Raw genomic sequence first — 230,686 nt, forward strand, 5'->3', positions numbered from 1 at the left:
GCACGGGTGGTTCAAAATGGTCAGAAGTTTTTATCCAACTCCTATTTTCCACTCTATGATTACCAGGGCATGCAAAAAGCTGATTCAACACCGGCAGGGTTCATTCTTATATGGAGTGATGTTTCAGATATGATTTTGGCGTTTCGCAGCGCCTTCGCCATGAATATTCTATACGGCATACTAGGCTTTATTATCATTGAACTTTGCCTTATCTGGGCATTAAAAAAAGAGCGTCAGCTTGTTAAAGCCGAACACAGTGCCACAATCGATAGTCTAACAGGGCTCTTTAATCGACGTTACTACGATATGATTTTCCAACGGGAACTAAACCGAATTGAACGAACCAAAGAGCCTCTTTCTCTTATTATCTGTGACATAGATAAATTCAAAAATTTTAATGATTTTTATGGGCACGCAGCAGGTGATGACTGTTTGAGACTGGTAGCCCAAACATTAGAACGGCAGGCAAAACGCCGCTGTGATGTTGTTGCGCGATATGGTGGCGAGGAGTTTGCCATTATTTTGCCTTCAACGGATTTAGAAACCGCTGCCACTATTGCTGAAAGCATGAGGGAAGCAGTGTTTAGCCTCAATATGACCATGGACCAGCCTCTCAAAAAACACCCACTAACGGTTTCTCTAGGTGTCGCCTGTAGCCACAATTTAGAACCTGGTGAGAGTTTATTTGAATTAGCAGATCGGCACTTATATAGTGCTAAAAGTGCTGGGCGCAATCGCACTCAGAGTTATTGATTCATCCTGAAAAAGGCACCCTAAGATGAGTAAAACCTATACTGGTTCGTGCTTATGCGGCACGGCTAATTTCGAACTCAAAGGCGAGTTTAAGAAATTTTTCTTGTGTCATTGCAGCCGTTGTCAAAAAACATCAGGAAGTGCCCATTGCGCCAACCTGTTTGCTCCTGAGGCACAACTTGACTGGTTGAGTGGCGAGGAGAACCTACAATTGTATCAGCATCCAGAAACACACTTCAGTTTAACCTTCTGCCGTACCTGCGGCTCAAACCTACCAACAGATATCCCTACTCGCGGTTTAGTAAAAGTGCCTGCTGGGTGTTTAAATACACCCGTGGAAATTAGCCCGCAAGCTCATATTTTCACTGACAGTCGCGGTAACTGGGACCAAGGCTTCGTAGATGTACCTAGCTTTGAGAAGATGCCGAGTTAGATAAACGTATTTCTTGTAACCTCTGAGAGAGTCCTTCAAACTAAGGCTCTTTCAGGTTATTAAGTGTTAATTAGGTTGTTCCCATGAAATGTCCAAACTGCCAGACAAAACTGCCATTTTCTTCGCTTAAAAAAAGCTTACGTAGAATACAGCCATGCCATGCATGTGATGAAGGGTTCCTAGTAACACTTAGCATGAAACGTATGCTACTGCTGATCATTCCGGTAGCGTTTAGCCTAGTGATGATCCGACCCATTAGCCTACATTGGGGCCTTCCGCCTTCTATATTCACCGCGCTAATTATTGTGCTATACGGACTTTCTTGTTTAACACTGGTAAAACGATCACCTCGTTAGTCCTTCCTTCTGTAAAAGAGCATAATAAAATGAGTTTTTCAGCACTTGGCCTGCACCCCACACTATTGGCAACATTAGAAAGTTTGCAATACCAACAGCCGACCGATATTCAACGTGAGGCCATTCCAGAAGTGTTGGCAAATCAAGATGTTATGGCCGGCGCACAAACGGGCACGGGTAAGACAGCTAGTTTTGTTTTACCCCTCATACACCGTTTACTATCTGCATCACTGGAAAACCAGATCCATGGCTTAATTCTTACTCCCACTCGGGAGTTGGCCCAACAGGTCCACCAAAGTGTCTTGAGGTATGCCCAAGATACAGAAATAAAATCTGTTGTTGCCTACGGTGGAGCCAGCATTAATCCGCAGTTAAGTGCTCTCCAGGCAGGTTGCCATATTCTCGTCGCAACCCCAGGGCGATTATTAGAGTTGCTAATGAAAGGCTTAATTGATGTTAGCCAGCTCCGCACTCTGGTGCTAGACGAAGCAGATCGCATGCTGGATATGGGTTTTATCATTGATATACAACGTATTCTTAAAAAACTACCCGATGGCAGGCAGACCCTCTTTTTTTCTGCCACCTTTAATGACGAAGTATTCACTTTAAGTAAGAGCTTACTGAAGCAACCCAAGCTAATTGAAGTTAGTCAGAGAAATACCCGGGTCGATAAAATAGAGCAGCGGATTTATAGCCTAGATAAAGACAAGAAGAGTGCCTTTATCTCCTACCTCATTGGTTCAAAGAACTGGCAACAGGTACTCATTTTTACGCGTACAAAACAAGGTGCGGACGAACTTGCCAAAGAGATGCTCAAGGACGGTATCAAGACGCAAGCTATTCACGGCGACAAATCTCAAGGAGCTCGAGACAAAGCTTTGCAAGCCTTTAAAGATAGTGAGGTGCGCGCCTTAGTGGCAACGGATGTTGCGGCCCGAGGCCTTGATATTGAAGCCTTAGGCTATGTTATTAATCATGAGCTTCCCTATAACGCGGAGGATTATATCCATCGTATTGGCCGTACTGGTCGTGCTGGAGAAGAAGGACTCGCTATTTCGCTTGTGTGTGAAAAAGAGCATTACTTGTTAACAGATATTGAGAAACTATTAGGTGAATCATTGATTTGCCAGTGGTACCCAGGCTTCGAGCCTCGGCAAGATCAGCAAACAAGTAACCCTAGTCGAGCCCCTTCTAAAAAAACTTTGCGGGCCAAAGCACTAGGGCAAAGCCGAGGGAACAAACAAAGAAATAGGCGTCGATAGTTGACACTTATATACCCTGAGTAAAAACACTCTTGTCTGTATTTCTAATGTTCAAAAAGCGCTCAACTGGTGAAAATCCTGTATAATGTTGCACAATTTCCACCTCTTCAGTACACGATAATAAGAATTTACTAATGTACAAACAGATAAATACTGATTTGCAAAATACCACCACTCTTAATCCGGCGTTGTTTCGTCGTTTATTGCTGCTTGCCATTTTTTGTTTTTCTGTAACTTGGGTCATTGATTCAAACAGTACTATGATTGCTACGTTTGATGCAGGTGCCTACCCTTTATGCATTACTGCTTTTACAGTTACTTACCTTCTCAGCCTCATAAATAAAATCAGCCAAGAGCGCTTATTTTTATTTACTTATTTTATCGTCGCCAGTTATCTTTTGAGCTCTAGTATTTGGCATCACAGTGGCTCAGAGGGCCTCTACTCCAACGCTTCACAATGGTTAGGACTAAATTATGTTATCGCGTATTTATTCTTAGAGGTTCGAAGAGCGGTCACCATTACTATTATTGTTTTTATACTTACCGTTGTTGGTCATTATATGGCGCTAATTCAGCATCACAATATTGCTGATTCAGTAAGTGTCGTTATGAACATTGCCATTGCTCAGTTCGCTTACATTATTCTTCTATGGACCGTGGTTAAATTACGAACCAAAGCTCTTCAAGTCGTAGAGAAAGTGAATACCCTTGAAGATCTGGCCTATATTGACCTGGTCACTCGCATACTCAACAGACGCGGCATCGAAAATATTTTTCAAAAGCTACAGCTTAATGAGATGCATGATAAGAGTAACTACGCAATTTTGTTGATCGATATCGACCACTTTAAACAGGTAAACGACCAGCATGGTCACCTAGTGGGTGATGCAGTACTTACAAGTGTTGCAGCCAAACTCCGTCGCGTCATTCATGCCAACGATATTATCGGTCGCTGGGGTGGTGAGGAGTTTTTGGTATTAACTATGGATCAAACGACAGAGCAAACACTCGATTTAGCTGAAAAAATTCGCGCTGGCATAGAAGGCTTTGACCTCCCGCCTTGCTCTGGAGTAACCGTCAGTATTGGTATTGCATTCTCTTCGCAAGCCAGTTCAATGACTGAGGTGTTCACCGTGGCAGACAAAAATTTGTATGTTGCAAAGAATTCAGGGCGTAATACAGTCCTACATTCTTTCCCAACCTTAAAAAAAAGCTGCGCATCCCATAAGCCCAGTGCGCTATAATTGTTTCAACTTCGCCACCTAACTCTAATTTGGAGAAATCTATGAGTAAAGAAAGACCGGTTAATCTGGATATTGCAACCATCAACCTGCCAATAACCGCCTTCGTGTCTATCTTACATCGCGTGTCGTCTGTCATTTTATGGGTAGGACTCGCTATCTTTTTGCCTGTGTTATTGGTTTCCTTATCTTCTGCAGAGGGTCACCAGACTATGAAAGACTTTTTCACTGGTCATTTCTTGGGTCAGTTTATTGTCTGGGGATTACTAACAGCATTGGGCTATTATATTTGCGCCACCAGTAAGCACATCATTCAAGACTTTGGGCATTTCGAAGAGCTTGAATCAGGCAAGCAAATCTCACTTGCAGTGTTGGTGGTAGCCGGTCTACTTAGTATTCTTTCAGGAGTTTGGTTATGGGCGTAACATCAGCAAGCAGTAATCGTAGCGGTACAAGAGAATGGCTTTTCCAGCGCATTGCCAATGCCGCAATTTGCTTATGGGCGGTTGTTTTTATTAGCCAAGTGATCTGTGTTGGCGCCTCATATGAGGAATGGCAGCAACTGTTTTCTCCTCTGTGGTTCAAACTCTATTCTAGCGTGACCCTATTGGTAATCTGTTTAAACTCCGTTCTAGCGGGCTGGCAGATAGGAACAGACTATATTAAATCACCAGCTATGAATGGCACATATCTGCTGGTTGTGAAAGCAGGTAGCTTAATTTATGCATTGCTAGGGCTTTATATCCTCTGGGGGCTTTAAGTCTCTGGCAGATAGGAGCAAAGACAAGTTTGCTGCTATCTGCCACCTCTCAGGCTTCACACTATCGAAGCCCTATTTCCTAAGATTCATCCAACCAACATATATCCTGAACCACTTTTCATAAGTATTTTATTGGGAACTGTTGGAGACATTTTTACTCTGTCGCCAAACTCATCTATCATCTGTCTCGTGTATAAGGAGAAGCATGAAAATCCCAAAAAGAATACAACCTCTTATTGAAGATGGTTTGGTCGACGAAGTACTACGACAATTAATGAGTGGTAAAGAAGCAACGGTCTATATTGTCCGCTGTGGCTCAGATATTCGTTGTGCTAAGGTTTACAAGGATGCAGGCAAGCGCAGCTTTAAACAAGCAGTTCAATATCGTGAAGGTCGGAAAGTACGCAACAGCCGTCGCGCCCGCGCAATGGAGAAAGGCTCTAAATTTGGCCGAGAAGAACAAGAGTCCCTATGGCATAGCGCTGAAGTAGACGCCTTATACAAATTGGCTGACGCTGGCGTCAGGGTTCCCAAGCCTTACGGCTGTTTCGATGGCGTACTGCTCATGGAGCTCATCCGAGACGACGATGGTGAAGTGGCTCCACGCTTAAATGATGTATCCATGTCGGCGGATCAAGCAAGAGAAGACTTTACAGACATTATTCGTGACATTGTACGCATGCTGTGTGCTGGCTTAGTACATGGTGACTTATCTGAATTTAATGTCTTAGTCGATGCCTATGGTCCTGTTATTATCGACCTTCCCCAAGCGGTCGATGCGGTGTCTAACAACCATGCCGAATGGATGTTAGAGCGAGACGTCAACAATATGCGTGATTACTACGGACAGTTCGCCCCAGAGTTACTCTCCACTCAGTTCGCAAAAGAAATCTGGGCCATCTACGAGTCAGGTAAACTGACCCCAGACACAGAGCTCACCGGATTGTTTGACGAACCAGAAGACGACGCCGACGTGGACTCAGTTCTGTTGGAGATCAAAGAAGCCTTCGCCGAAGAACAGGAGCGCTTAGAGCGTATCAGTGCAGCTAACGAAGAATAAAAAAATCGCCTGAAAAATAGACAGAAGCGCTGGTTAATGTATAATCTCGCTCCGCATTCGATCATGGATCGTTTGTTTATCATGAAAGTTGAAGTTTTTGTCTAAATACCATTTTGAGCAAACACTTCCCTTTGGGTTCCCTCACCCCAAACTAACGAAAAAGGCCACAATATGAGTCAATTCAATCAAGCTCAACTGAGCAAGGCACTGCTTTATCTTGCTGGGTTTCACCTACTAATCATTGCTTCTAGTAATTACCTAGTGCAAATCCCATTTACCATTTTTGGTTTCCACACCACTTGGGGCGCGTTTAGTTTTCCGTTCATCTTTCTAGCAACCGATTTAACGGTAAGAATTTTTGGTGCGCAACTGGCAAGAAGAATCATCTTCTTTGTTATGCTGCCTTCATTAATTTTGTCTTATGCTATCTCGGTACTATTTTATCAGGGCGAGTACCAAGGCTTAAACTCTCTCAATACCGTTAATTGGTTTGTGGCACGCATTGCGATTGCCAGCTTAATAGCATACTTACTAGGCCAAGCCTTGGATATTCAAGTATTTAATCGCTTACGCGCTCTGAAAGCTTGGTGGATAGCTCCTGCTTCCTCGACACTAATCGGTAACGGTCTTGATACGCTAGCTTTCTTTGGCATTGCTTTTTACCAAAGTCCTGATGCTTTTATGGCTCAGCATTGGCAAGAGATTGCACTGGCGGATTATGGCTTTAAGTTGCTGATCAGTTTAGGTCTATTCATCCCCATGTATGGCATGTTACTCAGCTACTTAGCGAAGAAACTCACTAATATCAATGACGATATGTCATTTAAATCTGCACGAGCGTAAAACGGGGTTCATCATAAAATACGGCTGACATAGCAATGTATCAGCCGTTTTTTATGCCTGCAATATCTACCAGACATCCCCTGCGACAGCTTTATGTGCCAAGTATAGTCGCAACTCAAACTCTAGCTGGTGATAGTCCTGATCCATGTGACAACACAAACGATAGAAAGCTTTGTTGTGCTCTTTTTCTTTTAAGTGAGCCAGTTCATGCACTAAGATCATTCTCAGCATGGCTTCTGGGGTGCTTTTAAAAAGGCGAGCAATACGTATTTCATGCTTTGCCTTTAGTTTACTACCTTGCACTCTAGAAACATAAGTATGCATACCTAAAGCATTATTGATGACGTGTATTTTATCATCGTAAACAACTTTACTGATGGGTGAAGAGCTCCGCATAAACTGATTTTTAAGGGACATAGCGTAGTCGTATAGCTGCCGCTCTGAACTTAGAGCATGGGCTTGAGGGTATTTTTTCAGTAGCCAGTCTGCCGACTTGCCCGATGCGATTAATGTGTGAACTTGTTGCTGGATTTGCGGGCTATAGGCCCCCAAATAGCGCTTAATATTGGTAGTAAGTGTTCGATCCAAAGAAGAAGGTGCATTCATGGTTATTATTTTTCACACTTGAAGGGCTAAAAAGCCTCTAAAACAACACAGTTTCGTCCTGCTTCTTTGGCTTTGTATAAAGCTTTATCAGATTTAATCAGTAAGGCGTCGACAGAATACTCATCATCAGGTTTAGCATATGCGACACCCAATGAAACGGTAAATGTAATAGACATTTGATCATCACTAACCATGTTCAAAGAGGCTAACCTGCTGCGTAAACGCTCGGCTATTTCCAACACTTGGGGCTGAGGTGTATTCGACAATATAACAGCAAACTCTTCCCCGCCCATACGGCCGATAATGTCATCGCTGCGCAACTCCTCTTCACATGCAGAAGATAATGCTTGCAGCACCATGTCGCCCACTTTATGGCCGTATTGATCATTTACCTCTTTAAAAAAATCAACATCCATCATGATCATTGCCAGAGAGTGACGGTTAACTATGGCCGCCTCAATCGCCGACTCAGCTTGCTCTAAAAAATAGCCACGATTAGCCAGACCTGTTAAATGGTCATAGAAAGCTCGTTGCTGTAAAGCTTGATGGCTACGGCGATTTTCAATCGCAATACTGGCAACATTGCTTGCAAAATGAATCAGTTCAATATCTTTTTCAGAAGGCGTTGCTGGCTTAGTATGATAGATTGCAAAAGTACCAATGACCTCACCACTCAATGCTCGTACAGGCTGCGACCAACAGGCCGCCACCCCCGCTTCACGAGTAAGTGGTAGGTACGCTTGCCAATTTTCATGCGTGTTAATGTCTTCAACAACCACTCGTTTATTTAAAAAAGCGGCCGCACCGCAAGAGCCGACCTTTGCACCAATTTCAATACCATGAATAGCGTTGTTGTAAAATTCAGGCATATCTGGCGCCGCCCCAATGACAAGACGAGTACCGGTTTCATCAAGTAAGAGAACGCTGCAAAAAGACTCAGGAATTTCGTCCTGAACTTTCTTTACTATGGCATGCAACATCTCTGGCAAGCTTGAGCCTTTAACCACCATATCCAGCATTTCACTGCGTAGTTTTAAACGCTGAGACGTTACCCAATAATCCGTAATATCCACAAAGTGGATAAGGCGCTTATCTCCGATGAGTTTATAACGAAGGCGTACATAGCGGGAGCGCTTATCTTTACAGCACACTTGCAGTTCTAATTGCGTGGCGGGTAGTCCCTGATCTTGGCGTTTGTCTTCCTGTTCACGCCAAGGTAAAAAAACGTTATGAAGAAAGTGCTCATCAGGGTAAAAATTAGTTAGCCATACATTAGAATCTCTAACATCTTCCAATGTATAGCCAAACATATCGACAAAGGCTGGATTGACATACTCAACTCGCTGCGTACGGCGATTACTCCATGCAATCGCTACTGTCGTGACATTTAGAAAGTCATCTAATTGCAGTTCATTGTTTATCTTAGCATCCATATAAGTTTCCCTTTATTGAACAACTAAGCCTTTCAGGTCAGTTTAAATTTTATAACACTAATAAAATAAAACCATACCAGAATCTACAACAAAGGCCATAAGATAAAGTATATGAAATAGCTTAGGGTAGCGTTAAATAATTTTCTGCCGCCTCCCTGCCCATATATTTAGCCAGTGTTTTAACCGGAACATCTTTTAAATTCACCACAATTAAACCATCTAACGTATCGTTAAAATCCGGGTCCACATTAAAGCAGACTAGCTTACCGTTCATCTTCAAATACTGACGCAATAAGATAGGTAAACCTTTACCTGATTCCATTTTTGTCAGTACTTTAGACAGCAAAGATACACTGGCAAGAGCAGACAGCAAATTCGGCTGCCAAAAGGGCTTTTCACTGTGTTTTAGCGGTGTCGAAGCAGCGACTAAGGCGGCTTTTTGCTGATCATAAAAATGGATTGATAGCGCTTCTGCCATCAAAGCTCTTGCACTATGGCTGTATTCGTTACTAATGCTCACAGGCCCAAACAAATGGGTATAAGTCGGGTTACGTGATACAAAGCTAGCAATACCCTTCCACAGCATCAGTAAAGAATTTAAGTTTTTCTGATACTTGGCCGAGACAACAGAGCGCCCTAACTCAATGGCATGATCTAAGCTCTCGATAAAGGCTTCATCATACTTAAACAAACTGCGTGAATAGAGACTATCTATGCCTCGTGCTTTGATCAACTCATCCACCAGACCTAAACGATAAGCTCCCACAATTTCTTGCTCTTCAGCATGCCAGACGAATAATTGATGATAATACTCATCGTACTTATCAAGGTCACAAGACAGGCCTGTACCTTCACCGACAGCACGGAAGTTTTCTTCACGAATACGGCCAATTTCCTGCATTAAATCGGGAATAGAGCGACTAGGGGCACAATACACCATAAAGCTGCCTTGCTGGAGCAAGAGTGCAGAAGCAGGCAAGGCATCAATTTCATGTTGTAAACGAGAAGGCGCCAGTGCAGCAATAATCTCTTGCTGTTGCGAAGGGTCTGCTTGACTCGTTAAGCTTTCAACTTTAGGCCCCATCAAGTAAGTATTAATACGTAAATAATTGACTAGGTCTTCATCATTCGTGAATTCTGCCACTTCACTATAAGGAATTGCTTCCCCCATAGAGAGCGCAATCGTTGACTCTTTTTTATTAATGAGTTCTTTACCTAGCATGGCAGTACGCAACATTGGGTGTATGCGTCCCGCCTGATAAAACAAGGCGCTGTTTTTACCATCAATAAAAATAGGCACGGTCGTCGCTTTAGCACGCTTAATAAACTTAGCCGCAGAATTACTCCACTTGGCATCTGCCAGTTGTGAGCTGCCTTTTGGATAAGTGGATACTTCCCCCGCTGGGAACAACACCAATAAACCTCCATCCGTTAAATGCTGGTTCGCATCACGAATGGCTAAAGCATTGGTCTTTTTCGCTTGCTGGCCTCCAAAGACATCAACCCCAATGAACAGATCCGATATTTCAGTAATGCGCTTCAACATTTGATTCGCCAAGACTTTCACATCTTGTCGATAGGTCGATAGCAACGCCGCTAACACAACTCCTTCAATCGCTCCCAGTGGATGATTGGCAACCACAACAACAGGGCCATGTTTTGGAATATTGTCTAGACTGCCACTGACCACACTGTAGTCCACATTAAGGGCTTTCAGGGTGTAACGCATAAATTCAAAGCTGGATAAATTCTCTGGACGTTGCTGGTAGAAAGAGTCTAGCTTAGACAATCCTGTCAGCCACTCCACAAAAGATTCAGCCACGCCAAACGGAGTATAGCGAGGCAAACGAAAAGGGCTTGTACTCACCGTTTTATACCTTTTTAACTAGTAATTTATAGAGTGTACCTGTACTGCTCTTTAAATCGCGATAAGCCAGAAACACAGCACAACACCAAATAATACAAGCCATGGTAAACAGTAAACCGCCATCATTACCAACCACAACGCCTTGAGCATTAAATTCCGGCATCACCACACCTAACGGCGTGAATAGGTGAAAAAAGATTGCACCACTCATCACCCCTATGGCCATCACGGCACCCAAGCCATGCAAGCGAGAGAAAAGTAACACAGCGGCAACAAGTTCAGCACTGCCCACTAAGTAGGCACCATACTGGCCAAATAATGTAATGCCTGACCACTCTCCTAAGGTGCCAAAAATAAACTCAGTTTCATATGAGCCTGTGAATTTAAAAAATAGTGACTGTATGAAAATGAACGCTATGAACACGCTCGGGATATACTTTATGAGTTTTTGTTTCATTATTTTTTGCCTATCATTTGTGGCCAGTTTTGATCCGCTTGAGATATATGTAACGCTGGTGTTTCATCCCAAAGGGCTTTGATTTTTGCATCATAGTTTAGATATAGCTTGCCATCGACAATTGCCCATTGCTTTGGGTCAGATGGAGCAAAATCACTTTTAGCAGACACGGCCCATGCACAATAACCGCCAAACTGTGGGGCGTATTTTTCAGGCTCGGCTTCGAACATGGCTAAATGCTTTTCGCTGGCAAACTGCCACACAGCACCCTGATAACGTGTTGTGAACTTTGAGCTGCCTTTCACAGGACGCCCTTCCGTAAAGTAAGCCACTGTGTCATAGCCGCTTACGGCTTTGTTGCTAAAAAATCCGGTGGAGATTGGGTCCTTTGCCATCGCAAAAGAACTCAATAGCAAGAGAAAAATACCGAATAACTGTTTCATAAATCACCTCTATTAAATATGGGCTGATATTAACTGACCAAGGCAGCGGGTTTTAAAATTTGATACGTGTTCTTCACAAGTGAAGGCTCATTCAGGCAGCCGCAAGGAGAGCCAGCAACATAATGCATTCGCTGCTGCCCTTTCGTAACGGATATCTGGGTAAAACTAACGGTATGAGCATCTTGGCGATGCATACAAACCGACAAATGAGGCTCTGTGCTGTGGTGGTGACGATGAAAATCAATATGATCCTGTGTCGAGCCTCCACATAAGGCATACGACTGTTCTCGATAAGCCACGACACGTGAAAGGTCTACCCCAGATGAGAAGCGTGGTGCTTGAGTCAGCTTTATTTGTAACGCCTCGCCATCCCATTCATAACTCCACACATCCGGATTGCTTTGCGTTAAATCTGGTGCAAAGGCTAATAAAATAAATGGTGCAAACTGGTTTAAACCTATCTTGTTAAAACGCTCTTTCAAAGTCCCCAAGTTATCCGCACAAGACAGCTGTTTTAACAATAGGCCTCGGCTGATTAAGCACCCTGTTGGCAGCTTGCCTTGATAGTTATTCAAGAGACAAAGAGACAAACCAAATTCATTGGTACTAATCCAGCTGCCTTGTCCCGTAGGATCAATGGGCATCAGTACATCCACCTGATCCACCAACAGTTGCTGAGGCGGTAACGCTAAATCACGCGTTTTTTGCTCATCACGGTTGAAAAACACCCGATAACCTTGCTCGTTGAGTTGCCAAGAAACGGAACACATAACTATTGCCCCTTCAGATACGTCAAGGTGGCAGGAGCAATACCAAAGTTTTCATCCACTCCTTCACACTCTTGATCGAGCAGGCTGATCGTCACCTTCGCCATGGCGAAATGATGGCTGGCGTGCAACGCCGCAAAGGTAAACTCACGCTCTAGGCTTGAGGTCATTTCACAGCTTTGGGTTTCGCTCAAAGTCACTTCCGAGATTACTTTCACAGGCGCTTTAAGCTCAACACTCGATTTAGCCGACAAACACGCCATGATCTCTAGCATCTCGTCCATAGCAAGAGTACGTGAAGTTTCAACCGCATGACCACGACGACGTAGGTTGTAATCGATGGTGTTAGCGCCCTTAATGATGGCTTGGAAGACATCCAGTAAATGCCGGAAGTGCTCACCAATGGAACTGGTCACATGAGGCGCGGCCGCATAGCCGTATTGCTCATCATTTACAGAGGCTAAAAATTTATAACCTTGCTCAAGAGTATCAAGACAACCTTGCTGAACAGGCAATACCGCCTGATGACCACATGCTCTAGAGGTGTCGTTTAGTGCTACTAACATAGAAAATCCATTGTTTACATACGGCTTATCCAAGCCTAAAAAGACAATTAATCGGTACTTGGGTATTGCTCTGTTAACCCTTTTTCATGTCGCCAAGCAGTCAATAATGACTTTAACGTCGGCACTTTATGACCAAGCTTTCTTTGCTTTGCTCCAATTTGAAATAAGATTCGATATTGCATCAGCAAAGTAGAAAAAATTTCTTTCAACGGTGTGTTTCTATCCCAGATATGGGCCGCTTCACTACTGGCACCATTGATCTCTAAAATGGTGAAGTTTTCCCCTTCCATAAAGGACTCAATATCTTTGAATTTAATGTCTAACCGACCGTAGTAAAAGCCTTGTACATCACCCAGAACTTCATCAAGCTTTTCTGTCAGTGCTTTCGAGATATATTGATTACCATCTCGAAAAATAGAGCCTCGACTATGGCTACCAGCAAACGCGAGTTGAAACTCCTCTCCTTCAGCAGGAACCCAATCTAGTTTGTCTGTGTGTCTTGGGAGGTATAAATGGCTCAACTGTCCGGCACGCGGTGATGCTTCGATTAATTGCTTAAGAGTATGAATACCATCGCCAAGAACACTTGGGGCATATTTCAGCGTAATAGAAATAATTTTGCCCTTGCTCTCATCAGGCTGGCGAACATAAAACACACCAGCTTCGGCTTGATAAGGCGCTTTTTGTTGTAATAAATAACGAGCCTTGGAAGGAAATGATTGAATGTAGTCTTCAAGCTGGCTTTCGTTCTGCAACAGTTTGACCCCAACACCACGGCAACCTAGATCAGGCTTAGCTACGATAGGAAAAACTAGCTGGGCTTTCTTCATAGCCCCTATCGCCGTGTCTTTTTGCGCCTCTAATCTCTCATCTTGCTTGGTTAACGTAATAAAAGGAGAGATCCAAGGCTGAGCCACAGAGCCGGCTAAACTTAAAATATCGTGTTTGGATTCACCAACCATACCGCTTAAATGAATGCCGGGGTTCGCCACCAAAGGTAAGGCTAAATTCCCATAACGTATTCCCTGAGCAAGGCTTTGCAACACAACGGGCGTGTAAAAAAACCAAGCAGGTAGAAACTCATAAGGTGAAATTGTACGCTTACCATCTTCTTCCAGAAGCGGCATACCAGCGTTAATTTTATTCGCGGCAATGAACTTATTGCCTAACATTGTGCTCATGACAAGCCTCGTGACATAGAATGATTAACAAGTCGATTGACCAAAAACAACACCCCCAATGCGATGGGTATGATTAGCCATTGATATTGACTCGTCTGTGACCAAACGCTGGCCCCCAGATAATAAATAATGGCAAACACTGCGCCTGTCCATAAGCTGGTAGCACATAAAACGGCGGACAAAAATAAACCGACAGGGATCGAGAAAAAGCCGCTTAACGTAAAGCCTATGGTTCTTAACCCTGGAACAAAGCGAATAATAAATAAGTTCCAAAAGGCTCTGTGATGTAACTTTTGGCTGACTACTTTGAAATGCCGATTGGTGAGTGCCCGATAGCGCAACCATCGGACGTTCTGGCCATATCGACCAAGGGCATAGAGGCCTAAATCCCCGCTGGCAATACCAATAAAGATCGCCAGTAACGCAAGACTTGGTAACATTAAGTCTTGTGTAGCTAGCGCCGCTGCGGTCACTATGGCTAAATCTTCTAACAAATAGGACAGTAGAATAATGCCAAGCATCAGCCAAGCTGGCGATAACTGGCCTGATAATAACCAGGCCTGTAAATCAGCGCCCACGGCCTAGCCCTGCCTCAACATTACGTGCTTAGCGCTTAACATTTAAGCCCCAGTCGTAACTCAAAAAGTCGATATCGATTTTACCCTTTACTAACGCTTGTTCCGCTTCAGCGGTTAGCGTCATAACATCACGATAGTCATATATAAAGGCGGCCAGAGATTCGTACCCTTTCCAGCCTTTCTCAAAGTCCTCGCGGTACCATTTGAAAATCGAAGATAGCTCTAAGGTATCGCCATCCAGTCGATTACGTGATGAATCAGCAAGAAACAGGCGTGTTTGGCTCTCTAACAATGCTTCTAGGTTATCCCCTTGGAAGGCTTGATTCGCAAGGGCAGGACAACCAATGCTGGCACAGTTAACCGCAAAGTGAATACGTGGTTCGTTGTAACGATCTGAACCTCGAATCAATTTATGCTCAATATCATCCAAAGAGCGTTTGGCCCCTAACAAAGGGATAAACTCTTTACTCCAAGGAGAACTAAAGAAACTGCCTATATCCTTAATCGATTTCAAGTTAGGCCATTTCGTTAAAATTAATTCGACAGTCCAACCATTGTAAGCATTAATCAAAAACGCTAGCTGATCTTGATTTGGCCAAGCATCAAACTCACTTTGAGACACCTGTTCTAGGGCTTTTAAGTAAGTATTTAAGCTGGCTTTATCATCAGCAAAGCCTTGATAGTCAACCTGACTGGCTTTGCCACCTTCAATCAAAACAACATGTTGCTGTAACAGTGTGTCCCAAGCAGAATGATCAAATTGACTGGCTGCTTGAGCCGTATTTTGCAAACCAAACAACGTACAGAGAATTAGCAACCAGTTCTTCATAAACTTAACCTCGGCGCCAAGTGTGGTATTTTTCTAGCCAGTTCAGCACTCCCTGAGGAGCATGAGCTCGCTTCCATTCACCCGCCGCATATTTATTAGACTCTGCCCAAGTTGGGTAGGTATGGATGGTGCCAAGGATCTTGTTAAGCCCAAGGCCGTGCTTCATCGCCAATACAAACTCAGGTAATAGGTCACCTGCATGCTCACCCACGATAGTCACACCCAAAATTTTGTCTTTACCGGGAACCGTAAGTACTTTCACAAAGCCGTGATCCGCACTGTCTGCAATGGCACGATCCAGATCATCTAGGCCATAGCGTACAACTTCGTAGGCGATGCCTTGCTCTTTTGCATCCTGCTCACTTAAACCTACTCGCGCGACTTCTGGGTCAACAAAGGTTGCCCAAGGAATTACTCGGTAATCTGCTCTGAACTTCTTAAAAGTACCAAACAGAGCATTCACGGCAGCGTACCAAGCCTGATGTGCCGCAACATGAGTAAACTGATAAGGACCTGCCACATCCCCTGCTGCATAAATATTCGGGAACAAGGTTTCCAAATAGTCATTGGTTACAATAGTACGCTTGGTTTCAATGCCTAGATTTTCTAAACCATAGCCTTCTAGGCGTGCTTCACGACCGACAGCACATAGCAGAGCATCAAACTCAATAACACTTTCTTGACCGTCTTTTTCAACGATCAAACGCTTCACATCACCTTCTTTTTCACAACGGATTGCATTGTGAGAGGTGAGAATATTTATGCCATCGGCACGCATGCTTTCTTGTACAAGTTCAGACACTTCTTCGTCTTCACGAATCATAATGCGCGATGAACGTTCCACCTGTGTGACAGTAGAGCCTAAGCGAGCAAAACTTTGTGCTAATTCACTACCGATTGGACCACCACCAAGAACGACAAGACGTTTTGGTGGCTCATCAAATTTGGCAAACTCTTCCCATAACGTGTCACTGGTGTAATAGCCCACATCATCAAGACCTGGAATCGGTGGTACGAATGGGCGAGCCCCTGTTGCCAAGACAATGCTTCTGGCTGTTAGGCGCTGAGTGCCGCCGTCATTTAGCTTAATTTCAACCGTCCATGGATCAACAATCGTTGCATAACCTTGCACCACATCGACACCTAATTCTGTGTAACGCTCAACACTGTCATGAGGCTCTACTTTCGCAATAACATCATGAACTCGTTGCATGACTTTCTTGAAAGAAAAGTTTGGTTGACTAGCCTCTAGACCATACTTTTCTGCATGGCGCATTTGCTGGGCAACTTTGGCGCTTTTAATGATAGCTTTACTCGGAATACAACCATAATTCAGACAGTCACCTCCCATTTTATGGGCTTCAACCAAGGTAACTTTGGCTTTCACTGCTGCAGCAATGTAAGCACTGACCAAACCACCAGCACCGCCACCGATTACAATTAGGTTACGATCAAATTTTTTCGGTTTTGTGAAATTGGCATAAACGCGACGGGCTTTAATCACACCAAGTAATTTTTTAGCGATCAATGGGAACACTCCTAATAGAACAAAAGACAGTAATAAGGCTGGTGACAAAATACCGGACAAGCTTTCCAGTTGTCCTAACTGAGTCCCTGCATTTACGTACACAACCGTGCCCACCAACATACCTAACTGACTGACCCAGTAGAAGGTAAAGGCTTTCAATGCAGTTAATCCCATTAGTAAGTTAATCAAAAAGAAAGGGAAAACCGGCACTAAGCGTAGAGTAAATAGGTAAAAGGCGCCTTCTTTCTCAACACCTTCATTAAAGGCTTTCAATCGGTCACCGAAGCGCTTTTGCACGGTATCCTGCAAGAGATAACGCGACGCAAGAAACGCCAGAGTCGCACCTATACTGCTGGCAAAAGAGACAATTACTGTGCCCCAGAACAGGCCGAATAAAGCTCCAGCCGCTAAAGTCATAATGACCGCTCCAGGCAATGACAAAGCAGTGACCGCCACATATAGCAGGAGAAATACACCCGCAACGAGCACAGGGCTAGCGCTGCGCCACTCTTCAAACTGCACTAGACCAGATTTCAAACCTTCTAGGGTTAACAGCTGGTGTAAATCAAAGTAGAAGAAACCTGCCACAATGGCCGCAATCAACACCAACAATCCAATTTTTTTCATTCAAGACTCCAAGGCAACTCGTATTTGTCTATTTTGAAATAGACCTTAAAAACTTTAGGGATTAAAGATTAGACGTCAAAAGTGAAAGAATGTTACAGATTAATTGATATTTTTTTAAAAGAGATTCGAGAAGGATAAAAAATTATTTAAATTCAACAACTTAAATAAAAAAGACTCCTGGTTTGGAGCCTTTGAATGGTAAATATTATGATAAAGTACAAAATTATAGAAGGAGTGAACGTGAGCGCCTAACCTTTTAAGGAACGCACCAGCACCGAGGTATCTAGACGTCCCATACCTTGTTGCTGAAGTGAGGCATAGCGCTGATCAACAGACTCAGTTAAAGGCAATGACAAATCTTGACTCTTTGCCTCATCTAAACAAATCCCGAGATCTTTACGCATCCAGTCAATGGCGAAACCAAAATCGAACTCATCTTTCGCCATGGTCTCTAATCGATTCACCATTTGCCATGACCCTGCCGCACCATGCTGTAGAGTATCGACCACTTGCCCAATATTGAGGCCTGACTTTTCAGCCAACAACAGTGCTTCACTTAACCCCTGTAAAACACCCGCAATGCATATTTGGTTAACCATTTTGCAACGCTGGCCTTGCCCGTTATCGCCCATTCTTTGCACTTGCTGAGAATAAGCCTGCATAACCCCTTGAGTCTTAGCAAAGGCTTGCTCAGAGCCACCACACATAACTGTAAGTTTGCCATTCTCAGCACCCGCTTGCCCACCAGATACAGGTGCATCAATAAAGGCTACCCCAGCTTTTTGACAAGCGTCCGCAAGCTCTAGAGCCAAATCCGCAGAGGTGGTGGTATGGTCAACCAGAATATCCCCAGCCTGCATACCAGCAAGAACGCCCTCTTCTCCGTACACTACATGGCGTACATCGTCGTCATTACCAACGCACATAAAAACAAAATTAGCACCTGATGCTGCAATTTTTGGCGTTAAGCCATATGAACCAACATAATCTTGAGTCCATTGCTCCGCTTTTGAGGCCGTACGGTTGTACACACATACCTGATGCCCTTGAGCAGATAGGTGTCCAGCCATTGGGTAGCCCATTACACCCAAACCAATAAAGGCGGCTTTTATCTGTGTCATGCTTTTCTCCTTGCTGTGCTCTTGCTGTTTGAAGGTAGCGTTTAGGCTTGAGAGACTAAAGCGCTGTGTCTTAGTTCTTTCAGCCGTAAACCAATATTGCCCAATATTAGCATTAAGCCACCGACAATTTGGTAGCTAGTCAGCCCCATATCGAGAAATAGCCAGTTAATCGCCCCTGCAAACACAGGGAAAGACAGTTCGGCCAAAGTCGCCATTTGCGCGGGCACAGTCCGTAGCCCACGATAGTAGAACCACATCCCAATCAAACCACTCAATAAGGCCATCACAATGGCTAAGCCCAAGTCTTGAGTGAGCATAGGGCGAAGGCTCTCCATATCTATTAACGCTAATGGCAGCAACACCATGAGGCCAGCAAGAAAACGCCCAGACATAATGGCATTGGCCGCAACACCTTGATGAGACAAATATTTACCGCAGACAGTTGCCGCCCCCCAAGCGATTACCGCGACCAATGTATAACCATAACCTTTCAAGATACTCACGCTGTCGCTGGAGTAATGCCATTGAGCCGCTTTCAGCTTAACTAGATCGGGCCACATCATTACAAAGCTCCCGCCAAGAATAACGACTGCCCATTGCAGGAAATTGACCTGGATACGCTCTTTTAAAAACACATAAGCCAATAAAATCGCAATGATCGGCTGCAGCTTCTGCAACAAAATCACCACCGTTGGGTTTAAATAAGCGAATGCTTGCGTGAAAGCGAGAGTACCGACGGCTGATCCTATGCCGCCGATAAAAAACAAACAGCCATAAGACGCTTTAGACAAATAACGAAAAGTATCTCGATAACGCCATAATAGTGGCGCGGTCACTAAAACAAGGGTCAAGTGCTCTATTAGCACTATCTGTAAAGTTGAGTAGCCTGCACTCAGTAAAGGGTAGCGTATGAGTGTATCAAGGGCCCATGTAAAACATGCCACCATGATAAAGAATGTACCTGCCATCTTAGATCTCTCCCATTCCAGTAAGATGCACAGGGGTGATGAGGAATATACCAAGCGCCCTACCTTCAATTGAAGGCAGATAAAAGAGCACGAACGCTCTAAGTAGGTAGATACTACTCATGGAGAGTATCTACCTACTTGCTTAGTCGACTTCTATCATCCGGACTGTAACCGTCGGCTCTGGAGTCACACCAGATCTGCTGACCTTAGTTCTCCTTATGATAGAAAAACTAAGCGCTCGCGGGCTGTTTAAAGCAAGGTAAAACCTTGAACAATAAAATCACCGCCGGTGGGGAATTTCACCCCGCCCCGAAGTTCGATTTATGTAAAATATTTGAAGGTTAACTTTAATGGTATGCAAACTAATGAGCAATGCAGATTTAGCTTTAATCCGCATTTCTTTCGCTATTGTTGAGCAAGCCGAATGATGGTTTCTAATGCATTTTTTAATAAGGCAATGTCTTCTGTTGAAGATGGTAGAGCTTTTTGAGCACACCCATTAATCATTACGGCATAATCAGTGAACAGTCTTTCTTGACCGTAATGCTTAGTTAAGCGAAGAGTAATACTCCTCTTATATTCGTCAATTTGTTGTTGTAAGTCCTCTACTTTTTTTACATCATTTTGGCTGTAAGCGAGTAGCCCAGGCGTAATAATCTCTTGTTGAATAAAGTCTTCATAAGATACTAACCCTTCACGCACCACCTGCAGTTCTGTTGTTGAATACAACGCTTCCAGTTTATCCGTTGTATCCACTACAAAATCAATGGCTGCCTGACACTCCTGCATTTCATTCAGTGACGGAGTGGATAAAACATCAAAACTTAACATTAATCCCGAGGTAAGAGCTAAAATAAAGCGTTTGCTGTCCATAGTTTCACCTATCAAGTGAGTTATTAAACGTAGATGCATGTCAAAAAATCGTCGTCAATTTGATTAAACTACATAATAAAACGACAAAGAAAAGAAAATAATTGTATTATTAATAACTAAGCATAAAGGATGAAGACAAATATGCCTTTGTCTTTCGCGTAAGCTTTCTATGCATATTGCAGGATATGGATATTCTTATATGAAGTCAGTCAGTCATCACTCGTCAAGATACGGATTCGTTTTAGAGCTATCAGATGCCTACCGACACAGGCAATTTAGACGAGTTGCCCAGCAATTGTTTATGTCTGGGGTAATGACTTACCTAGTCGCTCCCATCGGTATGTATATTGCCTGGGATACTGCCAATACTTTATGTTTGTTCGCTTGGGCGGCAAGTTTAATGTTAAGTGGTGCTTGGTTTTTATTTATTTGGCACAGCTACAGCCGGCCGCCGGTACTGCGCATGGTGAGTAAACGACTCACTATACTCTCACTTTGTTGCATTACTTTAGTCTCCTCCTTATATGCCGTTTTATTTATCCATCTTTTCTATAACTTTTCTGATGCACATCGAATCATTTTAATGGCGGTTGTGTCAGGCTTTATCTCTACTGGTGCTTGGCAGCTGTCCAGTTTACCCCTTGCAGGCATTCTCTGGTCGCTCCCTTTGTGCATTCTTTTTGCACTAGGTATTGCGCTCATGCCTAGCCATGAATTTTACATCATGGCCCCTCTTCTGTTGTTTTACAGTGTGTACTTAAGTATTGCTGTTATTACTTCTGCGAGAAAACAAATTGAAGCGCTTGATGCAGAAACGGAAGTCATTAGGCAAAGTGAGACAGTTGGCTTACTGCTCAACGACTTTGAAGAAAAAGCCAGCGACTGGCTATGGGAGACTAATGCCGCAGGAACTCTCAGCCATGTATCGGTGCGTTTAACTGAAGCGGTTGGCACCAGCTCACAACAGTTATTAAGCCGCTCCTATTTGAGTATCATTTCTTCTCTTGTTGATCACAGCGAAGCGGACTATACACGCCATTTGACAGCACTCGCCGACGCACTAAACAGTCACCAGCCCTTTAACGATCTCATCCTGCCGATTAAAACAAATCAAGCCCCTCTATGGTGGTCTTTCTCAGCAAAGCCCTTAAAGGATGCGCATGCAAACTTTTGTGGCTGGCGTGGCGTTACCTCAGATATTACAGACAGCTATGAATACGAAAAAGAAATGCAGCGGCTCGCTAATGTGGACTCTTTGACCGAACTATCCAATCGTCATCATTTAACGGCTCAACTGAATCGCTTTTTTTCCTTACCCATTACTCCGTGCGCCTTACTATTAATTGATTTGGACAACTTCAAGGCCGTCAATGACACTCTCGGTCACGCAGCAGGTGATGACTTATTATGTGCGGTGGCTCGTAGAATGAATAGCCTCTTACCAGAACAAGCCGTTTTAGCTCGTTTAGGGGGAGATGAATTCGCTCTGGTCGTGCGCCAAGATCTTGAACCTAGCCAGCTGTCTGAGCTTGGCCATAAATTACTAAATCGCATTAGTAAGCCATGGAGCCATGGTGGTCATAAACTCGACGTTCATGCCAGTATAGGTATTGCCATTGCTCATCAGGATGCACAATGTGTTGAAAATTTATTAAAGGCTGCCGACCTAGCGCTTTATGCAGCAAAAGCCTCCGGGCGGGACTCCCTATGTTTCTTCACACAACAAATGGAGGAGCAAGCTCAGCTTAAAAGATCGACCCTTAATGATATGAGAAGAGGCCTAAACAAAGGTGAGTTTGTGTTGTTTTATCAACCTCAAATCAACCTGATCGACGGTGAGCTTACTGGCTTCGAAGCCTTAGTTCGTTGGCACCATCCACAACGAGGCTTGCTCTCACCTATTGAATTTATACCTCTTGCTGAAGAAAGTGGCCTCATCGTGCCACTGGGGCGTTGGATTCTGCAACAAGCCTGTACAGAGGCTTGCTCTTGGCCCAGCGATTTAAGAGTGGCGGTTAACGTATCGGCCATACAAATTGAGCGGTCTGACATCGTATTCGAAGTAAACAACATTCTTCAGAGCACTCAAATTGCGCCGAATCGATTAGAGGTTGAACTTACCGAATCCACCTTAATGGGGGACAGTGCTTCGACCTTAATATTACTGAATGAGTTACGCGATATAGGTGTGCGTATTGCACTCGACGATTTCGGGACAGGCTTTTCATCTCTTGCGTATTTAAATACTTTCCCATTAGATAAGCTAAAGATCGACCGCTCATTCGTCACCCTATTAGCCAAAGAGAGCGAAGACACTTCTTCCGCTATTGTCGATACTATTGCAAGACTTGCCCGTACCCTAGATTTAGAGACGACCGCAGAAGGGGTGGAAACCGCTGAGCAATTCGAAGTACTTTCTCGACTCGGCATAGACTATGGTCAGGGCTATCTTTACGCAAAACCTATGCGCGCAGATGAAGTATTGGAGTTTATAAAAACACTTGATTTAGGTTAGAAAAACTTACTCACAAGGAGCAACAACGCGTTGCGTTGAAGCGGGAGCGGTGCGTAATTTATTCACAGGGCGAATTGGCCTCGGAGCAAAATCACCACCACAGTTCGGACATACCCCCTTCAACACATCCGTTACACAGTCCACACAAAACGTACATTCGTAAGAGCAAATCATGGCTTGTGTGGAAGCAGGTGGTAGATCTTTGTCACAACATTCACAATTGGGTTTTAGAATTAGCACTACTCTCTCCTGTCCATACTTTGCCACGCCACCAGCAATCAACTAGATTGCTTACTTGTACAATTATCATACGCCATCTATTTTTAAAATATCATGAATGATAATAAATGGATGGATATCTCATGCGTCGTTTCGTTTTTTTACCCGCTTTCTTAGTGCTCACTGGCTGTGCTCAATCACAACTCAATGTGGTCGACAATCTCACCGTGTCGGCTCGTAATGATGGGGTAATGATGAACCCAGGACGATGGTTCATAACTGGCCACCCTCTGCAAACCACCTATGTATCCCTTAACGGGCAACTGGGTCTAAACATAGGACAAGTGTGCGTGGCCAGCCGTTTTCGCTCTCCCTTTACGATAAACTGTATAAAAGAGAACGCTGATCTAAAACCAACTAAACGGCAGGGACAAATTTATCAAGAATACTATGAAGTTAAAGGCCAAAATAAAGACTTACAAACCTTCATTAACGCCCAAAACGCTTTACAAGCGCAAGTCTTAACCTATTCATCAGCGGCGATAGAATTGCTGCAATGCCAACAAAAAATTTATCAAGCAGAGCTTAGCCAACTGCCAGAAAACCATGAAGGCGACTCAGCAACTAATCACACTAGCGCCTTAGAAACGAGTAAAGAACTTAGCAAAAGCCACTGTAAAACTGAGCAAGAAGAACAAGACCGACAAAACACGGAATTAAACGCCAAGCAGTTAGCAGTGAATAAAGCGCTCACTCAAGCCAATAGGCTGGTGTATAACTGGTCGGATGAGCGCACTTTTAAAGGTGGTATTTTTCAATCCAGCAACAATAATGGTCAAAGTACTTTCTCTCAACAAGCTGCAGGCTATACTTTGGTGAATAGCTTAATTTTGTCCCGTTATCAACTGTCTTGTGAGGAACTTAATCGCCTAAAAGCCATGACGAATGCCAGCCATCTTAAAGTTGTCACCATGACATTAGCCGCGAAAGAACTTTATTATCACGCCAGTAAAGACTCCGCCTTTTCCTTACAAAGCCAACTTGCTCTTCAGCCTAGCAAGCTACAGTCGTTAGCTAAGTTGCTCGATGAGGAGCAGCTCTTACTAGGCATAGAAGCGGCCTTATCCAGCAGCACTTCTCTGGCCTCGCAAGGCTACTTTGCAACACCAGAAGTCAAATTATCTAGCTACAGCAGCCAAGGCTCAGATACTGAAGACTCCAATTCAGCAGGCTTAGAGCATGGCTTGACCTATTATGCTGTGCTGTCAGACTTAGAGAGTCTATCCTGTTATAAATAACCGCTAAAAGACTCCTAACTCAAGGTTTACCAATGACATCTCTGCACCCTGTTAAACGTTGCCAGTGGGCAACTAGCGCCCCAGATTTCCCGCACTATCATGACAATGAGTGGGGGTTTCCTGTTGCCGATGATCAAAAGCTTTTTGAAAAACTTTGCTTGGAAACTTTTCAGTCAGGTTTGAGCTGGCGCACGATACTCAACAAAAGAGACAACTTCCGTCTAGCTTTTGCTCAATTTGATTTCAATCAAATCGCTAAGTTTGATGAATCGGATGTTCAACGTCTACTACAGGATAAAGGTATTGTGCGTAACCAACGAAAAATCTTAGCCGTTATTAATAACGCCAAAAGAGCACAAGAAATGGTGATAGAAGAAGGTTCCCTCGCCGCCTTCTTATGGCGCTTCGAGCCCAACACCTGTAGCGCTTACCAACCTATCAGTCAAACCACCTGCCCAGAGTCCATAGCACTTGCCAAAGAGTTAAAAAAGCGTGGCTGGCAATTTGTTGGACCAACAACCCTCTACGCTTTCATGCAATCCATGGGACTGATCAATGATCATGAGGAAGATTGCTTTCTAAGAGAAAAAATCTCTCTCGCCCGAAAGTCCTTTAAACGACCAATCTAAATGACAAAAAAGCACCAAAAAAGAGCAAAAAATAATCATTGCATCGAAACATTTTCGCCACTAACGTTTAAATATACTGATCACATAACGCACGATAGGGCTTTAAAACAGGCTTTAAATGATGGACAGTAATAACAACAAGAATGGTTAGAGTGCACATGACAAGATGTCTATTAAAGAAATTGCAACACAATTAAAGCTGTCAGTTTCCACGGTTTCCCGGGCGCTAAATGATTATCCGGATATTAGCCCGAGCACTAAAAAGCGTGTGCTAAATGAAGCCTCACGACAAGGCTACCAACTTAAAGGTGTAGACACAGCACACTGGGTACAAACCAAGAAGGTGATCACTGCGATCATTCCTAGTCAGGAAGCTCAGTATCTCGACCCCATTCTTTCGAAGGTTCTTGCTGGTACAAGGGAGGCATTGCAAGCAGCGAACTATTTGCTGCAAGTGGCCTCAATTGATACCGGATCAAAGGAGTTAAGCGAATTTGAACGCTTAGTTAAAAGCGGTGATCATGACGGTTTTCTCCTCCTTCGCACTCGGGTTAACGACCCCAAAGTCCATCGTCTATTAAAGCTAAATGTGCCATTTGTCTGTTATGGCAGAACAGAAAATGCCAGTAAATTTGCTTGGCTTGATCTCGATAATCACCAAGTAGGGCAACTTAGTTTAAACCGCCTTTATGAACAGGGGCATCGTCATATTGGCGTTGTCTCCGTTAACGAGCGGTATTTCTTTGCTCAGCAGCGCCTATTAGGCATTCAAGCCGCAGCGCAAGAAAGAAGCCTTAGCATTCCTACGAATCATTATCTGAAGGTCGGGTTTGATGAAGAAGAAGCCTATGTAGCCTGTGCTGAATTCTTATTGCGGCAGCCACACATCAGTGCGTTGATCTGCCTCACGAATACCAGTGCACGTAGCGCAGCCCTAGCCGCGATGCGGATAAACAATAACGACCACAATGTAGAGATTGTCGGTTGTGATACACCACTTGATGAGCTAAATGCCAGCATGGGAATTACAGGTATTCAGCAAGCGCCACCGCAACAGATAGGTAAGCAACTTGCCGACATGATGCTGGCGCGAATCAAAGGTAAACCCGTAAACGATCTGCAAGTGGTTTTATCCCCAGGCGTCGTGACGTCTGGGTTTTCATAGCCACTTATCACTGTTAGATACAAACCAATAAAAACAATACGAGGAAATCACAATGAAGAGATCCACTGCCCAATTAATCTCCAGCACAGTGTTACTCAATGGTTTACTTTTAAGCCCGTTAGCTCAAGCGACCACGATTGAATTTTGGACCACTCAAACTCAAACAGATCGGCTACAAAATATTGAGCTGCTTACCAGCACTTTTGAAGCACTCAATGACGGTATCACAATTAAAGTTATAGCCGTTGACGAAAATGAGATGGCCACCCAAATGGCTGCTGCCGTTGCTGCTGATACAACACCGCAACTTATCGAGGTGAACTCAGAAATCATCATGGCATTTGGCGAAGAAGGGATTGTTGACAGCAATATACATCAAGCCGTTATAAATGATCTTGGACAAGAGGCGTTCCATAAGGGCGCATTGACCACATTAAAATCTCCAGAAGGAAAGTATTACGGTCTGCCTTACCATGGTTGGATTCAAGGTATTTGGTATCGTAAAGATTGGTTCGAAGAAAAGGGCCTTGCCGCGCCAAATACTTGGGACAACATACTTACTGCGGCTAAGGCATTGACGAATAAGGACAATAATCAGTACGGTATCTTAGTGGGTACCAAACAAGACAGCTTTACGGAACAGGTATTTACTCAATTAGCGCTCTCAAATAACGCCAGTGAGTTCGATGATCAGGGCAATCTCATCTTCAATAGCCCTGAAACGCTAGAAACCATAGAGTTCTACCAACAACTCGCTCAATATAACCCTCCTGGACCTCAGAATTGGCGCGCCCGTGATTATTACCTACAGGGTAAAATGGCCATGTTTTTCTACTCCACTTATATCATGGACGACCTTGCTCTAGCGGAAGTTGCCATGAGTTCTCTTTCTGCTGAAAACTTTGCAGAGCTGAGCGGCGGCACTTTCGACCCAGACCTAGTTAAGAACACCGCTTTCGCTCCTATCATCACGCATAAAAGTGCCGCGTCCTACGGAACATTATCTGGCCTGGTAGCCTTGAAAACTGAAGACAGTGCTGAAGCACAGGCAACCAAAGACTTTATTGAATTTATGTATGACCCAGCTAGCTACATAACCTTTTTGCATATGGCACCAGGCGGTATGAACCCTATGTTAAAAGGTATCGCTGAAGATGAGGCCTACCTAAATGATCCCAATGGCGTATTCAAGCTTTATGGCGCAGATAAAATGAAGCAGATTGTGTCTGGGTTCGACGACATTCGCTCCTTTTCTGTTGTCGACGGTAAAACCTTTCCAGCTTCTGGAGAGATTTTTGCTAAATCCGTCATTCCTCGCATGATCTACGATGTCACTATTGAAGGCAAAGATCCTCAAATGGCACTCGACAGCGCTGAAGCTGAGATGAAAGCCATCATTACCCAATAGCAACATTGCACCCTAATAAGTGCTCTCTGACCACATGAGAGCGCTTGTTGTGCTTTGTCATCTTCGCGACGAGACAGCATGAGGCACATTGGTACCTCAAGCTACGAAGGAACGTGAGTCACGTTCAGCACAAAAGGATGGAAATATGTCATCAATACTCGTAAAAAATGAAGCCAAACTCGGACTAAAACTGGTGGCGCCAGCCGTCGGAATTATCGCTCTATTAGTCATTTATCCGATTTTATTTAACATCTATTTGAGCTTTTTTGATGTGCAATTAAACGGCGAAAAGACCTTTGTTGGTTTAGAAAACTATTCCGATTTACTTGGCAACCCGAGATATTATCACTCAATTGGCGTCTCCATCGTCTATCTAATAGGAACCGTGGCCGGAACAACACTACTCGGACTTGGGGCCGCAATATTAATGAACCAAGAGTTTCGTTTTCGCAACCTAGCTCGGGGCCTCATTCTTCTTCCCTACTTTGCCCCAGTGATCAGTGTGGTATTCGGTTGGCAGTTCATTTTTGATCCCGTCAACGGTATCTACAACCATGTGGTTGTCGATGTTCTGCAGCTGACAAACACCCGTGAGAATCTAATTGGTGATCCAGATTCGGCCTTATTTGTCGTGATTGTTTTCGATATTTGGAAACACTTCCCGATTGCCTATTTACTTTTCCTGGCCAAACTACAAAGTGTGCCAAAAGACTTGTATGAAGCCGCCGCGATTGATGGGCAAAACGCTTGGGGACGCTTCTGGCATGTCACCTTGCCAGAATTACGCTTTGTTATTGCGACGGTGGTTCTCTTACGAGTGATCTGGAATTTAAACCGCTTTGAAGATGTTTACTTATTGGCTCCGAATGTCGAAACCTTGCCCATTTTCACCTACTACCAAGCCTTTGCGGGACTGGTGGACCAAGGCGCCGCCGCGGCGATCTCAGTGATTCAACTGTTGGTGCTAGTGGGACTCATCTGGCTATACGTTCGCAAGGTACTCAAATGGTAATTTTTACGACAACACACTCTTACAGCATGGTGACCTTATGATGAATAAACGCACAAACATGCAATCGATCTTACTTTATACGCTGGTCATCGCTTTAGTGATTTTCTGCGTATTCCCTTTTTTACAGATTCTCTCGACATCCCTCAAGCACCCGATTGACTGGGGAAACGCTTCGCTGATTCCGCGGGTCTTGCATCTCGATGCCTACAAAGAATTATTAGGCTTGATGCCCAGCAAAGAAGTGGAAGTGCCTGCCAGCATACAGCGTTTGCTGGACAACCCAGCACTTTCTGCCGAGAAAAAGCAGCTCTTATTGACTAAGTTTACCGATGGTGGTGATGTGTTTTCATTTGGCCGCTACATGCTAAACACCTTTTCCATTTCTTTGGTTACGGGTATTTGCTCTACCTTCTTAGCTTCTCTGGCTGCGTATGCCATTGCCCGCTTACGTTTCCCAGCTCAATCATTAATGGCTAATGGAGTGCTTTTTGTTTATATGGTGGGGGGCGTTTTATTAATGGTACCCCTCTATCAAATGAGCGTAAACGTTGGTCTTGCTTCTTCTGCAGGCGGGACAATTTTAAGCTTGTTTTTGATCTATCTTATTCAAACCTTACCCGTTGCTATGTATATGTTGGGTAATTATTTCCGCACCATTCCTTTTTCCTTAGAGGAAGCGGCAATGATGGACGGCTGCTCTCGCGTAGAAGCCTTTTATCGCATTATTTTACCGCTCTCAAAACCCATGCTGTTTACAGTCTTTATTTACTGTTTTGTCATTGCTTGGAACGAGTACCTCTTTGCCTCAGTGTTCTTAAAGCAGTATCAAGACTTCCAAACCTTGCCACTGGCATTGCAAACCTTATTCACCTCAAAGAATGCCATTTGGGATCGCATTATGGCCGCCTCAATGCTCACGCTATTGCCCGTCATCATCTGCTTCATGTTGGCGAATCGTCACCTATCAGGTGGCTTAACCGACGGCGGCGTTAAAGGCTAATCCAATTAGGACAGGGAGAAATTTATGAGTTCAGTAATTTTACGCAACGTTTGTAAATCCTATGGCAACTTGCCGATCGTCAAAAACCTCAACCTCGAAGTAAAAGATGGTGAGTTCGTGGTTTTAGTCGGCCCCAGTGGCTGTGGCAAAAGTACTACCTTACGCATGGTGGCGGGATTAGAAGATATCACCCAAGGTAAGGTGCATATTGGTGATACAGAAGTGAATGATCTGCCCCCTCACAAGCGCAATATTGCGATGGTGTTTCAAAACTATGCCTTATATCCACATATGTCGGTGCGGGAAAATATCGTCTTCGGGTTAAAAAAATCTGGGGCAGATACGGCTACGATTCAAAGTAAATTGGCCGATGTCTCAGAAATGCTCAAGTTGGATGAATACCTAGACAGAAAGCCCGCCGACCTTTCCGGAGGCCAGCGTCAAAGGGTCGCCATGGGGCGCGCTCTTGCACGGGATGCCGATGTCTATTTATTCGATGAACCCTTATCAAATCTGGACGCGAAATTACGTCACCACATGCGTACCGAGATTGCTCGAATTCAACATCAATACAATATTACGGCCATTTACGTCACCCACGATCAAATAGAAGCGATGACCCTAGGAGACCGGGTGGTAGTAATGCGTGACGGTATCGTTGAGCAAGTGGGATCACCTATGGATATTTACCTTCAGCCGACCAACACTTTTGTCGCTACTTTTATTGGCTCTCCCGCGATGAACCTTATTGAGGCTCAAGTAGAGGGTGATGAGTTGGTGTTCGACCAATACCGAATTCCAGCTCAGCGCATTGCCAATGTCGATATGCATACCCTCGCCCAGCACAATCAGGTTTTATTGGGCATCAGGCCTGACTTTTTTGAAGACAGCGCTCTCACCTCCCCTAGCGGTAACGTTTTTGTCTTCGATGACATTCAAGTCGATTTGGTAGAAAACCTTGGCTTCGATAAAGAAATAATGTTCAAGCTTGGTGGAGAAGATGCGAAAGCTCGCTTAGACCTTCGTTCCCACGTTAAGCGCCAGCAAAGCCTTTCTTTGTCGGTGGATTTAAGTCGCGTGCTGCTATTCGACACTAGCCCTCAAGGGATGTTGATTAACGCAGGAACAGAGGAATAACCGGAACATAAGCCATGGTGTAAATAAAAGTTTTACACCATGGTCGTTTTCAAAAGGCGTTCAATCACTTAATAACGCGGCGGCACTGCCACACACCGTCATAACAAAAAGAAACCACTTAAGATGCTGTGGGTTAGCCTTGATGGCCAACTTCACAGCGAGGTGTGAACCCAGCATAGTGCCGCAAGCCAGAATTAAACCTGGAATCCAAAGGATTTGATCATTCCAAATAAAAACCCCTAGAGCCAGAGCGGTAAAGCCCAGAGTACACACCATTTTTAAAGCATTAGTTCGCACTAGGTCATATCTCAATGTGCCAGCCAAGGCAGCGATTAAAATAAAGCCAACGCCCGCTTGTACAAAGCCACCGTAGACCCCCGCTACAAACAACGCCAGCCATGCGCTCGGTTTCTCTTTAACTTTAAACGGTACTGTGCCTTCTGGAGGGGCTATTATCGCAGGACGCACTATCATGATAACCGTCATGCCTATCATGGCACTTAACAATAAGGGTTTGAGCCATTGCTCCGGTGCATAACTGGCCGCAAAAGCCCCTACTACACCTCCTAAAAGTGACGGTATCATGACAGGTAAAATGTTATGCCCATCAAGTTTTTTTGCCTTACGAAATCCGAGCGTAGCAGTGATATTCTGCAAGAAAACCCCCACACGATTCGTCGCATTCGCAATATCCGCAGGCATTCCCATGACCATTAAAGCGGGCAGTGTTAAATTAGATCCGCCACCTGCTAGAGTGTTAATAATTCCCGCCACAAACCCCGTACTAATTAACAAAGTTACGGTAAAAAAACTGTATTCCATTAACATAATTTTCCTTAGAGACTATGCTTAAAAAGGCTGCTGCGGAATCATAAAGACTTAGATAAAAAGACACAAAAAAAATGATATTTTGTAAAAAAGGTATTATCGCGATACATATAGAATCAGAGCCTTAAAACACCTAAAATGCCTTAAGTTTAGTGTTTTTATCTCAAATATAACGTATTCCATGAGGGACACTTATGTCGGTTAAATCTAAAATTATTGCTTTAGTTGCTGCTGGGGTGATATTGCCCGTGTTAATTGTCTCCGTAGTGATTATTGGTAATATTCGAAGCAATGCCTTATTAGACTTTGAAAGACAAAGCCAAACAGAAATAGGGCACGTAGACACTATCTTTTCGATGTTCTTAAACAACTTGGCTGAGAATACGGAATTTTTTGCTCGTACCGCAGCGTTAAAGCAGCTCACCCCAGGCAGCATTAAAAGCTATGTTAATGCGCCTTCCAAAGAAATGACCCCTCAAAATAACTCTCAGCTAGAGCGACAAGCTTTCGCGCTAATGAACGACTTTGGCCAAACTCACCCCGATTTAACCTATATTTGGCTCGGCACCAATGATGCGGGTTATTTACAGTGGCCAACCGGTAAAAATGCCGAAAATTATGACCCCACAAAACGAGGTTGGTACACACAATCTATTGATAGCTTAGAAGCCAAGCGCATTCCAGCTTATGCCGATTCTTTATCTGGCGCACCTTTAGTGGACTATGTCATGCGCTTTGAAGGACAAAGCGACCTTTACGGCTCAGTGGGTGTTGATGTCACCTTAAAAAAGCTTACCGAAATATTGTCTGATGTGAAGTTTGGTGGTGAAGGGTATGTGGTCATGGTGGAAGATACTGGCACAGTGCTGGCCGATCCTTCCGATCCAGAAAATAATTTTAAGGATATTAAAGAAGCCTCTCGTACCTATGCAGAGCTCAACGACGAAAGCTCAGTACAAGAAATCAATATTGATGGCGAGACTTGGTTTGCCAAAGTTTATATTTCCCCAGACCTTGGTTGGAAATTTATCGGCTTAGTTCCTAGTGACGTGGTTTTCGCCCATGCAAATAGCTTAATTGTGACCACCGTAATGATTGCCATTGTAATGATTGCGATCTTCATGGCAATTGGCTCGATTCTGTCTAGTGTGGTTATTCGTCCTGTAAAAGTGATGGCCGATAGCCTAACAGATATTAGCCAAGGGGAAGGGGATCTCACACAGCGTCTTGACGTTATAACCCAAGATGAATCGGGGCAAATGGCGCAAGCCTTCAATCATTTTGTTTCTTCGATCGACCAAATCATTGGCCATACTAAAACCTCCTGTGAGCGTATTAGTAATGTCGCCCACAAGTCAGAAACGTTATCGACAAGCTTAAGCCAAACAGTGAACCAGCAAGTTGACTCAGTCGATCAAGTGTCCACCGCTTTCAACGAAATGGTCGCCACTGCCAATGAAGTCGCTTCTAACTGTAGCGCTGCGGCACAGGCGGCAGAAAACAGTGAAGCTCAAGTACAAGAGGGTAATCAACTTATTCAGCAAACCATGTCGTCATTGCAGAACCTTGAGACAGAGATAAACAGCTCCAACGACACAATGCTGGTATTGGCCAAAGAGTCTGACAACATTGTGAGTATTCTTGACACCATTAAGGCCATTGCCGAGCAGACCAACTTACTGGCGCTGAACGCAGCAATTGAGGCAGCACGTGCGGGCGAACAAGGCCGAGGCTTTGCGGTAGTTGCCGACGAAGTCCGAACTCTAGCAGGCCGCACGGCCCAGTCTACCGATGAAATCGACAAGATGCTTACCCAGTTGCAGCTGCAAACGAATTCCGCATCCAGCAAGATGCAGAACAGTGTAAGTGTCGCAAAAGACTCGGTAGCGCTGGCCTCCCAAACCTATCAAGTTTTTGAGCAAATTCTCAGTTCAGTGCTCGATATCAAGGGCATGATGATTCAAATTAGTGCCGCAGCAGAAGAGCAGCATTTGGTGGCAGAAGAAATCAACAACAACGTATTGGTCATTCATGACGGTACGGTTAAATCTGATGATTTGTCTAAGCAGGTGACGGCCACAGCCACCGCGCTAAATGAACTATCCAGCGAGCTACAAGCTATGGTGCAACGTTTTAAATCCAGCTAAGCACCTAGCCGACAACACATTTAATAGCCCATCAGGCACTTAAACATTTATCTCGTTTAAGTGCCTTTTTTATGGTTTTAAAAATACTTGTTCAGTTTTCGGTTGTTGTTTCTCCAAGCCCTGTATTAACCTTTTAAAACGCTGCTTAAACCATGCTACCGTTAATTAACAGAGATGCTCTTTATGGTGATTACTGATCCGCAACAAGCCGATGATTTTTATCAGGCCTTGCTCGAAAGAAAACCCAGTTATGTGGGGAGTTTCTTTGTTGGGGTAAAAACCACCTCTATTTTCTGTATTGCTACCTGCCGAGCCCGCAAACCGAAACGCGAAAATGTCACTTTTTACACCACCCTCAAAGAAGCCATGTTAGCAGGCTTTCGGCCTTGTAAAGTGTGCCGGCCCACTGAAAATAGTCAGCAAACACCAAGGGAAGTACAAGCCGCCATTGACCTTGTTCGAGACAGCGAAAAAGCTAAGATTACCGATCAGCAGTTACGGGAAGGGGGTATTCGGCCTATTTATGTGCGACGCTGGTTTAACCAGCATTACGGTATGACTTTTCAGACTTTCCAACGTATGTACCGTATTAACCTGGCGTACCAAGAGTTGAAATCGGGTAAAAGTGCTACTGTCACGGCGCTGGACACAGGTTATGAGTCTTTAAGTGGCTTTGGCTATACCTTTAAGAAAGTATTGGGGCACTCCCCAAAATTTAATTCGGAGAACGCAATGATATTAATTGATCGTCTAACGACACCTTTGGGCCCTATGTTTGTGTGCGCCTCTGAAAGCGGCGTTTGCTTACTAGAATTTGTCGACCGACGAATGCTCGAAACCGAGGTTGAAGATTTACAGAAACGTTTTAAAGCGCCTATTGTGAATGGTGAAAACCAACATATAAAGCAACTCAAACAGGAACTAGAAGAGTATTTTTCAGGGCAAAGAAGTGTTTTTGATGTGCCTTTGGATACGCCCGGCACAGATTTCCAACAGCAAGTATGGCAAGCTTTGCAGAAAATTCCTTATGGCCACACGGCAAGCTACCAGCAACAAGCAACCAGCCTTAACAACCCTAAAGCAGTACGGGCCGTTGCCCGAGCCAACGGTATGAACCGTATCGCTATTGTGATCCCTTGTCATCGAGTGATAGGTAAAGACGGCAGTTTAACCGGTTATGCCGGAGGCTTAGAAAGAAAGCGTTGGTTACTCGACCATGAGAAGCAACATGCTTAATTAATGCCGAAATACTCTACTAGATAAACCACCTACAAGTGCCGCCATATTTTAGCAAATAGCTTATGAGGTTTACGTTGATAGGGTGGCAACAGCCACGCTAGTAGGTCTGGTCCTTGCTTGTAAACCACGGATTTAGCATGGGAAAAAGTAATAAAACCTTCTTTCGCATGATAAGAACCCATGCCAGAATGGCCTGTACCGCCAAAGGGCAGGTCGACCTGAGCCACTTGCACCAAAGTATGATTAAACACCAAACTGCCACTGTGAATGCGTTCTTCACTCTGCATCATTTCCAAGTTATCACTTGTGAAAACATACATGGCTAAAGGTCTGGGCCGCTGCTGAATATAATCCAAAGCCTCGCCAAAAGTGTCATAGGAAAGAATTGGGAGCAACGGACCAAAGATTTCATCCTGCATAACTTGCAGCGCATCATTTGCTTCATGCAACACATGCAACGCGAGTTTCCCCTCTAGCTCTGCAGGGCCAGTCATTAGCTTTTCACAAAGTACTTCTGCTTGCTCGGCTTCCTTAAGATAGCTTTGTAGGCGCTCTAACTGACGCGCATTGATCATGCTCGTGTAATCTGGGCTTGCGATCCCTTGAGGATAAAGCTGGCTAAGCTTGGTTTTGAGTAAGTCTATTAAGGCGGATTTATGAGACTGATGACAAAGAATATAATCAGGCGCCACACAGGTTTGCCCAGCGTTCATCATTTTGCCGAAAAGAAGGCGATCTGCCACTCTCTCCAGGTTCGCACTTTGTGCTACCACCAAAGGCGACTTGCCTCCTAGCTCTAAGGTAACAGGAGTAAGGTTCTGGGCGGCATTGGCCATGACTTTTTTGCCAACTTGGCTGGAGCCTGTAAACAATATGTGATCCAGCGGCAGTTGCGTAAACGCGTTTGCAACGTTTGCTTCCCCTTCGATAAAGCAAACCCAATCTTGCCCGAGTGCTTCTAGTAGAAGTTTACTTAACACTTGGTTGGTTGCAGGACAAAATTCGGAAGCTTTTATCATGACACGATTGCCTGCGGCGATTGCACCAATTAAAGGCCCTAGAGATAAAAGCACCGGATAGTTCCATGGGGAAATAACGCCCACTATCCCTTTCGGTTGATAAATGACCTTGCCTCGACTGGGCTGAATACTGAAATGTAGATGACGCTTCGAAGGTTTCATCCAGTTTTTCAGTGATTGTTTGGCATGCTTCAGTTCATGTAGAACAGGCAAAAGCTCAATCAAGCGCGACTCTTCTGGTGCTCTATGACCGTAATCCGTTTGTAGTGCCTCTAGTAGCTCTACTTCATACTGCAACAGAGAATGCTGTAACGCCAATAATAATTGCTGACGCTGTTCTAAAGAGGGATAGGGGTGATGGTTTTTTACAGTATTTAGACGTTTAAAAACTTCTTTCAACTGCTCTTCAGTATACTCTTCAAACATAACATAGACCGATAATTATAATTATTTATCATATAATGTAGCATAAAAACTCAGACTAGCCTTACCCCTTGATAGTTCGCTAAACTGAGGGAAACCTAAAGGAGTAATAGATGGCTACAATTCTTTGTTATGGTGATTCTCTGACGTGGGGATCAGTACCAAACGGTGGACGTTATCCTGCCCATTTACGCTGGCCTACCCTGCTAAACGAAGCCCTAGGCTCTGAACATCAAGTAATCAATTTTGGCTTACCTGGACGTACCACTATCTGGAATGAGCCGTTTCTTGAAGGGCGTAATGGCTTAACCTACATTCAAGCTGCCCTAGAAACGTTTGGCCCAGTAGACGTACTGATTATTATGCTGGGCACCAACGACCTAAAACGTCATTTCAATATTGGAGCTTTTGAAGCCGCCAAAGGTGTGGAAAAACTGATCAAAAAAGCCCGTATGCCTAATCAGCAGGTTTTTCCTTACCCAGAGATCGTCATAGTTGCCCCACCGAATATTTTATCCCCAACAGGTGAAATGGCCGAAAGTTTTGCAGGTGCTGTTGAAAAATCGCAATATTTCCATCAACACTATCAAAAAATAGCCTCTCAGAATGATTGTCTGTTCTTAAATTCTGCGGGTGTACTACAGCCAAGTAGCATTGATGGAGTACATTTGGATACGAAAGGGAACCAGCAATTAGCCACGGCTCTTGTTGAGCTAATAAAGCCCAACCTATAGGCTCAAGCCATTGTTTTAAATATATTTTTAAGAATTTTTTAAAGTAGAGCAAACCGTGTTCACAAAGCAGGAGTCTGAGTAAAGCACTCGACTCTTGCTTTTTTTGCACTGGATAACGCCTTTCTAACTCTTAACAATGCTCATAGGTCAGAAAATTCGTACACAAAACTCAGCATTTAGCTTAAAAAATGCGCGATTTTATCTTCAATACCCTGTTAGCGTAAAAAAGTCTTGCGTCTAAAATTCGTTCACAAAGTTATCCACAGGAGGCTTGCAACCTTATCTGGCGCTTTTTTTGCCCGAAAATAGAGCTAAATAGCCTTTTTACGGACGAAGTTGCTTCTGTAAACCCATTAAAAAGTTTCTTAGAATCTGGTCTTTACATTCACAGTAGTGGCGGTTGCCTGGCTTACGAAAAAAAGAGCTTAATTCATGCTTACTCAGGTTGAATTCGGCCTGTTGCATAATCGTCAAAATATCATCTGCCTGTAGGTTTAAGGCGATGCGCAACTTCATGAAGATTGCATTATTGGTTAACCGCTTTTCAGGCTCAGGCTGCTGACCTTCACGCTTGCCACGCTTAACATTGATCAAACCATTTAAGAATGTGGCCATTTCGATATCTAGCATCTCTACATAGCCGGCACTGTCTTCTTTTTTAAGCCAAGCATTCACCTGCTCTTGAGTTGCCGAAGCCTCAGCGCTGGAAAAAATGTCAACGATCTCCAGTTCCTTCAGATCAAGGGTATAACGAAGGCGGCGTAAAATGTCATTGTTATTCAAAATGCTTTCCTAAGGTTTGAGTGTCATGACTCGTAGGGGAGAGCTCATGACAAAGAGCGCGCAACTTTAACAGAATTACGACCAGATCCCCATGAATCATTACTAATAATTAAAGATTTACCGTTTAGGAAGCTTTCAAATAGCGACTTTTATTGTCAATACGCATTTATTTTTCTATTTTAGGCGTGTTTTTTATGTTTTTTTGCATTGATTGAGTGCGAAACGTACTTTATGTTTAATTTTGGTGCAAAAACCTTTAGTCTACCGCACAAATTGTTACACGAAATTTAGGATGCACTTTATGGACTCAATTATTAACTTTCTCAATAACATTTTCTGGGGCTATATCCTGATTTATGGACTACTCGCTGTCGGGATTTACTTCACCGTTAGATTGGGTTTTCTACAAATTAGACACTTCCCCGAATTTTTCCGTTCTGTGCTAAAAGCGCCTAGCAAAGATCGCGGCGGTATCTCCCCCTTCCAAGCATTATGTACCAGCCTAGCTTCTCGTATCGGTACTGGTAACCTAGCAGGTGTCGCGGTTGCTATTACCTTAGGTGGCCCAGGTGCTATTTTTTGGATGTGGATGGTCGCGCTTGTCGGCATGGCAACCGCCTATGCAGAAAGCACTTTGGCACAGCTGTTTAAAACGCGTGACGAAAACGGTCAATTGCGTGGTGGTCCAGCCTTTTATATGTCTAAAGGTTTAAACGCCCCATGGGCAGGTGCTATTTTCGCGGTCTCTCTGATCATCGCCTTTGGTCTAGTGTTTAATGCAGTACAAGCTAACTCCATCGCCGGTGCGATGGAAGGTGCTTTTGACCTTCCGCCTATCGGCGTTGGTGTCGTGGTAGCCATTCTGGCAGGTGTAGTGATCTTTGGGGGCATTCGTACTATAGCGCGCGTAGCCGAGTTCGTTGTGCCGATTATGGCAGGCTTGTACCTTTTGGTAGCCCTTTACGTGATTGCCACCAACATCTCTGAAGTACCACACATTTTGGGACTGATCGTAAAAAGCGCTTTCGGTTTCGAAGAAGCAGTTGGCGGGATTGCGGGGGCAATGCTTAACGGTATTAAACGTGGTCTGTTCTCCAACGAAGCGGGTATGGGTTCTGCACCAAATATTGCGGCGGCGGCAACACCGAATCCTCATCACCCTTCATCACAGGGCTTAGTACAAGGTTTGGGAGTCTTTATTGATACCATCTTAGTTTGTACGGCGACGGCTATTTTAATCCTTATGTCTGGCGTTTTAGAAGGTGGTTCAACGCTGACGGGCGTACCGCTAACTCAAGCCGCCATGGGTGTGCATATCGGTTCGATTGGTACTTACTTCATCGCCATCGCGATCTTCTTCTTTGCCTTTACTTCTATTATTGGTAACTACTCCTACGCAGAAAACGCCGTGGTATTCCTAAAAGGCGGCAAAACTGGCATTTTTGTCTTACGTGTTGCGGGACTACTAATGGTGGTATGGGGTGCTTACGAAAGCGTTGCAACGGTTTTCAACCTTGCAGATGCTGCCATGGGCTTGATGGCAACCGTCAACCTAGTAGCAATAATGTTGCTCTCTGGTTTGGTGATTAAGCTAACGAAAGACTACTTCCAACAACGTAAAACAACTGACTCGCCTATCTTTGATCCAAAAGATTACCCAGAAGTGGCAGATAAAATTGATTTAAACATTTGGGATGAAAATAAGAAGTAAGCGTTAACTAAGCAACTCTTATCAATATCAAGGCCCCTTTGCTCTAAGAGTAAAGGGGCCTTTTTGCTTAACGCTTTTTAGGCTGACGCCCGTGATAAATAGCGAAACCTTGATCACGTAGCAAACGGGTATGGGAACCCAATGCGGCATCGAGTAACGGTGGGTAGCGCAGGAAATCATTCGCCACGACAAACAACTCACCATTTAAGGTTAGGTGCTGCTTTACCGTCATAAAGAAGCTTTCTGCGATACTGTAATCGGTATTAATACCTGTATGGAAAGGCGGGTTAGTAATCACATAGTTAAAGCGGCCTTTGATACCAGACAGTCCATTAGAAGCCACCAAGCTAAGCTGCTGGCTGGCGTCATTGGCAGCAAAGGTGAGTTCCGTTGCTTTTAGCGCCAATGCACTGTCATCCAAGGCCGTCACCTTGGCCCCTGTATGCTTATAAAGCCATAGGGCAATCACCCCATCACCACAGCCGAAGTCTAAAAGACGTGCATTGGCAACGTCACTCATGAAGCGGTGTTGTTCTAGCTGCTTGAGCAAAAGCGCCGTGCCACGATCTAATTTGCCGTGTCCAAAGACCCCTGGCAGGCTACACAAGGTTAGCTTTTGCCCAGCTATTTCAATTTCCCATGTGGTTAGCCAGTCTTCGAACACAAAGGCTTTCGCAGTTTGTTGCTTATAGCCTGTGTACAGCAAGCAATGCTTGGCACCATCTACTTTACCCACGTCTTCTAAGCCTTGAGAGAGACGCTTCATGGAGGATTTAACACCACTTTTGTTATCACCCACTAGCCAGACTTGGCCGCCAACTTTCAATAGCGGCAGAACCGACGCAATAAGGTAGTCTAACAAGTCTTTCGCTTTCGGTTGGTAAATCACAATATGATCAAAATCACTGGCAAGTGCCGCATCCCACTGGGCTGAAAACACCAGTTTTTCTTCGTTGAAACCAACTCTTAGCAATTGATCACAAAGGGTTTTAGACTGACTCCAGACATAAACATCTTGTAAACCAGATAAGGTTTGAGGGTAGCTATCCTCAGGATTAGCAAACAATATTTTGCCCGCTAACGCGTCTTCATTACGCGCCAACAACTGACTCGTTGAGTTAAGATTCATAGGTTATAGATAACTCTTTAATTGATAAAGTAGATACAGGTGCTAATAACGTATTCAAGCGCTCTGTACAAAGTTCGGGCTGTACTCTTGGATAACGAGGTCTCTGCCTATCGTTTAATAAGGGTCCATTCCAACCAAGGGTTAATGACAGAAAGTCTTGAGCAAAATCTTCCCCATGCTCTAAACAACCCGATAAGATGACATCCACATAGCTCAAGGCGATAGGACAGGTCTGATTAGGCGTAATCACTTCTTCTGTGTGATAAACCCAGTAGGTGCCTTCAGGTAGTTTATCACCATGATAAGGGCTAAGGTGCGAAGCTTTGATCTGGCTTCTTTGGTAGCCGCGCTCTCGCTCATCGAATAAAGCGAGCTGATCTTCTGGAACTTCTACTAGTACACCATTACAAGCTTGACCTTCGGCCCGTAGCACCGCCACAGAGCTCATACCAAACTCTAATGACATGATCGACCAATGGCGCTGAAAACCTGACAGTTTCACAGGCCAAACAGACCCAGTTTCACCTGTTTTAGCGCGACTTTCTCCATTGATAAGGCTGCCATAGCCAAGGATAAAGTGCCGTTCTCTGTCTTGCATATCCAGCTCCTAAGCTACAGATGAAAAAGAGGTGCATGATAACGTGCGAAAAATGCCAGTACCAGCTTTGTGAAGTTTATCCCCCTCGGCACACAAATGAAGAAGCCGCACGAAGATCCCCTTGCTGATAATGTGCATAACTCGGATAAGGACATAAAGGTCGTGAAAGACCAATCATACTAGGGGTGATTTCTGGGTTGGAGCGGCGAGTGTAGGCTGTAATCGTTCCGGCAGGTTGCTGTTGTTCGACCCATTGCACCAAGGGACCTAAGCTATTAAAGCTATCTACGGATGAACCGCCCTGACCATGAGGCATACCAGGAATTCGATAAAACTGTACAAAGTCCGACGCTCGCCCTTGATGATAAAAATCTAGGAAATCATACCAGCGAACGGTTTCCTTGACCGAAAAAACTGGATCACTATTACCATGGAAAAGAATCATCTTCCCCCCCGCTTTTTTGAACTCATCTAAGCGCGGCCGCTGCACATCGGGCGGATTCAATAGAGCTAATGAAGACGCCGTAAAAGGTTTTTGTTGTTGGGTGAGTCTGCCCACATCTTTATCAAAATCAAAATTTAATAAGAAGGTGGTTAGAGAGTAGGCGGTGCCTTTCACATCATAAGGTGGTGTCATATAAATGTTGGCTAAAGCCGAGGCGGTTAAAACATGATGAACGGCTTGGTAATCCCAAAAAGCGACATCACTTCTCAATCGCCATTGGCGCCAGTTTTTAGAACGAACACCCGTATCAAACAACCAACTAGAATACAGGGCAATGCCGTTACTGTTATGAGGGCCTCTATGCATATTAATCAACGCCGCAAGTGTTTCTGTCGCTATGCAATCTCTGTCAAACTTGCCGTGACATACCAGTTCAGTCGGCTTGAACACGCTCTGACATGCGTCAATCGCAAACACCATATTATCACGAATGCCATCCAATCCGTCGCATTGGGAAATGATACCTTGAGCTAATAATGCTAGATCCTTTGAGTTCGCCTGTTGGTGAATGTCCTTACTTAAACGATGTAGGATTTGTACATCCCAAGGCGCTTGTAGCGCAGCTCTGGGCTGATTCAACCCCGGCGCACCCACCAGTAAACCATCAAACATGGTTGGGTACCGCGTGGCGGCCACCATGGCTAACCTGCCGCCGTTACCTTCCCCTATACCGTAGGCATAACGAATAGACGTTTGATAATAGCGCTCGACTATTTGCTTGGCTAAGGGGGCTAATTTTTCAACGCTTAAATAGGCATAATCAAGGCGGGCTTGAGGGTCATGACCAAACAACGAGCTGCCTACCAAACCTTCATTTAAGTTGGCACTGGCATCATGGCCACCGTTACTTGATAGCACTGCAAAGCCTTGATTGATGGCATATTGGCTGACCTTCAAGCCTGTAATACCACCCAATGCAGGTTTCACATAGCCGTCATTGCCTTCGTTGAATTGATACGCAAAACGGCCTTGCCAATTGTCGGGCATGCGGATTTCAAAATGAGTTGCGTAAGATTTACCATCTATGCCTTGTCGTGGCTCTAAAACCCCTCTCACAGCACAAAAAGCACCCTTAACCTCTTTGTTGACGGTGCGCACAGCATTCGTGATTTTGATACCTTGAGGGCTTTCATCTAGCATGTCTTGGCAATTCAAGGGGGCAGCAAAGCTCCCTGAAGCCCCGGCTAAAGAGACAAAAGCAGTCATGAGATAGGGAGCAAAAAGCTTGTTCACCAACAGCATCCTTACGGGTTTTTACAATAATCTAAGGTTATCCAATAAACACCTAAGTGAGGTACTCAAAATAACCAATATTGGCCGAAATAGAAAGTTAGGGGAAATGACAAAGCGAAATAAAAAAGAATGCCCACCTCAAAGTCCTAGAGGAGATTCTCATCACTGTGGGGATTTGCGATAATGCCGTTTCGTTTTTTACCCAGCCTAAGAGCTTCATTATGTTTTTGAACAACAAATCACTTTTCTTCAAGCTGCTCGGCTGTGCCTTATTGCCCATCATTACTTTATTGGTGGTGCTAAGCTTACAGAAAAAGCCTGTTTTTGAGCCTGTTTCTGGCCCCGCTTACCCTTGGAAAAGCGAACAATGGACGCTTATCAACTATTTCGCCGAATGGTGTAAGCCCTGTTTAGAAGAGTTACCCGAGCTCAACCATCTTGCTAATGCAGGCGAATTACGGGTTTTTGGTATCAGTTACGATAGCCTTTCTGATGAAGAAATTAAGGGACTAATTTCCCGCTACAAGATTAAATTTCCCGTATTGAAAACTACCTCCCTAGAAAATCTACCGGTGAAAATTCCAGCGGTATTGCCAACGACTTACCTGCTTTCCCCAAGCGGAGAAATAGTCGACGTGTTGCATGGAAAAGTGACGTTAGAGGGCATTGATGCTCTACTCACTAAACACGGCGCAAAAAAAAGCTGAGGGTTACTCAGCTTTTCTTGGGTCAATAATATCAAATTTGAAAGTCTGTGATGTCCCGTCATCGTATTTCAGGGTGATATCGGCTTTCTCACCGTGTTTCACGCGCTTTTTCAGACCAATTAACATTACATGATAGCCATTTGGCGCAAAACGCACTGACTCACCAGCGTCCACATCCACATACTTTTCATGACGCATGATCATGCGATCACCATCCATTTTATGGCTATGTAATTCAGCAAACTCTGCGACGTCTGTCGCCGCGCCAACAATGCGGACATCCTCTTTTGACGTATTCTCAACCAACATATACGCAGCGGTGTTATCACTACCTGGTACATTTGCTCGAACATTTGTCCGGCTAATCTCTAATTGTGCAGCAAACGCCAAAGGGCAAGCTACCATCAAAATGCTCGAGATAATCTTTTTCATGTTAATACCCCTTAAATACCACTGTGTCGACGAGTGACTAAACACTCAGAACCCGACTTAATGCTGGTTAGCGTAGCATTTTTAGTTAAACGTTCTTTATGGCGTAAGAAGAAACTATCGTCGCTTAATTTGCCGACGTATTCCCACTTTTTAAAGACTTGCTCTCGCACAGCAATGCAAGTCTCAGGCAAAGCAAAAACTTCTTGATAAGACACTTCACACTCGCCATTGACCATAGGTGACGCATTGAAAACGACCTGTGCATCCTGATCGTTATAAGAAATCACTCCAATCACTGTGAACGGATATTTATCCGCATGATGCTTAGGTTGATCGACATGTAGTCGATGAGAGTTTTTACCGATTAACTCATCTGCTATCGACAACAATGGTAATTTACATTGCTGAATGTCATGTTCCTCAACAATAATGGACATCGATGTCTCGGCTTGCGCCTGTAGAGATAAGAAAATACTTGGAGCAATGATCACAGTAGACAGTATGTGACGAACAATATTATTCATAACACGTCCTTTCATTTACGCAGTACAAGGAAGGCTTATTTAAGAAGCCGTCGTTTCCATGTTTTGCAATTGCTGAATGCGAGCGGCAAGCTCATTTGGCGTAGTGCTGTGACTCATGGTAGTGAACAATTTACCGTTTTTATCAATCATGTAGAAACGAGAAGAATGGTCCACAGTGTAACCAAGCGCAGAACCTTCAAGGTCCGTTAGCTCGAAAAACACACCATAATCTGAGGTAACTTTATCGATTTCTTCACGAGTGCCTGTCAAAGCAAGCAAGTCATTATCGTAGTAATCACCAAAGTCATATAGATCTTCAAGGGAATCCCTTTCTGGGTCCACACTGATAAACAAGAACTGTACATCATCCCTTTCTTTATCAGAAAGCTGCTTGTAAGCCGCCTGCACCACACCAATAGATGCAGGGCAAGCTTCAGTACAGCTTAGAAAGCCAAAGTAAACAACGCCGACTTTGCCTTTAATATCTTCTAAAGAGAATGATCCTTGCTTAGTTTGCAAGGTGAAGGGGCCACCCAATTCACTGATTGGCTTATATTTCTCGCCAAGAGGACGGGTAGTGGTGGTTACGTAGAAAGCGATAATAAAGATAGACATTAAAATCGCAACAATGACGGAACCTTTTACAACTTTAGATTCATTCATTTTTATACCGCTATTGATACCGGTTGCACAGATGAAACAACTTCCACCTGTCCATTATCAACATAATCAACCGAAATTAAGACACTGAACACAGTGATCATAACAATGGAGAAAACAAATAGTTTGCGCCCCCATACTTTTTCGTCTTGCGCCTTGGAACCCACTTTAACGAGGTAAATCCAATAGATGCTCATCAGACTAATCACTAAAGCATAAAGGTTGCCTACAAAGCCTCGCTCAACGAGCAATAAAGCGGCCACAGCAAACGCTGCGATGTAGACAAACATATGATAACGGGCAGTCTGCACACCATATTTCACAGGCAATACAGGGATATCCGCCGCTTTATAATCGTCAAAACGACAAATGGCAATCGCATAAGAGTGAGGTATCTGCCAAAAACAGAATGTCAGCAACAAAATGGCGGCACCAACATCAAAGCCATTACTGACAGCAACGTAGCCCATCACTGGAGGACAAGCACCCGATAAACTACCGACAAGCGTACCGTAAACAGAATTACGCTTATATTTCAGCGTATAGAAGCCAACGTATACCAAGATACCAATGACACCGAATAATACCGTGTACACCGTGGTGTAGAGATACAACAAAATGAAACCGATGGCACCTAGTACAACAGACAAGGTTAATGCGGAGCTAACACTAATGCGACCTTGAGCCAAAGCACGATTTTTTGTGCGGCTCATTTTCAAATCAATATCGCGATCAACGTAATTATTAATAATGCATCCGCAAGCAACAATACATGTTGTTCCGATCAGCACTATTAGCAATACAAACCAATCAATATTGCCTTTAGCAGCAAGGAAAAAGCCGCTTGCAGCGGCTATAAGATTTCCGAAGATAATGCCTGGCTTGGTCAGCGAAACATAGTCTTTAAACATAATTTTCTCGACTAGGTTAGTGACCCATCAGCATATTATGATTCAAGTGTTCGAATATCCACATAGAACCAACAATGACGAAAAGTAAAATAAATAGCGCATAAACAGCCGAGACAGTTAACCACGTTTGCTTAGAGGATCCGTTCATATGGAGGAAGAAAACCATTTGTACAAGAACCTGAGCAATCGCCGCCGCAACAATTGTTACAACGACAAAGGTGTCACTGCCAGTACCCGTCATCACCAAGTAGAAAGGGATAACCGTTAGTACGATAGATAGAATAAGACCCGTAACGTATTCTTTAACGCTACCGTGGGCTTGTCCGCCAGGACCAGTTTTTGTTGATGACATTACATAGCTCCTCTTAAATAAACAAAGCTAAATACACAAATCCAAATAATGTCTAGGAAATGCCAGAACAAACTTAAGCAAGCTAAACGAATCTTGTTTTCGTTACTAAAGCCATCTCGGTTAAAGTGAATGAACAAGAAGAACATCCAGATTAGACCTGCGGTTACGTGCAAACCGTGCGTCGCTACCAAGCTGTAGAAAGAAGTCCAGTAACCACTAGTCTGAGGTGTCGCACCTTCATGGCTGAAATGTACGAATTCGTAGATTTCCATACCAAGGAAGCCAAGGCCTAAGATGGCAGTAATGATTAGCCAAAACTTAGTTTTCGCCATATTTTCAACATTAGCGCCCAACATTGCCATACCGAAAGTGAAACTACTCAACAACAGTAGGGCGGTCTCAACGGCAACAAAGCTCAAGTCGAACAATTCACCAGGCATAATACCGTTTGCAAAGCTTTGTCCCATTACGGCGTACGTTGCAAACAAAGTACTAAATAATAGACAGTCACTGATTATGTATAGCCAGAAGCCAAATACATAGCGATCAGCTGCTTCCGCCTCATGGTGGTGGTGATCATCATGGTCATGAATATCATGATCGTTAGTTAATGCAGTCATAAATATCTTCCAAAATTTAAGGTCAAGTTATAGCGCCAGCTGTATGGCGCTATAACTACGGTTCATTGATTACTTAGCAACAACCGTGCTGTCATTTTGATCTGTTGGCTTCCACTTTTTGTAGTATTTAGCATTCTTCTCAAAGTAGTAGCTACGACCCGCATTACTCTTCAAGAATTCGCCTTCAATACCTTCAACTTCTGGCACTTCAACGTAGTAATCTTTATCACGTTCGAAGTTAAGTTTTACCCAACAAGCGAAAATCGCCACTACTGATGCAATAACCATCCACCAAATGTGCCATACAAAACCGAATCCCATAGGCAATGTTAACAAACCTAGTACTGGACCTGCCCAAGTATTCTTCGGCATGTGAATGCGGCTGTACTTTTCAGGACGTTTGTATGCGATCCCTTCTTGTTTCATATCTAACAATGGATCACGGTCTTTGATGTAAGGAACATCACCGAAGTTGTAGAACTGTGGTGGTGACGTTGTGTACCACTCAAGAGTGTGTCCATCCCATGGGTCACCGGTAACGTCCTTGTATTGAGGATCATTACGCTTGTATAGACTCCAAGCAATATTGAAAACTTGAGTACCGATACCACCGGCAATCATAGCGACACCGATCAGAGCGATGTACATACTCATTTGCCACTCAGGGTTGTCAATGTACTGCAAACGACGAGTCATACCGTCGAAACCTGTGTAGTACAGTGGTACCCATGCAAAGAAGTAACCGAAGAACCAAAGAGCAACAGACCACTTACCTAACGTTTCGTTCAGTTTCACACCGGTTGCTTTAGGGAACCAATAAGTGAAACCAGCGAAGTAACCGTATACCGCACCGCCAATAATTACGTTATGGAAGTGAGCAGGAACGAACATACTGTTATGCAGAACAAAGTCGTTTGCAGGGATAGAAAGCATTACCCCTGTCATACCCCCCACCGTGAAGGTGATTAGCATGGCAATTACCCACCACATAGAAGCGGTAAGTTCTACACGACCTTTATACATAGTAAAGATCCAGTTGTAGAGTTTAACGCCCGTCGGTATACCAATGATCATTGTCATGATACCGAAGAAAGCGTTAACACTTGCGCCTGAACCCATTGTAAAGAAGTGATGCAACCATACTAGGAAAGACAGAAGCATGATGGCAATAGTCGCCCAAATAAGGGAAACATAACCAAATAAACGTTTTCTTGAGAAGGTCGCCGTCACTTCGGAAATCATACCGAAAGCTGGCAATACCAAGAAGTATACTTCAGGGTGACCCCAAGCCCAGATCAAGTTCACCCACATCATTTGGTTGCCACCATTATGATTGGTAAAGAAGTTGAAATCTAAGTAACGGTCTAGAGTTAACTGAGCAATAGCAACCGTTAGGATTGGGAAGATCACAAGTGCGATAACATTGGCACAGAAAGTTGTCCATGTGAACACAGGCATTTTCATCATAGTCATGCCAGGTGCGCGCATTTTCAAAATAGTCGCAACAAAGTTAACCGCGGTTAGTGTTGTACCGATACCAGAGATCTGTAATGCCCAGATCCAATAATCGACCCCGACCCCGGGACTGTATTCAATGCCCGATAGAGGTGTGTAAGCCAACCAACCAACAGCCGCAAACTCACCGACAAACAAAGAGATGTTTACCAGCAGGGCGCCTACTAGGAACAAGTAGAAACTCAACGAGTTCAAGAATGGGTAAGCAACGTCACGAGCACCAATCTGCAACGGCATGATGACGTTCATGATACCGATCATCAGTGGTGTTGCAACGAAGAAGATCATGATGACACCGTGTGCGGTGAAGATCTGGTCGTAATGCTCAGGAGGAAGATAACCTTGACCGAAAGTATCTGAGGTCGATAATGCCTGATGCGTCCGCATCATAATGGCATCAGAGAAGCCTCGTACTAACATCACCAAGGCAACGATACAGTACATAATACCGATTTTCTTATGGTCTACAGAGGTAAACCATTCTTCCCATAGATAGCCCCACAATTTTTTGTAGGTAACGAATGCCACCAACATTAAACCGCCAAGAATAGCAGCAAACATAACCGGGGCAACAACAGGGTCATGGAAGGGGATGACACCCCAGTGCAACTTACCAGTCAGCACATGAGGATCTTTAATTAGATCAGTTTGAACCATTTTGGGCTCCAATGAAAGACTCAATAATATTCTTAAACTGCAGAGGATTTATAGATGAGAAATACTCCACTTTATGATCACGTGTCTTTTCAATTAAGCGATCATATTCAGCATCAGTTAGTACTTTGCCAGACGCTTTAACGCCTTCAACCCACTTATCGAAGTCTTCGTCAGACGTCACTTTAGCCTTAAAGCGCATACCAGCAAAACCAAAGCCGCTGTAGTTTGCTGATATACCGCGGTACTCACCGATCTCGTTACCCATTAGGTTCATACGGTTTTCCATGCCTGCCATTGCGTAGATCTGGCCGCCTAGTTTCGGTATGAAGAATGAGTTCATTGTGGATTGAGAGGTGACCAAGAATTCAACAGGTCTATCAACAGGGAAGGCGACTTCGTTAACGGTCGCAATTTTTTCTTCAGGGAACAAGAAAAGCCATTTCCAATCCATCGCAACCACTTGAATAGTCAGTGGTTTCTTGTCGGACACAAGCTCTTTTCTAGGGTCAAGAGAGTAAGAGGTAAAGTAGGTAATAGTGGCTAGAACCACGATGATAACTACTGGTACACCCCAAGCAAAAAATTCTATTTTGCTAGAATGTTCCCACTCTGGATCATAAGACTCATCGGACTTACTTGCATGGTATTTATAGGGAATCCAAATAGACATTAAAATAGTTGGTATAACTACAATAAGCATTAATCCCATAGTAAGTAGAATAGTGTCACCAATTTGTTTACCTGTGACACCACTAGAATCGAACAAGGCTAAATCACAACCGCTGAGCAGCAGTGCAAGTGAAAGTAGCATGGTTGATTGGAACAGTTTTTTCTTCATCTGTAACCTCAGAATGTCCTAGAGCAAGTATTGCAAGTGGACTAGGCGCTTAATGTAAACTCATAGAATTCATAAACATAAAACCAAAGTTATGAAAACTAAGTTAAATGCTTAATAAAGTTAGATCATGAGCATCTTATAGATACCACCCAATACCCACATACTGAATGTGTCATTAGGTTAAGCCAGACAATTATATTTTTGCACTAGGGCTTTTACAATAGTCAAGGCGCATAAATCCCCCCCAGTGGCTTGTTTACACAATTCACTCGTTGAATAGTACGCTTGGCTTAGTAATTTAGATCATTATTTTTCGGGTGAATGGTACACTACGTGCCCCTAAAAAACTATCGAAAGGCCGACCGATTGCTCGCCAATTGTGCTTAGAACCACTACTTTTTTGATATAAGTCATTTAATTAGATACGTTTACAATTGTCCAAAAAACACTTCTACCCAAGGTATTTAAGGCCAAGTTGTAGACAGTAAAGATTCGCCAAAATAGGGATGAAGTAGTCTTCTTTTTACCACAATCAAACCCTTATACATTCTCTTTTAACCAATCATGCATCTGCTGAATACACTGCTCCATCGCCGCTTCATGAGTACCACTGAAGCCCAATATAAAACCTTGGCGTATAGCGCTTTGCTCACTATAGTGCGTTGATAAACACGACAGTTTTAAGCCAGCTTTTCGCAACACCTTCGCCATGGATTGGTCTAAAGGTTCACGTGTTTTCGTACAGTAAGCGTCCTTAAATTCCACCAAGACATGCATACCTGAACGAGGCTTTCGCCATTCAAACCACTTACTTAGATGGGATTTTAGCAAAGCCAACAACTTTTCCCGTTTAAAACGATAATGTCGACGCATGCGATTTATGTGACGATCAAAGTTCCCTTGCAACATGAAGTCGGCCACCGCAGGTTGAATCGGCAAGGACGCCGATGAGCCCAAAGTATGCTGACTTTTCTGTAACCGGTCTATTTGCGACATAGGGGCAACGATGAAGCCCAGCCTCAATCCTCGGAATAGCACTTTAGAAAAGCTTCCCACAAAAAACACCCGCTCTTTTGCAGTGTCATCCAATTGTGCCATTTGCATAAAAGGCACTTCATTGCGTCCCTGATAGACAAACTCATTGTCATAATCATCTTCTACCAACCACCAACTCGCTTCAGGTTGTTTTAGTTTTTGTAACCAAGCTAAGCGACGCTGCGAACTCATGCTAGTGCCCAAGGGGTATTGATTGTTAGGGGTCATTACCCCGACATTAAAAGCATCTTGCTTGCTTGGTAAAGTCGGTCCATGGTCATCAATCTCTAAAGTACGAGGAGAATCAAATTGTTCAAACACCTTACGGATAGGCGGATACGTCGGTGATTCCAACCACCAAGAAACCTGACTTCTACGAGATTGAGACAAACCACTGAACAGATGCTGCAGCAAAATCAAAGAGTCACGATTGCCTGCCGTGATCACTACCTGCTCAGGGGCGCATTCTAAACCCCGAACACGATACAAATAATCCACTAAGGCTTCTTTCAGTGGAGGGTAACCTGTTGCGTAGCCTCCTTGTAAGACTGCAATATCAGGCTTCAACCAGCTACGACGCATACTGGCTGCCCATTCCTTATTCGGAAACACCGAAACGTCCACTCCAGCATCGAAAGACAACATGGCTTGACTAGGATACGCTTTGATTGGCGAAGTTCTTGGGTTATTAGAAGACGCCTTGCGAGGACTCGACACAAGCAAAGAAGATACAAATACTCCCCGTTTGGGCTCGCTGATTAATAACCCTTCACTGATCAACTGATCATAAACCCGAGTGGTGGTACTGCGGGAAACGCCTAGAGATTCTGCTAACAAACGACTTGAAGGCAATTTATCTCCCTGTGACAACCGCCCCGTCTCAACACCTTGCTGTATTTGGCTAATCAACTGCTGATAGTAGGGTGGGCCTTGCTCATCAAGAAAAAAAGTTAAACTGCTAGTCGCATACTTCATATCTGGCCTGCTATTTAATATAAAATCTGGCTATTTTTTAGGAATCCAGAAGTAGTTAATCTCTTTTATATCCCTAGCTGATGATAAAGACAACAAGGAGATCACCTTCATGAGCGACTCACTGGAAACACCGCTTAGCAAAGTTAAAAGAGGCCCTAATCGGGCGCAATACGACAAAGCCACAGCTTTCGAAATTATGGACGCCTCGCTCATGTGCCACATCGGCCAAACGAAAAATGGTCAGGTCTTCGTCACCCCAACCTGCCACTGGCGTGATGGCGACTACTTTTACTGGCACGCACACTCTAAAGCTCGCAATGTAAAAGGCCCCATTGATGAGCCTGAAAAAGTCTGTATCAACATCAGCCTACTAGATGGCTTAGTGATGGCACGCTCTGCTATGCACCACTCGGTTAACTATCGCTCCGTGACACTGTTTGGCGTGCCTGAGTTGATAGAAGATAAAACAGAAAAAGTGCGTCAGTTTAAGATTTTCTTAGAGAAAGTCAGTCCCGGTCGTTGGGAGTCTCTAAGACCGATCAGCGACAGCGAAATTAAAGCCACAGGTTTGGTGCGTATTAAGATTGAGGAAGCCTCGATTAAATTACGTGCCGAGCCACCGGTTGACGACCCTGCCGACAACGACTGGCCAGTATGGGCTGGGGTGATACCCTTGAACAGATCCTGGGGAGCAGGCGAAACAGATCCAATTCAAAACCAAACCTACCCTAAGGCCAGTAGTCCAGAAGCGTTTTAGCTTAATTGAATGCAAAAAAGGGGAAACAGGTAGGCACTGGAGTGCCTACCTTAAAAAATATTGGTCGCTTAAGATTTGTTTACTAAATAGTGGGCAAGCTTTTGCACTGAGGGACCAAATAAAAAAGCAATGAACGCAGCGGCAGGCCATGCCAAACACCAAGCCGCCATCCAAGCTGTCAGAAAATTATCCGCCAAACCAATGTTGATAAACGTAATCCATCCAGACATCAAAAAAGATAAAACACAGGACATTAACACCGCAAAATACAAACGAAACTTCATTTAAACTTCCTCAGCCAGCTCAAGCACAGCATAATAGCAAACTCATTGCCTGACGACTCATTGTAGGCGTCACTTGCGCAATATAACCTTGATCCTACACCACACTTCAAAATGAAAGGACAAATATGGAACATTTACTTTGGTGGCAATATGCCGCAATCGGTCTAATTTTTATTTGGAGCGGTTTTGTCCGCAGTGGTTTAGGTTTCGGTGGCGCGGTATTAGCATTACCATTTTTACTTTTGGTAGAAAACAACCCTCTGATTTTCTTACCAATTATCTCAATTCACCTACTGGTATTCTCCAGCTGGATCGCTTGGCGCGGCGCCAAAGACGCAAAAGCTAAAGCGGCGCAACCCGCGTTAACAAAAGACCAAGACACGCCAACACCCACCAGCAACATCGACTGGCAATATCTCAAAAAAGCGCTGCGCATCATGATCATCCCTAAACTGATCGGCGTATTCGGCTTATTAACCTTGCCTCAAGATATTGTCACAGGGGTAATCTTTATTATCGTCTCGGTATTTGCCGTGTCGTATATCATCAACAAACCTTTTTATAGCAATAACAAGATTCTCGACACCGTTTTTCTCATGCTAGGTGGCTATGTAAGTGGTACCTCTTTAATTGGCGCCCCTTTAATTGTTTCCGTCTTTGCCACCAAGGTTTCTCGTTATCAGCTTAGAGACACCCTATTCGTACTCTGGTTTATCCTAGTACTTATTAAAATGTCGTCTTTTTTAATTGCCGGCGTCGACCTACAACTCATCCACCAGCTTTGGTTATTACCTTGTGCCTTGATTGGTCATGTCTTTGGACAGAAATTCTACAATCGCATCCAACAGACGGAAAGCTCAGTCTTCTTCCGCTACATAGGCATTGCCTTACTGATCGTCTGTGCTTTTGGCTTGTACTCCACCATCATGCATTGAACCATCATTATGTTAGGTTGAAGGGTATAACAAGATCCATATTTCGCTACGGCGCTAAAGCGAGAACATCCGCTCAACATGGATCTTGTTATCTCAGCGACAACTTAAACTTTCCCGAAGGCCTTTGTTACTCGAGCCATAAAAGACACCTAGCACAAGAATAAACTCATCCGGCGGAGCAAAGACTCACTTCGAATGGACGTTCTCGCTTTAGCGCCGAAATGAGAAGAGAGTCTTTGAGACGCATCTACTGCAAGACTACACTCAGTGCTAAAATGAGAAGTGAGTCGTTGTAGAGCGCTTTATCAAATACTCAAACAACTTAGTGAGTGAGCTGATCCACCAGATAAACAATGGACTGATACTCAATACCACTATGCTGGCTTAAGCCAATCTCACAGGTTCGGCTGTTCGAATACCCAGCCTCGCAACCATCGACTGCTTTCGCCAAAGACTTCAAAGCACTGGCATTCAACTCAGGAGTCGAAAACCCCTTATCGCCAGCAAACCCACAACAAGTAATGTCCGCAGGTAATACCACCTCGTCTGCCAACTGCTCAGCAAGGGAAACAAAATCGTTCGCTAAACCCATACGGGTCGTACTACAAGTCACATGAACCGCGATTTTCGAACGTTTTTGGCTAATTTTTAGCTTAGGCATCAAGAATTCACCCACAAACGACACCTGTTCGTATAGTTCTAAACAAGGGTCTAAAGTTTCTTTCATGCGTAACAAGCACGGGCTAGTATCACAGACTATTGGATAACGGCCATTCTCACTAGCTTCTAACAAGCGCGCATTAAGCTCATTGGCTTTTTGCCCTGCCACAGCAAACTGCCCCTTACTTTGAAATGCTAAACCACAACAACTGCTTTCGACATCGCTAGGCATGACAACTTTATAACCCGACTTTTCGAGTAGGCTTAGCATCACTTCCATAACCGAACGTTTGTCCGAAGCATCAGGAGAACTGCCCATGACCCGTGTGGCACAACTTGGTAAATACACCACAGTTGGCTGATGCACACCAAGGTCTTTCAGCTTAGACGCTTTAGAGCGTATAGACTTCATGGAAGGAGAGGAAGATGGCATTTCTGGATGCCAGACCGGAACAGCACCACCAGATGCTTTATTTGCCACCTTGGTAATTAGCTGCATGCCATGATTGCCGATGACGCCTTTCACACCTTGACCCGTCGCCAGGCCAATTCGCGCTCCAGAGGTCACACTATCAAAATGATCGCCTAACCAATGCCCAACTCGGCTATCAGGGTGTCGATCATGGCGTAACTCACGCGTTAAATCGCCAGTGTTAATGCCAACAGGACATTGCATGGAGCACAAACCACAACCTGCACAAGTATCAATACCTTGATGATCATAGTCGGCTTTCAATTCTTCTAAGCGTTCAGGTTGATCTCCTGAGGCTTGTAAACGTTGGATTTCTCGCCATAACACAATGCGTTGACGCGGAGTCAGGGTAAGAGACTTTGATGGACAAGAGGATTCACAAAAGCCACACTCAATACAAGTGTCTACCTTATCATTCGCTTTAGGAAGCGGCTTAAGATTCTCCACATGCAAATTGGCATTGTGAGTCAGAATCACATCAGGGTTCAACAGGCCTTCAGGGTCGAAAGCGCGTTTGATTTCCCACATCAGTTCGTAGGCTTCTTGGCCCCATTCTAGCGCTACATAAGGGGCCATATTACGGCCAGTGCCATGCTCGGCCTTCAATGAGCCTTGATACTTCACTGCAACCAGTTGCGCCACTTCATCCATGAGTTTTTCGTATCGAGATACCTCTGCCGGGTCATCAAACCCCTGAGTGAATACAAAATGTAGATTACCTTCTAGGGCATGGCCAAATAAGATGGCTTCATCGTAGCCATGCTTTTGGAAAACCCCTTGCAGTTCCAATACCCCTTCCGCCAGTTGCTCAACAGGGAAGGCCACATCTTCAATAATGACCGTGGTACCAACTGGTCGAACGGCACCTACCGCAGGAAATAGCCCTTTGCGTATCTTCCAATAGGAGTCGTAAACCACTTTATCTTGGGTGAATTCGATCTCGGTTAGGGCCGCAAGTCCATCCAACGCCTTGGAAACCTGCTGTAAATTCTCTTCCAGTTCCGCGCTATCACTGGCACGCACATCCACCAGCAAGCCTGCTGCTTGCGCCCCTAAGCTCGATAAAACGTCTGGCATACCCGGCTTACCTTCCACCGCACGTAAGCCTGCTCTGTCAATTAACTCAACAGCGGAAACAGGGGCACTCTTTAATGCCGTGACCGCACGACAGGTGGCTTCCATATCTTCGAAGAAGATCATAGCCGCCGCTTTAATCGGGTGGTCGATGACTGTTTGGTAGGTAACTTCACTAAGAAAACCTAACGTTCCTTCTGAGCCTATCATCAGGTGTAACAGCACATCAAAGGGGTCTTTATAGTCTACTAGGCTATTTAAACTGTACCCTGTGGTGTTTTTAAGACGATATTTGTGTCTTATTTTTTGTGATAGCTCTGGATTATCTTGGGTCTTTTCTGCCAATACTTTCAGTACTTCCAACAAGCCCTTATGACTTTTCGCAAAGGCTGCTCGACTGGCTTCGTCGGCGGTATCCAGCACGGTACCGTCTACCATAATGATGCGCGCACTTTGCACCGTGTTGTAGCTGTTCTGTGCAGTACCACAACACATTCCGCTGGCATTATTCGCCGCAATACCACCAATCATGCAAGCGTTAATAGAAGCGGGATCTGGGCCTATCTTTCTTTGATAACCCGCCAACAATTGGTTCGCTCTAGCGCCAATGATGCCAGGCTGCAAGGAGATGATTCGACCCTGTTGCTTGATACGATGCGCTTTCCAGTTATCGGACAACTGGATCAAAATAGAGTCGGTGACTGCTTGACCAGATAGGCTAGTGCCTGCGGCGCGAAAGGTCACCGGCACCCCATGCTGTCGAGCTTCATGAAGGACTAAACGAACTTCTTCTTCATTATCAACACGTACCACAAGTTGGGGAATCAAGCGGTAAAAACTGGCATCTGTACCATAGGCAAGCGTTCTTAGTGGGTCTCTTATTAACCGATTTTCATCAATTTTAACGCTAAGAGCTCGATGGATGTCATCATATTGAGCACCAAGGGCAGTAGAAGAAGTCATATAAAGTCCTGCTGTAAGCCGTTTATCAAGGGCTCTGATAAGGCTTATCTTGTTATTTTTGCTGGAATAAAACTTTTTGCTAGACAAGTTTAAAGCATCGGCACTATATTGGTCATACCAATTTACCTAGCAAATACATACGCACAATAAGAAGCTATCATTTTTTTGTCAACTAATACTTTAGTGGTTATTTCGACGATTTTAGCGACTTTTCAATTGGTTTTACCAATTATACACTTATCAACAGGCAGGTTTAGCCACGCTATTTATACCAAGGGTTCGTGACATGGCACATTCTTATCAGCGCATTAAACAGCCAAAAATCTCTGACATCATAGTACAAGAACTGGAAAATATGATTTTAGAAGGTAGCTTCACAGCAGGGCAGAAATTACCACCTGAACGCGAGTTAGCGGCTCGCTTTGAAGTATCTCGCCCCTCCCTAAGAGAAGCCATTCAGAAGCTCGTTGCTCGCGGTGTATTGATCAGTCGTCATGGTGGTGGAACCTATGTGTGTGAGCAGCTTGGTCAGTCGTTTATGGACCCGCTACAAGACTTACTTTGTGCCCATGACGAGTTTCTTTACGATCAACTCGAGTTCCGCGATGCTCTAGAAAGTCTTGCCGCCTACTATGCCGCCTTGCGCAGCACGGACGCAGATAAAACGAAATTAACAGAGTGTTTTGAGCAGCTATTGGCCGCGAACAAAGCTCAAGACTTTAAGTTAGAAGCAAAACTGGACGCTGAGTTTCACATGGTGGTTGCCGCCGCGGCACATAATGTGGTTCTGCAACATACCTTAAGGGGGCTGCATGCCGTGTTGGCTCAGAGCATCACAGTTAACCTGAAAAACTTATTTGAGAAGAAAGCCGCACGGCACAAAGTGATGGAGCAACATGAAAGGCTTTATTATGCCATTATGAATGGGCAAGCCGATGAAGCGAGAGATGCCAGCCATGATCACCTGGTGTTCGTGGAAGAGAACCTACTAAAAATGCGCCAAGAAGAAACTCGAATTGAGCGCTCCTTACGCCGCCATGCCTCCCATGAATAGAGGGTTGCGCTCTATTCAAACCATACCTTAGTTCGCATATTTCTTTGATAACACCAGTAAAGCGTAATGCCTCGAGCAAGAAACAACACCGCCTGACTCAACCATAAGCCATGATTCCCCAAACCTTGACTCAAAAACCAAACAGGGAAAAACACCCCTAGAACACAGATGACCATAGTATTTTGCATAGTTCTAACGCTGGTAGTGCCAATAAACACCCCATCGAGCATATAGGACCAAATACCCAGTAAGGGAAAAGCAATTAACCAAGGTAAATAATTTTGGGCTTCTTCCCGAACGCTCTCGACATTGGTTAAGAGGTGAATAATTTGCTCGCCAAACAACCAGAAGACTAACATTAGTACGAATGCTGCCAGTAACGCCCAAAAAGTAGACAAGCGGATGATCTTTTGGAAATACCGCTGATCTTTACGACCATAAGCCTCGCCGCATAAGGCTTCCACTGAAAACGCAAAGCCATCAAGACCATTTGAAATAATCATCAAAAAGGTTAGCAGTACCGCATTTGCGGCGAGAATCGCATCGCCTTGTCGCGCCCCTTGAGCGGTAAAGAATAACATCACCAGCAGCAGCAAAATGGTTCGCACAAAAAGGTAGCGATTAACTTGTACCAAAGCCACATATTCACGCCATTTGAATAATGCAGACACGGGTAAATGGCCGGCAAAGCCGCGTAGTTTACCCCAAGCTAAAACGCCTGCCACGATAACACCAAGATAATTTGCCAATACCGTTGCCCATGCAACGCCATCACTGGCCATACCAAGCCCATAGACAGCGACATAATCCAGCACCATATTCGCTAGATTTATAACCAGCAGCATCCACAAAGGGCCTTTCGAATATTGCACACCAAAGAACCAGCCCATTAGGGCATAGCCCGCTAATACCGCTGGAGCACTGAAAATACGCGCTTCACAATAAAGCCGAGCCCAAGGTTCAACCTCGGCACTGGGAGCCATGAGCATTATGGCTAACTCGATGATGGGCGCTCGAAATAGAATCAGCAGCAAACCAATTAACACACCAAGCAAGACAGACTGGAGCAATAATTCACGAACTCTTCGCTCATTTCCTTGCCCTAAAGCTTGCGCTGTCAGGCCAGTTGAGCCCATGCGCAAAAAGCCAAACGCCCAGAATAAAAAACTGAAAATGCTCGCACCAATGGCGACCGCCGCTAAATGGAGTGCCGTCCCTAGATGTCCCACTACAGCCGTGTCTACCAAGCCTAAAAGTGGTGTGGTGACATTGGATAACATAGGCGGCCACGCCATTTTCCAGATTTTATTGTGTTCGTTCTTATCTCGTTGGAAAGAACGCTTTAAAGCTTGATAAAAAGTCTGCAAAAATAAAACCCTAATACACGGTTCATAGAATCATTTGTGGATAAACAGTTCGCAAGAACCAATCGAAATAGAATGTGGATAGTATCTACAGTTATACACAAAAAATGGTTAATTTAGGAAGAAACTTAATAACTTCTGATGCAAAATTGTCTTTTTCTTACTTCATGCCGTTTCGGATAGATATCCACAAAAGTCGGTATTTACTTTACGGTTCCTTAATTCCAATAAAAGCTTGGATAACTAGCGCTTTTTTCCACAATGTGACGCACATCCACAGGGAACTTTGCTAGAATCCATTTTATTTAAAGCGTGGAGAACTCCCATGAATAAGAAGTTAAAACCTTTTATTGAAGGCTTAGCCGTAGGGTGTGTGTTTATCAGTATAACCATGCTCTTTCAAATTCCTCTTTATATGAGTTTCATTATCGGAGCTTTAGCTGCGTTGGGCGGCTACCGTAACTCAATTAAAATGGATCATGAAAAGGACGCCAAAAGAAATGGTCCTAAAGAGCAAGACAGTCAGTAAATGATGAGTATTAAGCCGCCTCAGTTCGGAGAAGGTGATGGTACGCTACAAGCGGTAGGCGGCCTTGAAGGTTTACGCACGCTAGTCGAAACCTTCTACAGACGAATGGAAAACACGCCAGACTACCGCCCATTGTTTGAGATGCACCCCAGCAATATTGCCCAGAGTATCGATAAACTCGTGGCCTTTTTGTCCGGCTGGATGGGAGGAGAGCGTTTGTATGCCAAACAATATGGTCAAATTCATCTACCTCAAGCCCATGCTCACCTTAGTGTCACGGAAAAAGAAAAAGCAATGTGGCTCAACTGCATGAGAGATGCCCTAAATGAACTCGGCTACCCTGCGGATTTAAAAGACTACTTGTTAACTCAGCTACACTTTCCCGCTGAGCGTATTCGCCAAGTCAGCGCTGTCCGACACGGACTTTCCTAATCTAATCTAACCTCACTTCATTTCTTAAGGATATTTCCATGGGCGTAAAAAGTGCTTATTTACTCACTTTGTTAGCGGCAATTTGGGGGGCGTCTTTTCTCTTTATGCGAATTGGCGCGCCATCATTAGGCGGTATTTGGCTTATTGAAGGTCGTGTGGGTTTTGCTGCTTTGTTCCTTTTCTTTGTCGCGTTGGTTTTAAAAAAGAAAATTAATTTTAAAGAACACGGCAAACATTATGCTGTCGTAGGCATTTTAAGTGCGGCCATTCCTTTTCTTTGTTACGGCTACGCGGCGCAATATTTAACAGCGTCACTTATGTCAGTGATAAATGCTTTAACGCCTATTTTCGGCACGGCTATAAGCGCACTGTATTTTCGAACGAGGCTGGAATCAGGGAAAGTGCTTGGTTTATGTCTCGGGTTATTAGGCGTCGCGGTTATTGTTGGGCTCGACCCTGAGCTATTCGAAGGCAACAATCTATTCGCTGTGCTGGTCGTACTCTGTGCGCCAATTTGCTATGGAATAGTGGGCACTTACACACAAACAGCGAAAAAGGTGGATTCAATTGCAAACGCCTACGGTTCGATGTTTATGGCAACCTTATTTATTACGCCACTTTTATTCTTTATTCCGCCCAACGCTGTCGCTGATATTGATTGGGTTGTTATCACTTCTGTCTTAGCGCTAGGTGTTATATGTACAGGGGTCGCTTTTCTGATTTTCTTTAAATTATTAAACGATATCGGCATGCCATCCACCTTAACAGTGACCTTTTTAATCCCTATTTTTGGGGTGTTATGGGGCGTGATTTTCTTGGATGAAATAGTAGGATGGCACACCTTAATTGGCGCTATTTTAGTAATAGCGGGGACGATTAAAACCACAGGCTTCACGCTAAAAACTGTTATAAAACCGACGCTTTAATTAAAGTAGGTTTTATAACGGTTACTCCGCAACCACTTCTTTAATAACTCTAATACCAAGCCGCTTAGCCAGTCGGGCTAAGTTGGCTCTGTCCATAGACAGATGTTCTGCCGCTTTAGTCCAATTACCGTTCGTTTTATCCAAAGCAGATCGAATCAGCTTACGCTGATAAGCGTCTGTTTCTAAACGAAAATCGATGGATTTTTCCGTTTCACAAGCTTCTTTCACCACATTGCTCGTTTTATTTTGTACCCTTTCCTTTGTATCTTGATTTATTTGTAACCCAGTGAGATGACTTGGCGAAATAACCGTAATGCCAATTGGTGTGTCAGCCTTGGCAAACAAGGCAGCACGAGAGATGACGTGCTCTAATTCACGCACATTTCCCGGCCAACGATACGCTTCTAACAATTCAATTGCAGAACGAGATAAGGTTAGCTGCTGTAACCCCAACTTGCGGCGGAATCGCTCGGCGAAGAACCCTGCCAATAGAGGCACATCTCCCTGTCGATGGCGTAACGCGGGGACTTGGATAGGAAACACACTGAGGCGATGAAATAAGTCAGCACGGAAACGATGCTCTTTGACTTCGGTTTCCAAAAGACGATTGGTCGCGGCAATGATTCTGACATCGATTTTGCGAGCCTGATCTTTACCAACCACTTGAATTTCTTGGTTTTGAATGGCTCTTAGTAAGGTACCTTGTACTTCTAAAGGCAATTCACCGATCTCATCTAGGAATAAGGTTCCACCATCGGCGAGCGCAAATTTTCCCTGCCGGTCACGGTCCGCACCAGTGAAAGCGCCTTTTATATGACCAAATAACTCGCTTTCAATTAAATGATGAGGGATGGCAGCACAGTTCACGTACACCATAGGAGAGGCGGAGCGTAATGATGTTTGATGTAGCCTACGTGCTACGAGTTCCTTCCCGACCCCCGTTTCCCCTTCAATCAGAATGGCGAAATCAGAAGGTGCCACCAGCTTAATCGCTTGATCTAACGCTTTCATAACGTCACTTTGGCCTATCATTTCGCCGCCATCTTTCACTTGGGCTTGTTCATTCATAGCTTGAAGAACGTGTTGCGCGCGCTGTGTTTTGTTTTCTAATTGTTCCATCAGAATGGCGGTATTTAGGGTCATCGCAGACATGGCGCCAATGATTTCTAATGCTCTTGAATCGATATCATCGAATACACCTGGAATAATGCTGTCTAGCGTCACCGCACCTATCAGTTTGCCTTCCAAATGCAATGGAACACCCATACATGAGTGGACTTTTAAATCATCATCATGACCAGCGATCATGCCGTCATACGGGTCGGGGAATTCTGAGTCAGCGGGAAATCGCACTGGATAATGACTGCTACAAATTTCCTGAAGTCGAGGATGTTCTTCAATGACAAAGCGTCTTCCCATCAGGTCATCGGTCAAACCACGCTGGGCAATCGGTGTTAGCACATCATTATTGTTTACCAACAGAGCAACGGCATCACAATTTATGGTGGCGCGCACGGCATACACTAATTGTTCAAAACGATTCGGTTGCGTCACGGCACTGGCAAGGTCAAGTGCAAAGCTGAGTAGGGCGTTATTCGAGATCTGATTCATAGTGGTTAACTCATCGAGCATATTATATCTATGTCATATTGACTCAAATATAACATATAGACTTATTTTTAGTGAGTCTTATTGACTCAATTAATCACAAAACAAACTTAACCTTATGTTTTTATTAGTTATTTTAAATTGGCATAAAGCTCGCAATAGGAAGAGTAAAGCACGAACAACAAACGGTTTATTTATCTCACTTATTAAGGAAGCGCTATGTTATCTCAGCAACATATAGACACGGTAAAAGCCACTATTCCATTATTAGCCTCTGTAGGGCCTACCATTACAGAATATTTCTACAAGCGCATGTTTACTCATAACCCTGAGTTACAAGATGTATTCAACATGACGCATCAAAAAACAGGACGTCAGCCAGCAGCTTTGTTTAATGCGATCGCAGCCTACGCAACGCACATTGATAACTTGGAAGTATTAACGAGCGCCGTGATGCGTATCGCTCATAAACACACCAGCTTTAACATCCAGCCAGACCAATACGATATTGTTGGTCACCACTTAATTGAAACGCTACGTGAGTTGGCACCTGATGCCTTTACCAAAGATGTAGAAGAAGCTTGGGTAGCCGCTTACGGACAGTTGGCGGATATCTTCATCAAGATCGAAAAAGACCTTTATGAAGAGCGCGCGGCACAAGCAGGCGGCTGGAAAGATTTCCGTCGCTTTAAAGTGGTGTCTAAAACACCAGAATCTGAGTTTGTGACGAGCTTCATTTTCGCTCCTGTAGATGGTGGCGCGGTCATTGATTATCTACCGGGACAATATTTAGGTGTAAAGCTGCACCCTAAAGGCAACCAATACGAAGAAATTCGCCAATACTCTTTGTCTACAGCACCAAACGGTGAAACCTACCGCATTAGTGTGAAACGTGAAGGCAGCGGTGACCATGCGGGTGTCATGTCTAATTACCTTCATGATCATCTCAATGCCGGCGACGAAGTGGAGCTCATGCCACCAGCGGGTGACTTTCACTTCAAAGACAAGCAAACACCTGTTGTCCTCATTTCTGGCGGTGTGGGTTTAACGCCCATGCAAGCCATGTTGGATACATTTAAAAAGCAAGGTTACACACAGCCAATCAGCTATTTACATGCCTGTGCGACACCAAGCCAGCATTCCTTTAAAGCGCATGTGGACGATTTAAAAGCGTCTTTACCATTGAATGTACACACTTGGTATGAAAAGGCAGATGCAATAGATAATGGGGTTTACGAAGGTAAGATGGATCTCGAAACCATCAAAGGTGAACTGCCTATTACGGAAGGCGAGTTTTACTTATGTGGGCCTTTGGGCTTCATGATGTTTGTCAAACAGCAACTTCTCACTCTTGGGGTACAAGCAGATCGTATCCATTATGAATTGTTTGGCCCACACCAAGACGTTTAATTGTCTTGTTGAGCAGGCGATTGCTTAAAAGGTAAAAGCGCGCGGGTATCTTGATGGTATCCGCGTACCGCTTCCGCTTCTTCTTCACAGAAACGTCCAATGGCATCGCGAAAACCTTCGTGCTCAATATAATGGATGCTGTGACTAAAGACAGGTTCAAAGCCACGGGCAATTTTGTGTTCCCCTTGAGTGCCAGGATCAAAATGTTGTAACCCTTTTTCCAAACAAAATTCAATGCCTTGGTAATAGCAGGCTTCAAAGTGCAAGCAATCCACTTCTTCCATGCAACCCCAATAGCGTCCAAACAGTGAATGGTCATCAAAGAAACACCAAGAAGCAGCAATCGGTTCACCGCCTTTATAAGCTTGCACTAGTAGGATTTGCTCTCCCATCGTTTCTGCCAACAGCCCAAAGAATTCTCGCGTCAAATAACCACATTGACCCCGTTTCGCGTAGGTAGACTGGTAACACATATAGAAGAAATCAATCTCTTCTTCAGACAAGTCACAGCCCAACTTTCGATCAAGCGCTATGCCTTGAGTAATGATTTTTTCTCGCTCTTTACGCGCTGATTTTCGTTTACGACTAGAAAAGTGAGAAAAGTATTCTTCCATGTCACGATAGTCACGGTTGAACCAATGAAACTGACAGGAAATTCGATGCTGAAGGCTTTTGTTTGCGGCAAGCAAATTGGCATGGTCTTCCTTCGCAAACAACAAATGCCAGCTCGAAAAGCCACGCTCTTGATTCGCCTGCGTCATGAGTTCCGTTAAAGCCGCATACAAGTGAGCAAAAGAAGCGTCGTCGCCATTTGGGTCAAGGTGAGAAAAAACGCGCGGGCCAGTGGCAGGAGAGAAAGGCACAGCCCAAATCCGTTTCGGATAGTATTGTAAACTGTGCTGTTGATAGGCATCCGCCCATGACCAATCGAACACGAATTCACCTTGAGAGTGCGTCTTTAAATACGTCGGTGCAATCGCCAAAGGCTCGTCGTCATCGTCTATTACCAGCAAGTATTCTGGATACCAGCCAGTTCCGTCTCCAATGCTGTGACTTTGCTCTAGCGCCTTATGGAAGGCAAATTGCGCAAAAGGATAACGAGTGCTGCCAATAGCCGCCTGCCACTTGGCTTCGCCTATTTGATCCACTGAATTAAACCATTGCGCTTTCATTGATTGACGGTCCACCTTTTGATTCTTCAACGTTTGAGGAAAATTGTTTGAATTAACACTCTAACTCTGCACGCATCTTGTTTAACAAGCTGGTCATATCAGGTCGTACTTGTCGCCAAATGTAAAAAGACTCTGCCGCTTGACCAACTAACATGCCCAAACCGTCTGCGCCAGTTGCGCCATGATCAATGGCCCATTGCAAAAAGACAGTCGTGCCTTTTCCATAGGTCATGTCATAACACCAAGTATGCTCGTTCGCTAATTCGTCTTTTAATGGCGGCAAACTGCTTGAACGGCTCGCAGAAGTACCGTTAATAATCAAATCAAACGCGCCCTCTAGCGCTCCAAAAGAAGAGGAAAAACAACCGAACTTTTCCGCCAACGCTTGTGCTTTTTCCACCGTGCGATTCGTAATAGTCACAGAGGAAGGCTGCTCAGCCAGTACATTGTCCAAAATCCCTTGCACCGCGCCGCCTGCACCAATAATGAGTATGCGCTTGTCTTTTAGACTTTGCTGGTGAGTTTCAATTATGTCTCGCACCATGCCCACACCGTCTGTAGTGTCGCCAAAAAGATCGCCATTTTTGCCCATCAGCAAGGTATTTACCGCACCCGCTTTTTGCGCTCGTGAGCTCAATACATCACACATAGCAAAAGCACGCTCTTTAAAAGGAGCCGTCACATTGAGACCATGGCCACCTTGTTGGAAGAAAGCGTGTACTTGGTTTTCGAACTGAACGTCATCACCCAAAATACGTATATAGGTGATATTCTGCTGAGTTTGTTCGGCAAAATGCAGATGGATATCCGGTGATTTACTGTGCGCGATAGGGTTTCCAAAAACCGCATATTGATCCAAAACGTTTCTCCTTAATTATTCTTATTAATCGGCCAATCTTTCGATGTCAGGTAATAATCTGTCAACTTGGCTTCTTCACTATTCGGTTCAACCTGATATTCATAGGTCCAACGCACTTCTGGTGGCAGTGACATAAGGATAGATTCCGTACGCCCGGCACCACTTTGTAGGCCAAAATGCGTACCTCGGTCAAACACCAAGTTAAACTCCACATAACGGCCACGACGATGTAACTGGAAGTCTCTCTGTTGAGGAGTGAAAGGTATATCTTTACGGCGTTGTAAAATCGGCAGATAAGCTTGGCTGTAGGCATCGCCCACCGAACGTAGCATGGCAAAGCTGTCTTCAAAACTGGCTTCATTAAAGTCATCAAAGAAAAGGCCACCGATGCCTCGTGGCTCTCCACGATGTTTTAGATAAAAGTATTCATCGCACCATTTTTTAAAGCGTTGGTAATAGCCTTCACCAAAAGGTTCAATGGCATCAAAACAGGTTTGGTGCCAATGGGTACAGTCTTCTTCAAAGCCATAATATGGAGTCAGGTCAAAACCACCTCCAAACCACCAGACAGGCGCCATGCCCTCTTTATGAACAATAAACAAACGAACATTGGCATGGGAGGTTGGGGCAAAGGGGTTGTTCGGATGAATCACTAAGGACACGCCCATGGCTTCAAAGCTTCCTCCTGCAAGTTCTGGTCGGTCAGCCGTGGCGGAAGGAGGAAGGTTGTCGCCCATTACATGGGAAAAATTCACCCCCCCTTTTTCAATTACCTGTCCATTTGCAATGACACGCGTCCGGCCACTGCCACCATTAGGTCGATCCCACGCATCTTCTTTAAAACGGGCGTCAGGTTCTAGGGTTTCAAGTGAGGCACAAATTGCATCCTGAAGGGATAATAAATAATTTCTTACCGCTTCAATATCAGCAGATTGCACAGTAGAAGTAGGCATAAAGCGCTCCAATTAATAGCGTTGCGAACCATCTGGATGACTACGTAATAGATTCAAAATCCACATGTATTGCTCCGGATGCGCGTCGATCATTTTTTCCAATGCCGCGTTCATCAAGATTGCATCTTGTGTGTCATCCCCAGTAGGAAAGTTTTCTAAAGCAGGCCAAATATGCAACTCATACTTTCCCGACTCACTATTATACGCTTGGAGCATGGGTACAACCTTGGCCTTGGTCAATTTTGTTAACTTTCCCAGACCTTTCATGGTCGCCTTTTCTGCAGCAAAAAAAGGCACAAACACAGAGTTTTGCACGCCAAGATCTTCATCCGGTAAGTAGTAACCTAAATTGCCTTCTTTCACCGCTTTTAGAAAAGGTTTTATACCCGCCTCTCTAGGGTAAATTTTGCCGCGACCGTACTGCATGCGTTGAACATGCAGTAACCAGTCTACTACCTCATTACTTTGAGGCTTCATAATAGTCGTTATGCTGTACCCTAAAGACGCCAACATTGGGCCAGTGTAATCCAATGTCCAGCAGTGAGGGGTTAAGGTAATAATTTTTTCGTCATTTTCGAGAAGCGAAAACAAATTCTCGCCACCATAAATTTTATCGCGGCTTTTAAGGTACTTTTTGCTACGCACCATAAGCTCACCATAGGCTAAACAGAATTGAGCGGCCGTCTCTAGGCTGCTCAACAATATTTGATGGCGCTCTTCTGGCGTTTTTTCAGGAAAGCACTCTTCTAAGTTTATTTTTGCCCGTTTAAGAGCACTGCTCTTGCGGTTAACAATAACACCCGCAAGCTTCTTACCGAGTTTGTCACGCCACCGATACGGCACATAAGCTAACACCAAAACCAGCAATGCCATCAACCAAGCTGGCCAATAGCGCGGGGCAAGGAAGGCCCATTTGAAAGTAGAGTTATGTAACTTGGGGTCTTGCGGTGGCGTATCTTTCGTTTTGTTCATAAGACTTATTTGGTTTGTACACTCATAGGTAGGTGGTTCTAGTACGACTAGGTTCATAATACTTCATGGGGACGGATATTTTATATAGCCTGCGTAACTTTTCATGATTCATGACAGATGACAATGTTTGAAAAACATCAAACATTAGATTGATTGCGCACCATTTTTCATTCGCAAAGGCTTATTTACTATCTTTCTTAACGCAAGCTTTCACCAGAACAAGTTACTCAGTTTAGACACTCCGTTAGGTGTCTGGTTATTTCCGTTTGGAGTTTATATGCAATCACTATTGTCGCAACCAAATTTATTGAAAGGCCAGTCCTATATAGATGGCCAATGGGTGTCTGCTCTATCTGGACAAACCTTTTCCATCACTAATCCTGCCAATGGTGAAGCCATCATTGAGGTTGCAGATTTAGGGGCACAGGAAACGACCCAAGCCGTTGAAGCCGCGCAAAGGGCTCAAAAAGAATGGCAAGCGAAAACAGCAAAAGAGCGAGCAACATTATTACGCCAATGGAATCAGCTGATACTCGATAACCAAGCGGATTTAGCTAAGTTAATGACCTTAGAGCAGGGTAAACCTTTAGCAGAAGCCATGGGAGAAGTCGCCTACGGCGCATCTTTTATTGATTGGTTTGCTGAGGAAGCGCGCCGTATAAATGGTGACGTGATTCCGACCTTTGCCAAAGACAAGCGAGTACTGACGATCAAACAAGCTATTGGCGTGGTTGCAGCGATCACACCTTGGAACTTCCCGATCGCTATGATTACCCGTAAGGCAGGACCTGCCTTGGCCGCAGGCTGTACTATTGTTATCAAGCCTTCTGACGAGACGCCTTTGTGTGCCTTAGCCTTGGCTGAATTAGCTCACCAGGCAGGTATCCCTGCAGGGGTGTTAAATGTGGTGGTGGGTCAAGACGCTAAAGCCATTGGCGGCGTGCTAACCAGCAATCCGATGGTACGTAAACTTTCTTTCACAGGTTCTACCCCTGTCGGCAAACTATTACTCAGCCAGTGTGCGCAAACGGTAAAACGCACTTCGATGGAGTTGGGCGGTAATGCGCCTTTTATCGTCTTTGATGATGCGGACCTAGATGCCGCAGTGGAGGGTGCCATCGCTTCCAAATACCGAAACGCAGGTCAAACTTGTGTCTGTGCTAATCGCATTTTAGTGCAAGAGAGTGTCTACGATGCTTTTGCACAGAAGTTAGCGGCAAGAGTGGCTAGCTTTAAAACCGGTGATGGTTTTAGTGAAGGGGTTAATATCGGGCCTTTAATCAACCCAGCGGCCATTCAAAAAGTATCTGAACTCGTTAAGGATGCCATCGACCAAGGTGCCACGGCTTTGGCGGGCGGTAAGGCGATAGAAACACTAGGAAAACAATTCTTTGAGCCAACCATCTTAACCAATGTCACTGAAGACATGGCGATTTTCTCCAATGAGATTTTTGGTCCTGTTGCCCCATTATTCCGTTTTTCCACAGAAGAAGAAGCCATAACCATGGCAAACAATACCCCTTTTGGTCTTGCAGCTTACTTCTATTCCCAAAATATTGCTAGAACTTGGCGTGTTTCTGAAGCCTTAGAATATGGCATGGTTGGCATTAACGAAGGCATTATCTCTTCTGAAGTTGCACCTTTTGGTGGTGTTAAAGAGTCGGGAAGTGGTCGAGAAGGTTCCCAATACGGCATCGACGAATACGTCGAAATCAAATACCTATGTGTGGGTGGCTTAGCCTAACACCATCCCTCGCAAACACTTGCATTGTCCAATTAAAGGTAAACAGTATGAATAACTTAGATTTACAAAAACGCAAAGAAAGTGCCATCGCTCGTGGCCAAGGTAACATGGCCCCTGTCTATGTTGATAAAGCCCTGAACGCTGAACTTTGGGATGTGGAAGGTAAGCGTCATATCGACTTTGGTGCTGGCATTGCCGTGGTAAACACAGGTCATAACCACCCGAAAGTAAAAGCCGCCGTACAAGCTCAGTTAGAGCGTTTCACACACACTTGTGTCATGGTAAGTCCTTATGAATCGGCGGTTGAGTTAGCGGAAAAGCTTAATGACGCAGCACCAGGTACTACACCGAAAAAATCCATCTTTGTAACCACAGGCGCCGAAGCGGTTGAGAACTGTGTAAAGATTGCCCGTGCTTACACGGGGCGCCCAGGCATCATTGCTTTTAATGGAGGCTTTCATGGTCGTACCAACATGACGATGGGACTAACAGGTAAGGTTAATCCTTATAAAGTCGGCTTCGGTCCTTTCCCGAGTGATATTTATCATGTGGCTTACCCCAATGAATATCATGGCATCAGTATTGAACAGTCTCTTGAAGAACTAAAAATGCGCTTCACCTGTGATATTGAGGCCTCTCGTGTAGCGGCAATTTTAATCGAGCCAGTTCAGGGGGAGGGTGGCTTTTACCAAGCGCCAGCTAAGTTCCTCCAAGCACTGCGTGAAATCTGTGATGAGCATGGTATTTTGCTGATTCTTGATGAAATTCAGTCTGGTTTTGCCCGCACTGGCACTATGTTCTGCCACGAGCAAGCCGGCATTGAAGCGGACTTAATGACCGCAGCCAAAGGCATTGCCGGAGGCTTCCCATTAGCGGCGGTGGTCGGTAAAGCAGACATTATGGATGCGCCAATCCCTGGCGGCCTAGGTGGCACTTATGGTGGCTCTCCAGTAGGTTGTGCGGCGGCTCTTGCCGTATTCGATATCATTGAAGAAGAAAAGCTCTGCGCTCGTGCTAACGAAGTGGGTACTCACTTTGTTCAGCACCTAAGCGCCTTGCAAGCTGAATACCCTCAGTTGATCGGTAATATTCGTCATGCTGGCGCCATGATCGCTATGGAATTGGTGCATGATGGTGATGCTAACAAGCCTAATGCAGAGCTAACAAAAGCCCTTTCAGCCAAAGCCGCACAGAATGGTCTGGTACTGTTATCTTGTGGTATCCGAGGCAACGTGATTCGTTTCTTGCCTGCGCTTACCATTGAAACAGACATCATTGATGAAGGTATGACAATTTTTAAACGTTGTATTGAAGAATTAGTGTAAAAACACGTTTGGTTCCTTGTCCTCCCATTTGCAAATGATTACTTGCACACAAGCCATCGGGATTTTCGGTGGCTTTTTTTTATGATCAGATTAGCGTTAATAGGGTGCCGCGGCCAACTCTTCTACCGTTTGATCTAGTACATTTAAGAATAATTCTCTCGGCTTGTTAGGTTGAGAAGTTTTTTTACAGATTACCGCCACCCCAAGCGAGTAGTGTCGACTCTCTGGCAATACCTTAACAATCTCATCTTTTTCCAAATAAGGCAGAGCATAGAGCTCGGGTAAGAAACCAATATATTGGCCCGATAAAATCAACGCCAAACGACTGTCATAGAAATAAGAAATGGCAGCAAGCTTTAAAGGCACAATTTGCTCACTCATCGCTTCATGGGGCTTTAACCCCGCATGAGTCGCAGGGAAGCTATTCACTAGCTCTTCTTGCTGGCTAGAATCCATTGCGACTAATTTGTGGTTTTTACCACAATAAAGATGGCAAACATCATGGTAGAGATGTACATAATCCAACCCCTCAAATTTACGGTGATAGGGTATGAAACCTATATCGGCTTCGTCATTTAGGATCATCCGTTCTATGTTCGCCATCGATGAAACATTGGTGATGATAGACACATCAGGGGCTTGCTCTGCAAAACGCTGTACTAACTCTGGAAAACGACTGCGTGGATCTAGGCTAATCGCATCTGACAAAGCAATGCGTAGTTGACCTGTTAAGCTAGCATTTAGATTGTTCACCGTGGTGCGAAACGAATCTAATGACTCCAGCAGATTGTTCGTCATATTGTAGATGATCTCTCCCTCTTCAGTGAGAGAGAAGCCACCCCGGCCACGCTTACACAGCGTTAGGTTAAGCCGAGATTCTAAACTCGAAATATGCAGGCTAATAGTAGAACGGCCGATATTTAAGGAGGTTTCTGCCGCAGAAAAGCCGCCACAGTCGACCACAGTTTTAAACACCTTTAATTGCTTAATCTCGTAGTCGCCCACTTGGCCAAGAGAGTAGTTTTTTGCGCTCATCTTATCCTCATAAATCATCTTTTAGTTTCGGATGCCACATCCAAACGATAATTATGACAGTCTACCAGAAGCATGAACGTCCACCGCCTTTCTTTTTAATAACGCTTTAAAATCAACGCAGCATTAACACCGCCAAAACCAAAGCCGTTACAAAGCACATAATCTACATGTTTTTCTCTGGCTTTCAGGGGAATAAGGTCCAGATCCGCCATGCTGTCTTCTGGGTTTTCTAAATTCAGTGTTGGTGGTAAAAGACCGCTCCTAAGAGCTTGCGCACTAAAGATGGCTTCAACCCCACCAGCAGCTCCTAACAAATGCCCAGTCGCCGATTTTGTAGAAGAAACAGGCACAGTGTTCACCGCTTTTCCAAAGATACTTCTTAGGGCATTAATTTCTCCGCGATCGCCTACTGGGGTCGATGTTGCATGAGCATTCACATAGCCAATTTTCTCAGCCACAATGCCCGCCATAGTCAGTGCCGACTGCATTGCTCGAGCAGCGCCTTCGCCACTTTCGGGTCCCGCTGTTAGGTGATACGCATCGCTACTGGTCCCGTAGCCCACCAATTCCACGAGTGGTGTCGCCCCTCGTGCTAGCGCATGCTCTAGGGTTTCCAATACCACTAAGCCTGCACCTTCGCCCATCACAAAACCTTCTCTGTCTTTATCAAAGGGCCGTGAAGCTTTTGTTGGATCCTCATTACGGGATGATAGTGCTTTTAAAGCCCCGAACCCTGCTAACGACAAGGGATCTATACAGGCTTCTGTACCACCAGCCAGAGCCACTTTTGCCTCACCCGTTTTTAGCAATCGCATGGCATCGCCAATGGCTTGTACACCCGCGGCACAGGCGGTAACTGGCGTACCTGTTGGCCCTTTAAAGCCATACTTAATCGACAAATTACCCGCCGCCAAATTCGCTAGGAAGGCAGGAACGGTAAAAGGCGATAATCGACGAGCCCCTTGGTTATTGAGTATGCCTTGTGCATGGGTAATTGTGGGTAAACCACCGATACCTGTCCCAATAATGGTTGCCGTTGAAGCTTGTTCTTCAAGGGAAGTAGGGGCCCAATTTGCCTGTGTTAATGCCTCATCCGCAGCTGCCAGAGCATATAAAGTGAATAGATCGACTCGCTTACGCTCCTTTGGCGACACATAGTCCGCTTCATTTAGGCCGTTAGATAACGCTTCATGGTTTGGCACTTGTCCCGCTATCTGGGTGTTTAAACCTTCTGTTATCGTATTCGGTAACGCTCTGATACCCGACTCACCCTTAATGATTCTGTCCCAAACTGCGTTTACGCCTAGACCTAAAGGCGACACGATTCCCATACCTGTGATAACAATACGTTGCGCTAATGACATATTTTCTACCTCTACATTTGTATTAGGCTTACCTCTTGATGAAATAACTGTCGTTGTTTTCATCAGCATTCGACGGCAAGAAAGCCCTCATGTTAGAGTGGGCCTTTATATGATCAAGATAATATTTAGGAGACTAAATATGCCTTACACACCAAGTCACAAAGAACAAACCCGTCAACGCATTCTGCAAGCGGCGGCGAAATTATTTTGTTCCAATGGGTTCGATCGCGTTACGCTGACGCAAATCATGAAAAAAGCCAATATGACCCATGGGGCCTTTTATGCTCATTTTGCAGGGAAAAGCAGCTTGTATGAGGCGGCGATGCAGTTTGCAACCTCCCATGCTTTTTGGGCGCGGGAAGATAAACAAACCGAATATAAAGCTTCTCACCTCAAAGCCTTAGTGATTCGATATCTTAGCTGGAGTAAGAGTGATAAAGAGCATCCATCACCATTAGAGTTTCTTGTTACCGATGCGGCGCACAAAGAAGAGAAAGTCCGTCAGGCTTATCAAATTTGCTTTGATAGCCTAGTCGAACGACTCAGCACGATTTTACAAAATCGTGGCACGACGAATGCAAAAAGCTTAGCGGAGGAAACGGTGGTTTCTTTGGTGGGTACTGTGGCCATTGCGCGCTCTATTGCTCAGCCTCTGCAAAAAGACTTTTTAAAGCGAGCGCAAGAAAGAATAGTTTATCGTCTACAAAGTAATGAGCACCTAACTCACGCTTAGGTTTAGCTTTGAAGGCATTAGAGCTATCTAATTGTTTCCGTTATAAATTGATCGAGATTTGTTTCACGTGAAACTTATAAGTACGGACTGCATAGTTAGCTATTCTTTTTATACCAATCCATCACACTTGGCGCCAACTCAGGCCCAGATACAAAAAAATGTCCATTAAGTAACGTTTCGCGTTTATTGTATTTAAAAGGCTTTCCTTCAGGTGTCACCAGCATACCGCCAGCCGCCTCAATAATAGCCTGCTGTGCCGCAGTGTCCCATTCACTGGTTGGACCACGTCGCATATGTAAATCGGCGATACCTTCCGCTATACGGCAGCCCTTAATAGAGCTACCTTTAGGTAATTCTCTGACCTGTTCGTAGGTATGTTTTAAGCTATCTTTTAAATCTTTAGGCAGGGCGGGGCCATGGCTACGGCTGGTCATAACAATGATCGGGTCCCTTGGCTGGCGGATTTTAATTGCTTCGAACTCATCCCCTTGCCATTTAATTGCACCAACGGGTAAATCTTGCCAAGGGCGGGTAACCCCAAAATAACCTTCAGATGTGGTGGGTAGATATACCATACCCACAATAGGTTCGTTATTTTCTATCAGGGCAATATTGATACTGAATTCGCCATTACGTTTAATAAATTCTTTTGTACCGTCTAAAGGATCAACTACCCACAACATAGACCATTGCGAGCGTTCCTCAAAATCGACCACACCTTCTTCCGACAGCACAGGAATGTCTGGAGTTAAACTCTCGAGTCCAGCTAAAATAACTTTATGGGCCGCTAGGTCAGCAGCAGTAACAGGGCTATTATCGGATTTATGCTCAATACCCAAATCTGAACGCTGATAAATATCCATGATCACATCGGCGGCATCGTGTATTATTTTTTGAAGAGCTTGGAAAATAGGGTGTTGATTAACGTCCTTCATGACAGCCTCTATGACAACAAATACGGTCAACATATTTTATGAGTAAAACAGACTTATGAGTAAAGCAGAAAAACAGTCTACACCACAAGCTGTTCGTTTAGATAAGTGGCTTTGGGCCGCACGTTTTTACAAAACCCGCTCCCTTTGCAAGGACGCCATTGACGGTGGCAAAGTAACTTACAACGGCAGCAAGGGCAAAGCCAGTCGTAATGTAGAAGTGGGCGCTACGATAGGACTAAGATTAGGCTGGGATGAGAAGGTTATTGAGGTGAAGGCTTTGAGTGAACAGCGCCGAGGTGCACCTGAGGCTCAGCTTCTTTACGAAGAGACACCTGAGTCCATTGAAAAGCGCGAGCGTAGAGCACTCGAACATAAGTCGTTTGGTGGCCGAATCATGGCAGACCATAAGCCCAATAAAAAAGAACGTCGCGATATTAAGCAACTTAAAAAAGACATTTTTAGTGGCATGGAGTAAGACGAAAGACAGGAAGCTAGTCCTGACTCAATCGATATAGCCCCCCAATATTCACCACACACCCCGTAAGCTCCAACTCCATTAGTGTTTGCATAAGCTGCGGGGCTTGCAAACCTGAAGCTCTTACTAAAGCATCAAAGTCTAAGCCATCAGCTGATTCAATGAGCAAATCCATTAATGTTTTACCAACACTAGAAGCCGTTTGCATACTGACCTGTGATTTATGAACGGGCGGTGATTTTGTGATTTTATCCGTTATAGTCGTTTCAGACACTGCCTTGTTATCGTATAGAGATTTAAGAGAAGGGCATTCATTAATAATGTCATCCGCACTTCGAACCAAGACAGCACCTTGACGCAAAAGCTGGAGGCAGCCGCATGATTGTTTATCCGACAAACGCGCTGGCACGGCAAATACTTCACGATTTTGTTGCAGAGCATAATTGGCGCTGATTAAAGAGCCGCTTTTAATCGATGCTTCCGTGACTAGCACACCATGGCTCAAGCCACTAATAATACGATTTCTTGGGGGGAATAGATGAGGTCTTGGCGCTGTAGTTAGTGGGTATTCACTCAATAGAAAACCTTGTTGTTCTATGACTTGCTTAAACAGGGACTTATTTTGCTTTGGATAACACTGTAATAGCCCAGTTCCCATCACAACCCCGGTAGGGGTAGCCTTAGCATTAAGGGACGCTTGGTGGGCAGCAGTATCGATGCCAAGGGCACCGCCGCTCACAACACAAACACCATTCACGGACAGTTGAGTCGCAATTTCATGAGTGACTTGTCGGCCATAGGCAGAACACTTTCTTGCCCCGACAATACCAATTTTATCCTTAGCTAGGGTGGGAAGGTGTCCTTCTAAATACAACAAAGCAGGTGCCGTGCTAATCTCTTTTAACAATACAGGGTAGGCAGATTCGCTACGCAGGATTAAGTGATGATTACTCGCTTCGAGCCACTCTAAAGTTTGATCTAATTTTTTCTGTTGCTCTTCACTCAAGGTATGGTGATTTAAATACTCAATCGCCTGTCTTGCTGTCGTTTCAGGCCACTTCAATGACCTTAGCAAATCATAATGAATCTCTTGCTTAGTAAGAATGGAATGGTCAGTCTCCTTGAACAAACCTTGGGGTTCGTTTAGCGACGTTAAATAATGAAATAAACGCGATAGCCGCGCAGGACCAATTGCAGTTAAGAAACTAAATGCGATCCAGTCGGTTTTGCTAAGTGAATTTACTTCTCCATCTTGCGCCATAAAAGCCTCCATGCTCATAGCAAAACGTCTATTAGAAATTTAGTCTTTCTCGTTGCTCCATATAATCGGCACATAATTATAGTCAAGTTATATGAAGCGAATTGATTTTATTGGCCAAAAAACCAGCATAGCAACGCTGAACAAAGACGGGATTTACGTTACAATATGAAAAATTAAGTTTAGTTAAAGAGTGGATACCACATCCCTCACATAGAGACATTATTGGAAAAGATCATGGCCGTTTTACCCGTATTAGAATACCCAGATAAGCGCTTGCGGAAGGTCGCAGAGCCTATCACTGAATTTACGCCAGAATTACAAACGCAAATCGATGATATGCTCGACACCATGTACGATGAGAATGGCTTAGGGCTTGCGGCAACACAGGTGGATTACCACTACCGCTTAGTCGTTATGGACTTCTCCGAAGAACGTAATGAGCCGATTGTTTTCATCAATCCTGAATTTGAGGTCATTGATGATGAAGCCAACGAATTTCAAGAAGGCTGCTTGTCTGTTCCTGGATTTTACGAGCATATCTATCGTGCAGCTAAAGTAAAAGTTAAAGCCTTAGACAGAAACGCAAAACCTTTTGAAATGGAAGTGGATGAACTACTAGCAGTTTGTGTACAGCATGAAATTGATCACCTTGATGGTAAATTGATGGTCGATTACCTTTCACCACTAAAACGCAATCGCATCAAAAGTAAGCTAGAAAAAGCCCAAAAGTTGGCGCTAAAGCAAGCTAAGTAGCACAAGATACTTCGCTAACAACTGTATTTGAAAATCAGGCCACGGCCTGATTTTTTTGTTAAGGATTCAATATGTCATCACCATTACGCATTATTTTTGCCGGCACACCAGAATTTGCTGCAGCCAGTTTACAAGCTCTAATAGACACCAAAGAGCAAAATAACTACGACATCGTTGCGGTTTATACCCAACCAGATCGCCCATCAGGACGCGGCCAGAAGCTTATCTACAGCCCGGTTAAGCAACTGGCTTTAGAACATGATATTGAAGTTTACCAGCCTCTAAACTTTAAAAATGAAGAAGACAAGGCGCAACTAGCCGCTCATCAAGCAGACCTCATGATTGTAGCCGCTTATGGGATCATTCTACCGAAAGCGGTATTGGAGACGCCTAAGTTAGGTTGTATTAATGTTCATGCGTCCATTCTACCGCGCTGGCGTGGCGCGGCGCCTATCAATAGAGCCATCATTGCAGGGGACTCAGAAACCGGCATTACCATCATGCAAATGGATGTCGGGCTTGATACCGGTGACATGCTATTGAAAGCAACTTGCGAGATCGGCCCAAGAGATGTTTTTTCCAGCTTACATGACCGCTTGGCGACTTTAGGTGGTGAGGCATTGATCGATGCTTTAGAGCAGCTAAAAGAAAATAAACTAACGCCAGAGAAGCAGGAAGAAGTGCTTACCTGTTATGCCGCCAAACTCACTAAACAAGAAGGTGATATTGATTGGCATAACAATGCAGAACTTATTGAAAGACAAATTCGCGGCTTATCTCCTTGGCCTTCTGCTTTCACCCATACCAGTAATGGGGTAATGAAAATCCATGCCGCTGAGCCTGGCGAACAAACATCGGATACGGCTAAAGCCGGTGAAATTATCGAGGCCACTAAAAAAGGACTCGTAGTCGCAACGGGAAAAGGCAGTGTGTTAATTACTGAAGTTCAGTTTTCAGGTGGTAAGCGCATGAAGGTTCAAGACGCTTTAAACGGTAAAAACAAGCTAGCGCTGATTCCTGGTCTTACCTTTACTCAAACATCTTCTACAGGCCAAAAATGATGAATGCTACCGATAACAATGTGGTACATCACAGTGCACGCCAAGTCGCGATAAAAGTTATTAGCCATGTTTTATCACAGCAAGGCTCCCTCAGTACTCAGTTAGCGCGCTTCCAACAAGAAGTAGCACCAGAACATCAGGCGCTTCTAAAAGAATTGTGCTTTGGCGTGTGTCGACATTACCCAACGCTCAACAGTGTTGCCCTAAGTTTGCTTAACCAACCCTTCGAAGAAAAAGACATAGACTTATACGCTATTCTCCTACTTGGCTTGTATCAATTAACTCACATGAATACACCTGATCATGCAGCGGTTAATGAGTCGGTTGAAGCCTGTCGTTTATTAAAGAAAGATTGGGCGACCAAACTAGTTAATGCAGTATTGAGACGCTACCAACGTGAGTGTGACGAGATTATCGATAACCTTTCTACTATGCCATCTGTTGAATTCAACATGCCTAAGTGGTTAGTCAAACGCTTTAACAAACATTGGCCGGATCATTTAGAAAGTATTATTGAAGCCAGCAACATCCATCCACCTATGTGCATCCGTGTTAACGAGGATCAAGTTTCACGTGAAACATACTTAGAATCCTTATCTGAGAAAGGTATAAAAGCGGATATTGGTGAGTATTCAACCTCAGCTATCTATCTAAGAAGCGCACAGAGTGTTATGGATTTACCAGGGTTTATGGAAGGTCAATGCAGTGTTCAAGATGAAGCAGCACAACTAAGCGCACATATTTTACATCCGCAAGCGGATGAAAATCTCCTCGATGCGTGCGCAGCACCCGGTGGAAAAACGGGGCATTTACTTGAGAAAGCACCTTCGTCACAACTCACCGCCGTTGAACTTGAGCCTTGGCGTTTAGAGAAAATTGAATCAAACCTAGAAAGACTAGGTTATTCAATACCTCTTATTTGTGCTGATGCAGGCGATCTAGATGCTTGGTGGGATGGCAACGCATTCGATAAAGTTTTACTCGATGTACCATGCTCAGCAACAGGGGTGATTCGCAGAAACCCAGACATTAAGATTAATCGAAAGCCTGCAGACATTAATGAGTTAGTGGAAATTCAAAAGGAAATAATTGATCAGGTCTGGCAAACGGTGAAAGCTGGAGGGCACATGCTCTACGCTACCTGTTCATTGATGCCAGAAGAAAATGAGCAACAAGTTGCACGCTTTCTCGCAGATCATAAGGACGCAATGGAAGTACCCCTTAACACCTTGAATTCAAGCTTGGAGTTAAACTGGGGAGAAGCGGTTTCTCATGGACGTCAGCTTATGCCGACTATTAACGGTCACGATGGATTTTACTACTGCTTAATTACAAAAGCAGATTAAGCTATCCCGTTAATCTAGTGGGTACAGATAACCCCAAGAAAAATATATGATTTATATAAAAGCACCTCTCATTATGTTTCACATGGAACACAAATGAGGGTGCTTTTTTTATCCTTCAAATAAACGAAGCTCTTTAAGCGAAGTTGGGGATGGACCACAAAGGGGATGGCAATGAGCAATACAAGAACAAGAAAAGTTCTGTACGACTATTCTTGAAAAATATTTAAAGTATTTCACGGCAACGAGTTAAATAATGGCGGAGTAAGGGGTAAAATTGTTCAAGAAAAATGCAAATCCTTTCCGGCCAAAAGCCGTAACCTTTATGACAACCAAGAGCACACCATCTATTAAGCTCTAAGGCGAAAAATGAAAATTATAATTATTGGTGCAGGCCAAGTTGGTGCAACACTCGCAGAAAATCTAGCCAGTGAAGATAATGATATTACGGTCATAGATACAGACCTAGTTCGCCTTAGAGAATTACAAGATCGCCTTGATATTCAAACAGTAGAAGGCAACGGCGCTCACCCTGATGTACTAGATCAGGCAGGGTGTAACGATGCAGATATGCTGATCGCAGTGAGTAACCAAGACGAAACGAACATGGTAGCGTGTCAGGTGGCTTATACCTTGTTTAAAACCCCAACGAAAATTGGACGCGTTAGATCCAGCGCTTATTCCAAATACCCCCAATTATTTCAAGATCAGCACCTGCCAATAGACGTACGCATCAGCCCAGAAAAAGAAGTAACCAAACACTTAAGTCGATTGATTCGTTACCCCGGCGCATTACAAGTCATGGAATTTGCGGAAGGTCGTGTGCAATTAGTGGTTGTAAAAGCAGAGAAGGGAGGCCCACTCATTGGTCAGCCAATCAGTTTTTTACAAGAACACATGCCGTCTATTCAAACCCGTATCGCTGCAATTTACCGAGACGGCAAGTCCATTTCTCCTAACGGCAACACCTACATTTACGCGAATGACGAAGTGTTCTTCCTAACGGCTCAACGGGATGTACTGGATGTCATGAGCGAATTGCGCCCATTAGACACACCTTATCGACGAATCATCATTGCTGGGGGCGGTAACATAGGTGAGCGGCTTGCTCGCAGTTTGGAAAAAGAATACCGCGTTAAAATCATTGAACGCGATCCTGAACGCTGTCGTTACCTTTCTGAAAACCTGGACAACACCATAGTGTTGAACGGAGACGCTTCAAAACAAGAGCTGTTGTTAGAAGAAAACATAGAATCTACCGACGTATTCTGTGCCCTAACCAACAATGACGAAGCCAATATCATGTCTTCTATGTTGGCAAAAGTGCTCGGTGTTCGCACGGTCATGACTATTATCAACAACCCAGCCTACGTCGACATTGTACAAGAAGGCATGATTGATATTGCCATCTCCCCACAACAAACTACCATCAGCTCCCTGTTAAGTTATATTCGCCGTGGCGATGTGGTAAACGTACATTCTATGCGTAAAGGTGCGGCCGAGGCACTGGAAGCCATTGCCCATGGTGATTACAAATCTTCAAAAGTGGTGGGTCGTAGCATTGCGAATTTGAACCTACCTGAAGGGGCAACAATTGGGGCTATCGTTCGAGGGGATGATGTAATTATTGCAACGGGAGAATTAGTTATCCAAGCAGAAGATCATGTCATTACTTTTGTGACCAACAAGAAACAAATCCCTGCTGTCGAGCAACTCTTCCAAGTCGGCTTAACTTTCTTCTGATACAGGCATCAACAAGCCGCGCAGGCAAGCATTAGGAATCACTATGCACTTTAAGGTAATACTTCGCGTCATCGGTTTATTGGTTATGGTTTTCAGTGTTTCACTGATACCACCTATTATTGTCTCACTGATCTATTCCGATGGAGTACTCGATGCCTTTCTTTATGCATTAGCGATCAACTTAATCAGTGGCTTCTTGCTGTGGATACCCGTTCATAAAGAACGTGGCGAACTAAAAATACGAGACGGATTTTTAGTTACCGTCCTTTTCTGGACGGTACTGGGTCTGTTCGGGTCAGTGCCTTTCTTCCTTGCCGAAACCCCAGATTTAACCTTCACTGACGCTTTATTTGAATCCATATCAGGTTTAACTACCACTGGAGCAACGATACTTACCGGCATAGATGATCTACCAGAATCTATCTTGTTTTATCGCCAGTTGCTTAACTGGTTAGGTGGTATGGGTATTATCGTATTAGCCGTCGCCATTATGCCGATGCTTGGTATCGGTGGCATGCAGTTATATCGTGCAGAAACCCCAGGCCCCGTGAAAGATACGAAACTCACCCCTCGCATTGCCGAAACAGCCAAAGCGCTTTGGTACATCTATGGCACCTTAACCGTGGTCTGTGCACTTGGGTATTGGATTGCCGGCATGACCTTGTTTGATGCCATCTGCCACAGCTTCTCGACCGTGGCCATTGGTGGTTTCTCAACTCACGATGCCAGTATCGGTTACTTTGATAACGCTGCCATCGAAATGATTTGTACCTTCTTCATGATAACCGCGGCATTTAACTTTGCCCTGCATTTTTACGCTTGGCGCCATAAAAGCATTTGGCATTACTTCCGTGATCCAGAAGCACGGTTCTTTATGTTCATCCTCTCCTGTACGATTTCATTAACCGCTATTGTGCTCATAATTACGTCGACCTATGAGTGGGACAGTGCGATTCGCTATGCCATTTTTGAAAGTGTCTCGATCGCGACGACCGCAGGTTTTGGGACTTCAGATTTTTCGAGCTGGCCACACTTTCTGCCTTTCTTATTGATCGTGACATCCTTCGCCGGTGGCTGTGCTAGCTCCACAGGTGGCGGTATGAAGGTCATTCGTATCTTATTGATCCTGAAACAAGGTTTTCGTGAAATCCAACGTTTAGTTCATCCCAGTGCCGTTATCCCCGTAAAGATTGGCGGCAAAGCCGTTCATGAACGTGTGGTGTCCGCAGTATGGGGCTTTTTCTCTGCCTACTTACTCATGTACGTGATTCTAATGGTATTACTCATGGCCACAGGCGTTGACCAATTAACCGCCTGGTCGGCTGTCGCTGCCACACTTAACAACCTAGGACCAGGGCTTGGAGAAGTTGCAGCGAACTATTCAAGTTTGGCTGACCCTGCTAAGTGGATGTTATGCTTCTCTATGTTACTAGGCCGTTTGGAAGTCTTTACTTTATTGGTATTGTTTACTCCAATGTTCTGGCAAAGATAACCGCCAATTGGTTAAGCACTCTATATAAGGAGAAGTAGGGAAATGACCCCAGCCATTAATCTACTGAAAAAGCAGAAAATTACATTTTCAATCCATGAGTATGACCACGACCCACAGTGTCAAAACTTTGGCGAAGAAGCGGCGCAGAAGCTCTCATTAGACCCGAGATGCGTTTTTAAAACCTTATTAGTCAGTGATGATAAAAACTTCTTTGTCGCCATAGTACCTGTCACCGGCACCTTAAATTTAAAGCGTGCAGCCACCGCCTTCGGTGTTAAAAAATTACGTATGGCTGAAGCAAAAGAAGCCGAGCGTTTAACCGGCTATTTGGTTGGGGGTATCAGTCCACTCGGGCAAAAGAAAAGCCTAGCCACCTGTATTGATGACAGCGCCAAAAGCTTCGAAAATATTTATGTCAGTGGGGGTAAACGGGGTTTAGATATCTCCCTAAGCCCTCAAGATCTTAGTAATGCATGCCGTCATGCAAGCTTTGCCGACATTGGTGAAGCCAAATAAAAGTAATAGAAGGCTATTCTAATGACCCAAATTAAACCCATCATTTTGCTCGACCGAGATGGCGTGATCAATGCAGATTCAAAAGCATATGTTAAATCTTTAGACGAGTGGCAACCCTTGCCCGGCAGTATCAAATCCATCGCAGCACTTTCTAAAGCCGGTTTTAAAATCTTCGTGGTCACTAATCAATCTGGGATTGCCAGAGGCTATTATGATGAAGCAACCCTTGGGGCTATGCATCAGAAAATGACCCAGCTGGTTGAAGCAGAAGGCGGTAAGATTGATGGCATACAATACTGTCCTCACGGCCCAGATGATGAATGCCAGTGCCGTAAGCCCAAACCCGGCATGATTGAAGCCATAGAAAAACAACTCGGCGTTGATTTTACTCAAACACCCGCCATCATGGTGGGAGACTCCCTACGAGACCTACAAGCGGGTAGAGCTCGTGGCTGTCAGCCAGTGTTAGTGTTATCAGGAAATGGTCGAGAAACCCAATACAAAGCGATAGATTTCCATTTTGATATCTACACCGATTTAGCCGCCTTTAGTATCGCGCTATTGCATAAATACCAATAGGAACAACTTAAGTAAATATGACGTAGTACCGAAGTGTTCACTCACTTACAGTCCTCCAGAAAGGGCTAGAAAAGCCAAGCTTAACACTGTTCATAAATTAAGCTTTTTCTAGCCTGATCAAATAAATCGGGGTATTATAAATGAGAATGATTTTTAAATAGTATACGCCATGTCTAGCTCAACCTTTATCCGAATTGAAAAAGCTCTAGAATACATCCATCAGCATTTGGATGAACCCATCAATGTGACCCAACTTGCCGAAAAGAGCAGTTGGTCTCGTTGGCAATTTCAGCGCGTGTTTGGCGTCGCTACAGGTATAACGGTAGCTCAATACATCAGAGAGTTACGACTTAGCAAAGCCGCAGAGTTACTATTAAACTCTCCAACCAAGCACATAGACGTAGCGATCGCTTGCGGCTTTGAATCGGAAATTAGCTTTAGTCGCGCCTTCAAACAAATGTTCCAATGCAGCCCAAGAGAATATCGCCAGCGGGGCAAGCGAGTGGGATTACGCACACCCTTAAAACACTGTATCGCCAAACGAAACTGGCAGCGGCCAACAGCGTTTACCCAGATCCGTATTGAGACTCGTCCAGCATTTCAACTCATGGGCCACAATGACTGGATACATGGACCATTCTCTAAGACCCCCAATTTTAGCCATCAGGTACCAAAGGTTTGGCAAGACTTCGCCACAAAGCACCCTGAGCATGTGAGTGAGCTCATTAAAAGCCCCATGGGCGTCATCGACACACGTGAGAGAGAAGGACGGCCAGAAGAGTTGCTGTATTGGGCGGGCTATCCAGTAGAAGAAAACCGTGGCGAAAATATTCTCACCATTCCAGAACAAGAATACGCCGTAATTCCGGTACAGGGTGAAGTCAGTGCCCTTGAGTCTGCTATCGAGTGGTTTTTCTTTCACTGGTTACCAGAGTCCAATTACTGCAATATTCCTGGGTTCGAACTGGAGGTTTATTCGCCGAACTACAAACCCGACTGTCGAAACAGCTACATGGAATATTGGCTCCCTATAGAACCCCGCAAAAATTCATTATTACGCCAACATTAAGTAAATATGCCCCAAAACGTTAAGTTTTCTATTTAACAAATAAATACAATGAGATCCATTCTCAATAATATTAATGTTACCTGGAGCAATAATGAAACGCGTCCTTCCTTTTCATCCCACTCTTCTAGCCGTCGCGATCGCCTCGGTAACTAGCTACTCCTATGCGGCTGACACTCAATCAGCAGACGTATTAGAGACGATCGAAGTCACAGGACAAACTTACCGCAATACGGCCACGAAAACTCAGCTAGACTCTGAGGAGACACCTCAAGCAATTACTATCATTACCAATGAAGAGCTTGAGGAAAAAGGCGTAAGCAACGTAGCAGAAGCATTACGTTATGCTTCAGGGGTAAATACCGAATTGCGTGGTGGTGCCGTCACACGTTTTGATTTATTTAATATTCGCGGATTTGATAATGATACCGTTTTGCTAGACGGTCTACCGCTCGTCTTTAACGAATGGAACTTGCAGCTACAAATTGATGTAGCTGCTATTGAGCAAATCGAGATTTTTAAAGGCCCAACATCTACCCTGTATGGCGAAATGCCTCCTGGGGGTATGGTCAACATTATCACTAAGGGTCCCCAAAGCGCTAACAAGACAGCTCTTGAAGTCATTCTTGGCAGCGATAATAAAAAAGAAGTCAGCCTAGATACAACAGGCGCTATCAACGATGATGTGAATTATCGAGTTATTGCTAAGGTGACTCAATCTGACGGACAAGCAGCCACGTCAGAAAACGAGCGTATACTTCTCGCACCATCCGTTGACATCAAGCTAAGTGAAGACACTTTGCTCAACTTGAATATGTATTATCAAAATGACCCAAGTGCAGGCATTTACTCAGCCCTACCATCTAAAGGCACTGTCTTTGCCAATTCGAATGGCCAGTTAAGCTCAGATACTTATTTAGGTGATGTTAATTGGGATACTTATGAGCGTGAAGTTTTGCTTTTAGGCTACAAACTGGATCATAAGATAAATAAGAACTGGAGCTTCTTGCAGAATACTCGGTTTACTTTTGGAGATGCTTATCAAGAAAACGTTTATGCCTATAGCCTAGGCACTGATGAAGAAACGGTTAGTCGCTCAGCCTATATAACTGATGAGTCAGTTGAGGCATTTAACATTGATAACCAATTGTCCGCTTTTTACGATGTTGGAAATACTGAACACAATATACTCTTAGGCGTTGACTACTTAAACAGCTCCGAAAGTGCCGTCTATAAATACGGTTCAGTAGGGACAGTTAATTTATTTAACCCTGATAATAATCAGGTTGACCGAAATGCTTTGCTGGCATCATTGACAAGTGATACTGACTTTACAACTGATCGCGAGCAATTAGGCCTATATGTACAGGATCAAATTAGATACGAAGACTGGGTATTTTTGGCAGGTTTACGATACGACCAATATGAAATTGATCAAGAAGGCGTAAGTGCGAGTTATGGTATCAATGATTTAAAGCAATCTGCTTTGACAGGAAGAGTTGGCGCTTTATACAAATTTGATAGTGGTATTTCCCCGTTTATTAATTTTGCTCAAAGCTTTGAGCCTGAAATCGGTCAAGATACTGATGGAAACGCTTTTGAAACCTCAACAGCAAACCAAGTGGAAGCAGGGATTAAATACGAAAATCGTTCTATTAGTTCATCAGCAACAGCTTTCCATATCGTAAAAAGTAATGTCGTCATGAATGATCCAGAAAGCAGTGCTTATGATAAGATTCAAGTTGGGGAAGTAACTTCCCAGGGCATTGAATTAGAAGTCAAAAAAGCAATATCTAATGAGCTCAACCTTTCATTGGCTTATACATATCAAGACGTAGAGATTACTCAAGACTCAACCAATGGTGTTGAAGGTAATACCCCAGTCTGGACACCGGAACAGCAGTTTAGCTCTTGGTTAAACTACCAACCAAACCAAGGAGCTCTTCTTGGGACTTCATTCGGAGTGGGGATACGTTATGTTGGCGAAACTCAAATTGATGCAGAAAACTCAGCGACTGTTCCTTCTTATACACTAACAGATTTATCTGTAGGTTATGATCTAGCTCAGCTATCCAAACAATGGCAAGGCGCTAGCGTACAGTTTGCGGTATCAAACGTATTCGATAAAGAGTACTACTCGTGCTACGACACTGATAACTGCTGGTTCGGCGCAGACCGTTCTTTCGAGCTGAAGGGTCGTTATGAATTCTAAATGCTTAAAGCAAAAATAGTATGAAAGGGCATCTAAACGACCTTTTCATTGAGAGTAAAGGCTACATAGCAGCTTTAGAGGGAAAGCGGTTAGAAGAGCAGGAATATACAGAAAACTTGCTCTCTGTCGCTTCTTCTACGCCGTTTCTAAAGCAGTTATCTCTCACGCTACAAGAGGCGCATCCGGAAACGGGTGCGCCTTATTGGCGTGTTAGGTCTTGGGGACTCGCCTGTTGGCAGCCCATCTATTTGGCGCTGATTTGCGTTTATCATTTGAAAAAGACACCCAGCACTCTCGACCAATTACACCAATATCAACAGCACAATTACATCGCCGGCTACGCGTTACCAGAAGGTGATTGGTTTGGTGGGGAACACCATGAGCTGGTTGCTTACACCGCCCGTAAGTTAGCCATTCTGTTTAACGCCTATGAAGCAGCTCATCTAGCCCTTCACGGGGGGCGTCAGACGTTATACCGCGCCTTATTGGCCGACCAAGTTATGGATACTGTGGTGTTAGCGGACCCCACCGCCCCGATAGAAGCCATGCGACATGAGTACGCGTTATGGGCTAAGCATTTAGATTTGCCCTTAGTGCCACTGGACAGACTGCAACAGCAAGCTGAGAAGGTAAGTTTCGTAAGACGAACCTGTTGCTTGCACTTTCGTCGCAGGGACGGAGAGTTGTGTTCCAACTGTCCACGACAACATAAAAAGTCTCAGGAAAAGCTATGTTTGAATTAACCAAAATTTTGATCGAAAGGAACCAAAGAAAAATTTTGGACATTCCTCAACTCACCCTACCAAGCGACAAGATCACCGTCATCCTTGGTCATAACGGCTCGGGGAAAACAACCCTGATGCAATGTTTGGCACGTCAGTTAACGCCTGATGAAGGAGAAGTGCGCTTTAATGGGCAAACCATTAGCGCTTTTTCCCAGCGAGTACTTGCTCAGAAAATCGCTTTTTTACCTCAGCACCTGCCCACGTCTTCAGGTTTAACCGTCGCAGAACTGGTCGAGCTAGGGCGTTTTCCTTGGCGAGGTACTTGGGGCAAACAGCAAGAAGAAGACAAAGAGATTATTCATAAGGCCATTAAACAAGTCGGCATTAGTGAATACCAGCAACAATACCTCGAAGAGTTATCTGGTGGTGAGCGCCAACGTGCATGGATTGCCATGTTGCTTGCTCAGCAGTCTCCCGTCATGCTGTTAGACGAACCGACTTCCGCGCTCGACGTTGCCCATCAATATGAGCTGATGAGTTTATTGCAAACACTCAACCAAGAAACCGCTCAAGGCATGATTCTAATACTGCATGATATTAACCTTGCAGCACGATACGCAGATCACATAGTCGCCATGAAGCAAGGCCAAGTATTATTCCAAGGCCCACCATCAGAACTGATGGAGAGCCAACAATTAGAAGCCCTGTATGGGATTCCTATGTCCCTAATTCCTCACCCTCAACATGACTCTAAGGTAGCCATTGTATGTTAGTACTTACTTCTAGTTTAACCCATATAAAAAAGGCTCTTTTTGCAATTTCTTGCTGCCTTTTAAGCACGGCATACGGAGATATTCGCATCACTGACAGTGATGGCGAAAAAATTTTTAGCGAGCATCCTACACGCATTGCCACCTTAAACTGGGAACTCACCGAAAATGCCATTGAGCTTGGCGTTACCCCTATCGCAGTGGCGGATATTAAAGGCTATAAAGAATGGGTTGCTAGACCAGCGTTACCTGACGCCAGTGACAGTATTGGCGATCGCGCCGAGCCGAACCTAACCAAGCTGGCGCAACTTAAACCCGATGTTATCTTGATCGGTGCGGCTGTAAAAAGCTTGCAATCTCGACTGGAGAAAATAGCCCCCGTGGTATTTTTTGATACCTACAAAAAGGATCACAACAATGCTCAAGCGGCCGATGAAACTTTTCTTACGTTAGCAAAATTGCTCGGTAAAGAAGAGATTGCCACACAGAAGCTCGACCAACGTAAAGCCGTGTTCGCCAAGCTCAAGGCTCAACTTGAAGCCAAATACCCAGATGGTCTACCCAAAGTCGCCAGTATGCGTTTTGCCAGTACCACATCGGCTTATGTCTACGGCAAAAACGCCATGCCTGAATACGCCCTTGCCGCCTTGGGGATCGACAATGCCCTTTCAATCGACAATAGCCAATGGGGCGTTGCACAAAAGAAAATCCGTGATTTACGGGAGGTGAATGACAATGTTCTATTGTATTTCCAACCTTTCTACGAAGAAGAAAAACTCAATAGCTCCCCATTATGGCAAGCCATGCCTTTTGTTCAGCAAGGCAAAGTTGCCCCAGTAGCGGCCACTTGGACTTATGGCGGCGCGATGTCGCTTCAGTATTTAGCACAAGCTATGACTACAGCATTATTGGGTATTGCTAACAACCCATGAATAAAATGAGTAACAGATTACAATACATGGCCTTAATTGCTTTAGGACTGTGTTGCTTTAGCTTTCTACAGATAGACAGCCAATTAGACCTTGCCAGCCAATGGCAAATTTTAAATGGTCATATTGGCCAAGACTTCGCACACATTGACTGGGCCTATTCACGCCTACCAAGGCTTGCCATGGCGCTGTTAGTCGGGGCTTCTATTGGCCTTATTGGTAGCGTCATCCAGCAATTAACCCTTAATCCTCTGTTATCACCCACCACATTAGGTACCTCTAGTGGCGCTTGGCTAGGGCTTATTGTTTTATCCATCGCTTGGCCAGAAGGGCAAACTCATTACCAAGCCATGGCAGCCATGACAGGCTCTTTGTTGGCGCTTACGCTAGTACTGCTCATCAGTGGTATTCGACAGCTGACGGGCTTGTCCATTGTTCTTTCCGGTATGGCCGTCAACTTGCTGTTTGGTGCACTCACCACCGCGTTAATTCTTTTGAATGAAGAGTATGCAAAAAACCTCTTCATTTGGGGAGCAGGGGATCTAAGCCAAAACGGCTGGGACAAGTTCCATTGGTTGTGGCCTCACTGCCTAATTGGCATTGCGATTTTGCTTTACGCTGGCAAACCCTTAACCCTATTACGTTTAGGACAGAGTGGTGCTAAAGGCCGTGGTCTTAATGTGACTGCGTTGTTTCTGGTGTTAATGCTATGTGGGCTATGGATGCTGTCGGCGGCCATTACCATGGTCGGCGTGATAGGCTTTTTAGGGTTAGTCGCACCCAACCTTGCCCGATTAATTGGCGCAAGAACCGCCACCTCAGAACTCTATTGGTCTTGTTTACTGGGTGCACTAGTGCTGGTGATGGCTGATAATTTGGCGCTGATCATCAGTCTATTCAGTGTCGATATTGTCCCCAGTGGTTTAGCCACCGCCTTACTCGGTGCGCCAATACTTATTTACCTAATTCTTAAACAGAAAAACCAAGCGTCACACAGCAGTTTTATGAGCATGGCAGGGCGAACACGACTTCATAAGACCGCTGTTAGTTGGGCGATGTTTGGCTTACTCGCGATTGTCGCTTTAGGGGTATTTTCACACTTTGAGCTAAACAGATTTGTGTTTGCTTGGCCTGATGCTTTTAACTGGCAATTAAAATGGCCGCGTCTATTGTCAGCGTTAAGTGCTGGTGCCGCCATGGCGGTGTCTGGGGTGATTATGCAGCGGATCATTCATAATCCTTTGGCTAGTCCAGATTTACTCGGCTTGTCGGCGGGGGCGGTACTGGCCATGGTGAGCTTTAGTGCTTATTTTGGTATTCGTATGGGACAGCTTGGGCCGCTGATTGCTTTTGTGGGCAGCATGACCGTATTGGGTATTCTACTGTTACTCGGACGTCATTTCCGTTTTGCCGCTGCCCCTATGATACTCACTGGGGTGGCGTTATCGGCACTTATAGAAACACTGGTGCAGTTTAGTTTAATGAGGGGTACAGAAGAAGTTTACGATATTCTGCGCTGGTTAGCTGGCTCTACCTATCGAGTCACAGGGGATCAGGCCTTGCTGTTGTGCGGCGTTAGCCTTGCTCTCATCGTGTTAAGCCTCAGTTTGCACAGAGCGCTAACCCTAATGTCGCTAGGTAAGATTACTGCCGCCGCCCGTGGCCTATCAGTGCGACCTAGCTTTGTATTGTTACTCATGCTGGCTGCCGCCTTGTGTGCCACCGTCACCGCCTTGTTAGGTCCCATTGTCTTTATCAGTATTGTCGCCCCCCATTTGGCCAGCTTACTTGGCGCACGCAGTGTGTTCTCGCAATTAGCATTGTCGGCTTTGTTGGGGGCGGGGTTATTACAGTTTGCTGATTGGCTAGGGCAAGTTGTTATTCACCCCAACCAACTGGCCGCTGGCACCATGGTGGCTATCATTGGTGGGGCGTACTTTATTCTGCTGCTGTTAAAGAATCGTCGCGGCGTCTAGCTTTTGTTAGCGTGATAAAAGTTCGCCGCTTTGGCACGGTTACCGCAATGCTCCATACTGCACCAACGACGTTTTCTCGAACGAGAAGTATCCACGAACATCAGGATACACTTCTCGTTTGAGCAGCGCTTTATCTGTGCGCTCAATGGCGAGGTTAATAGCTCCGCGCCAGCCTGAGCTATCTTGCCTAACAACTGCTCATTGGTTAATGCCTCAGACAAGGGTTGCAAAGCCAATTGACCACCATCAAAGCTAAGCTGTTGCTGATGAGGCGCCAAGGGTAACCAAATATTCAACACCTCCATCGCCTCGATAGACCATACTTGCTCATCAATTTGATTAACCATTAGAGCCCTGAGGGCTGTTCTAAGTGACCAAACTGCGGCCATATCCAGGGCGTTGTTCTCATTGGAAAGGTGAATTCCTACCTGTTCTGTCCAGTCATACACATCTTGCTCGGTCGCCAGCAAGTTAATACTGCCTTCCTGAGAAGCAAGCTCGGTATTGATAAAGTCCATAGCGAGGTTATTGCCCACTAGGAGAAATGTCGATTTTGTATTTTTCATACTAACCATTATAAGGATTCTTTACAGGTTATAAACAAAAATATAATATAACCGTTAAAGTTTAGTTTTAACGGTTATATTATACGTATTTTAAAGGAATCATTTATGGCACATACTCAAGGTATTCATCATCTAGGGCTCACGGTTGTGGATGTACACCAAGCCAGCGCATTTTTCATTGAAGCCTTAGGTTTCAAAGAAGTGAATCAAGTCCCAAGTTACCCAGCAATTTTTGTCAGTGACGGCACCATCATGCTGACACTTTGGCAAGCAGAGCAACCTGAGCAAGCCATAGCTTTTGACCGTAAAAGCAATATCGGTTTACACCACTTTGCCTTACGAGTTGCTGAAGAGACATCCCTTGCTGAGTTATACAAAGCACTGGAAGCTCGTGAAGATGTGACCATTGAGTTTGCACCCGAAGCCTTAGGTGATAGCGGTATCGAACACATGATGTGCCGTATCCCTGGCAATATACGCCTCGAATTGATCAAGCTGTAAGGAACCTTCTTATGACGCTCTCCAACAAACCCTCTTCTGCTTTTCACAAAGGCGAAGTCCAAGTCCAGAAACGAGTCGGCATGCACGAAGAAATGGCTTATTGGGGAGCAAAGGCGATCCGTCCTTTCTTTATTGAACAACACAGGCTCTTTTTCAGTGAACTGCCTTTTGCGGTGGTGTCGGCCACGGATTCGCGAGGCAAACCATGGGTTACTTTATTAGCAGGCAAACAGGGATTCATGCATTTTCCAGATGATAAAACCCTGCATTTTGCGACTCAGCCAGTGCCGGGAGATGCCTTGGCGGAGGCCTTTGTAGAAGGGGCAGACATAGGTCTGATTGGCATTGAACTGAGTAATAGACGCCGCAATAGGGCGACAGGAAGCATTGCTAACAACGATGGCCAAAGCATCACCTTTAAAGTGTCTCAGTCCTTTGGTAATTGCCCGCAATATATTTCAGAGCGCGTCTGGGAATATCGTGAAACGAACCCCAATACGATGAGTGCCACCTGCCACCATAGATTAACGGACTCCCTGCAAAAGTGGATTGCTAGCGCGGATACTCTATTTATTGGCAGTGGCTATAAAGAAGAGAGCGAGCATAGATCCAATGGCATGGATGCTTCCCACAGAGGTGGCTCCCCGGGTTTTGTGAAGGTGCTCAATAAGCGTCAATTAGTACTTCCCGATTATTCTGGCAATAATTTTTTCAACACCATAGGAAACCTCATCCTTAACCCCTTGGTGGGTTTGCTGTTTCTGGATTTTGAGAAGGGCAATATGTTGCAGATAACTGGGCGCGCAGAAGTAGATTGGGACTCAGACAAAATTCAGCAACACCCTGGGGCGCATCGCCTGCTCAATATTGAAATAGAGGAAATCGTTGAGCTAACCGCCGTATTGCCTTTGCGCTGGAGCTTGCCAAATAGCATCCAAGGTGGACTACGTGTTACCAAAAAAACCATAGAAAGTGAATCTGTTACCTCATTTGAATTGGCGGCAAACGATCTTACCAATAGCGGCAAGCTGCCTAGTTTTTACGCGGGGCAGCACTTGCCAATTAAACTACCAGTGTTTGAAGGAAAGCCTTCCATTGAACGTACTTATTCTCTGTCCAACTCTCCCATGGACGACCATTACCGCATCAGCGTGAAGCGAGAAGCACAAGGCATAGGCTCGGGGTATTTACATGACCACATTGAAGTCGGCGATGTCATTGAAGCACGAAAGCCCAATGGGGACTTCACCCTCAAATACGCCACCAAGCCCATAGTGTTCATCAGTGCTGGCATTGGCATCACGCCCTTGCTGAGCATGCTGTACTCTCTAATTCACACCCAGAAATCATGGCCAGTGTATTTCTTTTATGGCGCACGCCATGGCAACGAAACCCCTTTGCTTAACGAAGTCAGAAAATGCCAGCAACAGCACCCATCATTACGACTTGATGTGGTCTTTAGCCAACCCAATGCGCAAGGCTTGCTTGGTGTCGATTACAATAGACAAGGGCGCATTGATGCCAAGCTAGTGCAACAACACCTTCCCGACCTGAATGCAGACTACTACCTTTGTGGACCGACTGGCTTTTTAAATGGTTTAACTACGGAACTTGAAGAGCTAGGGGTAAAACGTTCAGCCATTTACTATGAAAGCTTTTAGGTACCAAGCAGTCTCTGGCTTGTTACATACACTGGCTGTAGGTCAGGATTTATCCCGACAAATGATTCTGTGATACCAAAGTTTAAATACAAGCACAAAAAAAGCGCTTAGAGCCTTCACTCTAAGCGCTTTTTAAATTCAACGATAAGACGAACTTAAACGTCCAAATTCGCTACTTTCAAGGCGTTATCTTGGATGAAGTTACGGCGCGGTTCCACTTCATCACCCATCAAGGTGGTGAACATTTGGTCCGCAGCAACCGCATCATCAATGGTTACGCGCAACATGCGACGAGCATCTGGGTCCATAGTGGTTTCCCAAAGTTGCTCAGGGTTCATCTCGCCCAATCCTTTGTATCGCTGGATCGCCATGCCGCGAGACGCTTCTTTCATTAGCCAAGTTTTCATTTCTTCAATGGTTGAAACTGGCTGACGACGTTCGCCACGTTGGATGAAGGATTCTGTGCCGAACAACTCATCCACGGTTTCAGACATGGCCACAATACGTTTATATTCTGGTGAATTGAAGAAGCTGGCTTCAAAGCGGTAACGGTTTGAAACACCATGAGACATGATATCTACCACAGGTAGGTACAAGCCACGCTCATCGTCTTTCTCGACGCTGAAATCAAAGCGGAAGCCTGTACGAGCATCCAAAGGCATATGAGCACGTAGTGCTTCTACCCAGCTTTGTACCGTCGCTTCGGTTTTCAGATCTTCCGTGCTCAAGGCATCACAGTACAGAAGTTTAGACATAACATCTTTAGGGTACACACGAGACAAACGTTCGATATCTTCTTCGATATGAATGTAGTCGCGTACTAATTTCGCAAGATGCTCGCCCTGAATACCCGGTGCGTTTTCGTTAACGTGCATGTGAGCACCATCAAGGGCAACTTCGATCAAGTGCTGATCCAATGCCGCTTCATCTTTGATGTATTGCTCTTGCTTACCACGTTTAATCTTAAACAGCGGTGGCTGAGCAATGAAAATGTGGCCACGTTCAATAATTTCCGGCATTTGACGGAAGAAGAAGGTCAGCAATAGGGTACGGATGTGTGAACCATCCACGTCGGCATCGGTCATGATAACGATGCTGTGGTAGCGTAATTTGTCTGCGTTAAATTCGTCGCGACCAATACCACAACCCAGTGCCGTGATCAGGGTGCCGACTTCAACGGACGAAAGCATTTTATCGAATCGGGCTTTCTCTACGTTAAGAATTTTACCTTTTAGGGGCAAAATCGCTTGTGTACGACGGTCACGACCTTGTTTTGCAGAACCACCCGCAGAGTCACCCTCCACTAGGTAGATTTCAGAAAGCGCTGGGTCTTTCTCCTGACAGTCGGCCAATTTACCCGGCAAACCAGCAATGTCTAGTGCGCCTTTACGACGAGTCATATCACGAGCACGACGCGCCGCTTCACGGGCACGGGCCGCATCGATCATCTTGTTAACAATGATCTTAGCTTCATTCGGTTTTTCCAATAGGAACTCAGAGAAGCGCTTACTCATTTCTTGCTCTACGGCGGTTTTCACTTCAGAAGAGACGAGCTTGTCTTTGGTCTGAGAAGAGAACTTAGGATCAGGTACTTTCACCGACACAATAGCGGTCAAACCTTCACGGCTATCATCACCGGTGGTGGCGACTTTTTGCTTCTTCGCCAAGCCTTCTTTTTCAATAAAGTTGTTCAGAGTACGAGTCAAGGCACCACGGAAACCGGCAAGGTGAGTACCACCGTCGCGCTGTGGAATATTGTTGGTGTAACAGTAGATATTTTCTTGGAAACCTTCGTTCCACTGCAAAGCTACTTCTACAGCGATGCCGTCTTCTAGGTCATCACGTTGGCAGATAAAGTGGAAAATATCATTGATAGGGGTTTTGTTGGTGTTCAAATGCTCAACAAAAGAACGCAAGCCGCCTTCGTAGTTGAAGAATTCTTCTTTGCCGCTGCGCTCATCTTTAAGATGGATGGCCACACCAGAGTTCAAGAAAGATAATTCTCGCAAACGCTTAGCAAGAATGTCGTAAATGAAAAGAATATTACTGAAGGTTTCAGCAGAAGGTTTGAAATGTACGGTTGTCCCTGCACCATCGGAATCACCAATAATCGCCAGAGGTGCTTGAGGTACACCGTGTGAATACTGCTGTTCGTATACTTTACCGTTTTTGCGGATGGTTAGGGTCAGCTCTTCAGATAGGGCGTTTACCACCGAGACACCTACACCGTGTAGACCACCAGAAACCTTATAAGAGTTATCGTCAAACTTACCACCGGCATGCAATACCGTCATGATAACTTCGGCTGCAGAAACACCTTCCTCTTCGTGCATATCGACCGGAATACCACGGCCGTTATCCGATACAGAGATCGACTCATCAGGGTGAATCAGTACCGTAATGGTGTCACAGTGGCCCGCTAAGGCTTCATCGATAGAGTTATCGACCACCTCGAACACCATGTGGTGCAAACCGGTGCCGTCATCTGTGTCACCAATATACATGCCTGGGCGTTTGCGAACGGCATCTAGCCCTTTGAGCACCTTGATACTGGATGAATCGTAATTATTTTCACTCATTTAACTCTCCTGCAAACCTTTGCTCAATAAGGACAGCTCGCCATGATTCATGGAGAATTGGCGAACGTCTGTGGTGTCTGCCCAAACAAAATCCGTCGTATCGGGCCCGACACTAGTAATAAAAATTTGGCTATCCAAAGATTCTAACAATCGACACAATTTTTGTCGGTGGTTAGCATCCAACTCAGCGGGTAAATCGTCCACCAAAAACACCAAAGGGCGACCCATCTCAATTAGTAACTGACCTTGCGCAATTTTTAAAGCCGATACCACCAGCTTTTGTTGGCCACGGGAGAGGGTATCTAACGCATCTCCAGCGGCGGTCTTTACTCTTAGGTCAGCTCTTTGCGGGCCACCATGGGTATAACCCAACTCAATATCTCGCTCGCGACCATTGGCAACGATCGTGGCTAATGTTTTTTGTGCATCCCAGCCTTGAAAAAAATGCAATTTCACCGCCAAGTCCGCGGATAATTCCGCTAAAACTTGCTCAAAGTGCGGCGTTAAGCGCTCAACATAAGCTTTTCGGGCGTTATTTACCTGCTCACCAAGACGAATTAACTCTTGGTCAAAAGCCGCTAATAAACTGTCCGATATTTTACCACGTCTGAGCAAGGTATTCCGCTGTTTTAATGCTTTTTGCCAACCTCGCCAAGCGCGAATAAAGTCCCCATCAAAATGGAATACTCCCCAGTCAATAAATTGCCGGCGAATACTGGGTGAACCCTCTAATAGGCGGAACGCATCGGGGTTAATCAATTGCACTGGCAGGCGCTCTGCAAGCTCAATAACAGACTGAGCACGCATACCTTGAATTCGCACATCTATTTGCCCGTCTCTGTGCCTCTGAAGGCCCACAGGAATAGGATTACCCTGAGCTTGCGACAGTTGGGCAAAGACTAAACAGTGAGGGGTTTCGTGCTGAATATAGGTTTTGTGTTTATGGCTACGAAAAGAGCGACCAAAAGACAGAAGATGTATGGCTTCTAGAACGGAGGTTTTACCACTGCCGTTTTCGCCAATAATGACATTCACTTGGGGAGAAGGCTCAAAACGAACACTAGACAAGTTACGAACATGGGAGATGTCCAAACGCACTAGCGGCATAACACAAACCTTAAGGAAGAAGAAAAGACCACCCGCTTAGCAGACTAAGCGGGTGACTGAACCAATGCGAATTAGAGACGCATTGGCATAACAACGTATTGAGCAGCATGACTCTGAGCTTCTTCGATCAAAGCACTGCTGTTTGAGTCGTTCAAAGACAAGCGAACTTCTTGAGTATCAACAACCCCCAGCACGTCTAGTAGGTAGCCAACGTTAAAGCCTACTTCTAGATCATCCCCTTGATATTGAACCAATACGGATTCTTCAGCTTCTTCTTGTTCTGGGTTGTTGGCAAATACTTGCAACATGCCATTCGAAAGAATTAAACGCACACCGCGGTATTTCTCGTTAGAAAGAATCGAAGCACGTAGGAAAACCTGACGAAGTTCTAAACGATCCGCAATAATGATTTTTTCGTTATTACGAGGAATCACTCGGTGGTAATCTGGGAACTTGCCGTCCACAAGTTTAGAAGTGAAAACATAATCCGCAACTTTGGCGCGAACATGGTTCGTTCCTATGGTTAATTCCACTAAATCGTCGCTATCGTTCAACAAACGGTTCAGTTCTAGCACCCCTTTACGAGGTACAATAACTTGTGTCAGATCACCACTTACTTGAGCATCTTCAATGGCAGTCGCTAGACGGTGACCATCGGTCGCTACCACTCGTAGTTGGCCATCTGCGACTTCAAACAACATACCATTCAAGTAATAACGAACATCTTGGTTCGCCATAGCAAAGCCAGTACGGTCGATTAAACGTCGCACGCTGTTTTGTGCAATAGAGACGGTTAGGTCTCCCTGCATATCCTGAATATTCGGGAACTCATCCGCCGGTAGGGTAGACAAGCTAAAGCGTGAGCGGCCAGAACGTATCACAGCTTTCTGCTCATCTAGAGAAAACTCTATAACAGCGCTGTCTGGCAAACTTTTGCAAATATCCATTAACTTACGCGCTGGTACCGTGATACGGCCTTCTTCGCATTCATCAAGGGGAATGTTGCCCACTAGCTCAACTTCAAGATCCGAGCCTGTTAGGGTTAAAGTATTGTCTTTTACTTCCACTAAGACATTGGCTAATACTGGCATTGTCTGTTTGCGTTCAACAACGCCAGCCACCAGTTGCAGTGGTTTAAGAAGTGTCTCGCGGACGACTGAAAATTTCATTATTTCCCTCGTAAACTCAAAGTCTTAGACCATCAGGTGGTCAGAATTCGCATTAATTGTTTGTAATCTTCACGGATATCAGAATCCATATCCTGTAACTCTTTGATCTTTCTGATCGCATGCAAAGCCGTGGTATGGTCTCGGCCACCAAACGCATCGCCAATTTCAGGTAGGCTGTGATTGGTAAGCTCTTTCGCCAAAGACATCGCAACTTGGCGTGGACGAGCAATGGAACGACTACGGCGCTTCGACAGCAAATCACTAATTTTAATCTTGTAATATTCCGCCACAATACGCTGAATATTATCAATGTTCACTAGCTTATCTTGCAAGGCTAAAAGGTCTTTTAGTGACTCTCTTACAAAATCTGGCGTAATGGCACGGCCAGTAAAGTGCGAGTTGGCAATAACACGCTTCAGCGCCCCTTCTAATTCACGTACGTTAGAGCGAATTTTCTGAGCAATAAAGAAGGCAGAATCATACGATAACTTAATACCACTTTCTTCACCTTTACGCATCAAGATGGCCACTCGGGTTTCCAATTCAGGAGGCTCAATCGCCACCGTTAGGCCCCAACCAAATCGAGATTTAAGACGATCTTCTAAACCTTGGATTTCTTTTGGGTAGCGGTCGCACGTTAGGATCATTTGCTGGCCGCCTTCTAGCAAGGCATTAAAGGTATGGAAGAACTCTTCTTGCGTTCGATCCTTGCCTGCAAAAAACTGAATATCATCGATCAACAAAGCATCTACCGAACGGTAGTAACGCTTAAAGTCGTTTATGGCATTAAGTTGTAACGCTTTTACCATGTCGGCCACAAAACGCTCTGAATGCAAGTACACCACTTTAGCATTCGGATTGTGGCGCATTAACTCTGTCCCCACCGCTTGCATTAAGTGAGTTTTACCCAAACCAACGCCACCGTAAATAAAGAGTGGGTTATAAGCACCACCTGGGTTCTCGGCAACTTGCTTCGCCGCGGCATGGGCTAATTGGTTTGATTTACCTTCAATGAAGTTATCAAAGGTGAAAGAGTTGTTGAGGTTGGCACCATGATTGATACCGCCTTCCACTTGAACTTTACGATTCGGCGGTGTGAGTGGTAACTGGCCTTGTTCGTAGGGCTCAAGTTCAGCACGCAGTCCGGTGTCGGACAAGGTTAAAGGTGCTTCAAATTCTAAATCTGCGTGTTGACTGCCTTCGCCATCCATTAAGCCGAATGCCGGACGATAGCCGGATTCATTAACCACTTCGTTATTGAGAGGGCTAACCGCAGGGGCAGCGGAAACAGGAGGCGGTGGCGGCGAAGTCGGGGTCGATTGAGCAAAGCTGCTAGCTTTTACAGCAAGCTTTAAAACGGTTGCAGGGTCATCGCCGGCAAACTCCGTTAATAGCTCTTTAATGCGCGTTTGATATTTGTTACTGACCCAGTCCAACACAAAACGATTGGGTGCACTTAAGCATAATTCACCATTCGGCGTCATTTCAGCCGTTAAAGGACGAATCCAGGTGTTGAACTGCGATGTGGAAAATTCATCCTGCAAGCGCTGCAGGCAAAGATCCCAATGCTCCAAAGACACTTTAGGCGTACTCCCAAGTTAAAAGACAGACAAGAAACGAATTTTAACCTGCTTCCCCTCAAGTTATCCACAAATAAATGGAAAAACATCTCATTTAGGTATAAAAGCTAAAATTTGTTAATAACAGGTAATGTTATGCACACCAGTAGATAAAAGACTCTTAATGTGCATAAAACATCTAGTTACCCACATATTAACAGGCAGTTTTTAGACGTTTTATTAACGGAAATATTTTCTGTAACCTTTTGATAGTTATACACAAAATAAATGGAACTTTCTTATTGTGAATAAGTTACTTAGCCATATTTAAAGTTTTATACACTTTACCGTAGAAGTCTGTGAATAAGTTTTGGAGTAAATGTTTGTTGATTTTTTTTACAATGGACCTTTGCTAAGCGTTGAATTTATTAGAAAAACCCTCTAAAATCCGCGCCCTGATTTGACAATCAAATGTAGAGGCTTGGCGACCGCTAACCCTCAAAACTGAAACACTGCTTCAGTGAGAGAAGAACGATGAAAAGAACTTTCCAACCTAGCGTTTTGAAACGCAAACGTAACCACGGTTTCCGTGCTCGTATGGCTACTAAAAGCGGACGCCAAATCGTCGCTCGCCGTCGTGCCCGCGGCCGCAAGGTACTAAGCGCATAAAAACGCTGATGACCGATAATTGTTTTCCCCGGCATGTCAGACTCCTGAATGCCGGGGATTATCAATCCGTCTTTAACGACACTTCCTGTAAAGTCTTTGCAGGCGAATTCCTTTTATTAGCGCACAAACGAGAAGATGACCAAACTCGTCTAGGTCTTATTGTGTCTAAAAAAACGGATAAGCGCGCAGTCGGCAGGAATCGTATCAAACGTTTGGTGCGCGATTCATTTCGTCAGCACAAAACAACTTTAGCGGGACTCGATATTGTTTTTCTCGCTCGCCAAGGCATTAAAGAGTTAGATAACCCAGATTTTCATCGACGCATCGATAAAGCTTGGGATCAACTTGCCAAAAAAGCGAAAAATCCCTCCGTAAATAAAAAACGCACCGCCTCTAGACAGAAATAGGCTGAAAAAACTGCCAAAGACTGGTTTAATAGCGCGTGATTTTTAATCGGGTTCTTGAACCTATTGTCTAACCAAACAAATTAGTTGAATACCATGGATTTCAGACGTTACTTTTTATGGGGTGCGCTTTTCATCAGTGGCTACCTACTGTTCTTACAGTGGAACCAAGATTATGGTCCTCAGTCCACGCCGCAAAGCACAGCTCAAACGACTCAAACTGAGACTAGCTCTCAAACTAGCAATGACTTGCCTTCGGCAGCTCAAAGCACAGATGTTGCCGTTGCAGACAGCGAAATTCCTCAAAACGCGACACAAATCGCCCCAGGAAAACTGATTGAAGTAACAACCGACACACTACGTGTTGCAATCAATCCAGTTGGTGGTGATCTTGTAGAAGCCGCTTTGCTTGATTACAAAAAAGTTCTAGGTCAGCCGGACTCTTTTGTCATTCTTGAGAACGGTGCAGAGCGTACTTATGTGACGCAAAGTGGTCTGATCGGTAAAAATGGTCCTGATGCATCCCCTGAAGGTCGTCCTGTTTACCAATCTGAAAGCACTTCATACAGCTTAACGGATGGTACAGACAGTCTGGATGTAGACCTGTATTACACAGATGCTGCAGGTATTAAGTACACTAAGACGTTCCGTTTTAGCAAAGGCTCATACAGTATCCGTCAGCTAATTACGGTTGATAACACGTCAGCAGAAACTTGGCGTGGTAACTTGTTTGCTCAAATTAAGCGCGATAACTCAGAAGATCCAAGTCAAGCCAGCGGTATGGGTCTACAGCCTTACCTAGGTGGTGCGATTTCTGACGAAGAAAACAAGTACGATAAAGTATCCTTCTCTGATATGGCAGAAGAGCCAGTTAAGAAAACCACGACTCAAGGCTGGGTAGCGATTCTACAACACTACTTTGTGTCAGCGTGGATTCCAGAGCAGGGTCAAAAAGTTACCTTGCAAGCTCGTACCAATAACGACTTCAACATCATTGGCTTTACAGGCTCTGCAGTGGAAATTGCAGCGGGCCAACAAGGCACTTTGAGCTCAACTTTCTATGTGGGCCCAAAACTACAAGATCAACTTGAAGCAACCGCTGAAAATCTAGCTCTAACCGTTGATTACGGTTGGTTATGGTGGTTAGCGAAGCCGCTTTTCTGGTTACTAACGATGATCCAATCTGTCGTTATCAACTGGGGTGTAGCCATCATCTTGATCGTAGTGGTTGTGAAAGCTATTTTCTTCAAGCTTTCTGCTACCAGCTACCGTTCCATGGCGAAAATGCGTAAGTTCGGACCTGAGATTGCCAAGCTAAAAGAGCAGCACGGTGATGATCGTCAGAAAATGTCGCAAGCTATGATGACTCTTTACAAGAAAGAAAAGATCAACCCACTAGGGGGCTGTTTACCTATTTTGGTACAAATGCCAGTGTTCCTTTCTTTGTACTGGGTATTGATGGAATCCGTTGAATTGCGCCACGCGCCTTTCTTCTTATGGATTCACGATCTATCTGCTATGGACCCATACTTTGTACTACCAATCTTGATGGGTCTAAGTATGCTAGGTCAGCAAATGCTTAATCCAACACCACCAGATCCAATGCAAGCACGCATTATGAAGATTATGCCGATCGCATTTACCTTCTTCTTCTTGTGGTTCCCAAGTGGTTTGGTTCTGTACTGGGTAGTGAACAACACCTTGTCGATTGTTCAGCAGTACATCATTACCAAGCGTATTGAAAAAGAAGCTTAACCATCAAATCTGGTTAAGTTTCTTGAAAAGGCTTCCCTCTGGGAGGCCTTTTTTACGTTTAGATTGCCATCTGTGCCAGCCTAACCGACAATAAAGACAACTTATAGCGACTTCCAAAAGAGCCAATTTATGACTCAATTCCAGCATCTCATAGACCAAGATACCATCGCCGCCCAAGCCACAGCACCAGGCCGAGGAGGGGTTGGTATTATCCGCCTATCGGGCCCAAAAAGCCTTGCTATTGCCAAGCAAATTATAGGTTTTGAGCCGACACCAAGGTATGCCCACTATGTGCCATTTAAAGATGCTCAAAATGCGCAGCTTGATATGGGATTGGCACTTTATTTCCCAGGACCAAACTCTTTCACTGGGGAAGACGTGTTTGAGTTACAAGGTCATGGCGGTCCTATCATTATGGATATGTTGCTAAGTCATTGTGTGGCGCTGGGCGCACGTTTAGCTCGCCCGGGGGAATTCTCTGAACGGGCATTCATGAACGATAAAATGGACCTCACTCAAGCAGAAGCCATCGCGGATTTGATCGACAGTACTTCTGAACAAGCCGCAAAATGTGCCCTAAGATCCTTACAAGGCGCTTTTTCAAAGCGTGTTGATGAGCTAGTAGAAGCCTTGATTCACTTGCGTATTTATGTGGAAGCGGCGATCGATTTCCCAGAAGAAGAAATCGACTTCATTGGGGATGGCAAGGTTGCCAGTGAATTGGCAGAAATCGAACAACGCTTAGCGGCAGTACTAAAAGAAGCCAACCAAGGTGCACTGATTCGCGAAGGTATGAATGTGGTTATCGCTGGACGACCTAATGCGGGGAAATCGAGTCTATTAAATGCGTTATCGGGTAAAGATTCTGCCATTGTGACCAGCATTGAAGGCACAACTCGCGATGTGTTGCGTGAACATATACACCTTGATGGTATGCCACTGCATATTATTGATACAGCAGGTTTACGAGACAGCCCAGACGAGGTTGAGCGTATTGGTATCCAACGCGCTTGGGATGAAATCCACAAAGCTGATCGCATCTTGATGATGGTTGATAGTCAATCGATAGATTCAAAAGATCCTGAGCACATTTGGCCAGAATTTATGGCTCAGCTAAAGACCAAAGACCACTTAACCTTGGTGCGCAATAAGGTGGATTTGACTCAACAAGACACAGGCACAGAAACGGTCAATGGCATTCCTGTGATCTCGTTGTCGGCAAAGACCGGCGATGGCGTCAACGACTTAACGGATCATCTAAAAGCCGTTATGGGCTTTGACAGCACCACAGAAGGGGGCTTTATTGCCCGTCGTCGTCATATTGAAGCACTCAACAAAGCCAACCGATTCTTAGCGGCAGGCAAAGAACAACTACATGGTTATGGCGCAGGGGAATTACTCGCAGAAGACCTCAAAGAAGCCCAACAAGCTTTAAGTGAAATCACTGGTGCGTTCACCAGTGATGACTTACTTGGGCGCATCTTTGGCTCTTTTTGTATTGGGAAATAATTAGCCTTTCAAGTTTACGATCAAACGCCCACGCACTTCACCATTAATCAGTGCGTGGGCCTGATCAATCACGTCATGCAAGCCAATCTCACGACCCACTAAAGTAAAATCATCACTTTCTAAAAGCTCTGTTAACGCTTGCCATGCCTCAAGTCTATCGGCTTTCGGGCGCATCACACTATCGATACCGATTAAACGCACACCCCGTAAAATAAACGGCGCAACGGAAGCGGGAAAGTCCATACCTTGCGCCAAACCACAAGCCGTGACTACACCACCATAGCGGGTTGTGGCACAGGCATTGGCTAGGGTATGACTGCCGACACAGTCAATGACACCTGCCCAACGCTCTTTCTGCAACGGTTTACCCAGCTGACTTAGGCTGTCACGGCTAATGACTTCATTGGCGCCTAAGCGCTGTAAATAAGGGGCTTCTTCCATACGGCCAGTGGAGGCTACCACCTTGTAACCCAATTTATGCAGCAAGCGAATGGCAAAACTGCCAACCCCACCATTGGCTCCTGTCACCAGTACTTCACCATCTTCAGGGTGAACACCTTGTTTTTGCAAAGCGAGAACACTTAGCATGGCGGTGTAGCCCGCGGTGCCAATTGTCATCGCTTGCATGCCAGTCATGCCTTGCGGTAAAGGAATAAGCCAATCACTCTTTAGGCGAGCTTTCTCAGCCAATCCCCCCCAATGGGCCTCTCCAACACCAAAGCCATTCAATAATACCCAATCACCTTTGGCGAAATTAGGGCTCTCGCTATCAGTGACCTGACCAACTAAATCAATACCAGGAACCATAGGATAAGCGCGAGCAATACGGCCTTTCCCTGTAATGGCAAGGGCATCCTTATAGTTTAAAGTGCTGTAGGCAACGTCAATGGTGACATCGCCATCGGGCAATTGCGCCTCGTCCAATTGTTTGATTTCACAATACTGCTTGCCTTCATCATTTTGATCTAACCATAGCCCGTGAAACATATATCCTCCTTTTAGACTGATCGTCTAATAAATCCGAAAAAAAACCTAACCCGTTAGGTTAGGCCTATCGTTTTATACTCTAATGGTGTTTATAAAAAATGCCATGTAACTCTCCATGGGTTGGGTGCTGTTTAATAAGCGAGACCTATGTACTGAGCCTTCCCAACCAATCCAAAACATTTTGGCCAACTCAACAATATCCGCCGAAGAAACCAGCTCACCCTGTTTTTGAGCTAGCTGTAAGCAGTGAGCAATACGTTGTTGCCAGCTTTCATAGGTTAATACCAATTGCTGCTGAAACTCAGCAGACAGTTGGCAAGACTCTTGTTCTAAGTTGCCAACTAGACAGCCCCGTTGAAAGTCATAACGTGCCATACCCGCTTGTGCCTCAAGGCCAAAGGCTTGTAAACGTTGTAATGGAGGTAAGCTTTCATCCAGTAGAAAACGATCAAGCTTATGTTCAAAATACTGCCTATATCGAGCCAAGATAGCCAAACCAAACGCTTCTTTGCTAGAAAAGTAATGATAAAAAGAGCCTTTTGGCACCCCTATAGTTTTTAAAATGGCATCTATCCCACTGCGACCAAAACCTTTCTGAGTAAATTCTACCACCCCAGCGGATAGTAAAGCCTCACGCGTATCTTGCTGATCAGCTTGTTTTTTTGGCCGACCACGACGCACTGTTTTTTCGGATAAATGTGGCACCTGAATATTCTTCTCTACTGTTATCAATAAGTATACGAATGAATTTAGACCAATCGTCTAGTTAAATCAATAAAGCGATTGAGCAAACCTTACTTGTTCACGGTTGATAGATTTAGATTTAGAGTTACACACAATGGAGCGGAATCTGAAATGTCATTTTTTATTCACACTTTCAACATGATAGAGGTTTTTGATGTGCTGTTGTGAGTAACAAAATGTCACTGATCCTAAAAAATTAGGAAAAATTTTATTTTTTATCTGTGGATTGTTTTCTTAGTCAGGATGCTCAAAAGATCACCAGAAAACCAAAAAAAACCTTTTAAAACATAAAGTTATTTTATCAACAAGGATTAAACCCACCTGTTAATAACTATGGTGATAGGTTGAAAGAAAGTTTTGCACAGTTTTTAACAACTCGGAAGGTAAAATAACGACGTGTATAACTTGGCATTTTATACACAACAATAGGTTATCCACATCACAGGAAGTGAAGCCTTATTTTAACAAGATGTTATGTGTATAAAGTAATGATATATATAGATAAAAATGACTTATCAACGGATTTTTGCCTGCTATATAAACATAATAAACATAAAAGATACTATATATTAACCTTATATATTAAATATTGATGACCGGGATCAGTAGGCGGGCATCTCTTTCTTTTTAAAAATTTGCCTTTATACTTAGCGGCCTCAATCGAGAGTTGATCGTTTTTTATTCATTTTTATATTCCGAGGTTATCGTGGATTTCCCAAGTCGCTTTGACGTGATTGTTGTGGGTGGCGGACACGCTGGTACTGAAGCTGCACTAGCAGCTGCACGTATGGGTGTAAAAACGCTACTACTGTCCCACAACATAGAAACTTTAGGACAAATGTCCTGCAACCCAGCCATTGGTGGTATCGGGAAGTCCCACCTTGTTAAAGAAATTGACGCTTTAGATGGCGCAATGGCCTTGGCCACCGATAAAGCAGGTATTCAATTTAGAACCTTAAACTCACGCAAAGGACCAGCTGTTCGAGCAACTCGCGCTCAAGCAGATCGTATCCTTTACAAAGCAGCTATCCGACAAATATTAGAAAACCAAGAAAATCTATGGTTATTTCAACAATCTGCAGAAGACTTGATTGTTGAAGACGGTGCTGCTCGCGGAGTGATCACACAAACAGGTATTCGTTTTAACGGCAAAACGGTTGTATTAACGGCGGGTACTTTTTTAGGTGGAATTATTCACGTTGGCTTACAGAATCATGCTGGTGGCCGTGCAGGTGATCCACCGTCTATTGGGTTGGCAGAAAAACTACGTGCCTTACCTTTCCGTGTGGATCGACTAAAAACAGGTACGCCACCACGTATTGATGCTCGCTCTGTGGATTTTAGTCAGATGCAAGCACAACCTGGTGATGATATTACCCCTGTGATGTCTTATTTAGGCAATAGTGCAATGCACCCTCGTCAAATCGAGTGTTTTATCACCCATACTAATGAAAAAACCCACGATATTATTCGTAGTGGTATGGACAGATCCCCTATGTATACAGGCGTGATCGAAGGGGTTGGGCCAAGATATTGTCCTTCCATTGAAGATAAGATTGTACGTTTTGCCGATAAAAACTCTCATCAAATATTCATTGAGCCTGAAGGTTTAACGACTCATGAGTTGTACCCAAATGGTATTTCTACCTCCTTACCTTTTGATGTGCAAATTGAGTTAGTTCGCTCGATGAAGGGAATGGAAAACGCTCATATTATGCGACCAGGTTATGCGATTGAGTACGATTACTTTAATCCGCAAGACCTAAAATACTCCCTTGAAACCAAACATATGCCAGGTTTGTTCTTTGCTGGACAGATTAACGGTACGACGGGTTATGAAGAAGCGGGTGCGCAAGGCCTGCTAGCGGGTTTGAATGCGGCTCGTTTAGCGCAAGAAAAAGACGCTTGGACACCTCGTCGCGATGAAGCTTATTTAGGTGTATTGGTGGACGATCTTATTACGATGGGGACAAAAGAGCCTTACCGTATGTTTACCAGCCGTGCTGAATACCGCTTGATCTTACGTGAAGATAACGCGGATATACGTTTAACCGAAAAAGGCCGCGAGTTGGGTCTTGTCTCCGATGAACGTTGGGCGGCTTTTTGTAAAAAACGTGAAGCTATTGAACTGGAACAACAAAGATTGAAATCTACTTGGATTGTGCCTAATTCACCTGAAGCTACGGTGATTAATCCAAAATTAGAAACGCCAATGGTTCGTGAATACAGCTTATTAGACCTTCTGAAACGACCTGGTATTGAATACGCAGACATTGCTAATTTAAAAAATGCTCCAGAAGAAGCGGTTGATGAACAAGTTTCTGAGCAAGTGCAAATTTCGGTGAAATATGCGGGTTATATTTCTCGTCAAGCGGAAGATATTGAACGTTTACGTCGTCAAGAAAATACGCTGCTACCAGAAGATTTGGACTACAGCGTATTGGAAGGTTTGTCTAATGAAGTGAAGCAAAAGCTGAATCAAGCTCGCCCGGCAACTTTGGCTGCTGCCTCTCGTATTCAGGGTGTTACCCCTGCTGCAGTGTCTTTACTGTTAATTCATTTGAAAAAACGTGCCATTGCACGTAAAAGTGCCTAAAATCATCAGCCGATCTTTCCTTTTATATGGACTCGACTGTGACGCACTTTGATACCATTCAAAAAGGCGCCCAACAAATGGGCGCTGTTCTTTCTGATACTACCATTCAGACGCTTGTTGACTACCTAGCCATGCTAGAAAAGTGGAACAAAGCCTACAACCTGACAGCGATCCGAGATGTAGAGCAAATGATTGCACTGCATTTACTGGACAGTTTAGCGACTTTGCCATACATCACAGGCGACGACATTATTGATGTGGGCACTGGGCCAGGGTTACCTGGTATGGTGCTTGCTATTTGTTACCCTGATAAGCAATTCACTTTATTGGACAGCAACGGTAAAAAAACACGCTTTTTAACTCAGGTCAAAATGGAGTTAAAAATTAACAATGTTACCGTTGCTAATGAAAGAGTCGAAAAACACGCCCGTCAGGGGGAATACGATCATGTCATTTCGCGAGCATTTGCCTCCATTGAAGATATGATCAACTGGACTTTACCCTTACCGAAAGATTCTGGTAATTTTTTAGCCATGAAAGGTGTTTACCCTCATGAGGAATTGGCCGTATTACCAAAAGAGGTTGATTTAGTGAACGTAGAGCCTCTTAATGTGACCGGTGTTCAAGCTGAACGTCATATGGTTGTGATGACACGTAAAGGATAAGATTGAAATGGCAAGAATAATCGCAGTGACGAACCAAAAAGGTGGTGTGGGTAAAACGACTACCTGTGTCAATTTAGCTGCGTCTTTGGCGGCCATGAAACGACGTGTTCTTTTAATCGACTTGGACCCACAAGGCAACGCCACCACAGGCAGTGGCTTGGTGAAAAATGAACTAGAGTTCAGTGTGTTTGACGTTTTGGTGGGCAGCCATGGTGTCAAAGAAGTTATGAAGAAGAGTGATCCAAGCGGTTATTGGGTATTGCCTGCTAATGGTGACTTAACGGGTGCAGAAGTCGCTCTATTGGATTTGCCTAGTAAAGAGACTCGTTTACGTTCAGGCCTTTATGAAGTCGACAATGAGTTCGATTTTATCCTGTTAGACTGTCCTCCTTCATTAAACATGCTAACTGTTAATGCCTTATCCGCCTCCCAAGGGGTATTAATTCCTGTGCAATGTGAATATTACGCTCTAGAAGGTTTAACGGCATTGTTGCAAACCATAGAGCGTATCACTCATGCCTTGAATCCATCGCTACAAATTGATGGCATAGTGAGAACTATGTATGATCCACGCCCCAGCTTAACCCATGATGTTTCCAGCCAGCTGCAAAAGCATTTTGGTGATAAGGTCTACGACACAGTAATTCCGAGAAATATTCGACTTGCAGAAGCCCCTAGTTATGGCTTGCCTGTTTTACATTATGAGAAACAATCTCGTGGTGCGATTGCTTACCTAGCCTTAGCTGGTGAGTTTATTCGCAAGCAAAAAACGTAGTAATATTGTGTTTTTGGTGCTATTCCCCATTAAGGTTTAACAAATGACGACAAAGAAAAGAGGTCTAGGCCGTGGCTTAGATGCATTGCTAGCGCCTCAAAATGCAAGCGTATCCGAGCCAGAAGGCAGCACACAAGATGAGCAAATAAAGGGGTTAACCTATTTGCCTGTTGAGTGGTTAGCAAAAGGTAAATTTCAACCTCGTCGTGATATGAACCCCGCACAACTGGATGATTTAGCAGCGTCGATCCGCACTCAAGGCATAATGCAGCCAATTGTGGTACGACCTAATGGGCCAAATCAGTACGAAATTATTGCCGGTGAACGCCGCTGGCGTGCCGCCAAACTGGCTGATCTCACTCAAGTCCCTGTCATTATCCGCCATGTAGAAGATGCCGATGCAGTGGTGTTGGCTCTCATTGAAAACATTCAACGAGAAGATCTAAACCCCATTGAAGAAGCATTTGCTTTGCAGCGTTTGGTGGATGATTTTAATCTAACCCAGCAAGAAGTTGCGGATACGGTGGGTAAATCTCGTTCTACTGTTGCTAATTTACTGCGTTTATTAGGACTGATGCCCGAAGTTCGCCGTTTATTGGAGCATGGCGATATAGAAATGGGCCATGCCAGAGCATTACTGCCTTTGGAACATGACAAGCAAATTCAAGCGGCTTCACAGGTGGTGACAAAGTCACTGTCGGTACGGGAAACGGAGCGTTTAGTCAAAGCGCTACAAGCCCCTGAAAAAGCGGCTCAGAATGAAGCCGATGCTTTGCCGGATTTGAGTGCTGAAGCAGAAAAAATCAGCCAAAAAATCAATGCTGCAGTAAAAATACAGCCCTCTGCGAAAGGTAAGGGAAAACTGGTGATCGAATACCGAAATCCAGAGCATTTAGAGTTACTGATTAATGAACTCTTTACGGAAAAATAAAGTAAGCTGATTTTCCCGTCTAGACACAGAGTCGATAAAGTGGTTTTGCAGGTCGGTTTAAGTTGAATGCGGCCGCTTTTACTCATATAATGCCTCGAATTTTATAAAATCCAATAAGTAGCGCACCAAAAAAGTGCGGGAGAAAGGCTGATAATGGCGAACAACAAGCCACTTAGTGCGAGTGAAATTCTCAGTACTAGAAAGCGAGCCGTTTTTCGTTTTGTTTTTTTGCAGTCTTTATTGATTGTTGTGTTGTCTGTAGGGGTTTTATTGGTGGCTGGTGGTCTGTATAGCTACTCCTTCTTTTCAGGAGCTGCTGCCAGTATATTGCCCAGTATTTACATGGCATGGCGAGTTTTTGGATACAAAGGTGCTCGACCAGCCAAAGAGGTGGTTAGATCATTCTATCGAGGGGAAGCCGGTAAATTGGTTATGACAGCGGTTTTATTGTCGCTGGTTTTTCTTCTGATAAAACCATTATCTGCCGGAGCGTTTTTCGCAGGCTTTGGTTTTGCAATTTTGAGTCACTGGCTCAGTCCGATTCTGCTAAAACAATAGTTAGCAGAGAGGAATACAGTTTTAATAATTGAAAGCGTGGATGGGTATATGGCAAGTGAAAATCCAAGTGCTTCCGAATACATAAAGCACCACCTTCAGAATTTGACCTATGGTCAACATCCTGACGGTAGCTGGGGTATTGCAGGAACGGCACAAGAAGCAAAAGATATGGGCTTTTGGGCGATTCATTTAGACACAATGGGTTTCTCTATCGGTCTTGGTGTCTTATTTATTTGGTTGTTTCGTATGGCGGCTAAAAAAGCGTCAACCGATACCCCAAGTGGCCTACAAAATTTCGTAGAAATGATGGTTGAGTTCGTTGATAACTCAGTGAAAGAAAGTTTCCATGGCAAAAGCAAAGTTATCGCACCTTTGGCGCTGACGATTTTTGTGTGGATATTTTTGATGAACTTAATGGACTTGATCCCAGTAGACTTTGTGCCTCGTATAGCACATGACATATTTGGATTAGAGTACTTCAAGATAGTACCGACAACCGATATTAATGCCGCTTTGGGCATGTCTTTGTCAGTTTTCTTCTTGATTGTTTTCTATAGCATTAGCATTAAAGGCGTAGGTGGTTTTGTAAAAGAACTGACGCTACAGCCTTTTAATACACCTATCATGATTCCATTTAACTTTGTTTTGGAAATGGTTGGTCTGCTAGCAAAACCTGTCTCTCTAGCGTTACGTTTATTTGGTAACCTTTATGCAGGTGAGTTGATCTTTATTTTGATTGCTGTGTTACCTTGGTTCGCACAATGGGCGTTATCAGTACCATGGGCAATTTTCCATATCTTAGTTATAACTCTGCAAGCATTTATCTTTATGATGCTGACCATTGTTTACTTAAGTATGGCGCACGAAGAACACTAATGATTTTGTAATACCCTTGTTTTTTTAAACCTTGTAAATTGAAACTTAAAGTTAGGAGTTAAAATGGAACTAGTAGTAAGTATGACGGCTATCGCAGTAGCAATGCTAATTGGCTTTGCTGCATTAGGTACAGCCATTGGTTTTGCCATCTTGGGTGGTAAATTTCTAGAAGCAAGTGCTCGTCAACCAGAACTTGCACCAATGCTACAAACTAAAATGTTTATCGTTGCGGGTCTTTTGGACGCTGTTTCTATGATCGGTGTAGGTATCGCTTTGTTCTTCACATTCGCGAACCCTTTTATTGCTCAGGTTGCAGGCTAATAAGTCGCTCTTATTAAAAGTGATTTATTTTTTGAACGACTAGAGCGAGGATATTAGCGTGAATTTGAATCTCACACTTATAGGCCAAGCTATTTCGTTTGCGATCTTTGTCTGGTTCTGCATGAAATTCGTGTGGCCGCCAGTAATTGCTGCGCTCGAAGAGCGTAGCAAAAAAATCGCAGACGGTTTAGAAGCAGCAAATCGCGCTTCACGTGATCTTGAATTGGCACAAGAACAAGCCAATGAATTACTACGTGAAAGCAAAGATAATGCGGCCGAGATTATTGAACAAGCCAATAAACGTGCGAACCAAATGATTGAAGAGGCGAAAGAACAAGTGATTGCTGATGGCAAACGCTTGCGTAACGCAGCTCAAGCAGAAATCGAACAAGATGTATTGCGTGCTAAAGAAGCATTGCGTGCTCAAGTTTCAGTTCTTGCATTTGCTGGCGCCGAGAAAATTTTGGGAACCACCATTGACGAGAAAGCACATAGCGAGATCGTTGAACAGCTCGCTAAAGAGCTTTAAGCGAGGGTCTAATGGCTGAATTAAAAACAGTCGCGCGACCGTATGCGAAAGCGGTTTTCGAAGTGGCTCGAGAGAAAGGTCAAATTGCAGAGTGGGCTGATATGTTAAACACATTAGCGACTGTGACATTGGAACCTAAGCTTAAGAAAGCACTTGAAAACCCTGCTTTTAGTGCGGAAGAGAAGGCAAACGCTCTGGCTGATGTCTGTGCCGAAGCAACAACAGAACAAGGGAAAGCCTTTTTGCTTACTCTTGCTGAAAATAAGCGTTTATCACTTATTCCAGCGATTTCTGATTTGTTTCTACAGTTTAAACTGAATTTTGAAAAAGCCGTAAATGTTAACTTTACGTCTGCATTCGAATTATCAGCTGAGCAAGCACAAGCATTAGCCGATTCATTGAGTAAAAAGTTGGACCGTAAGGTTAACTTGACCAATGAAACTGACGCGAGCCTGATTGGTGGCGTGGTTATACGTACAGGTGACTTAATCATCGACGGTTCGGTACGCGGTAAATTAGCGAAACTGTCCGAGGCGATAAACTCCTAGCGTTTCGTTAAATCGAAACCAGGGTTGAGGAATTTAGCATGCAGCAACTGAATCCATCTGAGATCAGCGAGATTATTAAGAAGCGCATCGAGAACCTCGATGTTACTTCTGATGCCCAGAATGAGGGCACAATTGTCAGCGTGGCAGACGGTATTGTTCTGATCCATGGCTTGGCAGATGTTATGTACGGGGAAATGATTGAATTCCCTGGTGGTGTTTACGGTATGGCCCTTAACCTAGAGCGTGACTCTGTTGGTGCGGTTGTATTGGGTAACTACCAAGACCTTGTAGAAGGTCAAAAAGTTAAATGTACAGGTCGTATTTTGGAAGTTCCAATCGGACCTGAATTGCTTGGTCGTGTTGTTGACGCATTGGGTAACCCAGTGGACGGCAAAGGCGATATCAATGCAAAACTAACTGATAAAGTTGAAAAAGTGGCTCCGGGCGTTATCGAACGTCAGTCCGTTGATCAACCGATTCAGACTGGTTACAAAGCAATCGACTCCATGGTGCCAATCGGTCGTGGTCAGCGTGAGTTGATCATCGGTGACCGTCAAATTGGTAAAACTGCTCTTGCAATCGATACTATCATTGCGCAAAAAGACAGTGGCATTAAGTGTGTGTACGTAGCGATCGGTCAAAAACAATCGACTATTGCTAACGTTGTTCGCAAGCTTGAAGAAGCGGGCGCAATGGAGTACACCACAGTTGTTGTGGCGGGTGCATCTGATCCAGCATCAATGCTTTACCTAGCGCCATACACTGGTTGTACTATGGGTGAATATTTCCGTGACCGCGGTGAAGACGCTTTGATCATTTATGATGATTTGACCAAGCAAGCTTGGGCTTACCGTCAGATCTCTTTGCTTCTTCGTCGTCCACCAGGTCGTGAAGCTTACCCAGGTGACGTTTTCTACCTTCACTCTCGTCTTCTAGAGCGTGCGTCTCGTGTAAACGTTGACTATGTAGAAAAATTCACAAACGGTGAAGTGAAAGGTAAGACAGGCTCTTTGACCGCTCTACCTATCATCGAAACTCAAGGTGGCGATGTATCTGCATTCGTACCGACTAACGTTATCTCCATCACAGATGGTCAGATATTCCTAGAAACGAGCGCATTTAACTCTGGTATTCGTCCAGCGATGAATGCGGGTATTTCCGTTTCTCGTGTTGGTGGTGCAGCACAAACTAAGATTGTCAAAAAACTTGGCGGTGGTATTCGTCTTGCGTTGGCTCAGTATCGTGAATTGGCGGCTTTCGCTCAGTTCGCATCTGACCTAGACGAAGCAACTCGTAAACAGCTAGAGCACGGTAAACAGGTTACTGAACTGATGAAACAAAAGCAGTTCTCTCCTATGTCTGTAGCTGATATGGGCGTAGTTCTTTACGCTGCTAATGATGGCTTCCTTGAAGATGTTGAAACAAGCAAAATTGGCAGTTTTGAAACGTCTTTGTTGAGCTATATGAACAGTGAACACACTGATCTAATGGCCGACATTAACAAAACTGGTAATTTTAACGGCGAGATTGAAGCGACATTTAAAGCGGCAATCGAGAAGTTCAAAGCGACACAAACTTGGTAATGAGTTTGATGACAGACTAGGGTTACCTAGTTTGTCATTATTTTCTTGCAGTTTGTGAAATAACATTCTCACAAGGGCAGTTCTATTATGGCAGTCGGAAAAGAGATACGTACTCAGATTTCGAGCATTAACAATACGCGTAAAATTACTCGTGCTATGGAAAAAGTAGCTGCAAGTAAAACGCGTAAAGCTCAGGATCGTATGGCCGCTTCTCGTCCGTATGCGGATCGAATTCGCCAAGTAGTTGGTCATTTGGCCAACGCGAATCCTGAGTATAAACACCGTTACCTTACCGAGCGTGAGGCGAAGCGTGTTGGTTATATCGTGATCTCTTCTGATCGTGGTTTGTGTGGTGGTTTGAACGTTAACGTGTTCAAACAAGCCATCAAAGGAATGAAACAGTTTGCTGATGAAGGTGTCGAAATCGACATTTGTACCATCGGTTCTAAAGCAGTTTCTTTCTTCAAAAACTACGGCGGAAATGTAACATCAGCTTTTACTGGCTTAGGTGATGCACCTAAAGCAGACGACTTAGTCGGTAGTGTTAAGGTGATGCTAGATGCGTTTGACGAAGGTCGTATCGATCGTCTTTTTGTGGTTTCAAATGAGTTCGTGAATACCATGACTCAGAAACCAACGGTTGAGCAACTTTTGCCATTAAAAGCAGAAGAGAATGCAAAATTAAAGCACCACTGGGATTACATTTATGAGCCTGAACCAGTCGAAATTTTAGACGAGTTGTTGGTTCGTTATATTGAGTCTCAAGTATATCAATCAGTTGTAGAGAACATTGCGTGTGAACAAGCAGCTCGTATGCTTGCTATGAAAAACGCAACGGACAACGCTGGTGATATCATTGATGAATTGCAGTTGGTGTACAACAAGGCTCGTCAAGCAGCGATTACTCAGGAAATTTCTGAGATAGTCAGCGGCGCGGCAGCGGTTTAAGGTATTTAGGTTTTTAAGAGGATCCGAACATGAGTAGCGGACACATCGTACAAATTATCGGCGCGGTTATCGACGTGGAATTCCCACGTGATAATGTGCCAAAAGTATATGATGCCCTGACCATCGAGGGTAAAGAGTTGGTGTTGGAAGTTCAACAGCAACTAGGTGACGGTATCGTTCGTACCATCGCCATGGGTTCTACTGATGGTATGAAACGTGGTTTGGCTGTAGATAACACAAACAACCCAGTTTCTGTTCCAGTTGGTACAAAAACTCTAGGACGTATTATGGACGTTCTAGGTAACCCAATTGATGAAAAAGGCCCAATCGGCGCTGAAGAAAGCTGGTCTATTCACCGTTCAGCACCTTCTTACTCTGAGCAGTCTTCTAGCAACGAATTGCTAGAAACAGGCATCAAGGTAATCGACCTTGTTTGTCCTTTCGCTAAGGGTGGTAAAGTAGGTCTGTTTGGTGGTGCCGGTGTAGGTAAAACCGTAAACATGATGGAGCTTATCCGTAACATCGCTATCGAGCACAGTGGTTACTCTGTATTCGCTGGTGTTGGTGAGCGTACTCGTGAAGGTAACGACTTCTACCATGAGATGACTGACTCGAACGTAATCGACAAAGTATCTCTTGTATACGGTCAGATGAACGAGCCACCAGGTAACCGTCTACGTGTTGCTTTGACTGGTTTGACTATGGCAGAAAAATTCCGTGACGAAGGTCGTGACGTACTTTTCTTCGTAGATAACATCTACCGTTACACGCTTGCTGGTACGGAAGTATCTGCATTGCTAGGTCGTATGCCATCTGCGGTAGGTTACCAGCCTACACTTGCTGAAGAAATGGGTGTATTACAAGAACGTATTACATCAACTAAGACTGGTTCTATCACATCTGTACAAGCGGTATACGTACCTGCGGATGACTTGACTGACCCGTCTCCAGCAACAACCTTCTCTCACTTGGACGCAACAGTTGTATTGTCTCGTGACATCGCTGCATTGGGTATCTACCCAGCAATCGATCCGCTAGACAGTACTTCTCGTCAGCTAGATCCTCTTGTAATTGGTCAAGAGCACTACGACGTAGCACGTGGCGTACAAATGGTATTGCAACGTTACAAAGAATTGAAAGACATCATCGCAATCTTGGGTATGGACGAGCTATCTGAAGAAGATAAGCAAACGGTTAACCGTTCTCGTAAAATCCAGCGCTTCTTGTCTCAGCCTTTCTTCGTAGCTGAAATCTTCACTGGTGCTCCAGGTAAATATGTTGCTTTAAAAGACACTATTCGTGGCTTTAAAGGTATCTTGGATGGCGAGTTTGACGATCTTCCAGAGCAAGCGTTCTACATGATTGGTAGCATCGACGAAGCTGTCGAGAAAGCTAAGAAACTTTAACCATCACGCATAGCAAGGCGTCGTAAGACGCTTTGCTAAGTATGACTAAAGAGAGGCAACTTATGGCTATCACAGTACACTGCGATATCGTAAGCGCTGAACAAGAGATTTTTTCTGGTGCAGTTCAATCTCTTGTGGCTGCAGGCAGCTATGGTGACCTAGGCATTATGCCTGGCCACGCTCAGTTGTTAACAACTCTGCAACCAGGTCCTGTTCGTGTGATTAAAGAAAATGGTGATGAAGAGAATATCTTCGTGTCAGGTGGCTTCCTAGAAGTTCAACCTCACCGTATCACTGTTTTAGCTAATACAGCTATTCGTGCAAGAGATCTGGACGAAGACGCAGCGCAACAAGCGAAAAAGCATGCTCTTGAGCTTTTAGCTGAGCAAAAACCTGACGTCGACTACACTCGTGCGACAGCGGAATTAGCGGAAGCTATGGCCCGCCTGCGTACCATTCAACAGTTCCGTGATCATAACTAACGGTTACTGAGAATGAAGAGTTTAAAAAGCAGCCTTAGGGCTGCTTTTTTATTGCCTGAAATCGTGGCTAATTAAAGCATTCGCCAAAGCGTATCGAAAATGATTTGTTGGGCCTTGGCAATGTCTTGGGATTCCAACACCACCGCAGATGGAAAGTTATTACTGGCTAAGGAAATGATGGCACATTTTGGCGGGTAAATGGCTATGTAGCTGGCATCCACCGAACCTTCGGTTTTAATCCATTTACGCTGTGACAATTCTGCGTCTTCCCCGCCGTCACCTAGGGCGATTACTTTTACGTTGATGCCCAGTTTTACCCTTTGCTTGGTGTAATTGGGGAAAGGGCGGTATAGGTATGGGCGAATGGGCTTAGAAGAAAACACACAATACTCTTTATGATCTTGTTCAGAGACCACGTTTAAAATGTCTCGTAATACCCATTCGATACCATCATCGCCTTCATAATAACGCACGTTAGTATGATGGTAGTCTGGTTGCTGCTGGTGCAGATTAGGTATAATAGTGGTTTTCAAATTCTCAATGGTCTTGTTAAGCCGATTACGCTTTTCTTCGGCTAAGTTCAGCAAAATATCTGGGTTTTCAGCGCTAAAAAAACGGCGTTTACCCTTGGGGAAATAACTGACAACACCTTTGCCTTGTAGCTGTTTTAAAGACTCATAGGCGGTACCACGATTAATGCCGCTGTGCTCGGCAATGTCACGGATAGAAGAAGGGCCAAGTTTTAAAAGAGTTTGATAAAGCTGAGTTTCTCTTGGCGTTAGGCCAAGCATTTCAAAGGCTTGCTGAATCATAGGGCTCACAATAGATGGTCTGAATTGGCAAACTCAAAGAATACACTTATTGCTGGAAAAACGCAGGACTGAACGCCTGTGAGGAGAAAAAATTGACTGACGAACAAAGATTTGGTGGCATTCGCAGACTGTATGGTGACGGGGCCTATGAAACCTTTCGTCAAGCCCATGTGTGCGTTATTGGCATTGGAGGTGTTGGCTCTTGGGCGGCGGAGGCGCTTGCTCGCTCTGGCATTGGTCGAATCACCTTAATCGATATGGACGATGTCTGCATTACCAATACAAACCGCCAAATTCATGCCTTAGATGGCAATATAGGTAAAGCCAAAATAGACGTCATGGCTGAGCGCATTAAGCTTATCAACCCAGACTGCCAAATTGACTGTGTAGAAGACTTTATCACCCCTGATAACCTATCTGAGCTTCTATCTGAGCCATTTGATTACATTATTGATGCCATCGATAGCATGAAGCCAAAAGCCGCTCTAATCGCTTGGTGTAAACGTAACAAGCGTGCTGTCATTACCGTGGGTGGCGCTGGCGGGCAAACCGATCCCACCAAAATTCAATCTGGAGATTTATCCTTAACCGTGGGGGATCCGCTGGCAGCTAAATTACGTAACTTCTTGCGTCGCTATTACAACTTCAGCCGTAACCCGAAACGCCGCTTCAATGTGGAGTGCGTGTATTCTTTAGAAGAGCTGAAATACCCACAAGGGGATGGCACGGTGGCGAAAGATCGACCCAAAAACATCACAGAAACCAAAATGGGTTGCGATACCGGTTTTGGTGCCAGCACGGTAGTCACCGCCACTTTTGGTTTTGTTGCGGTGAGTCGGGTGCTAGAAAAGCTACTAAAGAAAGCTGGTTAGCTTTTCAGTCTTATTTTAAGGGCTGTAAGATGCTTAATTGGATATTGTTGATATTAAAGTGAAAAAGGTAGATACAGAATAGGCGTCTGTATCTACTACCATGGAAGGTTAAATCTCTCCAAGCTTAAGCGAACAGCTGGTGTGCTTCATACGCCGCAAGTACGGTTGTCATCTGTACTTGGTGTGCAAAGACAAAGTCGTCTCCATATATGGTCTCATCCGGAAACTCTGTCACTAGTTGCACTGGAACATCTGGATTATCCACCTGGCTGATAAGACAGGGAATATCATTAACAAAATGAAAATTAGACTCCCCTGCATGCTGTTTATAAAGCTCAATCTGCTGCTGATTAAAAGTCATAAGCCCTGGTATTTGCGTTAGTCGAGCGGTAACAAAGGGCAAGAATTTTTCCACGTAATCCTGCCATGCTTGTTCATGACTGTGACGTAAAATTAGGAAGAATCCTTTCGGAATCGTCCACATATCAAAGCCTTGAGGAACATAGCCAGAAAGCGGGCGAGTCCACTCATGAGAAGGGTAGCCATGAAGGTTGATGTGCAAACTAGCTTCACTCAATTGCTTGGCTTTTTGACGAATCTCTTTTTCATACCAAGGGGCTTGATTACGGTACTCTAAATCATCCCCCAATGCTGTATAACGAGCAGCATGGTGCATGTGGTTTGGATTTTCCTTGATTAGCCTTTGATGCAACTCATAGCCATCTGGATTTTCTAATGGGCAAATACTGAAATGGCTATAGGGCTGTTGAGCAAGATATTGAGCCGCCAGTAGACCACCGACAACACCTGAGGTTTCGTTGGCGTGTTGCCCACAACTAATCATTACGGCCTGATCTGAGCCTTTATGATAGCGACCTTGCAGCTTCCTACCGGTAATAGTTTGAGCCGAAAAATCTACGCCAGAGATTATAGAAAGTTCTGCTTTAGCCTGTTCCACACTGATTGCGTGTTGGCAATTGACCAGTGACTGTAAGCCTTTAGAGCTCTCTAGCTGATAATCTTCAAGAGAAATTTGCACACTTGATTGCACTTCCTCCGTAAAGACAATGTTTGGAACAATATGCCCCACTTGTCCTTCTCTACCATGGGCATGATAGCCGCTTTTTACCTTAAACCACTCAAGAATGGAAAAGTATAAGTCTTCATGAAGCGCTTCTCTTAGACTGATTATCTCGTGCTCAAAGTCTAAGGACTGATCTTCATAAGGCAGCTTAACGAGTATCTGTAACTCTTTGAAATAAGGCTCTTGCTGCTGCCAAGGGTGCTGACATATAGCATTTATTGCTTGCTCAAAGAGCTCTTCATAGTCTGTCACTAAGCGTGAATCTTCCAGCACTCCTTTCTCAGGGTGATAAACCTTTAGCCAGCCTGTTGGAGAAAGGTGTTCTTCTTGAATCACACTTTGCTGTACATGGTTCGGAGCAAAAATTTGATATTGAAGAGACTCCCCAGAATTTAAAACCAGATGAACATCGTAAAACCCTTGTTGCTGAGGGTTACCGATAAATTCAATGTTTTGGTCCTTCATCATAACGGCTAATGGGTAAGCCTCTAATAAAAAGCGTTTCTCAGAAGCTTTGCAATGAATAGGATAGAACACCTTTATGTTCTCAATTAACTCTTTTTTATAGGGAATATCCTCAAGAAAAAAGTGTACTAGGGGTTTATAAGCACTTCGAAAGATAGCTTTTATATTATGCTGAAAAAACGCCTGCTCAGCGGCTTTTCGATGCTTTTTATCTGCAAATAACCAAGCTTCGATAGTACAGCCTTGGTATTGCGGCTGGTTAAAACGCTCAACCAGCCTATGAGTTGTAAGTGATAATTCAGTGGAGAAAATAGTGCTCATCGTGACGTTTTCCCAGTTGGGTCTAAACTGTCTCGTAGCCAATCTCCTAGTAGATTAAGCCCAAGTACCGTCAGCAAAATAGCAACACCAGGGAAGACACTTACCCACCATGCATTTTGAATGTAGGTCCGGCCGTCCGCTAACATTCCGCCCCAGCTAGGGGTTAAGGGATCCACTCCTAAACCTAAAAATGTCAGGCTACTTTCTAGCAATATATTGTTCGCTACGTTTAAGGTCATCAGCACGATGACGGGGCCGATTAGGTTCGGTAAAAGGTGACGGAACAAGATACTAAAGTTGCTCACCCCAATGGCTTGAGCAGATAAAATGAATTCTCTGTCTCGTAAAGATAAAACCGAGCCGCGCACTAGTCGAGCGTATTGCACCCATTGGGAGATAATAAGCAGGAAGATCATATTGGCTAAACCACCGCCGACAATAGCAATGAAGGTTATTGCCAAAAGGATAAAAGGCATTGCTAATTGCACATCGGCAAAGCGCATGACCACTACATCCCAAAAGCCACGGTAATAACCTGCGACCAGCCCCATGACGACTCCAAGTACTACTGCACCAGCCACTGAAATAAAGCCCACTTGTAAGGAAATAGCGCCGCCGGAAACAACACGAGCAAGAATGTCACGACCTAGTGGATCTGTACCAAAAATATGCTCAGGATGAGCAAAAGGCGCTAATAAACGAGCGGACAAATCGATTTTGTCGGCGCTTTGGAAAAGTAAATCTGCAAAAATAACGAGCAAGCAGATACCACCGGTTAATAGGGCACCGATGATGAACTCTAAACTCTTATACTGAGATAAATTTGAGGCTAAACGATTAGTAGACATTTTTTTACTCCGTGCGAATACGTGGATCAATTAACCCGTAGGCAATATCGACGAGTAGGTTCACACTGACGATAAGCATTGATAGCAGGGTAATGACAGCCTGTAGAACTGGGTAATCACGGCTACTAACAGCATCGAAAGCAAGTGTTCCAAGCCCTGGCCAGTTAAAAACTCGCTCAATTACCACTATGCCACCTAACAAGCCACCGAATTGCAGACCGAAATAAGTGATCAACGGAATGGCGCAGTTACGTAAGGCATGCTTATAAAGTACGGTGTTTTCACTCAAACCTTTAGCACGTGCCACCATCACATATTGAGCTTGCAGGGTTTCTAGCATGGAAGATCGAACCAGTCGTACGTTTGTTGCCGTTAAAATAATGGCCATAGTGAACGCTGGCATTACGAAGCTTGCGAAACCAGACATACCGCTAGGAGGTAACCACTGTAGCCAGATGGAGAACACCAGTACTAACATCAGGGCTAGCCAAAAGTTTGGAAAAGACAGGCCGATCAAAGAAGTAATGCGGATAAATTGATCCGACCATTGCCCTTTGGACACGGCGGCTTTGATACCCAATGGAATGGATATCACAATTGAGATCACCATAACGGCCCCTGCCAACAAAAGGGTTGCTGGCAATGAGGTGCTGATTAACTCTGAGACTGAGGTGCCCCCTAAGAAGCTGTTGCCGAAATCCAGTTGGAATAGTCCCACTATGAAATCGAGATATTGTTCTAAAAATGGTTTATTGATGCCTAATGCTTCTCGTATCAACACCAAGTCTGCTTCGGTGACACTACCTGCCCCTTGTGTCAGCATTAGTGCTGGGTCGCCTGTTAAGCGGATCGCAAAGGCTACCAACAAGGTAACGGCAAACAAGACAAAAATGGCTTGTAGGAGACGTTTAATTAAAAAGTTCGCCATGACTTTTCCTTAAGTTTCATTATTTAAGAAGCACTTAAATAACATCTAGATATTTGTAATCTGAAAATTGTTGCTAACGAGCGACTAAATACAACGCATAGCTTTCGCCATGGAAATGACTTTTCCATGGCGAAGAGTAGGTTTAATCCACGCTTACATCGGTTAAGCGCAAGCGACTATCAGGTACAGGTGTAAAGTTCTTAACTTTATTGGAAACAGCGAAAATGGCATTTAGATTATAAAGAGGCATTTCTAATGCGCGATCTGCTGTGTAGTTGGCAATTTCTTTTAGTATCTCTTCACGCTTAGTGCTATTTGTAATAGGGCGTTGAGACTCTAAAAGAGCATCTAGGGCAGGGTCACTATCGTATGGGTTCCACTTTTCACCAGTGTGGTACATGAAGTAGGCTGTATTGTCATAATCTAATGTCCAGCCTCCCCAGCTTTGCTGGAACATGGCACCGGTTTTACCCGCAGGTACTATGTCATTAAGCAGTACATTGGTTTCGTAAGGCTTAATTGTGGCACTCAAACCAATGATTTGTAGGTAGCTGGCTACAGCTTGCGTTACCTCATTAAAGGTAGAGTCATTACCACGAATATCGATTTGAATTTTTGAACCCGGTTTAACGCCTGCTGCTTTCAATAACTGCATAGCTTTAGCTGGATCGTAAGGTAACGGCGTCATTGCAGGGTCATTACCAAACGAAATCGCACTTTGGAAACTAGAAATTTGTGATGCCTGTCCTGCCAAGATGGTATCTATGATAGCTTGACGATCTACCCCATATATCAAGGCTTTACGTACACGCTCATCTTTTGTAATACCTTGCTTAGTATTGAAACGCAGGGCATAAACGGTAGGGCTCACGGTAGAAACAATTTTTAGATCGGGGTTATCTTCGATAACTGGGATCATACCAATTGGGATGGTAGGAGGAATGACAAGATCTACACGGCCAGATTGCAACTCAGCAACCGCGGTAGAAGGTTCAGAAATGAATCGGTAGTCCAAGTTAGAAAGTTTAGGCTGGCCACCCCAATGGTTTGAGTAGGCTTCAAGCTTGATGGAGACTTTCGGTTCGTAGGATGCGAATTTAAAAGGCCCGGTGCCTACTGGATGGGTATTAAAGTAGTCTTCACCATGCTCTTTAATATAGGCTGGTGGCACTATCATAGCACCATACCCCGCCAATTTGGTCAGCAATACTGGGTCGGCAGCATTCAGGTGAAAGTCGACAGTATAGTCGTCAATGACTTCAACAGAATCAATGGCGGCGTAGTTGGATCTTTGCGGACCTTTTTTACCTTCTGCTCCCATCAAACGATCAAAGGTGAACTTCACAGAATTGGCATTAAAGGCTTCGCCGTTATGGAAGGTCACCCCTTCACGCAGCTTGAATCGAATGCGTTTACCATCATCCAATTGCGACCATTCAGTCGCCAAACCTGGTTGTAGCTTAAGGTCTGGGCCACGGTAAGTTAGTCCATCATAAATGTTGGTGGCGACCGATGCCCAGTTGACTAAAAACGTATCGATAGGGTCCCAGCTACCCGGGTCTTGCGGGGAGGAAACCGTTAAGGTACTAGCAAAGCTAGAGACCGCAAGAGATAAGCCACAGGCCATAAGTGATGACTTGATAAGAGTCGTAACAGGTAATCGCGTTTTCATTTTCAGCTCTCCAATTTAGGTATAACGAATAGGTTTTAAAGTTATTGCTAGCTTATGATGGTGTGGCGACGAAGTGGTTAGCTTCTACTTCCTGATGAGACACAATGACCGGCGCATCATCCACATGTCTGACCGGGCTTGGTATCTCACCAGTTAATTTCGTAAGGCGTTTTTCTATGGTTGGATCGGCAACTGGAACCGCACTTAATAACTTTTGCGTATAGGAGTGGGTTGGGTTTTCAAGGACTTGTGCCCGTGAGCCAAGTTCAGCAATTTGCCCAAGATACAGCACAGCCACTCGGTGACTGATTTTCTCTACTACTGCCATGTCATGGCTAATAAATAAGTAAGCGATGCCATGCTCTTTTTGTAACTCCATGAAAAGATTGATAATTTGCGCTTGAATCGAAACGTCCAACGCAGAAAGAGATTCATCGGCAATGATAAGCTTAGGGTTGGAAGCCAGAGCTCTGGCAATACAAATCCTTTGGCGCTGTCCACCTGAAAACTGGTGTGGGTAGCGATCCGCATGCTCGGCAGACAAGCCAACACGTTCAAGCAACTCATTTACCCTATGTTGAATCTTGCTTTCACCTCGAATGAGATCATGGGTTTTAATCGGTTCGGCAATGGAGAAGCCCACTGTTTTACGAGGGTCTAGAGAGGCAAAAGGGTCTTGGAATACATACTGGATTTCTTGACGTAGGCGTTTTCGCTCTCTCTTGCTCATCTTCGAAAGAGGGGTGCCTTGATAGCTAACATCACCGCTGGTGGCTTCTTGTAGCTGTTGTATAGTGCGGCCAATGGTCGATTTACCTGAGCCTGATTCTCCCACTAAGGCCAGTGTTTCTCCTCGATAAATATCAAAACTCACGTTTTCTACGGCATGTACTCTGTGAGTAACCTTGCCCCAAAAACTTTTTTTGCTGTCAAAGCGAGTGACTAGGTTGGAGACAGATAATAGCGGGGCTTCATTGTATTTAGCTGTGTCTTGAATCTCTTCATGGCCCACTAGTTTGATTTCACCGTTTTGGATGATCTTTACCGGAAGGCGTTTCGGGAAGGCTTCTCCTTTCATACTGCCCAATTTAGGAACCGCAGAAAGTAGTGCTTGAGTGTAGGGATGTTGAGGGTTTGCAAAGAGCTCTTTAACTTCATTGTGTTCGACCTTCTCCCCTTTCCACATAACGACTACATCATCAGCTACCTCGGCCACTACGCCCATATCATGGGTGATGAAGATTACGGCCATGTTCAGTTCTTGCTGTAAGTCTTTGATAATGGATAGAATTTGGGCTTGAATGGTGACATCGAGGGCAGTGGTTGGTTCATCCGCGATTAACAGTTTAGGACGACATGCGAGCGCCATGGCGATCATTACCCTTTGTCTCATACCACCTGATAGTTGATGAGGATATCGGTGGATCATGTCTTCTGCGTCTGGAAGCCGCACCATTTTTAACAGTTTAATGCTTTCGTTCAGGGCAGAAGTTTTATCGAGTTTTTCGTGAAGGATGAGTGATTCACTGATTTGATCACCGATAGTGTATACCGGATTGAGTGAGGTCATGGGCTCTTGGAAGATCATCGCGATATCTTTGCCGCGAATATTTCGCATCTCGCCTTCAGAGAGCGATAGCAGGTCCATTTCATTCTGTTCCGGCGAAAACAGAATTTGACCAGATGGATAGGTCGCTCCCGACGATTCTGCTAATCTCATAATAGACTGAGAGGTAACAGATTTTCCCGATCCGGATTCGCCGACAATGGCGAGAGTTTTCCCCTGAGAAACAGAAAAGCTTAACCGGTTAATTACCCGGGACTGACCGAACTCAACGGACAAATCTTTCACAGTCAGTATCGGAGATGTAGTCTCTTCTTCCAAAACGAGTTACCCCTATTCATTGAATATTTTTGAAAATCTCTAAAAATTTTCGTCTTCATTAAAACTTCATACTTTTTACATATTTCTATAATGAAAATTTAATGCCATGATATCTACTTATATTTAATCATCATCAATAACTAAACATTATGGAAATGTATGAAATTTAGACAAGTTGAGGCGTTTCGGAACATTATGTTATTGGGAACAACATCGGCTGCTGCCGAAAAAATGTATATTTCTCAACCAGCTGTAAGCCGCTTACTGAGTGATCTAGAAGACTCATTGGGCTTTGATTTATTTGAAAGAAAAAAGGGTAGACTGCATCCTACGATCGAAGCAACAGAATTTTTCCGCTCTGTTGAAGAGATATTTATAGGCTTTCAGAAGTTAGAATCGGTGGCGGAAAGGATTCGTAACCGTACCCCCAGTGAATTAAAAATTGCTTGTACATCCGCCATTTCCAGCTCCTTATTAACGCTTGTCTTAGAAGAGCATAAAAAATTTTATCCCACCGAGCGATTCACCGTATTGACCTTGTCTATGTCAGAAATTGCCATGCGACTGCAAACCAACTCCATTGATCTCGCGCTTGGGTTGGAGTTGCCTAAATTGGTGGGTATTGAGAGAGAATTTATTGGTAACGCTAGGTTTGTTTTTGCTATGCAAGATGGTCATGCACTCAGTCATAAAGAAGTGATTTATGCGGATGATCTTATCGGTGAGAGTGTGCTGTCGGTTTTAGACTCTTACCCAGGCTATTGGAACCAGTTGGAAAGTGCTCTTGAGCCAGTAAAAGGTCAAATATATCGTGGCATCCAGATAGACACCTCTCATACTGCTTATGCCATTATTTCTTCTGGGTTGGCGGTTGGTGTATTAGAACCTTTCGCGGCCATTACTTGGCGAAATAAAGGGGTTATAACCCGACGGTTTGAACCGACTATTAGCTACCCTTATGGCGTTGCATACCCTACCAACATCAAGCAACACAAATCTTTGCATAACTTTATTAATACCATCAAAACGGTTGTACCAAAGATGTCGGAATTTGATGACAGTTAGTGTGTTCTGTGCGCTTGGATAAAGCTAAGGATTGCCAGTACGCCATTGGTACGAGAGGTGGTGAGGTAACTGCTCAGGTTCAGTTCGGCAAGTTCTGTTTTGAGGTCCATAGCCCGAATTTGAGCTTTGCTTTTGCCATTCACAAGTTCAAGAATGGCAACCAGTACGCCGCGCATTAGCTTCGCATCACTGTCAGCCTTAAAGTGGCTGAGTTCGCCTTCTTTATACTCAAGTAACCAAACCGCGCTTTCACAGCCTTTTATTTTGTTTTCATCAGACTTATCTGGGTCTGATAAGCGTTCTAGGGTCTTACTTAATATGACCAAGGTTTTAAAGGTTTCTTCTTTGCTTTTACACTTCTGTAAACGCTGTTTTATTTTCAGTGAATCAGTCATCTGCCAATATCTCAATTGCTTCAATCAGGGCATCACAAAAGCGTTCTGCATCTTCTAAGGTGTTATAACAGGCAAATGAAGCCCTTAAAGTACCGGCTACGCCCAGTTGTGCCATGAGTGGATGGGCACAGTGACTACCTGCTCGAACCGCTACTCCTTTGCTATCTAGGTAACTGTTCAAATCCATTGTGTGAATATTGGGTACAGTTAAAGAAACTAAAGTCGTGTCTTTTTCTGGAGAGTAAATGTCTATCCCGCCAGCCTTAAACAAACGTTGGTAGGTATAGTTAGCTAAGTGCTGCTCCCATTTGAGCAACTCGGCTCTGTCCTGAGATTGCAAAAACTCGCAGGCCGCTGCTAAACCAATGACGCCTTCTATATGAGGCGTACCGGCTTCAAGGCGATAGGGCAAGACATTGAATTCAGTGGCTTGGTAAGCCACGTGATGAACCATCTCCCCACCAGTTTGATAAGGGATTAATACCTCTAGTGCGTGGCTCTTGCCATACAAGACACCAATTCCCGTTGGGCCGTACATCTTATGTCCAGAAAAGGCGTAGAAATCACAATCCAGAGCTTCCACATCAATTGGGTAGTGGGCTATGGCTTGGGCGCCATCCACTAAAGTGTAAGCGTTATACTGCTTCGCTAAGGCCAGCATCTCTTGCAAAGGGGTATGTACACCTATGGCGTTAGAGATTTGTGTGGCAGCAAAAATTCGAGTGCGATCGGTGAAGTAATGGGCATATTCCAACTGCCAATCACCCTCTGACGTTAATGGTATGACGCGCAAGCGAGCGCCAGTACGAAACGCTAATTGTTGCCAGGGGACTAGGTTGGCATGATGCTCAAGACTGGTAATAAGGATTTCATCGTCTTTTTCTAAGAGGTGTTCAAGACCATAAGCCACCATATTGATGGCTTCTGTGGTGCCTTTGGTCCAAATAATATGGCTTTGCTCTGGGGCATTAATAAAATTGGCGAGGCTTGTACGTGCTTGCTCGAAGTGATTGGTGGCGCGATCACTTAAGTAGTGAGAACCCCTGTGTACGTTTGCGTTGGCAGTAGAGTAGTAATGTTGGATAGCTTCCAGCACAGCAATGGGCTTTTGCGTCGTTGCCGCATTATCTAGGTACGTGAGCGGATGATCATAAGCTGGTTGCGATAATATCGGAAACAGCGGGCGCAATGTGCAAGGGTCAAAAGCCATGAAATTCTACTTTCTATCTAAATAGTGGTCACACAAGGCAGTTATCGTCGAGCAAAGACTGGCCACCTTCTTAATGAACTGTTTATGGTGATACGTTGGACAAATTGTACCTTAATGGCTTTTTAAAATGAGAAAATTTAGCTTTTTGCTTGCCTTTTTTTCGAGCACGCCTAATGATTGGAAACAGATGTTTATAACTGATATTTAGAGGGTACACAGTCGTGGCAGATTTCTTATATAAAGGCGTCGTTGATTGGTTTTTGGAGCAAATGTCCCAAGATAAATTGGCCGCTGGGGACAAGATGCCGTCGTTACGCAAGCTTGCTAAAGAGCTCAAGCTTAGCTTAAACACGGTGATCCATGCTTACGAAATTCTCTGTGAAGAAGGCTGGATTGAGTCACGACCTAAATCGGGTTACTTTGTCTGTCATCGTAGTAACGCAAAACCCGCCTCTCTTGTGGTGGGGGAAGCCCTTCAAGCGTTGCAAGAAGATGGCGTTAAAATGGCTTGGTCTTGCCTTGCTCATCGCAGTGCCTTAGTGGATCACGATGAGTCACTTCTCTCACTTTCAAACCGCCATGAAGAGCAAGACTTTCCTGTCTTAGGGAAGGGGAACCTATCCGCCAGAGAAGCTCTTAGTGGTTATCTCAATAGCTTAGGGATTAAGTCCCATGCCTCACAACTTTGGCTGTCTCGCTCGGCACTCAGCCTGTTTAGCCAGACTGTTTTAACCCTAACGCAAACAGGGGACACGGTTTTAGTTTTAACGCCCTGTGATCCAAGAGTTCCCTCAACATTGCAAAGTCTGGGTCGTAAAGTATTGACCCTTGCGGTAGGGGAAAGAGGGGCGGACTTGGATATTGTGATTCGTAGTTTGCGTGATGAGAAAATTGCTATGTTGGTGCTGCCTGGGCAGTTTGCTTTTCCTAGTGGTCAACTGATCAGCAATCTGAGTTTGCGCCGTTGGTTAGCCATAATAGAAGAGGTTAAAATTCCAGTTATTGAGTGGGACATGTGCTCACACCTTGGTTATCGAGCCAATGCTATTATGACCTATAAGTCATTGGATCATCATGAGCATATTATTTATCTAGGGGGAATAGAGTCTAAATCGAGCGATGGAAGTCAAGCTTGGTGTGTGCCGGGTCAGTATCAAGCCCAATTAGAAGGCGCCTTTTTAGCCGCGGATACAGCGCTGTCACACAAGCAGCAAGAAGCGCTAACTTCTTTATTACAGAGTAGTGGTAAACGCTCACTTACTAAGCGTAGCCGAGATATTTGGGCCAATGCCGAGCGTATTAAAGGCCAGTTAGAACAACGTCTTGGGGAGGCCGTCAGCTTTGCACCAAGCAAAGGTGGCTTAAGTTTATGGATGTACCTAGACCAGCCATTAGCTGAACAAGATGCTGTCAATCTACATGCCGTGTTTCGGCAGAGCGTAGTACCGGGCGCGATGATGAGCTTTGAGGCGGACGCGAATCATTGGTTGGCGATTAATATCAGCATGGGCGATGCGAGCTTATTGATTGATAAGTTAGCGGAATACTTAAAGGTTGGTGCGACTGCAAAAGATGTTGTGAGCGAGCCTAGTAAAGCCTTAGAGCAAGCGACATCCGCTGTAGTAGAAAAACAACAGGCTGAACCAAAAGTGGAGGTGAAGAAGAAGGCTGAGCAAAGAGACGCCTCAACTGAGCCCTTGTATAACCCAATGCTTGATCTCATTAACCATGACTTTGGTTAGTCTCTAGCTGCTTGTGGTGAGCAAATAGAAGATAAGGCGCTATGACAGCGCCTTTTTTATGCTTGCTAACATGGTGGTGTGGTCTTTGTAATCCAACTGAATGTAAGTCAGCTTGTCACCGATCACTAGGGCCAAAGAAGGGAAAGAATTTAAACCAAGTTGGCGAGCTTGATGTATTTCTTGTTCCAATAGATTGTGTTCTTTGACATGCGCCATAGACTTTTTAAAGCCCTCGGCTTTGAGGCCAATATTCACTGCACACTCGGTTAGCACCTTTAAATCCGATGGGTTCTTAGCGTGTAGGTAATAAGCTTCTTGGATGGCATGGTACATCTCTTCTTCCAACTCTACATCTCTTGCTACATAACAAGCACGACAAGCTGGGTAAGTAGAGCGGCGTGGCTGGGCGGTGCGCCAAAAATCAAAATTGAATTCGCGGCCAAGAGAGTTTTGGATATTGTGCCAAGTCGCTTCTAATTTGGCTTTCATGTCTTCTGGCATTGGTTGGTCGGAATCAACCGCCAAACCACCCAATAAAGGCTGAATAGTCAGTTGTTTATTATCGACTAATGGCTGTAAGGCTTTTTGCAGTTTGCTCCAAGTCGGACGAAATCCCCAGCACCAGCTGCACATAGGGTCGTAACAATAGAGTAGAGTCGCTGTCATAATCTGTTCCGGTTAATGTCTTACTTTTGTTTTATGCGGCAGGCTTGATCAGCCTCCATGAAAAATAATGACGCTTATCTTGGCATAATTTTTCATCATGGGGCTAGCGTTGGCCAAAAAAAACCACCTTTAGGAATCCCTAAGGTGGTTTTAGTGTCGTTGAGAGACGTATTAAGCGTCTTGCGTGTCGCTCTTTAGCACAGCGGCAATGGCATCACACAAAGGCTCCATATTGTCATGGGTCATACCTGCCACACTAATGCGGCCAGAACCCACTATATACACGCCGTGCTCTTTACGTAGCTGAGCCACTTGTTCTGGGCTTAGGCCTGAGAAAGAGAACATGCCTTGTTGGTGCGAAATAAACGAGAAGTCTTGGTTCACACCCTTCATGCGAAGAGTGTTTACAAACAAGCTACGCATTTCATGAATCCGAACACGCATGTCTTTTAATTCGCTTTCCCATAGCTCATACAATTCTGGCGTATTTAGAATTTCAGCAACGACAGCAGAACCATGAGATGGTGGGTTCGAGTAGTTGGTTCGAATGCAGCGTTTTACTTGAGTAAAGACAGTTTCTGCTTGCTCAGCTGTCTCACAAACAACTGTCAACGCACCAACGCGCTCATTATATAAACCAAAGTTTTTCGAGAAAGAGTTGGCGATCAGCATTTCTGGAACTTGATCCAAGAAAGTACGCAAACCTTGCGCATCTTCTTCCAAACCACGACCAAAACCTTGGTAGGCAAAATCAAACAAAGGCAGAAAGCCTTGTTTGCTAGACAGCTTCGCGAGCTGTTGCCATTGTTCAGGGGTTGGGTCGATACCCGTGGGGTTATGGCAGCAACCGTGGAAAAGCACTACGTCCCCTTCAGGGATCTGTGACAAGCTTGCTAACATGCTTTCAAAATCTAAGGATTTTGACTTTACATCGTAGTAAGCATAGCTGCCCACTTCTAGGCCAACAGACTGAAAAACCGATTGATGGTTCGCCCATGTTGGGTTACTGACCCAAATGGTGGCTTCTGGAAGGTGTTTTTTAATGAATTCGGCGGCAACTCGTAAGGCGCCTGTTCCGCCAGGTGTATGGGCAGTTTGGGCCAGTTGCTTGGTAATGATTTTGTGATCAGCACCAAATAAAAGTGTTTGTACTGCGCCACGATAGGCGGGTGCGCCTTCGATGCTAAGGTAGCTTTTGGTGGTTTCTTGGTTCAACAAACGTGTTTCGGCTTGTTTAACAGCTTTCAAAATAGGCGTTGTGCCTTGTTCGTCCTTGTACACACCAACCCCTAAATTAATTTTATTAGGTTTTGGGTCATTTTTGTAAGCGTCATTCAGGCCAAGAATTGGGTCTGCTGGAGCAGCTTGGATATGTTCAAACATGGAGACTCCCCAAGAGGGTTTGATTACTTTTTTTATTATGGATTAATCGGCATTAAAATCAGCCGTTATGGTACTCCATGAAGATCATGACTGCCATTAAAAATGCCTAATTAGCAGGGGGAAATCAGCCGATTGCTTGAGCTAGGTTGGGTGTTTGGGTGTTTTTTTGGGGTGACAATAGCCGCCAATCGAGAAATTGGTAACTGGGGTGTTTTTAGGTGTAGCCTTCCCTATTAACAGAAGACCTAGCTTCTGCTAGCGGATATCACCTATCAACTAACGCTGTGAGAACGAGTTTTATTCGTCCCAACCGTCAGAAATTGCTTGATGTAAGCGCTTTTCTTCTAAGTGCTGCTCTATGGCTCGACGAGCTCTGAGCATGCGAGCAGAATCTTCCTTTTGGTTCTTTTCGTTTTCTTCTTTTTTCAAACTGATTGAAGCATGAAGAATATCGGTTTTTACTTCGGTCAAAGTTTCTGACAGGTTACTCATGATGGTATTTTCCTTTCTAGCGTATTTTGATGACATTGAAATACACAGATCACTGTCATCGACGGGTGAAAAAAGTCAAAATAGACAGACAACATAATTAACAAGCTAATAAAAAACGCATTTCGATCAAAAATCAACCTGATCATGCCGTTTTTTTGTTACAAATAAAATACAACCTATGGCGGAATCTGATGGACGTTTCTTTTATCCTCGACGGATTAAACGATAAACAGCGCGAGGCAGTGGCAGCACCATTGCAGAATAGCTTAGTACTAGCTGGGGCCGGCTCAGGCAAAACGCGTGTTCTTGTGCATCGAATCGCTTGGCTTATGCACGCTTATGAGTTGTCTCCTTACAGTTTGATGGCCGTTACCTTTACCAACAAAGCCGCCCGCGAAATGCAAGGCCGTATCGAGCAACTGGTTGGTGTTCCGCCGCAAGGCATGTGGGTAGGCACCTTCCACGGTCTAGCCCACCGTTTGCTACGTGCTCACTGGCGTGATGCAGGTTTGAAAGAAAACTTCCAGATCATGGACAGTGATGACCAGCTAAGACTGATCAAACGTATTATGCGTGAACTGCGCATTGACGATACTCGCTGGCCACCGAAGCAAGTATCTTGGTTTATCAATGCTCAAAAAGATGAAGGTCGCCGTGCCGCCCATGTGCCCGACAGCCATGATCCGTTTGCGAAGGGCATGAGAGAGCTTTACTACCACTACGAAGAAGCGTGCGAGCGAGGCGGTCTATTAGACTTTGGTGAGCTTTTATTGCGTGCCCATGAGTTGATGTTGAGTACGCCAACGCTTTTAAGACATTACCAAGACAGATTTCGCCATGTGCTAGTGGACGAGTTTCAAGACACAAACACCATACAATACGCGTGGTTACGCCTCATGGTCGGCGATTCTGGCACCATTACCGCTGTGGGTGATGATGACCAGTCCATCTATGGCTGGCGTGGTGCAAAGATTGAAAACATTCAAAGCTTTACCAAAGACTTTACCGATGTAGGCACTATTCGCTTGGAGCAAAATTATCGCTCCACAGGTCATATTCTAAATGCCGCTAATGGTTTGATAAAAAACAATGATGATCGTCTGGGTAAAGAGTTGTGGACCGACAGTGGCGAGGGGGACCCTATCTCCTTATACGCAGGCTTTAACGAGCAAGACGAAGCTCGCTTTATCATTGGCATCATTAAACAGTGGAGCGATAAAGGCACTGCGTTAAAAGACATGGCCATTTTATACCGCTCGAATGCTCAGTCACGGGTAATAGAAGAATGTTTGGTTCGGGAACAGATTTCATATCGTATCTATGGTGGACACAGATTCTACGACCGCCTTGAAATCAAAAATGCCCTTGCCTATGCCCGTTTAGCTCTAGACCCCAATGATGACGGTGCCATGGAGCGAGTCATCAATGTGCCTCCGCGTGGTATTGGTGAGCGCAGTATTGGCACGTTGCGTGAAATTGCCCGTGATCAAGGCTGTTCTATGTGGCAAGCAGCACAGGAAGTTGTGCGTCAGTCATTAATGACAGCACGAGCTTGCAACGCCATTAAGGCTTTCTTGCAATTGATTGAAGGTTTAAGCAGTACAGTCCAAAACCCAGATTTAAACCTTAATGATGTGTTTGAGCAGGTGATTGAAGAAGCTGGCTTGATCCCTTTCCATGAAAAAGAAAAGGGTGAAAAAGGGGAAGCTCGTATTGAGAACTTAAAAGAGCTGGTCGGTGCGGCTGGTGGCTTTAGCTGGAGCGATGAAGACGAAGAGTTCAGTTCTCCGTTGATGGCCTTCTTGGATAAAGCCGTTCTCGACGCAGGGGAAGCGCAGGCAGATGAGCACCAAGATGCCGTGCAATTAATGACATTGCACTCTGCGAAAGGTTTGGAGTTCCCTCTAGTGTTCCTAACGGGCGTGGAAGAGAATGTGTTTCCTAGCAAGATGTCCTTTGAAGAGCCGGGACGTTTAGCAGAAGAGCGTCGCTTATGTTATGTGGGTATCACTCGAGCCATGGAAAAACTTTATATTACTTACGCCGAGTCACGTCGCTTATTTGGCAGTGAGTCCTTTAACAGTCCGTCTCGATTCATTAAAGAGATTCCACCTGAAACGATGGAGGAAGTGCGCTTACGTTCTCAAGTAAGCCGACCTGTGTCTTTACAGCGTCCTGATTTCCAGACAGAGAAAAGTCGTTTGAGAAACAGTCAGGTATTGAATGCGTATCAAGCACCAGAAGTGAATGTCAGTATGGGCGATCGGGTGAAACACCCTGTGTTTGGTGAGGGCTTGGTTATCAACTATGAAGGCCAAGGGCCGCAAGCGCGAGTACAGGTGAACTTTGATGATGAAGGCAGCAAATGGCTGGTATTGTCTTTTGCTAAGCTGGAAGTGCTTTAGTTGTTTAGATTGACGATGAGGTTTCCTCTGGCTCCGCGCGCCAGCGCGCAAAGTCGCTACGAGAAAACCTCCTCGCCAATTGCTGCAAGTTAAGGCTTATATATCAGTTACTTGCTTATGGGTGTCAATTTAACAAAATAAAAATAAGGAGTGTTGTATGACGATTAAAGTCGGTTTGATAGGGTTTGGTTTATCTGGGCGTTTTTTCCATGGGCCTTTCATTCAGAATGATGCTGAGATGGCGCTAACTTGTGTCTGTACACGACAAGAGCAGGCGGTACAGGAAACACATCCTCAAGCCCGAGTGGTCAGTAGCGTTGAGGCGGTGATGACAGCACAAGATGTAGACTTGGTTGTTATTACCACACCGAACAGTTTGCATTTTGAGCAAGCGAAACAAGCCTTAGAAAACGGTAAGCATGTATTACTGGAAAAACCTTCTGTTACCACTGTTGAGCAGATAGAAGAACTCTGTAACCTTTCTAAGCAAAAAGGCTTGGTTTTCTGTGTATATCAAAACCGTCGATTCGACGGAGATTTTCAGCACTTAAAAGCTTTAATAGAGAGTAAAGAGCTTGGGGAGTTAAAGCAGCTAGAATCTCGTTTTGACCGTTTTAGACCCCAACTGCAAGACCGTTGGGGTGAGCAGCCTGGGATTGGTGCGGGCATTTTTTGGAATTTGGGGCCTCATCTCTTTGACCAAATCTTACTCTTGCTTGGTACACCAGATTGGTTACAAGCCAGCATCGACATTTTACGAGGTGGTGGACAAACTGCCGATACCTTTGAACTAGAGCTTGGCTATGGTGAGAAGCGTATCCGTTTAGGCTACAGCACTTTTGAGGCGGGAGAAGCGAGTCGCTTTAATGCGCGCTTCACTCATGGGCGCTGGCAGTGTTTTGGTGTTGATCCACAAGAAGAAGCGTTACGCAGTGGGCAAATGCCTTGGCAAGATGCGTTTCCTAGCGCAGGCCGCGCGCAGTCTATGACCCATTATAAATCCGCTGATCAGTTAACGATTGAATCCCAGGAGGGCGTTGCACCAATAGGCCAATATGTGGATTTTTATCAGCAATTAAGAGACGCTATTTTGCATCAAGGCGAGCCACCAGTATCCTTAGTGCACGCAAGTCAGTTAGTTTACGGTTTGTGCTTGGCGGAGGAATCCGCGGCGAAAAATCAGCGTTTAGCTTGGGATTATCAACCAAATATTTAGCCTTCTTGCACAGAATATACTTATTTTTCAAAAATAGGTTGAGCTAAAAACGATCAATTCATATTATCGTCTGCCCTTTTATTGGTTTTACCGTATCAGGGCGATTTTCTGTCTGCCTCTAATAATAAAAACAGCATGTTGGGTGTTTGAACTAACGCCTCTTAAGACAGAGTCACCGACTATAAAGTAACTCGTTCTCATAGGAAAAATAATGCGTAAATTAGTGGTATTGGGCAAATTAGCATTGGCTGGTTTGCTGGCTTCTGTTTTGGTCGCCTGTGGCGGATCAGAAGAAACAGAACAAAAAGCCCAAGTGGTTGAGAAAGCAGAAACAATTAAGTGGAAAATGGTCACCACTTGGCCGAAAAACTTCCCAGGTTTAGGCACAGGTGCTGAGTCACTTGCTAAGCACATCAACGAAATGTCTGGCGGTCGCTTAGAAGTTAAAGTTTATGCAGCAGGTGAATTGGTTCCTGCTCTAGAAGTGTTTGATGCCGTATCTCGTGGTACTGCAGAAATGGGTCACAGTGCTTCTTACTACTGGAAGGGTAAAGTACCTGCAGCTCAGTTCTTCACAACGGTACCTTTTGGTCTAACGTCACAAGAGTTTAACTCTTGGGTTTACTACGGCGGCGGTCTAGAGCTATGGGAAGAAATCTACGCACCCTTTAACTTGATCCCAATGCCTGCAGGTAACCCAGGTGTGCAAATGGGTGGTTGGTTCAACAAAGAAATCAACTCTCTAGCAGACTTTCAAGGCTTGAAAATGCGTATGCCTGGTCTAGGTGGCGAAGTGCTGAAAAAGCTTGGTGCATCACCTATCAACATCCCTGGTGGCGAAATCTTTACCGCGCTTCAATCTGGCACTATCGATGCGACAGAGTGGGTTGGCCCATATAACGATCTAGCGTTTGGTTTGTACAAGTCGGCTAAATATTACTACTACCCAGGTTGGCATGAGCCAGGTTCTGCTGTGGAAGCTATCTTCAACAAAGATGCTTTCAATGCATTACCAAACGATCTACAAGCGATTGTTCGTGCAGCGGTTCAACAAGCTAACCTAGAAATGATCAATGAGTACACGGCGCGTAACAACGCTGCGCTACAAACGCTATTAAACGAGCATAATGTACAGCTTAAGCCTTACCCAGAAGACTTATTGATTGCTTTGAAAAAAGCCTCTGCTGAAACCTTGGAAGAAGTAGCCGCTAATGACCCAGACAGTCAACGTGTTTACAAGTCTTTCAAAGCGTTCCTAGATTCTGTTACAACTTGGCAAGATGTTTCTGATCGCGCATTTGTAAACGCTCGCTCATTGCCATAACGGTTATTGTTTTTTTAAATAAGAACAATGACTAACAAAGGCTTCCTAGTCTAAGACTAGGAAGCCTTTTTATTTGTCTAAAAAAATTAGGAAGCGGCCTATGAATTGCTCGAAAAGTGAAAATAACGCTTGAGGGAAATCTCGACACTTCATACTATCTAGACCACTTAGTGCAAAAAATGTGTACATAAGGCCAGTTTAGAGAGGTTTATCCATCAAACTAGCTAAAAATCGCCATTTGTTATCAAACTAGGTTTTATAAAAATAACCAAAATAATCTTAGAGAGGTTTTAAATGCAAACCGTAAAAACATGGAGCAAGCTGGCTTTAGTCAGTTTAACGGCAGCTACTTTAGTGGCTTGTGGTGGTTCGGAAGAAGCGAAAGAAACGGCCCAAGTAGAGAAAAAAGTAGAAGTTATAAATTGGAAAATGGTCACTACTTGGCCAAAAAACTTTCCGGGTTTGGGGACTGGTGCTGAGAATCTGGCAAAAAATATCACGGATATGTCTAATGGCCGCTTAAACATTAAAGTGTATGCGGCAGGTGAGTTAGTACCACCGTTGGAAGTATTTGATGCGGTATCCCGTGGTACGGCTGAAATTGGTCACAGTGCAGCCTATTACTGGAAGGGTAAAGCCCCAGCAGCGCAGTTTTTCACCGCGGTACCTTTTGGTTTAACCGCTCAAGAAATCAATTCATGGATTCATCACGGTGGCGGTTTAAAACTGTGGGAAGAGATCTACGAACCATTTAACTTGATCCCTATGGCCGCGGGTAACACTGGCGTACAAATGGGTGGTTGGTTCAATAAAGAAATTAACTCTCTAGAAGACTTCCAAGGCTTAAAAATGCGTATGCCTGGCCTAGGTGGCGAAGTATTGAAAAAAGTCGGTGGCACGCCTGTTAACTTGCCTGGTGGCGAAATCTTTACCGCACTTCAGTCTGGCACCATTGATGCCACTGAATGGGTTGGTCCCTACAATGATTTAGCGTTCGGTTTATACAAAGCAGCGAAGTTCTACTACTCTCCGGGCTGGCATGAGCCAGGTTCTGCGATGGAAGCTATCTTCAATAAAGACGCTTTTGAAGCTTTGCCAACGGACTTACAGCTGATTGTTCGTGCTGCGGTTCGTCAATCTAATGCTGATATGTTGGATGAGTTCACAGCGCTGAACAATGCTGCACTACAAACGCTGTTAAATGAGCATAAAGTTGAGCTAAAAACCTTCCCGAAAGATGTGTTAGCAGCACTCAAAGTCGCTGCGGATGAAACTCTAGAAGAAGTCGCAGCGGCGGACCCAATGAGCCGTAAAGTCTATGAATCTTTTAAAGACTTCCGCAGCAAAGTAAGTGCTTGGCACGAAGTGTCAGAGCGCGCTTACATCAATGCGCGTGATGAAAACTAACACTAGCATTTAGTTCCGCCATAAAAAAACCCAGCCTAGGCTGGGTTTTTTGTTTTACAGCAAGGGTTAATCGTCCATGCTACCAAGTTCTAGCAGGGTGGCGTTACCACCGATCGCTGTGGTGTTGTTAGAAATCGTGCGCTCTGTGACAAAGCGCAAAATATAGTGAGGCTTGCTAATAGTGCTTAGCGTCTCAACATCTGTTTCTTCAACCAGCTGGCAAATCAAACCGCTTTTCGCCACCAAGCGTTTATCTAGCTGCTTGGCTTGTTCCGTGTCACATAACACAGCCACGCCCGCTAGATGCTCTGCTTCGATGATGGCATCTTGGGCACTCTCTGCAATGTTTTGCACGATACCTTGCGGTAAAGATGGGCAGATTTTATCCATGATTTGCTGACCAATGAGGCCAACCGTGATCACTGGGTTGCCGGCAATCAAGGCCGCAAAAATTTGCCCAACTAAGCCTACATGCGCCACTTCTGTATCGATAAAGGACATACATAAAAACACGCCTCGACCTTGGCATGAAAGTTCGTTGCGTTCACCCGTTGGGCCAGGCATAACAAGGGTTTCAGAAATATTTTTTTGCGCATTCTGAATCTGCCATTGAGCCATTTTTTGCTGTGTTTCGGTGAGTTGTCCTAACGCCGAGATCAATTTTTGCTCACGTCCTGAAAAGCCGAGTTTATCCCAAGCTTCAAAGGATTTTTGTGCTACTTGAATTTGAACAGGCTGTACAATTGTCATTGTCTTTTCTCCTATCGATTCGCTATAAAGTTAAAGAGTCTTTTCTATAGCGAAACGCTGTAGATAATGTGGACCACCCGCTTTAGGGCCTGTGCCTGAAAGCCCCTGCCCGCCGAAAGGCTGAACGCCTACCACAGCACCAACCTGATCACGGTTAATGTACAAGTTACCAACACGAGCTCGACTCGCAATGCGTGCGCAAGTGGTTTCGTTACGACTATGGACACCCATGGTCAAACCAAAACCAGAGTTGTTGATGGTATCGATAATCTTGTCTAACTCACGAGCTTTGTAGCGCACCACGTGTAGGATCGGGCCAAATTTTTCTTCGGTTAGAAGGTCAATACTGCTGATCTCGAAAGCACTAGGCGCCACATACGTGCCTTCTGCTGCTGAGGCAGGCAGTGCCGCTTGAGCGATCAGCTTGCCTTCTACTTTCATGCGTTCAATGTGCTCTAGCAGCATGGTTTGTGCTTTTTTATCAATGACTGGGCCGACATCTGTGCTGTGTCGGTAAGGAAGGCCAACAGTTTGCTCTTGCATTGCTCCCTTAATCATCGGAATCACACGGTCTGCAATGTCTTCTTGAACAAACATGACCCGCAGCGCGGAACAACGCTGACCCGCCGAAGCGAAGGCTGAACGTACCGCATCACGAACGACTTGTTCTGGCAGTGAAGTGGAGTCAATGATCATCGCATTTTGTCCGCCAGTCTCAGCGATGACGGGCACTGGAGCCACATCACGAGCCGCTAGAGTGCGGTTGATAAGTTGCGCGGTTCCAGTTGAACCGGTGAAGGCTAAACCGGCAATACGCTTGTCACTGGTTAACGGTGCGCCAACGCTTGCTCCGTCGCCAGGCAATAGGTGCAGGACATCGCCCGGTACACCGGCTTGATGCAGCAACTCAATAGCACGGAAAGCAATTAAACTGGTTTGCTCCGCAGGTTTTGCCACTACGGTATTTCCGACCACAAGCGCCGCAACGACCTGACCTGTAAAGATGGCCAATGGGAAGTTCCATGGGCTAATACACGTAAAGACACCACGGCCTTCAAGCTGAGCTTGGCGCTGTTGGCCCATAAAGTCGGTATATTGAGTCGGTGACGCAAAGTGGCTACGCGCTTGCTGTGCATAGTAGCGACAGAAATCTACTGCTTCACGTACTTCATCAATGCTATCTTGGATGGTCTTACCCGCTTCACGGTGGCAAAGCGCCATCAATTCGGCATAGTTTTCTTCCATCAAGTCGGCCATACGATCTAGGCAATCTGCACGCTCGCTAGCAGGCTTACTTGACCATGCAGGGAATGCGGATTGAGCGAGGTCTATCGCGTTAGCGACGGTCGCCGTATCGGCCCAATCGATTTGGCCTGCTGTCTCACTATGGTTGTAGGCGCTAACCACAGATTTGGTATTGTTTGTGGTGATGTTTTGGCCGCCAACAATAGGAAAAGCACGCCACTGTGTTTCTTGACCCATAAAAGCATCAATCTGAGCTTTGAATGGCGTCCAATCTGAATCGATCTCGATATTAGGACCGAAAGAGTTTTTGCGGTCGTCGAACAGTTCATGTGGCAATTTAATATGCGGGTTCGCCAAAGACTTGCGGCGCTCTAGCGTCGTCACCGGGTGTTCTACTAGGTCTGCTACTGGGCAACGAGCGTCGATTAAACGGTGTACAAACGAGCTGTTGGCGCCGTTTTCTAACAAACGACGTACTAAGTAAGGAAGTAGGTCTTTGTGGCTACCAACAGGTGCATAAATACGTACGCAGATGTTGCTGTCTTTAATTAAACTGTTGTATAGGGCATCGCCCATGCCGTGTAGGCGTTGGAATTCGTATTCTTCTGTGCTGGCACCTAGCTGCTCGGCAATGCAGGCAATCGTCGCAATGGTGTGCGCGTTATGGCTGGCAAACTGTGGGAAAATATTACCACGTGTATGTTCACTCAATAGGAAGTTAGCACAGGCAAGGTAAGAGACATCGGTAGACTCTTTGCGAGTGTACACAGGGTAGCCAGTAATGCCGCGTTGTTGGCAAAGTTTGATTTCAGAGTCCCAGTAAGCACCTTTCACAAGGCGCACAGGGATACGATCGCCTTGTTCTTTGGCCAAGGCTGCTAGCCAAGTTAAAACGGGCAGGGCGCGCTTAGAATAAGCCTGAACGACAAGACCGAATAACCCCCAGCCTTGTACGGCTTCGTCACGGTAAAGTTTTTCAAATAGATGTAAAGAAAGTTCTAGGCGATCTGCTTCTTCGGCATCAATGGTAATACCGACATCCAGTGCACGAGCCTTGCTTACTAACCCTTTAACACTGTCGAAAAGCTCGCTCATAACACGTTCTTCACAGCCGACTTCATAGCGTGGGTGTAAGGCTGATAATTTAATCGAGATGGTAGGGCGGTAGCCTTTGCTATAGGTATCTTTACCGACAGATTCAACGGCTTTCTCATAGGAACGTAGGTATTTATCAGCATCAGCAGCGGTTAATGCGGCTTCTCCTAACATATCAAAAGAGTAGGTATAGCCTTTATCACGATAACCTTTGCCACGAGAGAGCGCTTCTTTGATATCTCGACCTAAGACAAATTGATGTCCCATGATCTTCATCGCTTGGTTCATGGCTTTACGAATCACAGGCTCAGATACGCGGTTTACCAAACGATTAACCAGATTAGCAGGGGTGCCATCGTGTTTTTCATCCATAGTGACTATCTTGCCTGTTAGCAATAAGCCCCAAGTGGACGCATTGACGAAGAATGAGTCAGAGTTTTTCGCATGGGATGCCCAGTTGGCAACGCTTAGACGGTCTTTAATAAAAGCATCGGCGGTTTCTTTATCTGGCACGCGCATCAAGGCTTCGGCCAAACACATCAACAAAATACCTTCTTTGGTATCTAGGCTGTATTCAAGCAGTAAAGCATCGATCATCGACATGCTGTCGTCGTCTTTGCGTACTTTCTCAATTAACTGGGTTGCTGCTTGGGTGCAGTTAGCCAATTCGCCGTCCGTTGGTTTTGCTAATGGTAAGAGTTCCTTTAACCATTGCTCTTCATCTGCTTTATAAAGAGGGGAAATGAGCTGCCATAATTCATTGAGTGGCCGCTGAATGAAGTTAGGTTGTAATACCTCAATCGCTTTAAACATGGTGGAACTCTCCTATCACCAAGCCAACTGGCTTATATTTAGACCGTAAATTTTTATAGAGCACTCAACATTTTGGTGAAAGCATTAATTATGCCTGATCGCCAAAATGTCATTTGATTTATGGGCACACTTTAGTGATAAAGGATAGAAACTGTCTTTCTAAAAAGTCGGTTTTTTTTATAAGAAAGTCTGATTATTTGCGAAAAACTGACGGCTAAATCGTTTGTGCTCAAGGGCGGTTCGTAAAAACGCGCTACGCCCCATTATGGGGAGCACACAGAGGATTGAGAGTTAATATTTTGGGTGCTGTTTTTGATAGCGAAGAGGGGTTATGCCTAGGGTTTGTGTAAAGAGATTTGTCATCGCGCTTTGGCTCGAAAAACCACACATTTCGGCCACCTGAATGGGAGGGAAGCCATCGCTTAATAGACTTTGTGCCCGCTCAATACGTTTACGGATTAGATACTGATGTGGGGTAATGCCGGTACGCTCTTTAAAACGCTCGTGAAATTGGCTCACACTCAAAAAGCAGAAGTTTGCCAACTGGTCGATATGGACACGACGAGACAGATTGAGCTCAATAAACTGATCTAGCTTATCAATATCCAACTGATTACCGCGTAGACGCACTTCCTTATTGTCGATCTGATGACGAATGGAACTTAACAGGGTATTACCACAAGCGCGCGCCAACATAGGGTCATCTGGGTATTGCTCTAATTCACCAGACAGCGCTGAGGCAAGGATTTGTAGCCGTGGATTAAGCTGAAAATAAGCCGCATGATCGAATAACCGAGAGACAATTTCATACTCTTGATCGGTAATACTTTTTTGCGGAGGAATCGGCAGGTTAACGACCATGATGCGATTGTCTCCAAGACCGGCAAAAGCATGGCCATCCGAAGAAGGCACAATACAACCTTCACCGGTATGCAGCTGTTTGCTGTTGCCTTGAATGTCGAAGTCCGTATGACCGTCTAATACGACTACCAGCTGGTGGTAATCATGATCATGGGTATCGGCTTCGTCAGGCAGGCTGAGAATATCGGAATCAGACTCTGTCAAAATGAACCTACAGGAAAAATTTAACTCAGTAAGGTGATTTTATATCAGCTTGAGTAAAAAATGGACAGGTATTCTACTTACGATAGAAGAGGAACAGCTCACAAAATTCACTAAGAAGGGCTTAAGGTTGAAAGTGAGGGCATGGCCCTCATTTTCAAATGTGGTTACTCGCTTACTTTAATGACTAAGTTGCCTAGCGCACCAGATTTAAGAACATCTTCGTGGGCTTGGCCTAATTCCGTCAAAGCATAGCTGTGACGAACCACTGGTTTGAGCACGCCCTTTTCAAACAATGGCAGTAACGCTTTGGCAATACGAGCCAGTTCATTTGGCTGAGCATTAGCAAGAGCAACACCTACCACAGAGGCATCACGCGCCATTAAGTCTCTTGGGTTAATCTCCACCGTACCACGGTTACCAATTACCGCCACACAGCCACCAAACGCTAAGGCTTTTAAGTCTTGGTCTAGGTTGTGGTTAGCCAACATTTCGATGATCACATCAAAACCTGTATCCAAGCTTTGGAAAGGCTCTAAGTGAGCTGTATCGTTGTGCATGATGATGGTTTCAACGCCTTGCTCACGTAATAGCGCAACACCCGCTTCAGTACCTGAACTGGCGACGACATCCATGCCGGCGGCAAGAGCGAGTTGCACGGTTGCTAAGCCAACGGCACCGGTGGCACCATGTACTAACACTTTATCGCCCGCTTTGGCGTTCGCGCGGCCAAATAAAGCTCGATGTGCTGTGGTGTAAGGCACGCCTAAACAAGCACCTTCTTCGTAGGACAAGGCATCAGCAAGAGGAAAGGTGTGTGTCGTGTTACACACGGCAAATTCAGCACTAGAACCTGTTAAGTTGCGGCTAAAGTAAACGCGTTGACCTACTTTGAATTGGGTTACTTGCTCACCCACTTCCACAATGATGCCTGAACCATCGTTGCCAGGCGTATGGGGGAAGTTCGCTTTGTAGTTATTCACCCCAGAGCGAATATAGGTATCAACAGGATTAACACCTGCCGCACCAACCTTTACTAAAAGTTGGTCAGGGCCAAAACTTGGAGTATCCGTTTCGACTAAAGCTAGATCACTGGCTGGGCCATAAGCTTGAATTTGCATTGCTTTCATTACGTCATCCTTTTTATATTTCTTAATAGGCTATGCGTTAGTTGGCATACACTTGTTCTGGTAACCAAGTCGCAAGTTGAGGCCATAGGGCTAACATCAATAATACAAACACTTGGATCAGGATAAAAGGCAGCACCCCTTTGTAAATTTGCTGGGTGGTGACTTCTGGTGGCGCAACGCCACGAAGATAAAACAGAGCAAAGCCAAATGGTGGTGTTAAGAAAGACGTCTGTAAGTTGATTGCCATCATAATACCTAACCAAATTGGGTCTAAACCCATAGCTAACAATACTGGCGCCACAATTGGCACCACCACAAAGGTGATTTCGATAAAGTCGAGAATGAAGCCTAAGAAGAACATTAGCAACATGACAACGATCATCGCACCCACGACACCGCCTGGTAATTGTGAGAAGAAGTCGTGAATCAATTCTTCACCGCCAAAACCACGGAATACCAAGGAAAAAAGCGAGGCACCGATGAGGATCATGAACACCATACAGGTGACTTTTGTCGTGGAGTAAACACTGTCTTTTAGAGTGTCAGCATTTAACTTACCACTAAAGACAGCCAGTAAAGCCGCACCTAGCGCTCCGACGCCCGCCGCTTCTGTTGGCGTTGCAATACCGGACAGAATCGAACCTAGAACCGCAAATATAAGAATGAGAGGTGGTAGCAAGCCTTTAATTAACTGTAGCGCTAAAGGCTCATTAGAATTTGCCCGCAATTCGTCACGCGGTACCGCTGGTGCTTTATGGGGCTGAAGCCAAGCAATCACCATTACATAGGCGATGTACAAAGACACTAAAAGTAAGCCCGGAATCAAAGCGCCTACAAAAAGGTCTCCTACGGAAACTGTTTTAGGGGAGAAAATCCCCATTTCCAACTGGGCTTTTTGGAAAGCATTGGACATGACATCCCCAAGCAACACCAAGGCAATCGACGGTGGAATGATTTGCCCTAACGTACCTGTGGCACAAATAGTACCCGTCGCAAGAGATGGATCATAACCGCGACGTAACATGGTCGGCAAAGAGATCATGCCCATGGTCACTACGGTCGCCCCAACAATACCTGTGCTGGCAGCCATGAGCATACCAACAAGAATAACCGAAACGCCTAAACCGCCTCGCATGGTGCCAAACAGCATCGCCATGGAGTCGAGTAACTTTTCTGCCAGTTTAGATTTTTCTAACAGAACTCCCATTAATACGAACAGAGGAACAGCTAATAGTGTTTCGTTACGGACAATACCGAATAAACGGTTCGGCAGAGCTTCTAGAAAGACGCTGTCGAAAGTACCGAAAAGAGAACCAACAGCAGCAAAAATAAGGGCGGTGCCACCTAGGGAAAACGCAACAGGGTACCCAAAAAGTAAACAGACGCAAACGGCGGCGAAGAGCCATAGAGGAAGAAATTCAACCATGATTAAGTCCTTTTATTCGTGCTAGCTGCCTTAATGACACCCAAGTTTTTAATAATATCTGCCAGCCCTTGAATAATGAGGCTGACCATCATAATAGGGATCAATGTTTTCAAAAGATAAATAAAAGGTAGGCCACCAGGCTCTTGCGAGGTTTCTAGTACACGCCAAGAAGCTTCTACATAATCAATGCTTAGATAGGTTGTGTAAGCCGTGAAAGGCAGTAGCAAGAAAAGCCCACCAATGACATTGACCCAGGCTTTTTTGGTCGATGAGAACTCACGGTAGAAAACATCTACGCGCACATGTTCGTCATCCTTAAAGGTATACGCAGCACCGAGCATGAAAACCATCGCATGTAAGTAAAGTGCAGACTCTTGCAAAGCAATGGAGCCAAAGTTGAAGCCATAACGCAGCACAACCACCAAGCAAGTAATTAACATCATGGCGAGCGTTAACCAAGCCACCAGTTTACCTGTGTAGGTAGAGATAGCATTAGCCGCACAGACGAATTTATTAAACATTACATTTCCCATTATTTATTTATCGATAGCAGCAAAAAAATCGAGGCGTCAGTTTATGGGATAACGCTACGCTTGGGAATATCAGAGGCTTTGGATGAAGCGAAAAAGCGCCATTTTATTGTTGTTAGCAACCAAATGCGCCATTAAGAGGCATAAAACGGCTTTATAAGCCTTCCATACCTTATCTAAAAAAGGTGAGATGAGCCGAAATGCCATATTCCTGTGAAATATTTCATTCTTTAACATAACTGTCACATTCAACTTTTATAGTAATCCTCATTGAACGAGCTATGGGTGTTTTCCCATAAATATTTGACGATAACCATTGAGGTTTATGAAATGAAAAAACTAGTTGCAGGTCTGGCGATGACAGCCGCAGTAAGCGTTTCTGTTAACGCTGTTGCAGATGTTGATTCAAACTTAATGTCTTACACTAAGGCAAGCGGTGTTTCTGGAAATATCTCTAGCGTAGGTTCTGATACTCTAGCTAACTTGATGACACTATGGGCAGAAGACTTCAAGCGTCTTTACCCTAACGTGAACATTCAAATTCAAGCGGCCGGCTCTTCTACTGCGCCACCAGCACTTACTGAAGGTACTTCTAACTTCGGTCCTATGTCTCGCACTATGAAAGACAAAGAAATTGCGGCTTTCGAAAAGAAATTCGGCTACAAGCCAACAGCTGTTCCTGTTGCTATCGACGCTCTAGCAGTATTCGTACATAAAGATAACCCAATCAAAGGTTTGTCTCTTCCTGAAGTCGATGCAATTTTCTCTTCTACTCGTAAAGGTGGACACAGCGAAGATATCACTAACTGGGGTAAAGCTGGCTTGACGGGTGCTTGGGCTAACCGTGACGTTCAACTGTTCGGTCGTAACTCAGTTTCTGGTACTTACGGTTACTTTAAGTCTAACGCGCTATTCAAAGGTGATTTCAAAAACAGTGTAAACGAGCAACCTGGTTCTGCTTCTGTTGTTCAATCTGTTTCTACTTCTCTTAACGGTATCGGTTACTCTGGTATCGGTTACAAAACATCTTCAGTACGTGCTTTACCACTAGCGAAGAAAGAAGGTAATGCATTCGTTGAGGCAACGCCAGGCAATGCAGCAACGGGTAAATACCCACTGTCTCGCTTCCTTTACGTTTATGTAAACAAAGCTCCTAATAAGCCTCTAGCGCCACTACAGCGTGAATTTGTAAAAATGGTTCTATCTAAAATGGGCCAAGAAGTTGTAGTGAAAGACGGTTACGTACCTCTACCGGCTAAAGTTGCTGATAAATACCTTAAAGCTCTAGGTATTAACTAAGTTAGCTTAGCGAATTGAATGAGATACTTAAGGCAGGACAGCGATAAGCTCTCCTGCTTTTCTCTTCTCCTTCGATGTAACAAAAACGTCACAAAAAAAGATGAAATCGGATGACTACACCAACTGACCATCAGATGCCTGAGTTGGATTTTAATACGCCAGCTTTAAAGCGTCACCGTAAGCTTCGAGCCCTGAAAGACCGCATGACCGGTATGGGCATCGCTATTGGGGGCTGCAGTGTTATTCTCGCAGTACTTCTTATCTGTTTTTACTTACTTTATGAAGTTGCACCTCTTTTTATGGGGGCTTCTATTGAAGCTAAGGCAAGCTATTCGCTGCCTGCAGAAGAGCAAGGTGAAAGCCTTTATCTCACGGCTGAAGAACAATCTGAAATAGGCATGCGTGTTACGACTAATGGCAGTATTATTTTCTTCTCTATTGCCGATGGTAAGGTTTTAAATACAGTCGCTAATCCGCGTCAGCAAGCTATTACGAGTTTTACAGTTGAGTCAGATACAAGTCGTTTACTCGCCTTTGGTTATGAAGACGGTAAAGTTGTCATTGCTCAACATAACTATCGTATTTCTTACCCTGATGGCGTACGTCAAATCTTGCCAGTCGTAGAATATCCTTACGGTGAAGAAGCTATTTCTGTCGCTGATTTTGCGATTAAAGAGTTAGCTGTTCGTGATGCCGAAGATGGATTAACCATTGCAGCCTTAGGTGATACACAAAATGCTGTTTTGCGAGTCACAAGAGATGTTAACTTCATCACTGAAGAAGTTGAACTAACAGAGCAGCGTGAGTCTATTCCGTTCATTGATGATGTGGTGAGTGTACTGGTTAGTGGTGATCAGCGTTATTTGTATATTGCGACATCAAAAGGTGAGCTGAGCGAATTCGATCTTCGCGACTTTGATAATGTGTCGCTAAAAGACAACATTAGTTTATTCAAGGAACCAGCTAACCTTGTTTCAATGACCTATTTGTTAGGTAAGTCATCCTTAATGATTGCCGATTCCTCCGGTCGTGTCAGCCAGTGGTTTAATGTTCGCGCAGAAGGTAATGAAGAAAAATTAACGTTCATTCGAGACATCAAGCAACCAACGGCCATTGATAACATTGCGATGGAGCAACGTCGCAAAGGCTTTGCGACATTAGATGATCGTGGTGTAGTAGCGATCTACAATGCCACTTCTACTCGTCAAGTGATTGATGAAAAATTAAGTGATAGCAGTGCGCGTATGATCAGCTTCACACCGCGTGCGAATGGATTACTGTTAGAAGATGGTAAGGGCCTTCACTTTTATTACGTGGATAACGAGCACCCAGAAGTATCGTGGTCTTCACTATGGGGACAAGTTTGGTACGAAGGCTATCAAGAGCCAACGTATACGTGGCAATCATCCGCAGCAAACAACGATTTTGAGCCTAAGTACAGCTTGATGCCGTTGGCATTTGGTACGCTAAAAGCCGCTTTCTATGCCATGTTAATGGCTGTTCCTTTGGCTATTTGTGGTGCGATTTACACAGCTTACTTCATGGCACCAGCCTTGCGCCGTAAGATTAAGCCTGTGATCGAGCTGATGGAAGCATTGCCAACGGTTATTCTTGGTTTTCTAGCAGGTTTGTTTTTTGCTCCTTTCTTGGAAGAAAACCTAGCCGCTACTTTCAGCATATTGTTCATCTTGCCATTGGGGATTTTATTATTCGCCTACCTATGGTCACGCCTTCCATTGAAGTTACGTTGGTTGGTTCCTGAAGGTTGGCAGCCATTGGTCCTTATTCCTGTCATTATTTTCTTAGCTTGGGGCTGCCTTGTTTTGAGTCCATTCATTGAATTGAACTTCTTTGGTGGCAACATTCGTGGCTGGATTACTCATGATTTAGGTATTACTTTCGACCAACGTAACGCCCTAGTTGTTGGCTTTGCGATGGGTTTCGCGGTGATTCCGACCATCTTCTCTATTACAGAAGATGCCATATTCAGTGTGCCGAAAGCCCTTACGCAAGGCTCTCTAGCCTTAGGTGCAACCTACTGGCAGACCATGACTCGCGTTGTTTTACCAACCGCGAGCCCAGGTATTTTCTCTGCCGTAATGATAGGTATGGGGCGTGCGGTAGGTGAAACCATGATCGTACTGATGGCTACGGGTAATACGCCCATTATGGACTTCAATATCTTTGAAGGTATGCGTACCTTGGCGGCTAACTTGGCCGTGGAAGTGCCAGAATCTGAAGTGGGTAGCTCCCATTATCGTATTCTTTTCTTGGCAGCGTTTGTGTTGTTTGTATTCACCTTTGTGGTCAACACTATCGCTGAGACTGTGCGTCAGCACCTACGCAAAAAATACGGGTCCTTGTAATGAGTAATGAAATGAAAATGGAAAAAAAGTCCGTATCTGAGTGGTTTAAATCGGGTGATCCATGGGTGTGGCTAAATGCCGGTGCTGTGGCGATTTCTGTCATCATGGTAGTGGGCTTACTATTGTTAATCGCAGTTCGTGGTCTTGGTCACTTTTGGCCTGCCGACGTGATGCAAGCAACTTATTCGCTGCCTAGTGAAAAGTCTTACACTATCATAGCTGAGCGTGTTGAAAGTGTTGACGTAACGTCGGCACAATTACGCGAGGCAGGTGTTAACTTACCTGAAGACGATGACAAGATACTACAACGAACCTTACTTAAAATGGGTAATCGAGATGTATACGGTGCCGATTTTGGTTGGGTGATTGATAAGTACTTGAGTGATGTCAAAACGCCTGACATGTTGTTTGCAGCAGAGCGTCATGAATGGGGTAACCTATACGGCTATCTGAAAGCAGTGAAAGAAGACGGACAGGTTGTTGCTGAAACAACAGACCTAACACCGACGGATTCTGCTTTGGCGACTTGGGCAACTTTCGAGAAAAGCATCGAGAGAGCGTCAAATATTCATGATCAAATCAAGGATATAGAGAAGGGGGATATTGGTAAAATTAACTACGCCCTTGAACGTATCCGTTTAAAGCAACGTCGTCTTGAGCTGGATAATCAATTGACTCCAGCTGCTGAGGCAGATATTGCGGCTGAGCGCGCCCAATATGATGAAGAGTATAAAAGCTTACAGTCTAATCTGGCGGCATTATATCAACAGATTAACCGTGATACCTTCACGGTTCAGGTAATGGACGGTACCGTTCATGAAGTTCAGGTATCAAAGATTGTTCACGCCTTCCGTCCGAATGCGATGGGTGTGTTTGAGAAGCTAGCCTTCTACTTCAATAAAGTATGGGAGTTCTTATCAGACGATCCTCGTGAAGCCAACACGGAAGGCGGTGTTTTCCCTGCAATCTTCGGTACTGTGATGATGGTTCTCCTAATGACAGTACTGGTGACACCTTTCGGCGTGGTCGCGGCAGTTTACCTTCGTGAATACGCCACACAGGGTGCAGTGACTCGTGTGATTCGCATCGCAGTGAACAACCTAGCGGGTGTACCTTCCATCGTATATGGTGTGTTTGGTTTAGGCTTCTTCATCTACTTCCTAGGTTCAGGCATTGACCAAGCCTTCTTCCCAGAAGCTCTACCTTCACCAACGTTTGGTACAGGTGGCTTGATGTGGGCCTCAATTACCTTGGCACTATTGACTGTGCCTGTGGTTATCGTCGCGACGGAAGAGGGCTTGTCACGTATTCCTCGTAACGTGCGTGAAGGCAGCTTGGCGTTGGGTGCAACCAAAGCAGAAACCCTATGGCGTGTGGTGTTGCCGATGGCGAGTCCTGCAATCATGACAGGTGTGATCTTGGCGGTGGCACGTGCCGCAGGTGAGGTAGCACCATTGATGCTGGTGGGGGTTGTGAAACTTGCACCAACCTTGCCGCTAGACGGCAACTATCCCTTTATTCACCTAGATCAGAAGTTTATGCACCTAGGCTTCCATATCTATGATGTGGGTTTCCAAAGCCCGAACGTGGAAGCTGCGCGACCACTGGTTTATGCAACAGCGCTATTACTTGTGATGGTTATTGCACTACTGAATTTCTCAGCAGTAACGATTCGAAATCACCTACGTGAAAAATACAAATCGCTAGAAATGTAAGCGGAGAAGAAAAGATTATGAGCGAAGCAAAAACACACTCAATTGATATTTCAGCGATGCAGCGTAGCCAGCAGGCTTTGCGCATCGAAGACGAAACCGTTTGCCTTTCTGTGAAGGACTTACATCTTTACTACGGTGAAAAAGAAGCGCTTAAAGGCGTGGATATGATCATACCGGAGAAGAAAGTAACGGCTTTCATCGGGCCTTCAGGTTGCGGTAAATCAACACTACTACGTTGTTTCAACCGCATGAATGACTTGGTTGATAGCTGCCGTATTACCGGTGAGATTAACCTGCACGACAGTAATATCTATGCGAAAGGCACGGACGTTGCGGAATTACGTCGCCGTGTTGGTATGGTATTTCAAAAGCCAAATCCTTTCCCAAAAAGTATCTACGAAAACGTGGCTTATGGCTTACGTATTCAAGGTATTAATAAAAAACGTGTGATTGACGAAACGGTTGAATGGGCATTGCGCTCAGCGGCCTTATGGGACGAAGTGAAAGACCGTCTACACGAAAGTGCTTTGGGTATGTCTGGTGGTCAGCAACAGCGTTTGGTGATTGCTCGTACGGTAGCGGTAAAGCCTGAAGTTTTGTTGTTGGATGAGCCTGCTTCTGCTTTGGACCCCATTTCAACCTTGAAAATTGAAGAGCTGATCCATGAGCTGAAAAAAGATTTCACCATCGCCATTGTTACTCACAACATGCAGCAAGCGGCGCGTGTTTCTGATTACACAGCATTTATGTACATGGGGGATTTGATTGAATTTGGTGACACGAACACCTAGTTCACGAACCCAAGCAAACAGCAAACAGAAGATTACATCACAGGTCGCTACGGCTAGGTGGAGGGAAATACAATGAAAGAATTAACGACAGATCATATCTCCCAGCAGTTCAATAACGAACTAGAAGCGCTTCGTCAGCACTTCTTAACCATGGGTGGTGTTGTTGAAAACCAAGTACAAGATGCTATTCAAGCCTTGCTGGATAACAATGGTAGTTTGGCGGAGCAGGTAACAGAGCAAGACGCTATGGTGAATCAGCTTGATGGCTTGATTGACGATGAGTGTAACCGCATTCTAGCGATTCGTCAGCCAGCGGCGTCTGATCTACGTATGATAGTGTCGATCAGTAAAGCGGTAGGTGAATTGGAGCGTATGGGTGATGAAGCGAAGAAAATTGCCCGCTTAACGCTTAATCTAGTGGACGAAGGTGAATCGCCAAGAGGCTATGTGGAAATCAACCGTATTGGCGAAATGGTATCTCGCATGATCCATGAAACCCTTGACGCTTACGCTCGTTTAGATATCGATGCTGCGATCAGAGTGGCGAAACGCGACCGTAACGTCGATCTTGAATACAATGCCGCAATGCGTTCCTTGATGACTTACATGATGGAAGACCCACGCAGTATTTCCCGTATTATGAACGTGATCTGGGTATTGCGCTCACTGGAAAGAATCGGTGATCACGCTCGTCATACTTGTCAGCATTTGATCTTCATGGTGAAAGGTGTGAACGTTCGCCACGTACCGCTGAGTGATTTAGCGGAAAAAATATCTAAGTAAGCGTTACCGTTTAACATCAGCAAGATAACAAGCCACTTATTCATGGTATGGATAAGTGGCTTTTTTGTGCTCTGGACTTTCTTGTTTTTTCCTTGCTTAAGACTAGGATTCCATTGGCGTTCGCTGAGGGTTTGTTTATGATCTGTTTTTTTATTCTAGGATCAGGGCGGTTATGTTTTCACTGAGCGCAAATAGCAACATACCAACAGAAGAGTTTTATCAGCAACTTGATGAGCAGCTAGCGGGCTTGTTAAGTGGTGAGCGAGATCTTATTTGTAATGCAGCGCAATTTTCAGCATTTCTAATGCAATTGGTACCGGACCTAAATTGGTCGGGGTTCTACTTTAGCCGCGGTAATGAGCTAGTGCTTGGGCCTTTTGTCGGCAAAGTCGCTTGTACACGTATACCTTTTGGTCGTGGTGTTTGTGGACAAGCCGCCCAGACTCAGCAAGTGCAGCGTATTGATGATGTTCATGCCTTTGATGGACACATTGCCTGTGACGCTCAATCTGCTGCAGAGTTAGTCATTCCATTGAGGGTTGCAGGGGAGCTGGTGGGGGTTGTTGATTTAGACAGCCCTGTTGCTGGACGCTTCTCTGCAGATGATGAAGCGGGCATTGAGCGCCTTGTAGATACTTTTATCAAAGCAACGGACTTTAGCTGGCAACGATAATCCTGGCTCGTTAGTCTAAGCCTTTAAGGTGTAGGCTAACTAAGCCTCTTTATTAGGCTGATGAAAGGGCAATTCTAGCCAAAACTGGCAGCCATTGTATTCCTGACAGCTAAATTGCAGATTGCCTCCCATGATGGAGACCAGTTTATAGCTCAATGAGAGTTTAAGAGCTAGCTCATCTTCATCCGCATGGCCGTTAGACATGGGCGATATGCGCAGCTTCTCAAGCTCTGGGTTGGACTTGCCTAAACCATCATCTTTTATGTTCACCACCAGAACCTTTGAACCATTTTTATTAGACAAAGTATGTCTCACCTTGATGATGATGTGCTCAGCATGGTTATTGATTAAGGCATGCTGCAACAAAGCACTGATGATGCGTTTGGTATTGATAAAGTCCAACACGATAACGTCAGGAAGTGCTTGGTCCATAATAAGATCAAGGCTTACTCGTTGATGCTCAAAATGGTAATTAAACTGATCAATTACTTCATTAAGGTGACGAGAAAGCTTCTCGGCAGTAGGGGTTAAGCTGAAATTTTCGGCATTAATCTGTACTAGGGCCAACAGGGTTTCAGCGGTTTGTAGCGTTTTTAGAGCAGGGTAGTTGCTGGCATTTGCTTCTGTTAAATCAAAATTCCTATGCATTTCCTTGATAATGGTTTGCAAACCATGGCTTTTATTTTCTTCAGAAAACAATAAGTTATTATTCAGTTCTTTATTTTTCTGATAAATCCCTTTTACCTTAGAGACACTGTTTAAAATGAAACCACAAAGCAAGGTCAAACTGATTAAGAAAAAGATCGTGAGGTTGTGGACTTGATCAAGATTCTTTTGAAGTAGGCGATGTTGGTCCGTAATAAACTGGTTATTGCCTTGATTCGTGAGCGTTACAAATTCATTAATTTGCGTATCCAGGCTTGCTAATCGAGAGACTAAATCCTCTAAATAACGTTTGTCTCCCTCTTCAATTTTCAAAACATTTAGACTGACTAATTCCAGTTCGGCATTGATGATATTGAGTAACCTTAGTGCTCGCCCGCCTGAGTACTCACTTATTAACGAACCGACTTTACCTGTTCTGAGTAAATCTATGCGACTCATTAGCAGATCGTATTGAAAGAAGGTTTCACCTTGTGTCGGGCCGCTTTTAGTGGTGAGATCGTTAAGGTAGTGGCGAAAACGGTAGGTTTGTATTTGCAGTTGTAGGGTATTCCAAACGGAGCTTTCGAATACTCTCTGGGAGTCCACTTTAGCGGCATTACTGGTGTAGTTGATAATACTGAGCATGGCGACAGCGATCGCAATGGTTAACGTCCCCAGGGCGTACGCGGCCCATTTTTGAATGAATGGGCGAGGCGAATACCAATTCTTTTTCAGCATGATGCTTTACTCCGTAATAGAGAAGCTTCTCATCTCTTTAATTTGCCAAATAGAGCGACCGTAATATTGTTCTATTTTAAGGTCACTATTTTGATCGAAGGGATAGATCACCATGATAGGCCCTAGGTTACGAATACTCATCGGTAGCCCATCTCTGTGCGTCGCCATAATTGCCCCATGCTCGGTAAAGTCCGAGAGAGGAATTTCAGCTTGGTACTGGTTGAGAGCCGTGAATTTTAAATGACTACCTGAATTTTTTAATTGCTTTAGCAGATCCATCACAGAAAAGCCTGTATAGGTGTGCTCGCCATCTGTCCAAGGATTGTGGGTGGTGACACTCACTTGGGGTAAGGTATTCAGCATAGCCAAATCAAAATCGGCGCGATTGTTGGCGTTGTAAGTTTTTATATCGCCCGAAACACTTAAGATCACCTGACCACTGGGTTGCTCGAGAGAGAACGCTTTACCGCTGCATAGGAAAATAAAAAAACAAAAGGCTAAACGCATAAACAAACCACCTTGAATGGATAAGACTATTTTATGGTAAACAAATAATCGTCAACGTTACGGAGAATCTAGACATATAGTGTATTTAACCACCTATCGGCTGCTCAGAGAAGGATTTACCGCTAGCTGATCAATCTCGCTGTGGTTAAAATACAGCATTGCAGTCTCTAATCGATTTACAGCAAGACTATTTTTTGAAACAAAAGAGAGAGTTTATGATTTCACAACCCTTTAAAGCGGCGGGGGCTTTTATTAAGGCGCTTCCATTAATTGTATCGCCACAGTTACGCTTGTTTATTCTTGCGCCTTTCTTAGCGAATATTTTATTGATGGGGTTGGTGTACGTATTGGCATTAAGCTATTTTAACCACCTTGTTACAGTTGCCATGGACTATATGCCAGAATGGCTGTCTTTTCTAAACTGGTTTTTCTATATTATCTTTGCAGCCATTACCAGTGTGCTCCTGTTCTATAGCTTTTCGGTAGGCATCAATATCTTAGCGGCGCCATTCATGGCATTTCTGGCGGAAAAAGTAGAAGAGAAACAGACCGGTAAAGTATTCGATGAAGTGCTAACGGGCAAAGTACTATTGGCTATAGTGCTGCGCAGTTTGCAACGTGAGCTGCAGAAAATCTTATATTTCTTACCGCGCTTTGTACTTTTGCTACTGTTATCATTTATTCCAATTGTGAATGTCATTGCGCCTTTCTTGCTATTGCTCTTTTCGACTTGGATGTTGGCTCTGCAATATATGGATTATGCCTTTGATAACAACAAGGTTCCTTTCCATGAAATGCGGATGGCTCTTCGCTCTAAGCCTCTAATGTGTTGGACATTTGGTGCCATTGTCATGGTGAGTTTAGCGATTCCAGTGCTGAACCTATTTATCATGCCGATCGCAGTAGTGGCAGCGACGCTCTTGTGGATTTCTGTTTTTAGACCGACCCATGGCGAATACGCTTCTCTTTTAGATCTTTCAAACAAGGCTTAACCATGTCATTAAAAATTCTTGTGGTCGATGATGCATCTTTTACACGCGACTTGATAAAGCGGACATTGCGTAGACAGTTTCCAGCCTGCATGGTGGATGAAGCAGTGAATGGCAAAAAAGCCCAACAAATGCTCACTAAAACGCGCTTTGATATGGTGCTGTGTGATTGGGAAATGCCTGAAATGACAGGAGTCGAGTTACTTAAATGGTGTCGTGAGCAACCTCATTATCAAAAAGAGCAAGTGCCTTTTTTAATGATCACCAGCCGTGGTGATAAAAGCCATGTGATTGAAGCGGTGCAATCGGGCGTCACGGATTATTTAGGTAAGCCGTTTTCCAGTGAGCAACTGGTAAATAAAGTTATGTCGGCGGCTAAAAAGCACAATATTGATGATAAGTTAGCCTCGCAAAAAGCACGCCCAGGCAGTGCTCTAGGTTCTGATAGTGGTTCAGCAGCGTCTTTGGATATTCTGCTTGGAGCAGGCAGCAAAACCACTCAAGCCACTCCTAAGGTTACCGCGCCGAGCGTCACCATGAAGGATGTGAAAATCCCCACCATGGTTCGCTTTGAGAGCAAGCAATTTCGTTGCATGGTAATTAAGCTATCTAAGCAAGAGACCACATTATTGATTAAGAGTGATGATGTGATCCCGGCTGTGTTAGGCCAAGCGGTATTGGATTTAGAATACCAAGGACAGGTTAATCGTCTCAATTATTATGTTCAGTCTGTGGCCACGACAGAGAAAAAACACGACTCGACTTTCTTAACGGTCACACTGGTCTTGATCGACCAAGATGACGAAAAAGAAGCGTTCATGAAAAATTTGTTTGCAAGTTTGTAGACAGGTAATGTGTCGCTAGCTTGTCGACAGTGCACAAGAAAATAAATAAGGGCGCTCTATGGAGCGCCCTTATTGCTTAATCAGCGCTCTTAAACGCTTCAGTATCGCTTGGAAGGGCAATGGCATCCGTTCGTATGCGACTGGCTGGAAAATGGCAGGAGAAGGTGCTGCCAAAGCCTGGTTGGCTGCGAATTTGTAGCTTAGCGTCATGGTGTAAGAGAACGTGCTTCACAATGGCTAAGCCAAGGCCTGTGCCGCCGGTTTTCGAGCCTCGGCCTTTATCAACACGAAAAAAACGTTCGGTAAGACGAGGGATATAACGCGGCTCAATGCCTAGCCCTGTGTCTTGTACTGAGAAAATGCCACTGAATTCATTCACCTCCCACAGAACCGAAATTTTCCCTCCATCGGGAGAGTATTTAATGGCATTCACTACTAAGTTCGAGAAGGCACTGTATAGCTCTTTATAGGAACCGTACAAGCGGGCATCTTCAGGAATATCAAAGGTGAGTTGATGCTGATCGGTGAGAATAGGCGAGGCCATTTTCTGGATGGCCTGAATCAAATCACTGACTTTAAGCCATTGGTCTACTTCACGTTTATCATTGCTTTCGAGGCGTGATAACAGCAATAAATCTTCGATTAGGTGTTCCATGCGTTCAGACTGTTCAGACATATTCACAATGCCTTTCTGCATACTGGCAGGCAAACTGTCTTTAAACATGGAAAGAGTTTCTAGGTAACCTTTAATCACCGTGAGAGGCGTTTTTAGCTCGTGAGAAGCGTTTGCCACAAAATCTTTACGCATTTGCTCTAGCAGGTGTAGACGCGTGACATCACGGATAAAAATCAAGTGGTCATTTTTATCGTAAAGAGTGGTTTGTATTTCTAGATAAACACCGTTTTTCGCTGGTGATTTAATTACCAGAGGTTCGCCAAAACGCTTTTGGCTAAAATAACGAAAGAAATCTGGGTTACGCACGATGTTGGTAATGGCTTGGCCACGATCGACAGGGCGCATCAGTCCCAAAAAGTGAGCGGCAGAATTATTCCACCACTCCAAGTTACCTTGATTGTCGGCCATGATAACGCCTTCTTTCAAGGCGGCGGTAGAGCTTTCAATTCGCGTTAAGGCTTGGCGCATACGGCGTTTCGACTTACGTTGCTTTTTTTGCAAACGATAAACCGAATCAAACACCTCACCCCAGATACCAGTGGTTTCCGGTGGCGCTTTACGCCCCGAATGGCGCAGCCAATGGTGGAAGGTGTAAAGCTGATAAAACTGCCAATATAAGGTGCCGAGAACATACAGCAGAACCACCGCCAACAAATGGCCTAAAACGAGACCAATAGTAATACAGGCGACTAGGCCAATTAGCCAACGCAGTATGGTGTTACGCCAGATGGTTTTCATGCCGTCCTTTTAGCCGAAAAACGATAACCTGTACCGCGTACGGTTTGGATCAAAGTGTCGTGGGAGTTGCCAATGGCTTTACGCAAACGACGAATATGAACATCGACGGTGCGTTCTTCGACGTAAACATTGCCACCCCAAACTTGATCAAGCAGCTGCGCGCGCGAATAAGCTCGTTCTTGGTGAGTCATTAAAAATTTTAGTAAGCGGTACTCGGTTGGCCCCATTTCTAATGGGCGGCTACCAATGGTAACGCGCTGACTGATCGGGTCGAGTACTAAACCTTCCACTTCGATCGGCTCATCGACACCTTGAGGTGTCGCGCGGCGCAATACCGCTTTTAAGCGTGCGACTAGTTCGCGGGGCGAAAAAGGTTTAGTGATGTAATCGTCCGCACCGACTTCTAATCCCTGAATCTTATTATCCTCTTCGCTCTTTGCGGTTAGCATAATAACGGGGATTTCTGCCGTAGTCGTATCTTTTTTGATACGTCGAGTGAGTTCTATGCCACTGCCGCCAGGCATCATCCAATCTACCAGAATTAGATCGGGTCGGTGATCGACAATGATTTCATGGGCTTGCTGGCTATTTTCTGCTTCTAAATATTCGTAGCCGGCCATTTCTAGGGCTACGGCAATCATTTCACGAATGGAAGACTCATCATCAATTATTAATACTTTTTTACCGGTCACAGGATCTATCCTCATCTCAGGAACGGTTTATTTAAACGATCAAATGTGACAATTAGATTAAAATGTCACATCAATGCCATATATTCAACAAAATAGCTGCCGATTATGCCTAGGAATAAAGTGTAGCCAACTCGGTTATTGTCTAGGAAGGATTTAAAGCAGGCTTGGCGATCGCGGGTTTTGGACTGCTGAAATTGTTGATAGAAGAGCCAGAGGCAGGCTAATAGCGCGACAAAATAAGGCCAATGCTGTGCAGACAAGATACCCACCCAAAACATCAGTGACAACATTAGTCCTTGTAAACAGACAATGACTAGCAAGTCGTATTGCGCAAAGAGAATCGCTGTAGATTTAATGCCTATTTTTAAATCGTCAGGGCGATCTGTAATAGCGTAATAGGTGTCGTATGCTATGGTCCAGAAGCAGTTAGCGACAAAAAGCATCCACAGTTGCGGATCAGCAAGATTACCGCCTTGAGCGCTGTAAGCCATTGGAATAGCCCATGAAAAAGCCAGTCCTAAGAAGAGCTGCGGTAAATGGGTGTAGCGTTTCATAAAAGGGTAAAGTGCCGCTAAACCTAGACCAACCACAGACAATAAGATGGTTTGTAAATCGGTAAAGAGGACAAGTACAAAGCTCAATAAAGCAAGGCCTGCGAACAAGGCTAAGGCTTCTTTTTCACTTACCCGACCTGAGGGAATAGGTCTATTTTTGGTACGGTCAACATGACCGTCCACTTTGCGATCTGCATAATCATTGATGACACAACCAGCGGAACGCATGCTAAACACACCCAACACAAAAACCACGATTAAGGATAAATCGGGTAGGCCGTCCGCAGCGAGCCATAAGGCCCATAATGTTGGCCACATCAGTAAAAATGAACCAATGGGGCGGTTAAAACGAGTCAATTCTGCGTAGTCTAGAAGTTTATTCATAGGTTTTAAATGGCTGCGCTAGATGAGTGATAGTGTCGAAAAATACTTCGTTGACCAGTATACCTTGACCATATTGCAGAAAAACAGATCGACGTGCCCATAAGGCTTTGTTTTGATTAGGAAATAGATTCTTCGGAAGCTTTGCCACTTCAATTGGGCTGCGCTTTAGTGCTCTATGTTGGAATAAATAGCCGCCTAACGGTTTGGTCTTTAGATGTTTTACCTGTCGCCAGCGGCCTTTGAGTGCGCTGGCGGGTACGACTGAACGAGCTAAAATGACGGCTGTGCCATCACAATACAAAACAACCGTACGGATACGTGTGGCATCTCTTGGGCGCAGTTTTAAGCGTTTACGTTCTCTTGGAGTAGCTGTCCCCCAATCGTCCTCTAAAACCTTGACTGTGAGGTGCCCAATGCTCTGTAGTTTAGCTGTTAAAGAATCGGCCGTTGTTAGCCAAGGCCATAGCTTAGAGGGTACTGTTTGCTTATTGATACGATGGCAAGGATACCAGCGATAATCAAACTGTTGGGCGGCGGCTTGGTTAAGGATTGTCATGGTGTGCAAGCTTACTGTTTTTTGATGAGGTTCGCCATGATCTGTAAATAGGCACTGGACGCTAATAGTTGCTGGTAAGCTGATTCCGTGTCTGCAGGTGTCAAACCAAGATCCTTCACGAGCGCTAATGGTACTTCTTGCTGTCGATAGATTTGCTGAGCAAGGTGTAAGAGTTTAGTTAAAGGTGCGTGTTCGTCTTGATACTCTGGTTGCGTACTGTAACGAATGGCAGTACAGACGCTGTCTGGTAGTTGCCACTGCTGTAATTGACGAAAAGCTAATTGTTGCTGAGTAAAGCCTAGGGTAAACATCTCTATAGTGTTGGCAGGCAAGTGTGGGTTGGCTTCATGCTGTCGTGACAAGGCAGAAAAATAGGGTGTCAGCACTGATCCTAAGATTAAATAGCCAAAATTGTGTAATAAACCTACTAAGTAGGCATGACCTTTTTGTGGGCGTCGTTCCGGAGGCACCTTCTGTACGAGGATGTCCATAAGAATGGCATGGGAAACGGCATCAAGCCAAAACTCTTGAAAATGGCGTGGCCCGTTTTTGGGAGGCTCAATTGAGGCTCCTATGGATAAACCTAGGGCGAGATTGAGCACTAGATCAAAACCCACAACACGAATAATCGCATCTTCTATGGAGTCTACCTTATTGTTCGTGCCGTAATAGGGCGATGAGGCCCAGCTCATGACTTGCGCCGCTAAACTTGGATCCAAGTTAATGATTTTACATAGCTCTTCAGCATCGGCTTTAGGGTTGGCGCAGAGCAGAATAATGCGTCGACAGGTGGCCGACAAAGCGGGCATTTCGAGCGTTTCTTCTAATCGCTGAGTAACACGGGCCGCTTTGAATTCCCCTAGAGCTTGGCGTAATTGCTGTTCATCGTCTTTGTGGTGTGTAACTGGCTGTGGTACACGACCAAGCTCGATACAAAAGTCATCAATATAGTTCAATGGGCCTGCAAAACGTTGTTTGAGTGTGTCGCTGCTGAGGGTTTCATAGCCATTACCGGCAGAATTTTGAATGGCTAATAAGTCACACTGAAAGACTTCTTGGTCGATCAGGGTTTGAGTGTTGGGCTTTAAGCGATTGTTGTCTTGCTCGCGACGATGGTAAATAGGGCGGAAGCGGCGTTGTGTGGCACTGAAAACCGCGTCTAAATTCAGTAAGCGTGTTTCGGGGAAAATAACTTGAATACGACCATTTTTATCTGAAAAGTGTACGATTCGCAGTTTTTGCGCTGCAGAGCTTGGTAAATCATGGCTCATATTAAGAGATCCAACATCCTTATACGGTAAAAAATGCGTACAGCTAAACGCAAAAAAGCCTCACCAGAGGTGAGGCTTTTTAATATACCATGAAAACACGAAAGATTAGTGATTCAAGATTTGGCTCAAGAATAATTGTGTACGGTCATGTTGTGGGTTATCGAAGAATTCGCTTGGCTCATTGGCCTCAACGATTTCCCCTGCATCCATGAAGACTACACGGTCTGCCACGGTTTTCGCGAAGCCCATTTCGTGGGTTACACAAACCATGGTCATACCTTCGTCAGCCAATTGAACCATAACGTCCAGTACTTCTTTGATCATCTCAGGGTCAAGTGCAGAAGTCGGCTCATCGAATAGCATGATGCGCGGTTTCATACACAAGCCACGAGCAATCGCTACACGTTGTTGCTGACCACCAGAAAGCTGACCAGGGAACTTCATTGCTTGGTTAGCGATCTTTACTCGCTCCAAGTAATGCATAGCCATTTCTTCTGCTTCTTTCTTCGGCATTTTACGCACCCAAATAGGTGCTAGCGTCAGGTTTTCTAGGATCGTAAGGTGTGGAAACAAGTTGAAGTGCTGGAAAACCATGCCCACGTCCTTACGGATCGCTTCGATGTTTTTCAAGTTATCGTTCATCTCGATACCATCAACGATGATAGAACCTTTTTGGTGTTCTTCTAGGCGGTTGATACAGCGCGTCATTGTAGACTTGCCGGAACCGGAAGGACCACAGACAACGATACGTTCGCCTTTTTTAATACTGAAGTTGATGTTCTTCAATACATGAAAATCACCGTACCATTTGTTGACATCGTTAAACTCGATGATTGCGTCTTCACCCGGCTCAAGTTGGGCAAGTGCCATATTTCTGTCTGTCATTGTATTGACCTCAAATTCTTAACTAATTGCGCTTATGTCCGGTTTCTAATTTACGCTCGATCGCCATACTGTAACGTGACATACCGAAGCAAATAGCCCAATAAATGAATCCGGCAAATGCATAACCTTCAACGGTTGTACCTAGCCAGTTGGCATCGTGGTTGGCTAATTGGATAATGCCCAAGAAGTCGAACATACCAACGATATAAACCAGAGTCGTATCTTTAAATAGACCGATGAAAGTGTTTACGATACCAGGAATAACCAGTTTCAAAGCCTGTGGCAGGATAACCAACACCATAGACTGCCAGTAGGTTAAGCCCATCGCGTCAGCCGCTTCGTACTGACCCTTAGGAATCGCTTGCAAACCACCACGAATTACCTCAGCCATATAAGCTGCAGAGAATAGCGTGATACCGATCAAAACCCTAAGCAACTTGTTAAAGTTCATGCCTTCTGGCAAGAACAGTGGGATCATAACTGATGCCATAAACAAGATCGTAATCAAAGGTACCGCACGGATGGTTTCAATGAATACGACACATACAGATTTAGCAATAGGCATATTTGAACGACGACCCAGCGCTAACAACACACCTAATGGGAAAGACGCCACAATGCCTATGATACCCAACAACATGGTTAGGAATAATCCACCCCATAAAGAAGTCTCAACCGCTTCCAAACCGAATACACCACCTGCGAAAAGGATGTAAGCGATAATTGGGTAGACCACTATGATAGCGATAGATAGGTAAAATTTATGAACGGCTTTCACCGCAAAAGCACCGATCATGACCACTAGCAGAATGGTGGCTAGGTTAATACGCCACGTTTCTTCAGGTGGATACAGTCCATACATGAACTGATCGAAGCGTGCGCCGATAAAGGCCCAACATGCACCGCCCGGCGCACAGTCTGCTTTAGATGCACCTTCCCATGTTGCATTTACAAGGCCCCATTCCACAACAGGTGGCACCAGTAAGTACAAGATGTAAAAGCTGAAAAGCGTCAAAAAGATATTCAGCGGGGACGACAATAAGTTTTGACGTACCCAAGCCACAGCACCCACCGAGTTAACCGGTGGTGGAAGGCTGGGTGATGGTTTAAATTCAATAGCCATGTTTAGCCTCCTAGCGCTCCATTAATGACATTTTCTTGTTGTACCAGTTCATGAACATAGAGATAGATAAACTCAATGTTCCGTAAACCAACATACAAAGACCAATTGTTTCAATGGCTTGACCGGTTTGGTTAAGGGTTGTACCCATGACCACGGCAACCAATTCTGGGTAAGCAATCGCCGCACCCAATGAAGAGTTCTTCGCAAGGTTCAAGTACTGGCTGGTTAGCGGTGGAATGATAACGCGCAATGCTTGTGGTAATACAATCAAGCGCTGTGTCAAACCATCTTTAAGGCCGAGTGAACGTGCCGCTTCTGTTTGTCCCCAGTTAACGGACAAAATACCGGCACGAACGATCTCAGCAATAAATGAGCCCGTATAAGTAGAGAGTGCCACCAATACTGCGACAAATTCAGGCGGTAACACCATACCACCAGTCACGTTAAAGCGACTCTTCTGTGGTAGATCAAACTCAATTGGGAAACCAGATACAGCCAGTGCAAGGAAGGTGACAACGATAATAGTGCCTAAAGATGTCCAGTAAGCAGGGAACCAAACACCCGTTCTTGTTTGGCGTTTCTTCGCCCAAATAATGATACCTATGGAGGCGATAATGGACAGAATGAATCCTGCAATCACCACTCCGAATCCGTCTTGAGTAATTGGGTTAGGTGAGTAGATTCCACGCTTGTTTAGCAGGAAGTCGGCAAACTCGTAACTGTTTCTTGGCGCAGGTAGAGCTGCCAATACAGCGAAGTACCAGAAGAACATTTGTAGTAACAGAGGAATGTTACGCAATGTTTCAATGTATACCGTTGCTAATCTTGCCACTAACCAGTTGTTGGATAGACGCGCTAGACCCATGACTACGCCAATGATAGTGGCTAACACTATACCCATTAGGGAGATGACAAAGGTATTGATCAGGGCAACAACGAAAGCTCGACCATAAGTGTCGGCTTCAGTGTACTCAATTAGGTGGATTAGAACTGGGAAACCCGCTGGCTCGTTTAAAAATGAAAAACCAGTAGAGATCCCGCGATTGGCTAGGTTGGCTTGCAAGTTACTAAATAAGTAATAACCCACGAAAACCACGATAACCAACAGCACAATCTGAAAGACTAAGGCACGGGTGCCGGCATCATTCAATAGGCTGTTATTGCTAGAAGTAGTTTTATCGCTCATCTTAGTTCAGGCAATGAAATGCTCGTCAGATGTGGTAGAAAGGGGGGAGAAACTCAGCGGCGAGGGCGCCGCTGAGTAAATACCCGAAGCAGGTATATAGGTAGGTATTTATTAACGTACTGGTGGCGCGTACATTACACCGCCTTCAGTCCATAGGTTGTTGATACCACGTGGTAGACCAACTGGCGTTTCTGGACCTACGTTACGCTCAAATACTTCACCGTAGTTACCTACTTGTGCGATTACGTTGTAAGCCCAATCAGCAGGTAGACCAAGTTGAGCACCCATGTCACCTTCAGCACCTAGTAGACGCTTGATGCCTGGATCCGTTGTTTCGCTTTTGATTTTCGCAACGTTTGCAGAAGTGATACCCATTTCTTCAGCGTTAACCTGTACGAACATTGCCCAAGTTACGATATCTTTCCACTGGTTGTCGCCGTGACGAACAACAGGGCCTAGAGGCTCTTTAGAAATTGTTTCTGGAAGGATCATGTGTGCGCTTGGATCAGAAAGTTTAGAACGGTGAGCTGCAAGACCTGATTTATCAGTTGTGAATACATCACAACGACCAGAAGCGTAAGCTGCTAGGGCTTCATCAGCTTTCTGTACGATTACAGGAACGTAAGACAGTTTGTGCTTACGGAAGAAGTCAGCCATGTTCAATTCAGTGGTTGTACCTTGCTCAGTACAAACTGTTGCACCGTCAAGATCCAAAGCAGACTCTACACCAAGATCTTTACGAGCCATGAAGCCTTGACCGTCGTAGAAGTTTACGGCAGTGAAGTCTAGACCTAGAGAAGAGTCACGAGTGTAAGTCCAAGTAGTGTTGCGAGAAAGAACGTCGATTTCACCAGATTGTAGTGCAGTGAAACGCTCTTTAGCAGAAAGAGGAGTGAATTTAACTTTTTGAGCATCGCCAAATACAGCGGCTGCTGCAGCACGACATGCATCAACATCGATACCAGTCCAGTTACCAGCGTCATCAGCGTTGGAAAAACCTGGAACACCCTGACTTACACCACACTGGATAAAGCCTTTAGATTTAACGTCATCAAGAGTACCAGCGGTCGCTGCAGTACTAATAGTGGCAGCGATGGCTGCTGTTGAAAGTAGTTTACCAACGTTAGATTTCATTTATAGAGCCTCCCAGGCGTTTTATATACATGTTGTTATCTTGTTTGTATTTAAATAGAGCTTTTAAATCTCTTATCTTTACTAGCAAGAATATTGCCAACATTCAGTTATTCTTTTTTTTGTGTGTATATGCAGCACAATCCTCTAAAAGGATGTCGCATGACCTAATAGAATTACTCTTTAAGCTCATAGTCAAGTAGAAAATTTTGTCGAAGATGCTTGATTTGGCTACTTTTCGAGCGTTTTAGCGGAATATTCGCTAACTATTCAACAGAAATAACCATGAGGCTTTTATAAGTAAGCCCTACTAAGAAAGGGCTGGCGTGTCATCACAGAATAAAACGCACCATATTAGTGTGTCAATTTGTAAAACGCCTAAAAAAATAACTTTTTTGTTTTCGTTGCTCTTTTTTGGTGCGGTAAAGTGGCTGTTGAGGCAATTGCCACAAGATCATACAAAAGGGTTTCCCACAATATAGAGTCTCCATGCTAGAATCAAAAATCCCTTGAAGCAGTAAAAAGAGGCCATGCCTAATGGAAAACTCTACAAAGCCGCTTGATCGTCTCGACAAAAAGATTCTTCGAGAGCTACAGATTAACGGTCGTTTATCGAATGTCGAATTGGCAAGTCGTGTCGGCTTAAGTGCAACGCCCTGTTTAGAGCGTGTTAGACGCTTGGAACGCAATGGTTATATTACCGGCTATTGTGCTTTAGTAAATCCGAAAAAAGTGGATGCTGGATTGCTCGTATTTGTAGAAGTACGATTGAAGACCACATCACCAGAGGGCTTTAATGAGTTTAAAGCCGGGGTATCTGAAGTGCCTGAAATACTGGAATGTCACCTTATCGCCGGGGATTTTGAATATTTATTAAAAGCTAGAGTATCCAACATGGACGCGTATCGTCAGCTATTGGGTGAAACCTTGCTAACACTGCCTCATGTAAGAGAGTCTCGCACTTATGTTGCAATGGAAGAGGTTAAAAACACCACAGTGGTGAATATACCTTAATACTTGCTGGAACGACTGATAGGGAAAAATAGAGTGGGGAATAAAGCCAATGCTTGGTTGGCTTTATTCCCCATTTTTTTGTTGGTGAAGTTGCTGAAGTATACGATCTAATATTTTGGGTCCCATGCCTTTAACATTTAGAACTGCTTTCATGCTTTTAAATGGTCTTTCTGCGATTAACTTTTCCAAAACCTTTTTATGAATGACCTTAAGGCTTCTAAGCTGGGCTTTTTTGGCTTGGTTAATGAGGGATAAGTCGTCGCAGCCAGCTTTTGAGTTTTTTTTTACAGAAGGCTTAGTGCTCGGTGAAGCCGAGTCTTGGGTTTCTTCTACTGCAGAGAATTCTGCTTGCTGAGCGACTTGCTCAGGTAATGGCACTAGATCGTCCGTTGCGACGTCGTCTGTGGTGGTTTCGACAACGGCTGATTCCGTTGTACTGGTGACAACTTCCGTAACAGGGTAAGTTTGCGTTAGATCGGTTTCATAAGGCACTTCAAAATAAGCACTGTCACATAAAGTGTAGGCTTGGCCACTCCATTCGTTAATCTGCAGTATGAACTGCCAAACCCCAGCAGGTGGTTCTTCAAAGATCAAATCGTACTCACATTGGGTTAATTCACATTGCCCAGCAAGTTCCCCAATAGTGGTAGAGGCCATACGATACTCTTGTAGTTGCCCTGAGTTTTGGCTTAACGCACAGAGCTGAACCTGTAGCGTGCCGCTAAGGTTGTCTGAAGAGCGGTTACTCTTGATTTTATCAATGGAGATGATGACTCGGTCTTCCGCAATACGGTAGCCACAGCCATTCATAGAAATGTTGGAGAGTTGTAGTGCTTGTTCTTCAGAGCTGTACATAGCTAACCCACTTAATTATTAACCAGCTATAGAGGCTTATTTCACGGTGAATTTTTGACCATATTTTAAGCAGACGCAAGCAATAAAGAGATTATTTGTTAGCACAGTACCCATTGTTAAAAATTAAACGTTTAAATATTGGCTATGGTTTGGCAACCAGCGACTAAGCAGTGGTGAAATGTGATCTGGTTGATGCTGATAAAGCCAAGTAGCGGCTTTCTGCACGTCATCTAATAAGGCTTTATCTCTTTGTAAATCGGCCACTTTAAACTCCCATAAGCCCGTTTGGCGAGAGCCTAATAATTCACCGGGACCGCGTAACTCCAAATCTTTCTCGGCTATTTTAAAACCGTCACTGGTTTCTCGCATAGTGGACAACCTTTCTTTACCTTGTTGTCCCAGTGGTGCTTTATACAATAGAACGCAATGACTGGCCGTTTGCCCACGCCCCACTCGGCCACGCAATTGGTGCAGTTGAGCCAAGCCTAAACGCTCGGGGTTCTCGATTACCATCAGGCTGGCATTGGGTACATCTACCCCAACTTCAATCACAGTGGTTGCGACGAGAAGTTGGATCTCTCCGGCTTTGAAGCGGGCCATAATGTCGGCTTTCTCTTGGGCTTTTAAGCGGCCATGCACCAAACCAATGGCTAAGTTGCTTAGCTGTTCTTGCAATAGCACGGCAGCATCTTCTGCCGCTTGGCACTGCAAGGCTTCAGATTCTTCGATCAGAGTACACACCCAATAGGCTTGCTTGCCTTCTTCACAGGCACTTTTTACTCGACTAATGACTTCTTGGCGGCGTTGATCAGACACCACAATGGTGTTGACCGGGGTGCGACCAGGAGGCAGCTCGTCAATGATCGAGCAGTCCAAGTCGGCATAGGCTGACATGGCTAAGGTACGCGGAATCGGTGTGGCGGTCATAATCAGCTGGTGGGGTTGGTAACCGTTCTTCAAGCCCTTTTCGCGCAGAGCCATACGTTGGTGTACGCCGAATCTATGCTGCTCATCTATGATCGCCAGAGCCAAGCGGTCAAACTCAATACTTTCTTGGAACAACGCATGGGTTCCCACGACCACTTCTGCCGCGCCAGAGGAAATGTCTTCGAGCTCCTTGGCTCGTGCTTTGCCCTTGAGTTTGCCGGTCATCCAAGCGACTTTTAAACCCAGTGGCTCAAACCATTGGCGGAAATTGCGATAGTGTTGTTCCGCTAGAATTTCCGTAGGTGCCATAATCGCCACTTGAAAACCCGCTTGTACTACGCTGGCCGCGGCGAGCGCGGCGACTAAGGTTTTTCCTGAACCGACGTCTCCTTGCACTAGGCGTAACATGGGCTGGCCTGTTTTAAGGTCCTTAAGAATCTCGCCAAAGACTCGCTGTTGGGCGCCTGTAGGCGAAAATGGCAGCTGTGTTAATAGTGCTTGGCTAAGATCACCAGCCTCGGGCACCACGATCGCATTGTCTTGCTTGGCTTGTACTCGTTTACCAATTAACGACAACTGGTGCGCCATCAGCTCTTCGAAGGACAAACGATATTGAGCAGGATGGCTGCCCGCTTTTAACTGCTCTAGATTCACATCGCGCCATGGGTGATGCAGAAATTCAATGGCTTCTTTGAGAGAGGGTAAACTAAATTGTTGGCGCAAAGTCTCTGGCAACCACTCCCGTAAGTTGTGATCAGTGAGGCGTTCTAATGCTTGGTCACACAAAGAGCGAATCTTGGTTTGTGTGAGCCCCTCGGTAAGAGGATAAATAGGAGTAAGCTGAGCCGACTCTAAAGGAGGCTCTTGTTCACTGATAACGCTATATTCTGGGTGGTATATTTCAAATCCCGTGCTGCCGCGACGGATTTCACCAAAGCAACGTAAGCGTTTGCCATTTTCTAGCTGCTTCTTCTGTGCGGCAGAAAAGTGAAAGAAGCGTAAATGCAAAGATCCCGAAGAGTCTTTTAATCGGCATATCAGGCTGCGGCGTTTGCCCATTTTAATATCGCAGCCGGTTACTTCGCCCTCTATGACTGCTTCGTCACCAAAACGTAGCTGTCCAATTGGCACCACGCGGGTACGGTCTTGGTAGCGAATTGGCAGATGGAACAACAAGTCTTGAATCGTGTGAAGATGCAGTTTAGCCAGCTTTTCAGCCATAGCCAAACCAACACCTTTTAGTTCCTTAATGTCTTGCGTATCCAGACTATCAATCATAAGGATTAGAGATCAAGTTTCTTACAAGCATCGCGAATAGACTGACTCACGGCTTCTATGGCTTTCGGGCGAGGGAAACTAGCACGCCAAGCCAGTGCTACGGTACGTCTAGGGGCAGGCTGAGTGAAAGGACGCACATCCAACAGCGACCGGTCTATGTTGGTCACTGCAGACTTAGGCAAAACGGTAACACCCAGTCCAGAAGCCACCATGTAACGAATGGTTTCAAGGGAGCTGCCATTGACGATGGTTCGACCATCACTAAACTCTGCTTCATTAATTAGTGGGCAGGCTTCCAATACTTGCTCGCTGAAGCAATGTCCTTTGCCCAGTAGTAATAGGTTGTCGGTGGTCAGTTGGTCTGTTTGAATTTCATCCAGCTGTGCCCATGCGTGGCCTTTTTGCATAAGCACCACGAACTCTTCTTCATAGATGGGTTGAGTAACCACATCAGGCTCATGGAAAGGCAGTGCAACAATGATGGCATCGAGTTCACCGTTGCGCAGTTTAGGGCGTAGATTCTCGGTGAGGTCTTCTTCAATGATGAGCGGCATGCCAGAAGTAATCTGCTGCAGGGCTGGAATCATAAAAGGGAATAGGTAAGGGGCGATGGTAAAAATCGCGCCAACTTTTAGTGGGCCTTTTAATTGGTTTTGACCAGAAGAGGCAAGTTCTTTGATCATATTCGCTTGTTCTAACACACGTTTTGCTTGAGCAATAATCTGAGTGCCTATAGGGGTGATGTAAACCGCACTTTTGCTGCGCTCAAAAATAGCCGCACCTAGCTCTTCTTCAAGCTTTTTGACGGCGACGCTAAGCGTTGGCTGGGATACATAGCTGCGCTCCGCTGCTCGGCCAAAATGCTTTTCTTCCGCCAGCATTACTATGTATTTCAATTCGGTCAACGTCATAGGGCACCTCGTAAATGCATAGAAAATTCATTGCCAATAACTATGATAATAGAATAGCTGATAAAGTATACTCGATCACAGTTTTTTCTTTATTGGCGCAATATAGCAACGATCTGCTGTGTTGTAATTGAGAGGTGTTGAATGGCAAAGGTACTCATTGCTGGGTGTGGTGATTTAGGTTCTGGTGTCGCAGAACAGTTAGTGAGCCAGGGTCACCAAGTGGTTGGCATTCGCCGCCAAGGACAAGAATTTCCTCAAGGCGTGGAAGGCATCACTGCAGACCTATTGAGCCTAGACCCAAGTTGCTTGCCGGATGTGCAGGTTATTTTTTTGATCATGACACCTCAAGGACGTACGGAGCAAGCTTACCGCTTAGCTTATTTAGAAACAGCGAAAGTTCTCGTGCGCCGCTACCAAGATCAAGCTGGCTCGAAGCCACAGGTGCTTTTTGTTTCCAGTACCAGTGTTTATGGACAAAGCGATGGAGCGTGGGTAGATGAAAGTAGCCCCGTTATGCCTCTAAGCTCTACGGCCAAGGTGCTGGTGGAAACTGAGCAGTTTCTGGCTGACGCATTACCTAGCGTGGCGGTTCGTTGTTCGGGGATTTATGGCCCAGGGCGCTTTCGTATGCTGGATAAGGTGCAAAGTGCAGTGGACTGGTCTCATAATAGTTGGACTAACCGAGTGCATCGAGACGATGTAGTGACAGGGTTAAGTTTGTTGGCCCAACGGGCTTTGCAAGGAGCATCTTTACCGCCTCATGTGATCATAACGGATCAAACCCCTGTATCTATGTGGGAAGTGAAGCTTTGGTTAGCGACGCAATTAGGGGTACGCCCAGCGGTCAGTGAGATTGAGCACTTTACACCAAGCTCTGGCAAGCGTATTTATGCGCAGTACTTGTTATCCCAAGGCTGGCAGCCTCAATACCCAAGTTATGTCTCGGGTTATCAGCAGATTCTTCACGATTATTTGACGTTGCACCCATAAAAAAAGAGACCTAGGTCTCTTTTTTTATAATGAATGTTGAGAGGACGGAATTAGTCTTCTAACACCATGATGCCTTCAATTTCTACTTGAACATTTTTCGGCAAAGCGCGTACACCCATGGCAGCACGAGCAGGGTAAGGTTCTTTGAAGAACTGTGTCATCACTTCGTTTACCGTGGCAAAGTTGCCAAGGTCAGTCATGAAGATGTTAAGTTTAACGATGTTTTCCAAAGAGCCTCCAGCGGCTTCACAAACAGCTTGTAGGTTTTTGAAAACCTGAGTCGTTTGCTCAACAACGTCTTCGCTGATAATTTCCATTGTTTCAGGAACCAAAGGAATTTGGCCGGACAAATATACTGTGTTGCCAGCGCGAACAGCTTGAGAGTATGGGCCAATAGCGGCCGGTGCATTTTCAGTATGAATAACTTGCTTAGACATAGTCATGATTCCAATTCAAAAGGTAAGAAAACAAAAAAGCGTGGAAACGCTTTTCAACAAATTATAAAAATTAGCGGCCAACAATCGTTTCGCGAGTGACTTTTTCCACGCAACGCACGGCTTTAATGCGACGCATAACATCGGCCAAGCCAACTCGACTGGAAATAGTAATGCTCAATCTTAAACGGCTCACACGGCCACGCTCAATAATGTCCAAATTCGACACTTGGAAATCGGTGTCACTGATGGAACTGGCGATTTTCGCCACGGCACCACGCTCATTGATGTAACTTACAATGAGGCTGATCTCTAATTCTTCTTCAATTTCTTTGCCCCAAGCCATGCGAATAAAGCGCTCAGGGTTGGACAAATGATCCTGAATATTCGGGCAGTTTACATGGTGAATAATAATGCCCTTATCCACTTGTACATAGCCGACGATAGGGTCCCCAGGTATCGGCGCGCAGCATTTTGCATAGGAAATAAGCATGCCTTCCGAACCATTCACCTTAAAGGATTTTGGTGTGATTAAAGTATCTTCGTCTACATTCGGGAAAAGCTCACGGGCAACCAAATAACCTACATGACGCCCTTTACCGATGGATTCAAGCAGATCATCCATTGAGGTTAATTGATGATTCTGTAATACCGAATCAATTTGCCCAGGCGTTAAATCATCCATGTTGGACTTGAAGGCATTTAACGAACGAGTCAACAAACGATGGCCTATCGTAATAGCGTTCTCTCGTTGTTTATCTTTTAGGTAATGGCGAATATTGGTACGTGCCTTACCGGTAATGGCGAAACTAAGCCAAGCCACATTTGGTTGAGCATTCTTCGCGGTAATAATCTCGACGGTTTGACCGCTTTCTAACTGGGTGCTCAACGGCGCTAAGCGGCGGTTGATACGACAGGAAATACAGGTGTTACCGATCTCGGTGTGGACACCGTAAGCGAAATCGACCGGTGTTGCCCCAGAAGGCAATTCAATAATTTCACCGTTTGGTGTAAAGACGTACACCTCATCAGGGAAAAGGTCGCTTTTCACTTCGTCTACAAACTCTACTGGGTTGCGCGCTTTTTGCTGCATTTCCAGCAAGCTTTGCACCCATTTTGTCGCTCTGTCATGGTTGTTTGGGGAATTAGATGGCCCATTCACCTTATAAGCCCAGTGCGCAGCAATACCGTTATTGGCCACTAAATCCATTTCTTCCGTACGGATTTGTACTTCCATTGGAATGCCATTGGTCCCTAGCACAGTGGTGTGCAACGACTGGTAACCATTAGATTTCGGTACGGCAATATAATCTTTGAAACGACCTTCAATTGGCTTAAATAGGGAGTGAATCACCCCAAGAATTCGATAACAGCTATCGTGACGATCGGTCACGATGCGAACACCCATCACATCCATGATTTCATCCAAAGAACGGCGCTTTTTGTCCATTTTTTGGTAAATACTGTAAATGTGCTTTTCGCGCACGCTGATGGCCGCTTCTATATAGTCGGCAGCCAGTTCGGCACGGATCGTATCTTCAAGTTTTTGGGTGTCTTTAATGCGCTGTTGGCCATATTTCTTATGGATGGCCTTTTGTAACATGCGAGCCCGCATTGGGTAGTAGGCTTGGAAGGCGAGGGACTCTAGATCAACACGAACGTTATACATACCCAAACGGTTTGCAATAGGGGCATAAATATCTAGGGTTTCGCGGGCTATACGTCGCTTTTTGTGGGCGGGCATAGCATCCAAGGTGCGCATGTTGTGCAAGCGGTCGGCCAGTTTCACCAGAATGACGCGAATGTCATCGGCCATGGCCATGGCCATTTTCTGGAAGTTATGAGCTTGCTTCTCGACTTGGCTATTAAACTCTAGGTGGGTCAGCTTACTCACGCCATCCACTAGGCTGGCTACCCCTGCGCCAAATTGCTTGGTGAGCGCTTCACGGCTGATGCCAGTGTCTTCGATCACATCATGTAGCAAGGCAGCGGTTAGACCGTCGCAGTCCATGCGCAATCCCGCAAGAATTTCTGCAACAGCGAGAGGGTGAGTAACATAGGGCTCGCCACTTTTACGACGTTGGCCGTCGTGGGCTTGTTCTGCGTAATAATAAGCTCGCTTTACCTGAGCAACTTGCTCGATAGGTAAATACTGGCTTAGGGTTACGGCTAAATCCTCAATGGTGTACATCGCTCACCTCACAACAGCATGTAGGAAGTGCGACAACAGTGGCATGAGCGACACCATCAAAATTAAAACTCGTGAACAGGCTGTTTTTGCTGATCAACGTTTTCTGCGTTGATTAGATTCTCAGCAATTTCACGAAGGGCAACAACGGTAACTTTATCGTCTTCGTATGGTACTTTTGCTTCTTCACCACCTGTGGCGAGTTGACGCGCGCGTTTAGACGCAACCATCACTAATTCAAAGCGGTTATCAACGTTTTCTAAGCAATCTTCTACGGTAACTCGAGCCATTTTGACCTCTATAATCGATTATCTGTTTTGCAAAGTGTAATTCTACTTAACGGGTTCTCATAATGACAAGAGATCATTGATAAGATTGTTGTGTTTTTGTTGCATAACCGGTGTTTTGTTACGCATTGCTTGGAAAATACCGGCCATTTGTGACAATGCTGCATCAAAGTCGTCATTTATGATCACGAAATCGTATTCATGGTAGTGCGACATTTCACTGATCGCTTTGTCCATACGGCGTTTGATGACATCTTCTGAGTCGGTTCCGCGGCCATTTAAGCGAAGCTCTAAATCCTTCAATGAAGGTGGTAGGATAAAGATGCCAATGGCTTCTGGGTACAGTTGTCGGACTTGTCTTGCCCCTTGCCAATCTATCTCTAAGATAACATCTAACCCTTGCTCTAGCATGCCGAAAATTGAGGCCTTGGAGGTGCCGTAGTAATTATCGAACACTTGAGCATGCTCAAAAAACTCATCTTCCGCAATCATATCCAGAAAAGATTCAGGGTCGGTGAAGTAATATTCACGACCATGTTCTTCGCCTTCTCGTGGTGCTCTGGTGGTGTGGGAAATAGAAATACGGACGTGTTCGTCCTGCTTTAGTAACGCCTTATATAAGGTTGATTTTCCCGCCCCAGAGGGAGCCGAAAGAATAAATAAATTGCCAGTATGTTTATCCATAAGGAGTCAATATTCCACACATTAGAGTCGGTTAAAAATTACCATGAGTGTATCACAACACGCTTGCTATTAGGTGACCCTATACGACGGTCGCTTTTTGACGCTATTCTAGAGTATTTGCTTGTTTTTTGCTTTCCGAGGGGAGCTCTAAGAAAGTACAGGTTTGGTTACGACCTTGCTCTTTGGCGAGATACAGGGCTTGATCGGCCAGATCAATCGTATGTTCAAGGTTGGGATACTGCTTATCCACTAAAGCCAAGCCAATACTGATAGTGAAAGCAACTTCTTCGTTGCTGTCCGTGATCACTAGAGTTTCTTCGATATTACGACGGATGCGTTCTACAAAGGCTTTGGCATCTGGTAGAGAGGTTTTGGGGATAAAAATAATAAACTCTTCGCCACCAAATCGAGCCGGTAAATCTTCTAAACGGCACTGGGTTTGTAATTCTTCGGCCAATCGTACAATGACTTTATCACCCACACTATGGCCATAGCTGTCATTGACCTTTTTAAATAAATCTATATCTATAAGAGCAATACAGATTGGGCGTTCCGTATACTTGGCCTGAGCCATCAACTGGCTGGTGGTGTCCGTGAATGCTCGTCGATTAAAGAGCTTAGTAAGCGGGTCTGTGGACGCCAATTGCTCCAAAGCAGACTGTTCGTCTTTAATCTTTTGTAGGATGCGAATACGGTAAGAAATGATCAAGGCTAGGATTAACGCTTCCAGCAAGATGCCAATGCTAACGGCATGGCTAGTGATGTAATTAAACGCTACTTTACCATTAAAAAATAATACAGATACCACGCTAAAACCGATAAACAGACCATGCGCCAATAGGAAATACGGGGCGAGAGGGTGTTTACGAAACAACATGGAAAGGCTCACAGAGAGACTCACGAGCATCATCATAGCCGCCAAAGCGGTGGCCATTTTAAGTGCACCCACTAGGTTGAAAACACCGAATATCAAGTTGATAGCTAAGATCACACTGATGGCCATTAACAACCAATGCTCAACAGGGTAGTGCTTCTTGGTTTCGAAAATGCGCGCCATGAAAAGCAGTAAAAAAATTGGCATCAAGATTAAGCTTAAAAAGCCATTGTGAGACGCTGGTCCATATACGTTCAGTACATCGGCAAAAAAACCATAAGTCATGCCAATCCAAACCCCAGCCGTGATTAAGTAGCAGGCATAATATAGGTGCTCGAACAAACGTGAGGAAAGGAATAAAAAAAGATTGTAAATGGTTAGAGCGAGTAGCATACCAATAATAATGGAGACATCCGTATAAAGGCCGGTTAATGCTCGTTTGGATTGTTCATCATCATAAAGTTGGAGACTGAACCACTGGCTAACGTAAGCAACGCTTTTTAAGTAAACTGTGACGTGTTCGTTGGCTGGAATCTCAATATCAAAAACCGCATTACCTCGATACATCCAAGGCTGATCACCCTGTTTGCTAAAATCGATGGATTTTTGTTTTGGGGCTTGGCCATCTGTTACTGAAAACAAGGTCAGTTCGTTATTGTGAAAAGCGTAGGGGAAATGCAAATATACAGTCTTAAGCTTTGAGCTTGTGTTTGATAAAGGGATTCTGATCCAAGTGACAGGGGCTTTAAGACCAAGGGCCAAGTTGTTGCGGGCAGGCGTGAAAGTCTGTTGTTGGACCGTCTCAAAATCCATCTTTTCAGTAGCGTCGATATAAAATTCAATCTCAAAGTGCTCTAACTTAAAAGGTGCGCTAGATACTTCGTAGGCCGGTAGGTTCGTGCTATAGGCTTGTAGCGATATGAAACTCAATAAAACGATAAGCAGGCTAAAAAAGCAATGCTTCACTGTCATGCTCTTTTCCTTTTAATAAATACTACAAATATAACGCCACAATACAATAAAAAGCCTAAAAATGAAATTTGTAACGGAGTTTAGATAGCCAAAAATTAGTGCTATGTTAGCCCTTTAATTGCGGAGGATTGTACTCAAAATAGAGCAATTAATATCCGTCATTTAGAAGCGTAGGAGAAACTGTTGACCCAAGAGTTACTCAAAAAAGTGCAGCAATGCTCATTGTGTGAAGCCGAGTTGCCTCTTGGAGCTCGACCAGTGATTCAGCACCATCCGCAAGCCCGCATTCTTATCGCAGGGCAAGCGCCGGGGTTGAAAGTACATGAGTCCGGCAAGCCCTTTGATGATGCCAGTGGTGAAAGGCTAAGAGCATGGCTTGGGGTCTCTCGTGAAACGTTTTATGATGCGACCAAGTTTGCCATTTTGCCCATGGGTTTTTGTTACCCCGGGCGTGGTGCTTCGGGTGATTTACCACCAAGATCAGAGTGCACTCCTGCTTGGCGTGAAGCTTTATTAGCAGAGTTGACCAATATTCAGCTAACTCTAGTGCTAGGTAAGTATGCACTTGCTTACCACCTACCCGATGCCAAACCAAACAACCTAACCCAAACAGTGCAAGCATGGCAGGACTACTGGCCAAGCCATGTGCCTTTGCCACACCCTAGCCCTCGTAACAACATTTGGCTAAAACGAAATCCATGGTTTGAGCAGCACCTCGTGCCGGTTTTGTCTCGCCGAATTGCTAGTCTATTAGCCAATGACTAAGAGGCTATTTTGACCATTTGGCATGACTCCATTGTCTTGGTGGCTGTCCGTATAAACGCTTAAATTCACGGTTGAATTGGGAAGGACTGGCATAACCTACCGCATAGGCAGCTTCGTTTACATTCATACCTGCGGAGATATTCATTGCCGCACTATTCAAGCGCATAGACTTAATGAATTGTATGGGGGAAAGGTGGGTGGCTTGTTTGAATTTGCGATGAAAAGCCGCACGACTCATGCCCACCTGCGCTGCCATCTCTTCAACCGTCAGTGGGTCACTTAATCGAGCGGATATTTGTTCTATCATGCGTGCCATGCTGTTGCCGATACCAAACGCCTGCATCATTGCACTTCCAGCAGAGCCTTTGAGTACTGTGTAATACAATTCTTTTAAGCGACTTTCTCCGAGCACCTTAGTATCTGTTGGGTCTGAACTGAGTTCCAACAACCTATAGAGCGCCTCAGTGAAATTTGGTTGCCATGGGCACAAACTGATGCCACTGGGAGGCTTTTTCTCTTGCTGACTGGAATGGCTGGATGCCGCTTGTATCTCGAGGGCTATTTCGGCCATAAGGCGTATATCTAGGGTTATGTATACCCCAAGTAAAGGCTCCTCAGGGCTAGCCTCTGGGGTACCTGTCTCTAGTGGCATCGACATGCTACAAGCTAGGTAGTGTCGGTTGTCATAACGATAGGAGTGGCCATCTAAAATCGCTTCTTTGCAGCCACTTACGATCGCCACGATAGATGGTTCGTAAACCGCTGGAGCACATTGGTGAGGTTCGGATACACGAAATAAACGAACGCCTTGGATGCCGGTTTCTTGCAAACCATCTTCAGGCATACGTTGTTGGATAAGTTGTTTAATCGTCATTTTGTTCATGGGCTGAAATTAGCACCGAAAATACAGAAACTCAATCTAGTGATACAAATAGGCAATTATTAGAGAGTAATTCGCCTATTTACTAAGGAGTGTGATCACTATAGTTACTTCAACAAACTAAGGGACACTCCCTAGATGATGAGGATAACAAAATATGAAAGCACAAAAACAGTTTGGCCCCCAAGGCTGGACCCCCGCCAGAATGAATGACCTAAGTGGTAAAACCTATGCGATTACAGGGGCGAACTCTGGTGCTGGCTTTGAAACGACTCGCCTACTTTTATCGAAAGGCGCTCATGTGGTGATGATGAACCGCAACCTTGAAAAATCACAGCAAGCCGTCGCGTTATTAAAACAAGAGTTTGGCGCTAATGCCCAAATTAGCTTCGTACAGCTGGATCTTGCATCCCTTGATTCGGTGAGAAGTGCAGCACAAAACCTGTTGCAACAGACAGCACGCATTGACGCACTTTTGTGCAACGGTGCGATCGCGCAAGTGGCGAAGCAAGAACTCACGGTGAATGGCTTTGAAAGCCAATTGGGCGTGAATCATTTTGGTCATTTTCTACTGTGTGGCTTGTTGTTTGAGCGCTTAGAGGTGTCACAAGGTCGTATTGTCGTAGTGGGCAGTAACGCTTATAAAATGGGCCTGAAAAAGATTCAGTTCGACGACTTAAACTATGACAAACATTACACCGCATGGAATGCCTATGCACAAAGTAAGCTCGCGCAAATGATGTTTGCCTATGAGCTACAACGCCGTATTAAAGCTGCGAATAAAACCCTAGGGGTTTATGTGTGTCACCCTGGGGCCTCGCGTACTAACTTATTGAAAGATACCGCCAGTGCATTAAACAAGATGATTTGGGCGTTAATGGCTCCCATCATGGCGCAGTCAGCAGAAAAAGGGGCATGGCCGGAAGTCATGTGTGCGACACAGCCTTCTTTGTCTGAGCTTGCGTTATATGGCCCAACCAAACGCATGGAAACCGTTGGGGCGGTGGATCAATGCCCGTTAGCGCCGCTTGCGTTAGACAAAGCCGCAGGCAAGCAATTATGGCAACTGTCCGAGCAAAAAACCTCGTTTCAATGGGGGTTGTAGTGAGTGTAAAGCAGGCGTTATGGCCGCTGTGTATTATTTTGGCCGTCTCAGTGCTAGTAGGCTGCGCACGCAGTAATAACTACCAAGACTTAAGCTTACAAAAGGAAACGGAGATTGCTTCGGTCGCCACGAAACCTCATAGCCTGGCGATTGCCTTTGGTGGCGGTGGATTGCGTGGTTATATGCATCTAGGGGTGATTAAAGCCTTAACAGAGCAGGGGATAAAGGCCGATTTGGTGACAGGCTCTTCCGCAGGTTCTATTGCTGCAACCTTGTATGCGTCAGGGCAGAGCTATGAAGCGTTAGAAAAAATCATCGACGATTTTAATGAGCTTAAGGTCACTGATTTTGTAGTCTCCAAGCGTGGCCTAGTGAATGGCCAAGACCTAGCTGACTGGATAAATCAGTCTGTGCCGCAAACACTCTTATCGGATATGTCCATTCCGGTCGGCATTACCGCCACCGATATGACCAGCTTCGATGCCGTGCTCATACAAGATGGCAACCCTGGGCGTGCTGTGCAAACCTCTTCGACTATTCCGGGGGCCTTTGTTCCTGTGGAGCATCAACAACATTTATTGGTGGATGGAGGCGTATTGCATGTGGTTCCGGTGGACTACGCCAAAGCCATGGGAGCGGATATAGTCATCGGCGTGGATATTTACTGTGGCAACCAAACTGCTGCTGAAATCAGCGCCCTAAAAATGCAATTAGCCACCTTCAGGCTATTGGCCTGTCGTTTAAGCGAAAATGAAATAAATCGTGCCGATATCATAGTGCGCCCGCAATATGAGCCCGAGCAAGGTCTAGGTGGGCAGAGTAAACAAGCGGCCATCGAGGCGGGTTATCAGGCCATGCTCGAACAAATGCCAGCTTTATTGAAAAGATTAAATACTCCCTCAACGAGCGTTAAAGCTTCTTCAAAGGGGAGTTCATTATGATTAAAGAAGTTTTATTACTAGGAGTCAGTATGGTGTTGGCAGCGAACTCAATAGCGCAAGGTGTCAATCATGAGCTGTATCAGCTCGAAAACACCGTTCAAGATGGGGAAGGTAACCTATATCGCACCGTGAAAATTGGTGGTCAAGAGTGGTTGGCTGAAAATTTAAGAAGCACAATGTTTCAAGACGGCTCGCCAGTAAGGTCTGGTGCGATTCCCAAAAATGCGCCAGAAAACCTTTTAACATACGGTCGCTTATACAGCTGGCACGATGTACACGATGATCGCCAGCTTTGCCCTGATGGTTGGCGGGTCGCCACGGACGAAGACTGGAAAACCTTGGAGCGTACCATTGGTATGCCTGAAGAAGAGATACACAAAGAGGGCTGGCGTGGTGGAGCGCAAAATCTAGGTGTACAACTGAAAGAAAAACAAGCCAATGGTGTGTTCAAAAAGTTTGCACCGGATCAAGTAAACAAGCATAAATTTTTTGCAAGACCGGCTGGAGTCAAGCTCCATGGAATCTATTTGACTCAAGGGGCTTATACTGAGTTTTGGACCAACACCAGTGCCAGCGACAAACAAGCGATTATCAGAACACTTGCTTACTCCTGGTGGAACACCCATAAGGACGAAATCCGCCGTGCCACCAGCTCGAAAGATTATCTGTTTTCAGTACGTTGTGTGAAGATCTGATAAATGGGGGCAGAGTAAAGTTACATCTCACTTTTTACTGCCCCCATTTATTCGTCAGTGAAATTAATGCGCTGCTTTTTTGGCTTCAGAGACCCAGTAATCAAATTGTTTCTGGTTTGCTTTAATCCAGCCATTAACGTGGGACTCGATATCCGCTGAGCTGTTTTTGCCTTGGCTCATCATCATGTTTTGAGCGCTGACATCATTGATATTCAACTTCATGATTTCAAAAAGCTTTGCAGCAGCAGGGTTGTTTTTAGCGAACGTTTTATTCGCGACAATGCTCATAGCGTTCATTTCGAAGCCATAGTTTTTGCCATTACTGAGTGTCGTATCCACGTCTTTACGATCTCCAGGTAAGGATGAGAATGGCACTTCTAACCACACAACATCTTTTCCGGGTACCAAAACGCCACTTACCCAGTAAGGGGTCCAGGTGTAATACAAAATGGACTCCCCTTTTTTGTAGCGCGAAATGGTATCCGCAATAATTGCCGCGTAATTACCTTGGTTATGCGTTACCGTATCTCGAAGCTCGAAGGCATCTAGTTGATGCTCCACGACCATTTCACAACCCCAGCCTGGGTTACAGCCAGTTAAATCGGCTTTGCCGTCATCATTGGCATCAAACAGTTGAGCAACTTTCGGGTCTTTAAGCTGACCTATGTTGGTAATACCAAACTCCTCGGCAGTTTTTTTATCGATTAAATAACCTTGCGCCGCCCCACTTACATATTGGCCTTGACGATAAAATTTTTCGTCACCGCCCGCCATTTGGTATTTGTCGGCGTGTAATGGAAACCAGCCAACGGCAAGAAAAGTGGCATCGCCTTTCGCAATAGAGGTATAGGCAACGTTGTAATCGACCTCTTTTGTGTCTTGCACATCATATCCAAGCGCTTCTAGAGCACGGTTAACGATAAGAGTTTGAAAGGTCTCTTCTGCCACAGTAGATTGCAATGGCTGTATCGATACGCCTTTGCCCGGTAATGAGTCAGCAAATGCTGGACTGGTATAGGCAGACGCCGCCAATACACCAACTGAGAGGGCGGTTTTCCATGAGGTACTCATTTTTCGTTCTCCTTTGTTGAACGTTTTTTTGACTTGATAACATAAGAAATAGGACCTGTGTGATACCAACGTTGCTTGGTGTTGCCAGCGTTGATACCCAATACTTGCGTAATGCGATCCAGCAGGATCGCAAGGATGACAATGCCTACCCCTCCGATAGCGGCAAGGCCCATATCCAAGCGACCGATACCGCGTAACACCATTTGTCCTAATCCGCCCACAGCAATCATGGAAGCAATAACAACCATGGAGAGTGATAGCATTAATGTTTGGTTAACCCCTGCCATAATGGTGGGAAGAGCAAGCGGAAGTTGGATGCGATAAAGCATTTGCTTTTTATTCGCACCAAAAGAATGTCCTGCTTCAATGAGCTCTTCTGGTACTTGTTGTATGCCTAAAATAGTTAGACGAATGACTGGAGGGAGCGCGAAAATAATGGTCACGACGACTCCGGGAACATTGCCAATACCAAACAGCATGACGATAGGAACAAGGTACACAAAGGCCGGTGTGGTTTGCATAGCATCCAAAATAGGACGAACATACTTTGCAGCTGTTGGACTGCGAGCAAGCCAAATACCGACTGGTAAACCAATCAGTAAACAGAAAAACACAGAGGTTAAAACCAGCGATAGGGTGGTCATGGCTTGCGACCATGCACCAATTAAACCAATGAACACTAAAGACGCGATCGTCGCCAAGCCCAAGCGAATATTAGAGAACTGCCAAGCCAGTAAAAATAAGATAAACAGCATAATTGGGGCTGGCGTCGAGACTAGCGTGGTCTCAAATGAGCTTAAGATGAAATCAATGGGAACGCGTATCGCTTGAAACAGCGGACGCCCATATTCCACTAACCAAGAAAGACTGCTTTCTACCCAGTGACCAAATGGCACCACGGCTTCCTGAAATGGGTGAAGCGGGTCAAAATCCGGTTGTGTGACACTTTCTGAATTCAGCCAATTATTTGCTTGGCTATTCGCCGAATCGCTGCCTTGTGCCCATGGATCGTCTGCAACTTGATTGGTTTGCGACCATGGGTCAGAGGTCGTATTTTCCGTTTGTGCCCAAGGATCACTGTTGGTTTGTTGTGAAGACATGAGACTAATCCTTATCTAATGTATGAAGCAGGCGTGATTTCGTGACCACACCGTAATAAACGCCTTGTTCATCTACCACTGGCACGTCGTATGGGACGCTGGCGACATCACCTAAGACATCATTGATGGCCTGTTCTGGTTGTAATGTGATGATGTTTTCTAATAAAGCGCTTACCAAAGATCGGTTTTCTTTGTGAGCAAGGCGTAACGAGTCGACAGAGACAATTCCGGAGTAGCGTGATGCTTTATCGATGACGATGCCATATTGACGGTCTTGATCGACGAGAATTTGCATTGCAGAGGCGGGGCCGTCGAGCTCTGATTTCTTGAAAACGGCAGCGGGTTTTTTTCGGGCGATTTCTTTTACTGTCAAAATACTAGAAATATTAACGCCTCGGAAAAATGCTTCCACATAGTCATTGGCTGGATTATGTAGAATTTCGTCGGGGGTGCCGACTTGTACCACATCGCCATTTTGCATAATGGCGATACGGTCACCTATGCGCATAGCTTCATCTAAATCGTGGGAAATAAAGACAATGGTGCGTTTATCGTCATTTTGTAGTCGGATTAGCTCGTCTTGCATTTCAGTACGGATCAAAGGATCAAGAGCAGAAAAAGCTTCATCCATTAAAAGTATATCTGGGTCACAAGCTAATGCTCTTGCTAGGCCAACGCGTTGCTTCATCCCGCCCGACAGCTCGTCTGGAAAAGACTCAGCGTAGGCGTCTAGTCCCACTCGTTCTAATGCTGCCATGGCGCTAGCTTGTCGATCCTGGATGTTCACGCCTGCTAGCTCAAGACCAAAAGCGGCATTCTCAATGACGGTCATATGAGGCATCAAGGCAAAATTTTGAAATACCATGGAAATATCGTTACGACGGACATTGCGCAGCTTCTCTTCAGAAATGTTTGCGATGTCGTCGCCTTTAAAAAAAACGCTGCCACGAGTCGGCTCAATAAGACGGTTAAGTAACCGTACTAATGTTGATTTCCCCGACCCTGACAACCCCATGATGACAAAAATCTCCCCTTCATTTATCGAAAGAGATACGTCGTTTACGCCCAGCGTCAGGCCTGTTTTTTCAAAAATGCTGTCTTTATCTATGCCTTGATCGATCAGTGAAAATGCTCGATCAGGGTGGTCGCCAAAGACCTTATAGAGCCCCTTAACTTCCAGTATGGGAGTCATATCAATCGCCTTTAAATGATAAATAGTTAGATGTGTAATTATTAGTACTGTAAATATATTTTACGAAACATACAAGAGTTATCATTTTTTTGCGGTGATTTTGGTGTTTTTCAGATGTTATAGGCTTTTTATGAAAAATATATATTTTGATCTGTAATTATATGGGGGGGGTTAGCGCTAGATGTAGTCGATAAACGAGAGCAGAGCAAAATTTTCACCACCAAGTGGGCAGTCTGTAAGGCATTGCACTTTACTATTTTACTCTGGCCCTATTTATTCATCGTCTTGGTATTTATCGAGCTTGTTATATAGGGTTTTGACACTAATGCCTAGGTCTTGAGCGGTTTCAGTTTTATTACCCTGGTTATCTTCAAGTGTATTGATAATGGCCGCTTTTTCTATTTCTTCCAATGGTACACCGGCTGGTATCTGTTCCTCGACACGAGTACCCGTTTCAAGAGGCGGGGTATCAAAAATTAAATGTTCATCTTTAATGGTGTCATCGGCCAGGATAAACGCTCTTTCAATTGAGTGCTTTAACTCTCTGACATTCCCGGGCCAATCATGCGCCGCAATTTTATCTATGGCGGAGTTTAAAATGGTTTTGGCGAGCCTTTCATTAGCATTGCGGTGCGCAATAAAGTGTTTTGCTAAACCGACAATGTCCTCGCCCCTGTCTCGTAATGGCGGTACGTGAATGGGGAAGTGGGCTAGCCTAAAATAGAGATCTTCACGTAGGAAGTCTTCATCTATCGCCTCTTGAGGGTCTCTGTTCGTGGCAGCTACGATGCGAGTATTCGTAAAAAGCGTAGCTTGACTGCCGACAGGGCGGTATTCGCCCGTTTCTAGCACGCGTAGTAGCTTCACTTGATGCTCAATGGGCATTTCGGTGATCTCATCTAGAAAGAGAGTACCGCCTTCGGCTTGCTGAAAGACGCCGTGGTGGCTTCTGTTCGCCCCGGTAAATGCGCCTTTTTCATGACCAAAGAGTTCGCTATCGACTAGATCGGGGCTGATCGCACCGCAATTAATCGCGATAAAAGGCTGCCCTTTACGCTCACTCGCAAGATGGATGGTTTGAGCGACTAACTCTTTTCCTGAACCACTTTCACCGACAATCAACACATTGGCATCAGTTTTTGCGACACGTCGAATCGTGCGATACAGCTGATGCATAGGGGTGGATGAGCCAATTAACATGCCGAATTGATCTAAATCACTAGAGGATATGCGTCGGCCTTGCTCTTTTTGTTGGCGAAAAAACTGAAAGAAGTCTGTCAACGTATCTTCGAGCAAGGTCATATCGATAGGGGTTCGATAGTGAAAAATAGCGCCATTATTCATCAACATATCTAGATGTTTATTAGGGGCACCGGAGCTAATAATAATTAAGTCGATAGTATCTATAAGCGGATTTTCGGTCAGTTGTTGATACTCATCGTAAGAGAAATTTGAAACCTCGATGATGGCGACATCTGGTCGCCTCTCTTGCAATATCTCAACCCAGTTATTTTGACGCTCTATGGCGGTTGTCTCAAAATTTTCCAGCGCCGTGAGGGCGTGTATTTGAGTCGTTAAATGATCGTCATCTAGCTTTAGTAGTAAAGTGGGGCGGGCCATGCTTTAGGTCTCATTAAATGAAAGTCATTTCGCCAGCATAGCATGAAGCTAAGCAAAGAAAAATTTAATAATATGAAGGGTTTATGTATGAACGAGCTGTGCTTTTCTTCATTTTTTCACTCATAAAAAAGTCGTCTAGTGAGCGTTCGATCTTAAAAAAATACCCAGAATAAAAGTGTCAGTGAAACCTTCACGAACACCATAAAAGTTACAGAGTCACCCTGTAAATACTACACGGCTGTAGAATGGAAATCACAAGGAAATAAATAAAATATTTATAAATCAGTGTCTTATAATCTGGCATGGCCATTGCTATCCCTACGTTGTTATTTTAATAAAGGAGAAAATTTATGGAAAATACAACGGCAAAGATTGCACTGGGTACACTCTTAATTACCTCTTCTATATCGGCGTTTGCAAGCAACGACTGGCAACGAGAATCCAAAGATGCCTGGATAGATGGTAAAGCAGAAGCAACTTTACTGTTAAACACCAGTTTAAACTCTTTTGACATAAATACTGATGTACACGATAGAAAAATAACCTTAACAGGCTCCGTCGACAACCAAACAGAAAAGTCTTTGGCGGAAGAGCTGGTGTCAGAACTCGAAGGCGTTAAATCCGTCAATAATCAGTTGACGGTTGTGGGCCACAAAGACGAACAAACCAATGGCACAATGCAGTCGTTAACGGATGCCAAAATCACCACGATTGTAAAAACACGTTTGCTAATGAATTCGGGCGTTAGTGGGTCAGATATCAATGTCGATACCAATAAACAAACCGTTACATTAAAAGGGCAGGTAACGTCGCATGCCGAGCATGATCTTGCCCTTACAATTGCCAAAAATACGTCAGATGTAGATCGTGTTATTGACCAACTTCACATTCAATAATTAAGCACCGTGCCTGTTGTTAATCGTATCAGCAGGCACTAACGCTTAACCGGTTAAATTGATCCCATACCCTAAATAAGGAGCACAAGATGATCCGTTGGGCCTTTACCTTTTTTATTCTTGCTCTGGTCGCAGCTGTATTGGGCTTTAGTGGCATTGCAGGTGCTGCCGTTAGCATTGCTCAAATATTGTTTTTCATATTTGCCGTCTCGTTAGTGGTGTCCTGTTTCGCTATCGTCATCCGCAAAGCACGGCAATAAACCAAGCGAACCTTGAGACTTTTTACTGTTCAATCCTAGATTCAAGAGAGGAATTTTTTATGTCTAATCACTCTATTTTAAAGCGTACTTTGGCCGTTATCGCGGTGACTTTCACTTTAGCAGCCTGTAGCAATGATGGTGCTATGGAAGAGGCGGGAGAAGAAATTGATCAAGCCGCCGTCAACGCACAGAACGCTGTAGAGGACAGTTGTGAAAACCTCAAAGAAAGCTTAAACGCAGCAGATCAAGACTGTTAGGCCTGTTTTCGGCGACTAAGTGTTTATAGGAAAGGAATATAGGCCAACTTATGTTTATTGTTAAATATTATCTGGTGATTGCAATGGTCTGTTTAGCGGCGGCCGTTGCTGTACCAAACCTAGCCATCAGTGCGTTTTTTGTTTGGTGCTTTTTGTCTTTCAGTTTAGTGAGCTGTGCGTATGTTTTTGATATTCCAGCTATTTTCAGGAAAAGACAAGACGGTAAAATTCACTGGTGGATACGTTGGGCCTTTATTCCATTTCTACTTTGTGTCAAGTTTTATAACGCGTGGGCGATTAAAAGAGACAAAGTGGACCCCATTCAGCAAGTGGCGCCTAACTTGTATGTGTCCAGACGTTTATTTCGTGCAGACTTAGCTTTTTTAGAGTCCCAAAATATCTCATGTATCCTAGATGTTACGGCTGAATTTTCTGGCTTAGAAAGTGCCATGACCAACCAGCAGTTTCACTACCTGACCACTCCCGTGTTAGACCATAAAGTACCCAAAGTCAGTCATCTCGTGCATACCCTCAATTGGATCGATACCCAACTACAGCAGTCGCGATCTGTTGTTGTGCATTGTGCGCTTGGTCGTGGTCGTTCTGTGTTTGTGGTGGCCGCTTATCTGCTTAGCAAAGACCCATCATTGAGTGTGACGGAGGCTCTGCAAAAAATTAATGCAGTGAGGACCAGCGCTAAGCTCAATCGTTTTCAGCTTGATGTTCTGAAAGCCTTGCGCCAAGAAGGCGTGTTGGCATTAGAATCGGCGTGTCCATTAATTGCTAACCCAGTTTCAGGGGGAGGAAAGTGGGCGTTGTGTGAGCAGCAGGTAATACGTGAACTGAGCCAAAAATACCCGCTTAACATTCGCTTAACCACTCCAGATGTGAGTGCTCAAGCGCTTGCAGAAGAGGCCTTGAGTACTGGCTGCAAAGAACTCATCGTTTCCGGTGGAGATGGTACCGTGAGTGAGGTCGCTAGTGTTGTCGCAGAGCAGCCGGTGAGCTTGGGTATTATTCCATTAGGCACGGCTAATGCCTTGTGTCATGTGCTGTATGGCGTTGCCTCAAAAGTATCCCCCGTAGATAAAGCATGTGATGCCATATTATCTGGCAATCACCGTGCTATTGATGTGGCTTATTGCAATGGCAAGCTGGTATTGCTGGTGGTAGGTATTGGTTTTGAACACAGCATGATCGATTATGCTCAACGAGAAAAGAAAAATCAGAGTGGTCAGTTTGCCTACCTAACAGGCTTTTTTAACGCCGTGGTGGATGGCAAAAAGCAACGTTTTCAAACTCAAATAGACGACCAAGAAGCCACGGAAATGGATTTGCAGAGTTTGGTGGTTGCCAATACTTCCCCCTTTAGTACCGTACTGGCTCAAGGGGGCGGAATGCCTGCGCCTGATGACGGTAAGCTGCACATCTCATACCTTGCTGATACGCCAGATTTAGGCCAGCGCTTGTTTGCTTTATCCGACATTACCGCGACAAGTCTTGGGTTGCAAAAGCAGTCTCAGGCGTTTGATTACAGTGTCGCTCGCACTGTGAAAATCACCTCAGATGATCCCATCCACTATGTGGTAGATGGCGAAGCATACCAAGCCGATAAGGTAGCCGTCTCTATAAAGCAAAAGTCATTAACGGTTTGTATCCCATAAGAATATAGATAAATAGGTAACCATTATGTCCATAGACACACCTTTAGATGTAGACAAGTTTCGACAGCTGATCGAAGGGAAATTGCTTACTTGGCTAGAAGAAACCGTGAAACTGATACCCAATCTTGTGGTGGCTTTGATCACCCTAATGGCGTTTGTTATTTTTGCGAATATGTGTGCCAAACTTGTTCGTAAACTCAGTCATCAAGTCGTGCACTCCCCCGAAGTAACTAGCTTATTGTCATCTATTGTTCGAGTCGCTGTGGTCGCGATAGGTTTTTTTGTCGCCCTGGATTTTATTGGTTTGCAAGGCACGGTTACCTCATTATTAGCGGGTGCAGGCATCTTGGGCTTAGCGATCGGTTTTGCCTTTCAAGATATGACAGAGAACCTCATATCGGGCGTCACCATGAGTATTCGTCGGCCTTTTAAAATAGGCGATATAGTGGATTCGAACGGTGTGATTGGTGAAGTGATAAAAATAAAATTGCGCACCACAATAGTGGAAACCTTTTCGGGTCAGCGGGTGATGATCCCTAATAAAATGGTATTTCGGAATATACTCACCAACTATAGCCGCAAAGGCCAACGTAAAATAGAGATACCGGTAGGGATTTCCTATGCTGACTCGCTAGAAAAAGCCAGCCAAGTGATTGTCTCGGCATTGCAAGATAAAGAGTACATATCAGACCCAGAACAGACGGCAGTATACGCCACCAATTTTGCTGACAGCAGTGTGAATTTAGTGGTTTGGTTTTGGATAGATTATCCTGGTGACGTCGGTTACATGGATGCGAAGCACGATGGACTTATTACTGTTAAAAAAGCGTTAGAAGATGCTGACATATTAATCCCATTCCCTATAAGAACATTAGATTTTGGAGCTAAAGGGGGCGAAAAATTATCAAGTATGTTGCCGACGTCTGAATAGCATAAATAAAGATTACCAATAAAAAGCCTTCACATAATTTATGTGAAGGCTTTTTATTGGCTTATAAATATTTTGCCATTTCATCGTTTTCAATTTGTAGTGCGGCAACCCAATACGATAATAATGTAATGACCTTAATATCGAGGTTTTGTTTAATTTTAGATTTTATGAACGAAATTAATCGGCTGTTATAAGCATACATGCTTGAATAGTTTTTTATTTTATCCGAGCAAGGTAACTGAGGACATTCAATCCCAATTTTTACGTTGATATCACGAATCATCGACTTTTCAGTTTTAATAAAGCGACTGGCCGCACGTGAAATGCGCTGACTTTCATGAAGATCTCCAAGCCCCATACAGGCCTGGTAATGTGATACGCTTTTTTCTAATACTTCTTGTACGACTTCTGTAGTCATAAAGACTTCCTCCTAAGTGAGTCCACACTGACATGGTTAGACTCGCAACGTCAGTAAGCGGACCACCTCACATCATTATTTTTGAAACCTTATATACATAATTAGCAGGTTATATGCCAATTACTATTTCTCTTAATAGCCTGTGTTTTGAGGGTATTTAATGAGAGTGGTGGGATTTTCATTGTAAAAACTACAAGTAATTAAAAATCATGATGAAAATATTACAGAGAAATATTGGAATGAAATGCTTTAATTTGTCGTAATACCCTATAAATAAAGGCTTCAAGAAACTGGCACGATGTTCGCAATAATCTTATTAAGCAGGAAGTTATTTACCTGCTTGGATCTTTACATATAAAAGGAGAAAGAAAATGGCGAATACACGAGCACAAACCGCTAAAACTAAAGAGCAAGCTTCTCAAACATTTACCGACGCAGAGAAAGTCGCGGCAGAAACGGTGGATAATCTAAAAGAGAAAGCACAGCAAACCTTTGAAGCCAGCTCCGAAAGTCTTCATAAAGCCACCGAGCAGGCAGAAAAAGTTGTGAAAAAACGCCCTCTGTTGAGTATTGGTTGCGCTTTCGCGGCAGGTTGGGCTGTTTCTAAACTGCTTAAATAACCTTTAAGACAGAGAGCAAATGATGCAAAACGAAAACTCACACCAAGCTGAGAGTACCCACGAAGAGCCTTTTACAGAGCAACAGGCGTTCGAGGATTTACAGCGATCAGCAGCCGAACTTAACCAATTGTGGCAAGAGTTTACCCTGCTTAAAACGTCGGCCCAGCAATGGTCTAAATCGACCTTTGAGCTGTTCCTATTGGAATTGTCCAATAGCACATCAGGGTTAAAGCGAATTTTACTCTGCCACTTAATGTTCGTGTGTTTGTTTATTCTTTTTGTATTTAGCGCTTGTGTTGGTATGGGACTAGTTACCTACCAACTCAGCGCCAGCTTGCTCGCAGGCTATGGTGTTTTCCTGTTGAGCTTAGCTTTGTCGTTAATTGGCTTAATTTGCTGGCAGCAGTATTTAAGACGATTCCTTGGCTTTCGCCAAACTCAAACACAGATTAAAGAGGCAATGGATGTTTGCATTTCAAAAGCGACGCAAAGCCATCATTGAAACGCGCCAACAAGGACGGCAAGCATTAGCGGCCTGCTCTTTGTCTATGGTGAGAATAAAGCAGGGTGGTACAGCTTATATTCAGCAGCATCCATACCAAGCGATTGGTTTAGCATGTATGGGTGGCGGACTCTACAAGTATGCGAAGCACCCACAGCTTCGTGGCACAATCAGCCGCTTATGGCCGATAGTGCGTGAAGGTTTGTCTCAGCATTTACCAATGCAACGCCAGACTTCACAAGAGCCTTCAAAAAAGCGAAGCGAGCATCATGAATAAGCTTGCTGTTCAAAAAATGTGGTGTCTATTGGCATTCATCTTGCTTTTAGTGCCTGCTTTGTATTTTGCCAAAGCATTCTTACTGCCGATCATCCTCAGTGCCTTTATTTCATTGCTGTGTGGCCCTCTAGTGAATTACCTTGTGCGGCTTGGCTTACCTCGTATGCTCAATGTTATGGTGGTATTGGCGGGTTTTATTGGTGCAGCTATTTTGGTGGTAAGTGTCTTAAGCGAACCGGCACAGCAGTGGCTATCGAAGTTACCAGCTCTGGCAGAAAACGTCTCAGATGAAGTGAGTAAAGCTGCGGAGAATGTTTCCAAACAGACGGACAGTAGTTCTGCAGTGAGCCAAGTGGCTAACCTCTCATTACCGGACACAACCATATTCTCGCTATTCAAAACTTTGCTTAGCACCGCGCCAAGCGTCGTCACCCAGCTTTTAATCGCCTTGTTTATGGCCTACTTTATGATGTGCTATGGGCGTTCTTTCTTTGTTAGAGTGCTAATGCAATTAGAAGGTTTTCATAGCCAGCGTCGTGCTGTGGAGCTAGTCAGACAAATTCAACAAGACCTGTCGGTTTATATTGGCGCCATTACCCTAGTGAACATTGCCTTAGGTGTCAGTGTCGGCAGTGTTTTTTATTTAATGGGATTACAAGACGCGTTCTTATGGGGGGCGTTTGCAGGCTTCATGAATTTTATCCCTTACCTTGGCCCTATGGTGTCGGTTGTTTGTTTCACCTTGGTGAGTTATCTAGAGTTTGAAAGCCTTAGTTTTGCGCTAACCATAGCGTCCACCTTTTTAGCGATTAACCTTGCCGAAAGCCAGTTGGTAACACCAACAGTATTAGGTCGGCGTTTTAGCCTTAACCCTTTAGTACTCTTTATTTGGCTAGTATTTTGGGGCTGGTTGTGGGGCGCTATGGGGATGTTAGTGGGAGTGCCCTTATTAGTGTGTATTAACGTGATTCTAGAGCGCTTGGACTACTTCGGAGAAAGCTATCTTATGCTGCGAACAGAGTAAGTTAGGACAACGTAGAATTGATGAAAAACAAACAATGGGTTTGTTTTTATCAATTTTTGTTTTGTGTAAACCTCTAACCGCTGCATTTGCCCATTCAGTAAAATACACAGACGAGTACTCAACTTGCATTTCTCACTTTGACTCACCTAGCCTGAAATGGACACTATGGTGTCCATTTTAATTGAAATAAGCTCAATATGGATATTATGGTATCCAAGAGTGATAAATCAGAGTGTCGAATATCAGGCATTAGGTCTACAAATTGTTATCCCTAAGGTAACTTTGTGTAGACCTCGGGGCTAAACACTTCCTTGTAATAAATCGGGTCAGAGTTAAATTAATTTGGCTAAAAGGTTGGTCTATAGTTGGTTCATATTTGGATTAGTGGAGATTTTATGAATATTGAAACCGTGTCCTATCTGAAAGCAAACGCCAATAATCTTTCTCTCGAAGATCCTCAGGCTTATTATGAGCAGCAAGAAACCATTGCGCTGCTTAAGTTGATCAACCTTTCTGAACGCAATTTGAATCAAAAAGGCGAGCAGTCCTTGGATGAGACATTTGATGTTTAAACCCGTTCAAAATAAATCGGATCAAGGTGGCATTAGCCCTGTTTCTTCATTTCTGCTATAAAATCTGTGAATTCACCAAGTTTGTTTTCTATTACATGTTTAACAATTTCTAAATTCAGTGTTTGGTAATCATGTACGGCGATGTTTCTGAGTCCGACCATTTTTTGGAGATTTTTAGCTAACTGCGGTGAAAGAAATCCGGCTTTTTTTAATAACTCAAAACTGTCTCGGCCGCTCTGAGGAATACCTGTTTTATGTTGTTTGTTGATGATGTTGGCAACATCAATACAAGCCTCACAAGCTCGTTGTAAGTTCAGGATAATAGAATCTTGGCTCGTGTAGTCGTTATCAAAATTCTCTTGCGATTCTTCGTATACGTCTTTAATGCGTTTTAGACAGCGCTCGATGGTGGCGAATTTATTAATGATTGCATCATTCATTTTATGTAATCCTGCAAAATTTCGGCTCTCTCATGGTTGAGGTGTTGATACATGGAGAGTACTTGCATCTCAAATTGACAGCATATGCTTTCTTCACCGTAGATAAGTTCGCCATGTTGTATAACTTGATTCTGCATCACAGTTGAAGCTGATAAAAGATCAACTAAATCAATGTCTTTATTAAGCTTAATCGCGAGAGATTCTTGTATGTCGAAACGTTTGATTGCGTCTATTTTTCTGTCTAGAAGAATGGCAATATCAATATCGCTATGCTGGTTAGTATGTCCGTTTGCTTGTGAACCAAATAGGTAAATCAGTCGAACGTTTGGCAGGAGCAAGCGCGTTTCTTGTACAAGCTTTTCTCTTAACGTCATGTTTGATTTACCTTGGCTTTAATTTATTTACTTTGAGTTTGCCTTAAGTTGAGGGAATTTCAAATACATCACTCAATATTCTGTATCTGCTCATTGAGTAGTGGCCTAGACCTTAATAAACTCAATGAGTTATCGAAAAGAAACCGTTCAAAAATGCCTGTTTGCCCACCAAACTGCCCACCACTTGCTTATGGCTTTTACTAAATCTTAGTGGTTAGCAATGGAAAACAGTGCCGTTTTTGCGCTGCTGTTAGAGCTAAAACATAGCAGTTTTGAAGGGCTTTATCGAGCACGATTTCCGTCAACATAGCTTTGCCATTTTTTCACTGGTTCTACGCGATAGTAATGAGTCAGCAGAAAGCTCACTTAGCCTGAAATGGACATTATGGTGTCCATTTTAATAGAAATAAGCTCAATATGGATGCTATGGTATCCAAGAGAGATAAGGCTGAGTGTCGAATATCAGGCATCAAGTCTACAAATTGTTATCCCTAAGGTAACTTTGTGTAGACCTCGGGGCTAAGCACGCGCCTTTACCATCTCTGAGGTAAATACTGCGTGAAATACAAAGGCATCACGATATAGGTTTGTTCTAACGCTGAAGAGCCCTGTGTACCCGTTAACTTAAAGGTTTTACTTGGTGCGCACTTTTCAACGTAGGATGCCAACGATTTTGCTCTTGTACGTTTACCACTTTTGACTTCCACAGGGACGATATCGCCTCCATCGGTTGCCAAAATAAATTCGATTTCGGCGCGGGCGTCATTCCATGAATAGCTTGGGTCAACGCCAATGGCAGTGAGCTCTTGTTGCACAAAGTTTTCAGCCACATAACCTTTGTATTCATAGTTTTGTTGCTTAATTTCTTTATAACTGCTGCCGAGCATATGATTAAGCAGGCCCACATCAAACAGAAACAGTTTCACCATATTTTCTTTTTTATAGGCCGCCAACGGAGATTTCGGCAATCCTTCAATAGGGTAGTTTGGCAAAGCTAAGCGGCAGCAGTTCAGCCAATGGATTGCGGTTTCAAAATCGCTATAACGAGATTTACGCTCATGCACATGCTTAAATTTAAAGCGTTTAACCGACTCATCGCTGACAAGTGATAACTGGGCTGGAATGCTATTAAATACCGATTCAATCAGTGTGGCGTCGACCTTGCCCGCGTACTTACCAAAATCGCGGCGATAACCTTCAACTAAATCGGCATGAATTTTTGTGACTTTTTCAACACGCTCTAGAATGCTTGAATCCTTATACTGATACCAAGCAGAAACGGCTTCCGGCATACCACCGGTAAAAAAATAGTCGGTTAGTTTATCCATCAATTTAGTATGCACCGCTGGTGTGCTTGCTTGACTATCAAATGCTTTGATCAGTGCTTGCTCGTTGGATGCGTAAATAAATTCTTGGAAGGTCAGTGGTCGTAAATTGTATTGTTCTACCTTGCCAACAGGAAAGGTGTTGAGCAAACCAATGTTAGAACCGCTGGCTGCGACAAAATAGGACGGTGCTTTTTCGGAAAAATACTTAAGCGAAGTAACGGCTCGTTCGCATTCGCCAATTTCATCTAATATCAGCAAGTCGGTTTCTGGATTGAACGCTTGGTTGGTTAACAACTCAATGTTCATTACTAGCTCGTCAGGTGACAATGAGCCATCGAACGCTTCTTTGTAAGCTGGGTTTTCAAGAAAGTCGATGCGTAGAACGTTAGCAAAGGTATTTCCAAACAATTCCTGTAACAGATACGTTTTACCTGTTTGTCTTGCGCCATCGATCAATAATGGCTTGCGCACAGGTTGATTTTTCCATGCTATTAGGGCGTTGAGTAAGTTACGCTGCATTGTCATTTCCCGCCAATTAAGACTATTAACCGCCTGTAGTATAACTCAATCTGCATTTATACGCGCATAAAAGTGAGAGAGTTTACATTTTTATGCGCATTAAAATGTAATTTTCCTTGGCGTAGTTATAAACCTAACAGCAGACTGCAAAATACGGACTAACCGAATTAGGTAAAAGAGTACTTATTGACGATGATGTGATAAATGTTATTAAGTTGTGATAGTAAGCCGACCTTACGTATAATTGCGATATTTTTAAACTTGCGAATTTACGATGGCACGAAAATTAACGGCAATAGATTTATTTTCAGGAGCAGGTGGCTTTTCACTTGCTGCACATAACGTCGGTATTGATGTACTTGCTGCCATTGAGTTTGATCAAAATGCTGCTGAAACTTATCAAAAGAACCTAGTTGAACGACTCGGTGCTCCAACTCAAGTATTTGCTCAAGATATAACGAAAGTCGATATCGATTCGATTATGCGTTACCAAGGTATTAAAACTGGCCATTTAGATATTCTGTTAGGTGGGCCTCCATGCCAAGGCTTTTCATCTCACCGCATTAAAGACTCAGGTAAAAACGATCCAAGAAACGCTTTACTCATTCGTTATTTTGATTTTGTAGAGCTCTTTAAACCTAAAGTGTTTTTAGTCGAAAATGTTCCCGGCTTATTATGGCCTCGCCATGAAAAATACCTTAATGACTTCCTCAACCTTTCTAAAAAACATGATTATAAGGTTATTACTGGCGCGCCATTGATTTTAAATGCTCGAGATTATGGTGTTCCTCAGAATCGCAGACGTGCTTTCATTTTTGCTGTCCGGAATGACATTATAGAAAACGACATTGAATGGCCGCCGAAGCCGACACATTACAAATTAGGCAGTTCTCAATGGTTAACGTCTTCATCTGTTTTTGAAAAACCGAATGACTCTACACTTAATAAGTTCAAACGTCGCTTAGAAGAAAAGTTTGGCTATTCTAAAGAAGAGTCAGATAAAACAATGATATCTTTAGAGTGGGGTGAAAGTATAGACTCAAAAGATCCATGTAACTTAAATATGGTTCATACCGCAGCATTGACACAAGTTTTTGAAAACACGCCATTATTAGGTGGCAGAGACGAATCTGGTAGAGAGCTAAACTGCCATAAGGACTACAAGGGCCATAAAGATGTATATGGTCGTATATTCCCACACCAGCCTTCGAACACGATCACGACAGGATGTAACAACCCTTCTAAAGGCCGTTTTGTGCACCCTTGGTTACCACATGGAATAACGTTACGTCATGCTGCTCGCTTACAAACCTTTCCAGATGATTACATTTTTACAGGTGGATCAATGGCGATGGCGAAACAGATAGGTAATGCAGTACCTATTAAACTAGGGGAAGCCCTCTTATCAGAAATTACTAAGTTGTTAGCAACTTCATAAACCCACTACTTTCTTTGATTGTAAGGTAGAGGTATTTTTAAAGGATTATATTCGGAAAGATGAGCAATGGCATCACCAGTCACGTTTCAAACAAGAGCAAGAACCATAGACCATCTAGGGCGTGAGCAAATAGCAGACTGTCCAACCGCAATATCTGAATCTTGGGACTTATGGCCAAAGCATGTTGGGTTGCTATCTACCCGAAGGGGATTAAGGTATCCACGAAAAGGCGATTAAAGAGCAAATAGGTAATACAGTCTCACCGGAATATTCAAGGAGAGTCGCTCTAGCGATTATAGAGAACAGCATGGCAAACTTTAAAACACGAGCAAGAGCATTAGATTTATTAGGTAGGCAGCAAATTGCGGGTATACCAACAGCAATAAATGAGTTACTTAAAAACGCTCACGATGCATATGCCGATAATGTCGATATTGATTATTTCAGAATAAATGATCTTTTTGTGTTGAGAGATGATGGCGTAGGTATGTCAAAAGAGGACTTTGAAACTCGCTGGCTTACACTTGGCACTGAATCCAAAGTGATACACAGAAAATCAAGTCCACCGCCAACCGATCCATCTAAACCCAAGCGGGTTGCTATGGGAGAAAAAGGCATAGGACGATTAGCTATTGCTTCAATCGGTAAACAAGTATTAATAGTTACCAAGTCTAAGAATCAAGAAAAAGTCACAGCAGCCCTAATAAATTGGCAAATTTTTGAACTGCCTGGTCTAAATTTAGAAGATATTGTTATTCCAATAAGAACTCTTGCAGAGTTGCCTAGCAAATTAACAATAGATTCAATGAAGGAGGAATTGATACAGTCTTTGGATAAGCTGTTAGCACAAGACGATATCACTGATGCAGAATATATGAATATAGGGTCAACAATAACAGCGTTTAACGCTGTCCCATCTGACCTACATCATAAACTGAACCGCAGTAATGACCTTAAGGGTTACCAGTCTAGTGGAACCTATTTTTTTGTGTCTCCTGTAGATGAAACACTGAAATTTGATTTAGATGGTTCATCTGTTGGTAAAGAAGCCACCAAAATAGAAAAAATGCTCATGGGTTTTCACAATACAATGACCCCTGACCACCCTCAACCAATTTTAGATATCGTTTTTAGAGATTACAGGGTAAGTGACGGCACTTACGTCGATGTTATAGACAAAGAACAATTCTTCACAGTTGATGACTTCGAAGTTGCTGATCACCACTTTAAAGGCCATTTCGATGAATTCGGTCAGTTCAAGGGTACTATTAAGGTTTACCAAGAAAAAACATATGAACATATAGTAAATTGGACCGGTAACAACTTTAATAAAACTAGCTGTGGTCCATTTGAAATAAATCTAGCTTATGTTCAAGGCAAAAAGAATCAGACTATCTTGAATAACGAGGATTTTGCGAGGATCAGTGCGAAAGCGGATAAATTTGGAGGCCTATATGTATACAAGGATAATATACGTATCCTTCCGTACGGTAATTCCGATGTTGATTATTTAGACGTTGAAAAAAGAAGATCGAAGCATGCTGGTTCTGCATTTTTTTCTTATCGTAGAATGTTCGGTGTCATCAATCTTAAGCAGGAAGATAATTTTAAACTTAAAGAAAAAGCTGGGAGAGAAGGTTTCATTGAAGATTTAGCGTACCGCCAATTCAGAAATATACTTGTAAATTTTCTCACTCAACTGGCAACAGACTTTTTCCGAGAAGATACAAATGCAAGTCCTAAAGCGGAAGTTTGGGCCAACAAAAGAGCAGAAATAGAGGCGTCACATAAAGCCTTAGAAAAGCAGAATAAGAGGGCTAGAGCGAAAAAGGAGCGATTTGAAAAAGCCTTAAATAAATTTTTCTCTGATAACCAAGCAGGTCTTATTGAACAAGAAGTTGGAGCTATTTTTACAGAAGCTGCTCAAGGGTTTAATACTATATATTCTATTAAAGATCATGATCTGGCTAGTCAAAAGATAATAGATACTGAATCAGAAACCAGACAAAAGCTTAATGATTACAGGAAGTCTATTATTATTCCAACACCAAGAGGTTTCCTTGTGAGAGGCGAACTAAAATCAGACTATGAAGCTTACCTCAGTGAATTTTATTTATTAGAAGAGAATTTATTCTCTAAAACAATTAAAAAAATTGATGAACTAGTTGATGAAACAGTTAAGAAGTTACAAATATCTATCAGTAAAAGAAAGCGTTTAGAAAAATCTGTTGATTTTATCTCGCAAGAAGCAAAAGCAATCAATGCGCTTAAGAAGAATACAGCCACAGAGTCAGCCAATGAGATAACAAAAAGAGTAAAAGAGCTAACTACAGAGCTGATGGTAGACCTAGACGACCAAATTAGACAAGTAAAAGATAGATTTAAGACTATATCAATTGATAATGAAGCTGATATTGATTTAGTTACAAAACGAAAAGAGTTATCGGATGAAATAACCTCAGTAAGTGAAAGAAATACAAATATATTAGATACCATAATTAGGCAGCTAGAAGGTATCTATTGGGAAAAAGATGAAGATAATAACTATATAACAAACGAGCAAATAACGAGTGCTTTAGGCGAAGAATTAGAAGAGCTTAAAGAAAAAATTCATACGGATGTAGAATTAAGTCAACTAGGCTTAGCTGTAAGTATTATTCATCATGAGTTTAACAGCACAGTTAGATCTGTTCGCTCTAGCTTGAAAGATTTAAAGGCCTGGTCTGATGTAAATCAAGACTTAGAAGGTGTTTACAAGAATATAAAAATCAATTTCGAGCACCTCGATGGATACTTGAATTTGTTCACGCCATTAAACAGAAGACTGTCACGCAAATCCGAGAACATAAAACTACTCGAAATAAAAACTTTCCTAAAAGACTTATTTGGCAGTAGATTTGCGCGACATGAAATCGCTTTTAATCATACAAACGGCTTTGCAAAAGGCAGCATAAATGGCTACCGCTCTTCTTTTTATCCAGTGTTTGTTAACTTGATTGACAATGCTATCCATTGGTTAAATGAAAGTGGTATTTCTAATAAAACTATTAGACTCCACGCTGAAGATGATGGGTCAGTATATGTTTCAAACAATGGGTTAGAAATCCCTCAACAAGACAAAAATAAAATTTTCCAATTAGGATTCAGTCGAAAAGAAAATGGAAGAGGTATGGGCCTGCATATAAGTAATGAAGTTTTAGAAACTGCGGGTTACAAGTTGCTATTAGTTGAGCCAAGAAAGAATGCCACAGTAACGTTTAAAATAGCTAAAATGGACTAAGAATAATGAGTTTCAGGGATAAATCTAACGAAATTGCAAATGAATTTCTACAGACAGTAGTATTTCTTGACGACAAAGCGTATGACACAACGGATCAAGCTGATATAAATCATGACTTTGATGTAAAGTCAGTAGTTAAATCATTCGCTCGAAACAAGAAAGTTTGTTCAGTTTTTCAACCAGAAGTTGAAAATGATATAAGCCTCTTTACAGAAATAGCTCAAAAAGCGGATGTAGTTGTTCTTGATTGGCGTATTATTATTAATCTGGACAATAGTAATGAGCTCGATGATGAAGATGACGCAGAAGTTGATGACCCGAATGGTCATTACACAAAGCAAATAATAAACAAATTATTAGAATCTAAGAGCAGCCAAAATAGTTTAAAGTTAATAGTTGTTTACACTGGAAATACTGAGCTACTGGAAATAGCAGCGAGTATATCAGCAAGCTTGATGCACGCTGGCATTAGTGGGTTTTCGATTAATCAAGATGACCAATGCTGCGTTAACTCTCATAGTTGCAAAATATTAGTTCGAGCTAAGTCAAATGGAGGTCATAATCGTGGACAGCATGCCCCAGAGCTAAGAGAAAAGTCAGTTACTTACGAAGAACTTCCTGAACTCATTAACTCTGAATTCGCAGAAATGACCAACGGCTTGTTATCGAACTTTGCTTTAAAAGCTTTGACTGCTATAAGAGAGAATAGTTTTCAAATTATAAATGTCTTCTCAAAAAATCTTGATTACGCATATCTGGCAAATCAGTCTCTATTAATTAACAACCATGACGCCAATGAATTATTAGTTGACCTCATAGGCGATACATTTGTATCAATATTACGTGCTAATGAAGCCAATAGCTTACTTAATACAGAGCTTATTAACACATGGTTAGAAGACAACTTACAAGCTCAAGAGCAACCTAAAAGGTCTAATGCGGGTCAATTTGAAGATTCAACTTTCGCAGTACCTGTAGATAAAGCTCTAGATTTATTAAGTTCATGTAATGATGTTCAAGAAAAATTTGTTAGTGCTTTAGCGGGTTTAGAAAACTTGTCTAAAAAGAATGTTGAGAAAAACTACAAAAACTACGCTTTCGAAATTTTCTCTGACTCTCAAGGAAATGGCTCACACCAAGAGTATGCAAAACTGTGTCAACACAAAAACTTAATTCACAGCGAAGGATATATTCCTTTTCTTAGTCTAGGTACAGTCGTAAAAAGCACCCATGATGGTAAGTATTTCGTTTGTATCCAACAGCGTTGTGATTCTGTGAGAATTGCGAATGGTGATATACGAAGGTTCCTGTTCATCTCTTTGGATTTAGTTGGGAATAACAAACCATTTGATTTCATTACACCAAGTGGTGAAAATCTGTACTTAAATCGCAAAACCTATGATTTAAAAACAATTAAGTTTTTAGCATCTGATGATGGTTCGGTAAGAGCAGAAAGAGATCAAGACAACCTTATATTCAAACAACTTCATCAAATGGAGGATAGAATAGAAAGTTTTGAATATTTATTTGAGCTAAAAGAGCTCTATGCCCAAAGAATCGTAGATGATTACAGTTCTGGCTTATCTCGTGTTGGCTTAGATGAGCCAGAGTTGGTGAGGTTGAGTAAAAGATAAAATCTATTATTTTAAGATAAATTTGGTCGGAGCGACATTAATCCTGTTTCTTTATATCCTCTCTTAAAACTGTGAGTTAGATCAAATGTCGGTCTATAGTGAGCCCATATTTAGACCAATGGGTATTAAAGCATTTCCCATAAAGAAAGCGGCGTTAATTGGCATTTTTCAGACCCCAGATAGCGAAAAACCCCGATGCACTCACCGAGGTTTAGACGCCGATCGAGCACTCCCAATCCATTTGATGTGATTATAGTTAAAGGTATATTAATACATCAAGGTATACCGCAAGGCTTTTGAGACAAATCTCTTAATCGAAATCACTCAATATTCTGTATCTGTTCTCTCATTTGTTCGATCAATACCTTCAATTCCACAGCGCTTTGGGTGGTTTCCACGACGATGGATTTAGACGATAAGGTATTGGCCTCGCGGTTGAGTTCCTGCATGAGGAAGTCGAGGCGACGGCCAATTGGGCCTTTTTGTTTAAGCTGACGGCGCACTTCTTTAGTGTGGGTGGCGAGTCGGTCTAGCTCTTCGGCCACGTCGGCTTTTTGTGCCAGCACAACAATTTCCGCTTCCACTCGCATAGGGTCGAGTTCTACTTTAGCGGCTTCCAATTTGTCGATGAGGTTTTGCTTTTGTGCGGCGATGATCTCCGGCAGTTTGGCTTGCACGTCTACAACAATGGCATCAATAGCGTCTAGGCGCTGCTCTATGATGGTCACGAGCTGTTCGCCTTCTCTTAAGCGCATATCGATCAGCTCATCAACGCTCTTTTGGAAGAGTTCTTTGACGGCGTTTTTCATGATCTCCGCGTCTGTGCCTGTGTCGCTTAAGATGCCTGGCCATTTTAAAATATCTAATGGATTGGCAGGGTTCAGGTCTTTGAACCAAATACCCAGTGAGTCGATGGCTTTGGCTAACGCTTGGGCGTTGTCAGCATTGATGTTTAGGCTGGTGGCGGCTTTGTCGACGGCTTGGAAACGCAGCTGGCATTCTAATTTGCCACGATTAAGCTTTTTGCGCAGCACATCACGAAAGGCAAATTCCAATTCACGGAAGTTATCGGGCAAGCGAAAGTTTGGCTCTAAATAACGCTGGTTGACTGAGCGGACTTCCCAGCTAATGGTGCCCCAGTCGTAAGTGGCTTCTTGGCGGGAAAACGCGGTCATGCTTGCGGTCATTTTGATTACCTTATAGAAAACGATGGAATGGGCTTAGTGTATCTTAAGCGCAATTTGTTCGACAGTTTCCGGCGATATGGTGGCGCATTTTTATGTGGGTTCGTTATAATTGCGCCTTTATGACGGTTAATTAATCAGAGAGTATGAATATGCGCCCAAGCGGAAGAGCGGTAGACGAGTTACGTCCCCTTAAAATCACCCGTAATTTTACCAAGCACGCAGAAGGTTCGGTGTTAATAGAATGCGGCGATACGAAAGTGATTTGCACCGCGACAGTGGTAAACGGTGTGCCGCGCTTTTTGAAAGGTAAGGGCCAAGGCTGGATTACCGCAGAATATGGTATGTTGCCACGCTCCACAGGTAACAGAATGGATCGTGAAGCCGCACGCGGCAAGCAGGGTGGCCGTACGGTAGAAATTCAACGATTGATTGGCCGTTCTTTGCGCGCTGCGGTTGATTTAAAGAAACTTGGTGAAAACACCATCACTATCGACTGTGATGTTATTCAAGCGGATGGCGGCACCCGTACCGCGTCGATTACGGGTGGTTTTGTGGCGCTAGCCGATGCTATGCGTGTTTTGGTTGAGAAAAAAAGAGTTAAGCAAAACCCAATTGTGTCGCAAATTGCAGCGATCTCGGTTGGCGTATACAAAGGTACGCCAGTGTTGGACCTTGATTACCCTGAAGATTCCAATGCCGAAACAGACATGAATGTGATCATGAATGACAAAGGTGGCTTTATCGAAATTCAAGGTACGGCGGAAGGTGAAGCATTTAGTGATGAACACATGATGGGCATGCTTGCTGTGGCACGTAAAGGTATTAGTGAAATTATCGACGCCCAAAGAAACTCATTGTTCGACAAATAATCTTGGCGCTTTTTTTGCTTTTAAAAAATCTAACTTCGGTTAGATTTTTTTTTGCCCGCTGTTTATGGTTTTTTAATATTATTATTGTTTAAGGCTTGAGCAGTTCGAATATTTCAGTCATATTTATTGGAACTCATTGTTTTTAAAATATTTTTAATAATAGTTAGCATATAAATACAGCGTTAAAGGGTGACGATCGAAGCTTAAACAAGAAACTATGGAGTTCTCATGAGGAGGCTTATGCCACGCTTTTTTAGGTTAGGAGAGATATGTTAACACTACGTAAGCGTCTTTCTTATAAGCAGGCTAAATGGGCGCTGGTCTTGTTGCTGATACTCAGTATCTTGCTGAGTGCCTATCAAGTGTATTCCGACTGGCAAGCCGAAAAGCACAACATTGCCAACCAAGTTCGAGCGACGTTAGACGTTATTGAATACCCCATTGTCGAAGCGGCCTATGCACTGGACGAAGTTGAGACTCAGAAGCTATTAACAGGCTTGATACGCTCGGCTTATTTCCATGAAGCCAAAGTCGTTGATGATTACGGTATTGAGATTGCCAGCGCTTATCACCCGACTGAAAAACTTCCCTTTCATTGGCTCATTAATTCCGTCTTTACGGGGTTAGAGCACACCTATCACTTACCTTTATATCATGATCCTGCTATCTGGGTAGGCACGTTAACCGTACAACTGGATGCCGATAAGGTGGTGGGGCGCTTTATTGGTCGCAATCTTCAGTTGGTGGCCACAGTACTATCAGCCATTGTGATACTCGGTGCGGGATTGCTAACGCTGTTTTATTTTTTATCCTCACGACCACTGAATCGATTAATTGATCAATTGAGCTATCTAGAAGACGATGTAAACGACCCAGAACAAGTGCGTTTTGCCCATACTTCCCGCGAAGACGAACTGGGTATTTTGTCTCGTAATATCACTGCGCTTTGGCATAAGCGTAAAAGAGTCGAAGGCCAGCTGGCTAAGAGTGAGGCCTACTTCAAGGCGGTTTTGCATCAATCCAGCGAGTGTATGTTGTTGGCCGATTTACAAGGGCAGATATTGGACTGTAACAGTGAAACCTGCCGATTATTAGGCTATGACGCTGAAGCCTTGCAGCAATTAACCATAGATCAAGTCGATGCCGAGCAAACGCCTCAATGGCTAACGAAATGGGCGACAGAATCTCCCGATACCGCGAAAACTTTTGAAACCGAATATATGCGCTCTGATCAGCAGTGTTTTCCAGTGGAAGTGCGGGGCAACATTATTATGCTAGAAGGTGAAGCGCATTTTTTGGCTTCGTTTCGTGATATTACCCAGCGTAAGAAAGATCAGGAGCAGGTGCAGTTCCTGGCCTATTATGACGCCTTAACCAGTTTACCGAACCGTAGATTGCTGAACGAAAATCTAGAAAAGGCACTTGAAGAAGCCCTGCAACAGGGACATGTGGGCGCCTTATTATTTATCGATCTAGACCGCTTCAAAGCCATTAACGATTCCATGGGACACCACACGGGTGATGCCCTATTAGTGGAAGTGGCTAAGCGCATTACCACTGAGCTAAAAGAACATGACACCGTGGCGCGTATCGGTGGAGACGAGTTTGTTATCTTGTTGCCACAATTAGGCTCGAATATAGAAGAAGCGGAACAAAAGGGCGCCAGGCTGGCGAGTATTTTATTAAACATGCTGTCTCAGGCTTTTTATCTGAACCAAGCTGAGCTGTTTATTTCTGCCAGTATAGGGGTCAGCTTGTTTCCTGCCGAACAGCAAGATGACCTGCCGATCTTACAACAAGCCGATACGGCCATGTACGAAGCCAAAGACAATGGTCGCAATGGCTATCGCTTTTATCGACCTGAAATGCAGCAACAGCTTGCGCAGCGGCTAATGATGGAAAAAGCTCTGCATCAGGCCATGAAGGAGGATGAGTTCTACCTCTTGTATCAGCCTCAAGTGGATGAGCAGGGTAATATTATTGGCGCAGAAGCCTTATTGCGTTGGCACAATGATGCCTTAGGTAATGTTTCCCCTTATGAGTTTATTCCGATCGCGGAAGAAATTGGGTTGATTGATGAGTTAGGGCGTTGGGTGCTGGATACCGCTTGTGTTCAGCTCAAGCAGTGGCAAGATCAAGGGCTACCAGCCACCTTTGTGAGCATGGCGGTAAATATCAGTCCCTATCAGTTTTCTAAGGAAGGCTTTGTGCAAGATGTGTTACAGGTAATTGAAGAGCATCAGATCGTTCCTTCCTTGTTAGATCTAGAAATTACCGAGGGAATGCTGGTGGAAAACATTGCCTCAGTGGCAGAAAAGATGTGCCAGCTAAAAGAGCGTGGCGTTCGCTTTTCCATTGATGATTTTGGGACGGGTTATTCCTCACTGCGCTACTTACAACATTTCCCCCTTACTCGCCTGAAAATCGATCAGTCATTTGTACGAGATATTTCCGCCGATCCGAGTAGCCATGTGATCATCAATACTATTATTTCGATGGCCAATCACATGAAGTTCTCTGTGTTAGCAGAAGGCGTAGAAACCCTAGAAGAGCGAGATATTTTAGCCTCCATTGGCTGTCATCGTTATCAAGGCTATTACTTTTCACGGCCCGTGACCGCGGACATCATTGCCGACTATCTGTTTAAGCAAACTTGCCTACCCGCACTCCCTAGCACAACGTCTTAGAATACCCCGTAATTTGGTTGTAAATGTCAGCTATTGTGCGCGTTTTTGCGCCTTACATATTGGTTTATATTTGCGATCATCAAACAACCTAACAATAAAAATAAGGGGAATTATGTGAATAAACGAATTGGACTGACCGCGCTGGCGATGTGCCTAGCCTATGGCGCACAAGCGAACGAGTTAGAAGGGCGGTGGGTGCTGCAAAATGTCGACAATACTCAAGCGCAGCTCGATGAGGCGGTTGAAAAAGTCGCCAAAGAAATGAACTTCTTTATCCGTGCCTTGGCGCGGCCGGTGTTAAAAAAGCAAACTCAAATTTGTCAGCAGTGGCAGCTGAAATTTCCAGCGGACGATTTCACTTGGCAATGTGATGATGCCGATCCAGAACGCATGCCTGTAGCAGCCAAAGGTGAGGTTGTGAAGGTAGACGAAGAGGATGTTGAGATTAGTGGTACCTTCCAACAAACCAGTGACAAGATAGTCACGGTCTTGGAATCTGAACGAGGCAAGCGAACGGACACATGGGAAAAACTCGGGACAAATGAGCTGCTTTATACCGCTAAGCTGGAGTCGGAAAAGCTGCCAACGCCTTTAACTTGGAGTCTAACCTATAAGAAAGTGCGTCCCTAATCGAGTAACTAAGACCCTAAAAAACGAAACCCCCAATAGTCAAAATGACTATTGGGGGTTTTATTGGTTGGCGCTAAAGATTAACGCTTAACTGCGCCTTTAGGAGCGAATTTCGCTACATCTAGAGGAGAATTGTTTTGGATGTAGTCAACCAATACATCGGCATCTACATAGCCTGAGTTCACGTAGTTAGGGTGATCCGTTACTTTAGGGTAACCGTCTCCACCTGTTGCTACATAGCTGTTAATGGCTACGCGGTAACTACGGTTCGCATCAAGCGCCTGACCATTAACCATGATATTGCTTGCTTGGCCATCTACCAAGGTGAAGGCGACACCGTCGAACTGAGCAAAAGCACCGGTACCGGCTTCTTTGGAGCCCACAGCAGTAAGGTAAGATGTCAGCTCATCAGCGCTTAAATCTACATAAGAAACGGCGTTAGCAAAAGGCTGAACCTGTAGTACGCTCTTGTAGGTAACAATGCCTTTTGGCATATCATCACGGATACCACCAGAGTTCATTACGCCGATGTCGGCATTTACTTTCTCTTTCATAGCCGCCGCAATTAAGTTACCTAAGTTCGTTTCTTGGAAACGTACCACGCTACGCTCACCGACTAGGTCATCACTTGCGTAACCGATTTCAATGTTTAGCTCGGCTTGGCCTTTCTCTTGGAAAGGTGTCAGCATCGCAAGCATTTCAGGATTTTGCTCGATCTCTTCTTCAATGAAGACTCGTACTGATTTACCTTCTGCGTCTTTCACCTTTTTCTTAAGGTTAACAGGGATAAGCTTGTACTCGGAGCTGATGATTTCGCCGTTTTTGATGACCATGTCTAAACGACCTACGTATTTACCCCATTCGTGGGCTTGTAGGATAAGTGTGCCGTTCTGCTCATCAGGTTCTGTTAGAGGGATCTGAGAGTGACCACCAACAATCACATCAATGCCAGGCACAGTGCGGGCTAGGGTTACATCACCAGGAGCGTTACCACCGTGCTGACCGTTGTCGTAGTGACCCATGTGAGTGGCTGCGATAACAATGTCGGCTTTTTTGCTTACTTTAGGGATTAAAGTTTTTGCGACTTCGATAGGGGATTCAATTTTGATGCCTTCTAAATATTCTGGATTACCCAGCTTCGCCGTGTCATCCGTCGTGAAACCTACAACAGCCACTTTTAGGTCAGCAACTTGGAAGATGTGGTAAGCATCGAATAACGGCTTGCCAGTTTCTTCGTCAAGAATGTTAGCTGATAGGAAAGGGAAACCGGCCCATTCTTGCTGTTGCTTAAGAACTTCTAGTGAGTTGTCGAATTCGTGGTTACCCAGCGCCATGGCATCGTATTTCAACATGTTCATGCCGCGGAAATCCGGCTCAGCATCTTGTAGGTCAGACTCTGGTACACCCGTGTTAATGTCACCACCAGATAGTAGAAGAGAGTTACCGCCTTCTAATGCAACTTCCTCTCGGATGTTATCGATCAGCGTTTTACGAGCTGCCATACCGTATTCACCGTTACGGTTTTGCCAGAAGCGACCGTGGTGATCATTGGTGTGTAGGATAGTTACTTTGTATTCTTTGTCTGCTTCCCAGTCTGGTTGGCTAGTACCCATCATCGAGCAGCCTGTAACAGCAATGGCTACCCCTGTTAAGGCAAGATGAGTCATAAATCTTTTACTGGATTTCATGTGTTTTTCCTTGCTTATGTCGATGTTTATTAAGTTAGTGTCAGCATTTGTGTGGATTATTTTATGGGCACTGTAGAGCCACAGGTGCATTTTATTATTCTTTGTAACCTATGAATGTATCTTATAATTGTGGCAAGTTCGAGGCCAAAACGTTAAAAAATTGACCTAATGTGCAAGATTGTGAGAATTATTTACACTTTTGCTCTTTGTCGACAGCGTATGAAGAGTGGGGTGGTAGGAAATGTGTGGGTCTACTCTATTATTTCGTCTTGCCATTTGGCTTTAACGAGCAGGATGTCACTTAAGCAGTCTTCAAAGACCGTCACTAAGTCTGGGTCAAAGTGTTTGCCAGATTGCTCTTTCATTAGGTTAACGGCCTCTTCGACGGTCCAAGCTCTTTTATAAGGGCGTTCACTGGTGAGTGCATCAAACACATCGGCGATGGCAACAATACGTCCTTCAATGGGAATCTCAGTACCTTTTAAACCATTCGGGTAGCCTGAACCATCCCATTTTTCATGGTGAGTAATCGCTATGATACGCGCTAACTTGAGCAAAGAAGAGGAGTGCTGACCAATGATTTCTGCGCCCATGCTGGCGTGTTGTCGCATGACCGCCCATTCTTCATCCGTGAGTTTACCGGGCTTTAGCAAGATGGCATCAGGGATACCTATCTTACCCACATCATGCATAGGTGCGGCGTGTAATAACTCTTCTGCCGCGCGCTCTGAGAAGCCAATGGCTTTTGCCATGATTTTCGAATAGTGGCTCATGCGAATAACATGCTGCCCTGTTTCGTTGTCTTTGTATTCCGCTGCACGGCCTAAAGTTTGTACGAGTTCTAATCGGGATTGGTGAATGGCATCGAGGCGGTTGGTATTAAGGTGGACTCGTACTCGGGCTTTAACCACAGAAGGGTTAACGGGTTTGGTAATATAGTCCACTGCACCCGCATCAAGACCATCAGTTTCGTTGGCGCCGTCACTTAATGCGGTCACAAAAATAATCGGGATATGGGCGAGTAGTTTTTCGCTTTTCAATTCTGCACAGACTTCAAGGCCACTCATTTCAGGCATCATGATGTCGAGCAGAATTAGTTCTGGCGGCTCGGCATGCACAAGTTGTATGGCTTTTTTTCCGTTGGTTGCAAACGCAAGGCGGTAGTCTTGTTCAAGTATTCTCTTTAGTACATGAAGGTTGGTGGGTTCGTCGTCAACAATCAGCACTAGGGGCTTTTCGTCACGGTTAAATGGTTTCATGGACTGAGGAGTGGTTGCGTAGGACATAGTATTAACTCGTTGTGGATCCGGCACTGATGGTGTTAATTAGTTCGATGGCATCATCAAATTCAAAGTTAAATACAGCGTTGTTAAGCTGTTCACTTTGGGCCTGCGGTAAGGCAAGGCAGATTTGGTTGAGTAAGTCGTCGTCGACTTCGCCTTTGCTCAAGCTGGCTATTAGCAGGGCGGCTTGTTGTGGGTCAATTGTTGGCGCTGTTGGTAAAGATGTTTCCATTTCACTTTGAACTTTTTCCTGACTGATCATGCTGTCTTTTATCAAGGATAGCTCAGCCATGATTTCTTGCCATAAAAGAGCGCTTTCTGTTTGGTGCTGAGCGGCAAGAAGTTGTTCTAAATTTTTGCAGTGCTCCGAGGCTTTGTTAAGGCTTAGATTCGCCGTAGAGCCTTTGAGTTTATGAGCAAACGCAATCTGCTGGCTAAGCTCTTGGTGAACTATTTGCTCACATTCACCGACAATATTCTTAATAAAGTAACCAATTTGCCTTTTTAGCTCTTTACGGCTCCCCCAACGGGAAACACCGCTTCGCCAATCTATGGAAGTCTCTAAATCAATGCTTTGGCTATTGGTTTGATGGGCGTCCTCCATATCGTCTTCCCCATCAATAACGCGGGACATTTCACTCATCAGTTGCTCTAACTCAACCGGTTTGGAGCAAAAACCATTCATCCCCGCTTGGCTAGCGGCCAAACGGTCAAGCTCTTGCACACTGGCCGTTAGTGCGATAATTGGCGTCGGCTGGCGGTGTTCGTTTCTTTCCCAGGCACGAATCGCTTTACTGGAAGACAAGCCATCCATATGCGGCATGTGCAAATCCATTAATACGACATCAAAATTTTGTTCGCGGAAGGTTTTATAGGCTTGTTCGCCATCAACCGCTGATACAACGGTATGACCTAAGCGGCTTAATCGCAGCTCTAGTAAGTCAGTATTTTGTTTTACATCATCGGCCACCAAAATACGAAGTTCGGAACGAGGCTCTTTTGTGTTGACGGCTAATAAGCTTGGCGTCTCTTCTTCCTGACATTCAGGTAAAGGTAGCACCAGGGTAAAACGGCTGCCTTTGCCCATCTCGCTCTCTACTGTTATTTCGCCCCCCATCAACCTCGCTAATTGCAGTGAAATGGTGGTACCAAGGCCAGTTCCGCCAAAGCGACGGGTAACAGAGGCATCAGCTTGGGAGAAAGGTGCAAAGATCTGCTCAACGTTTTCGGATGGAATGCCGATGCCTGAATCCTCGATAACGAGACAAACGTTGCTGCCCATTTTCTTCACGATAAGGTGCACGTAACCTTTAGAGGTGAATTTGATGGCATTGCCCAGCAGGTTTAACAGGATTTGCTGTATTCGGTGAGGGTCTCCTCGATAGCAGTTACCTAAACTCGGCTCATATTCAAATGTGAACTCTAGGCCCTTTTTCTGGGCGCCGAGCTTTAGTGTTTCTCGCACATCGGCACACAGCTTATGCAGTGAAAAGTTCTCGTTCTCAAGAGGAACGGTACCGTGCTCAAGTTTTGCAGTATCAAGAATATCATTGAGCAAATTTAGCAAAGAAAACGCGGAGTTATGAATAGTACTAATGTGTTTACGTTTCGCCCCTATCAGGCTTTCATCTTCTAGGAGTAATTCAGAATAACCAATAATGGCATTCATGGGGGTGCGAATTTCATGGCTCATATTAGCCAAAAACTGGTTTTTTGATTGCGCTGCGCTTTCAGCAATGTCTTTGGCATGGCGTAAAGTTTGTTCCATGATTTTGCGCTCTGACAAATCGTTTACAAATTTCATAATACGCACGGGATTACCTTGCGGATCTAAAATAGGGCAGTAAGTGGCAAAAATATGAGCTTCACTGCCTTTTTTATCTTTTCGCGTAAATTCACCAGAGAGGTATTGTCCACTACGAAGTTTTTTCCAGTGGCTTATATAAGATGGATCTTTTATATCTTCAGTAAAACATAACGTTTTATGATGTTGCCCTATTAGTTCTTCGTTGGAATAGCCCATTAAAGATAAAAAATTTGAGTTGGCATTAATAATAAAACCGTCTAAATCAAATTCCACCAGCATTAATGACCTTTGCAAGCCTGCCGCGATGCTTTCAAAGTCAGCCGCACGGTGCTTTTCTAATGTGATGTCGGTGGCATATTTAACGAAACGTAAGAGTTTACCGTCTTTATCGAACACTGGATTGTAAGAGGCTTGTAACCAGACCTGTTGGCCATTTTTATGTAGACGAGAAAACTCACCAGAATGAAACGTGCCACATCTTAAAATATCCCAAAAGTTTTGATACTCGGCAGTGTTGAGCAGGCTTGGATCCACCAAAATACTATGATGTTTGCCAATAAGGTCTTTTTCTAAATAGCCAAAAATAGCCAAGAAGTTTTGATTTGCTCGGATAATATTGCCAGATAAATCAAATTCGATAATGGCTTGAACGCGATCAATGGCTCGCTGGTTATTTTCCAATTGGTTAATTTTTTCTAATAACTCATCGTAAGAACTAGACATAGTTTCCTTGCGGTACTTACAGGTAGAAAAGGTCCTTTATTTCTAAAGCTTTGAGTATTATTTTAAGATGCGTTAGTTGAGCTGGTATTGTAGGACAATTTAAACGCTAACTATAAATAGTTAGTGTTTAAATAGAAAGCAAATCGTATGGGTTTAGGTGTCAGGAAAGTGAAAATAATTAGGAATTGATAAAAAAAGCCAGCCCGAAGGCTGGCTAAAGTGCTTTCTGAAATAACAGGTTATTTATCTAAGCGCTCACCGGTTTTTTCATCAAAAATAACGGCCTTAGACGTGTCGAACATCATTTGAATCACGGAGCCTGGCAGCGCTTCGTATGTTGGGTTCGAACGACAGTTAATCTCAGCATCGTTTACACGTGTCAGTATCATGGTATCGGCCCCCATTGGCTCGGTGACTTCCACTTCAATCCCTGTTGTTGTTACGAACGACTGGCCTTCTTTGTGGGGCTGTGGCTCAGTGATCATTTCTGGACGCAAGCCAAGTAATACGGTTTCACCAATACGCTTTTCTAAGCTTTGTGGCTTCGGGAACGGCAGTGCTACAGTGGAATTCGTTGCCAGCTCTAACATTGGTGTACCGTTTTGTGAAATAACCTTAGCTGGGATGAAATTCATAGCAGGGGAGCCCATAAAGCCTGCAACAAATAAATTTGCGGGGTTGTCGTAGATTTCCTGTGGTGTACCCAATTGTTGAACTTCGCCGTCTTTCATGACGGCAATACGATCGGCCAAGGTCATGGCTTCGATCTGGTCGTGGGTCACATACACAATGGTCGTGCCGAGTTTTTTGTGGAGCTTTTTGATCTCGGTACGCATTTCTACACGCAATTTAGCGTCTAGGTTAGATAATGGCTCATCGAACAGATACAGCTGGGGGCGACGGGCTAAAGCACGCCCCATTGCCACTCGTTGGCGCTGACCACCAGACAGTTGCGCTGGTTTACGGTTAAGTAAGTGGCTAATTTGCAACATCTCTGCAACGCGTTGAATTTCTGTTTCACGTTCCTCTTTTGGAACTTTACGCATTTCCAAACCGAAAGAGATGTTTTGTGCCACGGTCATGTTGGGGTACAAGGCGTAGGACTGAAAGACCATAGCAATATCTCGATCTTTCGGGCTGGTGTAAGTGACGTCGTTATCGCCAATAAGAATACGACCTTCTGTAACGTCTTCTAAGCCGGCAATAGAGTTCATCAGAGTGGATTTACCACAACCAGATGGCCCTACTAGAATGAGAAACTCACCCGCTTCGATGCCAATGTTAATACCCTTTAAAACTTCTGTGCTGCCGTAGCGCTTTTTTACGTTATCAATGACTAGACTTGCCATGTTGTGCTCCAAATTCTATACGAATCATATTGTTAGTAAGCCACTCGCGCGATGACGAATAAAAGAGCGCGAGTGCTGTTCGTTTAATAGTGATTAACCTTTTACTGCTCCGGCGGTGAGGCCACGAACAAAATATTTACCAGCAAAAATGTACACTGCTAAGGTTGGCAATGCGGCGATGATGGCCGCGGCCATATCGACGTTATACTCTTTACCACCAAAGCTGGTGTTTACTAGGTTGTTTAATGCGACGGTCACCGGCTGGGTATCAAAACCAGAGAAGGCCACACCAAACAGGAAGTCGTTCCAAATTTGCGTAAACTGCCAAATCACGGTGACCACGATAATGGGTGTCGAAACCGGCAAAATAATGCGGTAAAAAATAGTGAAAAAGCCTGCCCCATCAAGGCGTGCCGCTTTCACCAGCTCACCTGGAATGGATTGGTAAAAGTTACGGAAGAATAAAGTGGTAAACGCCACCCCATAAACGACGTGCACAAATACTAGACCTGTCGTGGTATTCGCAATGCCTAACCAACCCAAGGTGCGAGCCATAGGTAACAAAATGACTTGGAAAGGAATGAAACAACCCACTAAGAGTGCTGCAAAGAACAAGTCGCTGCCGCGGAATTTCCACAATGAAATAACATAACCATTCAGTGCGCCAAGCAAGGTGGAAATCGCTACGGCAGGCAACACGATCTGGAAGGAGTTCATAAAGTAAGGAGACAATCCGCCACAGCTACTTCCGGTACACGCCCCAGACCAAGCTTTCGACCAAGCGTCTAAGTTTAGTGCGCCGGGCAATGACAACAAAGTGCCGGTGCGAATTTCTTCGACGTCCTTCAGGGAGGTTAGTAACATGACGATAAATGGCATCAAGTACACCGCCGCCATAATCAGCAGGACAGTATAAAGAGCTACTCGTAATATCTTTTCAACGCCAGTAGTTTGACGGCGAGTCGCTTTATTACTCATGGCGTTCACCTCGTAATTCTGAGTACAGATATGGAACTAAAATCGCCAATACGCAACCTAACATGACCATGGCAGAGGCGGAGCCTAAACCGATTTGGCTACGCGTAAAAGTATGGGCGTACATGAAGTTAGCGGGTAGGTCGGAAGAATAACCTGGGCCACCGTTGGTTAAGGCCGCCACTAAGTCAAAACTCTTAATAGCTATGTGTGACAAGATCACCAAGGCACTGAAAAATACAGGTTTAAGAGACGGCAAAATGATACGACGATAGGTGGTAAATGTGCTGGCTCCGTCTAGGTGAGCCGCTTTAATCAAATCCCCATCTACACCGCGTAAGCCGGCTAGAAACAGCGCCATAACAAACCCTGAAGCCTGCCATACAGCGGCAATGACCAAACAGTAAACCACCATATCGGGATTGATTAACCAGTCGAATTTAAAGTTTTCAAAGCCCATATCTACCATCAGCTTTTCTAAGCCATTGGTCGGGTTAAGCAGCCATTTCCATGCTGTACCTGTGACGATAAAAGAGATCGCCATAGGGTACAGGTAGATGGTACGGATGGCGCCTTCGGCGCGAATCTTTTGGTCTAGGAAAATGGCTAAAACCACTCCTAGAAATAAACAAAACAGGATAAATAAGCCACCGAATACGCCTAAATTGGTTAGGGCGACAATCCAGCGATCGTTGTTGAATAGGCGCTCGTACTGGTCTAGCCCAACGAATTTATAAGAGGGCAACATACGAGAATTGGTGAAGGACAATACAGCGGTCCAAATCATATAGCCGTATATGCAAACTATGGTCACGAGGACCGTAGGTGCCATGACAAGTTTCGGCATCCAATCGGCCAAGCTTAGGCGTGCAGGACGGCCTGACTGAGTCTTGGTAGACACAGAATTGGCGGTTTTAGTATTCATAATGAGTGCTTCACTACAGGGGAGGAACGGAGAGGCTGACCACAGGTCAGCCTCCTGTTTTGCTTTACTGGTCTAACAAGACCTGTGCTTACATGCTGGCTTTCACCGCGCGTGCTAGCTTGTCTACGGCTTCTGTAGCTTGCATAGACTCGTTGTTGAAGAAGTTCGTTACGACGTCGTAAATTGCTCCTTGAACCATAGAGTTAACAGCCATGCCGTGAGCCATACTTGGGACTAGATCACCGGTAGATGAGCTGGCCAAGAAAGCGTCCATCGCAGAATGGGCGCAAGCATCAAACTTATCTCTTGGCATATTCAAGCGTGCTGGAATAGAACCTTTGTTAAGGTTGAAGGTTTCTTGGAAGTTCGGCTCCAGGATCAGACGAGTAAGGTCTTGTTGTGCTTGTTGAGCGTCATCACCGTCCACTTGAAACATGGCAAGAGAATCGATGTTAAAGGTGAACGTGCCACTGGTGCCAGGTGCTGGGAAACAAACGTAGTCGACACCTGCTTGTTTACCTGCAGCAGTGAATTCGCCTTTCGCCCAGTCGCCCATGATTTGAATGGCCGCTTCACCATTGATGACCATCGAAGTGGCAATGTTCCAGTCGCGACCAGAGAAGCCTGGGTCAACAAAGTCATGCATCTTCTTAAACGTGGTGAAGACATCGATCATGTCTTGGCTGCGTAGAGTTTCATCAGAAAGTTCAATGAAAGCTTTTTTGTAAAAGTCAGAACCTTTCGCAAGAGCAATGGCCTCAAATAAGGTTGCGTCTTGCCATGCTTGGCCACCGTGAGCTAACGGAGTAAAACCAGCGTCTTTAATTTTTTGCGCTTCAACAATGAATTGTTCCCAAGAGGTTGGGATAGAAGCACCAGACTTACGGAATACTTCTGGATTAGCCCACATCCAGTTTACGCGGTGAACGTTTACCGGCGCAGCAACATAGTGACCATCGTGTTTCATGGTTTCACTGATCACCGGCGGAAGAACCTGATCCCATTTTCCTGCTGCCGCAACAGAGTCTAAGTTGGTTAGGAAGCCTAGATCGCCCCATTCTTGAATGGTGGGGCCTTTGATTTGCGCACTGGCTGGTGGGTTGCCTGAAATGGCTCGGGATTTTAGTACGGTCATAGCGGATTCGCCTGCACCGCCGGCGACAGCGAAGTCTTTCCAAGTATGGCCTGCGTCTTTCATTTCTTCTTTAAGAACGTTGATCGCAGCGGCTTCGCCACCTGATGTCCACCAATGTAGAACTTCTACTTCACCCGCATGGCTTGTGGTAGCGGCAATAGATAGCGCAACAGTGGTTAAACCGAAAGCAATTTTTCTCATGATAAAAACCTTTTTTATTGTTATTTGACCAATCAAACTATCTATTTAGATGAATGATTTGATGTTTTATTTGTTATGCGGGTTAAGCTCGCTTTGCAAACTCAACCTATCGCATGAAAGAATTTAGCAAAGGATAGAATCTGCGTGGGTAATATAGAGCAACCTAATGTAACAAAGTCTTGCATAGCATGGCTTTCTCTAATGGCGAGGCAACCAAATAGTGGCTTCAAGCCCGCCGTTTGGGTGGTTGTTAAGGGTCACCTCACCTCCTTGTGCTTTGGCAATGTTGCGAGCAATGCTCAGTCCTAGACCCATACCGCCGGGGTGACCAGAGTGATCGGGCGTCAGACGAGTGTAGGGTTGAAAAACCTTATCCATCTTGTCGATTGGAATGCCGGGGCCTTGATCACAAATTCGAATGCACAGAGCATCCTCACTGTCTTCGATGAAGACAGTTGCAGTTTTGCCGTAATAAAGCGCATTGTCTACCAAGTTTCCAAGGCAACGTTTTATCGCCAAGGGTTTACCAATATAGGGATGGTTGAGTTCACCTTTTACATCAAGCTTTAATGTGTCTCGATTGGCTGCGCACTGCATGTCTTTGAGCATTCTAATAATGTTAACTTCGACGCGATTTTCATGAATATCCGTCTCTTTTACGCTTTGTAAGGCACCTTTTACCAGCATATCAAGATCTTCTAGATCTCGGATCATGGCATCGCGGGTGTCGTCTTCATCTATCATTTCGGCGCGCAAGCGTAGCCGTGTAATGGGCGTTTTAAGGTCATGGGAAATGGATGAAAACAAACGCTCACGATCATTTAAGTAACGCTGAATACGGGTTTGCATGTCATTGAAGGCTCGTGCTGTGTTACGAACCTCAATACTCCCCACTTCTTTAATTGGCTGACTGTCGCCTTGGCCAAAAGATTCTGCAGCTCGGGCTAGGGTCGCTAAAGGACGAATGACACGACGTAGAATAACAATACTCAATAACAGCACGGTAATCACCGACATGGCCATAGAGAACAGGCGATCCGCACTGAGTGCTGAGGATTCTTCAATGAAATAGGGATCGGGCATTAAGCTGGCAAGGTAGAGCCAGTCTTTGTCATTCACGGGTATTTGGATGACGATAATCGGCGGAGTGAGGGGTTTTACCAATAAGCTATGATGTCCCCAACGCTCTGGTAGATCTACCAAGCGAGTATGGTTGTTAATGACATGCAAATCACTGGGGCTAGAAAAGTCAATTTTGGCATGGGTGATGCCCAGTTGCTTAGCTAAAGTGTGTTGTACCTCATTTTTTACAATGTCTTTTAAATGAGAGTCGGGTAGTGAATTAATGAGGATTTCTTCTTTATTGAGGGTCACGAAAAATCGTGTGCCACCCATGTTCTGCAATTGATCAATGACAATATGGCGGTAGTTTTGAGGAAGCGACTCAAAGTAGCTAACGGTGGCGGCAATACGAAATGCCATGTGCTTGGAGACCTCCAGCACGTTTTTCTCGGTATCGGACTCTAACTGTTTGAGCCAAAAGGTTGAACTAATAAACTGGGCGCTGGCGACACCGAGGGCCATGATAATCAATATTTGGCCGGTTAGAGATCTGGACCACCGCCTCAGGCGAGCACTAATGGTCATGACTCGAACATTCCACGGTGGCCGTTAGAATATAGCCTTGGCCTCGTACGGTTTTGATCAATTGCGGGTGCCGAGCATCTTCATGCAGGCGTTGTCGTAAACGACTCACATGAACATCGATAAACCGATCAAGTGGGGTGCTGTCGCGGCCTCGGGTGTTTTCAGCGATGTGTTCTCGGGTGAGTACTTCTCCTGGGCTGGCTAGGAACAGCATGAGCAGGTTGTAGTCCGCACCCGATAAAGATTCTTTCTCCTCGCCAAAATGCAATTCTCGGGACAGTGTGTCTAGCTTGAACTGAGCAAAGTAATAAAAGCGTTGGCTGGTGGAAGGTGGGTCAATCACTTCCGTGTGTTCCATACGGCGCAAGATAGCTTTGATGCGAGCTAGTAGTTCTCTTGGGTTGAAGGGTTTTGCCAAGTAGTCATCAGCGCCAATTTCTAAACCAATAATACGGTCCATTTCATCTGAGTTGGCGGTTAGCATGATCACCGGAACTTGTGATTGGGTGCGCAGAGATCGGCATACGGAAAAGCCATCTTCACCGGGCAACATGATATCCAGTATGACAAGATCCACCTGTTGTTGAGGACTAAAGTCAGCCAGGAAAGCTTCACCTGAATCGGCCGCTCGCACTTCAAACTGATGTTTCTCTAGGTAGGTTTTTAGTAATGAGCGAATGTCGTCGTCATCGTCGACCACATAGATGCATTTAGCTTTTGTCATTATTATTTCTCTATTAATGCAAGTTTGCGCGAATAAGGTTTCGAGTCTAGCAAGAAAGTAGAAGGTAACCAATTCAAGCGATGCTAGACTAACAAGTAATAATGCCCCTACACTTAAATAAATTAAATTGATTTAAGTGTAGGGGCACGGCATAATTCCGACATTAACTGATTTTGTATTAAAGAGAATAAAACCATGACAACAAAAGTAATGGCCTTTGGTGAAGCCTTGATTGACTTTCTATCAAACGGTGCAACTAAGCCGGGTGAGCTAGAATCGTTTGCTAAATTTCCAGGTGGCGCGCCTGCCAATGTTGCTGTTGCTGTTGCACGCCTAGGCGGTAATAGTCATTTCGTCGGCCAAGTTGGAGACGATGCTTTTGGTCATTTTCTAAAAGACTCTTTAGCTCAATACGGCGTACAGACCCAGGGCATGCTAATGACCAAGGAAGCTAAGACAGCTTTAGCATTCGTTAGTCTAGATGACACGGGTGAACGTAGCTTTGAATTTTACCGTAGCCCATCGGCAGACATTCTATTCCGTGAGAGCGACTTTAATGACGCTTGGTTTGCTGAGCCAAAAGGGGTTTTCCACACCTGTTCAAACACTTTAACTGATGCGGACATCACCCAAGCGACATTGGCTGGTGTGCGTATGGCTAAAGCGGCTAATTGGATTGTCAGTATCGATGTGAACCTACGCACTAACTTATGGCCAGAAGGTCAGGTAGACAAACAGCGCGTGATTGACTGGATGCAAAGTGGTGACGTGGTCAAAGCCAGCCTAGAAGAATTAGAAGTACTTGCGGATGAGCCTTTTGCGCTCATCCATGAGTCTTTGGCGGCAGGCGTTTCTTTATTTGTATTAACTGATGGTGCGAATGCTATTCGCTTCTACGCTGGTGAGCGTGGTGAAGGTCAAGTGGTTACGCCAAAAATGAATGTTAAAGATACCACGGCAGCAGGCGATGCGTTTGTTGGCGGTTTATTGTATCAATTAGCAGAGCGTGGCGGTGATCGCGCTTCTTTGGCGGGATTTTCAAATGAAGAACTCACTGAGATTGTCCGCTTTGCCGCCGCTTGTGGTGCGGATTCTGTCACCAAGTTGGGCGCTTACCCATCTCTGCCTTCTATTGAAGAAGCTAACGAGCGTTTGAAAATGTTTGCTTAAAGCGAGCTTCTTTTATCTGGCGATTACTTATTAGGGTAGCGCTGTTTTTTGCAAAGCACGGAATTCTCCGTGCTTTTTTGTATCCATTGTAATATTTTTTTATCATCCTTTTGCGATTCAGTAAGTTGTTGAATTGACTAGCTATCCTACTAAAACGATTATTTCATTTCTCTACGATCCACTCATTGAGCTAAAAATTAAACTTAATTAAGAAAATATTAAGCATCCCCGCGGCTTGAACCACTGGGCGTGTTTGTTAATAATCAAATTCTTCTTAATCCTTAAAGAAGATAGGATATAGAGCTTTTCGACCTACGATAATAACAACAAAGGCTTGCCACGGAGCTTCCGCAGCGGTCTAGTAAGGAGCGATCATGAAAAAAACATTGTTGTCAGCCGCTGTTGCGCTGACGCTATCAACCAATGCAGTACATGCTGCAGACCTTCTTTTCTCACCTGGTGAAGATGCCCGTTTCAATTGGGACAGCTACAATGCCCTAAAATCAACGAATTTATCTGGTGAAACCATCTCTGTTTTCGGCCCTTGGATGGGGGACGAAAAAGCCAATTTTGATCGAATTATTGCTTACTTCGAAGAAGCTACTGGTGCGGACGTAGATTACGCAGGCTCGGACTCTTTTGAACAGCAAATCGTTATCGACGCTCAAGCGGGTAGTGCCCCAAATATTGCTGTCTTCCCACAGCCTGGATTGGCTGCAGATATGGCCGCGAAAGGCTTTTTGACACCGCTAGACGATGTTGTCAAAGCGGGTGTTGTTAAAGATTATGCGGCTGGACAGTCTTGGGTAGATTTGGCGACCTTTAAAGGCGTTCAAGGTAATCAAGACATGTACGGTATTTTTTATCGTGCAGATCTAAAATCACTTGTTTGGTATTCCCCAGAGAACTTTGAAGACGCTGGCTATGAAGTGCCAGAAACCATGGAAGAGCTGAAAGCCCTGACGCAAGAAATTGTTGATGACGGCGGCACGCCTTGGTGTATCGGTCTAGGTTCGGGTTCGGCGACAGGTTGGCCAGCGACAGACTGGGTAGAAGATATGATGCTGCGTACTCAGCCAGCGGCGGTGTACGATCAATGGGTGAAGAATGAAATTAAGTTCGATGATCCTCGTGTTGTTGAGGCCATTGAAGAGTTTGGTTGGTTCGCGCGTAACGACGATTATGTAGACGGCGGTGCGGGTGCGGTGGCATCTACAGACTTCCGTGATAGTCCAAAAGGCATGTTCCAGTCGCCTCCTAAGTGTTACCTACATCGTCAAGCCTCGTTTATTCCTGCCTTCTTCCCAGAAGATGTGGAGTTGGGTCTGGATGCAGACTTCTTCTACTTCCCAGCTTATGCGGAAAAAGATTTGGGTGAGCCTGTACTGGGTGCTGGTACCTTGGTAAGTATTACCAATGATTCAAAAGGTGCTCGTGCATTCATTGACTTCCTTCGTTCACCGATTGCCCATGAAGTATGGATGGCGCAAAAAGGCTTTATTTCAGCGCATTTAGGTGCCAACCCTGAGTTGTATTCTAGTGAAGCGGCGAAAAAACAAGGCAGCATTTTACGTGATGCGACAACCTTCCGTTTCGATGCCTCCGATCTAATGCCTGGTAAAATAGGCGCTGGCTCCTTCTGGACTGGTATGGTGGATTACACCGGCGGTAAAGATGCGAAGACAGTGGCTCAAGATATTCAAAAAACTTGGGACGCCTTGAAGTAACGATTTGGAGTCCCTGCTGGTGAGCTAAGTGCGAACGAGTAGGGGCTTTGATGATCAAAATACCCTTAACAGCAAATCTGCTTTGCTGTGCTAATCAATGTAATGTGGAGTTTCTATGGGCCAGCTCGCTTCTGCGTTAGTGACCATGATTCTAGGTGTGTTGGGATGTGCCATTTACTTTTATGGTTCTAACATTCTTTTAGACAAAATTTTTCCAACTAAAAAGCGTCCTTCTGCGGTGATCGCTCGTAATTTGCGCATTGCTAATGCTGTTCGTCCTTGGCTATTTCTTGGTCCTGCGGTGCTGCTACTGACCTTTTACTTATTTTATCCCGTCATCGACTCTATTCGTTTGTCATTCTTAGACCGAAGCGGTGAAGAGTTCGTTGGACTGGCCAACTACACCTGGCTGTTTGGCAGCGACGAGTTTTTTGAGTCCTTCCGTAACAATATGCTTTGGCTGATTGTTGTGCCAACCGTGGCGACCTTTATGGGCTTGATTATCGCCACTATGACCGACCGTATCTGGTGGGGAAATATCGCTAAGAGTTTGATTTTTATGCCGATGGCGATTTCATTTATCGGTGCCTCGGTGATTTGGAAGTTCATTTATGACTTCCGCAGTGGGGACGACGCCCAAATTGGCTTGCTCAATGCTGTGGTAGTGTTTTTCGGTGGTGACCCTCAGCCTTGGATTACCTTGCCGTTTTGGAATAACTTTTTCCTAATGGCCATTCTGATCTGGGTGCAAACAGGTTTTGCCATGGTGATCTTGTCGGCAGCGCTCCGTGGTATTCCTGATGAAACCATTGAAGCGGCGGTGCTAGATGGTGCCAGTGGTATTCAGATTTTCTTTAAAATCATGGTGCCACAAATTTGGGGAACCATTGCCGTAGTGTGGACCACTATTACCATCTTGGTATTGAAAGTTTTCGACATTGTTTTGGCGATGACCAATGGTCAGTGGGGAACTCAAGTATTGGCCAACCAAATGTTCGATTGGATGTTCCGCGGTGGCGGTGACTTTGGTCGTGGTGCGGTGATCGCGCTGGTGATCATGGTTTTGGTTATTCCGATCATGATTTGGAATATTAAACGTGCAAACGACGAAATGGAGGGCCGTTAATATGGTTTCATCTTCTAAACGTACACCGCTTTCCTTCGTTGTGCATGGCGTAGTACTACTGCTAGTCATCATGTGGACCATCCCGACCGCTGGCTTGTTTGTTTCCTCTATTCGAGACAAAGACCAGTTATCTGTTTCTGGTTGGTGGACCGCTTTATCGACTTCGGAACAGCGCTTGGTTACCCGAGGTAATCTACCTGAAACTCAGATACAAGAAGGGGATGTTTTTGTTATTCGTGGCAACTTGCTAGAGAAAGCCTCTGCCAAGGTGTCTCGCTTCGGTTCGAGTTCCCTGAAACCGGAAGCCTTTGAAGTGGGTACGGTAGCTGAGCTCAAACGAGGTCAAACGCTACAAGTACTGGAGAATGGCGATTATATTTTTAGCTCGCCAACCGAATGGAAGGGGTCTCGTGGTAAACGTATTTTC

Annotated in this window: 209 protein-coding genes and 1 riboswitch (2 of these 210 cut by a window edge); of the genes, 105 read left to right on the plus strand and 104 right to left on the minus strand. The window is 44.5% G+C overall.

Going from position 1 to position 230,686, the window contains the following annotated elements; all coding sequences use genetic code 11:
- From ABJF92_RS03420 to ABJF92_RS03455, 8 genes are all read left to right on the plus strand, one after another.
- Window positions 1-753, plus strand: partial view of a diguanylate cyclase gene (locus tag ABJF92_RS03420; protein ID WP_446814444.1) — the 3' end only. Its footprint begins 849 nt before the window's first position; 753 of the gene's 1,602 nt are visible here — the last part of the coding sequence; the start codon falls outside the window, past its left edge; its stop codon occupies window positions 751-753.
- 25 nt (window positions 754-778) lie between these two features.
- A complete protein-coding gene (locus ABJF92_RS03425) occupies window positions 779-1,186 on the plus strand; it encodes a GFA family protein (RefSeq protein ID WP_446814445.1) in 408 nt (135 codons plus the stop codon).
- 385 nt (window positions 1,187-1,571) lie between these two features.
- On the plus strand, window positions 1,572-2,804 hold the full coding sequence (locus ABJF92_RS03430) for a DEAD/DEAH box helicase (protein WP_446814446.1): 1,233 nt from the start codon (window positions 1,572-1,574) through the stop codon (window positions 2,802-2,804).
- Window positions 2,805-2,938: 134 nt separating this feature from the next.
- Window positions 2,939-4,048, plus strand: a complete 1,110-nt coding sequence (locus ABJF92_RS03435) for a GGDEF domain-containing protein (protein WP_446814447.1) — start codon at window positions 2,939-2,941, stop codon at window positions 4,046-4,048.
- A 41-nt stretch (window positions 4,049-4,089) separates the two neighbouring features.
- Window positions 4,090-4,470 (plus strand): succinate dehydrogenase, cytochrome b556 subunit, encoded by a 381-nt coding sequence (gene sdhC / locus ABJF92_RS03440; protein ID WP_446814448.1) that lies wholly within the window; start codon window positions 4,090-4,092, stop codon window positions 4,468-4,470.
- Complete coding sequence (gene sdhD, locus ABJF92_RS03445; protein ID WP_446814449.1) at window positions 4,461-4,805, plus strand: succinate dehydrogenase, hydrophobic membrane anchor protein; 345 nt, start codon at window positions 4,461-4,463, stop codon at window positions 4,803-4,805. Before sdhC ends, sdhD begins: the two co-directional genes overlap by 10 nt.
- A 205-nt stretch (window positions 4,806-5,010) precedes the next feature.
- Window positions 5,011-5,865 (plus strand): PA4780 family RIO1-like protein kinase, encoded by an 855-nt coding sequence (locus ABJF92_RS03450; protein WP_446814450.1) that lies wholly within the window; start codon window positions 5,011-5,013, stop codon window positions 5,863-5,865.
- Window positions 5,866-6,036: 171 nt separating this feature from the next.
- Window positions 6,037-6,708 carry a 7-cyano-7-deazaguanine/7-aminomethyl-7-deazaguanine transporter gene (locus tag ABJF92_RS03455; RefSeq protein ID WP_446814451.1) on the plus strand — a complete coding sequence of 224 codons (672 nt, stop codon included), beginning with the start codon at window positions 6,037-6,039 and terminating at the stop codon, window positions 6,706-6,708.
- Between the two features lie 66 nt (window positions 6,709-6,774).
- Here the strand turns inward: ABJF92_RS03455 and ABJF92_RS03460 are convergent, their stop codons facing one another.
- The 14 genes from ABJF92_RS03460 to ABJF92_RS03525 all read right to left on the minus strand — a co-directional run bounded on the left by ABJF92_RS03460 (window position 6,775) and on the right by ABJF92_RS03525 (window position 20,552).
- The gene (locus ABJF92_RS03460; RefSeq protein WP_446814452.1) at window positions 6,775-7,314 is read right to left on the minus strand and encodes a YgjP-like metallopeptidase domain-containing protein; all 540 of its coding nucleotides are present in this window, start codon (window positions 7,312-7,314) and stop codon (window positions 6,775-6,777) included.
- 26 nt (window positions 7,315-7,340) lie between these two features.
- A complete protein-coding gene (locus ABJF92_RS03465; RefSeq protein ID WP_446814453.1) occupies window positions 7,341-8,747 on the minus strand; it encodes a diguanylate cyclase in 1,407 nt (468 codons plus the stop codon).
- A 121-nt stretch (window positions 8,748-8,868) separates the two neighbouring features.
- Window positions 8,869-10,614, minus strand: a complete 1,746-nt coding sequence (locus tag ABJF92_RS03470) for a lysophospholipid acyltransferase family protein (protein WP_446814454.1) — start codon at window positions 10,612-10,614, stop codon at window positions 8,869-8,871.
- A gap of 4 nt (window positions 10,615-10,618) precedes the next feature.
- On the minus strand, window positions 10,619-11,071 hold the full coding sequence (locus ABJF92_RS03475) for a hypothetical protein (protein ID WP_446814455.1): 453 nt from the start codon (window positions 11,069-11,071) through the stop codon (window positions 10,619-10,621).
- Window positions 11,071-11,514: a YHS domain-containing (seleno)protein gene (locus ABJF92_RS03480; protein ID WP_446814456.1), complete on the minus strand. Its 444-nt coding sequence runs from the start codon at window positions 11,512-11,514 to the stop codon at window positions 11,071-11,073. The genes ABJF92_RS03475 and ABJF92_RS03480 overlap by 1 nt, the downstream gene beginning before the upstream one ends.
- Window positions 11,515-11,543: 29 nt before the next feature.
- Complete coding sequence (locus tag ABJF92_RS03485; protein ID WP_446814457.1) at window positions 11,544-12,284, minus strand: hypothetical protein; 741 nt, start codon at window positions 12,282-12,284, stop codon at window positions 11,544-11,546.
- Window positions 12,285-12,286: 2 nt separating this feature from the next.
- On the minus strand, window positions 12,287-12,847 hold the full coding sequence (locus ABJF92_RS03490) for a hypothetical protein (protein WP_446814458.1): 561 nt from the start codon (window positions 12,845-12,847) through the stop codon (window positions 12,287-12,289).
- Between the two features lie 47 nt (window positions 12,848-12,894).
- Complete coding sequence (locus tag ABJF92_RS03495; RefSeq protein WP_446814459.1) at window positions 12,895-14,028, minus strand: D-alanine--D-alanine ligase; 1,134 nt, start codon at window positions 14,026-14,028, stop codon at window positions 12,895-12,897.
- Window positions 14,025-14,606, minus strand: coding sequence for a DedA family protein (locus tag ABJF92_RS03500; RefSeq protein ID WP_446814460.1), 582 nt, complete (start codon window positions 14,604-14,606; stop codon window positions 14,025-14,027). Before ABJF92_RS03500 ends, ABJF92_RS03495 begins: the two co-directional genes overlap by 4 nt.
- A 28-nt stretch (window positions 14,607-14,634) precedes the next feature.
- Window positions 14,635-15,435: a DUF547 domain-containing protein gene (locus ABJF92_RS03505; protein ID WP_446814461.1), complete on the minus strand. Its 801-nt coding sequence runs from the start codon at window positions 15,433-15,435 to the stop codon at window positions 14,635-14,637.
- Between the two features lie 4 nt (window positions 15,436-15,439).
- Window positions 15,440-17,590 carry an FAD-dependent oxidoreductase gene (locus tag ABJF92_RS03510; protein WP_446814462.1) on the minus strand — a complete coding sequence of 717 codons (2,151 nt, stop codon included), beginning with the start codon at window positions 17,588-17,590 and terminating at the stop codon, window positions 15,440-15,442.
- 248 nt (window positions 17,591-17,838) lie between these two features.
- Window positions 17,839-18,711 carry an NAD(P)-dependent oxidoreductase gene (locus ABJF92_RS03515; RefSeq protein ID WP_446814463.1) on the minus strand — a complete coding sequence of 291 codons (873 nt, stop codon included), beginning with the start codon at window positions 18,709-18,711 and terminating at the stop codon, window positions 17,839-17,841.
- A 41-nt stretch (window positions 18,712-18,752) separates the two neighbouring features.
- Window positions 18,753-19,679, minus strand: a complete 927-nt coding sequence (locus ABJF92_RS03520) for a DMT family transporter (RefSeq protein WP_446814464.1) — start codon at window positions 19,677-19,679, stop codon at window positions 18,753-18,755.
- 144 nt (window positions 19,680-19,823) lie between these two features.
- A riboswitch (FMN riboswitch) is annotated at window positions 19,824-20,001 on the minus strand.
- Window positions 20,002-20,084: 83 nt separating this feature from the next.
- Window positions 20,085-20,552, minus strand: coding sequence for a hypothetical protein (locus ABJF92_RS03525; protein WP_446814465.1), 468 nt, complete (start codon window positions 20,550-20,552; stop codon window positions 20,085-20,087).
- Between the two features lie 199 nt (window positions 20,553-20,751).
- Here ABJF92_RS03525 and ABJF92_RS03530 point away from each other — a divergent pair, with 199 nt between their 5' ends.
- Complete coding sequence (locus ABJF92_RS03530; RefSeq protein ID WP_446814466.1) at window positions 20,752-23,067, plus strand: putative bifunctional diguanylate cyclase/phosphodiesterase; 2,316 nt, start codon at window positions 20,752-20,754, stop codon at window positions 23,065-23,067.
- A 6-nt stretch (window positions 23,068-23,073) separates the two neighbouring features.
- On the opposite strand, the gene ABJF92_RS03535 is transcribed toward ABJF92_RS03530, so the two are convergent.
- A complete protein-coding gene (locus ABJF92_RS03535; protein ID WP_446814467.1) occupies window positions 23,074-23,307 on the minus strand; it encodes a DUF1272 domain-containing protein in 234 nt (77 codons plus the stop codon).
- 122 nt (window positions 23,308-23,429) lie between these two features.
- Between ABJF92_RS03535 and ABJF92_RS03540 the strand changes: the two genes are divergently transcribed.
- The 7 genes from ABJF92_RS03540 (at window position 23,430) to ABJF92_RS03570 (ending at window position 30,935) form a co-directional block, all read left to right on the plus strand.
- A complete protein-coding gene (locus ABJF92_RS03540) occupies window positions 23,430-24,584 on the plus strand; it encodes a hypothetical protein (protein ID WP_446814468.1) in 1,155 nt (384 codons plus the stop codon).
- 32 nt (window positions 24,585-24,616) lie between these two features.
- Window positions 24,617-25,213: a DNA-3-methyladenine glycosylase I gene (locus ABJF92_RS03545; RefSeq protein ID WP_446814469.1), complete on the plus strand. Its 597-nt coding sequence runs from the start codon at window positions 24,617-24,619 to the stop codon at window positions 25,211-25,213.
- A gap of 166 nt (window positions 25,214-25,379) precedes the next feature.
- The gene (locus ABJF92_RS03550) at window positions 25,380-26,378 is read left to right on the plus strand and encodes a LacI family DNA-binding transcriptional regulator (RefSeq protein ID WP_446814470.1); all 999 of its coding nucleotides are present in this window, start codon (window positions 25,380-25,382) and stop codon (window positions 26,376-26,378) included.
- 52 nt (window positions 26,379-26,430) lie between these two features.
- On the plus strand, window positions 26,431-27,786 hold the full coding sequence (locus tag ABJF92_RS03555; protein WP_446814471.1) for an ABC transporter substrate-binding protein: 1,356 nt from the start codon (window positions 26,431-26,433) through the stop codon (window positions 27,784-27,786).
- A 145-nt stretch (window positions 27,787-27,931) separates the two neighbouring features.
- Window positions 27,932-28,798, plus strand: a complete 867-nt coding sequence (locus ABJF92_RS03560) for a carbohydrate ABC transporter permease (RefSeq protein ID WP_446814472.1) — start codon at window positions 27,932-27,934, stop codon at window positions 28,796-28,798.
- A 37-nt stretch (window positions 28,799-28,835) separates the two neighbouring features.
- Window positions 28,836-29,798: a carbohydrate ABC transporter permease gene (locus ABJF92_RS03565; protein ID WP_446814473.1), complete on the plus strand. Its 963-nt coding sequence runs from the start codon at window positions 28,836-28,838 to the stop codon at window positions 29,796-29,798.
- A gap of 24 nt (window positions 29,799-29,822) precedes the next feature.
- Entirely contained in the window at window positions 29,823-30,935 is a 1,113-nt protein-coding gene (locus ABJF92_RS03570) for an ABC transporter ATP-binding protein (RefSeq protein ID WP_446814474.1), read from the plus strand.
- 60 nt (window positions 30,936-30,995) lie between these two features.
- On the opposite strand, the gene ABJF92_RS03575 is transcribed toward ABJF92_RS03570, so the two are convergent.
- Entirely contained in the window at window positions 30,996-31,757 is a 762-nt protein-coding gene (locus ABJF92_RS03575) for a sulfite exporter TauE/SafE family protein (RefSeq protein WP_446814475.1), read from the minus strand.
- A 200-nt stretch (window positions 31,758-31,957) separates the two neighbouring features.
- On the opposite strand from ABJF92_RS03575, the gene ABJF92_RS03580 reads away from it, so the two are divergent.
- Together ABJF92_RS03580 and ABJF92_RS03585 are read left to right on the plus strand one after the other, a co-directional pair.
- Window positions 31,958-33,910 (plus strand): methyl-accepting chemotaxis protein, encoded by a 1,953-nt coding sequence (locus ABJF92_RS03580; protein WP_446814476.1) that lies wholly within the window; start codon window positions 31,958-31,960, stop codon window positions 33,908-33,910.
- Window positions 33,911-34,093: 183 nt separating this feature from the next.
- Window positions 34,094-35,146 (plus strand): bifunctional transcriptional activator/DNA repair enzyme AdaA, encoded by a 1,053-nt coding sequence (locus ABJF92_RS03585; protein WP_446814477.1) that lies wholly within the window; start codon window positions 34,094-34,096, stop codon window positions 35,144-35,146.
- Between the two features lie 32 nt (window positions 35,147-35,178).
- Here ABJF92_RS03585 and ABJF92_RS03590 read toward each other — a convergent pair whose 3' ends face one another.
- A complete protein-coding gene (locus tag ABJF92_RS03590) occupies window positions 35,179-36,594 on the minus strand; it encodes a coniferyl aldehyde dehydrogenase (RefSeq protein ID WP_446814478.1) in 1,416 nt (471 codons plus the stop codon).
- A 110-nt stretch (window positions 36,595-36,704) separates the two neighbouring features.
- On the opposite strand from ABJF92_RS03590, the gene ABJF92_RS03595 reads away from it, so the two are divergent.
- Complete coding sequence (locus tag ABJF92_RS03595) at window positions 36,705-37,325, plus strand: SGNH/GDSL hydrolase family protein (RefSeq protein ID WP_446814479.1); 621 nt, start codon at window positions 36,705-36,707, stop codon at window positions 37,323-37,325.
- Between the two features lie 324 nt (window positions 37,326-37,649).
- Here ABJF92_RS03595 and ABJF92_RS03600 read toward each other — a convergent pair whose 3' ends face one another.
- A complete protein-coding gene (locus tag ABJF92_RS03600; RefSeq protein WP_446814480.1) occupies window positions 37,650-38,108 on the minus strand; it encodes a DUF1456 family protein in 459 nt (152 codons plus the stop codon).
- 301 nt (window positions 38,109-38,409) lie between these two features.
- On the opposite strand from ABJF92_RS03600, the gene ABJF92_RS03605 reads away from it, so the two are divergent.
- A complete protein-coding gene (locus tag ABJF92_RS03605; protein ID WP_446814481.1) occupies window positions 38,410-39,819 on the plus strand; it encodes an alanine/glycine:cation symporter family protein in 1,410 nt (469 codons plus the stop codon).
- Between the two features lie 67 nt (window positions 39,820-39,886).
- On the opposite strand, the gene ABJF92_RS03610 is transcribed toward ABJF92_RS03605, so the two are convergent.
- The 3 genes from ABJF92_RS03610 to ABJF92_RS03620 all read right to left on the minus strand — a co-directional run bounded on the left by ABJF92_RS03610 (window position 39,887) and on the right by ABJF92_RS03620 (window position 43,284).
- Entirely contained in the window at window positions 39,887-40,948 is a 1,062-nt protein-coding gene (locus tag ABJF92_RS03610) for a methyltransferase (protein ID WP_446814482.1), read from the minus strand.
- The gene (locus ABJF92_RS03615; protein WP_446814483.1) at window positions 40,938-41,546 is read right to left on the minus strand and encodes a gamma-glutamylcyclotransferase family protein; all 609 of its coding nucleotides are present in this window, start codon (window positions 41,544-41,546) and stop codon (window positions 40,938-40,940) included. The genes ABJF92_RS03610 and ABJF92_RS03615 overlap by 11 nt, the downstream gene beginning before the upstream one ends.
- A 76-nt stretch (window positions 41,547-41,622) precedes the next feature.
- On the minus strand, window positions 41,623-43,284 hold the full coding sequence (locus ABJF92_RS03620; protein WP_446814484.1) for a tannase/feruloyl esterase family alpha/beta hydrolase: 1,662 nt from the start codon (window positions 43,282-43,284) through the stop codon (window positions 41,623-41,625).
- A 221-nt stretch (window positions 43,285-43,505) separates the two neighbouring features.
- Between ABJF92_RS03620 and ABJF92_RS03625 the strand changes: the two genes are divergently transcribed.
- The gene (locus ABJF92_RS03625; protein ID WP_446814485.1) at window positions 43,506-43,991 is read left to right on the plus strand and encodes a TlpA family protein disulfide reductase; all 486 of its coding nucleotides are present in this window, start codon (window positions 43,506-43,508) and stop codon (window positions 43,989-43,991) included.
- 3 nt (window positions 43,992-43,994) lie between these two features.
- Here the strand turns inward: ABJF92_RS03625 and ABJF92_RS03630 are convergent, their stop codons facing one another.
- The 9 genes from ABJF92_RS03630 to pdxR all read right to left on the minus strand — a co-directional run bounded on the left by ABJF92_RS03630 (window position 43,995) and on the right by pdxR (window position 52,510).
- On the minus strand, window positions 43,995-44,423 hold the full coding sequence (locus ABJF92_RS03630) for a copper chaperone PCu(A)C (RefSeq protein ID WP_446814486.1): 429 nt from the start codon (window positions 44,421-44,423) through the stop codon (window positions 43,995-43,997).
- Window positions 44,424-44,434: 11 nt separating this feature from the next.
- Window positions 44,435-44,947 (minus strand): hypothetical protein, encoded by a 513-nt coding sequence (locus tag ABJF92_RS03635; RefSeq protein ID WP_446814487.1) that lies wholly within the window; start codon window positions 44,945-44,947, stop codon window positions 44,435-44,437.
- Window positions 44,948-44,986: 39 nt separating this feature from the next.
- Window positions 44,987-45,610, minus strand: coding sequence for an SCO family protein (locus ABJF92_RS03640; protein WP_446814488.1), 624 nt, complete (start codon window positions 45,608-45,610; stop codon window positions 44,987-44,989).
- A gap of 2 nt (window positions 45,611-45,612) precedes the next feature.
- Window positions 45,613-46,518: a heme o synthase gene (gene cyoE, locus ABJF92_RS03645; protein ID WP_446814489.1), complete on the minus strand. Its 906-nt coding sequence runs from the start codon at window positions 46,516-46,518 to the stop codon at window positions 45,613-45,615.
- Between the two features lie 16 nt (window positions 46,519-46,534).
- Window positions 46,535-46,870 (minus strand): cytochrome o ubiquinol oxidase subunit IV, encoded by a 336-nt coding sequence (gene cyoD, locus ABJF92_RS03650; protein ID WP_445976499.1) that lies wholly within the window; start codon window positions 46,868-46,870, stop codon window positions 46,535-46,537.
- On the minus strand, window positions 46,870-47,490 hold the full coding sequence (cyoC, locus tag ABJF92_RS03655) for a cytochrome o ubiquinol oxidase subunit III (protein WP_446814490.1): 621 nt from the start codon (window positions 47,488-47,490) through the stop codon (window positions 46,870-46,872). Before cyoC ends, cyoD begins: the two co-directional genes overlap by 1 nt.
- Before the next feature lie 69 nt (window positions 47,491-47,559).
- Complete coding sequence (locus ABJF92_RS03660; protein ID WP_446814491.1) at window positions 47,560-49,662, minus strand: cbb3-type cytochrome c oxidase subunit I; 2,103 nt, start codon at window positions 49,660-49,662, stop codon at window positions 47,560-47,562.
- Window positions 49,649-50,500 carry a ubiquinol oxidase subunit II gene (gene cyoA / locus ABJF92_RS03665; RefSeq protein WP_446814492.1) on the minus strand — a complete coding sequence of 284 codons (852 nt, stop codon included), beginning with the start codon at window positions 50,498-50,500 and terminating at the stop codon, window positions 49,649-49,651. Before cyoA ends, ABJF92_RS03660 begins: the two co-directional genes overlap by 14 nt.
- A gap of 540 nt (window positions 50,501-51,040) precedes the next feature.
- Window positions 51,041-52,510, minus strand: a complete 1,470-nt coding sequence (pdxR, locus tag ABJF92_RS03670) for a MocR-like pyridoxine biosynthesis transcription factor PdxR (RefSeq protein ID WP_446814493.1) — start codon at window positions 52,508-52,510, stop codon at window positions 51,041-51,043.
- Between the two features lie 109 nt (window positions 52,511-52,619).
- Between pdxR and ABJF92_RS03675 the strand changes: the two genes are divergently transcribed.
- On the plus strand, window positions 52,620-53,267 hold the full coding sequence (locus ABJF92_RS03675) for a pyridoxamine 5'-phosphate oxidase family protein (protein ID WP_446814494.1): 648 nt from the start codon (window positions 52,620-52,622) through the stop codon (window positions 53,265-53,267).
- Between the two features lie 68 nt (window positions 53,268-53,335).
- Here the strand turns inward: ABJF92_RS03675 and ABJF92_RS03680 are convergent, their stop codons facing one another.
- A complete protein-coding gene (locus tag ABJF92_RS03680; RefSeq protein ID WP_446814495.1) occupies window positions 53,336-53,551 on the minus strand; it encodes a DUF2798 domain-containing protein in 216 nt (71 codons plus the stop codon).
- Between the two features lie 125 nt (window positions 53,552-53,676).
- On the opposite strand from ABJF92_RS03680, the gene ABJF92_RS03685 reads away from it, so the two are divergent.
- A complete protein-coding gene (locus tag ABJF92_RS03685) occupies window positions 53,677-54,486 on the plus strand; it encodes a TSUP family transporter (protein ID WP_446814496.1) in 810 nt (269 codons plus the stop codon).
- Window positions 54,487-54,808: 322 nt separating this feature from the next.
- Here the strand turns inward: ABJF92_RS03685 and ABJF92_RS03690 are convergent, their stop codons facing one another.
- Complete coding sequence (locus tag ABJF92_RS03690) at window positions 54,809-57,655, minus strand: FAD-binding and (Fe-S)-binding domain-containing protein (protein WP_446814497.1); 2,847 nt, start codon at window positions 57,653-57,655, stop codon at window positions 54,809-54,811.
- Between the two features lie 286 nt (window positions 57,656-57,941).
- On the opposite strand from ABJF92_RS03690, the gene ABJF92_RS03695 reads away from it, so the two are divergent.
- Entirely contained in the window at window positions 57,942-58,709 is a 768-nt protein-coding gene (locus ABJF92_RS03695) for a GntR family transcriptional regulator (protein ID WP_446814498.1), read from the plus strand.
- Between the two features lie 11 nt (window positions 58,710-58,720).
- Here the strand turns inward: ABJF92_RS03695 and ABJF92_RS03700 are convergent, their stop codons facing one another.
- Window positions 58,721-60,004 (minus strand): MATE family efflux transporter, encoded by a 1,284-nt coding sequence (locus ABJF92_RS03700; RefSeq protein ID WP_446814681.1) that lies wholly within the window; start codon window positions 60,002-60,004, stop codon window positions 58,721-58,723.
- A gap of 394 nt (window positions 60,005-60,398) precedes the next feature.
- On the opposite strand from ABJF92_RS03700, the gene ABJF92_RS03705 reads away from it, so the two are divergent.
- From ABJF92_RS03705 to ABJF92_RS03715, 3 genes are read left to right on the plus strand one after another with little or no spacing between them, the layout of a single operon-like run.
- Window positions 60,399-60,602, plus strand: coding sequence for a hypothetical protein (locus ABJF92_RS03705; protein ID WP_446814499.1), 204 nt, complete (start codon window positions 60,399-60,401; stop codon window positions 60,600-60,602).
- Entirely contained in the window at window positions 60,603-61,034 is a 432-nt protein-coding gene (locus ABJF92_RS03710) for a group II truncated hemoglobin (protein WP_446814500.1), read from the plus strand.
- A 38-nt stretch (window positions 61,035-61,072) separates the two neighbouring features.
- Window positions 61,073-61,960: a DMT family transporter gene (locus ABJF92_RS03715; RefSeq protein ID WP_446814501.1), complete on the plus strand. Its 888-nt coding sequence runs from the start codon at window positions 61,073-61,075 to the stop codon at window positions 61,958-61,960.
- A 21-nt stretch (window positions 61,961-61,981) separates the two neighbouring features.
- On the opposite strand, the gene norR is transcribed toward ABJF92_RS03715, so the two are convergent.
- Complete coding sequence (gene norR, locus ABJF92_RS03720; RefSeq protein WP_446814502.1) at window positions 61,982-63,592, minus strand: nitric oxide reductase transcriptional regulator NorR; 1,611 nt, start codon at window positions 63,590-63,592, stop codon at window positions 61,982-61,984.
- A gap of 195 nt (window positions 63,593-63,787) precedes the next feature.
- Between norR and hmpA the strand changes: the two genes are divergently transcribed.
- Entirely contained in the window at window positions 63,788-64,978 is a 1,191-nt protein-coding gene (hmpA, locus tag ABJF92_RS03725; protein WP_446814503.1) for an NO-inducible flavohemoprotein, read from the plus strand.
- On the opposite strand, the gene ABJF92_RS03730 is transcribed toward hmpA, so the two are convergent.
- Genes ABJF92_RS03730 through lpxM form a run of 4 tightly spaced genes read right to left on the minus strand, consistent with a single transcriptional unit; the run spans window position 64,975 to window position 68,991 of the window.
- Window positions 64,975-66,165, minus strand: coding sequence for a GNAT family N-acetyltransferase (locus tag ABJF92_RS03730; protein WP_446814504.1), 1,191 nt, complete (start codon window positions 66,163-66,165; stop codon window positions 64,975-64,977). The genes hmpA and ABJF92_RS03730 overlap by 4 nt on opposite strands.
- A 37-nt stretch (window positions 66,166-66,202) precedes the next feature.
- Window positions 66,203-67,009 carry a shikimate dehydrogenase gene (gene aroE / locus ABJF92_RS03735; protein ID WP_446814505.1) on the minus strand — a complete coding sequence of 269 codons (807 nt, stop codon included), beginning with the start codon at window positions 67,007-67,009 and terminating at the stop codon, window positions 66,203-66,205.
- Window positions 67,010-67,020: 11 nt separating this feature from the next.
- Window positions 67,021-67,962, minus strand: a complete 942-nt coding sequence (hemF, locus tag ABJF92_RS03740) for an oxygen-dependent coproporphyrinogen oxidase (protein ID WP_446814506.1) — start codon at window positions 67,960-67,962, stop codon at window positions 67,021-67,023.
- Window positions 67,963-67,974: 12 nt separating this feature from the next.
- Window positions 67,975-68,991 carry a lauroyl-Kdo(2)-lipid IV(A) myristoyltransferase gene (gene lpxM / locus ABJF92_RS03745; RefSeq protein WP_446814507.1) on the minus strand — a complete coding sequence of 339 codons (1,017 nt, stop codon included), beginning with the start codon at window positions 68,989-68,991 and terminating at the stop codon, window positions 67,975-67,977.
- A gap of 220 nt (window positions 68,992-69,211) precedes the next feature.
- Here lpxM and ABJF92_RS03750 point away from each other — a divergent pair, with 220 nt between their 5' ends.
- Complete coding sequence (locus ABJF92_RS03750) at window positions 69,212-70,678, plus strand: NAD-dependent succinate-semialdehyde dehydrogenase (RefSeq protein ID WP_446814508.1); 1,467 nt, start codon at window positions 69,212-69,214, stop codon at window positions 70,676-70,678.
- 47 nt (window positions 70,679-70,725) lie between these two features.
- On the plus strand, window positions 70,726-72,003 hold the full coding sequence (gene gabT / locus ABJF92_RS03755; protein ID WP_446814509.1) for a 4-aminobutyrate--2-oxoglutarate transaminase: 1,278 nt from the start codon (window positions 70,726-70,728) through the stop codon (window positions 72,001-72,003).
- Window positions 72,004-72,099: 96 nt separating this feature from the next.
- On the opposite strand, the gene ABJF92_RS03760 is transcribed toward gabT, so the two are convergent.
- The gene (locus tag ABJF92_RS03760) at window positions 72,100-73,038 is read right to left on the minus strand and encodes a LysR family transcriptional regulator (RefSeq protein ID WP_446814510.1); all 939 of its coding nucleotides are present in this window, start codon (window positions 73,036-73,038) and stop codon (window positions 72,100-72,102) included.
- A gap of 95 nt (window positions 73,039-73,133) precedes the next feature.
- Window positions 73,134-74,402, minus strand: a complete 1,269-nt coding sequence (gene fabF / locus ABJF92_RS03765) for a beta-ketoacyl-ACP synthase II (RefSeq protein WP_446814511.1) — start codon at window positions 74,400-74,402, stop codon at window positions 73,134-73,136.
- A gap of 139 nt (window positions 74,403-74,541) precedes the next feature.
- On the opposite strand from fabF, the gene ABJF92_RS03770 reads away from it, so the two are divergent.
- Window positions 74,542-75,135 carry a TetR/AcrR family transcriptional regulator gene (locus ABJF92_RS03770; protein WP_446814512.1) on the plus strand — a complete coding sequence of 198 codons (594 nt, stop codon included), beginning with the start codon at window positions 74,542-74,544 and terminating at the stop codon, window positions 75,133-75,135.
- Between the two features lie 95 nt (window positions 75,136-75,230).
- Here ABJF92_RS03770 and cysQ read toward each other — a convergent pair whose 3' ends face one another.
- Window positions 75,231-76,070 carry a 3'(2'),5'-bisphosphate nucleotidase CysQ gene (gene cysQ, locus ABJF92_RS03775; RefSeq protein ID WP_446814513.1) on the minus strand — a complete coding sequence of 280 codons (840 nt, stop codon included), beginning with the start codon at window positions 76,068-76,070 and terminating at the stop codon, window positions 75,231-75,233.
- A gap of 55 nt (window positions 76,071-76,125) precedes the next feature.
- Here cysQ and ABJF92_RS03780 point away from each other — a divergent pair, with 55 nt between their 5' ends.
- Window positions 76,126-76,545: an RNA-binding S4 domain-containing protein gene (locus tag ABJF92_RS03780; RefSeq protein WP_446814514.1), complete on the plus strand. Its 420-nt coding sequence runs from the start codon at window positions 76,126-76,128 to the stop codon at window positions 76,543-76,545.
- A gap of 16 nt (window positions 76,546-76,561) precedes the next feature.
- On the opposite strand, the gene dprA is transcribed toward ABJF92_RS03780, so the two are convergent.
- Window positions 76,562-77,806, minus strand: coding sequence for a DNA-processing protein DprA (gene dprA, locus ABJF92_RS03785; RefSeq protein ID WP_446814515.1), 1,245 nt, complete (start codon window positions 77,804-77,806; stop codon window positions 76,562-76,564).
- Window positions 77,807-78,040: 234 nt separating this feature from the next.
- On the opposite strand from dprA, the gene def reads away from it, so the two are divergent.
- The 13 genes from def (at window position 78,041) to fhuB (ending at window position 92,971) form a co-directional block, all read left to right on the plus strand.
- The gene (gene def, locus ABJF92_RS03790) at window positions 78,041-78,559 is read left to right on the plus strand and encodes a peptide deformylase (protein ID WP_446814516.1); all 519 of its coding nucleotides are present in this window, start codon (window positions 78,041-78,043) and stop codon (window positions 78,557-78,559) included.
- Between the two features lie 71 nt (window positions 78,560-78,630).
- Window positions 78,631-79,620 (plus strand): methionyl-tRNA formyltransferase, encoded by a 990-nt coding sequence (gene fmt / locus ABJF92_RS03795; protein WP_446814517.1) that lies wholly within the window; start codon window positions 78,631-78,633, stop codon window positions 79,618-79,620.
- A complete protein-coding gene (rsmB, locus tag ABJF92_RS03800) occupies window positions 79,617-80,966 on the plus strand; it encodes a 16S rRNA (cytosine(967)-C(5))-methyltransferase RsmB (protein ID WP_446814518.1) in 1,350 nt (449 codons plus the stop codon). Before fmt ends, rsmB begins: the two co-directional genes overlap by 4 nt.
- Before the next feature lie 366 nt (window positions 80,967-81,332).
- Window positions 81,333-82,706 carry a Trk system potassium transporter TrkA gene (gene trkA, locus ABJF92_RS03805; RefSeq protein ID WP_445976465.1) on the plus strand — a complete coding sequence of 458 codons (1,374 nt, stop codon included), beginning with the start codon at window positions 81,333-81,335 and terminating at the stop codon, window positions 82,704-82,706.
- Between the two features lie 43 nt (window positions 82,707-82,749).
- Complete coding sequence (locus ABJF92_RS03810) at window positions 82,750-84,198, plus strand: TrkH family potassium uptake protein (RefSeq protein WP_446814519.1); 1,449 nt, start codon at window positions 82,750-82,752, stop codon at window positions 84,196-84,198.
- Between the two features lie 42 nt (window positions 84,199-84,240).
- The gene (gene ybaK, locus ABJF92_RS03815) at window positions 84,241-84,714 is read left to right on the plus strand and encodes a Cys-tRNA(Pro) deacylase (protein ID WP_446814520.1); all 474 of its coding nucleotides are present in this window, start codon (window positions 84,241-84,243) and stop codon (window positions 84,712-84,714) included.
- A gap of 21 nt (window positions 84,715-84,735) precedes the next feature.
- Window positions 84,736-85,293, plus strand: coding sequence for a D-glycero-beta-D-manno-heptose 1,7-bisphosphate 7-phosphatase (gene gmhB / locus ABJF92_RS03820; RefSeq protein ID WP_446814521.1), 558 nt, complete (start codon window positions 84,736-84,738; stop codon window positions 85,291-85,293).
- Window positions 85,294-85,462: 169 nt separating this feature from the next.
- Entirely contained in the window at window positions 85,463-86,362 is a 900-nt protein-coding gene (locus ABJF92_RS03825) for a helix-turn-helix domain-containing protein (protein WP_446814522.1), read from the plus strand.
- 91 nt (window positions 86,363-86,453) lie between these two features.
- On the plus strand, window positions 86,454-88,571 hold the full coding sequence (locus tag ABJF92_RS03830; protein ID WP_446814523.1) for a TonB-dependent siderophore receptor: 2,118 nt from the start codon (window positions 86,454-86,456) through the stop codon (window positions 88,569-88,571).
- 20 nt (window positions 88,572-88,591) lie between these two features.
- Complete coding sequence (locus tag ABJF92_RS03835; protein ID WP_446814524.1) at window positions 88,592-89,314, plus strand: siderophore ferric iron reductase; 723 nt, start codon at window positions 88,592-88,594, stop codon at window positions 89,312-89,314.
- The gene (locus ABJF92_RS03840; RefSeq protein WP_446814525.1) at window positions 89,302-90,069 is read left to right on the plus strand and encodes an ABC transporter ATP-binding protein; all 768 of its coding nucleotides are present in this window, start codon (window positions 89,302-89,304) and stop codon (window positions 90,067-90,069) included. The genes ABJF92_RS03835 and ABJF92_RS03840 overlap by 13 nt, the downstream gene beginning before the upstream one ends.
- Window positions 90,063-90,998 carry an iron-siderophore ABC transporter substrate-binding protein gene (locus ABJF92_RS03845; RefSeq protein WP_446814526.1) on the plus strand — a complete coding sequence of 312 codons (936 nt, stop codon included), beginning with the start codon at window positions 90,063-90,065 and terminating at the stop codon, window positions 90,996-90,998. The genes ABJF92_RS03840 and ABJF92_RS03845 overlap by 7 nt, the downstream gene beginning before the upstream one ends.
- Before the next feature lie 5 nt (window positions 90,999-91,003).
- Entirely contained in the window at window positions 91,004-92,971 is a 1,968-nt protein-coding gene (gene fhuB / locus ABJF92_RS03850; RefSeq protein ID WP_446814527.1) for a Fe(3+)-hydroxamate ABC transporter permease FhuB, read from the plus strand.
- Here fhuB and ABJF92_RS03855 read toward each other — a convergent pair.
- Window positions 92,968-93,537 carry a CGNR zinc finger domain-containing protein gene (locus ABJF92_RS03855; RefSeq protein WP_446814528.1) on the minus strand — a complete coding sequence of 190 codons (570 nt, stop codon included), beginning with the start codon at window positions 93,535-93,537 and terminating at the stop codon, window positions 92,968-92,970. The two genes, fhuB and ABJF92_RS03855, sit on opposite strands and share 4 nt — an antisense overlap.
- A 105-nt stretch (window positions 93,538-93,642) precedes the next feature.
- On the opposite strand from ABJF92_RS03855, the gene ABJF92_RS03860 reads away from it, so the two are divergent.
- Window positions 93,643-94,038, plus strand: coding sequence for a VOC family protein (locus tag ABJF92_RS03860; protein WP_446814529.1), 396 nt, complete (start codon window positions 93,643-93,645; stop codon window positions 94,036-94,038).
- Window positions 94,039-94,049: 11 nt separating this feature from the next.
- Entirely contained in the window at window positions 94,050-95,699 is a 1,650-nt protein-coding gene (locus ABJF92_RS03865) for an FAD-binding oxidoreductase (RefSeq protein WP_446814530.1), read from the plus strand.
- Window positions 95,700-95,854: 155 nt separating this feature from the next.
- Here ABJF92_RS03865 and gyrB read toward each other — a convergent pair whose 3' ends face one another.
- The 4 genes from gyrB to dnaA all read right to left on the minus strand — a co-directional run bounded on the left by gyrB (window position 95,855) and on the right by dnaA (window position 102,134).
- A complete protein-coding gene (gyrB, locus tag ABJF92_RS03870) occupies window positions 95,855-98,278 on the minus strand; it encodes a DNA topoisomerase (ATP-hydrolyzing) subunit B (protein ID WP_446814531.1) in 2,424 nt (807 codons plus the stop codon).
- Window positions 98,279-99,385 carry a DNA replication/repair protein RecF gene (recF, locus tag ABJF92_RS03875; protein WP_445976451.1) on the minus strand — a complete coding sequence of 369 codons (1,107 nt, stop codon included), beginning with the start codon at window positions 99,383-99,385 and terminating at the stop codon, window positions 98,279-98,281.
- A gap of 71 nt (window positions 99,386-99,456) precedes the next feature.
- On the minus strand, window positions 99,457-100,554 hold the full coding sequence (dnaN, locus tag ABJF92_RS03880; RefSeq protein ID WP_446814532.1) for a DNA polymerase III subunit beta: 1,098 nt from the start codon (window positions 100,552-100,554) through the stop codon (window positions 99,457-99,459).
- Window positions 100,555-100,586: 32 nt separating this feature from the next.
- Entirely contained in the window at window positions 100,587-102,134 is a 1,548-nt protein-coding gene (dnaA, locus tag ABJF92_RS03885) for a chromosomal replication initiator protein DnaA (protein WP_446814533.1), read from the minus strand.
- Window positions 102,135-102,647: 513 nt separating this feature from the next.
- Here dnaA and rpmH point away from each other — a divergent pair.
- From rpmH to mnmE, 4 genes are all read left to right on the plus strand, one after another.
- Complete coding sequence (rpmH, locus tag ABJF92_RS03890; RefSeq protein WP_084035504.1) at window positions 102,648-102,782, plus strand: 50S ribosomal protein L34; 135 nt, start codon at window positions 102,648-102,650, stop codon at window positions 102,780-102,782.
- Window positions 102,783-102,790: 8 nt separating this feature from the next.
- Window positions 102,791-103,189: a ribonuclease P protein component gene (gene rnpA / locus ABJF92_RS03895; protein WP_446814534.1), complete on the plus strand. Its 399-nt coding sequence runs from the start codon at window positions 102,791-102,793 to the stop codon at window positions 103,187-103,189.
- A gap of 93 nt (window positions 103,190-103,282) precedes the next feature.
- Entirely contained in the window at window positions 103,283-104,941 is a 1,659-nt protein-coding gene (gene yidC / locus ABJF92_RS03900; RefSeq protein WP_446814535.1) for a membrane protein insertase YidC, read from the plus strand.
- A gap of 129 nt (window positions 104,942-105,070) precedes the next feature.
- Window positions 105,071-106,450 carry a tRNA uridine-5-carboxymethylaminomethyl(34) synthesis GTPase MnmE gene (gene mnmE, locus ABJF92_RS03905; RefSeq protein WP_446814536.1) on the plus strand — a complete coding sequence of 460 codons (1,380 nt, stop codon included), beginning with the start codon at window positions 105,071-105,073 and terminating at the stop codon, window positions 106,448-106,450.
- Here mnmE and acuI read toward each other — a convergent pair whose 3' ends face one another.
- On the minus strand, window positions 106,451-107,437 hold the full coding sequence (gene acuI / locus ABJF92_RS03910) for an acrylyl-CoA reductase (NADPH) (protein ID WP_446814537.1): 987 nt from the start codon (window positions 107,435-107,437) through the stop codon (window positions 106,451-106,453). It lies immediately after the preceding gene.
- 72 nt (window positions 107,438-107,509) lie between these two features.
- On the minus strand, window positions 107,510-108,142 hold the full coding sequence (gene acuR, locus ABJF92_RS03915; RefSeq protein ID WP_446814538.1) for an acrylate utilization transcriptional regulator AcuR: 633 nt from the start codon (window positions 108,140-108,142) through the stop codon (window positions 107,510-107,512).
- A gap of 745 nt (window positions 108,143-108,887) precedes the next feature.
- On the opposite strand from acuR, the gene mnmG reads away from it, so the two are divergent.
- The 13 genes from mnmG to ABJF92_RS03980 all read left to right on the plus strand — a co-directional run bounded on the left by mnmG (window position 108,888) and on the right by ABJF92_RS03980 (window position 120,399).
- Entirely contained in the window at window positions 108,888-110,777 is a 1,890-nt protein-coding gene (mnmG, locus tag ABJF92_RS03920; protein ID WP_446814539.1) for a tRNA uridine-5-carboxymethylaminomethyl(34) synthesis enzyme MnmG, read from the plus strand.
- Between the two features lie 38 nt (window positions 110,778-110,815).
- A complete protein-coding gene (rsmG, locus tag ABJF92_RS03925) occupies window positions 110,816-111,442 on the plus strand; it encodes a 16S rRNA (guanine(527)-N(7))-methyltransferase RsmG (RefSeq protein WP_446814540.1) in 627 nt (208 codons plus the stop codon).
- A gap of 7 nt (window positions 111,443-111,449) precedes the next feature.
- Window positions 111,450-112,217: a ParA family protein gene (locus tag ABJF92_RS03930; RefSeq protein WP_446814541.1), complete on the plus strand. Its 768-nt coding sequence runs from the start codon at window positions 111,450-111,452 to the stop codon at window positions 112,215-112,217.
- Between the two features lie 43 nt (window positions 112,218-112,260).
- Window positions 112,261-113,148 (plus strand): ParB/RepB/Spo0J family partition protein, encoded by an 888-nt coding sequence (locus tag ABJF92_RS03935; protein ID WP_446814542.1) that lies wholly within the window; start codon window positions 112,261-112,263, stop codon window positions 113,146-113,148.
- Window positions 113,149-113,301: 153 nt separating this feature from the next.
- Window positions 113,302-113,706, plus strand: coding sequence for an ATP synthase subunit I (locus ABJF92_RS03940; protein ID WP_446814543.1), 405 nt, complete (start codon window positions 113,302-113,304; stop codon window positions 113,704-113,706).
- 48 nt (window positions 113,707-113,754) lie between these two features.
- Window positions 113,755-114,582 carry a F0F1 ATP synthase subunit A gene (atpB, locus tag ABJF92_RS03945; RefSeq protein WP_446814544.1) on the plus strand — a complete coding sequence of 276 codons (828 nt, stop codon included), beginning with the start codon at window positions 113,755-113,757 and terminating at the stop codon, window positions 114,580-114,582.
- A 63-nt stretch (window positions 114,583-114,645) separates the two neighbouring features.
- Window positions 114,646-114,903 carry a F0F1 ATP synthase subunit C gene (gene atpE, locus ABJF92_RS03950; RefSeq protein WP_036157682.1) on the plus strand — a complete coding sequence of 86 codons (258 nt, stop codon included), beginning with the start codon at window positions 114,646-114,648 and terminating at the stop codon, window positions 114,901-114,903.
- Window positions 114,904-114,961: 58 nt separating this feature from the next.
- Entirely contained in the window at window positions 114,962-115,432 is a 471-nt protein-coding gene (locus ABJF92_RS03955) for a F0F1 ATP synthase subunit B (RefSeq protein ID WP_446814545.1), read from the plus strand.
- An 11-nt stretch (window positions 115,433-115,443) separates the two neighbouring features.
- Complete coding sequence (locus ABJF92_RS03960) at window positions 115,444-115,980, plus strand: F0F1 ATP synthase subunit delta (RefSeq protein ID WP_445976436.1); 537 nt, start codon at window positions 115,444-115,446, stop codon at window positions 115,978-115,980.
- 38 nt (window positions 115,981-116,018) lie between these two features.
- Window positions 116,019-117,563, plus strand: a complete 1,545-nt coding sequence (gene atpA / locus ABJF92_RS03965; RefSeq protein WP_446814546.1) for a F0F1 ATP synthase subunit alpha — start codon at window positions 116,019-116,021, stop codon at window positions 117,561-117,563.
- An 87-nt stretch (window positions 117,564-117,650) separates the two neighbouring features.
- The gene (gene atpG / locus ABJF92_RS03970; protein WP_446814547.1) at window positions 117,651-118,511 is read left to right on the plus strand and encodes a F0F1 ATP synthase subunit gamma; all 861 of its coding nucleotides are present in this window, start codon (window positions 117,651-117,653) and stop codon (window positions 118,509-118,511) included.
- Window positions 118,512-118,540: 29 nt separating this feature from the next.
- Entirely contained in the window at window positions 118,541-119,917 is a 1,377-nt protein-coding gene (gene atpD, locus ABJF92_RS03975) for a F0F1 ATP synthase subunit beta (RefSeq protein WP_446814548.1), read from the plus strand.
- A gap of 62 nt (window positions 119,918-119,979) precedes the next feature.
- Window positions 119,980-120,399, plus strand: a complete 420-nt coding sequence (locus tag ABJF92_RS03980) for a F0F1 ATP synthase subunit epsilon (protein ID WP_347983649.1) — start codon at window positions 119,980-119,982, stop codon at window positions 120,397-120,399.
- A gap of 71 nt (window positions 120,400-120,470) precedes the next feature.
- Here the strand turns inward: ABJF92_RS03980 and ABJF92_RS03985 are convergent, their stop codons facing one another.
- Entirely contained in the window at window positions 120,471-121,211 is a 741-nt protein-coding gene (locus ABJF92_RS03985; RefSeq protein ID WP_445976431.1) for a TrmB family transcriptional regulator, read from the minus strand.
- Window positions 121,212-121,303: 92 nt separating this feature from the next.
- Here ABJF92_RS03985 and tcdA point away from each other — a divergent pair, with 92 nt between their 5' ends.
- Complete coding sequence (gene tcdA / locus ABJF92_RS03990; protein ID WP_446814549.1) at window positions 121,304-122,083, plus strand: tRNA cyclic N6-threonylcarbamoyladenosine(37) synthase TcdA; 780 nt, start codon at window positions 121,304-121,306, stop codon at window positions 122,081-122,083.
- Window positions 122,084-122,207: 124 nt separating this feature from the next.
- On the opposite strand, the gene ABJF92_RS03995 is transcribed toward tcdA, so the two are convergent.
- The 5 genes from ABJF92_RS03995 to ABJF92_RS04015 all read right to left on the minus strand — a co-directional run bounded on the left by ABJF92_RS03995 (window position 122,208) and on the right by ABJF92_RS04015 (window position 129,286).
- Window positions 122,208-123,953, minus strand: a complete 1,746-nt coding sequence (locus ABJF92_RS03995; RefSeq protein WP_446814550.1) for a M14 family zinc carboxypeptidase — start codon at window positions 123,951-123,953, stop codon at window positions 122,208-122,210.
- Window positions 123,950-124,801 carry an ABC transporter permease gene (locus tag ABJF92_RS04000; protein ID WP_446814551.1) on the minus strand — a complete coding sequence of 284 codons (852 nt, stop codon included), beginning with the start codon at window positions 124,799-124,801 and terminating at the stop codon, window positions 123,950-123,952. The genes ABJF92_RS03995 and ABJF92_RS04000 overlap by 4 nt, the downstream gene beginning before the upstream one ends.
- Window positions 124,802-124,805: 4 nt before the next feature.
- Window positions 124,806-125,729 (minus strand): ABC transporter permease, encoded by a 924-nt coding sequence (locus tag ABJF92_RS04005; protein ID WP_446814552.1) that lies wholly within the window; start codon window positions 125,727-125,729, stop codon window positions 124,806-124,808.
- 142 nt (window positions 125,730-125,871) lie between these two features.
- The gene (locus ABJF92_RS04010) at window positions 125,872-127,401 is read right to left on the minus strand and encodes an ABC transporter substrate-binding protein (protein ID WP_446814553.1); all 1,530 of its coding nucleotides are present in this window, start codon (window positions 127,399-127,401) and stop codon (window positions 125,872-125,874) included.
- A gap of 52 nt (window positions 127,402-127,453) precedes the next feature.
- Window positions 127,454-129,286 (minus strand): ABC transporter ATP-binding protein, encoded by a 1,833-nt coding sequence (locus ABJF92_RS04015; protein ID WP_446814554.1) that lies wholly within the window; start codon window positions 129,284-129,286, stop codon window positions 127,454-127,456.
- Between the two features lie 159 nt (window positions 129,287-129,445).
- On the opposite strand from ABJF92_RS04015, the gene ABJF92_RS04020 reads away from it, so the two are divergent.
- Window positions 129,446-130,351 (plus strand): LysR family transcriptional regulator, encoded by a 906-nt coding sequence (locus tag ABJF92_RS04020; protein WP_446814555.1) that lies wholly within the window; start codon window positions 129,446-129,448, stop codon window positions 130,349-130,351.
- Here ABJF92_RS04020 and ABJF92_RS04025 read toward each other — a convergent pair.
- Window positions 130,348-130,746, minus strand: a complete 399-nt coding sequence (locus tag ABJF92_RS04025; protein WP_446814556.1) for a SufE family protein — start codon at window positions 130,744-130,746, stop codon at window positions 130,348-130,350. The two genes, ABJF92_RS04020 and ABJF92_RS04025, sit on opposite strands and share 4 nt — an antisense overlap.
- A complete protein-coding gene (locus ABJF92_RS04030) occupies window positions 130,739-131,956 on the minus strand; it encodes an aminotransferase class V-fold PLP-dependent enzyme (RefSeq protein WP_446814557.1) in 1,218 nt (405 codons plus the stop codon). Before ABJF92_RS04030 ends, ABJF92_RS04025 begins: the two co-directional genes overlap by 8 nt.
- A 221-nt stretch (window positions 131,957-132,177) precedes the next feature.
- Between ABJF92_RS04030 and ABJF92_RS04035 the strand changes: the two genes are divergently transcribed.
- A complete protein-coding gene (locus tag ABJF92_RS04035) occupies window positions 132,178-133,698 on the plus strand; it encodes an aminotransferase-like domain-containing protein (protein ID WP_446814558.1) in 1,521 nt (506 codons plus the stop codon).
- A 39-nt stretch (window positions 133,699-133,737) separates the two neighbouring features.
- Here ABJF92_RS04035 and ABJF92_RS04040 read toward each other — a convergent pair whose 3' ends face one another.
- The 3 genes from ABJF92_RS04040 to ABJF92_RS04050 all read right to left on the minus strand — a co-directional run bounded on the left by ABJF92_RS04040 (window position 133,738) and on the right by ABJF92_RS04050 (window position 136,239).
- Window positions 133,738-134,364 carry a DsbA family protein gene (locus ABJF92_RS04040; RefSeq protein ID WP_446814559.1) on the minus strand — a complete coding sequence of 209 codons (627 nt, stop codon included), beginning with the start codon at window positions 134,362-134,364 and terminating at the stop codon, window positions 133,738-133,740.
- A 171-nt stretch (window positions 134,365-134,535) separates the two neighbouring features.
- Window positions 134,536-135,747 carry an amino acid aminotransferase gene (locus ABJF92_RS04045; protein WP_446814560.1) on the minus strand — a complete coding sequence of 404 codons (1,212 nt, stop codon included), beginning with the start codon at window positions 135,745-135,747 and terminating at the stop codon, window positions 134,536-134,538.
- 297 nt (window positions 135,748-136,044) lie between these two features.
- Window positions 136,045-136,239 (minus strand): PA3496 family putative envelope integrity protein, encoded by a 195-nt coding sequence (locus ABJF92_RS04050; RefSeq protein ID WP_445976419.1) that lies wholly within the window; start codon window positions 136,237-136,239, stop codon window positions 136,045-136,047.
- 191 nt (window positions 136,240-136,430) lie between these two features.
- Between ABJF92_RS04050 and uvrD the strand changes: the two genes are divergently transcribed.
- From uvrD to ABJF92_RS04070, 4 genes are all read left to right on the plus strand, one after another.
- Window positions 136,431-138,644, plus strand: a complete 2,214-nt coding sequence (uvrD, locus tag ABJF92_RS04055; RefSeq protein ID WP_446814561.1) for a DNA helicase II — start codon at window positions 136,431-136,433, stop codon at window positions 138,642-138,644.
- Between the two features lie 157 nt (window positions 138,645-138,801).
- Window positions 138,802-139,860 carry a Gfo/Idh/MocA family oxidoreductase gene (locus ABJF92_RS04060; protein WP_446814562.1) on the plus strand — a complete coding sequence of 353 codons (1,059 nt, stop codon included), beginning with the start codon at window positions 138,802-138,804 and terminating at the stop codon, window positions 139,858-139,860.
- Between the two features lie 211 nt (window positions 139,861-140,071).
- Window positions 140,072-141,184 (plus strand): TRAP transporter substrate-binding protein, encoded by a 1,113-nt coding sequence (locus ABJF92_RS04065; protein ID WP_446814563.1) that lies wholly within the window; start codon window positions 140,072-140,074, stop codon window positions 141,182-141,184.
- 294 nt (window positions 141,185-141,478) lie between these two features.
- Complete coding sequence (locus ABJF92_RS04070) at window positions 141,479-142,591, plus strand: TRAP transporter substrate-binding protein (RefSeq protein ID WP_446814564.1); 1,113 nt, start codon at window positions 141,479-141,481, stop codon at window positions 142,589-142,591.
- A 66-nt stretch (window positions 142,592-142,657) separates the two neighbouring features.
- Here ABJF92_RS04070 and ABJF92_RS04075 read toward each other — a convergent pair whose 3' ends face one another.
- From ABJF92_RS04075 to ABJF92_RS04100, 6 genes are all read right to left on the minus strand, one after another.
- Entirely contained in the window at window positions 142,658-143,341 is a 684-nt protein-coding gene (locus tag ABJF92_RS04075) for a 1-pyrroline-5-carboxylate dehydrogenase (RefSeq protein WP_446814565.1), read from the minus strand.
- Between the two features lie 30 nt (window positions 143,342-143,371).
- On the minus strand, window positions 143,372-146,494 hold the full coding sequence (putA, locus tag ABJF92_RS04080) for a bifunctional proline dehydrogenase/L-glutamate gamma-semialdehyde dehydrogenase PutA (RefSeq protein WP_446814566.1): 3,123 nt from the start codon (window positions 146,492-146,494) through the stop codon (window positions 143,372-143,374).
- Window positions 146,495-146,785: 291 nt separating this feature from the next.
- A complete protein-coding gene (locus tag ABJF92_RS04085) occupies window positions 146,786-147,559 on the minus strand; it encodes an AraC family transcriptional regulator (RefSeq protein WP_446814567.1) in 774 nt (257 codons plus the stop codon).
- A 164-nt stretch (window positions 147,560-147,723) separates the two neighbouring features.
- Entirely contained in the window at window positions 147,724-148,686 is a 963-nt protein-coding gene (locus ABJF92_RS04090; protein ID WP_446814568.1) for an NADPH:quinone reductase, read from the minus strand.
- A gap of 37 nt (window positions 148,687-148,723) precedes the next feature.
- Window positions 148,724-150,112 carry a TRAP transporter large permease gene (locus ABJF92_RS04095; protein WP_446814569.1) on the minus strand — a complete coding sequence of 463 codons (1,389 nt, stop codon included), beginning with the start codon at window positions 150,110-150,112 and terminating at the stop codon, window positions 148,724-148,726.
- 2 nt (window positions 150,113-150,114) lie between these two features.
- The gene (locus ABJF92_RS04100) at window positions 150,115-150,633 is read right to left on the minus strand and encodes a TRAP transporter small permease subunit (protein WP_446814570.1); all 519 of its coding nucleotides are present in this window, start codon (window positions 150,631-150,633) and stop codon (window positions 150,115-150,117) included.
- A 339-nt stretch (window positions 150,634-150,972) separates the two neighbouring features.
- Here ABJF92_RS04100 and ABJF92_RS04105 point away from each other — a divergent pair, with 339 nt between their 5' ends.
- The 6 genes from ABJF92_RS04105 (at window position 150,973) to ABJF92_RS04130 (ending at window position 158,269) form a co-directional block, all read left to right on the plus strand.
- Window positions 150,973-151,941, plus strand: coding sequence for a PstS family phosphate ABC transporter substrate-binding protein (locus ABJF92_RS04105; RefSeq protein WP_446814571.1), 969 nt, complete (start codon window positions 150,973-150,975; stop codon window positions 151,939-151,941).
- A 110-nt stretch (window positions 151,942-152,051) separates the two neighbouring features.
- On the plus strand, window positions 152,052-154,307 hold the full coding sequence (locus ABJF92_RS04110; RefSeq protein WP_446814572.1) for an ABC transporter permease subunit: 2,256 nt from the start codon (window positions 152,052-152,054) through the stop codon (window positions 154,305-154,307).
- A gap of 11 nt (window positions 154,308-154,318) precedes the next feature.
- Window positions 154,319-156,022, plus strand: a complete 1,704-nt coding sequence (pstA, locus tag ABJF92_RS04115) for a phosphate ABC transporter permease PstA (RefSeq protein ID WP_446814573.1) — start codon at window positions 154,319-154,321, stop codon at window positions 156,020-156,022.
- A 17-nt stretch (window positions 156,023-156,039) separates the two neighbouring features.
- The gene (pstB, locus tag ABJF92_RS04120; RefSeq protein WP_446814574.1) at window positions 156,040-156,813 is read left to right on the plus strand and encodes a phosphate ABC transporter ATP-binding protein PstB; all 774 of its coding nucleotides are present in this window, start codon (window positions 156,040-156,042) and stop codon (window positions 156,811-156,813) included.
- 72 nt (window positions 156,814-156,885) lie between these two features.
- Window positions 156,886-157,596, plus strand: coding sequence for a phosphate signaling complex protein PhoU (gene phoU / locus ABJF92_RS04125; protein ID WP_446814575.1), 711 nt, complete (start codon window positions 156,886-156,888; stop codon window positions 157,594-157,596).
- Between the two features lie 172 nt (window positions 157,597-157,768).
- Complete coding sequence (locus tag ABJF92_RS04130; protein ID WP_446814576.1) at window positions 157,769-158,269, plus strand: GAF domain-containing protein; 501 nt, start codon at window positions 157,769-157,771, stop codon at window positions 158,267-158,269.
- Window positions 158,270-158,308: 39 nt separating this feature from the next.
- Here ABJF92_RS04130 and ABJF92_RS04135 read toward each other — a convergent pair whose 3' ends face one another.
- Both ABJF92_RS04135 and ABJF92_RS04140 read right to left on the minus strand, forming a co-directional pair.
- Window positions 158,309-159,652 (minus strand): ATP-binding protein, encoded by a 1,344-nt coding sequence (locus tag ABJF92_RS04135; protein WP_446814577.1) that lies wholly within the window; start codon window positions 159,650-159,652, stop codon window positions 158,309-158,311.
- A 6-nt stretch (window positions 159,653-159,658) separates the two neighbouring features.
- On the minus strand, window positions 159,659-160,159 hold the full coding sequence (locus ABJF92_RS04140; RefSeq protein ID WP_446814578.1) for a molybdopterin-dependent oxidoreductase: 501 nt from the start codon (window positions 160,157-160,159) through the stop codon (window positions 159,659-159,661).
- Between the two features lie 215 nt (window positions 160,160-160,374).
- Here ABJF92_RS04140 and cysZ point away from each other — a divergent pair, with 215 nt between their 5' ends.
- Together cysZ and ABJF92_RS04150 are read left to right on the plus strand one after the other, a co-directional pair.
- Complete coding sequence (gene cysZ / locus ABJF92_RS04145; protein WP_446814579.1) at window positions 160,375-161,151, plus strand: sulfate transporter CysZ; 777 nt, start codon at window positions 160,375-160,377, stop codon at window positions 161,149-161,151.
- A 2-nt stretch (window positions 161,152-161,153) separates the two neighbouring features.
- Window positions 161,154-161,993 carry a response regulator gene (locus tag ABJF92_RS04150; protein ID WP_446814580.1) on the plus strand — a complete coding sequence of 280 codons (840 nt, stop codon included), beginning with the start codon at window positions 161,154-161,156 and terminating at the stop codon, window positions 161,991-161,993.
- A 76-nt stretch (window positions 161,994-162,069) separates the two neighbouring features.
- On the opposite strand, the gene phoR is transcribed toward ABJF92_RS04150, so the two are convergent.
- The 9 genes from phoR to ABJF92_RS04195 form a co-directional block, all read right to left on the minus strand.
- A complete protein-coding gene (phoR, locus tag ABJF92_RS04155) occupies window positions 162,070-163,407 on the minus strand; it encodes a phosphate regulon sensor histidine kinase PhoR (RefSeq protein WP_446814581.1) in 1,338 nt (445 codons plus the stop codon).
- Window positions 163,404-164,099, minus strand: coding sequence for a phosphate regulon transcriptional regulator PhoB (phoB, locus tag ABJF92_RS04160; protein WP_446814582.1), 696 nt, complete (start codon window positions 164,097-164,099; stop codon window positions 163,404-163,406). The genes phoR and phoB overlap by 4 nt, the downstream gene beginning before the upstream one ends.
- Window positions 164,100-164,164: 65 nt before the next feature.
- Entirely contained in the window at window positions 164,165-165,037 is an 873-nt protein-coding gene (ubiA, locus tag ABJF92_RS04165) for a 4-hydroxybenzoate octaprenyltransferase (RefSeq protein WP_446814583.1), read from the minus strand.
- Complete coding sequence (locus tag ABJF92_RS04170) at window positions 165,030-165,593, minus strand: chorismate--pyruvate lyase family protein (protein ID WP_446814584.1); 564 nt, start codon at window positions 165,591-165,593, stop codon at window positions 165,030-165,032. The genes ubiA and ABJF92_RS04170 overlap by 8 nt, the downstream gene beginning before the upstream one ends.
- Window positions 165,594-165,604: 11 nt before the next feature.
- Entirely contained in the window at window positions 165,605-166,864 is a 1,260-nt protein-coding gene (locus ABJF92_RS04175; RefSeq protein ID WP_446814585.1) for an HDOD domain-containing protein, read from the minus strand.
- A gap of 105 nt (window positions 166,865-166,969) precedes the next feature.
- Window positions 166,970-167,749, minus strand: a complete 780-nt coding sequence (locus ABJF92_RS04180; protein WP_446814586.1) for an amino acid ABC transporter ATP-binding protein — start codon at window positions 167,747-167,749, stop codon at window positions 166,970-166,972.
- 22 nt (window positions 167,750-167,771) lie between these two features.
- The gene (locus tag ABJF92_RS04185; protein WP_446814587.1) at window positions 167,772-168,872 is read right to left on the minus strand and encodes an amino acid ABC transporter permease; all 1,101 of its coding nucleotides are present in this window, start codon (window positions 168,870-168,872) and stop codon (window positions 167,772-167,774) included.
- 10 nt (window positions 168,873-168,882) lie between these two features.
- Window positions 168,883-170,058, minus strand: a complete 1,176-nt coding sequence (locus tag ABJF92_RS04190) for an amino acid ABC transporter permease (RefSeq protein WP_446814588.1) — start codon at window positions 170,056-170,058, stop codon at window positions 168,883-168,885.
- 111 nt (window positions 170,059-170,169) lie between these two features.
- Complete coding sequence (locus ABJF92_RS04195; RefSeq protein WP_446814589.1) at window positions 170,170-171,192, minus strand: amino acid ABC transporter substrate-binding protein; 1,023 nt, start codon at window positions 171,190-171,192, stop codon at window positions 170,170-170,172.
- A 534-nt stretch (window positions 171,193-171,726) separates the two neighbouring features.
- Here ABJF92_RS04195 and lrp point away from each other — a divergent pair.
- Entirely contained in the window at window positions 171,727-172,203 is a 477-nt protein-coding gene (lrp, locus tag ABJF92_RS04200; RefSeq protein WP_445976389.1) for a leucine-responsive transcriptional regulator Lrp, read from the plus strand.
- Between the two features lie 63 nt (window positions 172,204-172,266).
- Here lrp and ABJF92_RS04205 read toward each other — a convergent pair whose 3' ends face one another.
- The 3 genes from ABJF92_RS04205 to ABJF92_RS04215 all read right to left on the minus strand — a co-directional run bounded on the left by ABJF92_RS04205 (window position 172,267) and on the right by ABJF92_RS04215 (window position 176,174).
- Window positions 172,267-173,058: a ComEA family DNA-binding protein gene (locus tag ABJF92_RS04205; protein WP_446814590.1), complete on the minus strand. Its 792-nt coding sequence runs from the start codon at window positions 173,056-173,058 to the stop codon at window positions 172,267-172,269.
- Between the two features lie 123 nt (window positions 173,059-173,181).
- Window positions 173,182-175,263, minus strand: coding sequence for an ATP-dependent DNA helicase RecG (gene recG / locus ABJF92_RS04210; protein WP_446814591.1), 2,082 nt, complete (start codon window positions 175,261-175,263; stop codon window positions 173,182-173,184).
- 5 nt (window positions 175,264-175,268) lie between these two features.
- Entirely contained in the window at window positions 175,269-176,174 is a 906-nt protein-coding gene (locus tag ABJF92_RS04215; protein ID WP_446814592.1) for a hydrogen peroxide-inducible genes activator, read from the minus strand.
- 141 nt (window positions 176,175-176,315) lie between these two features.
- On the opposite strand from ABJF92_RS04215, the gene ABJF92_RS04220 reads away from it, so the two are divergent.
- On the plus strand, window positions 176,316-177,164 hold the full coding sequence (locus ABJF92_RS04220; protein WP_446814593.1) for an NAD-dependent epimerase/dehydratase family protein: 849 nt from the start codon (window positions 176,316-176,318) through the stop codon (window positions 177,162-177,164).
- A 50-nt stretch (window positions 177,165-177,214) separates the two neighbouring features.
- Here ABJF92_RS04220 and ABJF92_RS04225 read toward each other — a convergent pair whose 3' ends face one another.
- The 5 genes from ABJF92_RS04225 to ABJF92_RS04245 form a co-directional block, all read right to left on the minus strand.
- Window positions 177,215-177,601, minus strand: a complete 387-nt coding sequence (locus tag ABJF92_RS04225; protein WP_445976384.1) for a RidA family protein — start codon at window positions 177,599-177,601, stop codon at window positions 177,215-177,217.
- Between the two features lie 70 nt (window positions 177,602-177,671).
- Window positions 177,672-179,789, minus strand: coding sequence for a RelA/SpoT family protein (locus tag ABJF92_RS04230; RefSeq protein ID WP_446814594.1), 2,118 nt, complete (start codon window positions 179,787-179,789; stop codon window positions 177,672-177,674).
- Window positions 179,790-179,851: 62 nt separating this feature from the next.
- Window positions 179,852-180,076, minus strand: a complete 225-nt coding sequence (gene rpoZ, locus ABJF92_RS04235; protein WP_445976382.1) for a DNA-directed RNA polymerase subunit omega — start codon at window positions 180,074-180,076, stop codon at window positions 179,852-179,854.
- A gap of 57 nt (window positions 180,077-180,133) precedes the next feature.
- Window positions 180,134-180,757, minus strand: coding sequence for a guanylate kinase (gmk, locus tag ABJF92_RS04240; protein WP_446814595.1), 624 nt, complete (start codon window positions 180,755-180,757; stop codon window positions 180,134-180,136).
- A gap of 103 nt (window positions 180,758-180,860) precedes the next feature.
- On the minus strand, window positions 180,861-182,603 hold the full coding sequence (locus ABJF92_RS04245) for a sensor domain-containing diguanylate cyclase (protein ID WP_446814596.1): 1,743 nt from the start codon (window positions 182,601-182,603) through the stop codon (window positions 180,861-180,863).
- Window positions 182,604-182,786: 183 nt separating this feature from the next.
- On the opposite strand from ABJF92_RS04245, the gene ABJF92_RS04250 reads away from it, so the two are divergent.
- Window positions 182,787-183,368, plus strand: coding sequence for a uracil-DNA glycosylase family protein (locus ABJF92_RS04250; protein ID WP_446814597.1), 582 nt, complete (start codon window positions 182,787-182,789; stop codon window positions 183,366-183,368).
- Window positions 183,369-183,372: 4 nt separating this feature from the next.
- On the opposite strand, the gene ABJF92_RS04255 is transcribed toward ABJF92_RS04250, so the two are convergent.
- Entirely contained in the window at window positions 183,373-184,242 is an 870-nt protein-coding gene (locus tag ABJF92_RS04255) for an AraC family transcriptional regulator (RefSeq protein ID WP_446814598.1), read from the minus strand.
- A gap of 163 nt (window positions 184,243-184,405) precedes the next feature.
- On the opposite strand from ABJF92_RS04255, the gene ABJF92_RS04260 reads away from it, so the two are divergent.
- The 3 genes from ABJF92_RS04260 to ABJF92_RS04270 are packed head-to-tail and all read left to right on the plus strand — an operon-like array spanning window position 184,406 to window position 186,989.
- The gene (locus tag ABJF92_RS04260) at window positions 184,406-185,353 is read left to right on the plus strand and encodes an SDR family oxidoreductase (RefSeq protein WP_446814599.1); all 948 of its coding nucleotides are present in this window, start codon (window positions 184,406-184,408) and stop codon (window positions 185,351-185,353) included.
- Window positions 185,353-186,294 carry a patatin-like phospholipase family protein gene (locus tag ABJF92_RS04265; RefSeq protein ID WP_446814600.1) on the plus strand — a complete coding sequence of 314 codons (942 nt, stop codon included), beginning with the start codon at window positions 185,353-185,355 and terminating at the stop codon, window positions 186,292-186,294. The genes ABJF92_RS04260 and ABJF92_RS04265 overlap by 1 nt, the downstream gene beginning before the upstream one ends.
- Window positions 186,291-186,989 (plus strand): fibrobacter succinogenes major paralogous domain-containing protein, encoded by a 699-nt coding sequence (locus ABJF92_RS04270; RefSeq protein WP_446814601.1) that lies wholly within the window; start codon window positions 186,291-186,293, stop codon window positions 186,987-186,989. The genes ABJF92_RS04265 and ABJF92_RS04270 overlap by 4 nt, the downstream gene beginning before the upstream one ends.
- A gap of 63 nt (window positions 186,990-187,052) precedes the next feature.
- On the opposite strand, the gene proX is transcribed toward ABJF92_RS04270, so the two are convergent.
- The 4 genes from proX to ABJF92_RS04290 form a co-directional block, all read right to left on the minus strand.
- Window positions 187,053-188,060 (minus strand): glycine betaine/L-proline ABC transporter substrate-binding protein ProX, encoded by a 1,008-nt coding sequence (gene proX, locus ABJF92_RS04275; RefSeq protein WP_446814602.1) that lies wholly within the window; start codon window positions 188,058-188,060, stop codon window positions 187,053-187,055.
- Window positions 188,057-189,160 (minus strand): glycine betaine/L-proline ABC transporter permease ProW, encoded by a 1,104-nt coding sequence (proW, locus tag ABJF92_RS04280; protein ID WP_446814603.1) that lies wholly within the window; start codon window positions 189,158-189,160, stop codon window positions 188,057-188,059. Before proW ends, proX begins: the two co-directional genes overlap by 4 nt.
- A gap of 4 nt (window positions 189,161-189,164) precedes the next feature.
- Window positions 189,165-190,352 carry a glycine betaine/L-proline ABC transporter ATP-binding protein ProV gene (gene proV, locus ABJF92_RS04285; protein WP_446814604.1) on the minus strand — a complete coding sequence of 396 codons (1,188 nt, stop codon included), beginning with the start codon at window positions 190,350-190,352 and terminating at the stop codon, window positions 189,165-189,167.
- Between the two features lie 273 nt (window positions 190,353-190,625).
- Window positions 190,626-191,972: a sigma-54 interaction domain-containing protein gene (locus ABJF92_RS04290; protein WP_446814605.1), complete on the minus strand. Its 1,347-nt coding sequence runs from the start codon at window positions 191,970-191,972 to the stop codon at window positions 190,626-190,628.
- Between the two features lie 350 nt (window positions 191,973-192,322).
- Here ABJF92_RS04290 and ABJF92_RS04295 point away from each other — a divergent pair, with 350 nt between their 5' ends.
- The 5 genes from ABJF92_RS04295 to ABJF92_RS04315 all read left to right on the plus strand — a co-directional run bounded on the left by ABJF92_RS04295 (window position 192,323) and on the right by ABJF92_RS04315 (window position 195,980).
- Window positions 192,323-192,868, plus strand: coding sequence for a BON domain-containing protein (locus ABJF92_RS04295; RefSeq protein WP_446814606.1), 546 nt, complete (start codon window positions 192,323-192,325; stop codon window positions 192,866-192,868).
- Between the two features lie 89 nt (window positions 192,869-192,957).
- The gene (locus ABJF92_RS04300; RefSeq protein WP_446814607.1) at window positions 192,958-193,128 is read left to right on the plus strand and encodes a DUF1328 domain-containing protein; all 171 of its coding nucleotides are present in this window, start codon (window positions 192,958-192,960) and stop codon (window positions 193,126-193,128) included.
- Between the two features lie 59 nt (window positions 193,129-193,187).
- Window positions 193,188-193,385, plus strand: coding sequence for a hypothetical protein (locus ABJF92_RS04305; RefSeq protein WP_446814608.1), 198 nt, complete (start codon window positions 193,188-193,190; stop codon window positions 193,383-193,385).
- 50 nt (window positions 193,386-193,435) lie between these two features.
- Entirely contained in the window at window positions 193,436-195,049 is a 1,614-nt protein-coding gene (locus ABJF92_RS04310) for a diacylglycerol kinase family protein (protein WP_446814609.1), read from the plus strand.
- A 25-nt stretch (window positions 195,050-195,074) separates the two neighbouring features.
- On the plus strand, window positions 195,075-195,980 hold the full coding sequence (locus tag ABJF92_RS04315; RefSeq protein ID WP_446814610.1) for a mechanosensitive ion channel family protein: 906 nt from the start codon (window positions 195,075-195,077) through the stop codon (window positions 195,978-195,980).
- Between the two features lie 61 nt (window positions 195,981-196,041).
- On the opposite strand, the gene ABJF92_RS04320 is transcribed toward ABJF92_RS04315, so the two are convergent.
- Window positions 196,042-196,398 carry a hypothetical protein gene (locus ABJF92_RS04320; protein ID WP_446814611.1) on the minus strand — a complete coding sequence of 119 codons (357 nt, stop codon included), beginning with the start codon at window positions 196,396-196,398 and terminating at the stop codon, window positions 196,042-196,044.
- 371 nt (window positions 196,399-196,769) lie between these two features.
- On the opposite strand from ABJF92_RS04320, the gene ABJF92_RS04325 reads away from it, so the two are divergent.
- From ABJF92_RS04325 to ABJF92_RS04345, 5 genes are all read left to right on the plus strand, one after another.
- Window positions 196,770-197,018, plus strand: coding sequence for a hypothetical protein (locus ABJF92_RS04325; protein ID WP_446814612.1), 249 nt, complete (start codon window positions 196,770-196,772; stop codon window positions 197,016-197,018).
- A gap of 19 nt (window positions 197,019-197,037) precedes the next feature.
- Window positions 197,038-197,520, plus strand: a complete 483-nt coding sequence (locus ABJF92_RS04330) for a hypothetical protein (protein WP_446814613.1) — start codon at window positions 197,038-197,040, stop codon at window positions 197,518-197,520.
- Window positions 197,483-197,797, plus strand: coding sequence for a hypothetical protein (locus tag ABJF92_RS04335; RefSeq protein ID WP_446814614.1), 315 nt, complete (start codon window positions 197,483-197,485; stop codon window positions 197,795-197,797). Before ABJF92_RS04330 ends, ABJF92_RS04335 begins: the two co-directional genes overlap by 38 nt.
- Window positions 197,790-198,821, plus strand: a complete 1,032-nt coding sequence (locus ABJF92_RS04340) for an AI-2E family transporter (protein WP_446814615.1) — start codon at window positions 197,790-197,792, stop codon at window positions 198,819-198,821. Before ABJF92_RS04335 ends, ABJF92_RS04340 begins: the two co-directional genes overlap by 8 nt.
- Before the next feature lie 395 nt (window positions 198,822-199,216).
- Window positions 199,217-199,393, plus strand: a complete 177-nt coding sequence (locus ABJF92_RS04345) for a hypothetical protein (protein WP_446814616.1) — start codon at window positions 199,217-199,219, stop codon at window positions 199,391-199,393.
- Between the two features lie 32 nt (window positions 199,394-199,425).
- On the opposite strand, the gene hepT is transcribed toward ABJF92_RS04345, so the two are convergent.
- The 3 genes from hepT to ABJF92_RS04360 all read right to left on the minus strand — a co-directional run bounded on the left by hepT (window position 199,426) and on the right by ABJF92_RS04360 (window position 202,054).
- Window positions 199,426-199,833 (minus strand): type VII toxin-antitoxin system HepT family RNase toxin, encoded by a 408-nt coding sequence (gene hepT, locus ABJF92_RS04350; RefSeq protein ID WP_446814617.1) that lies wholly within the window; start codon window positions 199,831-199,833, stop codon window positions 199,426-199,428.
- Complete coding sequence (gene mntA / locus ABJF92_RS04355; RefSeq protein ID WP_446814618.1) at window positions 199,830-200,207, minus strand: type VII toxin-antitoxin system MntA family adenylyltransferase antitoxin; 378 nt, start codon at window positions 200,205-200,207, stop codon at window positions 199,830-199,832. The genes hepT and mntA overlap by 4 nt, the downstream gene beginning before the upstream one ends.
- A gap of 533 nt (window positions 200,208-200,740) precedes the next feature.
- Window positions 200,741-202,054 (minus strand): ATP-binding protein, encoded by a 1,314-nt coding sequence (locus ABJF92_RS04360; protein ID WP_446814619.1) that lies wholly within the window; start codon window positions 202,052-202,054, stop codon window positions 200,741-200,743.
- A gap of 274 nt (window positions 202,055-202,328) precedes the next feature.
- On the opposite strand from ABJF92_RS04360, the gene ABJF92_RS04365 reads away from it, so the two are divergent.
- The 3 genes from ABJF92_RS04365 (at window position 202,329) to ABJF92_RS04375 (ending at window position 208,406) form a co-directional block, all read left to right on the plus strand.
- Window positions 202,329-203,492: a DNA cytosine methyltransferase gene (locus tag ABJF92_RS04365; RefSeq protein ID WP_446814620.1), complete on the plus strand. Its 1,164-nt coding sequence runs from the start codon at window positions 202,329-202,331 to the stop codon at window positions 203,490-203,492.
- Between the two features lie 307 nt (window positions 203,493-203,799).
- Window positions 203,800-206,772: an ATP-binding protein gene (locus tag ABJF92_RS04370; protein ID WP_446814621.1), complete on the plus strand. Its 2,973-nt coding sequence runs from the start codon at window positions 203,800-203,802 to the stop codon at window positions 206,770-206,772.
- 5 nt (window positions 206,773-206,777) lie between these two features.
- Window positions 206,778-208,406 (plus strand): response regulator receiver domain, encoded by a 1,629-nt coding sequence (locus ABJF92_RS04375; RefSeq protein ID WP_446814622.1) that lies wholly within the window; start codon window positions 206,778-206,780, stop codon window positions 208,404-208,406.
- A 320-nt stretch (window positions 208,407-208,726) separates the two neighbouring features.
- On the opposite strand, the gene ABJF92_RS04380 is transcribed toward ABJF92_RS04375, so the two are convergent.
- On the minus strand, window positions 208,727-209,593 hold the full coding sequence (locus ABJF92_RS04380) for a YicC/YloC family endoribonuclease (RefSeq protein ID WP_446814623.1): 867 nt from the start codon (window positions 209,591-209,593) through the stop codon (window positions 208,727-208,729).
- 149 nt (window positions 209,594-209,742) lie between these two features.
- Here ABJF92_RS04380 and rph point away from each other — a divergent pair, with 149 nt between their 5' ends.
- From rph to ABJF92_RS04395, 3 genes are all read left to right on the plus strand, one after another.
- Complete coding sequence (gene rph, locus ABJF92_RS04385) at window positions 209,743-210,462, plus strand: ribonuclease PH (RefSeq protein ID WP_446814624.1); 720 nt, start codon at window positions 209,743-209,745, stop codon at window positions 210,460-210,462.
- 269 nt (window positions 210,463-210,731) lie between these two features.
- Complete coding sequence (locus tag ABJF92_RS04390; protein ID WP_446814625.1) at window positions 210,732-213,149, plus strand: putative bifunctional diguanylate cyclase/phosphodiesterase; 2,418 nt, start codon at window positions 210,732-210,734, stop codon at window positions 213,147-213,149.
- A gap of 114 nt (window positions 213,150-213,263) precedes the next feature.
- The gene (locus tag ABJF92_RS04395) at window positions 213,264-213,779 is read left to right on the plus strand and encodes a hypothetical protein (protein ID WP_446814626.1); all 516 of its coding nucleotides are present in this window, start codon (window positions 213,264-213,266) and stop codon (window positions 213,777-213,779) included.
- A gap of 80 nt (window positions 213,780-213,859) precedes the next feature.
- Here the strand turns inward: ABJF92_RS04395 and ushA are convergent, their stop codons facing one another.
- The 9 genes from ushA to ABJF92_RS04440 all read right to left on the minus strand — a co-directional run bounded on the left by ushA (window position 213,860) and on the right by ABJF92_RS04440 (window position 226,236).
- Window positions 213,860-215,467 (minus strand): bifunctional UDP-sugar hydrolase/5'-nucleotidase UshA, encoded by a 1,608-nt coding sequence (gene ushA, locus ABJF92_RS04400; protein ID WP_446814627.1) that lies wholly within the window; start codon window positions 215,465-215,467, stop codon window positions 213,860-213,862.
- A 251-nt stretch (window positions 215,468-215,718) separates the two neighbouring features.
- Window positions 215,719-216,753, minus strand: a complete 1,035-nt coding sequence (locus tag ABJF92_RS04405) for an HD domain-containing phosphohydrolase (RefSeq protein ID WP_446814628.1) — start codon at window positions 216,751-216,753, stop codon at window positions 215,719-215,721.
- Window positions 216,754-216,757: 4 nt separating this feature from the next.
- The gene (locus ABJF92_RS04410; protein WP_446814629.1) at window positions 216,758-219,280 is read right to left on the minus strand and encodes a PAS domain S-box protein; all 2,523 of its coding nucleotides are present in this window, start codon (window positions 219,278-219,280) and stop codon (window positions 216,758-216,760) included.
- Window positions 219,281-219,519: 239 nt separating this feature from the next.
- A complete protein-coding gene (locus ABJF92_RS04415; RefSeq protein ID WP_446814630.1) occupies window positions 219,520-220,629 on the minus strand; it encodes an ABC transporter ATP-binding protein in 1,110 nt (369 codons plus the stop codon).
- 93 nt (window positions 220,630-220,722) lie between these two features.
- Window positions 220,723-221,607: a carbohydrate ABC transporter permease gene (locus ABJF92_RS04420; protein WP_446814631.1), complete on the minus strand. Its 885-nt coding sequence runs from the start codon at window positions 221,605-221,607 to the stop codon at window positions 220,723-220,725.
- Complete coding sequence (locus ABJF92_RS04425) at window positions 221,600-222,529, minus strand: carbohydrate ABC transporter permease (protein ID WP_446814632.1); 930 nt, start codon at window positions 222,527-222,529, stop codon at window positions 221,600-221,602. The genes ABJF92_RS04420 and ABJF92_RS04425 overlap by 8 nt, the downstream gene beginning before the upstream one ends.
- 88 nt (window positions 222,530-222,617) lie before the next feature.
- Entirely contained in the window at window positions 222,618-223,865 is a 1,248-nt protein-coding gene (locus tag ABJF92_RS04430) for an ABC transporter substrate-binding protein (RefSeq protein WP_446814633.1), read from the minus strand.
- 198 nt (window positions 223,866-224,063) lie between these two features.
- Window positions 224,064-225,512 (minus strand): ATP-binding protein, encoded by a 1,449-nt coding sequence (locus ABJF92_RS04435; protein ID WP_446814634.1) that lies wholly within the window; start codon window positions 225,510-225,512, stop codon window positions 224,064-224,066.
- Window positions 225,502-226,236 carry a response regulator gene (locus tag ABJF92_RS04440; RefSeq protein WP_446814635.1) on the minus strand — a complete coding sequence of 245 codons (735 nt, stop codon included), beginning with the start codon at window positions 226,234-226,236 and terminating at the stop codon, window positions 225,502-225,504. Before ABJF92_RS04440 ends, ABJF92_RS04435 begins: the two co-directional genes overlap by 11 nt.
- Window positions 226,237-226,431: 195 nt before the next feature.
- Here ABJF92_RS04440 and ABJF92_RS04445 point away from each other — a divergent pair, with 195 nt between their 5' ends.
- The 4 genes from ABJF92_RS04445 to ABJF92_RS04460 form a co-directional block, all read left to right on the plus strand.
- Window positions 226,432-227,406: a carbohydrate kinase family protein gene (locus ABJF92_RS04445; RefSeq protein ID WP_446814636.1), complete on the plus strand. Its 975-nt coding sequence runs from the start codon at window positions 226,432-226,434 to the stop codon at window positions 227,404-227,406.
- Window positions 227,407-227,780: 374 nt separating this feature from the next.
- Entirely contained in the window at window positions 227,781-229,133 is a 1,353-nt protein-coding gene (locus ABJF92_RS04450) for an ABC transporter substrate-binding protein (protein ID WP_446814637.1), read from the plus strand.
- A gap of 115 nt (window positions 229,134-229,248) precedes the next feature.
- A complete protein-coding gene (locus tag ABJF92_RS04455; RefSeq protein WP_446814638.1) occupies window positions 229,249-230,259 on the plus strand; it encodes a carbohydrate ABC transporter permease in 1,011 nt (336 codons plus the stop codon).
- A 1-nt stretch (window position 230,260) separates the two neighbouring features.
- Window positions 230,261-230,686, plus strand: the start of a protein-coding gene (locus ABJF92_RS04460) for a carbohydrate ABC transporter permease (RefSeq protein ID WP_446814639.1). Its footprint extends 717 nt past the window's final position; 426 of the gene's 1,143 nt are visible here — the first part of the coding sequence; its start codon is at window positions 230,261-230,263; the stop codon falls past the right edge of the window.

This window comes from Marinomonas sp. (assembly GCF_039940335.1).
Taxonomy (GTDB): Bacteria; Pseudomonadota; Gammaproteobacteria; order Pseudomonadales; family Marinomonadaceae; genus Marinomonas.

Coding starts and splice junctions, on each gene's coding strand:
- ABJF92_RS04190 (WP_446814588.1), bottom strand. CDS start 170,058: ATGAGCGATAAAACTACTTCTAGCAATAACAGCCTATTGAATGATGCC.
- ybaK (WP_446814520.1), top strand. CDS start 84,241: ATGACCCCAGCCATTAATCTACTGAAAAAGCAGAAAATTACATTTTCA.
- cysQ (WP_446814513.1), bottom strand. CDS start 76,070: ATGAAGGACGTTAATCAACACCCTATTTTCCAAGCTCTTCAAAAAATA.
- proX (WP_446814602.1), bottom strand. CDS start 188,060: ATGAGTACCTCATGGAAAACCGCCCTCTCAGTTGGTGTATTGGCGGCG.
- proW (WP_446814603.1), bottom strand. CDS start 189,160: ATGTCTTCACAACAAACCAACAGTGATCCTTGGGCACAAACGGAAAAT.
- sdhC (WP_446814448.1), top strand. CDS start 4,090: ATGAGTAAAGAAAGACCGGTTAATCTGGATATTGCAACCATCAACCTG.
- ABJF92_RS04040 (WP_446814559.1), bottom strand. CDS start 134,364: ATGACAGCGACTCTACTCTATTGTTACGACCCTATGTGCAGCTGGTGC.
- ABJF92_RS04025 (WP_446814556.1), bottom strand. CDS start 130,746: ATGACTGATTCACTGAAAATAAAACAGCGTTTACAGAAGTGTAAAAGC.
- def (WP_446814516.1), top strand. CDS start 78,041: ATGGCCGTTTTACCCGTATTAGAATACCCAGATAAGCGCTTGCGGAAG.
- cyoE (WP_446814489.1), bottom strand. CDS start 46,518: ATGTTTAAAGACTATGTTTCGCTGACCAAGCCAGGCATTATCTTCGGA.
- ABJF92_RS04090 (WP_446814568.1), bottom strand. CDS start 148,686: ATGAAAGCAATGCAAATTCAAGCTTATGGCCCAGCCAGTGATCTAGCT.
- ABJF92_RS03585 (WP_446814477.1), top strand. CDS start 34,094: ATGGTGATTACTGATCCGCAACAAGCCGATGATTTTTATCAGGCCTTG.
- ABJF92_RS03550 (WP_446814470.1), top strand. CDS start 25,380: ATGTCTATTAAAGAAATTGCAACACAATTAAAGCTGTCAGTTTCCACG.
- ABJF92_RS03560 (WP_446814472.1), top strand. CDS start 27,932: ATGTCATCAATACTCGTAAAAAATGAAGCCAAACTCGGACTAAAACTG.
- ABJF92_RS03710 (WP_446814500.1), top strand. CDS start 60,603: ATGATGAGTATTAAGCCGCCTCAGTTCGGAGAAGGTGATGGTACGCTA.
- ABJF92_RS03860 (WP_446814529.1), top strand. CDS start 93,643: ATGGCACATACTCAAGGTATTCATCATCTAGGGCTCACGGTTGTGGAT.
- ABJF92_RS03690 (WP_446814497.1), bottom strand. CDS start 57,655: ATGACTTCTTCTACTGCCCTTGGTGCTCAATATGATGACATCCATCGA.
- fhuB (WP_446814527.1), top strand. CDS start 91,004: ATGAGTAACAGATTACAATACATGGCCTTAATTGCTTTAGGACTGTGT.
- ABJF92_RS03525 (WP_446814465.1), bottom strand. CDS start 20,552: ATGGACAGCAAACGCTTTATTTTAGCTCTTACCTCGGGATTAATGTTA.
- cyoC (WP_446814490.1), bottom strand. CDS start 47,490: ATGACTGCATTAACTAACGATCATGATATTCATGACCATGATGATCAC.
- ABJF92_RS04060 (WP_446814562.1), top strand. CDS start 138,802: ATGACGATTAAAGTCGGTTTGATAGGGTTTGGTTTATCTGGGCGTTTT.
- ABJF92_RS04320 (WP_446814611.1), bottom strand. CDS start 196,398: ATGACTACAGAAGTCGTACAAGAAGTATTAGAAAAAAGCGTATCACAT.
- ABJF92_RS04180 (WP_446814586.1), bottom strand. CDS start 167,749: ATGACAGACAGAAATATGGCACTTGCCCAACTTGAGCCGGGTGAAGAC.
- ABJF92_RS04225 (WP_445976384.1), bottom strand. CDS start 177,601: ATGTCTAAGCAAGTTATTCATACTGAAAATGCACCGGCCGCTATTGGC.
- rph (WP_446814624.1), top strand. CDS start 209,743: ATGCGCCCAAGCGGAAGAGCGGTAGACGAGTTACGTCCCCTTAAAATC.
- yidC (WP_446814535.1), top strand. CDS start 103,283: ATGGATTTCAGACGTTACTTTTTATGGGGTGCGCTTTTCATCAGTGGC.
- ABJF92_RS04105 (WP_446814571.1), top strand. CDS start 150,973: ATGAAAAAACTAGTTGCAGGTCTGGCGATGACAGCCGCAGTAAGCGTT.
- recG (WP_446814591.1), bottom strand. CDS start 175,263: ATGATTGATAGTCTGGATACGCAAGACATTAAGGAACTAAAAGGTGTT.
- ABJF92_RS04290 (WP_446814605.1), bottom strand. CDS start 191,972: ATGGCCCGCCCCACTTTACTACTAAAGCTAGATGACGATCATTTAACG.
- ABJF92_RS04440 (WP_446814635.1), bottom strand. CDS start 226,236: ATGACAAAAGCTAAATGCATCTATGTGGTCGACGATGACGACGACATT.
- ABJF92_RS03490 (WP_446814458.1), bottom strand. CDS start 12,847: ATGTTAGTAGCACTAAACGACACCTCTAGAGCATGTGGTCATCAGGCG.
- rnpA (WP_446814534.1), top strand. CDS start 102,791: ATGACCGATAATTGTTTTCCCCGGCATGTCAGACTCCTGAATGCCGGG.
- ABJF92_RS04430 (WP_446814633.1), bottom strand. CDS start 223,865: ATGAGAAAAATTGCTTTCGGTTTAACCACTGTTGCGCTATCTATTGCC.
- atpD (WP_446814548.1), top strand. CDS start 118,541: ATGAGTAGCGGACACATCGTACAAATTATCGGCGCGGTTATCGACGTG.
- lrp (WP_445976389.1), top strand. CDS start 171,727: ATGGAAAACTCTACAAAGCCGCTTGATCGTCTCGACAAAAAGATTCTT.
- phoU (WP_446814575.1), top strand. CDS start 156,886: ATGAAAGAATTAACGACAGATCATATCTCCCAGCAGTTCAATAACGAA.
- ABJF92_RS03640 (WP_446814488.1), bottom strand. CDS start 45,610: ATGAATGAATCTAAAGTTGTAAAAGGTTCCGTCATTGTTGCGATTTTA.
- ABJF92_RS04095 (WP_446814569.1), bottom strand. CDS start 150,112: ATGGTTGAATTTCTTCCTCTATGGCTCTTCGCCGCCGTTTGCGTCTGT.
- ABJF92_RS04380 (WP_446814623.1), bottom strand. CDS start 209,593: ATGACCGCAAGCATGACCGCGTTTTCCCGCCAAGAAGCCACTTACGAC.
- hepT (WP_446814617.1), bottom strand. CDS start 199,833: ATGAATGATGCAATCATTAATAAATTCGCCACCATCGAGCGCTGTCTA.
- ABJF92_RS04340 (WP_446814615.1), top strand. CDS start 197,790: ATGAATAAGCTTGCTGTTCAAAAAATGTGGTGTCTATTGGCATTCATC.
- ABJF92_RS04425 (WP_446814632.1), bottom strand. CDS start 222,529: ATGAATACTAAAACCGCCAATTCTGTGTCTACCAAGACTCAGTCAGGC.
- ABJF92_RS04135 (WP_446814577.1), bottom strand. CDS start 159,652: ATGCTGAAAAAGAATTGGTATTCGCCTCGCCCATTCATTCAAAAATGG.
- ABJF92_RS04325 (WP_446814612.1), top strand. CDS start 196,770: ATGGCGAATACACGAGCACAAACCGCTAAAACTAAAGAGCAAGCTTCT.
- ABJF92_RS04230 (WP_446814594.1), bottom strand. CDS start 179,789: ATGTACACCATTGAGGATTTAGCCGTAACCCTAAGCCAGTATTTACCT.
- ABJF92_RS03675 (WP_446814494.1), top strand. CDS start 52,620: ATGAGCGACTCACTGGAAACACCGCTTAGCAAAGTTAAAAGAGGCCCT.
- hmpA (WP_446814503.1), top strand. CDS start 63,788: ATGTTATCTCAGCAACATATAGACACGGTAAAAGCCACTATTCCATTA.
- sdhD (WP_446814449.1), top strand. CDS start 4,461: ATGGGCGTAACATCAGCAAGCAGTAATCGTAGCGGTACAAGAGAATGG.
- uvrD (WP_446814561.1), top strand. CDS start 136,431: ATGGACGTTTCTTTTATCCTCGACGGATTAAACGATAAACAGCGCGAG.
- pstB (WP_446814574.1), top strand. CDS start 156,040: ATGAGCGAAGCAAAAACACACTCAATTGATATTTCAGCGATGCAGCGT.
- ABJF92_RS04185 (WP_446814587.1), bottom strand. CDS start 168,872: ATGGCTATTGAATTTAAACCATCACCCAGCCTTCCACCACCGGTTAAC.
- ABJF92_RS03575 (WP_446814475.1), bottom strand. CDS start 31,757: ATGGAATACAGTTTTTTTACCGTAACTTTGTTAATTAGTACGGGGTTT.
- pdxR (WP_446814493.1), bottom strand. CDS start 52,510: ATGAAGTATGCGACTAGCAGTTTAACTTTTTTTCTTGATGAGCAAGGC.
- ABJF92_RS04315 (WP_446814610.1), top strand. CDS start 195,075: ATGTCCATAGACACACCTTTAGATGTAGACAAGTTTCGACAGCTGATC.
- ABJF92_RS03940 (WP_446814543.1), top strand. CDS start 113,302: ATGGCGAACAACAAGCCACTTAGTGCGAGTGAAATTCTCAGTACTAGA.
- dnaN (WP_446814532.1), bottom strand. CDS start 100,554: ATGAAATTTTCAGTCGTCCGCGAGACACTTCTTAAACCACTGCAACTG.
- ABJF92_RS04415 (WP_446814630.1), bottom strand. CDS start 220,629: ATGGCAAGTCTAGTCATTGATAACGTAAAAAAGCGCTACGGCAGCACA.
- gmk (WP_446814595.1), bottom strand. CDS start 180,757: ATGGATAAACATACTGGCAATTTATTTATTCTTTCGGCTCCCTCTGGG.
- lpxM (WP_446814507.1), bottom strand. CDS start 68,991: ATGAACCTAGTCGTACTAGAACCACCTACCTATGAGTGTACAAACCAA.
- ABJF92_RS04295 (WP_446814606.1), top strand. CDS start 192,323: ATGGAAAATACAACGGCAAAGATTGCACTGGGTACACTCTTAATTACC.
- ABJF92_RS04020 (WP_446814555.1), top strand. CDS start 129,446: ATGAAATTTAGACAAGTTGAGGCGTTTCGGAACATTATGTTATTGGGA.
- ABJF92_RS03590 (WP_446814478.1), bottom strand. CDS start 36,594: ATGTTTGAAGAGTATACTGAAGAGCAGTTGAAAGAAGTTTTTAAACGT.
- ABJF92_RS04405 (WP_446814628.1), bottom strand. CDS start 216,753: ATGTCCTACGCAACCACTCCTCAGTCCATGAAACCATTTAACCGTGAC.
- ABJF92_RS04030 (WP_446814557.1), bottom strand. CDS start 131,956: ATGGCTTTTGACCCTTGCACATTGCGCCCGCTGTTTCCGATATTATCG.
- ABJF92_RS03830 (WP_446814523.1), top strand. CDS start 86,454: ATGAAACGCGTCCTTCCTTTTCATCCCACTCTTCTAGCCGTCGCGATC.
- ABJF92_RS04335 (WP_446814614.1), top strand. CDS start 197,483: ATGTTTGCATTTCAAAAGCGACGCAAAGCCATCATTGAAACGCGCCAA.
- ABJF92_RS03825 (WP_446814522.1), top strand. CDS start 85,463: ATGTCTAGCTCAACCTTTATCCGAATTGAAAAAGCTCTAGAATACATC.
- hemF (WP_446814506.1), bottom strand. CDS start 67,962: ATGCCTACTTCTACTGTGCAATCTGCTGATATTGAAGCGGTAAGAAAT.
- ABJF92_RS03960 (WP_445976436.1), top strand. CDS start 115,444: ATGGCTGAATTAAAAACAGTCGCGCGACCGTATGCGAAAGCGGTTTTC.
- ABJF92_RS04455 (WP_446814638.1), top strand. CDS start 229,249: ATGGGCCAGCTCGCTTCTGCGTTAGTGACCATGATTCTAGGTGTGTTG.
- ABJF92_RS03520 (WP_446814464.1), bottom strand. CDS start 19,679: ATGGCAGGTACATTCTTTATCATGGTGGCATGTTTTACATGGGCCCTT.
- ABJF92_RS03605 (WP_446814481.1), top strand. CDS start 38,410: ATGGACTCAATTATTAACTTTCTCAATAACATTTTCTGGGGCTATATC.
- ABJF92_RS04365 (WP_446814620.1), top strand. CDS start 202,329: ATGGCACGAAAATTAACGGCAATAGATTTATTTTCAGGAGCAGGTGGC.
- atpA (WP_446814546.1), top strand. CDS start 116,019: ATGCAGCAACTGAATCCATCTGAGATCAGCGAGATTATTAAGAAGCGC.
- ABJF92_RS03480 (WP_446814456.1), bottom strand. CDS start 11,514: ATGAAACAGTTATTCGGTATTTTTCTCTTGCTATTGAGTTCTTTTGCG.
- ABJF92_RS03770 (WP_446814512.1), top strand. CDS start 74,542: ATGCCTTACACACCAAGTCACAAAGAACAAACCCGTCAACGCATTCTG.
- ABJF92_RS04045 (WP_446814560.1), bottom strand. CDS start 135,747: ATGTTTGAACATATCCAAGCTGCTCCAGCAGACCCAATTCTTGGCCTG.
- ABJF92_RS04300 (WP_446814607.1), top strand. CDS start 192,958: ATGATCCGTTGGGCCTTTACCTTTTTTATTCTTGCTCTGGTCGCAGCT.
- ABJF92_RS03475 (WP_446814455.1), bottom strand. CDS start 11,071: ATGAAACAAAAACTCATAAAGTATATCCCGAGCGTGTTCATAGCGTTC.
- ABJF92_RS04000 (WP_446814551.1), bottom strand. CDS start 124,801: ATGTCTACTAATCGTTTAGCCTCAAATTTATCTCAGTATAAGAGTTTA.
- ABJF92_RS03530 (WP_446814466.1), top strand. CDS start 20,752: ATGAAGTCAGTCAGTCATCACTCGTCAAGATACGGATTCGTTTTAGAG.
- ABJF92_RS03695 (WP_446814498.1), top strand. CDS start 57,942: ATGGCACATTCTTATCAGCGCATTAAACAGCCAAAAATCTCTGACATC.
- ABJF92_RS04175 (WP_446814585.1), bottom strand. CDS start 166,864: ATGAGCCATGATTTACCAAGCTCTGCAGCGCAAAAACTGCGAATCGTA.
- ABJF92_RS03705 (WP_446814499.1), top strand. CDS start 60,399: ATGAATAAGAAGTTAAAACCTTTTATTGAAGGCTTAGCCGTAGGGTGT.
- ABJF92_RS03660 (WP_446814491.1), bottom strand. CDS start 49,662: ATGGTTCAAACTGATCTAATTAAAGATCCTCATGTGCTGACTGGTAAG.
- ABJF92_RS03485 (WP_446814457.1), bottom strand. CDS start 12,284: ATGTGTTCCGTTTCTTGGCAACTCAACGAGCAAGGTTATCGGGTGTTT.
- ABJF92_RS04310 (WP_446814609.1), top strand. CDS start 193,436: ATGTTTATTGTTAAATATTATCTGGTGATTGCAATGGTCTGTTTAGCG.
- ABJF92_RS03930 (WP_446814541.1), top strand. CDS start 111,450: ATGGCAAGAATAATCGCAGTGACGAACCAAAAAGGTGGTGTGGGTAAA.
- atpB (WP_446814544.1), top strand. CDS start 113,755: ATGGCAAGTGAAAATCCAAGTGCTTCCGAATACATAAAGCACCACCTT.
- ABJF92_RS03835 (WP_446814524.1), top strand. CDS start 88,592: ATGAAAGGGCATCTAAACGACCTTTTCATTGAGAGTAAAGGCTACATA.
- ubiA (WP_446814583.1), bottom strand. CDS start 165,037: ATGAATAAACTTCTAGACTACGCAGAATTGACTCGTTTTAACCGCCCC.
- ABJF92_RS03810 (WP_446814519.1), top strand. CDS start 82,750: ATGCACTTTAAGGTAATACTTCGCGTCATCGGTTTATTGGTTATGGTT.
- norR (WP_446814502.1), bottom strand. CDS start 63,592: ATGCTCGATGAGTTAACCACTATGAATCAGATCTCGAATAACGCCCTA.
- ABJF92_RS03865 (WP_446814530.1), top strand. CDS start 94,050: ATGACGCTCTCCAACAAACCCTCTTCTGCTTTTCACAAAGGCGAAGTC.
- ABJF92_RS04345 (WP_446814616.1), top strand. CDS start 199,217: ATGAATATTGAAACCGTGTCCTATCTGAAAGCAAACGCCAATAATCTT.
- ABJF92_RS03680 (WP_446814495.1), bottom strand. CDS start 53,551: ATGAAGTTTCGTTTGTATTTTGCGGTGTTAATGTCCTGTGTTTTATCT.
- ABJF92_RS04370 (WP_446814621.1), top strand. CDS start 203,800: ATGGCAAACTTTAAAACACGAGCAAGAGCATTAGATTTATTAGGTAGG.
- ABJF92_RS03545 (WP_446814469.1), top strand. CDS start 24,617: ATGACATCTCTGCACCCTGTTAAACGTTGCCAGTGGGCAACTAGCGCC.
- ABJF92_RS03625 (WP_446814485.1), top strand. CDS start 43,506: ATGTTTTTGAACAACAAATCACTTTTCTTCAAGCTGCTCGGCTGTGCC.
- ABJF92_RS04170 (WP_446814584.1), bottom strand. CDS start 165,593: ATGACAATCCTTAACCAAGCCGCCGCCCAACAGTTTGATTATCGCTGG.
- ABJF92_RS03685 (WP_446814496.1), top strand. CDS start 53,677: ATGGAACATTTACTTTGGTGGCAATATGCCGCAATCGGTCTAATTTTT.
- ABJF92_RS04215 (WP_446814592.1), bottom strand. CDS start 176,174: ATGACGTTGACCGAATTGAAATACATAGTAATGCTGGCGGAAGAAAAG.
- ABJF92_RS03935 (WP_446814542.1), top strand. CDS start 112,261: ATGACGACAAAGAAAAGAGGTCTAGGCCGTGGCTTAGATGCATTGCTA.
- ABJF92_RS03760 (WP_446814510.1), bottom strand. CDS start 73,038: ATGAGCGCAAAAAACTACTCTCTTGGCCAAGTGGGCGACTACGAGATT.
- ABJF92_RS04375 (WP_446814622.1), top strand. CDS start 206,778: ATGAGTTTCAGGGATAAATCTAACGAAATTGCAAATGAATTTCTACAG.
- mnmE (WP_446814536.1), top strand. CDS start 105,071: ATGACTCAATTCCAGCATCTCATAGACCAAGATACCATCGCCGCCCAA.
- ABJF92_RS04410 (WP_446814629.1), bottom strand. CDS start 219,280: ATGTCTAGTTCTTACGATGAGTTATTAGAAAAAATTAACCAATTGGAA.
- ABJF92_RS03430 (WP_446814446.1), top strand. CDS start 1,572: ATGAGTTTTTCAGCACTTGGCCTGCACCCCACACTATTGGCAACATTA.
- ABJF92_RS04140 (WP_446814578.1), bottom strand. CDS start 160,159: ATGCGTTTAGCCTTTTGTTTTTTTATTTTCCTATGCAGCGGTAAAGCG.
- ABJF92_RS04420 (WP_446814631.1), bottom strand. CDS start 221,607: ATGAGTAATAAAGCGACTCGCCGTCAAACTACTGGCGTTGAAAAGATA.
- rpoZ (WP_445976382.1), bottom strand. CDS start 180,076: ATGGCTCGAGTTACCGTAGAAGATTGCTTAGAAAACGTTGATAACCGC.
- ABJF92_RS03845 (WP_446814526.1), top strand. CDS start 90,063: ATGTTAGTACTTACTTCTAGTTTAACCCATATAAAAAAGGCTCTTTTT.
- ABJF92_RS04245 (WP_446814596.1), bottom strand. CDS start 182,603: ATGACAGTGAAGCATTGCTTTTTTAGCCTGCTTATCGTTTTATTGAGT.
- gabT (WP_446814509.1), top strand. CDS start 70,726: ATGAATAACTTAGATTTACAAAAACGCAAAGAAAGTGCCATCGCTCGT.
- ABJF92_RS04065 (WP_446814563.1), top strand. CDS start 140,072: ATGCGTAAATTAGTGGTATTGGGCAAATTAGCATTGGCTGGTTTGCTG.
- ABJF92_RS03495 (WP_446814459.1), bottom strand. CDS start 14,028: ATGAGCACAATGTTAGGCAATAAGTTCATTGCCGCGAATAAAATTAAC.
- mntA (WP_446814618.1), bottom strand. CDS start 200,207: ATGACGTTAAGAGAAAAGCTTGTACAAGAAACGCGCTTGCTCCTGCCA.
- ABJF92_RS03515 (WP_446814463.1), bottom strand. CDS start 18,711: ATGACACAGATAAAAGCCGCCTTTATTGGTTTGGGTGTAATGGGCTAC.
- ABJF92_RS03985 (WP_445976431.1), bottom strand. CDS start 121,211: ATGATTCAGCAAGCCTTTGAAATGCTTGGCCTAACGCCAAGAGAAACT.
- proV (WP_446814604.1), bottom strand. CDS start 190,352: ATGACTCCCATACTGGAAGTTAAGGGGCTCTATAAGGTCTTTGGCGAC.
- ABJF92_RS03700 (WP_446814681.1), bottom strand. CDS start 60,004: ATGGCGTGGCCGCCTATGTTATCCAATGTCACCACACCACTTTTAGGC.
- rpmH (WP_084035504.1), top strand. CDS start 102,648: ATGAAAAGAACTTTCCAACCTAGCGTTTTGAAACGCAAACGTAACCAC.
- ABJF92_RS04305 (WP_446814608.1), top strand. CDS start 193,188: ATGTCTAATCACTCTATTTTAAAGCGTACTTTGGCCGTTATCGCGGTG.
- cyoD (WP_445976499.1), bottom strand. CDS start 46,870: ATGTCATCAACAAAAACTGGTCCTGGCGGACAAGCCCACGGTAGCGTT.
- ABJF92_RS04255 (WP_446814598.1), bottom strand. CDS start 184,242: ATGACGATTAAACAACTTATCCAACAACGTATGCCTGAAGATGGTTTG.
- ABJF92_RS03750 (WP_446814508.1), top strand. CDS start 69,212: ATGCAATCACTATTGTCGCAACCAAATTTATTGAAAGGCCAGTCCTAT.
- ABJF92_RS03580 (WP_446814476.1), top strand. CDS start 31,958: ATGTCGGTTAAATCTAAAATTATTGCTTTAGTTGCTGCTGGGGTGATA.
- ABJF92_RS04050 (WP_445976419.1), bottom strand. CDS start 136,239: ATGAGTAACCTGTCAGAAACTTTGACCGAAGTAAAAACCGATATTCTT.
- ABJF92_RS04435 (WP_446814634.1), bottom strand. CDS start 225,512: ATGACCATTAGTGCTCGCCTGAGGCGGTGGTCCAGATCTCTAACCGGC.
- ABJF92_RS03505 (WP_446814461.1), bottom strand. CDS start 15,435: ATGAAGAACTGGTTGCTAATTCTCTGTACGTTGTTTGGTTTGCAAAAT.
- ABJF92_RS04070 (WP_446814564.1), top strand. CDS start 141,479: ATGCAAACCGTAAAAACATGGAGCAAGCTGGCTTTAGTCAGTTTAACG.
- fabF (WP_446814511.1), bottom strand. CDS start 74,402: ATGTCATTAGCGCAACGTATTGTTATCACAGGTATGGGAATCGTGTCG.
- ABJF92_RS04205 (WP_446814590.1), bottom strand. CDS start 173,058: ATGTACAGCTCTGAAGAACAAGCACTACAACTCTCCAACATTTCTATG.
- rsmB (WP_446814518.1), top strand. CDS start 79,617: ATGATGAATGCTACCGATAACAATGTGGTACATCACAGTGCACGCCAA.
- atpG (WP_446814547.1), top strand. CDS start 117,651: ATGGCAGTCGGAAAAGAGATACGTACTCAGATTTCGAGCATTAACAAT.
- ABJF92_RS04260 (WP_446814599.1), top strand. CDS start 184,406: ATGAAAGCACAAAAACAGTTTGGCCCCCAAGGCTGGACCCCCGCCAGA.
- ABJF92_RS04450 (WP_446814637.1), top strand. CDS start 227,781: ATGAAAAAAACATTGTTGTCAGCCGCTGTTGCGCTGACGCTATCAACC.
- gmhB (WP_446814521.1), top strand. CDS start 84,736: ATGACCCAAATTAAACCCATCATTTTGCTCGACCGAGATGGCGTGATC.
- ABJF92_RS04100 (WP_446814570.1), bottom strand. CDS start 150,633: ATGTTTAATAAATTCGTCTGTGCGGCTAATGCTATCTCTACCTACACA.
- ABJF92_RS03780 (WP_446814514.1), top strand. CDS start 76,126: ATGAGTAAAGCAGAAAAACAGTCTACACCACAAGCTGTTCGTTTAGAT.
- dprA (WP_446814515.1), bottom strand. CDS start 77,806: ATGGCGCAAGATGGAGAAGTAAATTCACTTAGCAAAACCGACTGGATC.
- ABJF92_RS04220 (WP_446814593.1), top strand. CDS start 176,316: ATGGCAAAGGTACTCATTGCTGGGTGTGGTGATTTAGGTTCTGGTGTC.
- ABJF92_RS03465 (WP_446814453.1), bottom strand. CDS start 8,747: ATGGATGCTAAGATAAACAATGAACTGCAATTAGATGACTTTCTAAAT.
- ABJF92_RS03980 (WP_347983649.1), top strand. CDS start 119,980: ATGGCTATCACAGTACACTGCGATATCGTAAGCGCTGAACAAGAGATT.
- ABJF92_RS03425 (WP_446814445.1), top strand. CDS start 779: ATGAGTAAAACCTATACTGGTTCGTGCTTATGCGGCACGGCTAATTTC.
- fmt (WP_446814517.1), top strand. CDS start 78,631: ATGTCATCACCATTACGCATTATTTTTGCCGGCACACCAGAATTTGCT.
- ABJF92_RS04110 (WP_446814572.1), top strand. CDS start 152,052: ATGACTACACCAACTGACCATCAGATGCCTGAGTTGGATTTTAATACG.
- ABJF92_RS03635 (WP_446814487.1), bottom strand. CDS start 44,947: ATGAATAATATTGTTCGTCACATACTGTCTACTGTGATCATTGCTCCA.
- ABJF92_RS04445 (WP_446814636.1), top strand. CDS start 226,432: ATGACAACAAAAGTAATGGCCTTTGGTGAAGCCTTGATTGACTTTCTA.
- ABJF92_RS03630 (WP_446814486.1), bottom strand. CDS start 44,423: ATGAAAAAGATTATCTCGAGCATTTTGATGGTAGCTTGCCCTTTGGCG.
- ushA (WP_446814627.1), bottom strand. CDS start 215,467: ATGAAATCCAGTAAAAGATTTATGACTCATCTTGCCTTAACAGGGGTA.
- ABJF92_RS04270 (WP_446814601.1), top strand. CDS start 186,291: ATGATTAAAGAAGTTTTATTACTAGGAGTCAGTATGGTGTTGGCAGCG.
- ABJF92_RS03555 (WP_446814471.1), top strand. CDS start 26,431: ATGAAGAGATCCACTGCCCAATTAATCTCCAGCACAGTGTTACTCAAT.
- ABJF92_RS03460 (WP_446814452.1), bottom strand. CDS start 7,314: ATGAATGCACCTTCTTCTTTGGATCGAACACTTACTACCAATATTAAG.
- ABJF92_RS03450 (WP_446814450.1), top strand. CDS start 5,011: ATGAAAATCCCAAAAAGAATACAACCTCTTATTGAAGATGGTTTGGTC.
- ABJF92_RS03565 (WP_446814473.1), top strand. CDS start 28,836: ATGATGAATAAACGCACAAACATGCAATCGATCTTACTTTATACGCTG.
- ABJF92_RS03570 (WP_446814474.1), top strand. CDS start 29,823: ATGAGTTCAGTAATTTTACGCAACGTTTGTAAATCCTATGGCAACTTG.
- ABJF92_RS03715 (WP_446814501.1), top strand. CDS start 61,073: ATGGGCGTAAAAAGTGCTTATTTACTCACTTTGTTAGCGGCAATTTGG.
- ABJF92_RS03510 (WP_446814462.1), bottom strand. CDS start 17,590: ATGAAAAAAATTGGATTGTTGGTGTTGATTGCGGCCATTGTGGCAGGT.
- ABJF92_RS03435 (WP_446814447.1), top strand. CDS start 2,939: ATGTACAAACAGATAAATACTGATTTGCAAAATACCACCACTCTTAAT.
- putA (WP_446814566.1), bottom strand. CDS start 146,494: ATGTTTAAAGCGATTGAGGTATTACAACCTAACTTCATTCAGCGGCCA.
- acuI (WP_446814537.1), bottom strand. CDS start 107,437: ATGTTTCACGGGCTATGGTTAGATCAAAATGATGAAGGCAAGCAGTAT.
- ABJF92_RS03855 (WP_446814528.1), bottom strand. CDS start 93,537: ATGAAAAATACAAAATCGACATTTCTCCTAGTGGGCAATAACCTCGCT.
- ABJF92_RS03595 (WP_446814479.1), top strand. CDS start 36,705: ATGGCTACAATTCTTTGTTATGGTGATTCTCTGACGTGGGGATCAGTA.
- ABJF92_RS04075 (WP_446814565.1), bottom strand. CDS start 143,341: ATGACAATTGTACAGCCTGTTCAAATTCAAGTAGCACAAAAATCCTTT.
- ABJF92_RS04195 (WP_446814589.1), bottom strand. CDS start 171,192: ATGAAATCTAACGTTGGTAAACTACTTTCAACAGCAGCCATCGCTGCC.
- ABJF92_RS04130 (WP_446814576.1), top strand. CDS start 157,769: ATGTTTTCACTGAGCGCAAATAGCAACATACCAACAGAAGAGTTTTAT.
- ABJF92_RS03995 (WP_446814550.1), bottom strand. CDS start 123,953: ATGAGCACTATTTTCTCCACTGAATTATCACTTACAACTCATAGGCTG.
- phoR (WP_446814581.1), bottom strand. CDS start 163,407: ATGAAAACCATCTGGCGTAACACCATACTGCGTTGGCTAATTGGCCTA.
- ABJF92_RS04010 (WP_446814553.1), bottom strand. CDS start 127,401: ATGAAAACGCGATTACCTGTTACGACTCTTATCAAGTCATCACTTATG.
- atpE (WP_036157682.1), top strand. CDS start 114,646: ATGGAACTAGTAGTAAGTATGACGGCTATCGCAGTAGCAATGCTAATT.
- ABJF92_RS04390 (WP_446814625.1), top strand. CDS start 210,732: ATGTTAACACTACGTAAGCGTCTTTCTTATAAGCAGGCTAAATGGGCG.
- ABJF92_RS04150 (WP_446814580.1), top strand. CDS start 161,154: ATGTCATTAAAAATTCTTGTGGTCGATGATGCATCTTTTACACGCGAC.
- ABJF92_RS03840 (WP_446814525.1), top strand. CDS start 89,302: ATGTTTGAATTAACCAAAATTTTGATCGAAAGGAACCAAAGAAAAATT.
- cysZ (WP_446814579.1), top strand. CDS start 160,375: ATGATTTCACAACCCTTTAAAGCGGCGGGGGCTTTTATTAAGGCGCTT.
- pstA (WP_446814573.1), top strand. CDS start 154,319: ATGAAAATGGAAAAAAAGTCCGTATCTGAGTGGTTTAAATCGGGTGAT.
- recF (WP_445976451.1), bottom strand. CDS start 99,385: ATGCCGCTAGTGCGTTTGGACATCTCCCATGTTCGTAACTTGTCTAGT.
- ABJF92_RS04005 (WP_446814552.1), bottom strand. CDS start 125,729: ATGGCGAACTTTTTAATTAAACGTCTCCTACAAGCCATTTTTGTCTTG.
- ABJF92_RS03615 (WP_446814483.1), bottom strand. CDS start 41,546: ATGCAAGACAGAGAACGGCACTTTATCCTTGGCTATGGCAGCCTTATC.
- trkA (WP_445976465.1), top strand. CDS start 81,333: ATGAAAATTATAATTATTGGTGCAGGCCAAGTTGGTGCAACACTCGCA.
- ABJF92_RS03455 (WP_446814451.1), top strand. CDS start 6,037: ATGAGTCAATTCAATCAAGCTCAACTGAGCAAGGCACTGCTTTATCTT.
- ABJF92_RS03540 (WP_446814468.1), top strand. CDS start 23,430: ATGCGTCGTTTCGTTTTTTTACCCGCTTTCTTAGTGCTCACTGGCTGT.
- ABJF92_RS03610 (WP_446814482.1), bottom strand. CDS start 40,948: ATGAATCTTAACTCAACGAGTCAGTTGTTGGCGCGTAATGAAGACGCG.
- gyrB (WP_446814531.1), bottom strand. CDS start 98,278: ATGAGTGAAAATAATTACGATTCATCCAGTATCAAGGTGCTCAAAGGG.
- ABJF92_RS04330 (WP_446814613.1), top strand. CDS start 197,038: ATGATGCAAAACGAAAACTCACACCAAGCTGAGAGTACCCACGAAGAG.
- ABJF92_RS04360 (WP_446814619.1), bottom strand. CDS start 202,054: ATGCAGCGTAACTTACTCAACGCCCTAATAGCATGGAAAAATCAACCT.
- cyoA (WP_446814492.1), bottom strand. CDS start 50,500: ATGAAGAAAAAACTGTTCCAATCAACCATGCTACTTTCACTTGCACTG.